203 protein-coding genes, 6 tRNA genes and 4 pseudogenes (1 of these 213 cut by a window edge) are annotated in these 218,907 nt (G+C 53.8%); 144 read left to right on the top strand and 69 right to left on the bottom strand.

Going from position 1 to position 218,907, the window contains the following annotated elements; all coding sequences use genetic code 11:
- A partial coding sequence (gene shdA, locus ACLJRS_RS19420; RefSeq protein ID WP_410957882.1) for a fibronectin-binding autotransporter adhesin ShdA occupies positions 1–3,507 on the top strand: 3,507 nt, incomplete at its 5' end.
- Between the two features lie 161 nt (positions 3,508–3,668).
- On the opposite strand, the gene xseA is transcribed toward shdA, so the two are convergent.
- Positions 3,669–5,018, bottom strand: coding sequence for an exodeoxyribonuclease VII large subunit (gene xseA, locus ACLJRS_RS19415; protein WP_000953162.1), 1,350 nt, complete (start codon positions 5,016–5,018; stop codon positions 3,669–3,671).
- Positions 5,019–5,178: 160 nt separating this feature from the next.
- On the opposite strand from xseA, the gene guaB reads away from it, so the two are divergent.
- From guaB to ACLJRS_RS19400, 3 genes and pseudogenes are all read left to right on the top strand, one after another.
- Positions 5,179–6,645: an IMP dehydrogenase gene (guaB, locus tag ACLJRS_RS19410; RefSeq protein WP_000944174.1), complete on the top strand. Its 1,467-nt coding sequence runs from the start codon at positions 5,179–5,181 to the stop codon at positions 6,643–6,645.
- Positions 6,646–6,714: 69 nt separating this feature from the next.
- Positions 6,715–8,292, top strand: a complete 1,578-nt coding sequence (guaA, locus tag ACLJRS_RS19405; protein WP_000138293.1) for a glutamine-hydrolyzing GMP synthase — start codon at positions 6,715–6,717, stop codon at positions 8,290–8,292.
- A 134-nt stretch (positions 8,293–8,426) separates the two neighbouring features.
- Positions 8,427–8,741: pseudogene (locus ACLJRS_RS19400) on the top strand (DDE-type integrase/transposase/recombinase); the annotation flags it as partial.
- Between the two features lie 80 nt (positions 8,742–8,821).
- Here the strand turns inward: ACLJRS_RS19400 and ACLJRS_RS19395 are convergent.
- Both ACLJRS_RS19395 and ACLJRS_RS19390 read right to left on the bottom strand, forming a co-directional pair.
- Positions 8,822–9,150 (bottom strand): annotated as a pseudogene (locus tag ACLJRS_RS19395) (DUF1493 family protein).
- A pseudogene (locus tag ACLJRS_RS19390) lies at positions 9,135–9,452 on the bottom strand (hypothetical protein); the annotation flags it as partial. The pseudogenes ACLJRS_RS19395 and ACLJRS_RS19390, both read right to left, overlap by 16 nt.
- On the opposite strand from ACLJRS_RS19390, the gene ACLJRS_RS19385 reads away from it, so the two are divergent.
- Complete coding sequence (locus tag ACLJRS_RS19385) at positions 9,376–9,612, top strand: hypothetical protein (protein WP_024135790.1); 237 nt, start codon at positions 9,376–9,378, stop codon at positions 9,610–9,612. The pseudogene ACLJRS_RS19390 and the gene ACLJRS_RS19385 overlap by 77 nt on opposite strands.
- A gap of 78 nt (positions 9,613–9,690) precedes the next feature.
- Here the strand turns inward: ACLJRS_RS19385 and ACLJRS_RS19380 are convergent, their stop codons facing one another.
- Entirely contained in the window at positions 9,691–9,882 is a 192-nt protein-coding gene (locus ACLJRS_RS19380; protein ID WP_000075924.1) for a YfgG family protein, read from the bottom strand.
- A 178-nt stretch (positions 9,883–10,060) separates the two neighbouring features.
- Here ACLJRS_RS19380 and ACLJRS_RS19375 point away from each other — a divergent pair, with 178 nt between their 5' ends.
- Both ACLJRS_RS19375 and ACLJRS_RS19370 read left to right on the top strand, forming a co-directional pair.
- Complete coding sequence (locus ACLJRS_RS19375) at positions 10,061–10,198, top strand: hypothetical protein (protein ID WP_001540598.1); 138 nt, start codon at positions 10,061–10,063, stop codon at positions 10,196–10,198.
- A gap of 96 nt (positions 10,199–10,294) precedes the next feature.
- Positions 10,295–12,508 (top strand): sensor domain-containing phosphodiesterase, encoded by a 2,214-nt coding sequence (locus ACLJRS_RS19370; RefSeq protein ID WP_000773648.1) that lies wholly within the window; start codon positions 10,295–10,297, stop codon positions 12,506–12,508.
- 35 nt (positions 12,509–12,543) lie between these two features.
- Here the strand turns inward: ACLJRS_RS19370 and ppx are convergent, their stop codons facing one another.
- The 4 genes from ppx to purM all read right to left on the bottom strand — a co-directional run bounded on the left by ppx (position 12,544) and on the right by purM (position 18,020).
- Positions 12,544–14,085: an exopolyphosphatase gene (gene ppx / locus ACLJRS_RS19365; protein WP_001123335.1), complete on the bottom strand. Its 1,542-nt coding sequence runs from the start codon at positions 14,083–14,085 to the stop codon at positions 12,544–12,546.
- A 4-nt stretch (positions 14,086–14,089) separates the two neighbouring features.
- Positions 14,090–16,156: a polyphosphate kinase 1 gene (ppk1, locus tag ACLJRS_RS19360; RefSeq protein ID WP_000529555.1), complete on the bottom strand. Its 2,067-nt coding sequence runs from the start codon at positions 16,154–16,156 to the stop codon at positions 14,090–14,092.
- 188 nt (positions 16,157–16,344) lie between these two features.
- Complete coding sequence (gene purN, locus ACLJRS_RS19355; protein WP_001028589.1) at positions 16,345–16,983, bottom strand: phosphoribosylglycinamide formyltransferase; 639 nt, start codon at positions 16,981–16,983, stop codon at positions 16,345–16,347.
- Complete coding sequence (gene purM, locus ACLJRS_RS19350) at positions 16,983–18,020, bottom strand: phosphoribosylformylglycinamidine cyclo-ligase (protein WP_000130477.1); 1,038 nt, start codon at positions 18,018–18,020, stop codon at positions 16,983–16,985. The genes purN and purM overlap by 1 nt, the downstream gene beginning before the upstream one ends.
- 413 nt (positions 18,021–18,433) lie before the next feature.
- Here purM and upp point away from each other — a divergent pair, with 413 nt between their 5' ends.
- The 3 genes from upp (at position 18,434) to ACLJRS_RS19335 (ending at position 21,233) form a co-directional block, all read left to right on the top strand.
- On the top strand, positions 18,434–19,060 hold the full coding sequence (upp, locus tag ACLJRS_RS19345; RefSeq protein ID WP_000706208.1) for a uracil phosphoribosyltransferase: 627 nt from the start codon (positions 18,434–18,436) through the stop codon (positions 19,058–19,060).
- 87 nt (positions 19,061–19,147) lie between these two features.
- The gene (gene uraA / locus ACLJRS_RS19340) at positions 19,148–20,437 is read left to right on the top strand and encodes a uracil permease (protein WP_000198335.1); all 1,290 of its coding nucleotides are present in this window, start codon (positions 19,148–19,150) and stop codon (positions 20,435–20,437) included.
- Positions 20,438–20,531: 94 nt separating this feature from the next.
- Positions 20,532–21,233 carry a DnaA inactivator Hda gene (locus ACLJRS_RS19335; RefSeq protein ID WP_061835882.1) on the top strand — a complete coding sequence of 234 codons (702 nt, stop codon included), beginning with the start codon at positions 20,532–20,534 and terminating at the stop codon, positions 21,231–21,233.
- Positions 21,234–21,259: 26 nt separating this feature from the next.
- Here the strand turns inward: ACLJRS_RS19335 and arsC are convergent, their stop codons facing one another.
- Together arsC and bepA are read right to left on the bottom strand one after the other, a co-directional pair.
- Positions 21,260–21,619, bottom strand: coding sequence for an arsenate reductase (glutaredoxin) (gene arsC, locus ACLJRS_RS19330; RefSeq protein ID WP_000132648.1), 360 nt, complete (start codon positions 21,617–21,619; stop codon positions 21,260–21,262).
- A 39-nt stretch (positions 21,620–21,658) separates the two neighbouring features.
- Positions 21,659–23,122 (bottom strand): beta-barrel assembly-enhancing protease, encoded by a 1,464-nt coding sequence (gene bepA, locus ACLJRS_RS19325; protein WP_000489630.1) that lies wholly within the window; start codon positions 23,120–23,122, stop codon positions 21,659–21,661.
- A 207-nt stretch (positions 23,123–23,329) separates the two neighbouring features.
- Between bepA and ACLJRS_RS19320 the strand changes: the two genes are divergently transcribed.
- The 4 genes from ACLJRS_RS19320 to ACLJRS_RS19305 all read left to right on the top strand — a co-directional run bounded on the left by ACLJRS_RS19320 (position 23,330) and on the right by ACLJRS_RS19305 (position 28,342).
- A complete protein-coding gene (locus ACLJRS_RS19320) occupies positions 23,330–24,397 on the top strand; it encodes an AI-2E family transporter (protein ID WP_000892056.1) in 1,068 nt (355 codons plus the stop codon).
- A 276-nt stretch (positions 24,398–24,673) separates the two neighbouring features.
- The gene (locus tag ACLJRS_RS19315; RefSeq protein WP_410957881.1) at positions 24,674–25,861 is read left to right on the top strand and encodes a sugar diacid recognition domain-containing protein; all 1,188 of its coding nucleotides are present in this window, start codon (positions 24,674–24,676) and stop codon (positions 25,859–25,861) included.
- 67 nt (positions 25,862–25,928) lie between these two features.
- Complete coding sequence (locus tag ACLJRS_RS19310; protein ID WP_000200866.1) at positions 25,929–27,197, top strand: GntP family permease; 1,269 nt, start codon at positions 25,929–25,931, stop codon at positions 27,195–27,197.
- 5 nt (positions 27,198–27,202) lie between these two features.
- Positions 27,203–28,342 carry a glycerate kinase gene (locus ACLJRS_RS19305; RefSeq protein WP_000706367.1) on the top strand — a complete coding sequence of 380 codons (1,140 nt, stop codon included), beginning with the start codon at positions 27,203–27,205 and terminating at the stop codon, positions 28,340–28,342.
- Positions 28,343–28,388: 46 nt separating this feature from the next.
- On the opposite strand, the gene bcp is transcribed toward ACLJRS_RS19305, so the two are convergent.
- Positions 28,389–28,859 (bottom strand): thioredoxin-dependent thiol peroxidase, encoded by a 471-nt coding sequence (gene bcp / locus ACLJRS_RS19300; protein WP_001068686.1) that lies wholly within the window; start codon positions 28,857–28,859, stop codon positions 28,389–28,391.
- Entirely contained in the window at positions 28,859–29,431 is a 573-nt protein-coding gene (locus tag ACLJRS_RS19295; RefSeq protein WP_000189061.1) for a glycine cleavage system transcriptional repressor, read from the bottom strand. The genes bcp and ACLJRS_RS19295 overlap by 1 nt, the downstream gene beginning before the upstream one ends.
- 145 nt (positions 29,432–29,576) lie before the next feature.
- On the opposite strand from ACLJRS_RS19295, the gene dapA reads away from it, so the two are divergent.
- From dapA to tmcA, 5 genes are all read left to right on the top strand, one after another.
- Complete coding sequence (dapA, locus tag ACLJRS_RS19290) at positions 29,577–30,455, top strand: 4-hydroxy-tetrahydrodipicolinate synthase (protein ID WP_000494019.1); 879 nt, start codon at positions 29,577–29,579, stop codon at positions 30,453–30,455.
- Positions 30,456–30,471: 16 nt separating this feature from the next.
- A complete protein-coding gene (gene bamC / locus ACLJRS_RS19285) occupies positions 30,472–31,506 on the top strand; it encodes an outer membrane protein assembly factor BamC (RefSeq protein WP_000331877.1) in 1,035 nt (344 codons plus the stop codon).
- Between the two features lie 174 nt (positions 31,507–31,680).
- The gene (gene purC, locus ACLJRS_RS19280; RefSeq protein ID WP_001171630.1) at positions 31,681–32,394 is read left to right on the top strand and encodes a phosphoribosylaminoimidazolesuccinocarboxamide synthase; all 714 of its coding nucleotides are present in this window, start codon (positions 31,681–31,683) and stop codon (positions 32,392–32,394) included.
- A 130-nt stretch (positions 32,395–32,524) separates the two neighbouring features.
- Complete coding sequence (locus tag ACLJRS_RS19275; protein WP_001267523.1) at positions 32,525–33,388, top strand: neutral zinc metallopeptidase; 864 nt, start codon at positions 32,525–32,527, stop codon at positions 33,386–33,388.
- A 15-nt stretch (positions 33,389–33,403) separates the two neighbouring features.
- On the top strand, positions 33,404–35,422 hold the full coding sequence (gene tmcA, locus ACLJRS_RS19270) for a tRNA cytosine(34) acetyltransferase TmcA (RefSeq protein ID WP_001279840.1): 2,019 nt from the start codon (positions 33,404–33,406) through the stop codon (positions 35,420–35,422).
- Positions 35,423–35,448: 26 nt separating this feature from the next.
- Here tmcA and ACLJRS_RS19265 read toward each other — a convergent pair whose 3' ends face one another.
- The 3 genes from ACLJRS_RS19265 to ACLJRS_RS19255 are packed head-to-tail and all read right to left on the bottom strand — an operon-like array spanning position 35,449 to position 37,164.
- The gene (locus ACLJRS_RS19265) at positions 35,449–35,649 is read right to left on the bottom strand and encodes a YpfN family protein (RefSeq protein ID WP_000383839.1); all 201 of its coding nucleotides are present in this window, start codon (positions 35,647–35,649) and stop codon (positions 35,449–35,451) included.
- Between the two features lie 27 nt (positions 35,650–35,676).
- On the bottom strand, positions 35,677–36,804 hold the full coding sequence (gene dapE, locus ACLJRS_RS19260; protein ID WP_001277826.1) for a succinyl-diaminopimelate desuccinylase: 1,128 nt from the start codon (positions 36,802–36,804) through the stop codon (positions 35,677–35,679).
- 3 nt (positions 36,805–36,807) lie between these two features.
- On the bottom strand, positions 36,808–37,164 hold the full coding sequence (locus ACLJRS_RS19255) for an ArsC family reductase (RefSeq protein ID WP_000631923.1): 357 nt from the start codon (positions 37,162–37,164) through the stop codon (positions 36,808–36,810).
- Between the two features lie 412 nt (positions 37,165–37,576).
- Here ACLJRS_RS19255 and ypfM point away from each other — a divergent pair, with 412 nt between their 5' ends.
- Complete coding sequence (gene ypfM / locus ACLJRS_RS19250; protein ID WP_001386977.1) at positions 37,577–37,636, top strand: protein YpfM; 60 nt, start codon at positions 37,577–37,579, stop codon at positions 37,634–37,636.
- A 101-nt stretch (positions 37,637–37,737) separates the two neighbouring features.
- On the opposite strand, the gene acrD is transcribed toward ypfM, so the two are convergent.
- A complete protein-coding gene (gene acrD, locus ACLJRS_RS19245; protein ID WP_001263081.1) occupies positions 37,738–40,851 on the bottom strand; it encodes a multidrug efflux RND transporter permease AcrD in 3,114 nt (1,037 codons plus the stop codon).
- A 184-nt stretch (positions 40,852–41,035) separates the two neighbouring features.
- Positions 41,036–42,736, bottom strand: a complete 1,701-nt coding sequence (gene narQ / locus ACLJRS_RS19240) for a nitrate/nitrite two-component system sensor histidine kinase NarQ (protein WP_000216814.1) — start codon at positions 42,734–42,736, stop codon at positions 41,036–41,038.
- 185 nt (positions 42,737–42,921) lie between these two features.
- Between narQ and aegA the strand changes: the two genes are divergently transcribed.
- The gene (gene aegA, locus ACLJRS_RS19235; protein ID WP_001078920.1) at positions 42,922–44,883 is read left to right on the top strand and encodes a formate-dependent uric acid utilization protein AegA; all 1,962 of its coding nucleotides are present in this window, start codon (positions 42,922–42,924) and stop codon (positions 44,881–44,883) included.
- A gap of 448 nt (positions 44,884–45,331) precedes the next feature.
- Here aegA and pbp4b read toward each other — a convergent pair whose 3' ends face one another.
- Positions 45,332–46,630, bottom strand: coding sequence for a penicillin binding protein PBP4B (pbp4b, locus tag ACLJRS_RS19230; RefSeq protein WP_000673293.1), 1,299 nt, complete (start codon positions 46,628–46,630; stop codon positions 45,332–45,334).
- 203 nt (positions 46,631–46,833) lie between these two features.
- Between pbp4b and nudK the strand changes: the two genes are divergently transcribed.
- From nudK to ACLJRS_RS19215, 3 genes are all read left to right on the top strand, one after another.
- A complete protein-coding gene (gene nudK, locus ACLJRS_RS19225) occupies positions 46,834–47,409 on the top strand; it encodes a GDP-mannose pyrophosphatase NudK (RefSeq protein WP_000084040.1) in 576 nt (191 codons plus the stop codon).
- A gap of 124 nt (positions 47,410–47,533) precedes the next feature.
- Positions 47,534–48,577 carry a DUF1176 domain-containing protein gene (locus tag ACLJRS_RS19220; RefSeq protein WP_001270670.1) on the top strand — a complete coding sequence of 348 codons (1,044 nt, stop codon included), beginning with the start codon at positions 47,534–47,536 and terminating at the stop codon, positions 48,575–48,577.
- Positions 48,578–48,704: 127 nt separating this feature from the next.
- A complete protein-coding gene (locus ACLJRS_RS19215; RefSeq protein WP_000700635.1) occupies positions 48,705–48,935 on the top strand; it encodes a hypothetical protein in 231 nt (76 codons plus the stop codon).
- Positions 48,936–48,997: 62 nt separating this feature from the next.
- Here ACLJRS_RS19215 and tkt read toward each other — a convergent pair whose 3' ends face one another.
- Together tkt and tal are read right to left on the bottom strand one after the other, a co-directional pair.
- Positions 48,998–50,998 (bottom strand): transketolase, encoded by a 2,001-nt coding sequence (tkt, locus tag ACLJRS_RS19210; protein WP_000087329.1) that lies wholly within the window; start codon positions 50,996–50,998, stop codon positions 48,998–49,000.
- Positions 50,999–51,017: 19 nt separating this feature from the next.
- Positions 51,018–51,968, bottom strand: a complete 951-nt coding sequence (gene tal, locus ACLJRS_RS19205; RefSeq protein ID WP_001072436.1) for a transaldolase — start codon at positions 51,966–51,968, stop codon at positions 51,018–51,020.
- 271 nt (positions 51,969–52,239) lie between these two features.
- Here tal and maeB point away from each other — a divergent pair, with 271 nt between their 5' ends.
- From maeB to eutR, 18 genes are all read left to right on the top strand, one after another.
- Positions 52,240–54,519, top strand: coding sequence for an NADP-dependent oxaloacetate-decarboxylating malate dehydrogenase (maeB, locus tag ACLJRS_RS19200; RefSeq protein ID WP_000344299.1), 2,280 nt, complete (start codon positions 52,240–52,242; stop codon positions 54,517–54,519).
- 417 nt (positions 54,520–54,936) lie between these two features.
- Positions 54,937–55,272, top strand: a complete 336-nt coding sequence (eutS, locus tag ACLJRS_RS19195) for an ethanolamine utilization microcompartment protein EutS (RefSeq protein ID WP_001031445.1) — start codon at positions 54,937–54,939, stop codon at positions 55,270–55,272.
- Between the two features lie 12 nt (positions 55,273–55,284).
- Positions 55,285–55,764: an ethanolamine utilization acetate kinase EutP gene (gene eutP, locus ACLJRS_RS19190; RefSeq protein ID WP_000820751.1), complete on the top strand. Its 480-nt coding sequence runs from the start codon at positions 55,285–55,287 to the stop codon at positions 55,762–55,764.
- Complete coding sequence (gene eutQ / locus ACLJRS_RS19185; RefSeq protein ID WP_000733867.1) at positions 55,742–56,431, top strand: ethanolamine utilization acetate kinase EutQ; 690 nt, start codon at positions 55,742–55,744, stop codon at positions 56,429–56,431. The genes eutP and eutQ overlap by 23 nt, the downstream gene beginning before the upstream one ends.
- A complete protein-coding gene (gene eutT / locus ACLJRS_RS19180; protein WP_000997656.1) occupies positions 56,428–57,231 on the top strand; it encodes an ethanolamine utilization cob(I)yrinic acid a,c-diamide adenosyltransferase EutT in 804 nt (267 codons plus the stop codon). Before eutQ ends, eutT begins: the two co-directional genes overlap by 4 nt.
- Positions 57,228–58,244 carry a phosphate acetyltransferase gene (pta, locus tag ACLJRS_RS19175; protein WP_000582929.1) on the top strand — a complete coding sequence of 339 codons (1,017 nt, stop codon included), beginning with the start codon at positions 57,228–57,230 and terminating at the stop codon, positions 58,242–58,244. The genes eutT and pta (ACLJRS_RS19175) overlap by 4 nt, the downstream gene beginning before the upstream one ends.
- Positions 58,245–58,284: 40 nt before the next feature.
- Positions 58,285–58,575, top strand: coding sequence for an ethanolamine utilization microcompartment protein EutM (gene eutM / locus ACLJRS_RS19170; RefSeq protein ID WP_000387716.1), 291 nt, complete (start codon positions 58,285–58,287; stop codon positions 58,573–58,575).
- Between the two features lie 112 nt (positions 58,576–58,687).
- The gene (gene eutN / locus ACLJRS_RS19165) at positions 58,688–58,975 is read left to right on the top strand and encodes an ethanolamine utilization microcompartment protein EutN (protein WP_001522340.1); all 288 of its coding nucleotides are present in this window, start codon (positions 58,688–58,690) and stop codon (positions 58,973–58,975) included.
- An 11-nt stretch (positions 58,976–58,986) separates the two neighbouring features.
- Complete coding sequence (locus ACLJRS_RS19160; protein ID WP_001075640.1) at positions 58,987–60,390, top strand: aldehyde dehydrogenase family protein; 1,404 nt, start codon at positions 58,987–58,989, stop codon at positions 60,388–60,390.
- 10 nt (positions 60,391–60,400) lie between these two features.
- A complete protein-coding gene (gene eutJ / locus ACLJRS_RS19155) occupies positions 60,401–61,240 on the top strand; it encodes an ethanolamine utilization protein EutJ (RefSeq protein ID WP_000929675.1) in 840 nt (279 codons plus the stop codon).
- Positions 61,230–62,417: an ethanolamine utilization ethanol dehydrogenase EutG gene (gene eutG, locus ACLJRS_RS19150; protein ID WP_001147505.1), complete on the top strand. Its 1,188-nt coding sequence runs from the start codon at positions 61,230–61,232 to the stop codon at positions 62,415–62,417. The genes eutJ and eutG overlap by 11 nt, the downstream gene beginning before the upstream one ends.
- A gap of 119 nt (positions 62,418–62,536) precedes the next feature.
- The gene (eutH, locus tag ACLJRS_RS19145) at positions 62,537–63,763 is read left to right on the top strand and encodes an ethanolamine utilization protein EutH (protein ID WP_000512357.1); all 1,227 of its coding nucleotides are present in this window, start codon (positions 62,537–62,539) and stop codon (positions 63,761–63,763) included.
- The gene (gene eutA, locus ACLJRS_RS19140) at positions 63,760–65,163 is read left to right on the top strand and encodes an ethanolamine ammonia-lyase reactivating factor EutA (protein WP_001097525.1); all 1,404 of its coding nucleotides are present in this window, start codon (positions 63,760–63,762) and stop codon (positions 65,161–65,163) included. Before eutH ends, eutA begins: the two co-directional genes overlap by 4 nt.
- An 11-nt stretch (positions 65,164–65,174) precedes the next feature.
- Entirely contained in the window at positions 65,175–66,536 is a 1,362-nt protein-coding gene (gene eutB, locus ACLJRS_RS19135; protein ID WP_000769990.1) for an ethanolamine ammonia-lyase subunit alpha, read from the top strand.
- An 18-nt stretch (positions 66,537–66,554) separates the two neighbouring features.
- Positions 66,555–67,451 carry an ethanolamine ammonia-lyase subunit EutC gene (eutC, locus tag ACLJRS_RS19130; RefSeq protein ID WP_000372354.1) on the top strand — a complete coding sequence of 299 codons (897 nt, stop codon included), beginning with the start codon at positions 66,555–66,557 and terminating at the stop codon, positions 67,449–67,451.
- A 9-nt stretch (positions 67,452–67,460) separates the two neighbouring features.
- On the top strand, positions 67,461–68,120 hold the full coding sequence (gene eutL / locus ACLJRS_RS19125; protein ID WP_001111056.1) for an ethanolamine utilization microcompartment protein EutL: 660 nt from the start codon (positions 67,461–67,463) through the stop codon (positions 68,118–68,120).
- A gap of 12 nt (positions 68,121–68,132) precedes the next feature.
- A complete protein-coding gene (gene eutK, locus ACLJRS_RS19120; protein WP_000606268.1) occupies positions 68,133–68,627 on the top strand; it encodes an ethanolamine utilization microcompartment protein EutK in 495 nt (164 codons plus the stop codon).
- 47 nt (positions 68,628–68,674) lie between these two features.
- Positions 68,675–69,727 carry an HTH-type transcriptional regulator EutR gene (gene eutR / locus ACLJRS_RS19115; protein WP_000753668.1) on the top strand — a complete coding sequence of 351 codons (1,053 nt, stop codon included), beginning with the start codon at positions 68,675–68,677 and terminating at the stop codon, positions 69,725–69,727.
- 199 nt (positions 69,728–69,926) lie between these two features.
- Here eutR and ACLJRS_RS19110 read toward each other — a convergent pair.
- The 4 genes and pseudogenes from ACLJRS_RS19110 to amiA form a co-directional block, all read right to left on the bottom strand.
- A pseudogene (locus ACLJRS_RS19110) lies at positions 69,927–69,989 on the bottom strand (hypothetical protein); the annotation flags it as partial.
- Positions 69,989–70,660 (bottom strand): hypothetical protein, encoded by a 672-nt coding sequence (locus ACLJRS_RS19105; RefSeq protein WP_000994057.1) that lies wholly within the window; start codon positions 70,658–70,660, stop codon positions 69,989–69,991. The gene ACLJRS_RS19105 and the pseudogene ACLJRS_RS19110, both read right to left, overlap by 1 nt.
- A gap of 26 nt (positions 70,661–70,686) precedes the next feature.
- Positions 70,687–71,586, bottom strand: coding sequence for an oxygen-dependent coproporphyrinogen oxidase (gene hemF, locus ACLJRS_RS19100; protein ID WP_000801339.1), 900 nt, complete (start codon positions 71,584–71,586; stop codon positions 70,687–70,689).
- A gap of 2 nt (positions 71,587–71,588) precedes the next feature.
- Complete coding sequence (amiA, locus tag ACLJRS_RS19095) at positions 71,589–72,458, bottom strand: N-acetylmuramoyl-L-alanine amidase AmiA (RefSeq protein ID WP_000102880.1); 870 nt, start codon at positions 72,456–72,458, stop codon at positions 71,589–71,591.
- Positions 72,459–72,670: 212 nt separating this feature from the next.
- Between amiA and ACLJRS_RS19090 the strand changes: the two genes are divergently transcribed.
- The 10 genes from ACLJRS_RS19090 (at position 72,671) to cysM (ending at position 81,140) form a co-directional block, all read left to right on the top strand.
- Positions 72,671–73,096: a GNAT family acetyltransferase gene (locus tag ACLJRS_RS19090; protein WP_000406008.1), complete on the top strand. Its 426-nt coding sequence runs from the start codon at positions 72,671–72,673 to the stop codon at positions 73,094–73,096.
- Positions 73,083–73,532 carry a DUF2919 domain-containing protein gene (locus ACLJRS_RS19085; RefSeq protein WP_000842940.1) on the top strand — a complete coding sequence of 150 codons (450 nt, stop codon included), beginning with the start codon at positions 73,083–73,085 and terminating at the stop codon, positions 73,530–73,532. Before ACLJRS_RS19090 ends, ACLJRS_RS19085 begins: the two co-directional genes overlap by 14 nt.
- Before the next feature lie 61 nt (positions 73,533–73,593).
- Positions 73,594–74,169, top strand: coding sequence for an RpoE-regulated lipoprotein (locus tag ACLJRS_RS19080; protein WP_000838968.1), 576 nt, complete (start codon positions 73,594–73,596; stop codon positions 74,167–74,169).
- A gap of 94 nt (positions 74,170–74,263) precedes the next feature.
- Entirely contained in the window at positions 74,264–75,163 is a 900-nt protein-coding gene (locus tag ACLJRS_RS19075) for a Dyp-type peroxidase (protein WP_000084581.1), read from the top strand.
- A 237-nt stretch (positions 75,164–75,400) separates the two neighbouring features.
- Positions 75,401–76,192, top strand: coding sequence for an SDR family oxidoreductase UcpA (gene ucpA, locus ACLJRS_RS19070; protein WP_000517460.1), 792 nt, complete (start codon positions 75,401–75,403; stop codon positions 76,190–76,192).
- Positions 76,193–76,349: 157 nt separating this feature from the next.
- On the top strand, positions 76,350–77,366 hold the full coding sequence (gene cysP / locus ACLJRS_RS19065) for a thiosulfate/sulfate ABC transporter substrate-binding protein CysP (protein WP_000290192.1): 1,017 nt from the start codon (positions 76,350–76,352) through the stop codon (positions 77,364–77,366).
- A complete protein-coding gene (gene cysT, locus ACLJRS_RS19060; protein ID WP_000881746.1) occupies positions 77,366–78,199 on the top strand; it encodes a sulfate/thiosulfate ABC transporter permease CysT in 834 nt (277 codons plus the stop codon). Before cysP ends, cysT begins: the two co-directional genes overlap by 1 nt.
- Positions 78,199–79,074, top strand: coding sequence for a sulfate/thiosulfate ABC transporter permease CysW (gene cysW / locus ACLJRS_RS19055; RefSeq protein WP_000852705.1), 876 nt, complete (start codon positions 78,199–78,201; stop codon positions 79,072–79,074). Before cysT ends, cysW begins: the two co-directional genes overlap by 1 nt.
- On the top strand, positions 79,064–80,161 hold the full coding sequence (gene cysA / locus ACLJRS_RS19050) for a sulfate/thiosulfate ABC transporter ATP-binding protein CysA (RefSeq protein WP_000021079.1): 1,098 nt from the start codon (positions 79,064–79,066) through the stop codon (positions 80,159–80,161). The genes cysW and cysA overlap by 11 nt, the downstream gene beginning before the upstream one ends.
- Positions 80,162–80,228: 67 nt before the next feature.
- Entirely contained in the window at positions 80,229–81,140 is a 912-nt protein-coding gene (gene cysM, locus ACLJRS_RS19045) for a cysteine synthase CysM (protein ID WP_001093884.1), read from the top strand.
- A gap of 130 nt (positions 81,141–81,270) precedes the next feature.
- Here the strand turns inward: cysM and ACLJRS_RS19040 are convergent, their stop codons facing one another.
- The 4 genes from ACLJRS_RS19040 to ptsJ are packed head-to-tail and all read right to left on the bottom strand — an operon-like array spanning position 81,271 to position 84,288.
- Positions 81,271–81,810: a transglycosylase domain-containing protein gene (locus ACLJRS_RS19040; RefSeq protein WP_001119689.1), complete on the bottom strand. Its 540-nt coding sequence runs from the start codon at positions 81,808–81,810 to the stop codon at positions 81,271–81,273.
- A gap of 12 nt (positions 81,811–81,822) precedes the next feature.
- Positions 81,823–82,203: a YfeK family protein gene (locus ACLJRS_RS19035; RefSeq protein WP_000710738.1), complete on the bottom strand. Its 381-nt coding sequence runs from the start codon at positions 82,201–82,203 to the stop codon at positions 81,823–81,825.
- A gap of 58 nt (positions 82,204–82,261) precedes the next feature.
- The gene (locus ACLJRS_RS19030) at positions 82,262–82,981 is read right to left on the bottom strand and encodes a GMP synthase (RefSeq protein ID WP_001263765.1); all 720 of its coding nucleotides are present in this window, start codon (positions 82,979–82,981) and stop codon (positions 82,262–82,264) included.
- Positions 82,982–82,995: 14 nt separating this feature from the next.
- On the bottom strand, positions 82,996–84,288 hold the full coding sequence (ptsJ, locus tag ACLJRS_RS19025; protein ID WP_000565123.1) for a transcriptional regulator PtsJ: 1,293 nt from the start codon (positions 84,286–84,288) through the stop codon (positions 82,996–82,998).
- 82 nt (positions 84,289–84,370) lie between these two features.
- Between ptsJ and pdxK the strand changes: the two genes are divergently transcribed.
- A complete protein-coding gene (gene pdxK / locus ACLJRS_RS19020; protein WP_000529619.1) occupies positions 84,371–85,237 on the top strand; it encodes a pyridoxine/pyridoxal/pyridoxamine kinase in 867 nt (288 codons plus the stop codon).
- Positions 85,234–85,473, top strand: a complete 240-nt coding sequence (locus tag ACLJRS_RS19015) for a hypothetical protein (protein WP_000844541.1) — start codon at positions 85,234–85,236, stop codon at positions 85,471–85,473. The genes pdxK and ACLJRS_RS19015 overlap by 4 nt, the downstream gene beginning before the upstream one ends.
- Before the next feature lie 149 nt (positions 85,474–85,622).
- Here ACLJRS_RS19015 and crr read toward each other — a convergent pair whose 3' ends face one another.
- From crr to cysZ, 5 genes are all read right to left on the bottom strand, one after another.
- Positions 85,623–86,132 carry a PTS glucose transporter subunit IIA gene (crr, locus tag ACLJRS_RS19010; protein WP_000522253.1) on the bottom strand — a complete coding sequence of 170 codons (510 nt, stop codon included), beginning with the start codon at positions 86,130–86,132 and terminating at the stop codon, positions 85,623–85,625.
- 40 nt (positions 86,133–86,172) lie between these two features.
- Positions 86,173–87,900, bottom strand: coding sequence for a phosphoenolpyruvate-protein phosphotransferase PtsI (gene ptsI, locus ACLJRS_RS19005; RefSeq protein WP_000623114.1), 1,728 nt, complete (start codon positions 87,898–87,900; stop codon positions 86,173–86,175).
- 48 nt (positions 87,901–87,948) lie between these two features.
- Positions 87,949–88,206: a phosphocarrier protein Hpr gene (gene ptsH, locus ACLJRS_RS19000; RefSeq protein WP_000487600.1), complete on the bottom strand. Its 258-nt coding sequence runs from the start codon at positions 88,204–88,206 to the stop codon at positions 87,949–87,951.
- A 383-nt stretch (positions 88,207–88,589) separates the two neighbouring features.
- Positions 88,590–89,561, bottom strand: a complete 972-nt coding sequence (gene cysK, locus ACLJRS_RS18995) for a cysteine synthase A (RefSeq protein ID WP_000036904.1) — start codon at positions 89,559–89,561, stop codon at positions 88,590–88,592.
- 163 nt (positions 89,562–89,724) lie between these two features.
- The gene (gene cysZ / locus ACLJRS_RS18990) at positions 89,725–90,486 is read right to left on the bottom strand and encodes a sulfate transporter CysZ (RefSeq protein WP_000255008.1); all 762 of its coding nucleotides are present in this window, start codon (positions 90,484–90,486) and stop codon (positions 89,725–89,727) included.
- Positions 90,487–90,717: 231 nt separating this feature from the next.
- Between cysZ and zipA the strand changes: the two genes are divergently transcribed.
- The 3 genes from zipA (at position 90,718) to ACLJRS_RS18975 (ending at position 94,011) form a co-directional block, all read left to right on the top strand.
- Positions 90,718–91,704 carry a cell division protein ZipA gene (gene zipA / locus ACLJRS_RS18985; protein ID WP_000983126.1) on the top strand — a complete coding sequence of 329 codons (987 nt, stop codon included), beginning with the start codon at positions 90,718–90,720 and terminating at the stop codon, positions 91,702–91,704.
- A gap of 71 nt (positions 91,705–91,775) precedes the next feature.
- Positions 91,776–93,791 carry an NAD-dependent DNA ligase LigA gene (gene ligA, locus ACLJRS_RS18980; RefSeq protein ID WP_000433279.1) on the top strand — a complete coding sequence of 672 codons (2,016 nt, stop codon included), beginning with the start codon at positions 91,776–91,778 and terminating at the stop codon, positions 93,789–93,791.
- Between the two features lies 1 nt (position 93,792).
- Positions 93,793–94,011 (top strand): DUF3820 family protein, encoded by a 219-nt coding sequence (locus tag ACLJRS_RS18975; RefSeq protein ID WP_001519708.1) that lies wholly within the window; start codon positions 93,793–93,795, stop codon positions 94,009–94,011.
- Here ACLJRS_RS18975 and ACLJRS_RS18970 read toward each other — a convergent pair.
- A complete protein-coding gene (locus ACLJRS_RS18970; RefSeq protein WP_000765581.1) occupies positions 94,008–95,006 on the bottom strand; it encodes a bile acid:sodium symporter family protein in 999 nt (332 codons plus the stop codon). The two genes, ACLJRS_RS18975 and ACLJRS_RS18970, sit on opposite strands and share 4 nt — an antisense overlap.
- Before the next feature lie 89 nt (positions 95,007–95,095).
- On the opposite strand from ACLJRS_RS18970, the gene ACLJRS_RS18965 reads away from it, so the two are divergent.
- Positions 95,096–96,022 carry a LysR family transcriptional regulator gene (locus ACLJRS_RS18965; RefSeq protein WP_001109832.1) on the top strand — a complete coding sequence of 309 codons (927 nt, stop codon included), beginning with the start codon at positions 95,096–95,098 and terminating at the stop codon, positions 96,020–96,022.
- 61 nt (positions 96,023–96,083) lie between these two features.
- Here ACLJRS_RS18965 and ACLJRS_RS18960 read toward each other — a convergent pair whose 3' ends face one another.
- Positions 96,084–96,845, bottom strand: a complete 762-nt coding sequence (locus ACLJRS_RS18960; protein WP_000722926.1) for an outer membrane protein — start codon at positions 96,843–96,845, stop codon at positions 96,084–96,086.
- Between the two features lie 255 nt (positions 96,846–97,100).
- Here ACLJRS_RS18960 and xapA point away from each other — a divergent pair, with 255 nt between their 5' ends.
- From xapA to ACLJRS_RS18940, 4 genes are read left to right on the top strand one after another with little or no spacing between them, the layout of a single operon-like run.
- The gene (gene xapA / locus ACLJRS_RS18955) at positions 97,101–97,934 is read left to right on the top strand and encodes a xanthosine phosphorylase (protein ID WP_001119750.1); all 834 of its coding nucleotides are present in this window, start codon (positions 97,101–97,103) and stop codon (positions 97,932–97,934) included.
- A 54-nt stretch (positions 97,935–97,988) separates the two neighbouring features.
- The gene (locus ACLJRS_RS18950) at positions 97,989–99,245 is read left to right on the top strand and encodes a nucleoside permease (RefSeq protein WP_000513241.1); all 1,257 of its coding nucleotides are present in this window, start codon (positions 97,989–97,991) and stop codon (positions 99,243–99,245) included.
- A gap of 58 nt (positions 99,246–99,303) precedes the next feature.
- Positions 99,304–99,462: a XapX domain-containing protein gene (locus tag ACLJRS_RS18945; protein ID WP_000658727.1), complete on the top strand. Its 159-nt coding sequence runs from the start codon at positions 99,304–99,306 to the stop codon at positions 99,460–99,462.
- Between the two features lie 51 nt (positions 99,463–99,513).
- Entirely contained in the window at positions 99,514–100,398 is an 885-nt protein-coding gene (locus ACLJRS_RS18940) for a LysR family transcriptional regulator (RefSeq protein WP_000438886.1), read from the top strand.
- Between the two features lie 265 nt (positions 100,399–100,663).
- Here the strand turns inward: ACLJRS_RS18940 and ACLJRS_RS18935 are convergent.
- From ACLJRS_RS18935 to ACLJRS_RS18920, 4 genes are all read right to left on the bottom strand, one after another.
- A tRNA-Lys gene (locus ACLJRS_RS18935) sits at positions 100,664–100,739 on the bottom strand.
- Between the two features lie 4 nt (positions 100,740–100,743).
- Positions 100,744–100,819, bottom strand: a tRNA-Val gene (locus ACLJRS_RS18930).
- A 43-nt stretch (positions 100,820–100,862) separates the two neighbouring features.
- A tRNA-Val gene (locus ACLJRS_RS18925) sits at positions 100,863–100,938 on the bottom strand.
- Between the two features lie 45 nt (positions 100,939–100,983).
- Positions 100,984–101,059 (bottom strand) — tRNA-Val (locus ACLJRS_RS18920).
- Positions 101,060–101,317: 258 nt separating this feature from the next.
- On the opposite strand from ACLJRS_RS18920, the gene gltX reads away from it, so the two are divergent.
- Positions 101,318–102,733: a glutamate--tRNA ligase gene (gene gltX, locus ACLJRS_RS18915; protein WP_000695623.1), complete on the top strand. Its 1,416-nt coding sequence runs from the start codon at positions 101,318–101,320 to the stop codon at positions 102,731–102,733.
- Positions 102,734–102,786: 53 nt separating this feature from the next.
- Here gltX and ACLJRS_RS18910 read toward each other — a convergent pair whose 3' ends face one another.
- Both ACLJRS_RS18910 and ACLJRS_RS18905 read right to left on the bottom strand, forming a co-directional pair.
- Entirely contained in the window at positions 102,787–103,179 is a 393-nt protein-coding gene (locus ACLJRS_RS18910; protein ID WP_000826514.1) for a MerR family transcriptional regulator, read from the bottom strand.
- A 1-nt stretch (position 103,180) separates the two neighbouring features.
- Positions 103,181–103,543 (bottom strand): MerR family transcriptional regulator, encoded by a 363-nt coding sequence (locus ACLJRS_RS18905; RefSeq protein ID WP_000472034.1) that lies wholly within the window; start codon positions 103,541–103,543, stop codon positions 103,181–103,183.
- A gap of 221 nt (positions 103,544–103,764) precedes the next feature.
- Between ACLJRS_RS18905 and ACLJRS_RS18900 the strand changes: the two genes are divergently transcribed.
- Together ACLJRS_RS18900 and ACLJRS_RS18895 are read left to right on the top strand one after the other, a co-directional pair.
- Positions 103,765–103,840 (top strand) — tRNA-Ala (locus tag ACLJRS_RS18900).
- Positions 103,841–104,030: 190 nt separating this feature from the next.
- A complete protein-coding gene (locus tag ACLJRS_RS18895; RefSeq protein WP_001112951.1) occupies positions 104,031–106,220 on the top strand; it encodes a sensor domain-containing phosphodiesterase in 2,190 nt (729 codons plus the stop codon).
- A gap of 52 nt (positions 106,221–106,272) precedes the next feature.
- On the opposite strand, the gene nupC is transcribed toward ACLJRS_RS18895, so the two are convergent.
- Complete coding sequence (nupC, locus tag ACLJRS_RS18890) at positions 106,273–107,475, bottom strand: nucleoside permease NupC (RefSeq protein ID WP_000376347.1); 1,203 nt, start codon at positions 107,473–107,475, stop codon at positions 106,273–106,275.
- 342 nt (positions 107,476–107,817) lie between these two features.
- Between nupC and ACLJRS_RS18885 the strand changes: the two genes are divergently transcribed.
- Positions 107,818–109,059, top strand: a complete 1,242-nt coding sequence (locus ACLJRS_RS18885; RefSeq protein WP_000131734.1) for an Nramp family divalent metal transporter — start codon at positions 107,818–107,820, stop codon at positions 109,057–109,059.
- Positions 109,060–109,119: 60 nt separating this feature from the next.
- Here ACLJRS_RS18885 and ypeC read toward each other — a convergent pair whose 3' ends face one another.
- Together ypeC and mgrA are read right to left on the bottom strand one after the other, a co-directional pair.
- Positions 109,120–109,446, bottom strand: a complete 327-nt coding sequence (ypeC, locus tag ACLJRS_RS18880; RefSeq protein ID WP_000490091.1) for a DUF2502 domain-containing protein YpeC — start codon at positions 109,444–109,446, stop codon at positions 109,120–109,122.
- A gap of 113 nt (positions 109,447–109,559) precedes the next feature.
- Positions 109,560–110,558, bottom strand: a complete 999-nt coding sequence (mgrA, locus tag ACLJRS_RS18875; RefSeq protein ID WP_000640285.1) for an L-glyceraldehyde 3-phosphate reductase — start codon at positions 110,556–110,558, stop codon at positions 109,560–109,562.
- A 179-nt stretch (positions 110,559–110,737) separates the two neighbouring features.
- Between mgrA and ACLJRS_RS18870 the strand changes: the two genes are divergently transcribed.
- A complete protein-coding gene (locus ACLJRS_RS18870) occupies positions 110,738–112,390 on the top strand; it encodes an alpha-keto acid decarboxylase family protein (RefSeq protein WP_001180857.1) in 1,653 nt (550 codons plus the stop codon).
- Between the two features lie 19 nt (positions 112,391–112,409).
- Here the strand turns inward: ACLJRS_RS18870 and ACLJRS_RS18865 are convergent, their stop codons facing one another.
- On the bottom strand, positions 112,410–113,645 hold the full coding sequence (locus tag ACLJRS_RS18865; RefSeq protein WP_000468920.1) for an ion channel protein: 1,236 nt from the start codon (positions 113,643–113,645) through the stop codon (positions 112,410–112,412).
- Positions 113,646–113,848: 203 nt separating this feature from the next.
- Here ACLJRS_RS18865 and glk point away from each other — a divergent pair, with 203 nt between their 5' ends.
- Positions 113,849–114,814 (top strand): glucokinase, encoded by a 966-nt coding sequence (gene glk / locus ACLJRS_RS18860; protein WP_000170380.1) that lies wholly within the window; start codon positions 113,849–113,851, stop codon positions 114,812–114,814.
- 720 nt (positions 114,815–115,534) lie between these two features.
- A complete protein-coding gene (alaC, locus tag ACLJRS_RS18855; RefSeq protein ID WP_000763116.1) occupies positions 115,535–116,773 on the top strand; it encodes an alanine transaminase in 1,239 nt (412 codons plus the stop codon).
- A gap of 49 nt (positions 116,774–116,822) precedes the next feature.
- On the opposite strand, the gene ypdK is transcribed toward alaC, so the two are convergent.
- Both ypdK and lpxP read right to left on the bottom strand, forming a co-directional pair.
- The gene (gene ypdK, locus ACLJRS_RS18850) at positions 116,823–116,894 is read right to left on the bottom strand and encodes a membrane protein YpdK (protein WP_010723117.1); all 72 of its coding nucleotides are present in this window, start codon (positions 116,892–116,894) and stop codon (positions 116,823–116,825) included.
- Positions 116,895–117,296: 402 nt separating this feature from the next.
- Positions 117,297–118,217 carry a kdo(2)-lipid IV(A) palmitoleoyltransferase gene (lpxP, locus tag ACLJRS_RS18845; RefSeq protein ID WP_000484429.1) on the bottom strand — a complete coding sequence of 307 codons (921 nt, stop codon included), beginning with the start codon at positions 118,215–118,217 and terminating at the stop codon, positions 117,297–117,299.
- Positions 118,218–118,738: 521 nt separating this feature from the next.
- On the opposite strand from lpxP, the gene ACLJRS_RS18840 reads away from it, so the two are divergent.
- Complete coding sequence (locus ACLJRS_RS18840) at positions 118,739–118,981, top strand: YfdY family protein (RefSeq protein ID WP_000639889.1); 243 nt, start codon at positions 118,739–118,741, stop codon at positions 118,979–118,981.
- A 238-nt stretch (positions 118,982–119,219) separates the two neighbouring features.
- Here ACLJRS_RS18840 and pgtP read toward each other — a convergent pair whose 3' ends face one another.
- On the bottom strand, positions 119,220–120,611 hold the full coding sequence (gene pgtP, locus ACLJRS_RS18835) for a phosphoglycerate transporter PgtP (protein WP_000955739.1): 1,392 nt from the start codon (positions 120,609–120,611) through the stop codon (positions 119,220–119,222).
- A 435-nt stretch (positions 120,612–121,046) separates the two neighbouring features.
- On the opposite strand from pgtP, the gene pgtC reads away from it, so the two are divergent.
- The 4 genes from pgtC to pgtE all read left to right on the top strand — a co-directional run bounded on the left by pgtC (position 121,047) and on the right by pgtE (position 126,686).
- Entirely contained in the window at positions 121,047–122,240 is a 1,194-nt protein-coding gene (gene pgtC / locus ACLJRS_RS18830; RefSeq protein ID WP_000467983.1) for a phosphoglycerate transport regulator PgtC, read from the top strand.
- Positions 122,237–124,243: a two-component system sensor histidine kinase PgtB gene (gene pgtB, locus ACLJRS_RS18825; RefSeq protein ID WP_000678495.1), complete on the top strand. Its 2,007-nt coding sequence runs from the start codon at positions 122,237–122,239 to the stop codon at positions 124,241–124,243. Before pgtC ends, pgtB begins: the two co-directional genes overlap by 4 nt.
- Positions 124,233–125,480, top strand: coding sequence for a two-component system response regulator PgtA (pgtA, locus tag ACLJRS_RS18820; protein ID WP_000930843.1), 1,248 nt, complete (start codon positions 124,233–124,235; stop codon positions 125,478–125,480). Before pgtB ends, pgtA begins: the two co-directional genes overlap by 11 nt.
- A 267-nt stretch (positions 125,481–125,747) precedes the next feature.
- On the top strand, positions 125,748–126,686 hold the full coding sequence (gene pgtE / locus ACLJRS_RS18815; RefSeq protein WP_000716006.1) for an omptin family outer membrane protease PgtE: 939 nt from the start codon (positions 125,748–125,750) through the stop codon (positions 126,684–126,686).
- A 156-nt stretch (positions 126,687–126,842) separates the two neighbouring features.
- Here pgtE and ACLJRS_RS18810 read toward each other — a convergent pair.
- Together ACLJRS_RS18810 and ACLJRS_RS18805 are read right to left on the bottom strand one after the other, a co-directional pair.
- Positions 126,843–126,917, bottom strand: a tRNA-Arg gene (locus tag ACLJRS_RS18810).
- Between the two features lie 75 nt (positions 126,918–126,992).
- The gene (locus ACLJRS_RS18805; RefSeq protein ID WP_000377772.1) at positions 126,993–127,934 is read right to left on the bottom strand and encodes a formate/nitrite transporter family protein; all 942 of its coding nucleotides are present in this window, start codon (positions 127,932–127,934) and stop codon (positions 126,993–126,995) included.
- A 288-nt stretch (positions 127,935–128,222) separates the two neighbouring features.
- Between ACLJRS_RS18805 and mlaA the strand changes: the two genes are divergently transcribed.
- Positions 128,223–128,978, top strand: coding sequence for a phospholipid-binding lipoprotein MlaA (mlaA, locus tag ACLJRS_RS18800; RefSeq protein ID WP_000776787.1), 756 nt, complete (start codon positions 128,223–128,225; stop codon positions 128,976–128,978).
- A 60-nt stretch (positions 128,979–129,038) separates the two neighbouring features.
- On the opposite strand, the gene fadL is transcribed toward mlaA, so the two are convergent.
- Entirely contained in the window at positions 129,039–130,346 is a 1,308-nt protein-coding gene (fadL, locus tag ACLJRS_RS18795) for a long-chain fatty acid transporter FadL (RefSeq protein WP_001518618.1), read from the bottom strand.
- Between the two features lie 370 nt (positions 130,347–130,716).
- Between fadL and ACLJRS_RS18790 the strand changes: the two genes are divergently transcribed.
- From ACLJRS_RS18790 to sixA, 4 genes are all read left to right on the top strand, one after another.
- On the top strand, positions 130,717–131,001 hold the full coding sequence (locus ACLJRS_RS18790; protein ID WP_000030904.1) for a YfcZ/YiiS family protein: 285 nt from the start codon (positions 130,717–130,719) through the stop codon (positions 130,999–131,001).
- Positions 131,002–131,178: 177 nt separating this feature from the next.
- Positions 131,179–132,489, top strand: coding sequence for an acetyl-CoA C-acyltransferase FadI (gene fadI, locus ACLJRS_RS18785; RefSeq protein ID WP_001248130.1), 1,311 nt, complete (start codon positions 131,179–131,181; stop codon positions 132,487–132,489).
- The gene (gene fadJ, locus ACLJRS_RS18780) at positions 132,489–134,636 is read left to right on the top strand and encodes a fatty acid oxidation complex subunit alpha FadJ (RefSeq protein ID WP_000214150.1); all 2,148 of its coding nucleotides are present in this window, start codon (positions 132,489–132,491) and stop codon (positions 134,634–134,636) included. The genes fadI and fadJ overlap by 1 nt, the downstream gene beginning before the upstream one ends.
- A 208-nt stretch (positions 134,637–134,844) precedes the next feature.
- Positions 134,845–135,330, top strand: a complete 486-nt coding sequence (gene sixA / locus ACLJRS_RS18775; RefSeq protein ID WP_001195800.1) for a phosphohistidine phosphatase SixA — start codon at positions 134,845–134,847, stop codon at positions 135,328–135,330.
- 99 nt (positions 135,331–135,429) lie between these two features.
- Here sixA and smrB read toward each other — a convergent pair whose 3' ends face one another.
- On the bottom strand, positions 135,430–135,981 hold the full coding sequence (gene smrB / locus ACLJRS_RS18770) for an endonuclease SmrB (protein ID WP_000730794.1): 552 nt from the start codon (positions 135,979–135,981) through the stop codon (positions 135,430–135,432).
- A gap of 165 nt (positions 135,982–136,146) precedes the next feature.
- Between smrB and prmB the strand changes: the two genes are divergently transcribed.
- Genes prmB through ACLJRS_RS18740 form a run of 6 tightly spaced genes read left to right on the top strand, consistent with a single transcriptional unit; the run spans position 136,147 to position 140,693 of the window.
- Positions 136,147–137,079, top strand: coding sequence for a 50S ribosomal protein L3 N(5)-glutamine methyltransferase (prmB, locus tag ACLJRS_RS18765; RefSeq protein ID WP_001542329.1), 933 nt, complete (start codon positions 136,147–136,149; stop codon positions 137,077–137,079).
- Positions 137,080–137,114: 35 nt separating this feature from the next.
- Entirely contained in the window at positions 137,115–138,200 is a 1,086-nt protein-coding gene (aroC, locus tag ACLJRS_RS18760; protein WP_000918456.1) for a chorismate synthase, read from the top strand.
- Positions 138,201–138,203: 3 nt separating this feature from the next.
- Positions 138,204–139,028: a penicillin-insensitive murein endopeptidase gene (gene mepA, locus ACLJRS_RS18755; RefSeq protein WP_000750428.1), complete on the top strand. Its 825-nt coding sequence runs from the start codon at positions 138,204–138,206 to the stop codon at positions 139,026–139,028.
- The gene (locus tag ACLJRS_RS18750) at positions 139,028–139,837 is read left to right on the top strand and encodes a sulfite exporter TauE/SafE family protein (RefSeq protein WP_000368599.1); all 810 of its coding nucleotides are present in this window, start codon (positions 139,028–139,030) and stop codon (positions 139,835–139,837) included. Before mepA ends, ACLJRS_RS18750 begins: the two co-directional genes overlap by 1 nt.
- Positions 139,837–140,385 carry an elongation factor P hydroxylase gene (locus tag ACLJRS_RS18745; protein WP_001089210.1) on the top strand — a complete coding sequence of 183 codons (549 nt, stop codon included), beginning with the start codon at positions 139,837–139,839 and terminating at the stop codon, positions 140,383–140,385. Before ACLJRS_RS18750 ends, ACLJRS_RS18745 begins: the two co-directional genes overlap by 1 nt.
- Before the next feature lie 32 nt (positions 140,386–140,417).
- Positions 140,418–140,693, top strand: coding sequence for a YfcL family protein (locus tag ACLJRS_RS18740; RefSeq protein WP_000559749.1), 276 nt, complete (start codon positions 140,418–140,420; stop codon positions 140,691–140,693).
- 51 nt (positions 140,694–140,744) lie between these two features.
- Here the strand turns inward: ACLJRS_RS18740 and mnmC are convergent, their stop codons facing one another.
- Positions 140,745–142,745, bottom strand: coding sequence for a bifunctional tRNA (5-methylaminomethyl-2-thiouridine)(34)-methyltransferase MnmD/FAD-dependent 5-carboxymethylaminomethyl-2-thiouridine(34) oxidoreductase MnmC (gene mnmC, locus ACLJRS_RS18735; protein WP_000816111.1), 2,001 nt, complete (start codon positions 142,743–142,745; stop codon positions 140,745–140,747).
- Between the two features lie 159 nt (positions 142,746–142,904).
- On the opposite strand from mnmC, the gene fabB reads away from it, so the two are divergent.
- A complete protein-coding gene (fabB, locus tag ACLJRS_RS18730) occupies positions 142,905–144,119 on the top strand; it encodes a beta-ketoacyl-ACP synthase I (protein WP_000817159.1) in 1,215 nt (404 codons plus the stop codon).
- 97 nt (positions 144,120–144,216) lie between these two features.
- Complete coding sequence (locus tag ACLJRS_RS18725) at positions 144,217–144,873, top strand: CPBP family intramembrane glutamic endopeptidase (protein ID WP_001142902.1); 657 nt, start codon at positions 144,217–144,219, stop codon at positions 144,871–144,873.
- 66 nt (positions 144,874–144,939) lie between these two features.
- Here ACLJRS_RS18725 and ACLJRS_RS18720 read toward each other — a convergent pair whose 3' ends face one another.
- From ACLJRS_RS18720 to ACLJRS_RS18710, 3 genes are all read right to left on the bottom strand, one after another.
- On the bottom strand, positions 144,940–145,458 hold the full coding sequence (locus ACLJRS_RS18720) for a YbjP/YqhG family protein (RefSeq protein WP_000847542.1): 519 nt from the start codon (positions 145,456–145,458) through the stop codon (positions 144,940–144,942).
- Positions 145,458–145,826, bottom strand: a complete 369-nt coding sequence (locus tag ACLJRS_RS18715) for an NlpC/P60 family protein (RefSeq protein WP_000118257.1) — start codon at positions 145,824–145,826, stop codon at positions 145,458–145,460. The genes ACLJRS_RS18720 and ACLJRS_RS18715 overlap by 1 nt, the downstream gene beginning before the upstream one ends.
- Before the next feature lie 168 nt (positions 145,827–145,994).
- Positions 145,995–146,243 carry a transcriptional regulator gene (locus ACLJRS_RS18710; protein ID WP_000433426.1) on the bottom strand — a complete coding sequence of 83 codons (249 nt, stop codon included), beginning with the start codon at positions 146,241–146,243 and terminating at the stop codon, positions 145,995–145,997.
- Between the two features lie 172 nt (positions 146,244–146,415).
- Here ACLJRS_RS18710 and ACLJRS_RS18705 point away from each other — a divergent pair, with 172 nt between their 5' ends.
- Together ACLJRS_RS18705 and ACLJRS_RS18700 are read left to right on the top strand one after the other, a co-directional pair.
- Positions 146,416–146,790 (top strand): hypothetical protein, encoded by a 375-nt coding sequence (locus ACLJRS_RS18705; protein ID WP_001051261.1) that lies wholly within the window; start codon positions 146,416–146,418, stop codon positions 146,788–146,790.
- Between the two features lie 179 nt (positions 146,791–146,969).
- Positions 146,970–148,148, top strand: coding sequence for an MFS transporter (locus tag ACLJRS_RS18700; RefSeq protein WP_000127733.1), 1,179 nt, complete (start codon positions 146,970–146,972; stop codon positions 148,146–148,148).
- Here the strand turns inward: ACLJRS_RS18700 and flk are convergent.
- The gene (flk, locus tag ACLJRS_RS18695; protein WP_000553395.1) at positions 148,145–149,146 is read right to left on the bottom strand and encodes a flagella biosynthesis regulator Flk; all 1,002 of its coding nucleotides are present in this window, start codon (positions 149,144–149,146) and stop codon (positions 148,145–148,147) included. The genes ACLJRS_RS18700 and flk overlap by 4 nt on opposite strands.
- 103 nt (positions 149,147–149,249) lie before the next feature.
- Here flk and pdxB point away from each other — a divergent pair, with 103 nt between their 5' ends.
- The 9 genes from pdxB to purF all read left to right on the top strand — a co-directional run bounded on the left by pdxB (position 149,250) and on the right by purF (position 158,405).
- The gene (pdxB, locus tag ACLJRS_RS18690) at positions 149,250–150,386 is read left to right on the top strand and encodes a 4-phosphoerythronate dehydrogenase PdxB (RefSeq protein ID WP_410957880.1); all 1,137 of its coding nucleotides are present in this window, start codon (positions 149,250–149,252) and stop codon (positions 150,384–150,386) included.
- A 67-nt stretch (positions 150,387–150,453) separates the two neighbouring features.
- Positions 150,454–151,467, top strand: coding sequence for an aspartate-semialdehyde dehydrogenase (locus ACLJRS_RS18685; protein ID WP_001289141.1), 1,014 nt, complete (start codon positions 150,454–150,456; stop codon positions 151,465–151,467).
- Positions 151,467–152,279, top strand: coding sequence for a tRNA pseudouridine(38-40) synthase TruA (truA, locus tag ACLJRS_RS18680; RefSeq protein WP_000016631.1), 813 nt, complete (start codon positions 151,467–151,469; stop codon positions 152,277–152,279). The genes ACLJRS_RS18685 and truA overlap by 1 nt, the downstream gene beginning before the upstream one ends.
- A 48-nt stretch (positions 152,280–152,327) precedes the next feature.
- On the top strand, positions 152,328–152,987 hold the full coding sequence (locus ACLJRS_RS18675; protein WP_000364318.1) for a DedA family protein: 660 nt from the start codon (positions 152,328–152,330) through the stop codon (positions 152,985–152,987).
- A 149-nt stretch (positions 152,988–153,136) separates the two neighbouring features.
- Positions 153,137–154,051: an acetyl-CoA carboxylase, carboxyltransferase subunit beta gene (gene accD / locus ACLJRS_RS18670; RefSeq protein WP_000118383.1), complete on the top strand. Its 915-nt coding sequence runs from the start codon at positions 153,137–153,139 to the stop codon at positions 154,049–154,051.
- A 67-nt stretch (positions 154,052–154,118) separates the two neighbouring features.
- A complete protein-coding gene (folC, locus tag ACLJRS_RS18665) occupies positions 154,119–155,387 on the top strand; it encodes a bifunctional tetrahydrofolate synthase/dihydrofolate synthase (protein ID WP_000792278.1) in 1,269 nt (422 codons plus the stop codon).
- On the top strand, positions 155,377–156,051 hold the full coding sequence (dedD, locus tag ACLJRS_RS18660; RefSeq protein ID WP_000157039.1) for a cell division protein DedD: 675 nt from the start codon (positions 155,377–155,379) through the stop codon (positions 156,049–156,051). Before folC ends, dedD begins: the two co-directional genes overlap by 11 nt.
- 310 nt (positions 156,052–156,361) lie before the next feature.
- Entirely contained in the window at positions 156,362–156,850 is a 489-nt protein-coding gene (gene cvpA / locus ACLJRS_RS18655; protein ID WP_000262102.1) for a colicin V production protein, read from the top strand.
- A 37-nt stretch (positions 156,851–156,887) separates the two neighbouring features.
- Positions 156,888–158,405: an amidophosphoribosyltransferase gene (purF, locus tag ACLJRS_RS18650; RefSeq protein WP_000334205.1), complete on the top strand. Its 1,518-nt coding sequence runs from the start codon at positions 156,888–156,890 to the stop codon at positions 158,403–158,405.
- Positions 158,406–158,440: 35 nt separating this feature from the next.
- Here purF and ACLJRS_RS18645 read toward each other — a convergent pair whose 3' ends face one another.
- On the bottom strand, positions 158,441–159,868 hold the full coding sequence (locus ACLJRS_RS18645; protein WP_410957879.1) for a sigma-54 interaction domain-containing protein: 1,428 nt from the start codon (positions 159,866–159,868) through the stop codon (positions 158,441–158,443).
- 210 nt (positions 159,869–160,078) lie between these two features.
- On the opposite strand from ACLJRS_RS18645, the gene ACLJRS_RS18640 reads away from it, so the two are divergent.
- The 10 genes from ACLJRS_RS18640 to hisP all read left to right on the top strand — a co-directional run bounded on the left by ACLJRS_RS18640 (position 160,079) and on the right by hisP (position 170,608).
- Entirely contained in the window at positions 160,079–161,476 is a 1,398-nt protein-coding gene (locus ACLJRS_RS18640; RefSeq protein WP_000132306.1) for a diaminopimelate decarboxylase family protein, read from the top strand.
- 90 nt (positions 161,477–161,566) lie between these two features.
- Positions 161,567–162,988, top strand: a complete 1,422-nt coding sequence (locus ACLJRS_RS18635) for an APC family permease (RefSeq protein ID WP_000072512.1) — start codon at positions 161,567–161,569, stop codon at positions 162,986–162,988.
- Position 162,989: 1 nt separating this feature from the next.
- Entirely contained in the window at positions 162,990–164,093 is a 1,104-nt protein-coding gene (locus ACLJRS_RS18630; protein WP_410957878.1) for an alanine/ornithine racemase family PLP-dependent enzyme, read from the top strand.
- A 63-nt stretch (positions 164,094–164,156) separates the two neighbouring features.
- Entirely contained in the window at positions 164,157–165,563 is a 1,407-nt protein-coding gene (locus ACLJRS_RS18625; protein WP_410957877.1) for an amino acid permease, read from the top strand.
- Between the two features lie 26 nt (positions 165,564–165,589).
- A complete protein-coding gene (locus tag ACLJRS_RS18620) occupies positions 165,590–166,159 on the top strand; it encodes a UbiX family flavin prenyltransferase (RefSeq protein WP_000825682.1) in 570 nt (189 codons plus the stop codon).
- Positions 166,160–166,447: 288 nt separating this feature from the next.
- Entirely contained in the window at positions 166,448–167,230 is a 783-nt protein-coding gene (gene argT / locus ACLJRS_RS18615; RefSeq protein ID WP_000754423.1) for a lysine/arginine/ornithine ABC transporter substrate-binding protein ArgT, read from the top strand.
- A 237-nt stretch (positions 167,231–167,467) separates the two neighbouring features.
- The gene (hisJ, locus tag ACLJRS_RS18610) at positions 167,468–168,250 is read left to right on the top strand and encodes a histidine ABC transporter substrate-binding protein HisJ (protein WP_000731865.1); all 783 of its coding nucleotides are present in this window, start codon (positions 167,468–167,470) and stop codon (positions 168,248–168,250) included.
- Positions 168,251–168,430: 180 nt separating this feature from the next.
- Positions 168,431–169,117, top strand: a complete 687-nt coding sequence (locus ACLJRS_RS18605; protein ID WP_000965498.1) for a histidine ABC transporter permease HisQ — start codon at positions 168,431–168,433, stop codon at positions 169,115–169,117.
- Positions 169,114–169,821: a histidine ABC transporter permease HisM gene (gene hisM, locus ACLJRS_RS18600; RefSeq protein WP_000569771.1), complete on the top strand. Its 708-nt coding sequence runs from the start codon at positions 169,114–169,116 to the stop codon at positions 169,819–169,821. The genes ACLJRS_RS18605 and hisM overlap by 4 nt, the downstream gene beginning before the upstream one ends.
- 13 nt (positions 169,822–169,834) lie before the next feature.
- Complete coding sequence (gene hisP, locus ACLJRS_RS18595; protein WP_001293591.1) at positions 169,835–170,608, top strand: histidine ABC transporter ATP-binding protein HisP; 774 nt, start codon at positions 169,835–169,837, stop codon at positions 170,606–170,608.
- A gap of 51 nt (positions 170,609–170,659) precedes the next feature.
- On the opposite strand, the gene ACLJRS_RS18590 is transcribed toward hisP, so the two are convergent.
- Positions 170,660–171,553 carry a TIGR01777 family oxidoreductase gene (locus tag ACLJRS_RS18590; protein WP_001166274.1) on the bottom strand — a complete coding sequence of 298 codons (894 nt, stop codon included), beginning with the start codon at positions 171,551–171,553 and terminating at the stop codon, positions 170,660–170,662.
- Between the two features lie 125 nt (positions 171,554–171,678).
- Positions 171,679–172,326: a GSH-dependent disulfide bond oxidoreductase gene (yfcG, locus tag ACLJRS_RS18585; protein WP_000566558.1), complete on the bottom strand. Its 648-nt coding sequence runs from the start codon at positions 172,324–172,326 to the stop codon at positions 171,679–171,681.
- Positions 172,327–172,468: 142 nt separating this feature from the next.
- On the opposite strand from yfcG, the gene yfcF reads away from it, so the two are divergent.
- The 3 genes from yfcF to yfcD are packed head-to-tail and all read left to right on the top strand — an operon-like array spanning position 172,469 to position 174,331.
- A complete protein-coding gene (gene yfcF, locus ACLJRS_RS18580) occupies positions 172,469–173,113 on the top strand; it encodes a glutathione transferase (RefSeq protein WP_000043010.1) in 645 nt (214 codons plus the stop codon).
- 55 nt (positions 173,114–173,168) lie between these two features.
- Positions 173,169–173,720, top strand: a complete 552-nt coding sequence (yfcE, locus tag ACLJRS_RS18575; RefSeq protein WP_000772458.1) for a phosphodiesterase — start codon at positions 173,169–173,171, stop codon at positions 173,718–173,720.
- A 56-nt stretch (positions 173,721–173,776) separates the two neighbouring features.
- The gene (gene yfcD, locus ACLJRS_RS18570) at positions 173,777–174,331 is read left to right on the top strand and encodes an NUDIX hydrolase YfcD (RefSeq protein ID WP_000230215.1); all 555 of its coding nucleotides are present in this window, start codon (positions 173,777–173,779) and stop codon (positions 174,329–174,331) included.
- Positions 174,332–174,336: 5 nt separating this feature from the next.
- Here the strand turns inward: yfcD and ACLJRS_RS18565 are convergent, their stop codons facing one another.
- Entirely contained in the window at positions 174,337–175,356 is a 1,020-nt protein-coding gene (locus ACLJRS_RS18565) for a LacI family DNA-binding transcriptional regulator (RefSeq protein ID WP_000026949.1), read from the bottom strand.
- 252 nt (positions 175,357–175,608) lie between these two features.
- On the opposite strand from ACLJRS_RS18565, the gene ACLJRS_RS18560 reads away from it, so the two are divergent.
- From ACLJRS_RS18560 to ACLJRS_RS18540, 5 genes are all read left to right on the top strand, one after another.
- A complete protein-coding gene (locus tag ACLJRS_RS18560) occupies positions 175,609–176,052 on the top strand; it encodes a PTS sugar transporter subunit IIA (RefSeq protein ID WP_000901813.1) in 444 nt (147 codons plus the stop codon).
- 80 nt (positions 176,053–176,132) lie between these two features.
- Positions 176,133–176,405, top strand: coding sequence for a PTS sugar transporter subunit IIB (locus tag ACLJRS_RS18555; RefSeq protein WP_000699818.1), 273 nt, complete (start codon positions 176,133–176,135; stop codon positions 176,403–176,405).
- Between the two features lie 20 nt (positions 176,406–176,425).
- Positions 176,426–177,817, top strand: a complete 1,392-nt coding sequence (locus ACLJRS_RS18550; protein WP_001522266.1) for a PTS ascorbate transporter subunit IIC — start codon at positions 176,426–176,428, stop codon at positions 177,815–177,817.
- Positions 177,814–178,644 (top strand): transketolase, encoded by an 831-nt coding sequence (locus ACLJRS_RS18545; protein WP_001103265.1) that lies wholly within the window; start codon positions 177,814–177,816, stop codon positions 178,642–178,644. Before ACLJRS_RS18550 ends, ACLJRS_RS18545 begins: the two co-directional genes overlap by 4 nt.
- Positions 178,637–179,590 carry a transketolase family protein gene (locus ACLJRS_RS18540; RefSeq protein ID WP_000593017.1) on the top strand — a complete coding sequence of 318 codons (954 nt, stop codon included), beginning with the start codon at positions 178,637–178,639 and terminating at the stop codon, positions 179,588–179,590. The genes ACLJRS_RS18545 and ACLJRS_RS18540 overlap by 8 nt, the downstream gene beginning before the upstream one ends.
- Before the next feature lie 48 nt (positions 179,591–179,638).
- On the opposite strand, the gene yfcC is transcribed toward ACLJRS_RS18540, so the two are convergent.
- From yfcC to ackA, 3 genes are all read right to left on the bottom strand, one after another.
- Entirely contained in the window at positions 179,639–181,159 is a 1,521-nt protein-coding gene (yfcC, locus tag ACLJRS_RS18535; RefSeq protein ID WP_000117932.1) for a putative basic amino acid antiporter YfcC, read from the bottom strand.
- Positions 181,160–181,376: 217 nt separating this feature from the next.
- Complete coding sequence (pta, locus tag ACLJRS_RS18530) at positions 181,377–183,521, bottom strand: phosphate acetyltransferase (protein ID WP_000086692.1); 2,145 nt, start codon at positions 183,519–183,521, stop codon at positions 181,377–181,379.
- A gap of 76 nt (positions 183,522–183,597) precedes the next feature.
- The gene (gene ackA, locus ACLJRS_RS18525) at positions 183,598–184,800 is read right to left on the bottom strand and encodes an acetate kinase (RefSeq protein WP_000095689.1); all 1,203 of its coding nucleotides are present in this window, start codon (positions 184,798–184,800) and stop codon (positions 183,598–183,600) included.
- A gap of 339 nt (positions 184,801–185,139) precedes the next feature.
- Here ackA and yfbV point away from each other — a divergent pair, with 339 nt between their 5' ends.
- The 4 genes from yfbV (at position 185,140) to ACLJRS_RS18505 (ending at position 188,745) form a co-directional block, all read left to right on the top strand.
- Positions 185,140–185,595 (top strand): terminus macrodomain insulation protein YfbV, encoded by a 456-nt coding sequence (gene yfbV, locus ACLJRS_RS18520; RefSeq protein ID WP_000106617.1) that lies wholly within the window; start codon positions 185,140–185,142, stop codon positions 185,593–185,595.
- An 82-nt stretch (positions 185,596–185,677) separates the two neighbouring features.
- The gene (locus ACLJRS_RS18515) at positions 185,678–186,172 is read left to right on the top strand and encodes a YfbU family protein (protein WP_000426135.1); all 495 of its coding nucleotides are present in this window, start codon (positions 185,678–185,680) and stop codon (positions 186,170–186,172) included.
- Positions 186,165–186,842, top strand: coding sequence for a sugar phosphatase (locus ACLJRS_RS18510; RefSeq protein WP_001555201.1), 678 nt, complete (start codon positions 186,165–186,167; stop codon positions 186,840–186,842). The genes ACLJRS_RS18515 and ACLJRS_RS18510 overlap by 8 nt, the downstream gene beginning before the upstream one ends.
- Positions 186,843–186,918: 76 nt before the next feature.
- On the top strand, positions 186,919–188,745 hold the full coding sequence (locus tag ACLJRS_RS18505) for an SLC13 family permease (RefSeq protein ID WP_001012856.1): 1,827 nt from the start codon (positions 186,919–186,921) through the stop codon (positions 188,743–188,745).
- A gap of 105 nt (positions 188,746–188,850) precedes the next feature.
- Here ACLJRS_RS18505 and yfbR read toward each other — a convergent pair whose 3' ends face one another.
- Positions 188,851–189,450, bottom strand: a complete 600-nt coding sequence (gene yfbR / locus ACLJRS_RS18500) for a 5'-deoxynucleotidase (protein WP_000813882.1) — start codon at positions 189,448–189,450, stop codon at positions 188,851–188,853.
- Positions 189,451–189,543: 93 nt separating this feature from the next.
- A complete protein-coding gene (gene alaA / locus ACLJRS_RS18495) occupies positions 189,544–190,758 on the bottom strand; it encodes an alanine transaminase AlaA (RefSeq protein ID WP_000074540.1) in 1,215 nt (404 codons plus the stop codon).
- A gap of 931 nt (positions 190,759–191,689) precedes the next feature.
- Here alaA and lrhA point away from each other — a divergent pair.
- The 15 genes from lrhA to nuoN all read left to right on the top strand — a co-directional run bounded on the left by lrhA (position 191,690) and on the right by nuoN (position 208,162).
- A complete protein-coding gene (gene lrhA, locus ACLJRS_RS18490; protein ID WP_000606288.1) occupies positions 191,690–192,628 on the top strand; it encodes a transcriptional regulator LrhA in 939 nt (312 codons plus the stop codon).
- A gap of 79 nt (positions 192,629–192,707) precedes the next feature.
- Complete coding sequence (locus ACLJRS_RS18485; RefSeq protein WP_012512845.1) at positions 192,708–192,860, top strand: hypothetical protein; 153 nt, start codon at positions 192,708–192,710, stop codon at positions 192,858–192,860.
- A gap of 394 nt (positions 192,861–193,254) precedes the next feature.
- Positions 193,255–193,698, top strand: coding sequence for an NADH-quinone oxidoreductase subunit NuoA (nuoA, locus tag ACLJRS_RS18480; protein WP_000062993.1), 444 nt, complete (start codon positions 193,255–193,257; stop codon positions 193,696–193,698).
- A gap of 15 nt (positions 193,699–193,713) precedes the next feature.
- A complete protein-coding gene (nuoB, locus tag ACLJRS_RS18475) occupies positions 193,714–194,376 on the top strand; it encodes an NADH-quinone oxidoreductase subunit NuoB (protein ID WP_000386728.1) in 663 nt (220 codons plus the stop codon).
- Between the two features lie 86 nt (positions 194,377–194,462).
- Positions 194,463–196,265, top strand: coding sequence for an NADH-quinone oxidoreductase subunit C/D (gene nuoC / locus ACLJRS_RS18470; RefSeq protein ID WP_000247855.1), 1,803 nt, complete (start codon positions 194,463–194,465; stop codon positions 196,263–196,265).
- Between the two features lie 2 nt (positions 196,266–196,267).
- Entirely contained in the window at positions 196,268–196,768 is a 501-nt protein-coding gene (gene nuoE, locus ACLJRS_RS18465) for an NADH-quinone oxidoreductase subunit NuoE (protein WP_000545038.1), read from the top strand.
- Positions 196,765–198,102, top strand: a complete 1,338-nt coding sequence (gene nuoF / locus ACLJRS_RS18460) for an NADH-quinone oxidoreductase subunit NuoF (protein ID WP_000800048.1) — start codon at positions 196,765–196,767, stop codon at positions 198,100–198,102. The genes nuoE and nuoF overlap by 4 nt, the downstream gene beginning before the upstream one ends.
- A gap of 30 nt (positions 198,103–198,132) precedes the next feature.
- Positions 198,133–200,859 (top strand): NADH-quinone oxidoreductase subunit NuoG, encoded by a 2,727-nt coding sequence (gene nuoG, locus ACLJRS_RS18455; protein WP_001669162.1) that lies wholly within the window; start codon positions 198,133–198,135, stop codon positions 200,857–200,859.
- The gene (nuoH, locus tag ACLJRS_RS18450) at positions 200,856–201,833 is read left to right on the top strand and encodes an NADH-quinone oxidoreductase subunit NuoH (RefSeq protein WP_000118515.1); all 978 of its coding nucleotides are present in this window, start codon (positions 200,856–200,858) and stop codon (positions 201,831–201,833) included. The genes nuoG and nuoH overlap by 4 nt, the downstream gene beginning before the upstream one ends.
- Before the next feature lie 14 nt (positions 201,834–201,847).
- Complete coding sequence (gene nuoI, locus ACLJRS_RS18445; RefSeq protein WP_000172747.1) at positions 201,848–202,390, top strand: NADH-quinone oxidoreductase subunit NuoI; 543 nt, start codon at positions 201,848–201,850, stop codon at positions 202,388–202,390.
- A 10-nt stretch (positions 202,391–202,400) separates the two neighbouring features.
- Positions 202,401–202,955 (top strand): NADH-quinone oxidoreductase subunit J, encoded by a 555-nt coding sequence (nuoJ, locus tag ACLJRS_RS18440; RefSeq protein WP_000393522.1) that lies wholly within the window; start codon positions 202,401–202,403, stop codon positions 202,953–202,955.
- Positions 202,952–203,254, top strand: coding sequence for an NADH-quinone oxidoreductase subunit NuoK (gene nuoK, locus ACLJRS_RS18435; RefSeq protein ID WP_000612687.1), 303 nt, complete (start codon positions 202,952–202,954; stop codon positions 203,252–203,254). The genes nuoJ and nuoK overlap by 4 nt, the downstream gene beginning before the upstream one ends.
- On the top strand, positions 203,251–205,092 hold the full coding sequence (gene nuoL, locus ACLJRS_RS18430) for an NADH-quinone oxidoreductase subunit L (RefSeq protein WP_001056577.1): 1,842 nt from the start codon (positions 203,251–203,253) through the stop codon (positions 205,090–205,092). Before nuoK ends, nuoL begins: the two co-directional genes overlap by 4 nt.
- Before the next feature lie 76 nt (positions 205,093–205,168).
- Entirely contained in the window at positions 205,169–206,698 is a 1,530-nt protein-coding gene (nuoM, locus tag ACLJRS_RS18425) for an NADH-quinone oxidoreductase subunit M (protein WP_000926428.1), read from the top strand.
- 6 nt (positions 206,699–206,704) lie between these two features.
- On the top strand, positions 206,705–208,162 hold the full coding sequence (gene nuoN, locus ACLJRS_RS18420) for an NADH-quinone oxidoreductase subunit NuoN (protein ID WP_000156669.1): 1,458 nt from the start codon (positions 206,705–206,707) through the stop codon (positions 208,160–208,162).
- A gap of 140 nt (positions 208,163–208,302) precedes the next feature.
- Here nuoN and ACLJRS_RS18415 read toward each other — a convergent pair whose 3' ends face one another.
- Together ACLJRS_RS18415 and rbn are read right to left on the bottom strand one after the other, a co-directional pair.
- Positions 208,303–209,307: a chemotaxis protein gene (locus ACLJRS_RS18415; protein WP_000368554.1), complete on the bottom strand. Its 1,005-nt coding sequence runs from the start codon at positions 209,305–209,307 to the stop codon at positions 208,303–208,305.
- A gap of 65 nt (positions 209,308–209,372) precedes the next feature.
- A complete protein-coding gene (rbn, locus tag ACLJRS_RS18410; RefSeq protein WP_000419093.1) occupies positions 209,373–210,290 on the bottom strand; it encodes a ribonuclease BN in 918 nt (305 codons plus the stop codon).
- Between the two features lie 60 nt (positions 210,291–210,350).
- Here rbn and ACLJRS_RS18405 point away from each other — a divergent pair, with 60 nt between their 5' ends.
- The 9 genes from ACLJRS_RS18405 to pmrD all read left to right on the top strand — a co-directional run bounded on the left by ACLJRS_RS18405 (position 210,351) and on the right by pmrD (position 218,632).
- The gene (locus ACLJRS_RS18405; RefSeq protein ID WP_000568155.1) at positions 210,351–210,812 is read left to right on the top strand and encodes a GNAT family N-acetyltransferase; all 462 of its coding nucleotides are present in this window, start codon (positions 210,351–210,353) and stop codon (positions 210,810–210,812) included.
- Positions 210,813–210,866: 54 nt separating this feature from the next.
- Entirely contained in the window at positions 210,867–211,172 is a 306-nt protein-coding gene (gene elaB, locus ACLJRS_RS18400; RefSeq protein WP_001522308.1) for a stress response protein ElaB, read from the top strand.
- A 100-nt stretch (positions 211,173–211,272) separates the two neighbouring features.
- Complete coding sequence (gene menF / locus ACLJRS_RS18395) at positions 211,273–212,568, top strand: isochorismate synthase MenF (protein ID WP_000555674.1); 1,296 nt, start codon at positions 211,273–211,275, stop codon at positions 212,566–212,568.
- A gap of 85 nt (positions 212,569–212,653) precedes the next feature.
- Positions 212,654–214,324: a 2-succinyl-5-enolpyruvyl-6-hydroxy-3-cyclohexene-1-carboxylic-acid synthase gene (gene menD, locus ACLJRS_RS18390; RefSeq protein ID WP_000116392.1), complete on the top strand. Its 1,671-nt coding sequence runs from the start codon at positions 212,654–212,656 to the stop codon at positions 214,322–214,324.
- On the top strand, positions 214,321–215,079 hold the full coding sequence (gene menH / locus ACLJRS_RS18385) for a 2-succinyl-6-hydroxy-2,4-cyclohexadiene-1-carboxylate synthase (RefSeq protein ID WP_000979149.1): 759 nt from the start codon (positions 214,321–214,323) through the stop codon (positions 215,077–215,079). The genes menD and menH overlap by 4 nt, the downstream gene beginning before the upstream one ends.
- 14 nt (positions 215,080–215,093) lie before the next feature.
- Positions 215,094–215,951 carry a 1,4-dihydroxy-2-naphthoyl-CoA synthase gene (menB, locus tag ACLJRS_RS18380; RefSeq protein WP_000640009.1) on the top strand — a complete coding sequence of 286 codons (858 nt, stop codon included), beginning with the start codon at positions 215,094–215,096 and terminating at the stop codon, positions 215,949–215,951.
- Positions 215,951–216,913 (top strand): o-succinylbenzoate synthase, encoded by a 963-nt coding sequence (gene menC / locus ACLJRS_RS18375; RefSeq protein ID WP_001255552.1) that lies wholly within the window; start codon positions 215,951–215,953, stop codon positions 216,911–216,913. Before menB ends, menC begins: the two co-directional genes overlap by 1 nt.
- Positions 216,910–218,277, top strand: a complete 1,368-nt coding sequence (gene menE / locus ACLJRS_RS18370) for an o-succinylbenzoate--CoA ligase (protein ID WP_000144661.1) — start codon at positions 216,910–216,912, stop codon at positions 218,275–218,277. The genes menC and menE overlap by 4 nt, the downstream gene beginning before the upstream one ends.
- A gap of 97 nt (positions 218,278–218,374) precedes the next feature.
- Positions 218,375–218,632, top strand: coding sequence for a signal transduction protein PmrD (pmrD, locus tag ACLJRS_RS18365; RefSeq protein ID WP_000455132.1), 258 nt, complete (start codon positions 218,375–218,377; stop codon positions 218,630–218,632).
- Here pmrD and arnF read toward each other — a convergent pair.
- Positions 218,627–218,907, bottom strand: the 3' portion of a protein-coding gene (arnF, locus tag ACLJRS_RS18360; protein ID WP_000538694.1) for a 4-amino-4-deoxy-L-arabinose-phosphoundecaprenol flippase subunit ArnF. Its footprint extends 97 nt past the window's final position; 281 of the gene's 378 nt are visible here — the last part of the coding sequence; its start codon lies beyond the right edge, outside the window; its stop codon occupies positions 218,627–218,629. The two genes, pmrD and arnF, sit on opposite strands and share 6 nt — an antisense overlap.

The following is a 218,907-nucleotide window of genomic DNA, read 5'->3' as shown; positions in this document are numbered from 1 at the left end:
GGCAGCGGCGATATCGACAACAGCGGCGTGCTTAAGGTTGGCGAGGGCGAGCTGAAAAATACGCTTTCCGGCAGCGGTTCGCTGGTCAAAACCGGTACCGGCGAGCTGACACTAAGCGGCGACAACACTTACTCCGGCGGCACCACTATTTCCGACGGCACGCTGATTGCCGCCAGCGTCAACGCGCTGGGCAGCGGCGATATCGACAACAGCGGCGTGCTTAAGGTTGGCGAGGGCGAGCTGAAAAATACGCTTTTCGGCAGCGGCTCGCTGGTGAAAACCGGTACGGGCGTGCTGACGTTAAGCGGCGACAACACTTACTCCGGCGGCACCACTATTTCCGACGGCACGCTGATTGCTGACCATGCGGATTCGCTGGGCAGCGGCGATATCGACAACAGCGGCGTGCTTAAGGTTGGCGAGGGCGAGCTGAAAAATACGCTTTCCGGCAGCGGCTCGCTGGTGAAAACCGGTACGGGCGAGCTGACGTTAAGCGGGGACAACAAAACTTACTCCGGCGATACCACCATCGCCGACGGCACGCTGATTGCCGCCAACGTCAACGCGCTGGGCAGCGGCAATATCGACAACAGCGGTACGCTGATGCTGGATGCCAACGGCGCATTTGAGCTTGCGAACGTCACCACCCATAGCGGCGCCACTACCGCGCTGGCGGCGGGCAGCACCCTTTACGCGAGCCAGCTTACTCAGGAAAACGGCAGTACGTTAAGTATTGACCTCGGCGCGGCCACCGACGACGCCATGATTACCGCCGACAGCGTCACGCTGGGCGGCACGCTGAATGTTACCGGCATCGGCAGCGTTACGGACAGTTGGACGCCTGAGGCATACACCTACACGCTGATTGACAGCGACAGCGCCATTACGAGCGATTTCGACGATCTGACCATTGCAGGGATGAACCGCGAAGATGTTGACTTCCTGACTATCGACGGAAAAGTCGATGAAACGGACAACACCCACTATGATCTGACGGCCTCCCTCTCCTGGTATGCGGACAGAGACAACGCCACTACCGACGCCCACGGCACCTTTACCCTGAGCGACCCTGACGGCAGCTTTAACGTTGCGGCTACACTGACAGATGTTGATGATACGCTGGATCCGGGTAGCAGATGGGACGGTAAATCGCTGACCAAAGAAGGCGCAGGCACGCTGATCCTCTCCGGCGACAACGACTACAGCGGCGGCACCACCATCAATGAAGGTACGCTGGTCGCCGCCAGTACGACGGCGCTGGGCACCGGTCTGGTAGACAATAACGCCACGCTGGTGCTGGACGCAGACGGTGAAGTCAGCGCGGTGGGCGGCATCACCACTCATAGCGGCGCGACGACCCAACTGGCGCTTGGCACCTCGTTGGATCTCGGCGACAGTGCGTTAATTCAGCAAGATGGCAGTACGCTGAACGTTGAGCTGAATAGTGACTCAGTGCAACCGCTGATCACCGGCGGCAGCGCCACGCTTGGCGGCGATTTGGTCGTCAGCGACGCCAGCCTGCAAGCGCGCGCCTCCGACGCGGAGTTCCAGTCCTTTAAACTGATGGATATGGACAGCGATATCAGCGGCGATTTTACCAGCCTGACGATGAACCTCACTGACCAGCCGGACTATCTGACCGTAACCGGGACAATCAATCCTGAAGATGCGTCAGAATATCTGCTTACCGAAGGGCTGAGCTGGAATGCGACCGCCACGTCAGCGACGCCAGCACACGGCACGTTTACCCTGGGCGCAGGCGACAGTTTTGAAGTCACCAGCGTTCTGGGCGATAAAACCGGCAACGGCGACTGGGACGGTAAATCGCTGACCAAACTGGGCGCGGGTAAATTGACGCTGAGCGGCGTGAACACCTACACCGGCGATACTAACGTACAGGAAGGCATGCTGTGGCTGGCCGGAGACGGTACGATTGGCGAAGTGGGCAGCCAGCAGGCGGTGAACGTCGCTTCTGGGGCGACCTTCGGCGGCAGCAATGGTACGACCGTTAACGGTAAGGTGACCAATGAAGGGACGCTGGTCTTCGGCGACAGCGAGGAGACAGGCGCTATCTTCACCCTCAATGGCGCTCTGGTCAACATGGGGACGATCGCCAGCGGCAGCACCTCCAGCACGCCGGGCAATACGCTTTATGTTGATGGCAATTACACCGGCAACGGCGGCTCGCTTTATCTGAATACCGTCCTGGGCGACGATGATTCGGCGACCGATAAGCTGGTGATTACCGGCGATGCCTCCGGCACCACCGATCTGTACATCAACGGCATCGGCGATGGAGCACAGACCACTAACGGTATTGAAGTGGTGGATGTTGGCGGCGTATCGACCAGCGATGCGTTTGTGTTAAAAAATGAAGTTAACGCCAGTCTGTATACCTACCGTCTGTACTGGAATGAAAGTGACAACGACTGGTATCTGGCGTCAAAAGCACAGTCTGATGATGACGACAGCGGTGGTGATGACAGTGATGTCACGCCTTCGGATGGCGGTGACGATGGCGGTAATGTCACGCCTCCGGACGATGGCGGCGATGTCGCACCACAGTACCGTGCGGATATCGGCGCGTACATGGGCAACCAGTGGATGGCGCGCAACCTGCAAATGCAGACCCTCTATGACCGCGAGGGCAGCCAGTATCGTAACGCAGATGGCAGCGTATGGGCGCGCTTCAAAGCGGGTAAAGCAGAATCAGAGGCTGTCAGCGGCAATATCGATATGGACAGCAACTACTCCCAGTTCCAGTTAGGCGGCGACATTCTGGCCTGGGGCAACGGCCAGCAGAGCGTTACCGTTGGCGTCATGGCGAGCTACATCAACGCCGACACCGACAGCACCGGTAACCGTGGCGCGGACGGTAGCCAGTTCACCAGTAGCGGCAACGTAGACGGCTACAACCTCGGCGTCTATGCCACCTGGTTTGCCGATGCCCAAACGCATAGCGGCGCGTATGTCGATAGCTGGTATCAATACGGTTTCTACAACAACAGCGTAGAGAGCGGTGATGCGGGATCTGAATCTTACGATTCAACCGCTAACGCCGTCTCGCTGGAAACCGGTTATCGCTACGATATTGCGCTTAGCAACGGTAATACTGTCAGTCTGACGCCGCAGGCGCAGGTTGTCTGGCAGAATTACTCAGCGGATAGCGTGAAGGATAACTACGGCACCCGGATCGATGGTCAGGATGGCGACAGTTGGACAACGCGTCTGGGTCTGCGTGTTGACGGCAAGCTGTACAAAGGCAGCCGTACGGTTATCCAGCCGTTTGCTGAAGCTAACTGGCTGCACACCAGCGATGATGTGTCGGTATCGTTTGATGATGCTACGGTGAAACAGGATCTTCCGGCTAACCGTGCGGAGCTGAAAGTGGGTCTGCAGGCAGATATCGATAAGCAGTGGAGCGTTCGCGCTCAGGTTGCCGGGCAGACTGGCAGCAATGACTTTGGCGATCTGAACGGTAGCCTCAATCTGCGCTATAACTGGTAAGTTAGACAAAACCGGGCGGGTGTTCCCTGCCCGGTTTTGAGGCGAATGACAAACCGGTTGATCGTCAGATTATGGCTACACCTTATCCGACGTGGCGCGTAGGTTGGCTGAGGCGAAGTCGAAACCCAACATCGCGCTGCAAAGGGTGGGGGAGTGTTGGATTACGTGCCCGGCGTGACGGATTTGACTTCACTTTCAAGCCAGCCGTCCTCCAGTCTCGTGGTCATGATATCGCCTGCTTTGACCTGTTTGATCTTTTTCAGCACCTTGCCGTCCGTTGTCGTCGAAACCGTATAGCCGCGCGCCAGCGTGGCTAACGGGCTGACCGCTTCCAGATGCGTGACCGCGTTGCCAAAACGCTCGCGCTGTTCGCTTAACCGTGAGCGGATATTCTCCGTCAGACGATATTCCAGCTGTTGGATGCGCGACTGCGCGCGGTGAATGCGCGGCTGCGGATTTTGCTGGCTCAGGCGTTGACTTACGCGCTGTTGGCGTTGATTGGCCTGCTTAATCCTGGCCTCAAGCGCAAATCCCATCCGTTGGCGTAGACGTTCCAGCGCGGTTTGCTGACGGGCCAGACGCAGTTGCGGATGTTGCTGTTGCAGACGGTGAAAAATCTGCGTGAAACGGCGGCTGCGATTGGCGAGGTAGTAGTCCATCGCCATGCCCAGACGCTGCTGGGCGGACTGGATCTGACGCAACAACTCCTGCTGGTTACGGCTGACAATTTCTGCCGCTGCTGATGGCGTAGGCGCGCGCAGGTCGGCGACAAAATCAGCTATCGTGACGTCCGTTTCGTGACCGACGGCGCTGACCACCGGAATGCGGCTTGCAAAAATCGCCCGCGCCACGCGTTCGTCGTTAAAACTCCACAAATCTTCCAGCGAACCGCCGCCGCGCCCGATGATCAGTACATCACACTCGCCCCGCGCGTTCGCCAGTTCGATAGCACGAACGATCTGCCCCGGCGCGTCGTCGCCCTGTACCGCGGTTGGATAGATAATAACGGGCAGGGATGGGTCACGACGCTTCAGCACATGGAGAATATCGTGCAGCGCCGCGCCGGTTTTCGAGGTGATCACCCCCACGCAGTGGGCCGGGGAGGGCAACGGCTGTTTATGCTGCTGATCGAACAAGCCTTCGGCCTGGAGTTTGGCTTTTAGCTGCTCATATTTCTGCTGCAACAAGCCTTCGCCAGCCGGCTGCATACTTTCGGCGATGATTTGATAATCGCCGCGCGGCTCGTACAGCGTAATGTTGGCGCGTACCAGCACCTGCTGCCCGTGCTGCGGACGGAACGTCACCCGGCGGTTGCTGTTACGGAACATCGCACAGCGCACCTGAGCGGTATCGTCTTTGAGCGTAAAGTACCAGTGGCCCGACGCAGGCTGCGTGAAATTAGAAATCTCGCCGCTGATCCATACCTGTCCCATCTCCTGTTCTAACAGCAGACGAACCGTCTGGTTAAGGCGGCTTACGGTAAAAATTGAGGAAGTTTGAGAGGATAACATGTGAGCGGGATCAAATTCTAAATCAGCAGGTTATTCAATCGATAGTAACCTGCTCACGGGGGATCGCAAGCACTATTTGCAAAAAAATGTAGATGCAACCGATTACGTTCTGTATAATGCCGCGGCAATATTTATTAACCTCCCAGGTGAGATATTGCCCATGCTACGTATCGCTAAAGAAGCCCTGACGTTTGACGACGTCCTCCTTGTTCCCGCTCACTCCACCGTTTTGCCGAATACTGCCGATCTCAGCACGCAGTTGACGAAAACTATTCGTCTGAATATTCCTATGCTTTCTGCGGCGATGGACACCGTGACGGAAGCGCGCCTGGCAATTGCCCTGGCCCAGGAAGGCGGCATTGGTTTTATCCACAAAAACATGTCCATTGAGCGCCAGGCGGAAGAAGTTCGCCGCGTGAAGAAACACGAGTCCGGCGTAGTGACCGACCCGCAGACCGTCCTGCCAACCACCACGTTGCATGAAGTGAAAGCCCTGACCGAGCGTAACGGTTTTGCGGGCTATCCGGTGGTGACTGAAGATAACGAGCTGGTGGGTATCATCACCGGTCGTGACGTGCGTTTTGTGACTGACCTGAACCAGCCGGTGAGTGTCTACATGACGCCGAAAGAGCGTCTGGTGACCGTTCGTGAAGGCGAAGCCCGTGAAGTCGTGCTGGCAAAAATGCACGAAAAACGCGTAGAAAAAGCGCTGGTCGTTGATGATAACTTCCATCTGCTTGGCATGATTACCGTAAAAGATTTCCAGAAAGCGGAACGTAAACCAAACTCCTGCAAAGATGAGCAGGGCCGTTTACGTGTCGGCGCGGCGGTCGGCGCAGGCGCGGGCAACGAAGAGCGCGTTGACGCGCTGGTGGCGGCAGGCGTTGACGTACTGCTGATCGACTCCTCTCACGGTCATTCAGAAGGCGTGTTGCAACGTATCCGTGAAACCCGTGCTAAATATCCTGACCTGCAAATCATCGGCGGCAACGTCGCGACGGGCGCAGGCGCTCGCGCACTGGCGGAAGCCGGTTGCAGCGCGGTGAAAGTCGGTATTGGCCCGGGTTCCATCTGTACCACTCGTATCGTGACTGGCGTGGGCGTTCCGCAGATCACCGCTGTTTCTGACGCAGTTGAAGCGCTGGAAGGCACCGGGATTCCGGTTATCGCTGACGGCGGTATCCGTTTCTCCGGCGACATCGCCAAAGCCATCGCCGCAGGCGCGAGCGCGGTAATGGTGGGCTCTATGCTGGCCGGTACCGAAGAATCCCCGGGCGAAATCGAACTCTACCAGGGCCGTTCGTACAAATCTTACCGCGGCATGGGCTCGCTGGGCGCGATGTCCAAAGGTTCCTCCGACCGTTACTTCCAGAGCGACAACGCCGCCGACAAACTGGTGCCGGAAGGTATCGAAGGCCGCGTAGCCTATAAAGGTCGCCTGAAAGAGATCATTCACCAGCAGATGGGCGGCCTGCGCTCCTGTATGGGGCTGACCGGTTGTGCTACCATCGACGAACTGCGTACTAAAGCGGAGTTTGTGCGTATCAGCGGTGCGGGCATTCAGGAAAGCCACGTTCACGACGTGACCATCACCAAAGAGTCCCCGAACTACCGTCTGGGCTCCTGATTTTCTTCGCCCGACCTTCGCGTCGGGCGATTTATTTAATCTGTTTCACTTGCCTCGGAATAAGCGTCAATGACGGAAAACATTCATAAGCATCGCATCCTCATTCTGGACTTCGGTTCTCAGTACACTCAACTGGTTGCGCGCCGCGTGCGTGAGCTGGGTGTTTACTGTGAACTGTGGGCGTGGGATGTGACAGAAGCACAAATTCGTGACTTCAACCCAAGCGGCATTATTCTTTCCGGCGGCCCGGAAAGCACCACCGAAGAAAACAGCCCGCGCGCGCCGCAGTATGTCTTTGAAGCAGGCGTGCCGGTATTTGGCGTCTGCTACGGGATGCAGACCATGGCGATGCAGCTTGGCGGTCATGTAGAAGGTTCTAATGAGCGTGAATTTGGTTACGCGCAGGTCGAAGTATTGACCGACAGCGCGCTGGTTCGCGGTATTGAAGATTCCCTGACCGCAGACGGCAAACCGCTGCTGGACGTGTGGATGAGCCACGGCGATAAAGTGACGGCGATTCCGTCCGACTTCGTGACCGTCGCCAGCACCGAGAGCTGCCCGTTCGCCATTATGGCCAACGAAGAAAAACGCTTCTACGGCGTACAGTTCCACCCGGAAGTGACCCACACCCGCCAGGGTATGCGCATGCTGGAGCGTTTTGTGCGTGATATCTGCCAGTGTGAAGCCCTGTGGACGCCGGCGAAGATCATCGACGACGCCGTGGCGCGCATTCGCGAGCAGGTGGGCGACGACAAAGTGATCCTCGGTCTCTCCGGCGGCGTGGATTCTTCCGTAACCGCAATGTTGCTGCACCGCGCGATCGGTAAAAATCTGACCTGTGTATTCGTCGACAACGGCCTGCTGCGTCTCAACGAAGCCGAGCAGGTGATGGACATGTTTGGCGACCATTTTGGTCTGAACATTGTTCACGTACCGGCAGAAGATCGTTTCCTGTCAGCGCTGGCTGGCGAAAACGATCCGGAAGCCAAGCGTAAGATCATCGGTCGCGTTTTCGTTGAAGTGTTCGACGAAGAAGCGCTCAAACTGGAAGACGTGAAATGGCTGGCGCAGGGCACCATCTACCCTGACGTTATCGAATCTGCGGCGTCTGCAACCGGTAAAGCGCACGTCATCAAATCTCACCACAATGTCGGCGGCCTGCCGAAAGAGATGAAGATGGGGCTGGTTGAACCGCTGAAAGAGCTGTTCAAAGACGAAGTACGTAAGATTGGTCTGGAGCTGGGCCTGCCGTACGACATGCTGTACCGTCACCCGTTCCCGGGGCCGGGCCTCGGCGTTCGTGTTCTGGGTGAAGTGAAGAAAGAGTACTGCGACCTGCTGCGTCGCGCGGACGCTATCTTCATTGAAGAGCTGCGCAAAGCGGATCTGTACGACAAAGTCAGTCAGGCGTTTACCGTCTTCCTGCCGGTTCGCTCCGTTGGCGTAATGGGCGATGGTCGTAAGTATGACTGGGTGGTCTCTCTGCGTGCTGTCGAAACCATCGACTTTATGACCGCACACTGGGCGCACCTGCCGTATGACTTCCTCGGTCGTGTTTCCAACCGCATCATCAATGAAGTCAACGGGATTTCCCGTGTGGTGTATGACATCAGCGGTAAACCGCCGGCTACCATTGAGTGGGAATAACCGATAATCCTTCCTGTGTTTTCATGAACAGGTAAAGGTGAATTTAACCCTCTGTTTTTGCAGAGGGTTTTTATTTATGTGCATAGATGAGTTTTCTGTGTAGCGCACAGCTCCTGGCGACAAATTTGACGTAATTACGAACCCACGAAGGTTGGTTGTATCTTGCCGTGGTCGTTGATTTGTTCTCGTGCAAAGTTATCGGTTGGTCAATGCAACCACGAATGACAAAAGACATTGTTCTGAATGCGCTTCTGATGGCCGTGTGGCGACGTCATCCCCAAAAACAGGTGCTGGTTCAGTCTGATCAGGGTAGTCAGTACACCCGCTATGAATGGCTGAAATCGCACGGACTGGAGGGCAGTATGAGCCGTCGTGGCAACTGTCATAATGCGGTTGCAGAAAGCTTTTTCCAGCTACTGAAGCGTGAGCGGATAAAGAAAAAGATCTACCTACGACTCAGAAGTGTCCAGGTTATCCGTGGCGATTCAGCCCAAATAAGGGGTATTTAAAAATATGATAACTTTATTCTTCAACTATATAACCAACGCCCAGCTTAGCACTTTCAAGGAGCATACCAACCGTTAGTGGCTTACGCGGATCAGGCTCTTTACTTCCAAAGTACTCTGGATTCAGATAGTTGAGTATGTCAAATCCTTCTGAATCTACATTCCAACGCTTGAAGTACTTTTGTAGAAGTTCTTCACTATCTTCAAAAACGAGTTTAAGATCATCCCTAATACTGGTATCAAGCGTGATGATTCGCTTTGGCCCACAGAGAAAGTACTTTTTAGTGTTATATTTCTGAACGATAAAATCGATAATTTCTTTCTCAATATCTCTCATTAGAAGTACGTCCACTTAATGCGATCTTTAGGAACCGCCACACGATTAAATGTATCTTTAATATTACGCTGGATATCATAAATCGTAGTGAATGTCATAACCCAACCGAGCCAGGGTACATTACGACCAACGAAACGACCTAAATTATTCGTTGAGCTTAGCTGTAATGAGTTGATAGTTTTGCCTGTCAACGTTAGTAATCTGATCCCAGGTGGCAGTTTATAGTTCAACCAATTACTGATGTACTTAGAAGCAATTAATGTTACTGGAGTTGTCCCACGAGGTTTACCCCTCGTAGGTAGAACTGGTTGCCCTGAACTGCTGAAAATTGGCTGTGCCAGCTACCGGGAGTTTAACCACGCTGAAGGCTATCGGATTTTGTATTCAGTCGAGGGAATCTTAGTAACCGCGCATGTGATCTTATCACCCAGGCTGGATATCCCGCGGTTGCTCTTTAAGCGTCTGATCATGGCCTGAACCCATTGAGTGGGATTGTCTTTTTGCGTTAACGCTAAAGCTTCTTTTTCTTGCGCGGGCTTTTTAACGGATAACAGCTTAACGTTGTCCCGGTGTGGTGACAGAAAGCGATGACTGTTGCGCTTCTTTTTTATCCTGATGGTGCTGCCAGGCGCCGATAGAAGAGTAGACGAAACGTCCAAAGAAGAAGAGAAAACTGATAAGCAGTACGATACGGGTCATGCGAGTGTTAAATCGATGTCGTTTTCGCATACTGTTGGCCTGACTCACAAAGGGTTCCTTAACGTTGGCCCAGCGGTATGGGCGGGATCAGGCTGGGTTCTTCAAGGGTATTATCAAGGCGAAGAACGTAACAAGCCTGCGTTCACTCTACATTAAGGCATACTGCGAACCGATGGTCAATTCCTCTTAATGTAAAATTGCGTCAGTTGATTTATCTTATATTGTTATGGAAGATAATTTTAGTATTTACATTAATAATAAATTAATGATAACAAAGAATAAAAAGGCGAATAAAGGCTGCAGGAGAAAGGTAATAATTGACTTAAATCAAATGTTACTTTTGTTTAATAATTACAATCGATGACTATCGTGTGATGTATATCGCATCATCAATTTAAAGTCAGGTGGGATGCCTGTCTGTTAACGCCCCTTTGGGATTGGGGGGTTCTGCTGAGCATCTATGAAACTAAATAAAACTTATATAAATATCAGAGATAAATGGTGGGGACTACCGCTCATCCTTCCTTCGATTTTACTACCTGTTTTAAGTAGCGCAAATACTTATGCGCTTACCAGCACTGGAAATGTGGTTCTTTTTTACCTGCCGTTAGCTTTTATGCTTAGCCTGATGCTCTTTTTCGGCTGGGCAGCACTGCCGGGCATTGTGCTTGCTATCTTCTGGCGCAGATACCCGCAGACAGGGCTGTATGAAACCCTTTCTGTGACGATGCACTTTATCATTACTATCGTGCTAAGCTGGGGCGGCTATCGTGTCTTTTCCCCCCGGCGAAACAATGTTTCTCACGGCGACGCCCACCTGTTGTTTCAACGAATATTCTGGCAGGTATTTTGTTCAGCAACATTATTTCTGGTCATCTACCAGTTTGCCGCTTTTGTTGGCATGTACGAAAGCAAAGCCAGCCTGATGGGGGTAATGCCCTTTAATATCAACACGCTGATTAATTACCAGGCGTTACTGGTCGGTAACCTTGTCGGCGTGCCATTGTGCTATTTTATTATTCGTACTCTCCGCAATCCGCTGCACCTGCGGGGGTATTATCAGCAATTAAAGCTACAGATTGATAGCAAGGCCACTAAAAAAGAGATCGTTATTTGGCTGGCCGTATTGACTACACTAATGTTTATACTGTGTATGCCATTGACTGATAATAGTTCAATATTTAGTACCAACTATACGCTTTCGTTATTATTGCCGGTCATGCTGTGGGGTGCGATGCGCTATGGCTATAAGTTTATTTCAATTATCTGGGCCGTCGTGCTAATTACGTCGATTCATTATTATCAGCGTTATATGCCCTGGTATTCAGGTTATGATACGCAATTAGCGATTACCTCTTCGAGCTATCTGGTTTTTTCTTTTATTGTTAATTATATGTCTGTACTGGCCACGCGTCAGCGCGTAGTGAGTGGTCGCGCACGGCGGCTGGCCTATCTTGACCCGGTTGTACATCTTCCCAATTTACGTGCGTTAAACCGCGCGCTCCAAAATGCGCCCTGGTCTACGATCTGTTTTTTACACGTGCCGGGCCTGGAGCTATTGGGTAAAAATTATGGCGTCATGCTACGCATCCAGTATAAGCAAAAGCTCTCTCACTGGATTACGCCGATGCTGGCCTCAAATGAGTGCGTCTACCAGATGTCAGGGCACGACCTGGTGCTGCGTCTTAATACAGAGTCGCATCAGCAGCGTATTGAAGCGCTGGATAAACATATTAAGCAGTTTCGGTTTATCTGGGACGGACTGCCGCTACAGCCCCCTGTCGGCGTGAGTTACTGCTGCGTGCGTTCTCCGGTTAGCCACCTTTATCTGCTGTTGGGCGAATTAAGCACCAGTTCCGATCTTTCGTTGACGACTAACGCGCCGGAGGATTTACAGCGGCGCGGCGCAATGCACCTGCAGCGCGATTTGAAGGGCAGAATTGCGATGATGAATCGCCTGCAACAGGCGTTGGAGCACGATCATTTTTTCCTGATGGCGCAGCCTATTTTCGGTGTTCGTGGGGACGTTTACCATGAAATCTTACTGCGACTCAGGGATGACAACGGCGACGTTATCAACCCGGACAATTTTTTACCCGTGGCGCATGAGTTTGGATTGTCTTCCGCTATCGATCTCTGGGTGATTGAAAACACGCTGCGGTTTATGGCGGCCAGCCGGGAATATATGCCCGCGCATCGTTTTGCCATTAATCTGTCGCCAACATCGGTATGCCGCGCTCGTTTCCCTGCAGAAGTTAAGCAGTTGCTTACGCAATATCAGGTTGAACCCTGGCAACTGGTTTTTGAGGTAACGGAAAGCAACTCTCTCACCAATGCTGAGCAGGCGCAGTTGACGCTGGGACAGCTACAGCAGTTTGGCTGTCAGATAGCGATTGATGATTTCGGTACTGGCTACGCCAGCTATGCGCGGCTGAAAAACGTTGACGCCGATATTCTTAAAATTGATGGCAGTTTTATTCGCAATATAGTGTCAAACAGTCTCGATTATCAGATTGTGGCTTCTATTTGTCATTTAGCGCGAATGAAAAATATGCAGGTCGTCGCGGAGTATGTCGAGAGCGAAGAAATACGAAGCGTCGTGCTCTCGTTGGGGATCGACTATCTTCAGGGATATTTAATTGGCGAGCCGCAGCTATTATCTGAGATTCAGTAAAGACAGACGCCGCGGCGCGGCGTCTGATCCACAATTTACGCGGCGATCTCCGGCGAGCTTTCTTCCTCAATATTGAGACGCCAGCCAGTTACCGCTTCCCAGTACTGCTGTTCTTTTTCCAGATCAAGCAGTACCAGCGCATTCTGGCTGAACCAGTCATGCGGAAAACATAACGTCCAGTGGCTGTCATCGGTCGTTAGTCGCAGCGTCGGCGGCGTAGTGGTCGCCTGCCGCTGGTTGTTCAGTAATACGCCCAGACGAAGTAGCTGAATTAACGGCAGATACTGTTTTTTCTTAAACAGCGTAAAGCGGGGCATATCATCCAGTTTTATGGCTTTACGATGGTAACGCACCAGCGTCGCCATCATCATTTGCTGCTCCTGATTAAAGCCGGGCAAATCGCTGTGTTGCAGAATATAAGCCGAATGGCGATGTAAACCGCTGTGATTAATATTCAGTCCAACCTCATGCAGCATTGCCGCCCAGCGAAGCAACGCTTCAAGCTGCGGATGCGCCAGTTTTGGCTGCTGGGCCTGCCACTGCTCGTACATCTGCATGGTGGTTTCCAGCACGCGTCTGGCCTGTTCTCTGTCAATGTTGTATTGATTGGCCAGACTTTTTGCGGTACGGCTGCGAACATCCTGATGGCGGAAGCGGCCTTCCATTTCATACAGTACGCCTTCGCGCAACGCGCCGTCGGAAAGGCGAAGCTCGCGGATAGCCAGAGCATCAAAAACGCCGCACAGAATCGCCAGGCCCGGCACAAAGACCGTTTTTCGTTCTTCAGACAGACCCGGCAGGCTGAGCGCATTAAAGGAGCGGTGCTTCAACACTTCTGACTTCAGTTTATCGAGGCGCTCCGGCGTAATGAAGCCATCTTTCTCACCCAGCGCCAGGAGAACTTCATGAGCGGCCTTAATCGTACCGGAAGCGCCCATCGCCACGTTCCAACCCTGAATACGATACTGCCAGGTTAAGGTTTCCAGTTTTTGCGCTGCCGCCATTCGGGCGCGCTGGAAGTTTTCTTTATTGATAACGCCGCCGGGAAAGTAGAGCTGCGCGAAGCTCACGCAGCCCATACGACGGCTTTCAACCAGCCTGGGTTCGAAGTTTTCGCCAATGACCAGCTCTGTTGACCCGCCGCCGATATCGATCACCAGCTTGCGGCCTTTTTCCGGCTGCGTATGTTCTACGCCCATAAAAATCAGGCGCGCTTCTTCGTTACCGGAAATAATCTCTATCGGGTAGGGAATAACCTTTTCCGCGCGTTTGAGAAAATCAGCGGCATTTTGCGCCTGACGTAACGTATGGGTGCCTACGATACAGACGCTGGAAGGGGAGAAACCTTGTAAGCGTTCAGCAAACAGCGACAGACAGCTAAGCCCCCGTTCCATGGCTTCTTCGCTGAGTTTATTATCTGCGCCCAGCCCGTCCGCCAGATGGACGCGCTGTTTTAAACGCCCGATAATCTGCATTGCGCCGTCAACCACGCGGGCAATGACCATATGAAAGCTGTTTGAGCCGAGATCGACCGCAGCGAACTCCTGCGGACGAGGGGATTTATCGTAAATTGGCATAGCGTTAGTCTGGTTGCTCGAGTGATTTGATGTAGTCATAAATTGCCAGCTGCGCCTGGACTTTACGGCGATTGCCGCGCGGTACGTAGCGGTTGCTGAGTTCTTTATCGATAAAACGCGCTTTTACCGTGTCGCTAAACAGAATGTCAATGATATCCAGGACGCGTTGTTTAAGCCGCGGGTCGAGGATAGGCGTAGCGACTTCGATACGGTAGTCAATATTACGCGTCATCCAGTCAGCTGAAGAGAGCCAAACTTGCTTATCACCGCCGTTTTCGAAAATATAAACCCGATCGTGTTCCAGATAGCGATCCACGATGCTAATCGCGCGAATATTATCGCTAATGCCTTCCAGTTGCGGAATAAGAGAACACATACCGCGTACCAGCAGATTGACCTGGACGCCCGAACCCGACGCGGCGTATAGCCTGTCGACCAACCCTTTATCAACCAGGTTGTTAAGCTTTAAGGTAATCCCTGACGGTAAGCCTTGCTGGGCATTGGCGATTTCACGATCGATCATCTCATACAGCAGACGCCGTGAGTTTTGTGGAGAAACCATCAAATAATCGAAAGTGACCGGGCGATAGGGGTTTTCAATAAAATTAAAGACCCGGCGCACTTCATTGGTAATGCGCGCATCGGCGGTCAGCAGCGAATAATCGGTATACAGCCGCGCTGTTTTTTCGTTGAAGTTACCGGTGCCGATATGCGCATAACGCACCACGTCATCGCCCTCTTTTCGTGAGATGAGGAAGAGTTTGGCGTGAATTTTTAGCCCGGGCGCAGAGAAAATAACATGGACGCCCGCTTCGGTTAACCGCTTGGCCCAGTGAATATTCGCCTCTTCATCGAAGCGCGCCTGCAACTCCACCACCACGGTGACTTTTTTGCCGTTATGGGCGGCATGGATCATCGAGTCAATAATACGCGAGTCTTTCGCTACGCGATAAATATTGATTTTGATCGCCAGCACGCTTGGGTCAAACGACGCCTGACGCAGCAGTTCTAGTACATGTTCGAAGGTGTGATAAGGATAATAGAGCAGCACATCACGTTCGCGAATCGCGTCGAAACCGTTACGAAACTTCTCTTTATCAAACCAAAGATGGCGTAACCGCGGTAACGGCTTATTGACCAGGTTGGCTTTACCGACATTCGGAAAATTAATAAAGTCTTTAAAATTGTGGTAGCGCCCGCCGGGTACGATTGAGTCATACCGGGAGATCGTCAGTTTTTCCCGCAGCACGTCGACCAGCGCGGCGGGCATATCGCGTTGATAGACAAAGCGCACAGGTTCAGCGGTCAGGCGCTGCTTCAGGCTGGAAGACATCAGCTCCATCAGACTGGATTCCATCTCATGCACCAGGTCATATTCGGCATCGCGGGTCATTTTCATCGAATAGGCATTGAGCGCGTCATAGTCGAAGAACCCTTTAAAAATGTCATCCAGGCAGTAGCGCAGAATATTATCCAGCAGGATCATCGGCTTGCGTCTGCGCGGTGTCTCCGGCGGCAGATTAACGAAGCGTGGGACTTTGTCGGACGGTATCTCCAGCAGCGCATAGTTGATGGTGTCGCCGCGGATAATCTCCACCGCCAGATAGGTGTAATCATCTTTTAAAAACTGAACAAGATCCGTCTCCCGGTTAATGAGAATCGGGGTAATATGCTGGCGCAAATAGTGCTTAAAATAGTGGCGCAACCAGCTTTGTTGGTTCACCGAGAGCTGACGCTCGTTGATCAGAAAGATTTGATTACGCGCCATTTCCAGCAGTAATTCGTTGTACAGGCCGTCGAACTCCTGGTCTGCTTTCAACACGCGAGACTGAATTTTGCCTAACAAATGGCGTGAATGAGAATTTGAACCCTGTTCTTCGCTGATAATAATGCGTCGTTTCAGTTCAGCGAAACGCACTTTGTAGAACTCGTCGAGGTTATTAGAATAGATTCCCAGGAACCGCATCCGCTCAATCAACGGGTTGGATTTGTCCGCCGCTTCCTGTAACACGCGTTCGTTAAATGCTAACCAGCTCAGTTCTTTCTCGATATATAGCTTTTCCTGACCCATTACTACCTATACTCCGTTTTATTCACGGGACACTGCCTGATGATTATGGCGAGCATTACGCGTTAATGTCCAACTGCGCCAGAAAAATATGACAATAAACTGATAGCATAAAGGAAGGGAAAAGAGTAGGCCGGATAGGCATTTATGCCGCCATCCGGCAAGCAGACGCAGTCCTGTCCGATGACGTATTATTCGTCAGACGCATAACCTTGCGGCGGCAGACGACGCCCGTCCAGCCAGGCGGCGTTATCGCGCATCTTTAGACGCCCCTGCGCAAACCAGCTAATCACCAGCGGATAAATCGCATGTTCCTGAGTCTGTACGCGTGCGGTGATATCATCTTCGCTGTCGTCGGCAAAAACCGGCACCTTCGCCTGGAGAATGACCGGGCCGCCGTCGAGTTCGTCTGTCACGAAATGTACCGAAGTACCGTGCTCCTCATCGCCGTTTTCCAGCGCCTGGCGATGGGTATGCAACCCCGGATATTTTGGCAGCAGGGAAGGGTGAATGTTCAGCAGACGCCCGTAGTAATGCGCGACAAACATCGGACTCAGAATACGCATAAAACCGGCCAGCACGACCACATCGGGCGCATACGCGTCTATCTTGCGAATCAACTCGCGATCGAAGGCGTCGCGGCTGTCAAACCGATCGGCAGTCAGCGCTTGCGCCGGAATACCGGCTTCTCTGGCGCGTTCAAGGCCGAACGCGTCGGCCTTATTGCTGAATACTGCCCTGAGGGTGCCTTTAATTTTCTTCGCTTCGCAGGCATCGATAATCGCCTGTAAATTGCTTCCATTGCCGGAAATCAGCACCACAATATTCATTATTCAATAACCACACGCTGTTCGGAATCAGAGGCTTTGATGATACCGATTTTCCATGCGTTTTCACCTTTCTCGTTTAGCAGAGCAAGCGCTTTGTCCGCCTCCGGAGCGGAGAGCGCAATCACCATGCCGACGCCGCAGTTAAAGGTACGGTACATTTCATGTCGGCTGACATTACCGGCGGTTTGCAGCCAGGTAAAGATGGCGGGCCACTGCCAGGACGACTCATTAATTACCGCCTGGGTATTCTCCGGCAGAACGCGCGGAATATTTTCCCAAAAGCCCCCGCCGGTGAGGTGGGCGATAGCGTGTACATCGACGTTTTCAATCAGTTCCAGAACCGATTTTACGTAGATACGGGTCGGTTCAAGCAGATGATCGGCCAGCGGCTTCCCTTCCAGCAGAGTGGTTTGTGGGTCGCAGCCGCTAACGTCAATAATTTTCCGCACCAGCGAATATCCATTCGAGTGCGGGCCGCTGGAGCCGAGTGCAATCAGCACGTCGCCTTCGGCAACCCGGGAGCCGTCGATGATTTCTGATTTTTCGACTACGCCGACGCAGAAACCCGCCACATCGTAATCTTCGCCGTGATACATGCCCGGCATTTCCGCCGTCTCGCCGCCGACCAGCGCGCAGCCGGATTGCAGGCAGCCTTCGGCAATACCGTTGATCACGCTGGCGGCGGTATCGACATCCAGTTTACCCGTGGCATAGTAATCGAGGAAAAACAGCGGTTCCGCGCCCTGAACGACCAGATCGTTTACGCACATTGCCACCAGATCAATACCGATAGCGTCGTGGCGCTTTAAGTCCATCGCCAGGCGAAGTTTGGTGCCTACGCCGTCAGTGCCGGAAACCAGTACCGGTTCACGATATTTTTGCGGCAACGCGCACAGCGCACCGAAACCGCCCAGACCGCCCATAACCTCCGGGCGGCGAGTTTTCTTCACTACGCCTTTGATTCGATCAACCAGAGCGTTACCCGCATCAATATCGACGCCGGCATCTTTATAGCTAAGAGAGGTCTTATCGGTCACTGCCTGGTTCCCCACGTTTTTTTTGCGGTAAAAGTTAAATTCGGCGCAATTCTAACAGGGAAAGCAAACGTTTGCGAGCGTGGTCTGCGCCCTGGTTATCCGGGCGATTTTTTTTGCATGGTTTCGGTCGCTGCTTGAAAATTTCCCTGTTGGTAAAAAAAGAAAAGAATATCCAGCACTTGGTTTACGACAGGCGGTCGGGACAGGTCATTCACCCTTAAAATTGCTAATATTCAAACGGTTGTTAGCCTTTATCGCCTGTTTCAACGTGAGTGATTTATACTCACTTTTCCGCTATCAGCGCTTTTGGTTGATCCAGGTCAAGCATACATTGTGTTGCGTCAGAGAGGAAAAGCGGTATAATCCGGCGATTTTTTTTGTGGTTGCCAGTCATCTGAGGATAGGAGAAGAGTATGAAGATCGTGGAAGTCAAACACCCACTCGTCAAACACAAGCTGGGTCTGATGCGTGAAAACGACATTAGCACTAAACGCTTTCGTGAACTCGCCTCAGAAGTAGGCAGCCTGCTGACGTATGAAGCGACAGCCGACCTGGAAACGGAAAAAGTCACCATCGAAGGCTGGAATGGCCCGGTGGAAATCGACCAGATCAAAGGTAAAAAAATTACCGTTGTGCCGATTCTGCGCGCGGGTCTGGGCATGATGGAAGGCGTTCTGGAAAATGTACCGAGCGCGCGTATCAGCGTAGTCGGGATGTACCGTAACGAAGAGACGCTTGAGCCAGTACCTTATTTCCAGAAACTGGTATCGAACATTGATGAGCGCATGGCGCTGATCGTCGACCCGATGCTGGCGACCGGCGGTTCTGTCATCGCGACCATCGACCTGCTGAAAAAAGCAGGCTGTAGCAGCATTAAGGTGCTGGTGCTGGTCGCTGCGCCGGAAGGCATTGCGGCGCTGGAAAAAGCGCACCCGGACGTTGAACTGTACACCGCCTCTATCGATCAGGGGCTTAACGAGCACGGATACATTATTCCGGGGCTTGGCGATGCCGGCGATAAGATTTTTGGTACCAAATAAGTGAATAAATAATTAAAAGCCGACTTTAATAGTCGGCTTTTTTTTGAATAAAACAACTCATAACAAACACACTTAGAGGAAAACACTATGACGCGCCGTGCTATCGGGGTGAGTGAAAGACCGCCGCTTTTACAGACAATCCCGCTTAGTTTACAGCACCTTTTCGCCATGTTTGGCGCGACCGTGCTGGTGCCAGTTCTGTTTCATATCAACCCCGCGACCGTGCTGTTGTTTAACGGTATCGGAACGCTGCTGTATCTCTTTATCTGCAAAGGTAAAATTCCGGCCTACCTCGGATCGAGCTTTGCCTTTATTTCCCCGGTATTACTGTTGTTGCCGCTGGGTTATGAAGTGGCGCTGGGCGGTTTTATTATGTGCGGCGTGTTGTTCTGTCTGGTCTCTTTCATCGTTAAAAAAGCGGGCACCGGCTGGCTGGATGTGATGTTCCCGCCTGCGGCAATGGGCGCAATCGTTGCCGTCATCGGTCTGGAGCTGGCTGGCGTCGCGGCGGGGATGGCCGGATTGCTGCCTGCGCAAGGGCAGTCGCCGGACACGAAAACAATTATTATCTCCATGGTCACGCTGGCGGTGACGGTGTTCGGCTCCGTACTGTTTCGCGGTTTCCTGGCGATCATTCCGATTTTGATCGGCGTGCTGGCGGGCTATGCGCTGTCATTCGCGCTGGGGGTGGTCGATACCACGCCGATTGCCCAGGCGCACTGGTTTGCGCTGCCGACCTTCTATACGCCGCGTTTTGAATGGTTCGCTATCCTGACGATTCTGCCCGCGGCGTTGGTCGTGATTGCCGAGCATGTCGGTCATCTGGTGGTGACGGCGAATATCGTCAAAAAAGATTTAGTGCGCGATCCCGGTTTGCACCGCTCGATGTTCGCTAACGGATTGTCGACGATCATTTCCGGTTTCTTCGGCTCCACGCCGAATACCACCTATGGGGAAAATATTGGCGTCATGGCGATCACCCGAGTTTACAGTACCTGGGTTATCGGCGGCGCGGCGATTTTCGCCATTCTGCTTTCCTGCGTCGGCAAACTGGCGGCGGCGATTCAGATTATCCCGTTACCCGTGATGGGCGGCGTCTCGCTGCTGTTGTACGGCGTCATCGGCGCGTCGGGGATTCGCGTCTTGATCGAATCGAAAGTCGACTACAATAAAGCGCAAAACCTGATCCTCACCTCGGTGATTTTGATCATCGGCGTGAGCGGCGCGAAAGTGCATATCGGCGCGGCAGAATTGAAAGGGATGGCGCTGGCGACCATCGTCGGGATTTGCCTGAGCCTGATTTTTAAACTGATTAGCCTGTTGCGTCCGGAAGAAGTGGTACTGGAGGCAAATGATGCGGAGCCCCCGCATCAGTAACGGGTTGCCGGGCAGCGATGCTGCCCGGTTCTATCTCACGGGAATTATGTGGTAAACTCAGCGCGATTTTATGTCATCCTGGGTTGAGGTATCTCTGAACACACCGGCACAGCTCTCTTTGCCACTTTATCTTCCTGACGACGAAACTTTCGCAAGTTTCTGGCCGGGGGATAACGCCTCTCTACTGGCCGCGTTACAAAACGTGTTGCGCCAGGAACATAGTGGATATATCTACCTTTGGGCGCGTGAAGGCGCGGGCCGCAGCCATTTGCTGCACGCCGCCTGCGCTGAATTGTCGCAGCGTGGAGATGCGGTAGGCTACGTCCCGCTCGATAAACGTACCTGGTTCGTGCCGGAAGTGCTCGACGGTATGGAACACCTCTCGCTGGTGTGTATTGATAACATTGAGTGTGTCGCTGGCGATGAACTGTGGGAGATGGCGATCTTTGATCTCTATAACCGCATTCTGGAGTCCGGTAAGACGCGGTTATTGATCACCGGCGATCGTCCGCCAAGACAGTTAAATCTGGGCTTGCCCGATCTCGCTTCCCGTCTGGATTGGGGGCAAATCTATAAACTCCAGCCTCTTTCCGATGAAGACAAACTTCAGGCGCTACAGTTGCGTGCCCGGTTACGGGGGTTTGAACTGCCGGAAGATGTTGGGCGGTTTTTACTCAAACGTCTTGATCGCGAAATGCGCACGCTGTTTATGACGCTGGATCAGCTCGATCATGCGTCGATCACTGCCCAGCGAAAACTGACGATCCCGTTTGTCAAAGAGATTCTGAAACTGTAATACGCCGCGACGGCGGCGTTCAACGGTTAACCGAGGATGTCCAGCACCTGCTCAGGCGGTCGGCCAATGCGCGCCTGACCATTTGCCACCACAATGGGGCGCTCCATCAGTTTAGGGTGTTCAACCAGCGCCTGGATTAACGCCTCTTCACTCAGCTCACTATCCGCCAGGTGAAGCGTTTTATAGAGATCTTCTTTCTGGCGCATCAGTTCGCGCGCGCTGGACATGCCCAACATACGCAGCAGTTCCCGCACGGTGGCGGCGTCGGCGGGCGTATCCAGATAAAGCACCACTTCCGGTTCCACGCCGTTAGATTTCAGTAGGTTCAGCGTGTCGCGGCTCTTCGAGCAGCGCGGGTTATGGTAGATTTTAATCGTGTCGGTCATGAGTTCTCCTTGTGACGCCATCCGGCTAATAAACGGCGATTACATTTTCGTGTATGGCTTGAAGCGTTCCTGTAACTGGCGCAGCTGGTCGATACGCGCATCGTAACGCGCCTGTTGCTGGCTACCCAGTTTTGCCTGGGCGCTGGCGCTACTGAGCAGTGAAATTGCCTGATCCAGTCGTCCCGCCAGCGCATAACTTTCAGCGCGCGCCGCCAGCTCCTGATCGCGGTTGTTCAGCGCGGCTTCGGCCTGAGCAAGCAGATCCCAGCCGTTACCGTCATCTTTATGGCTAAAGGTGTAGCGATTCAGAATGGTTTCCGCCGCTTTTGGCTGGCCTCCCTGGAGGTACGCATTGGCGAGGTTTAACTGCAGCACAGGATTAACGCGCAGATCGCGGGCATTTTTCAGGCGATTAATCGCGTCGTTGGCTCTTTTCTGCCCCAGGTCAATATCGGTGGCGAGGTCAAGATACCAGGCATTGTTCGGTTCCGCGCTTAACAGCGGCTGCAACGTTTTGCGCGCTTCATCGTACTTGCTCGCTTCCATCGCCTGCAACGCCCGGCCATATTGCGCCGCATGTTGCTGACGCACGTTGCCTTTAGACCACTGATCCAGCAGGTCGCTGGTAAGCTGGTTACGTCCGGAATTGTACATTCCCAGGGCGCGCGCTTTGGCGAAATAAAAGTCGGCGGAAGATTGCACCACGACCGGGCGCATCTGGTTGGCACGGTTGCGGGCATCCGCAAGGCGGCTTTCCGGTAAGGGGTGAGTGAGCAAAATTTCAGGCGGGCGCGTGGAGTAACGCGCCTGGTCGAGCAGTTTTTCGAGGAAAGAGGGCATCGCCTGTGGGTCAAATCCGGCGCGTTGCAGTACCTGAATACCAATACGGTCGGCTTCTTGCTCATTTTGCTGGGTGAAACTTATCATTCCCTGGCGCGTTCCCGCCAGAGTACCGGTTAGCGCCGCCATACCGGCCTGTGGGCTGGCCATGGCCAGCAAAATGGAACCCAGCGCGCCCACCCAGGTAAGCGGCGCGCTGCGCTTTTGATCTTCCATCGCGCGCGCCAGGTGGCGCTGCGTCACGTGGGAGATTTCATGCGCCATGACTGAAGCTAGCTGGCTTTCGTTATCCGCGTAGCGAAAAAGCGCCGAGTGCAGCACCACATTGCCGCCAAAGAACGCGAAGGCGTTGATTTCGTCATTATTGATCAAGAAAAAATGGAAGGGCGTTTTGACGGAGTCGGCGTGCGAGACCAGACGCATACCCAGCGCGTTAATGTATTGCACCAGCAGCGGATCGTTGATTAACGGCGCGCTGCCGCGTAGCTGGCGCACATAAAAGTCGCCCATTTGCATCTCTTGTCCGATAGAAAGCGTGCTTCCTGCCGAGGTTCCCATATCGGGCAGCGTGTCGGCAGGGTCGGCAAATGCGGGCGCGACCTGACCGAGAGCCAATGCTGCAATGAGGGTTGCCACCAGGTTTTTTTTCAACTGCCTGAACATAACCTCTATCCTGTTGTTTTGAGATAGCCCTTTGACCAACGTCGTGAAATATCGTTCCACGCTCCGACACTTCATAAGTGTAACTGTGATGAGCACAGACTCACTATTTTAGTTTCCTGAATCAACGATAAAAAGCGAAGTCTTTTTTGTGACATTTCGATACAATTCGGCATCACAATCCCGCAGTTGAGTTCTGGGAAGGGTTTTATGCTCGAAATGTTAATGCAATGGTATCGCCGTCGCTTCAGCGACCCGGAGGCGATTGCCTTGCTGGTCATTCTGGTGGCTGGTTTTAGCATCCTCTTTTTCTTTAGCGGCCTGTTAGCGCCGCTGCTGGTCGCTATCGTACTGGCCTACCTGCTGGAGTGGCCGACGGCGCGCCTGCAGGCGATTGGCTGTTCCCGGCGCTGGGCAGCCTCCATTGTCCTTATCCTTTTTGTCGGCATTCTGTTATTAATGGCGTTTGTGGTGATGCCGATTGCCTGGCAGCAGGGTATTTACCTGATTCGTGATATGCCCGGTATGCTGAATAAACTGTCCGATTTCGCCGCGACCTTGCCGCGACGCTATCCGGCGCTGATGGATGCGGGCATTATTGATGCGATGGCGGAAAACATGCGTACCCGGATGCTTAACATGGGCGATTCGGTGGTGAAGTATTCGCTGGCTTCGTTAGTCGGGCTACTGACGCTGGCGGTATATCTGGTGCTGGTGCCGCTGATGGTCTTTTTCCTGGTAAAAGATAAAGAGCAGATGCTGAATGCCGTGCGCCGCGTGCTGCCGCGTAATCGCGGGCTGGCGGGGCAGGTGTGGAATGAGATGAATCAGCAGATCACCAACTATATCCGCGGAAAAGTGCTGGAGATGGTGGTGGTGGGCGTAGCGACCTGGCTGGGTTTTTTGCTGTTTGGCCTCAACTATTCGCTACTGCTGGCGGTACTGGTGGGCTTTTCGGTTCTGATCCCCTATATCGGCGCCTTTGTGGTGACAATTCCGGTGGTGGGCGTTGCGCTGTTTCAGTTTGGTCTGGGGACGGAATTCTGGAGCTGTTTTGCCGTTTATCTCATTATTCAGGCGCTGGATGGCAATTTGCTGGTACCGGTACTTTTCTCCGAAGCGGTGAATTTGCATCCGCTGGTGATTATTCTGTCAGTGGTGATTTTCGGCGGTCTGTGGGGTTTCTGGGGGGTGTTTTTCGCCATTCCATTGGCGACGCTGATTAAAGCCGTTGTCCATGCCTGGCCGGATGGTCAGGTGACGGATGCCTCATCCTGAGCGGTCTGTACAAAAGTTGTAAAGCGTGAACGACATCATAGTGCCCTGCCGCCATTTTGCGCACGCCTGATGAGGGACAAGCGCTTAGAAAGCCGCTCTTTTTTTTAATGCCGCACCGTGTTGCGGCATTTTTATTGTCGGAACCTACAAAATTCTCGCTGTAAAGCCGCCAAAATTTGGTGATTTAGCCTAAGCATTCTTCTGAGAAATTCGTTAATAAGTGACATCATTGATGCGAGATTGTTTTTTTAATGTGAAGCGATAACGAAACAGGGAATGAGTGTGTTGAGAAAACATTACTTGAAAGGGTATACCGCGCGGCAAATTGTACAGCGAGCCATGAAAATTATTCCTTACTCGGTAAACGTCATGGATGAGCATGGCGTCATTATCGCGTCTGGCGAACCTTCGCGGCTTCGCCAGCGTCACGAAGGGGCCATTCTGGCGCTGAAGGAAAACCGTATTGTAGAAATTGATTCCGCTACCGCCAATCAGCTTAAAGGCGTGCGATCCGGCATTAATCTTCCCATCTCTTTTCATGAACAGCTTATCGGCGTGGTCGGCATTACCGGCGAGCCGGAGGAGGTTCGCGCGTATGCCGAGCTGGTTAAAATGGCGGCGGAGCTGGTGATCGAGCATATGGTGCTGATCGAACAGCGACAATGGGATAAACGTTATCGCGAAGAGCTGATCAACCAATTGATTTTGCGAGAAAATTCAACAGAGTCGTTGCGCTCCATGGCGGCCTATCTGGGTATTGATCTGGCGGTTCCCAGAGTGGTGCTGATTATTGAACTTTCCCAGCCGGATCGCGAAGCGCTGCGCAATGTAATGGATTATTTCGAGAATCACGCGCGTAACCATTTGGTGACGTTTACCGAATTTAATGAATTAATCATTATTAAGCCTATCACGTTAAAAGAGGGAAAGTGGAATACCCGCCAGGAAATGGGCGAATTGCAGATTTTTAAATCATGGGCTGCATCATCGGGATTTAGCCGTATTTTGGTTGGGGGCTATTTTGCCGGCGAGACGGGATTGCACCGATCTTTGCTCACTGCGAGAGCCACGCAGGCGATGGCGAAAAGACAAAAGCTGTGCAGCCAGTACATTTTTTATCATGATCACGCGCTTCCCGCGCTGCTAAGCGGGCTGTCTGAAAGTTGGCAAGTGCAGGAGTTATCGCGTCTGTGGCTGCAACTGGCGCAACATGACGCGAAAGGCGTATTGCAACAGACGCTGCGGACCTGGTTTGAACATAATTGTGACCTGACGCAAACGGCCAAAGCATTGCATATTCATGTGAATACATTGCGCTATCGCTTACAGCGCTGTGAGGATATTACGCACATAAAAATCAACGAGTTAAAAAGTACGCTTTGGCTTTATATCGGTATGGAGCTCCAGGCCGAATCTGTACCGTCCGACAAGTTACCGCTGCCAGGTCGAATCGAAATTTGTTGAAAGCTCCAGCGGATTTTTAGGCGGGTTCTTCCATACTGCGCGCTCCATGTTAAAGGAGGCGCAGTATATGACGTCGATATCCACCCTGGGAGCCATTGCCGCATTGGTTGTGGCCATCGTATTAATTTTAAGAAAAGTGTCGCCAGCCTACGGCATGATGGCGGGCGCGCTGGTCGGCGGTTTGATTGGCGGCGCCGATCTTCTGCAAACCGTGTCGTTGATGGTGTCAGGCGCGCAGGGTATCGTTAATGCCGTATTGCGTATTCTGGCCGCAGGCGTACTGGCGGGCGTATTAATTGAGTCCGGGGCGGCGAATACGATTGCTGAGACGATTGTCCGCAAAGTGGGGGAAACCCGGGCATTATTGGCATTAGCCATTGCCACACTATGTTTGACCGCTGTCGGCGTATTTATTGATGTGGCGGTGATTACCGTCGCGCCGATTGCGCTGTCGATTGCGCGTAATGCAGGGCTGTCAAAAAGCGCTATTCTGCTGGCGATGGTCGGCGGCGGCAAAGCGGGTAACGTGATGTCACCCAACCCGAACGCTATTGCCGCCTCCGATGCGTTTCATGTTCCTCTTACCTCTATTATGCTGGCGGGCGTGGTTCCGGGCATCGTTGGGCTTATTATCGCCTATCTGTTAGCGAAACGGCTGAATAATAAAGGCGTGGGCGTCGCCGATCATGAAGTGACTCACCATGATGACTCCGTCGCCAGACCCGGTTTTCTGGTGGCGATTAGCGCGCCGCTGGTCGCTATTTTCCTGCTTTCTCTCCGTCCGTTTGCCGGCATTTCCATTGACCCGTTAATTGCCCTGCCCGTAGGGGGATTGGTCGGTCTGCTGTTGATGGGACGCGCGCGCCACTGTAACCAGTACATGGTCGCCGGTCTGATGCGTATGGCGCCTGTCGCTATTATGTTGCTGGGAACCGGTACGCTGGCCGGCATTATCGCTAATTCCGAACTTAAAGATGTCCTGATTCATGGCCTCACCGCTTCGGGATTGCCGTCCTGGCTGCTGGCGCCCGTGTCTGGCGCCATGATGTCAATGGCGACGGCCTCAACCACGGCGGGAACGGCGGTGGCGTCAGGCGTTTTCTCTCCCACGTTACTTGAACTTGGCGTTTCCGCCCTGGCGGGAGCCGCTATGATCCATGCGGGCGCCACGGTGCTGGACCATCTGCCGCACGGCAGCTTTTTCCACGCGACGGGCGGCAGCGTCAATATGCAAATTCATGAACGTTTAAAGCTAATGCCGTATGAAACGCTGGTGGGGTTAGCCATTACCTTTATTTCTACTCTGATGTTCGGTTTCTTTGGTTTTGCAGGATAATCCCTATGAAAATTGTTATTGCTCCTGATTCATTTAAAGAAAGTTTGTCCGCAATGGCGGTCGCTGAGGCGATAGAAAAGGGGTTCCGCGAAATTTATCCTGACGCCGACTACATTAAAGTGCCCATGGCGGATGGCGGGGAAGGAACCGTACAATCAATGGTGGAGGCCAGCGGCGGGCGTTATGTTGACCAGTGGGTACAAGGCCCGCTTGGGCAACCGGTGGCCGCGCGCTGGGGAATGCTGGGCGATAGCGATACCGCCGTGATTGAAATGGCGGCGGCATCCGGACTGCATCACGTTTCGCCTGAATTGCGCAACCCGCTTAATACCACCAGCTACGGCACCGGCGAGTTAATCGTCGCGGCGCTGGAGCGTGGCGTAAAGCGTATTATTCTGGGAATTGGCGGCAGTGCGACGAATGACGGCGGCGCGGGGATGATGCAGGCGCTTGGCGTTATATTGCGCGATAAACAGGGGCGCTCGCTTTCTCCAGGCGGCGAGGCGCTGGCGGCGCTGGCGTCTATCGATTTGTCCGGTTGTCACCCATTGCTGCGTAAGGTATCGATAACCGTGGCGTGTGATGTCAACAATCCGTTGTGTGGTCCCCAGGGCGCATCGGCCATCTTTGGCCCACAAAAAGGGGCGACAGCGGAAATGGTGAACACCCTGGACGCGGCGCTGGAAAACTGGGGCCGACATATTTATCAGGCAACGGGACGTGAGGTGATTAACGCTCCCGGCGCGGGCGCGGCAGGCGGAATGGGCGCCGCGCTTTTAGGGTTGCTCAATGCGGAATTACGCGCCGGCGTAGAGATTGTCGTGGAAACGCTACAGCTTGAGCAGGCGGTTAAAGATGCCGATCTGGTGATTACCGGAGAAGGGCGGCTGGACAGCCAAAGTATTTGCGGCAAGACGCCGATTGGCGTCGCCAGAGTGGCGAAGCGGTATCATAAACCAGTTATCGCGCTCGCCGGTGGGCTGCAACACGATCATCACGTTGTGTATCAACAGGGTATCGATGCGGCGCTGTCGATTTTGTCGCATATCGTTACGCTGCCGGAAGCCTTACACGAGGCGGAATATAACCTGAGCCTGTCGGCGCGCAATGTGGCGGCGATATGGCGTCTGGCGCGGAAAGCCTGACGGCGCATTCCCTTTCCAGGCCGCACATCAGCGCGGCCTGAGGCTTTTACGCGTTTTCTTTCAGCCAGTTCAGCACCACATCATGGTGATTGCTGGTTTTAAAATCATTAAAGACGTGCTCAATCTTACCATCAGCGTCAATCAAAAAGCTGATGCGGTGAATGCCGTCATACGTTTTGCCCATAAACGACTTTTCGCCCCAGACGCCGAACTGTTCACACACCTGATGGTTTTCATCGGACAAAAGGGTAAAGTTCAGCAGCTCTTTTTCAGCGAAACGGGAGAGTTTTTCAGGTTTATCGGTGCTGATGCCCAGCACGTCCACGCCTGCTTTTTTGAGCTCGTCCATGTTATCGCGTAAGCCGCAGGCCTGCACGGTACAGCCGGGTGTCATGGCTTTTGGGTAGAAATAAACCAGAACGCGCTGTCCCTGGAAGTCGGTCAAATTTACTTGTTCCCCGTCTTGATCCGGCAAGCTAAATTTCGGTGCGATATCACCGGCTTTCAGTGGATTCATTACTTAACTCCATCCTGTTCATCATGTTGTGAGTAATTGACGACGTTTATACTGCCTTGCGCATTGAGTTCTGTACATAGTGCTTTAAAGGCTTGCTCAATATTTGCGGAATTTTGCGACGCCGGGCTATGTGCGGTGATTTGAATAAATAATTGCGCAGCTTTATCACCTTCAGCCGGCTGCGTGCGGGAGACCAGCTCCGCAATATTCATTTCATGACTATTAAACAGCGCGGTGAATCGCTCAATTAAATGCGGGGAGTCGGCGACCTCAACCTGAACCCATACCGTCGCGGGCATTGCCGGGCGGGGACGGTCGGACGTCCGTTTCATCACAATCAGCAGATCCAGCTCCGCGCCTTTTAACGGCAATGTCGATTCAATCAAGGTAATCGCGTTCCACGTGCCGGACAACAGCATAATAAACGTGAATTCATCGCCCAGCATCGCCAGTCGGCTGTCTTCGATATTACAGCCGCAACTGCTGACATGGCGAGTAATGGTATTCACAATACCGGGCCTGTCGGCGCCCAGCGCAGTGATAACCAAATAGTGTTGTGATGACGGTGTCAAACCAGTTATTCCTTTGAGCGGTGAGGTAATCTTAAGGAAACCATAAAAAAAACCTGCATACAACAATCAGAACGGCTTTGGTCGCTTGCTTTTATTGCCATACCAAACGTACCATTGAGAGACTTGTTTGCACAGAGGATGGCCCATGTTCACGGGAAGTATTGTCGCGCTTGTTACGCCGATGGATGAGAAAGGTAACGTCAGTAGGTCTTGCCTGAAAAAACTCATTGATTATCATGTCGCCAACGGTACCTCGGCGATTGTTTCGGTTGGCACTACCGGCGAGTCTGCCACGCTAAGCCATGATGAACATGGCGATGTCGTGATGATGACGCTGGAACTGGCTGACGGACGTATTCCGGTTATCGCCGGCACGGGCGCAAACGCGACCGCGGAAGCGATTAGCCTGACGCAGCGTTTTAACGATAGCGGCATTGTTGGCTGCCTGACGGTAACGCCGTACTACAATCGCCCCACGCAGGAAGGTTTGTTCCAGCATTTCAAAGCCATCGCGGAACACACTGACTTGCCGCAAATTCTGTATAATGTGCCGTCCCGTACCGGTTGCGACATGTTGCCGGAAACCGTGGGTCGTCTGGCGGAAATAAAAAATATTATCGCTATCAAAGAGGCGACAGGGAACTTAACCCGCGTTCACCAGATCAAAGAGCTGGTTTCAGACGATTTTATTCTGCTTAGCGGTGATGACGCGTCTGCGCTGGACTTTATGCAACTGGGTGGTCATGGCGTGATTTCCGTTACGGCTAACGTAGCGGCGCGCGATATGGCTGACATGTGCAAACTGGCGGCGGAAGGGCAATTTGCCGAGGCGCGCGCTATCAACCAGCGTCTGATGCCGTTACACAACAAACTATTTGTCGAACCCAATCCTATCCCGGTGAAATGGGCATGTAAGGCATTGGGTCTTGTGGCGACCGACACGCTGCGCCTGCCAATGACGCCTATCACAGACCATGGTCGTGACATCGTCAAAGCAGCGCTTCAGCATGCTGGCCTGCTGTAAAGTTTAGGGAGATTTGATGGCTTACTCAGTACAAAAGTCGCGCCTGGCGAAGGTTGCGGGTGTTTCGCTTGTTTTGCTGCTCGCTGCCTGTAGTTCCGATTCGCGCTACAAGCGCCAGGTAAGCGGCGATGAATCCTATCTGGATGCCGCGCCGCTTGCTGAACTTCACGCCCCGGCAGGAATGATCCTGCCGATAACGACCGGCGACTACGTTATTCCGGTCACAAAGGGGAGCGGCGCGGTTGGTAAGGCGTTGGATATCCGTCCGCCAGCGCAGCCGTTAGCGTTAGTGAGCGGCGCGCGTACCCAGTTCTCTGGCGATACCGCTACGCTCTTGGTGGAAAATGGTCGTAGCAGCACGCTGTGGCCGCAAGTCGTCAGCGTGATTCAGGCGAAAAATTATCCGATTGAAAAACGTGACGATGCCAGCCAGACCCTGACGACCGATTGGGTGAACTGGAACCGCCTGGATGAAGACGAACAGTATCGTGGACGTTATCAAATCTCGGTGAAGCCGCAGGGCTATCAGCAGGCGGTAACGGTAAAACTGGTTAATCTGGAACAGGCTGGCAAGCCGGTCGCTGACGCGGCGTCGCTGCAGCGCTATAGCACGGAAATGATGAACGTCATTTCCGCCGGTCTGGATAAGACCGCTACGGATGCGGCAAATGCCGCGCAGAACCGTTCCGCCGCAACGATGGATGTGCAGAGCGCCGCTGATGATACCGGTTTACCTATGCTGGTCGTTCGCGGTCCGTTCAACCTCGTGTGGCAACGCCTCCCGGCCGCGCTGGAAAAAGTGGGCATGAAAGTCACCGACAGCACTCGCTCTCAGGGCAGCATGGCGGTAACGTACAAACCGTTGTCTGACAGCGACTGGCGGGATCTGGGCGCTAGCGACCCGGGCCTGGCATCCGGAGACTATAAATTGCAGGTCGGCGATTTAGATAACCGCAGCAGCTTGCAGTTTATCGATCCTAAGGGGCATACTCTGACGCAAAGCCAGAACGACGCGCTGGTTGCCGTCTTCCAGGCAGCGTTCAACAAGTAATTTAACAGGGCTGGAGTAATCCGGCCCTTTTTTCTGATAAGATACGCAAACGTGTGCGTCGGTACAAAAACGCGATTTAACCGCTATTTCGCACCACAATTACAGGCCGACGTCTCCGGCAGGCGTAGCAGGAAATGAATACTTATCGTTAATTCACACCCAGGAGTGTTAAAGATGCAAAAGCAAGCTGAGTTGTATCGTGGTAAAGCGAAAACCGTATACAGCACGGAAAACCCGGACCTGTTGGTGCTCGAATTCCGCAATGATACGTCAGCAGGGGATGGCGCGCGCATTGAACAGTTTGATCGCAAAGGCATGGTAAATAACAAATTCAACCATTTCATTATGACCAAACTGGCCGAGGCGGGCATCCCGACCCAGATGGAACGTTTGCTGTCTGATACCGAGTGTCTGGTGAAGAAGCTGGAGATGGTGCCGGTTGAATGTGTGGTGCGCAACCGTGCGGCTGGGTCGCTGGTCAAGCGTCTGGGCGTGGAAGAAGGCATGGAGCTTAACCCGCCGATATTCGATCTGTTCCTGAAAAACGACGCGCTGCACGACCCGATGGTGAATAGTTCCTACTGTGAAACGTTCGGTTGGGTAAGTCAGGAAAATCTGGCGCGTATGAAAGAGCTAACCTACAAAGCCAACGACGTACTGAAAAAACTGTTTGATGACGCGGGTCTTATCCTGGTGGATTTCAAACTGGAGTTTGGCCTGTATAAAGGCGAAGTGGTGCTGGGCGATGAGTTTTCGCCGGACGGTAGCCGCCTGTGGGATAAAGAGACGCTGGACAAAATGGACAAAGACCGCTTCCGCCAGAGCCTGGGCGGTCTGATTGAAGCCTATGAAGCCGTCGCGCATCGACTGGGCGTGAAATTAGATTAATTCCGCTTCTGACCGGAGGGCAACCGCTCTCCGGTATCATCCTTTCCTCATTCTGATAGCGTTTACCTGTGGTAATCCTGCGCCTGACCGCCTACGATCATCTGTATAACAAAGAGAGAATGAGGTGATTATGCGCTGGCAAGGGCGTCGTGAAAGTAACAATGTAGAGGACAGACGTAATCGGCCAGGCGGCCCCTCGCTGGGTGGCCCAGGCTTTCGTCTTCCGCGCGGAAAAGGCGGCATCATTCTGTTGGTGGTGGTGTTGGTCGCAGGGTACTATGGGGTGGATTTAACCGGTCTGTTGACCGGTCAGCCGGTTTCGCAGCAGCAGTCGACGCGTTCGATAAGCCCCAATGATGATGAAGCGGCAAAATTTACCTCGGTGATTCTGGCGACGACCGAAGATACCTGGGGGCAACTCTTTCAAAAAATGGGGCGCGGCTATCAGCAGCCAAAACTGGTGATGTACCGTGGTATGACGCGCACCGGCTGTGGTGCGGGTCAGTCCGTGATGGGGCCGTTTTACTGCCCGGCGGACGGCACCGTCTATATCGATCTCTCATTTTACGATGATATGAAAAATAAGCTGGGCGCGGACGGTGATTTTGCTCAGGGTTATGTCATCGCCCACGAAGTCGGCCACCACGTACAAAAACTGTTAGGTATTGAGCCGAAAGTACGCCAGTTGCAGCAAAACGCGTCGCAAACGGAGGTGAATCGCCTTTCGGTGCGCATGGAACTACAGGCGGATTGCTTTGCCGGCGTGTGGGGACACAGTATGCAGCAGCAAGGCGTACTGGAGGCGGGCGATCTGGAAGAGGCGCTCAATGCCGCACAGGCTATCGGCGACGATCGCTTACAGCAACAGGGACAGGGGCGCGTCGTGCCGGATAGTTTTACCCACGGCACCTCAGAACAGCGCTACAGCTGGTTTAAGCGTGGATTTGACAGCGGTGACCCGGCGCAATGTAATACGTTTGGCAAAAACTTTTGATAAACCGGGGCAGGGATGTCTGATATCGATGCGCTACGGGCGTTAACGTCGCAAATGACACAGGAAGGTATTCGCCGTTTACTGGTCATCAGCGGCGATGCGGCGTGGTGCCGGGAACGGGCCGAGGCGATACGCGCTGTATTGCCCGGTGACTGGCTGTGGGTCGCGCCTGACGCGCCCGCCCAGCCGCGCTGTACGCCACAGGCGTTACAAACGCTGCTGGGCCGTGAATTCCGTCATGCGATATTTGATGCCTGGCAGGGCTTTGACGCCGCAGCGTTTGCCGCTCTGAGCGGGACCTTGCAGGCCGGAAGCTGGCTGCTTCTGCTGATGCCGCCGTACGAGACGTGGGAAAGCAGGCCTGATACCGATTCACTGCGCTGGAGCGACTGCGCGCAGCCTATCCCTACACCGCAGTTTGCACAGCATCTTAAACGGACTCTTTCCCGCGATCCGCAAACGCTGCTTTGGCGACAGCGCCAGCCGTTTTGCTGGCCATCTTATCCTTTCCGTGGACGCTGGCGACCCGCCACCGGCGAGCCGCAGCCGGAGCAGGCGGCTATCTTATCGCGTTTACGTGAAATGCCGCCCGGCGTGGCGACGGTGATTGCCCCCCGTGGGCGCGGCAAATCGGCGCTGGCCGGGCAATTCATCTCCCGGATGGCGGGCACGGCTATCGTGACCGCACCGGCGAAAACGGCAACGGATATCCTGGCAGCGTTTGCCGGTGAGCGGTTCTGCTTTATGGCGCCGGATGCGTTGCTGGCGAGCGGGGCAAGAGCCGACTGGCTGGTGGTTGACGAGGCGGCGGCAATCCCCACGCCGCTGCTGCTGCAACTGGTTTCGCGCTTTCCCCGCATACTACTCACCACCACCGTTCAGGGCTACGAAGGCACCGGACGCGGTTTTTTACTTAAATTTTGCGCCCGTTTTCCGCAGCTTCACCGTTTCACGCTTCGTCAGCCTGTCCGCTGGGCGCCAGAATGCCCGCTGGAAAATATCGTCAGCGAGGCGCTGATATTCGACGATGAAGCGTTTGCGCAGGCGCCGCATGGCGCGATAGCAATCTCGGCGTTTTACCAACAGGCCTGGGGGAAGACGCCCGCGTTGCCGAGGGCTGTGTATCAGTTACTGTCGGGGGCGCACTATCGTACTTCGCCGCTGGATCTGCGCCGAATGATGGATGCGCCAGGACAGCATTTCTTGCAGGCCACGGCGAATAACCGTGTGGCGGGCGCCGTCTGGCTGGTCGAAGAGGGCGGGTTATCCGCAGAACTCAGTCAGGCTGTATGGTGCGGTTTCCGGCGGCCGCGTGGGAATCTGGTGGCGCAGTCGCTGGCGGCGCACGGTAGCGACCCTTTAGCCGCGACGCTGGTTGGGCGTCGCGTAAGCCGTATCGCAGTGCACCCCGCTCGCCAGCGCGAAGGCATCGGTCAGCAGTTGATTGCCTGCGCGTGCATGCAGGCGGCGCAGTGTGATTATCTTTCCGTCAGCTTCGGCTATACGCCGGAGCTGTGGCGTTTCTGGCAACGCTGCGGCTTTGTACTGGTACGGATGGGCAACCATCGGGAGGCGAGCAGCGGTTGCTATACGGCGATGGCGTTATTGCCGCTGAGCGACGCGGGAAAACGGCTGGCGCAGCAGGAACACCGGCGTTTGCGCCGCGATGCGGACATCCTGACGCAGTGGAACGGCGAGGCGATACCGCTGGCGGCGTTAGATGAACAGGCGCTTAATGATGAAGACTGGCGTGAGCTGGTCGGTTTTGCGTTCGCGCACCGCCCGCTACTGACATCGTTAGGTTGCCTGCATCGTTTACTGCAATACAGCGCATTGCCATTACCGGCGCTGAGAGGGCGGCTGGAGGAAAAAGCCAGCGATGCCGAACTGTGCGCCCGGCTACGCATTTCAGGCCGTAAAGCTCTGCTGGCGTTGCAGCGTGCGCAGGCGGCGCAGGCGCTGATTGCGTTGGATGCCGGACGAACGCAGCGTTTACGCGACGTAATGCCCGGCGGTGGGGAGCATGCCGGATAGCGATACCTGTCCGGCATGATATCCGGTTACTTTTTCGGCTGATCTTTCTTCGGCCAGTCGTCTTCATCGTCCCACTTATCGTTAAAATCGCGATGCGGGGGCAGCTCAGGTTTATTGGCAAGGAATTTCTTATGGTCGATGCGTTTGAGATCTTTGATCACATTCAGCAGTACGCCTACCAGAAACACCAATACCAGAATCCACCAATATTTTGCCAGCCAGTCCATGCTTATTTCCTCTTACCGGAACGCTCATCAGGCGACGAGCTGTTCCATAATGCGTTGATACATACGGGCCAGTAGCTGGAGATCGGCGGCATTCACACATTCATTAATTTTATGAATGGTGGCGTTCACCGGCCCCAGTTCTACCACCTGCGCTCCCATACGGGCGATAAAACGTCCGTCGGACGTACCGCCCGTCGTCAGTAATTGCGGTTTAATTTCATTATAGTGCTCAATGGCGTTTACTACCGCGTCCACCAGCTTGCCGCGTGCGGTCAGGAACGGCTGGCCGGAAAGCCACCAGTCTACGGTATAACGTAGCTGATGCTTCTCAAGCAGCGTATGTACCCGCTCTTTGATCATCTCATCGGTCAGTTCCGTGCTGAAACGGAAGTTAAACTGCACGAACAGTTCGCCGGGAATGACATTATTGCTGCCGGTGCCTGCCTGGATATTGGCTACCTGCATGCTGGTGGCCGGGAAAAAGTCATTGCCCCGATCCCACTCGATAGCGACCAGTTCATTAAGAAAAGGCGCGGCGCGATGAACAGGGTTATCCGCCAGATGCGGATAGGCAACGTGCCCCTGAACGCCATGGATAGTGAGGTTACAGGTGAGAGAACCGCGACGCCCGTTTTTGACGACATCGCCCACAATTTCAGTACTGGAAGGTTCGCCGACCAGACAGTAATCCAGCCGCTCGTTACGGGCCATCAGCGCTTCAACCACCTTTACGGTGCCATTTTTTGCGCTGGCTTCCTCATCAGAGGTAATCAAAAATGCGAGGCGGCCCCGGTGATGAGGATGCTGCGCAACAAAACGTTCAGCAGCCACCACCATGGCCGCCAGTGAACCTTTCATATCCGCCGCGCCGCGACCGAACAACATTCCGTCGCGAATCGTAGGCTCAAACGGCGGATTGATCCAGCGATCGACATCGCCAGCCGGTACGACGTCAGTATGCCCGGCGAACGCCAGCGTTTCGCCACGCCCACGCCATGCCCAAAAATTTTGCGTGTCGCCAAAATCCATATGCTCAATGGTAAAACCGATTTTACGCAGGCGTTCAATCATTAATGCCTGACAGCCTGCGTCATCCGGACTCAGGGAGGGGCGACGAATAAGTTGCTGTGTCAGCTCAATAACCGGGCACGACATAGACTACACCTCATCAAAAAACTGCTGATAACGGGATTCACTGAAACCAAGCAGCATAGGCTTCCCGGGCGCGCAGAGCAATGGGCGTTTGATGATTGCCGGCTGTTCAACCATGAGAGCAGCGGCGGAGTCGGCATCGGTAATCCCGCTGCGGTCGCCTTCATCCAGTTTGCGCCATGTTGTGCCGCGCGTATTCAGTAAAGGCTGCCAGCCGAGTTCGGCAATAAAGGTATTAAGAAGAGGGAGGTCTATGCCATCCACACGGTAATCGTGAAAACGATAATCAATGCCATGCTCCTCCAGCCAACGGCGCGCTTTTTTGATCGTGTCGCAATTCTTAATGCCATAGAGGGTAATCATATTGAATCCTTTAACGCGAAATTCGAATAAATAATCAATAGTATCGTCTGCGGGATAATAAGTGTGGCTGTTAATGGTTATTTATCCAGCGCTGATCGGCAATCAATATAACATTGTTGAGTGAATGTGAATAATGATTCCAAAACGTTCCAGATGTGGCTTGTTTATAATTCGCGAGGAAAATCTTATTTTGCGCACATGCAATTGTTTGTTTTTTAACCCGATTTGATAAAGTAGTAGAAAAGGTATTAATGTTGCTAAATATTGCAGTAAGTCACATAAAATTTACGGCTACAGCGCCATAGTAATATCATAGACAGCATAACCAGAGGATATCGCAACAATCGGTTAAATGAACTTCTCTCTATACCGCTAACTACGTAGAATACCCATAATAATAAGAGAGGCTATTATGATTGAACGTGAACTGGGGAACTGGAAAGATTTTATCGAAGTCATGCTTCGTAAATAAATGCCTGGAAGGCACCGCGCTCCCATAGGGGAAAAGAAAAGGCGACTCAACGAAAGTCGCCTTTTTTGTGCCCGGCACCTCGTATCAGGCTGGCCGGGATCTTATTCCGGGCGCGGCTTCAGCGGGAAGCGGCGACGTATCAGCACGAAAAACAGGGGTACAAAGAAGATAGCCAGAACGGTTGCTGAGATCATTCCCCCCATCACGCCGGTTCCGACAGCATGTTGGCTACCCGAGCCTGCCCCGGTGCTGGTGGCCATCGGCAATACGCCAAAGATAAACGCCAGCGAAGTCATCAGTATCGGTCGCAGGCGCTGGCGGCTGGCGTACAGCGTGGCGTCTAACAGCGCGTGTCCCTTCTGATTCATTTCGTTGGCGAATTCCACAATCAGAATCGCGTTTTTCGCCGAGAGGCCGATAACGGTCAACAGCCCCACCTGGAAGTAAACATCGTTTTCCAGCCCGCGCATCCAGGTAGCGAGTAGCGCGCCAATGACGCCGAGCGGCACAACCAGCATCACCGAGAAGGGCACCGACCAGCTTTCATACAATGCCGCCAGACACAGGAAGACGACTAATAGCGAAATAGCGTACAGCGCGGGCGCCTGCGCGCCGGAGAGCCGTTCCTGGTAAGACATGGCTGTCCATTCCAGGCCAAAACCGCCCGGTAGCTGATGCACCAACGACTCCATGACATCCATCGCCGTCCCGGTACTGACCCCCGGCGCGGCCTCTCCGACAATTTCTACCGCCGAATAGCCGTTATAGCGTTCCAGACGCGGCGATCCGGTTTCCCAGCGCGAGGTGGCGAAGGCGGAGAAGGGGACCATGCCGCCCTCTTTGTTACGGACATACCAAAGATTAATATCATCCGGCAACATACGATATTTCGCTGCGGCCTGAACATAGACCTTCTTCACGCGGCCCCGGTCCATAAAGTCGTTGACGTAGCTCGACCCCCAGGCTGTTTGCAGGGTGTCGTTGATATCGTCAATCGATACGCCCAGCGCCTGCGCTTTCCGTTGGTCAATATCAATTTGCAGTTGCGGGCTGTCGTCCAGGCCGTTGTGGCGCACGCGGGTCAAGGAACTGTTTTTCCCGGCCAGCTCAATGAGTTGATCTCGTGCGGCCATCAGCGCGTCATGGCCTGCTCCGGCGTGATCCTGTAATTCCATATCAAAACCGGCGGAGCTGCCCAGACCGCTAATTGCCGGCGGGCTGCTGGCGAAGACGCGAGCTTCTTTAATCTGGTTAAATGCTTTTGTCGCCCGCTCAATAATGGCGAACGAGGAGCCGGTGGTGGGATCGCGCGCGTCCCAGTCTTTCAAGCGAACAAACATGCGCGCGACGTTTTGCCCGTTCCCGCCAGGGCCGGAACCGACCGTCGAGAAGACCGACATAATGTTGTCTTTCTCATGGGTGAAGTAATAGTTTTCAACCTTTTCAACAACTTTCAGGGTCTGCTGTTGCGTAGAACCGCTCGGTAGCTGGATAGACGTAGTGAACATGCCCCGATCTTCCTGCGGCAGAAAGGAGGTGGGAAGGCGCAAAAACAGGAACACCATGCCGCCAAGCAACAGAACATAAATCAGAATCCAGCGCAGGCTGCGATGCAAAATTTTCGCTACGCCTTTCTCATAACGTTCGGCATTACGATTGAAGGTACGGTTAAACCAGCCGAAAAATCCGCGTTGCCCGTGCTGCTCGCCTTTGTGCAGCGGTTTTAATAACGTTGCGCACAACGCTGGCGTCAGGATCATGGCGACCAGCACCGACAGCACCATTGCCGAGACAATGGTAATAGAAAACTGACGATAAATCGCCCCGGTGGTACCGCCAAAGAACGCCATCGGCACGAATACCGCAGACAGCACCATCGCGATACCGACCAGCGCCCCCTGGATTTGTCCCATGGATTTGCGCGTCGCTTCACGCGGCGTGAGCCCTTCTTCGCTCATGATACGTTCGACGTTTTCCACCACCACGATGGCATCGTCGACCAGGAGCCCGATCGCCAGCACCATCGCGAACATGGTTAATGTGTTAATACTGTAGCCAAACGCGTAAAGCACGGAGAAGGTGCCCATTAATACTACCGGCACGGCGATCGTCGGAATTAGCGTGGCGCGAAAGTTTTGCAGGAACAGATACATCACCAGGAAAACCAGCGCGATAGCTTCCAGCAACGTTTTGACCACATCGATAATCGAGGCTTTGACAAAGGAGGTGGTTTCATACGCGATCTTGTATTCCAGGCCGTGAGGGAAGTACTGCGCCAGCTCGTTGAGGCGATCCAGTACCAGCTTCGCGGTCGCCATTTCGTTCGCGCCGGAGGCCAGCTTAACGCCAAGACCGGAAGCCGGATTGCCGTTAAAACGGCTGAGGTAGTCATATTTTTCCGCCCCCAGCTCCACGGTGGCGACATCGCCCAGTTTGACCTCGGAACCGTCCTGATTAACGCGCAGGGTGATATCGCGAAATTGTTGCGGCGTTTGCAGCAATGACTGCGCATTAATGGTGGCGTTCAGCGCCTGTTTGTCGACCGAAGGCGTACCGCCAAGCTGCCCGACGGCGATTTGCGCATTCTGCGACTCAATTGCATCGGTCACGTCTTTCGTGGTCATCTGAAAACTATTCAATTTGGCCGGATCGAGCCAGATACGCATAGAGTACTGTGAACCATAAGCGTCAATATCGCCGACGCCGTTGACGCGGCTGAGCGGGTCCTGAATATTACTGGCGACGTAGTCGGCGATATCCTGCTTGTCCATAGAACCGTCGGTAGAGACGAAAGCGATGGTCAAAATATTGGTATCGCCCGTTTTGCGTACCGTGACGCCTTGATCCTGTACCGCCTGCGGCAGTTTACGCATCGCGGACTGTAACTGGTTTTGTACCTGCTGAACCGCCTCATCAGGATCGGTTCCCGCAATAAAGCTCAGGGTGATGGTCGCCTGTCCGGTTCCGCTGCTTTGTGATGACATGTACATCAGATTATCGAGGCCCGTCATATTCTGCTCAATAACCTGGGTTACGGTATTTTCCAGCGTTTGCGCCGACGCTCCCGGATAATTCGCGGTAATACGTACGTTGGGCGGCGCCAGATCGGGATATTGTTCAACAGGTAAAGAAAAAATGGCTAACGCCCCTGTCAGACACAACAGGATAGCCAGCACCCAGGCAAAAATGGGGCGATCGATAAAAAAATTCGCCATTAAAGGGGAACCTCGTGTTTCTACATATCGTTATAGATTTGAACTGCTTCACTGTAGCGGCAAGCTACGAGCCAAACGTGGAGAAATAAAGGAGATAATGTAAATTATCATGCGCTTTTACAGCATACTTTTTGTGCCAACGCCGGAAAGCCTGACATCTGGCCTTCCGGTGATTTGCCGTTCTTTACGTTAACTGACTCTCTTCCTTGTTGGAGGAGCGAAAACTGATACTGACCAGCGTGCCGCCGCCGGAGGGTTGCGAAAAATTCAGCGTGCCGCCAAGCCGCTCCGCGCGCTCACGCATTATATTCAGACCATAGTGTCCGGCAGGCTCATGCGGTTCGCCGATACCAATGCCATTATCGCGAATATAAACGGTATGATCGCCGTCAGGCGCGGTGACGCAGCTCACGGCGATTTCGCTCGCGTTGGCGTGTTTAATGGCGTTCAGGACCGCTTCACGCACAATTTGCAATAAATGCACCTGCATTTGCGCATCCAGCGCCAGCGTGGGTAAACGGCAATCCAACGTGAGTTTGGCCGGAGTCTGACTCTGTAAATCTTCCAGCATCTCATGCAATGCGGAGGGTAAATCGGCCTGCTGTAACGTCAGACGGAACGTGGTGAGTAACTCCCGAAGCTGACGGTAGGCGTCGTTCAGCGCTCTGGAAAAATCCGCCATGATGCTTTGCGCGCCGGCGTTATCCTCAGGAATAGCGCGCTTCAGAAGCGTTAACTGAATACGTAAATAAGAAAGTACCTGCGCCAGCGAATCGTGTAGCTCACGGGCAATCGTCGCGCGCTCTTCCATTAACAAAAGTTGCTGGAAGTGTTTTTGCGCCTGATTAAAGTACAAACCACGCCCCAGCATCGTGGAGACGCTGTTCAGCAGCGGCGTAGAGGCATTAACGTTGGGGCTTTGCCAGTGGAGTTCGCCATAGACCGTGTCCTGCATCGTCACTGGCAGCATTTGCATCGGCAGGTCGGGGCTTTGCGTGCCTTCGCTAATCCGCCAGTTATCGCCCACGGTTAACTCCAGATACCAGGCGGCGTCATGTTCACGGACAATTTGCAAAATATGGCGAAAACAGTGGACATCGATTTGGCTGGTATTCAGCGCTTGGGAGCACTGGTATAACACCTCCAGGCGGCGATGCGCTTCGTGCAGATCGTGCGTTTTTTCTTCCACCGAGGCTTCCAGCGAACGGTAAAGTTTATGCAGCTCGCTCGACATCTGGCTAAACGTTTTCGCCAACAATCCCAGCTCATTGGGTAAGCTGGTATCCAGCGGCAGCGGGGCGAACTGACCATGTTCAATTCGCTGACTGGCGGTGACCAGTTGATTCAGCGGGCGAACGACCTGCTGGCGAATACGCCGTAGGGTAAAAAAGACCAGCGTAAATATGCCGATACCGCCCGCCAGCGATATGGCGACGACCAGCATGACTTTACGCTCGGCGTAATGCTGTAACGCCAGAACGAAGAGATCAATTTGATCGACATAATTGTTGATATTGGTCTGATACCAGGCAATGTCGCCGTCCTGTAGGCGGCTATTCATCTCCAGCCAGTTGGCGTGCAGGCGCGCATAGCGAGTTTTCACCGCCTGCGGCACATACCAGGCGTTGAGATTTTGCAGTACTGGCGAGTTGAGCGCGTGCTGGAAAAGTTGACGATGCGCATTAATCTGCGGGCTACGGCTTTGCAGATCGTAACCCAGCCGATAGCTCTGCATTCGTAGCGAACCGGCGATATTGATCGCTTCGGCATCCCGTAAACTGCTGGTCAGCGTCAGTAATGCGCTGCCGGTGGACAGAATAGACAACAGCACAATATAGAAAAAAGCCTTAGCCAGACTGGCCGAGACCGGGCGTTTAACCGTCACACTGGTACTCCCCGCATTTAGCTGAACCGCAATTTCATTTGCTTTGAAATAAATTGATCTGCCACAGGTTCTGGACAGATAGTTGTGCTTCCTGGGCAGATGAACATTGCCGACCCCGCCTTCGTCAGTTAATAACAATGCTCATATAAAGAATAAGGTTTTTGCAACCAAAACAGAAGGACGCCATGAATCGTTTTATTATGGCCAATAGCCAGCAGTGTCTGGGATGCCATGCCTGCGAGGTCGCCTGCGTAATGGCTCACAATGATGAGCGACATGTCCTGACGCCACAGCGCTATCAGCCCCGAATTACTGTCATCAAACATCAGCACCAGCGCAGCGCGGTCACATGTCACCATTGCGAAGATGCGCCCTGCGCCCGTAGCTGTCCGAACGGCGCGATCGCGCATATTAACGACAGCGTGCAGGTCAATGCGCAGAAGTGCATCGGCTGTAAATCCTGCGTCGTCGCCTGCCCATTCGGCACCATGCAGATGGTATTGACGCCCGTCGCGCCAAACCAGTTCAAAGCCAGCGCGCATAAATGCGATCTGTGTCAGGGACGTGAACAGGGTCCGGCCTGTGTGGAAAATTGCCCGGCGGATGCGCTGCAACTGGTCACCGAAGACTCGTTGACCCGTCTGGCTAAAACGCGACGGCTGCGTACCGCCCGGCAGGAGATTCGCCCCTGGCATACCGTGGATACACAACACAGTGGGACAGCAAGCAGCAAAGTCGAGCGTATGCAGGCGACGCCGCCGCGCGGCGAACCGGATAAACTGGCGATTGAAGCGCGTAAAACCACCTTTGAGGAAATTTATCTGCCGTTTCGCGCCGCGCAGGCGGAGCGTGAAGCGTCCCGCTGCCTCACATGCGGGGAACACAGTATCTGCGAATGGACCTGTCCGCTGCATAACCATATTCCCCAGTGGATCGAACTGGTGAAAGCTGGCGATATTGATGCGGCGGTAGAGCTTTCTCACCAGACCAACTGCCTGCCGGAAATTACCGGGCGCGTTTGTCCGCAGGACCGGCTATGCGAAGGCGCGTGTACACTCCGCGATGAGTATGGCGCGGTTACCATCGGCAACATTGAGCGCTATATCTCCGATCGCGCTCTGAGCAAAGGCTGGCGTCCCGACCTGTCGGACGTACAGAAGAGCGACAAGCGCGTGGCGATTATCGGCGCGGGGCCGGCAGGTCTTGCCTGCGCTGACGTGCTGGCGCGTCACGGCGTAAGCGCCACCGTCTACGATCGCCATCCGGAAATCGGCGGTTTGCTCACCTTTGGTATTCCGGCTTTCAAACTGGATAAATCTCTGCTGGCGCGCCGTCGGGAAATCTTCAGCGCGATGGGGATTCGTTTTGAGCTTAACTGCGAAGTGGGGAAAGATATTTCTCTGGAGACGCTGCTGGAAAGTTATGACGCCGTCTTTGTCGGGGTAGGAACCTATCGTTCCATGAAGGCTGATTTACCGAATGAAGACGCGCCGGGGGTATATGATGCGTTGCCATTCCTCATCGCCAATACCAAACAGGTGATGGGGCTTCCGGCGTTGCCTGACGAGCCGTTTATTGATACTGCGGGCCTTAACGTGGTTGTGCTGGGCGGCGGTGACACCGCAATGGACTGCGTACGTACGGCGCTGCGTCATGGCGCTGCTAACGTCACCTGCGCTTATCGCCGCGATGAGGCCAATATGCCGGGGTCGAAAAAAGAGGTGAAAAACGCGCGGGAAGAGGGCGCGAACTTTGAATTTAACGTTCAGCCGGTTGAGTTGGTGCTGGATACGCACGGGCGCGCCAGCGGTATTCGCTTTTTGCGTACGCGGCTTGGCGAACCGGATGGTCAGGGGCGACGCCGCCCGGTACCTGTACCGGACAGCGAGTTCGTGATGCCGGCGGATGCGGTCATTATGGCGTTTGGTTTTCATCCGCATGGTATGTCGTGGCTCGAATCGCATGGCGTGAAGGTGGATAACTGGGGACGTATTGCCGCCAGCGTCGAGAGCGAGTTTCGTTACCAGACGTCCAACCCGAAAATTTTCGCCGGCGGCGATGCGGTGCGCGGCGCCGATCTGGTGGTGACGGCGATGGCAGAAGGCCGACATGCTGCGCAGGGGATACTCGACTGGTTAGCTAAATAAGCGTATTTGTAGGCCGGTTAAGGCCTGGAACGGTTAAATGATTGAGTGATAAAAAATCTTAAACTTATTGGCTAACCTTACTCCGTTTGCAGAAATGTTGACGCTCGCAGGGCTGAACGCCCTGCGATAAACATTTTCCCGTCGGGTCGACGTTTAACAGGCCTGATGAGGCCAATCTTAGTATTGAAAATAGAGTGTAAATTGAAGGAAGGGACGCTATCAGAATCCCTTCTTAGAGCCTATCCCATTAGGGCTATTTTACTTGCCATTTTGGACCTGGGCAGTGCTCGCCAAAACGCATTAGCGTTTTGAACGCCGCTTGCGGCGGCCCGAAGGGCGAGCGTAGCGAGTCAAACCTCACGTACTACGTGTACGCTCCGGTTTTTGCGCGCTGTCCGTGTCCAAACTGGCTGCGCCAATAACGCCTACAGAGATAGGCTCTTAATTTTTATTTTAAGGAACCATATATCTGGTCAACAATCCAGCCATACGTCGCCGCAGGTAATAATCCACTGACAAAAACATTCGGATTCACTTTAGGATTTGCTACCGGCGAGTGCGGCCTGTTACCTAAAATCACAATCGCCATATGATTAACCGGATCGATAGACGTCAGCGTTCCGGTCCATCCGGTATGTCCATACGTTTGCGGACTGGCTAATACCCCGAACGTGGGGGTCATTGAGGCGTTGCCGTTAACGCGCCACCCCAGACCAAAGGTAGCGTCTTCTGGCGAGCGGCGAGTAAACTGCGCAACCGTTTTGTCGTCGAATAGCTTCACGTTACCGTAGCCGCCCCCATTGAGCATGACTTGCATTAACACAGCCATATCATGGGTGTCAGAAAACAGTCCGGCGTGTCCTGAAACGCCGCCCATTGAGTACCAGGCTTTTTCATCATGCACCTGGCCCCATAGTGTATTGGTGCGAATATTGGGGAAATGAATCACGCCGTCACGCGTGTTGCCATGTAGTTCCGTTGCGGCGATTTGCGGCGGCGTGAAGCCTTTCATCAGCGGGTTAAAGACGGTATGTTTTAATCCGAGCGGTTTATAAATGGTGGTTTCGACGTAGCGATCTAATGGCATTGCCGTTATCGATTCAATGATAAAACCAAGAATCATATAATCCACGTCGCTGTAGATATGCTTCGACCCAGGTTGATATTCCAGCGGTGTCTTTTTAATCATCTCCAGAGTAGTGCTTTTACTCTGTGAGAATAATTTACCGGCGACGTTTTTATTAGGATATTGTGGGTCGGCAGGAAAGCCCGCGACGTGATGAAGAATATCAATAATGCGGAGTTTATCTTTGCCTTTTATTTTATCCCCAGGCATATCCTTAAAGCCGGGGATATATTTTGATACCAAATCATTGACATCTATTTTTCCTTCATACACTAGTTTTTGCAATGCGAAGTTAGTGGCATACATTTTTGTGTTTGAAGCCAGATCATACATCGTGTTAGTGGTCGCCCGAATGGGATGGGCTAACAGCGTGGAACCGTCATATTTTTTGGCATAGCCCCAGGCTTTTTGTAGAACAATATGATTATCTTTTATCACCAGAAGATTGATGCTGGGATATCCGGCATCAATTTGATTTTGAATCCAGCCATCAAGTCGGTGAAGTTTTTGGCTATCAAACCCCACCTGATCAGGGCTCGCGGTGGTCAATACCGGATACTCAACGGCAAAAGCTGAAAGGGAAAACGTCAGTAGAACCGTCGCAACGAGAGTAAATTTCATGATGATTCCCTCAGTCTCACTCCGGCCGTCAAATCATATCGCGAGCATGGACTCTGCGGCCCGGAGAAGCAGAATATGGTCATGGCAGTGACAGAAAAATATGGCTGTACATCCGTTCAGTCGGCATTAAGGATTAACCCTTCAGCAGACAAAACCGACCTCACGGCGTAATATTAATGCTCTTTTTACACCCTGGAGCCAGCATGTCGCAAACCATTACGCTTATTAAGGATAAAATTCTTTCTGATAATTATTTTACTCTGCGCAACATTACCTATGACCTGACCCGTCGTAATGGCGAGGTTATCCGTCACAGGCGTGAGGTTTACGATCGCGGGAATGGCGCAACCATTCTGCTTTACAACTCAACTAAAAAAACCGTGGTTCTGGTTCGCCAGTTTCGCGTGGCGACATGGGTCAATGGTAATCAAGACGGTATGTTAATTGAAACCTGCGCTGGCCTGCTTGATAACGACGAGCCGGAGGTCTGTATCCGTAAAGAGGCCATTGAAGAGACAGGGTATGACGTTGGCGAGGTACGCAAGATATTTGAGCTTTATATGTCGCCAGGCGGCGTCACGGAGCTGATTCATTTCTTCATTGCCGAATATCATGATAGCGAGCGTGCCAGCATCGGCGGCGGCGTGGAGGACGAAGAGATTGAGGTGCTTGAACTGCCGTTTTCCCGGGCACTGGAAATGGTGCGCTCAGGTGAGATTCGGGACGGTAAGACCGTGTTATTGCTTAACTATTTACAGACGTCTCATCTAATGGACTGAAAAAAAAGAAATATATTTCTTTACACAAAAAAGACCAATCCGATAAATCTGATTGAGAACCCTGAGGCGCGCAAGGAAGATACCGCCTGAGCTGTGTTGTTCTGAATCTGGGGTTGTTCCGTTCATGCGCTACCGCGTTATTCTTTTTTGTCTGTTTGGCCTGTTGCCGGTCCAGCTACTGTGGGCTGCGCCAGCGCAACGGACTTTTTCCGACTGGCAGGTCACCTGCAATAACCAAAATTTTTGCGTAGCGCGCAATACTGGCGAACATCATGGGCTGGTGATGACATTAAGCCGCAGCGCCGGGGCGCGTACCGATGCGGTACTGCGTATCGATCGCGGCGGTCTGGCGCCGCCCGACGCTAAAGAAGCCGCAATTGCGCCTCGCTTATTGCTGGATGGCAAACCGCTTTCGTTCAACAGTCCACACTGGCGCGTGTCGCCCTGGCATCTCATGACCGGCGATCCTGCCACCATCACCGCATTTTTACAGACGATTCAGGATGCGCAGGCCATCACCTTAAAAAACGGCGTTCAGACGCTTTCGCTGGCGGGATTAAAAGCGGCATTACTGTTTATCGACGCGCAACAAAAACGTGTGGGCAGCGAAACCGCCTGGATTGAAAAAGGAAACGAACCGCCGCTCAGCGTGCCCCCGGCGCCGGCATTAAAGGGGATCGCCGTGATTAATCCAACGCCCGTACCGCTGAGTGAGGAAGAACGCGACGATCTGCTGGACTACGCAGCATGGCGGGTAAACGGCATTCGTTGTTCGCTTGACCCGCTGCGTCGCGAGACGCAGGTCAGCGCGTTGACGGATGATAAAGCGTTATTGATTGTTAACTGCGAAGCCGGCGCCTATAACACTATTGATCTCGCCTGGGTAGTTTCACGCAAAAAAACGCTCGTCTCGCGCGCCGTACGTTTGCGGCTGCCGTTTAATCGCGGCGTCGAAAGTAATGACATGGAGTTGATGAACGCCTTCTTTGACGAGAAAACGCGCGAACTGGTGACGTTGGCGAAAGGGCGGGGGTTAACCGACTGTGGTATCCAGACGCGCTGGCGCTATGATGGCGATCGTTTTCGTCTGGTACGTTATGCCGAAGAACCGAGCTGCGATAACTGGCACGGGCCGGATGCCTGGCCTACGCTGTGGATCACGCGTTGAATCCTGGTTGTTATCCCCTTTTCAGAATAGGGATACACCTATTGAGGTTTCATTTATGGTATAGAGATTGCTACGTTACGGTAGGATTGTTACTTTACCCGATAGCCTCACCACAGCAGGAAATAGTATGAAAATAAATAATGGCCCCGTATTATGCCCCCATTGTGGCTGCCTGAGCGCTTATTATGAAATAGATCGGCTGGCGGCGATAAGAGAGAAAGTGAATAAAGAAGGCGGATCAGCGGCATGGGATTCAACATTACAGGCGCATAAAAAAAAGGCCTTTTGCCTGATGTGCCATAAATCCATTGATGAGGTCGTCATCGGGCAGTCAGATGCGCCTGAGTCTACGAAGTAATTTTGCACAGCCTACAGAACAGGTCTGCAGACTGTGCAAAGTCTGTGTTGCTAACGCTCGCCTTAGCCTTTGATGTTCAGCACCCGGCGGGCTTTTTCTACAATATTTTCCACGGTAAAGCCAAAATACGGGAACAGTTTGTCAGCCGGAGCGGATTCACCGTATCCCGTCATGCCGATAATTGCGCCTTTTAGGCCAACATATTTATACCAGTAGTCGGCTATACCGGCTTCCACCGCGACGCGGGCGGTCACGTGCGCCGGTAGCACTGATTCGCGATATGCCTCGTCCTGCGCATCGAAAATATCCGTTGAAGGCAACGACACCACGCGAACGTTATGCCCCTCGCCAGTCAATTTTTCCGCCGCCTGGAGGGTAATTTCCATTTCCGATCCGGTAGCGATCAAAATGATATCCGGCTTGCCGCCGCTATCTTTCAGAATATAACCGCCGCGAGCAATCGCTTTCACCTGTTCCGGCGTGCGTTCCACCTGCGCCAGATTCTGCCGCGAGAGAATCAACGCCGTCGGCCCGTGGTGACGTTCAATGGCCAGCTTCCAGCCGACCGCCGCCTCAACCTGATCGCAGGGACGCCAGGTGCTGAAGTTTGGCGTTAAGCGCAGGCTCGCCAGTTGTTCCACGGCCTGGTGCGTCGGGCCATCTTCGCCCAAACCGATGGAGTCGTGGGTATAGACCATAATCTGCCGGGCTTTCATTAAGGCCGCCATACGTGCCGCGTTACGCGCATATTCGACAAACATCAGAAACGTGGCGGTATACGGTACAAAGCCGCCGTGGTGGGCGATGCCGTTAGCAATGGCGGTCATGCCGAATTCGCGCACGCCATAGTGGATGTAATTACCTGCCGGATCCTCTTTCAACGAGGTCGAACCTTTCCAGATAGTCAGGTTGCTCGGCGCCAGATCCGCCGATCCGCCCAACAGTTCCGGCAACAGGGGACCGTAGGCATTGAGCGTATTTTGCGATGCTTTACGGGTGGCGATTTTGGCCGGATTAGCCTGCAAGTCGTTAATAAATTTTTGCGTGGCGGACTCCCATGTCTCCGGCAGTCCGCCGCTCATCCGGCGGGTAAACTCCGCGGCCAGCTCAGGATAAGCCTTCTCATAAGCAGCAAACTTTTCCTGCCACTGCTGCTGCGCTTTCTCGCCTTTTTCACGGCCATCCCACGCGCGGTAAATTTCTTTTGGGATCTCAAACGCCGGATGATGCCATCCCAGCTTCTGGCGAGTCAGCGCCACCTCTTCTTCGCCCAGCGCCGCGCCGTGCGACTCCTCCTTCCCGGCTTTATTCGGCGAGCCAAAACCTATCACCGTCCGACAGATAATTAGCGAAGGTTTATCTTTTACGCTCTGGGCTTCGAGAATGGCTTTTTTCACCGCCTCCGGATCGTGCCCGTCAATGTCATGTACGACATGCCAGTGGTAGGCTTCAAAACGTTTGGCGGTATCGTCGGTAAACCAGCCTTCGGTTTCGCCATCAATGGAGATGCCGTTGTGATCGTAAAAGCCGATCAGTTTGCCCAGTCCCAGCGTACCAGCCAGCGAACACACCTCATGCGAGATCCCCTCCATCAGACAGCCGTCGCCCATAAAGACATAGGTGTAGTGGTCGACAATCTCATGGTCCGGCCGGTTGAACTGTGCGCCTAACGTACGCTCGGCAATCGCCAGCCCGACGGCATTCGCCAGCCCCTGACCCAGCGGCCCGGTGGTGGTTTCAACGCCGGGCGTATAGCCAATCTCCGGGTGACCTGGCGTTTTAGAGTGCAGTTGACGGAAGTTTTTTAACTCCTCCAGCGGCAGGTCATACCCGGTTAAATGCAGCAGACTATAGAGCAGCATGGAGGCGTGACCGTTGGAAAGGATAAAACGATCACGGTCATACCAGGTCGGATCGGTGGGGTTATGTTTAAGAAAATCGTTCCATAGCACTTCAGCGATATCCGCCATCCCCATCGGCGCGCCGGGGTGCCCGGAATTGGCTTTTTGAACGGCATCCATGCTCAGCGCACGAATCGCATTGGCAAGGTCTTTACGGGACATAAATCACTCCATGCAAGGTTTATAGTTTGGCGGCAAGCAGGTCTTCCAGTTTGCGCTGGTCAACGGCAAAAAGACGGATACCTTCCGACAGCTTCTCTACGGCCATCGCGTCCTGATTATGTTCCCAGCGGAACTCCGCTTCCGTCATTGGCGTAGGACGGTGGAACATCTGTGAGGAAGGCACCAGTTTACGGATCACCGGTTCTTCTTTTTCTTTCAGCTCTTTAAGCAGGTTAGGGGAGATAGTCAGTCGATCGCAGCCGGTTAGCGCGAGGATTTGCTCAGTACGGCGGAAACTTGCACCCATCACGATGGTTTCATAGCGATGTTGTTTAAAGTAATCGTAGATATTGCGTACCGATTTCACGCCGGGATCTTCCTCCACGACATACGGCTCCAGCGGACTACGCGCCTGATACCAGTCGTAAATTCGGCCCACGAACGGAGAGATTAAATAGACGCCCGCTTCGGCGCAGGCGCGCGCCTGGGCAAAAGAGAACAACAACGTCAGGTTGCAATTAATGCCCTCTTTTTCGAGCTGCTCGGCGGCGCGAATACCTTCCCAGGTCGCGGCGAGCTTGATCAGAATGCGTGATTTATCAACATCCTGCTGCTGGTAGAGATCCACCAGATGGCGCGCTTTCTCGATACTTTTTTCTTTATCGAACGATAACCGCGCGTCGACTTCAGTGGAGACGCGACCGGGAATACTTTTCAGTATTTCCGCGCCAAAATTGACCGCCAGTTTATCGCTGGCTGCCGCAACCTGCTGTTCCTGCGTACCGCCGTGTTTTTTTCCCCAGGCAATCGCATCCTCAATCAAATGACCATACTGCTCAAGCCCGGCGGCTTTCAGCAGTAAAGAGGGATTTGTCGTGGCATCCTGCGGCTGGTAGTGGCGGATGGACTCGATGTCGCCGCTGTCGGCGACGACGGTAGTGAATTGTTTGATGCCGTCTAGCTGGTTCATAGGAAATACTCCTTGAAAAGTAAAGTGTTAGATGAGTGTGTTGATTCACACTTCTGAAAGATTGATACACTACATAACCAAAAAGCATAGCAGACAGGCATGGTATTGCTGGTATAAGCAGGTAACATGACCGTTATAAGTTGATAACAAACTCTTGCGCTGCGTCGTGATAGTTTGCAGACCTTCAAAGTTTGTGTTGCGCAGTACGGTGATAATGTGCGGCGCACCAGGCCGCGTCACTTTTTGAACGATACGTGAAAGGAACAACAAGATGGATGAGCAGTTAAAACAAAGCGCCCTTGATTTCCACGAATTTCCGGTACCCGGTAAAATTCAGGTTTCTCCGACTAAGCCCCTTGCCACCCAACGCGATCTGGCGTTGGCTTACTCGCCAGGCGTGGCGGCACCCTGCCTGGAAATCGAAAAAGATCCGCTGGCAGCCTACAAATACACCGCGCGTGGCAACCTTGTCGCGGTCATTTCCAACGGTACAGCGGTGCTGGGGTTAGGCAACATTGGCGCGCTGGCCGGCAAGCCGGTCATGGAAGGCAAAGGCGTTCTGTTTAAAAAATTCGCCGGCATCGATGTGTTTGACATTGAAGTCGATGAGCTTGATCCGGACAAATTTATCAATGTGGTCGCAGCGCTGGAGCCGACCTTTGGCGGCATTAACCTCGAAGACATTAAAGCGCCGGAATGTTTCTATATTGAACAGAAACTGCGCGAGCGCATGAACATCCCGGTTTTCCATGACGATCAGCACGGAACGGCGATCATCAGTACGGCCGCCATTCTTAATGGCCTGCGAGTCGTAGAGAAAAATATTTCCGACGTGCGGATGGTCGTCTCCGGTGCAGGGGCGGCGGCAATCGCTTGTATGAACCTGCTGGTCGCGTTGGGGATGCAAAAGCACAACATCGTGGTGTGCGACTCTAAGGGCGTTATTTACAAAGGCCGTGAGCCGAATATGGCGGAGACCAAAGCGGCCTATGCGGTGGACGACAGCGGCAAGCGCACGCTGGATGAGGTCATTGACGGCGCGGATATTTTCCTCGGCTGTTCAGGCCCGAAAGTGCTGACTCAGGAGATGGTGAAGAAAATGGCCCGCGCGCCAATGATTCTGGCGCTGGCTAACCCGGAACCGGAAATTCTGCCGCCGCTGGCGAAAGAAGTGCGTCCGGACGCCATCATCTGTACCGGTCGTTCCGACTATCCGAACCAGGTGAACAACGTATTGTGCTTCCCGTTTATCTTCCGCGGCGCACTGGACGTCGGCGCGACGGCGATCAACGAAGAGATGAAACTGGCGGCGGTCCGTGCGATTGCCGAGCTGGCGCACGCCGAACAGAGCGAAGTGGTGGCCTCGGCCTATGGCGATCAGGACCTGAGCTTTGGGCCGGAATACATTATTCCGAAACCGTTTGACCCGCGTCTGATTGTCAAAATCGCTCCAGCGGTCGCGAAAGCGGCAATGGATTCCGGCGTGGCGACGCGCCCGATTGCTGACTTTGATGCCTATATCGATAAACTGACCGAGTTTGTCTACAAAACCAACCTGTTCATGAAGCCGATCTTCTCGCAGGCACGCAAAGATCCGAAGCGCGTAGTGCTGCCGGAAGGGGAAGAGGCGCGCGTGCTGCACGCAACCCAGGAGTTGATCACCCTGGGGCTGGCGAAACCCATCCTGATCGGGCGTCCGAGCGTGATCGAAATGCGTATCCAGAAACTGGGGCTACAGATCAAAGCGGGCGTTGATTTCGAGATCGTGAATAATGAATCCGATCCGCGCTTCAAAGAGTACTGGAGCGAGTATTACCAGATCATGAAGCGTCGCGGGGTAACTCAGGAACAGGCGCAGCGTGCGATGATCGGCAACCATACGGCCATTGGCGCGATCATGGTGCAGCGTGGGGAAGCGGATGCGATGATCTGCGGCACCATCGGCGACTACCATGAGCATTTCAGCGTCGTGAAAGCCGTCTTTGGCTACCGTGACGGCGTGCATACGGCAGGGGCGATGAACGCCTTACTGCTGCCAAGCGGCAACACTTTTATCGCCGATACTTATGTTAACGAAGATCCCACGCCGGAACAGTTGGCGGAGATCGCCGTAATGGCGGCGGAAACCGTTCGCCGCTTTGGTATTGAGCCGAAAGTCGCGCTGTTGTCGCACTCTAACTTTGGTTCCTCAAATTCGCTGTCCGCCAGCAAAATGCGCGAAACCCTTGAGCGGGTACGCGAACGAGCGCCCGATCTGATGATTGACGGTGAGATGCACGGTGATGCGGCGTTGGTGGAAAGTATTCGTAATGACCGGATGCCGGATAGCCCGCTGAAGGGAGCCGCCAATATTCTGGTGATGCCGAATATGGAAGCCGCCCGCATTAGTTACAACTTACTCCGCGTCTCCAGTTCCGAAGGCGTCACGGTCGGCCCGGTCCTGATGGGCGTGTCTAAACCGGTACATGTATTAACGCCGATCGCCTCTGTACGCCGTATCGTGAATATGGTGGCGTTAGCGGTAGTTGAAGCGCAAACCACGCCGCTTTAATAACGCATTACTCTCTCTTCTGGCGCAGGTTCTCCTGCGCTTTTTTTATGCGCCGCTGGGCTTCGCCATGGCATGAAAGGCTCGGGTGGGGATATTCTGGAACCTGTTGCGCTTACCCCTACTTATTTCACTGAATCTGTACTATGCACAAATCGAGTGATACGCATTATTTTTATCAATGGTAGTAATACAAAGAATAGTCGGTAAGTATTTATTGCGGAACAGGCTTAAATTCAGAATGACGCCTGAAAATGTGATGCACCACGATATTTATCGTTAACACCTTCGACAGAAGTCACTTTTATTTTCTTTCTCTTAGTGATCTACCTCACCTTTTACATCACCTTGCCGAATTTTGTTATTTACTCCGACAAAAAATTGCCACGATGACGGCAGTTTCAGTGGAGACGGTGAGCAATGAATAAAGAACGCATTATTCAGGAATTTGTGCCGGGCAAACAGGTCACGCTGGCGCATCTCATTGCGCACCCTGGTGAAGAACTGGCGAAAAAGATCGGCGTTCCCGATGCTGGCGCGATTGGCATTATGACTTTAACGCCGGGGGAAACGGCGATGATCGCTGGCGATTTAGCGATGAAGGCTGCGGATGTACACATCGGTTTTCTCGATAGATTTAGCGGCGCGCTGGTGATTTATGGCACCGTCGGCGCAGTAGAAGAAGCGCTATTACAGACGGTCAGCGGGCTGGGGCGATTATTAAACTTTACCCTGTGTGAGTTAACAAAAAGTTAATTGGTGGCGGTAATGAAACGTATTGCTTTTGTCGGCGCGGTCGGTGCCGGAAAAACAACGCTTTTTAACGCGTTACGGGGAAATTATTCCCTCGCCAGAAAAACGCAGGCCGTGGAATTTAATGATCATGGCGATATCGATACGCCGGGTGAATATTTTAGCCATCCCCGTTGGTATCACGCCTTAATTACCACGTTGCAGGATGTGGACACGCTGATTTATGTCCACGCGGCAAACGATAAAGAAAGTCGCTTACCTGCCGGGTTATTGGATGTTGGAACCCGTAAACGACATATCGCCGTTATCAGCAAAACGGACATGCCGGATGCCGACGTCGCCGCTACGCGGCAGTTGCTTTGCGAGATTGGATTCCGGGAGCCGATTTTCGAGCTCAACGGCCACGACCCGCAAAGCGTGCGGCAGTTGGTGGATTATCTGGCGGCTCTCAGTGAACAGGAGGAAGAGGCAGGTGAAAAAACTTATCACAGCTAACGATATTCGTGCGGCCCACGCCCGCGGCGAACAGGCGATGTCGGTAGTGCTGCGCGCCAGCATTATTACCCCGGAGGCTCGCGAAGTGGCGGAACTACTGGGCTTCACGATTACCGAATGCGACGAGTCCGTTCCGGCATCCACATCGGCGCAGGCGTGTAAAAGCGAAAGCCAGCGCATTCGGGAAGCCATCATCGCGCAGCTCCCGGAAGGGCAGTTTACTGAAAGCCTGGTTGCGCAGTTGATGGAAAAAGTGCTGAAGGAAAAGCAGTCGCTGGAACTGGGGACGATGCAGCCGAGCTTTACCTCCGTCACGGGTAAAGGCGGCGTGAAAGTCATTGACGGCAGCAGCGTGAAATTTGGCCGCTTCGACGGCGCCGAACCGCACTGCGTCGGCTTAACCGATCTGGTTACAGAGCAGGATGGTAGCAGCATGGCCGCCGGGTTTATGCAGTGGGACAACGCCTTTTTCCCGTGGACGCTGAACTACGACGAAATCGACATGGTGCTGGAAGGCGAACTGCACGTACGCCATGAAGGCGAAACCATGATTGCCAAAGCCGGAGATGTGATGTTCATCCCTAAAGGCTCCAGCATTGAATTTGGCACGCCAACGTCCGTGCGCTTTCTGTACGTCGCCTGGCCTGCAAACTGGCAATCCGTATGAACGATTTCATCACCGAAACGTGGCTCAGAGCGAATCATACGCTCAGCGAAGGATCGGAGATCCATCTGCCCGCTGATGCACGACTGACGCCCTCGGCCCGGGAACTGCTGGAAAGTCGCCGCCTGCGCATTAAGTTTCTGGATCCGCAAGGCAGGCTGTTTGTCGATGATGACGAACAGCAGCCGCAGCCGGTACATGGCTTAACCAGTAGCGATACGCACCCACAGGCATGCTGTGAACTGTGCCGCCAGCCGGTGGTGAAAAAGCCCGATACGCTGACCCATCTGACGGCGGACAAAATGGTCGCCAAAAGCGACCCGCGCCTCGGCTTTCGCGCCGCGCTCGACAGCGCCATCGCGCTGACCGTGTGGCTACAAATCGAACTGGCGGAACCCTGGCAGCCGTGGCTTTTCGATATCCGCTCGCGGCTGGGCAACATTATGCGCGCCGACGCTATAGATGAACCGCTGGCGGCGCAGTCTATCGTCGGGCTCAACGAGGATGAGCTGCATCGGCTTTCCCACCAGCCGCTGCGCTATCTCGACCACGATCACCTGGTGCCGGAGGCTAGCCACGGTCGCGATGCGGCGCTGCTTAATCTCCTGCGAACCAAAGTCCGCGAAACGGAAACCCTCGCCGCACAAGTGTTTATTACCCGTAGTTTTGAGGTCTTGCGCCCGGACATTTTACAGGCGCTGAACCGTCTCTCCAGCACGGTTTACGTGATGATGATTTTGAGCGTGGCGAAACATCCGCTGACGGTCGCCCAAATTCAACAACGGTTGGGAGAGAAGCCATGATCATTGAACGCGCCCGCGAACTGGCGGTACGCGCCCCCGCCAGAGTCGTCTTTCCTGATGCGCTGGACGAACGCGTGCTGAAAGCGGCGCATTACCTGCAACAGTACGGTCTGGCTCGCCCCGTTCTGGTCGCCAGTCCGTTTGCGCTGCGTCAGTTTGCCCTGAGTCATCGTATGGCGATGGATGGCATTCAGGTCATCGACCCACACAGCAACCTGAGTATGCGCCAGCGTTTTGCGCAACGCTGGCTTGCCCGTGCCGGAGAAAAAACGCCGCCGGACGCAGTGGAAAAGCTTAGCGACCCGCTGATGTTCGCTGCCGCCATGGTGAGCGCCGGTGAGGCTGATGTGTGTATCGCAGGCAACCTGTCGTCAACGGCGAATGTGCTGCGCGCAGGGCTGCGGGTGATTGGCCTGCAACCCGGGTGCAAAACATTGTCGTCTATTTTCCTGATGCTGCCGCAGTATGCCGGCCCGGCATTAGGGTTCGCCGATTGCAGCGTAGTGCCGCAGCCGACGGCGGCGCAGCTGGCGGATATCGCTCTCGCCAGCGCCGACACCTGGCGGGCCATTACCGGCGAAGAGCCGCGCGTGGCGATGCTGTCATTTTCAAGCAACGGCAGCGCCCGTCACCCCAATGTTGCCAACGTGCAGCAGGCGACAGAGCTCGTTCGCGAACGTGCGCCGCAACTGCTTGTGGACGGTGAATTGCAGTTTGACGCCGCTTTCGTGCCGGAGGTCGCCGCGCAAAAAGCGCCTGACAGCCCGCTGCAAGGCCGCGCCAACGTGATGATTTTCCCGTCGCTGGAGGCGGGCAATATTGGCTACAAAATCGCTCAGCGTCTGGGAGGCTATCGCGCTGTTGGGCCGCTAATTCAGGGGCTTGCCGCGCCGCTTCACGACCTCTCCCGAGGCTGTAGCGTGCAGGAAATTATCGAACTGGCGTTGGTGGCAGCCGTGCCGCGCCAGGCTGACGTGAGCCGCGAACGCAGCTTACACACACTGGTTGAATGAACGGTCCCGTTCTGGACCCCTTTAATGAGAGGAAAACACGATGGAAGCATTAGGAATGATTGAAACCCGGGGCCTGGTTGCGCTGATTGAGGCCTCAGATGCGATGGTAAAAGCCGCACGCGTGAAGCTGGTCGGCGTGAAGCAGATTGGCGGTGGCCTGTGTACGGCCATGGTGCGTGGCGACGTGGCGGCGTGCAAAGCCGCAACCGATGCTGGCGCCGCTGCGGCGCAGCGCATTGGCGAGCTGGTCTCCGTACACGTGATTCCACGCCCGCACGGCGATCTGGAAGAAGTGTTCCCGATCAGCTTCAAAGGCGACAGCAACATTTGATGGTAGGCCGGATAAGACGCGCAGCGTCGCCATCCGGCATGAATGCGCGCCATTGCCTGATGGTGCGCAGATTCAAGGCCTACGACCCAACGGGCAATCCATGGAGGCGGATATGAAACTGGCAGTCGTCACAGGACAAATCGTATGTACCGTCCGCCATCAGGGACTGGCGCATGACAAATTGCTGATGGTGGAAATGATCGATGCCCAGGGCAACCCCGACGGGCAGTGTGCCGTCGCTATCGACAGTATCGGGGCGGGAACCGGAGAGTGGGTACTGCTGGTCAGCGGCAGTTCCGCACGCCAGGCGCATCGCAGCGAATTATCACCGGTCGATCTGTGCGTCATTGGCATCGTCGATGAAGTGGTGGCTGGCGGGAAAGTGGTTTTCCATAAATAGGACTGAACATCATGAATCAACAGGATATTGAACAGGTGGTGAAAGCGGTACTGCTGAAAATGAAAGACAGCAGCCAGCCGGCCAGTACTGTTCATGAGATGGGCGTTTTTGCCTCCCTGGATGACGCAGTGGCGGCAGCAAAACGGGCCCAGCAGGGGCTGAAGAGCGTGGCGATGCGCCAGCTTGCCATTCATGCCATTCGCGAAGCGGGCGAAAAACACGCCCGAGAATTAGCGGAACTTGCCGTCAGCGAAACCGGCATGGGACGCGTTGACGATAAATTTGCTAAAAACGTGGCGCAGGCGCGCGGCACGCCGGGCGTCGAGTGTTTATCTCCGCAGGTGCTGACCGGCGATAACGGCCTGACGCTGATTGAAAATGCACCGTGGGGCGTGGTGGCCTCGGTCACGCCGTCCACCAATCCGGCGGCGACGGTGATTAATAATGCCATCAGCCTGATTGCCGCAGGCAACAGCGTCGTGTTTGCCCCGCATCCGGCGGCGAAAAAGGTCTCTCAGCGGGCAATCACCCTCCTCAATCAGGCGGTGGTCGCCGCCGGTGGCCCGGAAAATTTGCTGGTCACCGTGGCGAACCCGGATATCGAAACCGCCCAGCGGCTGTTCAAGTACCCCGGTATTGGCCTGCTGGTGGTGACTGGCGGCGAAGCGGTGGTGGACGCGGCGCGTAAACATACTAATAAACGCCTGATCGCCGCCGGTGCCGGTAATCCCCCGGTGGTGGTGGATGAGACCGCCGACCTGCCGCGCGCTGCACAATCCATCGTCAAAGGCGCGTCGTTTGATAACAACATCATCTGTGCCGACGAAAAAGTGCTGATTGTGGTGGATAGCGTCGCCGACGAGCTGATGCGTCTGATGGAAGGTCAGCACGCGGTGAAACTGACCGCCGCTCAGGCCGAACAGCTCCAGCCGGTGCTGCTGAAGAATATCGATGAACGCGGTAAAGGCACCGTCAGCCGTGACTGGGTCGGTCGTGACGCGGGCAAGATTGCCGCAGCCATCGGCCTGAACGTCCCGGATCAAACGCGCCTGCTGTTTGTGGAAACGCCCGCTAACCATCCCTTTGCCGTCACTGAAATGATGATGCCGGTACTGCCGGTGGTGCGGGTCGCCAACGTCGAAGAAGCCATCGCCCTGGCGGTTCAGCTTGAAGGCGGTTGCCACCATACGGCGGCGATGCACTCGCGCAATATCGACAACATGAACCAGATGGCGAACGCCATCGACACCAGCATTTTCGTCAAAAACGGGCCGTGCATTGCCGGGCTTGGATTGGGCGGAGAAGGCTGGACCACCATGACTATCACTACGCCAACCGGCGAAGGGGTGACCAGCGCGCGTACCTTTGTGCGACTGCGTCGATGCGTGCTGGTGGATGCGTTTCGCATTGTATAAGGGATGACTCATGGCGCACGACGAACAACTCTGGCTCACTCCAAGACTGCAAAAAGCGGCGGCCCTGTGTAACCAGACGCCCGCCGCCAGCGACACACCACTGTGGCTGGGCGTCGATTTGGGCACCTGCGACGTGGTGTCGATGGTGGTCGACGGCAACGCCCAGCCGGTGGCGGTGTGCCTTGACTGGGCCGACGTTGTGCGTGACGGCATCGTCTGGGATTTCTTCGGCGCCGTCACCCTCGTGCGCCGTCATCTCGACACCCTTGAACAGCAGCTTGGCTGCCGCTTTACCCACGCGGCGACCTCGTTCCCGCCGGGCACCGACCCGCGTATTTCGATCAACGTGCTGGAGTCTGCTGGGTTAGAAGTCAGCCACGTACTGGATGAACCGACGGCGGTGGCGGATCTGCTGGCACTTGATAATGCAGGCGTGGTGGATATTGGCGGCGGCACTACCGGCATTGCCATCGTCAAACAGGGCAAGGTGACTTACTCCGCCGATGAAGCCACTGGCGGGCACCATATCTCCCTGACGCTGGCGGGCAACCGCCGTATTCCCCTGGAAGAGGCGGAACAGTACAAGCGCAGCAATGCCCAGGAGATTTGGCCGGTAGTGAAGCCGGTGTACGAAAAGATGGCGGAGATCGTTGCTCGCCACATTGAAGGGCAAGGAATTGCTGATTTATGGCTGGCGGGCGGTTCCTGTATGCAGCCGGGCGTGGAGGCGTTATTTCGCCAGCGTTTCCCGGAATTACAGGTGCATTTACCACAGCACAGCCTGTTTATGACCCCGCTGGCGATAGCTAACAGCGGGAGAGCGAAAGCGGAGGGACTCTATGCAAGCTGAACTACAGACGGCGCTGTTTCAGGCATTCGACACCCTGAATCTGCAACGGGTGAAAACGTTCAGCGTACCGCCGGTCACGCTGTGCGGACTTGGGGCGCTCGGCGCCTGTGGACAGGAAGCGCAAGCGCGAGGCGTAAGCCATCTGTTTGTGATGGTCGACAGCTTCCTGCATCAGGCGGGAATGACCGCGCCGCTGGCACGCAGCCTGGCGATGAAAGGCGTGGCGATGACAGTCTGGCCGTGTCCGCCAGGCGAGCCGTGCATCACCGATGTTTGCGCGGCGGTGGCGCAACTGCGTGAGGCGGCGTGCGACGGCGTAGTGGCCTTTGGCGGCGGTTCGGTGCTGGACGCGGCGAAAGCGGTCGCCCTGCTGGTGACTAACCCTGACCAGACGCTGAGCGCCATGACCGAGCGCAGTACATTACGCCCGCGTCTGCCGCTGATTGCAGTGCCGACCACCGCCGGAACCGGTTCTGAAACCACCAACGTGACGGTGATTATCGACGCGGTCAGCGGGCGCAAGCAGGTGCTGGCGCACGCGTCACTAATGCCGGACGTGGCGATTCTTGATGCTGCCGTGACCGAAGGCGTTCCGCCAAACGTGACGGCGATGACCGGTATCGATGCGTTGACGCATGCGATTGAGGCCTACAGCGCGCTCAACGCCACGCCGTTTACCGACAGCCTGGCGATTGGCGCGATAGCGATGATTGGCAAATCGCTGCCGAAAGCCGTGGGTTACGGCCACGATCTGGCGGCGCGTGAAAATATGTTGCTGGCCTCCTGTATGGCGGGAATGGCCTTTTCCAGCGCCGGTTTGGGGCTGTGTCATGCGATGGCGCACCAGCCTGGGGCGGCGCTGCATATTCCGCACGGCCAGGCCAACGCCATGCTGCTGCCAACAGTCATGGGCTTTAACCGGATGGTTTGCCGCGAGCGCTTCAGTCAAATCGGTCGGGCGTTAACCAATAAGAAATCGGACGATCGCGATGCGATTGCGGCGGTGAGCGAGCTGATTGCCGAAGTGGGGCAGAGCAAACGGCTGGCTGATGCTGGCGCCAAACCCGAACACTACAGCGCGTGGGCGCAAGCCGCGCTGGAGGATATTTGTCTGCGCAGTAACCCACGCACCGCCACACAGGCACAGATTATCGACCTGTACGCGGCTGCCGGGTAATGCCTGTAGGCCGGATAAGGTGCTCGCACCGCCATCCGGCAATAACACGGCGTTAATGCCGGAGGCGACGTAAACGTCTTATCCGGCTTACAAATCAAAAATGACAGGGAGTAGGGGCTATGGGAATTAACGAAATCATCATGTACATCATGATGTTCTTTATGCTGATTGCCGCCGTGGACAGGATCCTGTCGCAGTTCGGCGGGTCGGCGCGCTTCCTCGGTAAATTCGGCAAGAGTATCGAGGGGTCTGGCGGCCAGTTTGAAGAGGGCTTTATGGCGATGGGCGCGCTGGGGCTGGCGATGGTCGGTATGACCGCGCTGGCGCCGGTGCTGGCGCATGTACTGGGGCCGGTTATTATCCCGGTATACGAAATGCTGGGCGCGAACCCATCCATGTTCGCGGGTACGTTGCTGGCCTGTGATATGGGCGGATTCTTCCTCGCCAAAGAGCTGGCCGGCGGTGATGTCGCGGCGTGGCTATACTCAGGGTTAATACTTGGGTCGATGATGGGGCCGACCATTGTGTTCTCCATTCCGGTGGCGCTCGGCATTATCGAACCGTCTGACCGCCGCTACCTGGCGCTTGGCGTACTCGCGGGTATCGTCACCATTCCCATTGGCTGCATTGCGGGGGGATTGATCGCCATGTACTCAGGCGTGCAGATCAATGGTCAGCCAGTGGAGTTTACCTTCGCGCTGATCCTGATGAACATGATCCCGGTATTGATTGTCGCGGTGCTGGTAGCGCTGGGGTTGAAGTTCATCCCGGAAAAAATGATCAACGGTTTCCAGATTTTCGCCAAATTTCTGGTGGCGCTGATCACCATCGGTCTGGCGGCTGCGGTGATTAAATTCCTGTTGGGCTGGGAGTTGATTCCGGGGCTCGACCCGATCTTTATGGCGCCAGGCGACAAACCCGGCGAAGTGATGCGCGCCATTGAAGTGATCGGCTCTATCTCCTGCGTGCTGCTCGGCGCGTATCCGATGGTGCTGTTACTGACCCGCTGGTTTGAAAAACCGTTGATGAATGTCGGTAAGCTGCTGAACGTAAATAATATTGCGGCGGCAGGCATGGTAGCGACCCTGGCGAACAATATCCCGATGTTCGGCATGATGAAGCAGATGGATACCCGCGGCAAAGTGATTAACTGCGCATTTGCCGTCTCTGCGGCGTTCGCGCTGGGCGACCATTTAGGCTTCGCCGCCGCCAACATGAACGCCATGATCTTCCCGATGATTGTCGGCAAGCTGATCGGCGGCGTGACGGCGATTGGCGTGGCGATGATGCTGGTGCCGAAAGATGACGCCGCCCAGGTGAAAACCGAAGCGGAGGCGCAATCGTGAACACTCGCCAGCTACTGAGCGTCGGTATCGATATCGGCACCACCACCACGCAGGTGATCTTCTCGCGCCTGGAGTTGGTTAACCGTGCGGCGGTGTCGCAGGTGCCGCGCTACGAATTCATCAAACGCGACATTAGCTGGCAAAGCCCGGTCTTCTTTACGCCCGTGGATAAGCAGGGCGGTCTGAAAGAGGCCGAACTTAAAGCGCTGATTCTGGCCCAGTATCAGGCCGCAGGCATCGCGCCTGAATCGGTGGACTCCGGGGCTATCATTATCACCGGCGAAAGCGCCAAAACCCGCAACGCCCGTCCGGCGGTCATGACGCTCTCGCAGTCGCTGGGCGACTTTGTGGTCGCCAGCGCCGGGCCGCATCTGGAATCAGTCATTGCCGGTCACGGCGCCGGAGCGCAAAGCTTGTCTGAGCAGCGGATGTGTCGGGTGCTGAATATTGATATCGGCGGCGGCACGTCTAACTACGCGCTGTTTGACGCGGGAAAAGTCAGCGGCACCGCCTGCCTTAACGTCGGTGGTCGCCTGCTGGAAACCGACGCTCAGGGGCGCGTGGTTTATGCCCATCAGCCGGGGCAGATGATTATCGATGAGGTATTCGGTTCGGGTACTGATGCTCGCGCCTTAGCTGCCGCACAGTTGGGGCAGGTGGCGCGGCGGATGGCGGATCTCATCGTCGAGGTTATCACCGGCGCGCTTTCGCCGCTGGCGCAATCGCTGATGCAAACCGGGCTGCTGCCCGCCGATATTACGCCGGAGGTGATCACTCTTTCCGGCGGGGTGGGCGAGTGCTATCGCCATCAGCCTGCCGATCCGTTCTGCTTTTCTGACATTGGACCGCTCCTGGCGACCGCGCTGCATGAGCACCCGCGTCTGCGCGAGATGAACGTGCAGTTTCCGGCGCAAACCGTGCGCGCCACGGTGATTGGCGCGGGGGCCCATACGCTGTCGCTTTCCGGCAGTACTATCTGGCTGGAAGACGTCCAACTGCCGCTGCGCAACCTGCCGGTGGCGATCCCGCAGGATGACGCCGATCTGGTGAACGCCTGGCGGCAGGCGCTTCTCCAGCTTGATCTCGACCCGCAAACCGACGCTTACGTGCTGGCGCTTCCCGCCACGCTTCCGGTGCGTTACGCCGCATTACTCACGGTCATCAACGCGCTGACGGCTTTTGTCGCGCGTTATCCCAATCCACATCCCCTGCTGGTGGTGGCCGAGCAGGATTTTGGTAAAGCGCTGGGCATGTTATTGCGCCCACAGTTACCGCAACTTCCGCTGGCGGTCATCGATGAGGTGGTCGTGCGGGCGGGAGACTATATCGACATTGGTACGCCTCTTTTTGGCGGATCGGTTGTGCCGGTGACGGTGAAATCACTCGCATTTCCTTCCTGAGGGAACGACTTATGAAACTAAAGACCACATTGTTCGGCAATGTTTATCAGTTTAAGGATGTAAAAGAGGTACTGGCTAAAGCCAACGAACTGCGTTCGGGGGATGTGCTGGCCGGGGTTGCCGCGGCAAGTTCGCAGGAGCGCGTAGCGGCAAAACAGGTACTGTCGGAAATGACGGTGGCGGATATCCGCAACAATCCGGTGATTGCCTATGAAGAGGACTGCGTGACGCGCCTGATTCAGGATGACGTCAACGAAACGGCCTATAACCGGATTAAAAACTGGAGCATCAGCGAACTGCGCGAATACGTACTGAGCGATGAAACCTCCGTGGACGACATCGCGTTTACCCGCAAAGGGCTGACCTCCGAAGTGGTGGCGGCAGTAGCGAAAATCTGCTCCAACGCTGACCTGATCTACGGCGGCAAGAAAATGCCGGTGATCAAAAAAGCCAATACCACCATCGGTATTCCGGGCACCTTTAGCTGCCGTTTGCAGCCGAACGATACCCGTGACGATGTACAGAGTATCGCCGCGCAAATCTACGAAGGGCTTTCTTTCGGCGCAGGCGATGCGGTGATCGGCGTTAACCCGGTGACCGATGACGTGGAGAACCTGACCCGCGTGCTCGACACCGTTTACGGCGTTATCGATAAATTCAATATTCCGACCCAGGGCTGCGTGCTGGCGCATGTCACCACCCAGATTGAAGCGATTCGCCGCGGCGCGCCGGGCGGACTGATTTTCCAGAGCATTTGCGGCAGCGAGAAGGGCTTAAAAGAGTTCGGCGTCGAGCTGGCTATGCTCGATGAAGCGCGGGCCGTGGGGGCGGAGTTCAACCGCATCGCCGGGGAAAACTGCCTGTACTTTGAAACCGGACAGGGCTCGGCGCTGTCGGCTGGCGCGAACTTTGGTGCCGACCAGGTGACAATGGAAGCGCGTAACTACGGGCTGGCGCGCCACTACGATCCGTTCCTGGTGAACACCGTGGTGGGCTTTATCGGGCCGGAATATCTCTACAACGACAGGCAGATTATCCGCGCCGGTCTCGAAGATCACTTTATGGGCAAGCTGAGCGGCATCTCGATGGGCTGCGACTGCTGCTATACCAACCATGCCGACGCCGACCAGAACCTTAACGAAAACCTGATGATTCTGCTCGCCACTGCCGGCTGTAACTACATCATGGGGATGCCGCTCGGCGACGACATCATGCTCAACTACCAGACCACCGCTTTCCACGATACCGCCACCGTCCGTCAGTTGCTGAATTTACGGCCGTCGCCGGAGTTTGAACGCTGGCTGGAAACGATGGGCATTATGGCAAACGGTCGTCTGACCAAACGGGCGGGCGATCCGTCACTGTTCTTCTGATGACGCGGGGATAACACCATGGATCAAAAACAGATTGAAGAAATTGTACGTAGCGTGATGGCGTCAATGGGACAGGACGTACCGCAGCCCGTCGCGCCGTCAACGCAGGAAGGCGCAAAGCCGCAGTGCGCCGCGCCGACGGTGACCGAAAGCTGCGCGCTGGATTTAGGTTCCGCAGAGGCAAAAGCCTGGATTGGCGTCGAGAACCCGCATCGTGCGGACGTGCTGACCGAACTGCGTCGCAGTACTGCGGCACGCGTCTGTACGGGGCGTGCCGGGCCGCGTCCGCGCACCCAGGCGCTGTTGCGCTTCCTGGCGGATCACTCCCGTTCGAAAGACACCGTGCTCAAAGAAGTGCCGGAAGAGTGGGTCAAAGCGCAAGGGCTGCTGGAAGTACGTTCGGAGATCAGCGACAAAAACCTGTACCTGACGCGCCCGGATATGGGGCGTCGCCTGAGCCCGGAAGCCATTGACGCGCTGAAGTCGCAGTGCGTGATGAACCCGGATGTGCAGGTAGTGGTCTCCGATGGCCTCTCTACGGATGCGATCACCGCCAACTATGAAGAGATTCTGCCGCCGCTGCTTGCCGGTCTGAAGCAGGCCGGGCTGAACGTCGGCACGCCGTTCTTTGTGCGCTATGGCCGCGTGAAGATTGAAGATCAGATTGGCGAAATTCTCGGCGCGAAGGTCGTCATCCTGCTGGTGGGCGAACGTCCGGGGCTGGGGCAGTCGGAAAGCCTCTCCTGCTACGCGGTCTATTCCCCGCGCGTGGCGACCACCGTCGAGGCCGACAGAACCTGTATTTCAAACATTCATCAGGGGGGGACGCCGCCAGTAGAAGCTGCCGCCGTGATTGTGGATTTGGCCAAACGGATGCTGGAGCAGAAAGCGTCCGGCATCAACATGACCCGTTAAGGAGACATCATGCCTGCATTAGATTTGATTCGACCTTCAGTGACTGCCATGCGCGTGATTGCCTCCGTGAATGACGGCTTTGCGCGGGAACTTAAATTACCGCCACATATACGTAGCCTCGGACTCATCACGGCAGATTCTGATGATGTGACCTATATTGCCGCTGATGAAGCGACAAAACAGGCGATGGTGGAAGTAGTCTATGGCCGCTCCCTCTATGCCGGGGCGGCTCACGGGCCGTCGCCTACCGCCGGTGAGGTGTTGATTATGCTGGGCGGACCGAACCCGGCGGAAGTGCGCGCCGGTCTGGATGCGATGGTCGCCAGTATTGAAAACGGCGCGGCGTTCCAGTGGGCGAACGATGCGGAAAATACCGCGTTCCTGGCGCATGTGGTTTCGCGTACCGGCTCGTACCTCTCGTCTACCGCAGGTATCGCGCTGGGCGATCCAATGGCCTACCTGGTGGCGCCGCCGCTGGAAGCGACATTCGGCATTGACGCGGCGATGAAATCCGCTGACGTTCAACTGGTGACTTACGTGCCGCCGCCGTCGGAAACCAACTATTCGGCCGCGTTCTTAACGGGAAGCCAGGCCGCGTGTAAAGCCGCCTGCAACGCCTTTACCGACGCCGTGCTGGATATCGCCCGTAACCCTGTTCAGCGTGCGTAACGGAGGCTGCCAATGATCAATGCCCTGGGATTACTGGAAGTGGACGGAATGGTCGCCGCCGTCGATGCGGCGGATGCCATGCTGAAAGCGGCCAACGTGCGTTTGCTCAGTCATCAAGTGCTCGACCCTGGCAGGCTCACGCTGGTGGTGGAGGGCGATCTGGCGGCGTGTCGTGCGGCGCTGGATGCCGGAAGCGCCGCCGCGCAGCGCACAGGCCGTGTGATTAGCCGCAAAGAAATTGGTCGTCCGGAAGAGGACACCCAGTGGCTGATTGGCGGGTTTGCGCGTGCGACAACGCAGACTGAGAAAACGCCCCAGGCACCCGCAACGCCTGAGTTCGCTGAGGCGTTACTGGCGCTGCTGGCATCAGTACGCCAGGGAATGACGGCGGGAGAGGTTGCCGCGCATTTTGGCTGGCCGCTGGAGCAGGCCAGAAACGTGCTGGAACAACTCTTTTCTGACGGAGCGTTGCGTAAACGCAGTAGTCGCTATCGCATCAAAAATTAATCTGTCGGAGGGCCGGGCGTCCTGGCGGGCGTCCGGCATAGAAGATCATGAAAAAGACCCGTACAGCGAATTTGCACCATCTTTATCATGAAGCGTTACCCGAAGACGTTAAACTTACGCCCAGAGTCGAGGTGGACAATGTTCATCAGCGACGGACGACGGATGTCTATGAACATGCTCTGACTATCACCGCCTGGCAGCAGATCTACGATCAGTTACACCCGGGTAAATTTCATGGCGAGTTCACGGAAATCCTGCTTGATGAGATTCAGGTGTTCCGTGAATACACCGGCCTGGCGCTGCGTCAGTCGTGTCTGGTTTGGCCAAACTCTTTCTGGTTTGGTATTCCGGCGACGCGCGGCGAACAGGGATTTATCGGCGCGCAGGGGCTCGGCAGCGCCGAGATTGCCACCCGACCGGGAGGCACCGAGTTTGAACTGAGCACGCCGGATGATTACACCATTCTGGGCGTCGTTATCTCGGAAGATGTTATTTCCCGTCAGGCCACGTTTTTGCATAACCCGGAAAGGGTGCTGCATATGCTGCGTAACCAGCTAGCGCTGGAGGTAAAAGAGCAGCATAAAGCAGCGCTGTGGGGCTTTGTGCAGCAGGCGCTGGCCACCTTCAGCGAGAGTCCTGAAACCCTGCATCAACCTGCGGTGCGTAAGGTCTTGAGTGATAATTTGTTGCTGGCGATGGGCACGATGCTGGAAGAGGCGAAGCCGATTCATAGCGCCGAGAGCATCAGCCATCAGGGATATCGTAGGCTACTGTCGCGGGCGCGGGAATATGTGCTGGAAAATATGTCGGAGCCGCTGACGGTGCTCGACTTATGTAACCAGCTACACGTAAGCCGTCGCACGCTGCAAAATGCGTTTCACGCCATTTTGGGCATTGGCCCCAATACGTGGCTGAAACGTATTCGCTTAAACGCAGTACGCCGGGAACTGATTAGCCCGTGGTCGCAGAGCACCACGGTCAAAGATGCCGCGATGCAGTGGGGATTCTGGCATTTGGGGCAATTTGCCACCGATTATCAGCAATTATTTGCCGAAAAACCGTCGTTGACGCTGCATCAGCGGATGCGGCAATGGGCTTGATATTGATGGGTAGGCTCTCCGGTTGCTGATAACGTGCGCGTGTCGGGAATTACCCGGTGGCGGCTGGCGCCTTACCGGGCCTACGGATTCGCTGCTGTCTGTGGTTGGTAGCCCGGACAAGGCGCGCCAGCGCCGCCTCCGGGGAAGCGCGCGCACAACGTGCAAAACAGTTTTGTCATCAGGTCATGAGGATGAGCGTTTATGTTTGCTGATAAGACGTTGCCGTTGTTTGGCAGGAGGGGCAGATAAACCCGTAAAGCATCATAAATTCCCTTCAATCATGATGCTATCATATTGATGCAGAAGCGGTTGTATCCATTCTATAACATATTGAATAAAGGAAGCGTACTCTCCGTTGCTGCGCGCAATTATCAGCCAGTGCGAGATTATTTTCTCGCATTCAGCAAGTGTAAATTCATTCCAGCTTGTGTAATCAAAGGACTTATCCTCATGATTTCGTGGGTATAGCTTATTAATTCCAGCGGCCAGTATCTCAAAATCGGACTCGTAAATCATCAGACAGTCAACACTATAATCCCATCCCCCATCCGGATCTTCTTTATAAGGATAGATAAAACATCCAATTTTACTCTCTGTGCGGCGATGTCTTTTTCGTAGAGTTGTTCGGTGCCCTTTAAGATTAAAATCAAGGTAATAAGGTGGTATTGGGGTATGCAGTGCGGTGGTTATTGCGATCAGGAACTTAGACCACTCTTTATGGTGTATTTCGCGGCTACACCAATAATCGACATCAATATATTTTTCTGACCATCGTAGATCGCAATACTGTTTTTTATGGTTCACGTGGAACGTTGTATCTGTATGGTAATCGTTTATTTGTTGCGTTCCCCAGTATTCGCGAAAAAATTCAGCTAACCTGTTTTTTTGCTCTTCAGGGGATAATGAGGGCGCAGAGATGAGGCGGGCGTTCATTGCTACTTCCTTAATGTCATATGTGTTTAAATCCAGTCGCGTACCTGAATAAACTCGCTCAGCGCCGCTTCCGGGCTACCCGCTTCTGGCTGCCAGTCGTATTCCCAGCGCACCAGCGGCGGCATCGACATCAGGATAGATTCAGTGCGCCCGCCGGTTTGCAGACCAAACAGGGTGCCTCTGTCCCATACCAGATTGAACTCCACGTAGCGCCCGCGGCGATAAAGTTGAAAATTACGCTCCCGCTCTCCCCAGACCATCGCTTTGCGTCGTTCGACAATCGGTAAATACGCCTCGGTGTAGCCGTTACCGACCGCCTGCATAAAAGCAAAACAGTGGTCGAAATCCGGCGTATTCAAATCGTCAAAAAACAGGCCGCCGATACCGCGCTGCTCGTTACGATGCTTGAGGAAAAAGTAGTCATCGCACCACTTTTTATAGCGCGGATACACATCGTCGCCAAACGGCTGGCACAGGTCGCGGGCGGTGCGGTGCCAGTGAACGGCATCCTCTTCAAAGCCGTAGTAGGGCGTTAAATCGAACCCGCCGCCAAACCACCACACCGGATCGGCGCCCGGTTTTTCGGCAATAAAAAAGCGCACGTTAGCATGGCTGGTGGGAATATACGGATTGTGCGGATGCACCACCAGCGATACGCCCATCGCTTCAAAGCTACGCCCGGCGAGTTCTGGCCGATGCGCGGTGGCGGACGCGGGCATTGCATCGCCGTGAACGTGAGAGAAATTAACGCCCGCCTGTTCGAAAATCCCGCCGTTGCGTAATACCCGGCTGCGTCCGCCGCCGCCCGCTTCGCGTCGCCAGCTATCTTCGACAAAGTTTGCGCCATCCACAGCGGATAACGTTTGGCAAATATCATCCTGCAGGCGTAGCAGAAACTGTTTTACGTGATGTGCATCGGGTTTCATGATTACCGTTTCTTCGTGTGTGCTTTCTGATTATCAAACCAGTGAAAATAACTGATGATGCCGTTGGCGATCGCCGTAGCGATTTTCTGGCGAAACGCCGTCGTGCCCAGCAGGCGTTCTTCTTCCGGATTGGTAATAAACGAGGTTTCGACCAGCACCGACGGAATTGACGGTGATTTTAGCACCACGAAAGCCGCTTGTTCGGTAGTGCGGCTGTGTAATTTATGTATAGGTTTGATTTTCTTGAGAATATGCGAACCCAGCGTCAGACTGTTTTTAATCGTATCGGTTTGCACCAGATCAAACAAAACTTGTTGTAATAGATGATCCCGGTCAGTGGCTTTTTTACCCGCCACTTCGTCCGCGCGGTTTTCACGCTCGGAGAGATACTTCGCCATGGCGCTACTGGCCCCGCGGTTGGAAAGCGCAAAAACGGAAGCGCCCGCTGCTTTCGGGTTGGTAAAACCATCGGCATGAATGGACATAAACAGATCCGCGCCGTGCTTATGGGCGATTTCCACCCGATCGTACAGCGGAATAAAGGTATCCCCTGTCCGGGTTAAACGCGCATCGATTCCGTGATTTCGCAAAATAGCGCGCACGTTTTTGGCAATTGCCAGCACGACGTGTTTTTCCTGAGAACCGTTGCGGCCAATCGCGCCGGTATCGATGCCGCCGTGTCCGGGGTCGAGCATCACCAGCCGTTTACTGCCGGTTTTTTTGGTTTTGGGTTTGCTGTGACCATTACTGGTTTTTAGCGTTTCTTCTTTGGCTATTGCGTGCGACATACCTGACAGCGTCAGGGCCGCCAGACCTGTTTTGAGTACCTGGCGGCGCGAAGTGAGAGTTTTTAGGAGTTTAAAAGTGCTCATACGGCCTGAGTTGTGAAAATTAAGTTCAAGATGTTATATCGTATCGCGTAATCCGTTACGACGGTTGGTGATGAGAATTGTTTTACTTTTCATTTCAATACGTGACACATCGCCATTATGCCATTTTTTCCGCTACATCGCGTCAGATATTGGCTGAATCAGATGTTTGCGCCATAATCTTGGTTTTTCCACCCGAAAAGGCAACGAATACCATGGAAATACGCGTTTTTCGCCAGGAAGATTTCGAAGAGGTGATTACCCTCTGGGAGCGTTGCGACCTGCTGCGTCCATGGAACGATCCTGAAATGGATATTGAACGCAAGGTGAATCACGATGTCAGCTTGTTCCTCGTTGCGGAAGTTAGCGGCGAAGTCGTCGGTACGGTAATGGGCGGTTATGACGGGCATCGCGGCTCGGCGTATTACCTGGGCGTTCACCCGGAGTTCCGCGGGCGCGGCATTGCGAATGCGTTGCTTAACCGGCTGGAAAAAAAACTCATCGCTCGCGGGTGTCCGAAAATCCAAATTATGGTGCGCGATGATAACGACGTTGTGCTGGGCATGTATGAACGTCTGGGGTATGAGCATTCTGACGCCCTAAGTTTGGGTAAACGCCTGATTGAAGATGAAGAGTACTGAGTTTCATCCAGCCGATTATGATGTACACGGACGTTTACGCCTGCCGTTTCTGTTCTGGTGCGTACTGCTACTTCAGGCGCGCGCCTGGGTACTCTTTGTCATTGCCGGTTCATCCCGTGGACAGGGTAATACTTTGTTAAACTTTTTTTATCCCGACCATGACAATTTTTGGCTGGGGCTGTTGCCCGGCGTTCCGGCGGTAGTGGCATTTTTACTCAGCGGGCGGCGTGAAGCGGTTCCTGGTGTGTGGCGCTGGCTGCGCGGACTCCTGATCCTTGCTCAACTGGTGTCGTTGTGCTGGCTGCCGGTGATGTGGCTGGGTGGCGACCCGGTCAACGGCGTCGGGCTGGCGCTGCTGCTGGCGGACATCGTCGCGCTGATCTGGCTGTTAACCAATCAACGTTTGCGTGCCTGTTTTTCCCTTGAGAAAGAATAACGGCACTTTTTGGCGAACCCGCACTCCAACCAACGTTAATTAATAAAAGAAAGGAAGTGAGATGAAATCGCTGCGTTTGACTTTACTCGCACTGCCGCTGGCGCTGACCGGCTGCTCGACGCTCTCCTCGGTCAACTGGTCTGCCGCAAATCCATGGAACTGGTTTGGTTCCTCGACAGAAGTCACTGAGCAAGGCGTGGGAGCGCTGACCGCCGCCACGCCGCTGGAAGAGCCGGCTATTGCAGAGGCATTAGATGGCGATTATCGCCTGCGTAGCGGTATGAAAACCGATAACGGCAACGTGGTGCGCTTTTTCGAAGCGATGAAGGGCGACAATGTCGCGATGGTGATCAACGGCGAGCAGGGAACTGTGAGCCGTATTGATGTGCTCGACAGCGATATCCCAACCGCCGCGGGGGGCAAAATCGGTACGCCGTTTAGCGACCTTTACAGCAAAGCGTTTGGTCACTGCGAGCCGGTTTCCAGCGATAGCCATACCAGCGTCGAATGTAAAGCCGAGGGAAGTCAGCATATTAGCTATGTTTTCTCCGGCGAGTGGAGCGGACCGGAAGGCTTAATGCCTCCTGATGACGTCTTAAAAAACTGGGACGTGCGCAAAATTATCTGGCGTCGTTAATTTGCGCCTGAACAAACCGCTTCGCTTAAAAACAAGGTAAAATAGCCTCTATTAATGCCACGACTGCGTGGCATTCTCATTTTCAGGAGGAATCATGTCTCAGGTTCAAAGTGGCATTTTGCCGGAACATTGCCGTGCGGCAATTTGGATTGAAGCCAATGTAAAAGGCGACCTGGACGCCCTGCGCGCGGCCAGCAGAACATTTGCCGATAAACTGGCGACCTTCGAAGTCAAATTTCCGGACGCCCATCTTGGGGCCGTTGTGGCGTTTGGCAACAATACCTGGCGTGCCCTGAGCGGCGGCGTCGGGGCGGAAGAACTGAAAGATTTTATTCCTTATGGTAAAGGGCTGGCGCCGGCCACGCAGTATGACTTGCTGATCCATATCCTTTCCCTGCGCCACGATGTGAATTTTTCTGTTGCCCAGGCGGCGATGGAAGCCTTCGGCGACTGTATCGACGTGAAAGAAGAAGTTCACGGTTTCCGTTGGGTGGAAGAACGCGATCTGAGCGGCTTTGTCGACGGGACAGAGAACCCGGCGGGCGAAGAGACGCGCCGTGAAGTGGCGGTGATCAAAGATGGCGTGGATGCCGGCGGCAGTTATGTGTTCGTGCAGCGTTGGGAGCACAATCTCAAGCAACTTAACCGGATGAGTATTCACGATCAGGAGATGATGATCGGGCGTACCAAAGAAGCCAATGAAGAGATTGACGGCGATGCGCGTCCGGCAACGTCTCACCTGAGCCGCGTCGATCTCAAAGAAGATGGCAAAGGGCTGAAGATTGTACGCCAGAGCCTGCCATACGGCACCGTCAGCGGTACTCATGGTCTCTATTTCTGCGCTTACTGCGCACGTCTGCACAATATCGAACAGCAGCTTTTGAGTATGTTCGGCGATACCGACGGTAAACGCGACGCGATGCTGCGCTTCACCAAACCGGTGACTGGCGGCTACTATTTTGCGCCGTCGCTGGATCGCCTGTTAGCGCTATAAGGTAAAACCCTGTCGGATGGCAGCGCAAACGCTTTATTCGACCTACGATTGGTAGGCCTGATAAGCGCAGCGTCATCAGGCAGAACAGCATAAAAATGCCCATCCCCGCCTCCGCGGGGATTTTTTTACCTAATATTTACCTGAATTAGTGAGCTATTCCTCAGCACTTATTTGTTATTACTGTATTTTCAGTGTTAATGGAGTGTAAGACTCCATATTCAAAAGGAGACATTGAAAATGGGTAAACTCACGGGCAAGACAGCATTGATTACGGGCGCATCGCAGGGCATTGGCGAAGGGATCGCTCGCGTATTCGCACGCCACGGCGCGAACTTAATCTTGCTGGATATCTCCGATGAGATTGAAAAGCTGGCGGATGAGCTGGGCGGGCGCGGGCATCGCTGCACTGCCGTTAAGGCTGACGTCAGAGATTTTGCTTCGGTGCAGGCGGCGGTTGCGCGCGCCAAAGAGACTGAAGGTAGAATTGATATTTTGGTGAATAACGCTGGCGTGTGCCGTCTGGGCAACTTCCTCGATATGAGTGAAGAAGATCGCGATTTCCACATTGATATTAATATTAAAGGTGTCTGGAACGTCACCAAAGCCGTCCTGCCGGAGATGATTAAACGTAAAGATGGCCGCATTGTGATGATGTCTTCCGTCACGGGAGATATGGTGGCGGACCCGGGTGAAACGGCCTATGCGCTGTCAAAAGCCGCCATTGTCGGTTTAACCAAATCGCTGGCGGTAGAGTATGCGCAGTCCGGTATTCGTGTGAATGCCATTTGCCCCGGTTATGTAAGAACGCCGATGGCGGAAAGCATTGCCCGTCAGTCTAACCCTGACGATCCGGAATCGGTATTAACGGAAATGGCAAAAGCCATTCCGCTACGCCGCCTTGCCGATCCGCTGGAAGTAGGGGAACTGGCGGCATTTCTGGCTTCCGATGAGTCCAGCTATCTTACCGGAACGCAAAACGTCATTGATGGCGGCAGTACCCTGCCTGAAAGCGTAAGCGTAGGCGTCTGATTGATGCCGGTCTCCTCCCCGCGCCGCGTGGGGAGGGATTCTCTTATTCCCTTTTCAACTTTCAAATCATCAAACGGTATATAAAACCGTTACTCCTTTAGCGTTGGTTATAAATATGATGACCATAAGAAAGTCATTAAATTTATAAGGGTGCGCAATGGCCGTTAACTTCCTGAAAAAAAATGCTCTGACGCTGGCGGCGTCTCTGTTACTGGTCGGTCAGGTACAGGCGACGGAACTGCTGAACAGCTCATACGATGTCTCCCGCGAGCTGTTTGCCGCCCTTAACCCACCGTTTGAGCAACAATGGGCGAAGGATAACGGCGGCGATAAGCTGACAATTAAGCAATCTCATGCCGGGTCATCAAAACAGGCGCTGGCGATTTTGCAGGGACTGAAGGCAGACGTTGTGACCTACAATCAGGTGACCGACGTACAGATTCTCCATGATAAAGGTAAACTGCTCCCTGCCGACTGGCAAAGCCGTCTGCCGAACAACAGTTCGCCATTCTATTCCACGATGGGCTTCCTGGTGCGCAAGGGGAACCCGAAAAATATTCACGACTGGAGCGATCTTGTACGTTCCGACGTGAAGCTGATTTTCCCTAACCCGAAAACCTCCGGCAACGCCCGTTACACGTATCTGGCGGCATGGGGCGCGGCGGATAACGCGGACGGCGGCGATAAAGCCAAAACCGAACAGTTTATGACCCAGTTCCTGAAAAACGTCGAAGTGTTTGATACCGGCGGTCGCGGTGCTACGACTACCTTTGCCGAGCGTGGTCTGGGCGATGTGCTGATTAGTTTTGAATCGGAAGTGAACAACATCCGCAAACAATATGAAGCCCAGGGATTTGAAGTGGTGATCCCGAAAACGAACATTCTTGCTGAATTCCCGGTTGCCTGGGTAGATAAAAACGTGCAGGCCAACGGCACAGAAAAAGCCGCCAAAGCTTACCTGAACTGGCTGTATAGCCCGCAGGCGCAGACCATCATCACCCATTACTACTACCGCGTGAATAACCCGGAAATCATGGGCAAGCAAGCAGATAAATTCCCGCAGACCGAACTGTTCCGCGTGGAAGACAAGTTTGGTTCCTGGCCGGAAGTGATGAAAACGCACTTTGCCAGCGGCGGCGAGCTGGACAAACTGTTGGCGGCGGGGCGTAAGTAATGCTTGCCGTTTCTTCCCGACGCGTGCTGCCCGGCTTTACGTTAAGCCTCGGCACCAGTTTGCTGTTTGTCTGCCTGATCCTGCTGTTGCCGTTGAGCGCGCTGGTGATGCAGCTCTCACAGATGAGCTGGTCGCAATACTGGGATGTTGTGACCAACCCACAGGTGGTGGCTGCTTATAAAGTGACGCTGCTGGCGGCATTTGTGGCGTCGATTTTTAATGGCGTGTTTGGTCTGCTGATGGCGTGGATTTTAACCCGCTACCGTTTTCCGGGGCGCACGTTGCTGGATGCGCTGATGGATCTGCCATTTGCGCTGCCGACAGCGGTAGCGGGGTTAACGCTGGCCTCGCTGTTCTCAGTGAACGGTTTCTACGGTCAGTTTCTTGCGCAGTTTGATATCAAAGTGACCTATACCTGGCTCGGTATTGCGGTGGCGATGGCCTTTACCAGCATTCCATTTGTGGTACGCACCGTCCAGCCGGTACTGGAAGAGCTGGGGCCGGAATATGAAGAAGCGGCACAAACGCTGGGGGCCACCCGCCTGCAAAGTTTTCGCAAAGTCGTGCTGCCTGAGCTGTCGCCTGCGCTGATTGCCGGCGTGGCGCTCTCTTTTACCCGTAGCCTTGGCGAGTTTGGCGCGGTGATTTTTATCGCTGGAAATATTGCCTGGAAAACAGAAGTGACCTCGCTGATGATTTTTGTGCGTTTGCAGGAGTTTGATTACCCAGCCGCCAGCGCCATTGCCTCGGTGATCCTTGCGGCGTCACTGCTGCTGCTGTTCTCAATTAACACACTGCAAAGTCGCTTTGGTCGACGTGTGGTAGGTCATTAATGGCGGAAGTGACTCAATTGAAGCGATACGACGTCCCCCGTATTAACTGGGGAAAATGGTTTCTGATTGGCGTCGGGATGCTGGTTTCGGCGTTTATCCTGCTGGTGCCGATGATTTACATCTTCGTGCAGGCGTTCAGCAAAGGGTTAATGCCGGTACTGCAAAATCTGGCCGATCCGGACATGCTGCACGCCATCTGGCTGACGGTGTTGATTGCCTTGATCGCAGTGCCGGTGAATCTGGTGTTCGGCATTCTGCTGGCGTGGCTGGTGACGCGCTTTAACTTCCCCGGCCGTCAGCTACTGCTGACCCTGCTGGATATTCCCTTTGCCGTCTCGCCGGTGGTGGCCGGTCTGGTTTATCTGCTGTTTTATGGCTCCAACGGCCCGTTGGGCGGCTGGCTGGATGAGCATAATTTGCAAATGATGTTCTCCTGGCCGGGGATGGTACTGGTCACTATTTTTGTCACCTGCCCGTTTGTGGTGCGCGAACTGGTGCCAGTGATGCTCAGCCAGGGCAGTCAGGAAGATGAGGCGGCGATTTTACTGGGCGCATCCGGCTGGCAAATGTTTCGCCGCGTGACGTTGCCGAATATTCGCTGGGCGCTACTTTACGGCGTGGTGTTAACCAACGCCCGCGCGATTGGCGAGTTTGGCGCGGTGTCGGTGGTGTCCGGCTCGATTCGCGGCGAAACGTTATCGCTACCGTTACAGATTGAATTACTGGAGCAGGACTACAACACCGTCGGCTCCTTTACCGCCGCCGCATTGTTGACGCTAATGGCGATTATTACCCTGTTTTTGAAGAGCATGTTGCAATGGCGTCTGGAGAATCAGGAAAAACGCGCGCAACAGGAGGAAAATCATGAGCATTGAGATCGCCAGAATTAAGAAATCGTTTGGTCGCACTCAGGTACTGAATGATATCTCGCTGGATATTCCTTCCGGCCAGATGGTTGCCTTGTTGGGGCCGTCTGGTTCCGGCAAAACGACGCTGCTGCGCATTATTGCCGGGCTGGAACATCAGTCCAGCGGCCATATTCGTTTCCACGGTACGGACGTTAGCCGCCTGCACGCGCGTGAGCGTAAAGTTGGTTTTGTGTTTCAGCACTATGCGCTGTTTCGCCATATGACGGTGTTTGACAACATCGCTTTTGGCCTGACGGTGCTGCCGCGACGCGACCGCCCAACTGCGGCGGCGATTAAAACGAAAGTGACGCAATTGCTGGAGATGGTGCAACTGGCGCACCTCGCGGATCGCTTCCCCGCCCAGCTTTCCGGCGGACAAAAACAGCGCGTGGCGCTGGCGCGCGCGCTTGCCGTAGAACCGCAAATCCTACTGCTGGATGAACCGTTTGGCGCGCTGGATGCCCAGGTACGTAAAGAGTTACGTCGCTGGTTACGCCAGTTACATGAAGAACTGAAATTCACCAGCGTCTTTGTCACCCACGATCAGGAAGAAGCGACGGAAGTGGCGGATCGGGTGGTGGTGATGAGTCAGGGCAATATCGAACAGGCTGATGCGCCGGATCGAGTGTGGCGTGAACCGGCAACCCGCTTCGTACTGGAGTTTATGGGCGAGGTGAACCGCCTGACAGGCACCGTCCGCGGCGGGCAGTTTTACGTTGGCGCGCATCGCTGGCCGCTGGGTTATACGCCCGCGTACCAGGGGCCGGTCGATCTGTTCCTGCGTCCGTGGGAGGTGGATATTAGCCGCCGCACCAGCCTGGATTCTCCGCTACCAGTACAGGTCATTGAGGCCAGCCCAAAAGGTCACTATACACAGTTAGTGGTACAGCCGCTGGGGTGGTATCACGATCCGCTGACGGTGGTGATGGCGGGTGAGGATGTTCCGGTTCGCGGCGAGCGTTTGTTTGTTGGACTGCAAAAAGCGCGTCTGTATAACGGCGACCAGCGTATTGAAACGCGTGAAGAGGAACTTGCTCTGGCGCAATCGGCCTGATAGGTTAATTTGTATAGTTATCGCCCGGTGGCGCTACGCATACCGGGCTTTTTTACGAGCTGAAAACGTGAATACATTAGAACAAACCATCGGCAATACGCCGCTGGTCAAATTACAACGTCTGGGGCCGGATAACGGCAGTGAAATCTGGGTCAAGCTGGAAGGCAATAATCCGGCAGGATCGGTGAAAGATCGCGCGGCGCTATCGATGATTGTCGAGGCGGAAAAGCGCGGGGAAATTAAACCGGGCGATGTCCTGATTGAAGCGACCAGCGGCAACACTGGCATTGCGCTGGCGATGATCGCCGCGCTGAAAGGTTATCGCATGAAGCTGTTGATGCCAGACAACATGAGTCAGGAGCGTCGGGCGGCAATGCGGGCCTATGGCGCAGAGCTGATTCTGGTCACTAAAGAGCAGGGAATGGAAGGGGCGCGCGATTTAGCGCTCGCTATGTCTGAACGTGGAGAAGGTAAACTGCTCGATCAGTTTAATAACCCCGATAACCCATATGCGCACTACACCACCACCGGCCCGGAAATCTGGCGGCAAACGCAGGGGCGGGTAACGCATTTTGTTTCCAGCATGGGCACGACCGGCACCATTACCGGCGTGTCGCGTTTTCTGCGCGAGCAGGAAAAACCGGTCACTATCGTTGGCCTACAGCCGGAAGAGGGCAGCAGTATTCCGGGCATTCGCCGCTGGCCAGCGGAATATATGCCGGGCATTTTCAACGCCAGCCTGGTGGATCAGGTGCTGGATATTCATCAGAATGATGCCGAAAACACCATGCGTGAACTGGCCGTTCGTGAAGGCATTTTCTGCGGCGTGAGTTCCGGCGGCGCGGTAGCGGGCGCGTTACGCGTCGCACGAGCCACGCCCGGCGCGATAGTGGTGGCGATCATCTGCGATCGCGGCGACCGTTACTTGTCTACCGGCGTGTTTGGTGAAGAGCATTTCAGCCAGGGGGCAGGGATTTAAACTAACAGGTTTAGCTGGTTGGGATATACACAGGCAACGGCGCCTTTGACAAGCGGGAATATCTTGCCGATTTTCTATATGCGCCAGCGCATTACCGTCGTCTTTTATAATAAAAGCTCGTCTGTTGTTCTTATTGTTGTATTTGTTCCTGGCAAAGCGTCATGTAATGCTTGCTGCTTTCTACCAGCCTGGCTGAACCAGGCCGGTAAAGTGACGGCGCTTTAAACATATAAATCAGTTGTACTTGTTGCTGGCAGGCCATCTCTGTCACTGGTACGTGAAATAACGTTAACGCCGCATTTTTCGTACCGTAAACCGCGTTACCCTGCGAATCCCGGCCATAATACGCTTGCGCCAGCATCATGGCATACAGCTCGTCGTCGCGGTACAGGCTGTCCAACCAGAACACCCAGATCGCGGTCCTGAAATGCCCATCCACGCCGGCTTGGGTATAGAGCAATCTGGCAGTATAAGATTTGGGATGTATTTTGGCCGCAGCGCGGCGCAAAAAACGCGTCTGCGGCGATTCGGACAACCAGAAAGAGGCGCTCTGTAATGCGGTCTGGGCTATGGGACGAATTTCCAGATAATAGTAAACGGTTAACCCTACAGCAAACGCTAACAGAAGCGCGATAACGCCTTTAAAAAACCACAGTAACACGCCTGGCATTATGATTTTTTCTTACTCAACATTCTTATCCGTTTCCGCAATAAGCGCATGTAAATAAGGCTGCGCGTTTTCATCGCTTTTACCGGGAATTTTAACGATATAGGGCTTTCCGGTGATGGACGACGACGACGCGACTTTATCGATAAACTGTTCGGCGGTGTCGATACGATTGCGCGTGTTACCCAGTTTTAAGCGCAGGTGCGATACGGCTTCCTCGCAGTTATGCGCATCACCGTTACGAACGAATGTCAGATCCTTTTTCTGCGCCAGCGCATTAAGCATGGCGTTAATGCGCGCTTCTTCATGGGCGTTTAGCTTCGCCCAGGCGGGTAGAGTCAGCAGGAGCGCAACGACGGAGCAGACAATTTTCTTCATGGTAAAATCCTTTTTCATGCGATAATCACTGCACCTCAGACCGTTAGCCGGGTAATAAGTTGCACTCCTGGTGTGGTTATTTCTGTGAGTGCGCCAGCGTGAGTTCATCCAGAAAACGCCACAGCTTTTCATTCATCTGCTGGTAATCCCATGCGCGCATCTCGGCGACCGAGCGGATAAAACGCTTCCCTTGCGCGTCGGCCAGCTCCTGCTGCGAATGTTGGATTAATCCTTCAACCGCCTCGACGGTAAATTCCATATGACACTGGAAGCCGTAGACAAAATTGCCGTACTGCACTATCTGACGTGGACAGCCTTCGCTTTCGGCCAGCACGGTCGCCTGATCGGTGAGTCCTGGCATATCGTTGTGCCAGTGGCCGACGGTTAACGGGGAGCCAAAGTGGGCGATAAGCGGATGCCGCAGACCGGCTTCAGTGAGCGTAATAGGGTAGTGACCAATCTCTTTTTCCGGACTTTGGCACACCGCGGCGCCCAGCGCCTCGCCAATGAGCTGCGAACCAAGACAAATGCCGATAACCATTCGCCGGGCCGTAATCGCCTGATTAATTAAGTGCTGTTCGGCGCGAGAGTCAAAGTACGGGTACTCTTCGCGGGTGGTGCGCGGCGACTGCGGACCGCCAAATACCACGAGCATATCGAACTCATCGGCATTGGGCGGTAGCGCTTCTCCGGCATAGACGCGCGACCATGAAATGGTATAACCGCGATCTTCAGCCCATTTCAGATAAGCGCCAGCGGATTCAAACGACTCATGGACAACAAAATGAACTCGCACGTTATTTTCTCCTGTTAGCGATTTAGCGCCTGATGGATATCAGCCGCCAGCGTGTTGATCTCGCTGTCATTTAATGTCGACAGCGTGATACGTAGACCGTGAGACGGCGCGCTTACGCCAAAGGCTTCTCCCTCACGTACCAGCCAGCCGGATTTTGCCAGCGTAAACGCGGTAACCTGGCTATGGGTGTCCAGCGGGAGCCAGGCATTCACGCCGTCGCCGGGAGAAATGGCGATGCCATATTGCTGTAGGGCGCGGGCCAGTTTTTGTTGCCGGGCGGCGTAAAACAGCCGCGTTTGCGCCAGCCTGTGCTGATACTCAGGGTCGGTCAGGCAGGCGTAGACCAGATCCTGTAACAGATGGCTGACCCACTGACTACCGGCATTTAGCCGCAGCCGAAGTTTTGCCGAGGTCGCGCTGTCGCTGGCGACAATAGCAAGACGTAAATCGGGGCCGAGGGTTTTGGAAACGGAGCGTATCACCGCCCAGTGTTGCGTTGTCTGCGCAATAACCGGCTGCCAGGGCGATGAAGAAAGTAGAGCGAAGTGATCGTCGATAATGACCACTACCTGAGGGTAACGCGCCAGTATATTTTGCAGCGCAGCGGCACGGCGAGCGCTCAGGCTACAGCCGGTAGGGTTGTGCGCGCGCGGCGTTAAGATCACTGCCCGCGCGCCCTGATTTAGCGCCCGTTCCAGCTTTTCAGGCTGCATTCCTTCGCTATCTACGCTGACCGGGCTGGCGCTAAAACCGGCATAGCGCAGCATATTGATACTGCTTAAAAAACAGGGATCTTCCACCGCGACGCTGTCGCCCGGCAGCAGATGCGCGCAAAGCAGTCTTTCAATGGCGTCGATAGCTCCGCTGGTGATATCAATTTCGCCTGCGACGGGGGTGGCATCCCGTAGCCAGCGCGCCGCCCAGGCGTGTAGTTTAGGGGAAACGGGCGCATCGCCGTAGAGATGCGGCGTGCGGCTGAGACGGGCAAAATAACGGCTAAGGTCAGGCAGACGCTGCGGATCGGGATTGCCGCCGGAAAGGTCGTGCAGAGGCGTATGCGGATCGCCGCCTTCCAGCGCTACGGGAGACGGACTGCCTTTAATCACCGTCCCATTGCGGCCTAAACTTTGCGCCAGTCCCGCCGTTATCAGCCGTTTATACGCCGCTGCGACGGTATTGCGGTTCACCTTTAATTCGCTTGCCAGCTCCCGTACCGGCGGGAGCGAATCCTCCGCCCGTAACGTGCCGGCGATAATGTGTTGACGGATACTGTCAAAAATTTCGTTAGCGGTTTTTCCGTCGATCATTATTGACCTATGACAAAATGAATTTTAGCATATGACAATGATAATGAGGCGGTAGCCTGCTGTCCAGCGAGAGGAAAATTTTATGGGACAAGAGAGTGATATTCAGTCAGTGCTCTTCGACGACAACCATCGGGCATTACAGACCGATATCGTCGCCGTCCAGTCACAGGTCGTGTACGGCAGCGTAGGCAACAGCATCGCTGTTCCGGCCATTAAAGCGCAGGGACTACGCGTGACGGCGGTCCCGACGGTGCTGTTCAGCAATACGCCGCACTATAAAACCTTTTATGGCGGCATTATTCCCGCCGAGTGGTTTGCAGGCTACCTTACGGCGTTGAATGAGCGCGATGCGCTACGTGAATTAAAAGCGATTACCACCGGTTACATGGGCAGCGCAGACCAAATTGTCTTGCTTTCGAAGTGGCTAATGGCGATCCGGGCTTCGCATCCGGAGGTGTGTATTCTTGTTGATCCGGTCATTGGCGATACCGACAGTGGAATGTATGTGCAGGCGGAAATTCCGCAGGCTTATCGCACACATTTGTTGCCGCAGGCGCAGGGGCTAACGCCGAACGTATTTGAGCTGGAGATGCTGAGTGGTAAACCGTGTCGCACGCTGGAAGAGGCGGTGGCGGCGGCGCAATCGCTGCTTTCCGATACGCTGAAATGGGTGGTTATCACCAGCGCGCCGGGCGAATCTCTGGAGACCATAACGGTTGCCGTCGTTACCGCGCAGGTCGTGAAGGTCTTTGCTCATCCGCGGGTGGCGACGGAGTTAAAAGGGACGGGAGATCTCTTCTGCGCCGAGCTGGTCAGCGGTATTGTGCAGGGAAAAAAACTGACGACCGCGGCAAAAGATGCGGCGCAGCGCGTGCTGGAGGTGATGACCTGGACACAGCAGTGTGGCTGTGATGAGTTAATTCTGCCGCCGGCAGGGGAGGCGCGATGAAGAGTTATCGGCTGGTGGTTCGCCAGCAGGGGCGTATCGTGGGGCATTTTGAAACGAGCGGGCTGGACGCGCTGGAAGATATCTGCGTGGCGCGGGCGATGTTTGGCATCACTGGCGGCTATCAGTGCGAGTTGCAAGTGTCCGATTCCGAACGCAGGATGCTGGAGAGTGGCCCGGATGGGATGAAGATCCTGATGCGCGAGAAGTGCTTTCGCCCGGTGACCTCGCAGTTGTAACCCGTGGATTGGCGCTGAAATGTTCGCAACCTTGTAGGCCTGATAAGCGTAGCGCCATCAGGCAGTACGCCGCACCATCGCCGGATGGCGGCGCAAGTACAGGCAAAAAAAATGGCGCCCAAAGGCGCCATTCTTCACTGCGGCAAGAATTACTTCTTAATGCGGATAACCGGAGTTTCACCCACGGTCACGCTACCGGACAGTTTGATCAGTTCTTTGATTTCATCCATGTTGGAGATAACAACCGGAGTCAGGGTAGACTTGGCTTTTTCTTCCAGCAACGGCAGATCGAACTCGATGACCGGATCGCCAACTTTCACGCGCTGACCTTCTTCAGCAATACGCTTGAAGCCTTCGCCTTTCAGCTCAACGGTGTCGATACCGAAGTGAACGAACAGCTCAATGCCGCTATCGGATTCGATAGAGAACGCATGGTTGGTTTCAAAGATTTTGCCGATGGTACCGTCAACAGGGGCGACCATTTTGTTACCGGTTGGTTTGATAGCGATGCCATCACCAACGATTTTTTCAGCAAAAACTACATCCGGCACGTCTTCGATGTTGACGATCTCGCCAGAGAGCGGGGCAACAATCTCAATAGTTCCGGTGTCTTTCTTATCATCAGAAACCAGAGATTTTAGTTTATCGAACAAACCCATGATCTTCTCCTAAGCAGTAAATTGGGCCGCATCTCGTGGATTAGCAGATTGTTTTTTCTTCAATGAACTTGTTAACCAGCGTCATTAACTCGTCCGTTGTCGGTTGAGCAAGAGCCTGCTCTGCTAACACCTTCGCATCTTCGAAGTTCGTGTTACGGATAATCTTCTTAATGCGCGGGATAGAAATGGCGCTCATAGAGAATTCGTCCAGACCCATCCCCAGCAACAGAAGTGTAGCACGTTCGTCGCCTGCAAGCTCACCACACATGCCAGTCCATTTACCTTCTGCATGAGAAGCATCAATAACTTGCTTGATCAAGTTCAGTACGGACGGTGACATTGGCTGGTAAAGGTGTGAAATCATATCATTACCACGGTCAACTGCCAGGGTGTACTGCGTTAAATCATTGGTGCCGATACTAAAGAAATCAACTTCTTTGGCTAAATGACGCGCAATTGTCGCCGCAGCCGGTGTTTCCACCATCACGCCAATCTCAATGCTTTCGTCAAATGCTTTACCTTCGTCACGCAGTTCCTGTTTGTAGATTTCAATCTCTTTGCGCAGCGCGCGAACTTCTTCAACAGAGATGATCATCGGGAACATAATGCGCAATTTACCGAAAGCGGAGGCACGCAGAATCGCGCGAACCTGGTCACGCAGGATCTCTTTGCGATCCATGGCGATACGCACGGCGCGCCAGCCCAGGAACGGGTTTTCTTCTTTCGGGAAGTTCATGTACGGCAGCTCTTTGTCGCCGCCAATGTCCATGGTACGGACGATAACCGCCTGCGAGCCGCACGCTTCAGCGACCGCTTTATAGGCGGCAAACTGCTCTTCTTCCGTCGGCAGCGCGTCGCGATCCATGAACAGGAATTCAGTACGATACAGACCAACGCCTTCCGCGCCGTTGCGCTCAGCGCCTTCAACGTCACGAACGGTACCGATGTTGGCGCAAACTTCAACCTGATGTCCATCCAGCGTGATTGCCGGCAGATCTTTCAGTTTAGCCAGTTCCGCTTTCTCGGTCGCAACCTGCTCCTGGACGGCGCGCAGTTGCTCAATAACATCGTTGGTCGGGTTGACGTAAACCTGGTTGTTTACGGCATCCAGAATCAGATAATCGCCGTTTTTCACCTGAGCGGTGACGCTACCGGTACCTACGATCGCCGGCAGTTCCAGAGAACGCGCCATGATGGAGGTATGAGACGTGCGTCCGCCCGCGTCGGTGATGAAGCCCAGCACTTTCTGCAGGTTCAGCTGTGCAGTTTCTGACGGCGTCAGGTCAGCGGCAACCAGGATAACTTCTTCCTGAATCGCGCTCAGATCGATAATGGCCAGACCCAGGATGTTGCGCAGCAGGCGCTTACCAATATCACGTACGTCAGCCGCACGCTCTTTCAGGTATTCGTCATCCAGTTCTTCCAGGGCAGTGGCCTGACCTTCGATAACTTCATGTGCGGCTGCGTCAGCCGTCATGTGCTTATCTTTAATCAGGGCTATGATTTCCTGCTCCAGCTCCTCATCTTCGAGCAGCATAATATGCCCTTCAAAGATGGCTTCTTTTTCTTCACCGAACGTTTCACCAGCTTTTGTCTTGATCGCTTCCAGTTGCGCAGATGCCTTGGCACGACCGCTCAGAAAACGTTCAACTTCCTGATCAACCTTGTCGGCAGAAATTTTTTTCCGGTCAATGACGATTTCGTCTTCTTTCAGCAGCAGTGCTTTGCCGAAAGCGATACCCGGGGATGCTAAAATGCCTGAAATCATAACCCTACCTTACTTGTGACTGATTTTTAAAAGAACCCGGAAAAAAACTTACTCGAGTTCCGCCATCAGTTTGACCAGATGTTCAACCGCTTTCTGCTCATCTTCACCTTCTGCGGAGATGGTGACGACGGTGCCTTGAGTCAGGCCCAGAGTCTGCAGTTTAAACAGGCTTTTCGCGCTGGCGCTTTTGCCGTTGGAAGTCACAGTAATCTCAGAAGTGAAGCCTTTTGCTTCTTTAACAAACTGAGCAGCAGGGCGGGTGTGCAGACCGTTCGGAGCGGTAATGGTAACTTCTTGCTGGAACATTGTATTTCCCCAACTTATAGGTTTAGTGTTGTGGAACTAAAGTCTAGCCTGGCGGCTCAACTTTAGCCTGTATTGTTAGCGCCGGCGTAAACGGGACGCGACACAAAAGGTGTTCTACGCAATCCGTTGCTGGCAACTTATGGCCGCTGACGTTTCGCTCGTCATTAAACATTATGCCGCGAAAGGAAGAGTTGAACCAAATCATAAAATCGATTCAGCTAACGCTTTTCCTGTAACGATTAATTTCGCGCATCAAAATAATTAGTCTGGTTAAATACCAGTTCCGGCAGGGTGAATCAATGCCAGGTGAGGTGAAAGTTTGAAGCAGGCCACAAAAAAGCACCCAAAAAGGTGCTTTTTTACGCGTTTTTAACATGCTGGCATCACTGTTGCAGTTCTTTCTCAGTAAAGAGATCGGCGAACAACGCGGTGCTCAGATAACGCTCACCTGATGAAGGTAGGATAACCACAATATTCTTATTGGTAAAGCTTTCATCTTCCTGCAGCTTAAGCGCTGCAGCAACCGCGGCGCCGGAAGAAATTCCTGCCAGAATACCTTCCTCTTCCATCAGACGGCGCGCGGTAGAAATGGCTTCTTCATTGGTGATGCCAACCACTTTATCAATCAGTTTCAGATCCAGGTTGCCCGGGATGAAGCCTGCGCCGATGCCCTGAATTTTATGCGGGCCTGGTTTGATTTCTTCACCAGCCAGCGCCTGGGCAATAACCGGGGAGTCAGTGGGTTCTACCGCAACGGTGATAAGATCGGTTTTACCCTTCGTCCCTTTGATATAACGCGTGACGCCGGTTAACGTACCGCCAGTGCCGACGCCGGAGATAAACACATCCACCTGACCATCGGTGTCTTCCCAGATTTCCGGGCCGGTGGTTTTTTCATGGATTTCCGGGTTGGCAGGGTTGCTGAACTGCTGGAGCAGGAGATATTTTTGCGGATCGCTGGCGACAATTTCTTCGGCTTTCTGAATAGCGCCTTTCATCCCTTTCGCCCCTTCGGTCAGCACCAGATTCGCGCCTAATGCTTTGAGTAGCTTGCGGCGTTCAATGCTCATGGTTTCCGGCATGGTCAGGGTGAGTTTGTAACCGCGCGCGGCGGCGACATACGCCAGCGCAATACCGGTGTTGCCGCTGGTCGGCTCGACCAGTTCCACGCCAGGTTTCAGTACGCCACGCTTTTCGGCATCCCAAATCATATTGGCGCCGATACGGCACTTGACGCTGAAGCTCGGGTTGCGCGACTCCACCTTCGCCAGAATGCGTCCATTACCGATACGGTTCAGTCGAACCAGCGGCGTATGACCGATAGTCAGCGAGTTATCTTCATAAATCTTACTCATGGCCTGTCCTTAACTGTATGAAATTGGGATACCTTCCCAGCATACCTTCCAGCCAGATATGGGGAAGTAAGGATTTCGCATATCTATATGCTGATGGGAAATAATGGTTATCAGTATGGAATAAGAGACAGCATAAGCCATCTCTTATTTATACATTTTTACGTTATTTCCATAACGCGTGCTTAGCACGCCAGCAATCAACCCACATTGCCGTCGCGCCACAGACGGCGACAGGCATAATGAAAAGGTTAAGCACCGGAATCATCGTAAAGAGGCTGGTGAGCGCGCCAAATTGCATATTCGCCACCTTCTGCGTGCGCAACGCGGCGCGCATCGTTTTAAACGGCACTTTGTGGTTATCGAACGGGTAGTCGCAATACTGGATCGCCAGCATCCAGGCGCTGAACAAAAACCACAGCACCGGCGCGATGGTTTGGCCAATGCCAGGAATAAAATAGAGAACCAGCAGCACAATAGCACGCGGCAGATACCACGCCAGCTTTTGCCATTCACGTTTCATAATGCGCGGTACATCTTTCATGATGCCGAGTATGCCGGTATCTGGCGGCGTGGCGCCGGTTAACCGCGCCTCAAGCTGTTCGGCTAAAAGGCCGTTAAACGGCGCGGCGATCCAGTTGGCGAGGGTAGAGAAAAAATAGCCAAAGACCAACAGAACAGAGATAACTGCAATCGGCCACAGCAGATAGCTCAGCCATTGCAGCCAGTCCGGCACATGACTCATCAACGAAGGTATCCAGGCGTCAAGCTGGGTAAACAGCCACCAAAATGCGCCGCCCATCAGCACAATGTTGACCAGCAGAGGTAAAATAACAAAGCGGCGGATTCCCGGTAGGGTGACTAACTTCCATCCTTGCGAGAAATAATAGACGCCGCTACGTGGTACGGTTGTGGATGATGAAACCATATTCAGGACATACTCCTTTTTCTTAAAGCCCTGGGTAAACGTGGGATATCTTACCCGGTTATCAGACGGTGGATAGTTCGGAAATGTTCGAAAAAACAGCAAAAAGCACATTTTCCTTCATCTTTATGCTGCGAAAGCCAACAGTACACTTGCACTTGACGTAATCGGCAAATACTCTTAGTGAGTAAATGTTTGCCGTGGTGGCAAGGTGTTAGAACAACAGAGAATATAATGATGCAGGATTTGCGTCTGATATTAATCATTGTTGGCGCGATCGCCATAATCGCTTTACTGGTACATGGTTTCTGGACCAGCCGTAAAGAACGATCTTCTATGTTCCGCGATCGTCCACTAAAACGCATGAAATCGAAACGCGACGACGACTCGTATGACGACGATGTCGAAGAAGACGAAGGCGTGGGTGAAGTTCGTGTTCACCGCGTAAATCATGCCCCCGGCCAGTCGCAGGAGCATGATGCCCCTCGTCAGTCGCCGCAACACCAGTACCAGCCGCCTTATGCGTCTGCGCAACCGCGTCCAGCGGCGCCGCCGCAGCCGCAAGCGCCGATGCAACAGCCGGTTCAGCAACCGGTCCAACCTGCGCCGCAGCCTCAGCAGGTTCAGCCATCTGCGCCGCCGGTACAGCCGCCGCAACAGCAGCCTGCACCGCCGTCGCAAGCGCCGCAGCCTGTTGCGCAGCCCGCGCCGCCGCCATCAGCGCAAACCTTCCAGCCTGCGGAACCTGTGGTTGAGGCGGAACCGGTAGTGGAAGAAGCGCCGGTTGTGGAAAAACCGCAGCGTAAAGAGGCGGTCATCATTATGAACGTCGCGGCCCATCATGGCAGCGAGCTTAATGGTGAAGTGTTACTGAACAGTATTCAGCAGTCAGGCTTTAAATTTGGCGATATGAATATTTTCCATCGTCATTTGAGCCCGGACGGCAGCGGCCCGGCCTTGTTCAGTCTCGCGAATATGGTCAATCCGGGAACGTTCGATCCTGAAATGACGGACTTCACTACGCCTGGCGTCACTATCTTTATGCAGGTACCGTCTTACGGCGATGCGCTGCAGAATTTCAAGCTGATGCTGCAATCCGCGCAGCATATCGCTGATGAGGTCGGTGGCGTCGTGCTGGATGACCAGCGTCGGATGATGACGCCGCAGAAACTGCGCGAATATCAGGACCGCATCCGCGAGGTGATGGACGCTAACGCCTGAGGTTAACGCAGGTGTGACATTTTTAACGTAACCCCCGCCTGTCGGGGGTTTTTTATCATTGATGGTGTGATATGGAACCAATCGAACAACAACTGACAGAACTGCGAACCACGCTTCGCCATCATGAATATCTGTATCATGTGATGGATGCGCCAGAGATTCCCGACGCCGAATATGACCGCCTGATGCGGGAACTGCGAGAGCTGGAGGCGCAACGTCCGGACCTTATCACGCCGGATTCGCCCACGCAGCGCGTTGGCGCGGCGCCGCTGACGGCATTCAACCAGATTCGCCATGAAGTACCGATGCTGTCGCTCGATAACGTATTTGATGAAGAAAGCTTCCTGGCGTTTAACAAGCGAGTGCAGGATCGTCTAAAAAGCACGGAAAATGTCATCTGGTGCTGCGAGCTAAAGCTGGATGGCCTGGCGGTCAGCATTCTGTATGAAAACGGCGTGCTGGTGAGCGCTGCGACGCGTGGCGACGGCACCACCGGTGAAGATATCACTTCAAACGTGCGCACGATTCGCGCCATTCCGTTAAAGCTGCACGGCGATAACATTCCGGCGCGTCTTGAAGTTCGCGGAGAGGTATTTTTACCGCAGGCCGGGTTTGAAAAGATCAATGAAGACGCGCGCCGCACTGGCGGCAAAGTGTTTGCTAACCCGCGTAACGCGGCGGCGGGCTCGCTGCGTCAGCTCGATCCGCGTATTACGGCGAAGCGACCGCTAACATTTTTTTGCTACGGCGTCGGTATTCTGGAAGGCGGCGAGTTGCCGGATACGCATCTGGGACGTTTGCTGCAATTTAAAGCGTGGGGGTTACCGGTCAGCGATCGCGTGACGCTGTGCGATTCTCCCCAGGCGGTACTGGATTTTTATCGCAACGTCGAAAAAGATCGCCCCACGCTCGGTTTTGATATCGACGGCGTGGTGATTAAGGTCAACTCGCTGGCTTTGCAGGAACAGCTGGGCTTTGTGGCCCGCGCGCCGCGCTGGGCGGTGGCGTTTAAATTTCCTGCTCAGGAGCAGATGACTTTTGTGCGCGATGTTGAGTTTCAGGTCGGGCGCACTGGGGCGATTACGCCGGTGGCGCGTCTGGAACCGGTTCAGGTGGCTGGTGTGCTGGTCAGCAATGCCACGTTGCATAATGCCGATGAAATTGAGCGACTTGGCTTGCGCATTGGCGATAAGGTGGTTATCCGTCGGGCAGGCGATGTGATCCCTCAGGTGGTCAACGTGGTTCTGTCCGAACGCCCTGAAGAGACGCGTCCGATTGTGTTTCCAACGCACTGTCCGGTGTGCGGATCGGACGTAGAGCGCGTTGAAGGCGAAGCCGTTACCCGTTGTACCGGCGGGCTGATTTGCGGCGCGCAGCGTAAAGAGTCGTTGAAACATTTTGTGTCGCGCCGGGCGATGGATGTAGACGGGATGGGCGATAAGATCATCGACCAACTGGTGGAAAGGGAGTATGTCCATACGCCAGCGGATCTGTTCCGTCTGACGGCGGGTAAACTGACCGGCCTGGACCGAATGGGGCCAAAGTCCGCGCAAAATGTTGTTAACGCGCTGGAAAAAGCCAAAGCGACGACTTTTGCGCGTTTTCTCTATGCGCTGGGCATCCGTGAAGTGGGTGAAGCGACGGCGGCGGGGCTGGCGGCGTACTTCGGCACGCTGGAGGCGCTGCAGGCTGCCACCATTGACGAGTTGCAGAAAGTACCCGACGTGGGGATTGTGGTCGCTACGCACGTCTTTAACTTTTTTGCCGAAGAGAGCAATCGTGACGTGATTGGGCAGCTACTGGCGGAAGGGGTTCACTGGCCCGCGCCGGTAGTCATTAATGTGCAAGAGATTGATAGCCCGTTTGCCGGTAAAACCGTGGTACTAACCGGTAGCCTGAGCCAGATGTCTCGCGATGACGCTAAAGCGCGTTTAGTGGCGCTGGGCGCGAAAGTGGCAGGCAGCGTATCGAAGAAAACCGATCTGGTGATTGCCGGTGAAGCGGCGGGTTCGAAACTGGCCAAAGCGCAGGAACTGGGCATCAATGTCATTGATGAAGCGGAAATGATCCGCTTACTGGGTGCCTGAGATGGAAAAAGAGCAGTTGGTTGAAATCGCCAACACCGTGATGCCGTTCGGCAAATATCAGGGACGTCGATTGATCGACCTTCCGGAAGAGTATTTGCTGTGGTTTGCCCGTAAAGATCAGTTTCCGGCGGGTAAACTGGGGGAGTTGATGCAAATCACGCTGCTGATTAAAACCGAGGGGCTGACGCAACTGGTGCAGCCCCTTAAACGCCCGCTTTAAGCTTTCGCGGCGCGGCTTTCCTGCTGCGCCTGTAACTTCTCGGTCTGGCGTTTGTAGCGCCGTGCCAGCCCTGCGCAGACCATCAGTTGGATCTGGTGGAAGATCATCAGCGGTAATACCATCATACCCAGCACTGACGTTGGAAACAGAATATTGGCCATCGGGATCCCGTTGGCCAGGCTTTTTTTCGAACCGCAGAAAACAATAGTGATTTCGTCGGCTTTATTGAAGCCGCATTTACGGGCGACAAAGACGTTAATGGCGATGACGATCGCCAGCAGTACGAGGCTGACCACAACGATAAACAGCAGCGACCCCCAGCCGACTTTGTGCCAGATGCCGTTGACCACCGCTTCGCTGAACGCCGAGTAGACCACCAGCAGAATAGAGGTCTGATCCGTTTTCGCGATCCACTTTTTGTTGCGCGCGACCCAATTGCCGATCCACGGGCGAGACAGGTGTCCCAGCACAAAAGGCAGCAGCAGTTGCAGCATAATTTTGCCCACCTCTTCCAGACTGCCCTGCGCGCCATGAATATTCATTACCAGACCGACCAGCAGCGGCGACAGGAAAATGCCCAGCAGGCTGGACGCAGACGCTGAGCACACCGCGGCCGCGACGTTACCGCCCGCGAGTGAAGTAAATGCAATCGCCGACTGCACGGTGGCGGGCAAAATACACAGATACAGAAAGCCGCTGTAGAGCATAGGGTCGACATTGACAGGCGCCCACCAGGCAAACAGTACGCCGAGGACAGGAAAGAGCACAAAAGTGCTACACATGACCCACAGATGCAACCGCCAGTGGCTGCCGCCAGCGATGATCGCTTCACGCGAAAGCTTCGCGCCATGCATAAAAAACAGCAGAGCGATGGCCGCTGTCGTAATGCCTTCAACGACAGGCACAAAGCTGCCTTCCGCCGGGAAAAAAGAGGCCAGTAGTACCACGGTGATAAGTGTCAGCGTGAAAGGGTCAAGGATACGAAAAAGTTTCATAAAAACTCCTGAAAGTCGGTGCAGCTATTTTGCGTTTTTCGCTTTGAGAAATAAAATTGATTTATTGCATCTATATATGAATCTAGTCGATGAACTATTCACTGCGTCAACTGCGTATTTTTATTACCGTCGCCCAGGCCAAAAGTTTCAGTCGGGCAGGGGACAGGATTGGACTGAGCCAGTCTGCGGTCAGTCATAGCGTAAAAGAGCTGGAGCGGCAAACCGGCGTCAGACTGTTGGATCGCACTACGCGTGAGGTGGTGCTGACCGAGGCGGGGCAACAACTGGCGACGCGTCTGGAGCGGGTGCTTGATGAACTGAACAGCATACTGCGCGATGCAGGCAGAGTAGGGACACAATTAACCGGCACCGTGCGCGTTGCCGCGAGCCAAACCATTTCTGCGCATCTTATTCCGCAATGCATTGCCCAAAGTAATTCACTTTATCCCGCTATTGATTTTGTATTGCACGATCGTCCGCAGCAGTGGGTGCTGGAGAGCATCCGCCAGGGTGAAGTGGATTTTGGCATCGTTATCGATCCCGGCGCAGCGGTGGATTTACAGTGTGAAGCCATCTTATCAGAGCCTTTTTTACTGTTGTGTCGCCAGGATCATCCGCTGGCGCATCAGGAATGGGTGAGCTGGCAGGATCTTAAACAGGCCTCGCTGGTCTTACAGGATTATGCTTCCGGCAGTCGACCGCTGATTGATGCGGCGCTGGCCCATTTTGCTATTGAGGCGGATATCGTGCAGGAGATTGGTCACCCGGCCACGCTGTTTCCAATGGTGGAAGCGGGAATCGGCATCAGCGTGCTGCCCGCGCTGGCGTTACCGCTCCCGCAGGGCAGCCACTTACAGGTTAAACGGCTGACGCCCGTAGTTGAAAGGCAGCTCATGCTGGCGCGGCGAAAAAACCGATCGCTCTCCACGGCGGCGCAGGCGTTGTGGGACGTGGTGCGTACTCAGGCCAGCGAATTAACCGCCGCGAGGGTGAAAGATCCGCTGTATCAGCTATAAATATCTATCTGTCCGTGTGTGAGGTGCGGTCTTGCCCTGCCATTTTTGACAGGGCAGTGTGTTAAAACAGGTATTTGATGGAATAAATAATGCCATCCTGCAGGAAGGATTCTCCTAACTTATTATCAGCGTAACGATATTGTACTCCTGCGGTCAGGTGAGGAGTCGCATTCCACCACAGCGCTACTGCGCCATTAATGCCATCTTTCCCGCCATTGCCCGCAGCGTAGGACGCATCGCGGTCAAACTCATACTCATTCCAGTTCGTTACGCTGAATTTCTCACTACCCAACGAGAAGCTATAGCCGGCCACCCAACCTAATACATAACCATTATCGCCTGTGTAGTAGGTCTGATCGGTATAACGTTTGGCAAAGAAGGGTTTAAACCAGTAACCGTTACCTGTGAAGTTATAGCCTAAACCATAGAGAAACATGTCATCATGGAAATTAGCGCGATGAGGTGAACCGTACGTCCCGTAGGCATGGAGATAGAGGTTTAATCCTGTATCGCCCAGATAAATACGGTTGGTATTTTTAAAGGTGTAACGCTGTTCGCTGCCTGGTTTAGCGTGGCGGCCATTGTAAAAATTTTCCCAGTCGAAGAACCCGTACATTTCTCCCCAGCTAAAATTCGCTCCGCCTTCCAGTTCCAGGTACCCAAAATCATCTTTATGGGATTTTTTACTGGTTTTTTCCGTGGTGTCTGATGTCCAGTCGAGGTAATGGAGGCCGATATCGGCGAACCCGCCTTTAAATTCCGCATGGGTGAGTGCGGGAATAATGAGTAAAGAAGAAAGCGTCAGAGTAAGAATTTTTTTCATAGCATATTTCCCTATGCCGATAATTATTAATGGGTTAATTAAAAAGAGGCAATTTATAAATATGAAAGCGGCATATTGTTAATATGAAGTGCAAGCAAAAACCAATACTGTTTTCCCTCTGTATTAATACAGAAGCGATCTAAATCTATCGATATTAAATGGCTATTGATGACACGTGAAAAGTGTATTGGTCAGCAAGGGGCGATGGTCGTTATAAAAAGGAGTCAAATTAAATCCGATAGAACAAGGAAACTTATGCCTCACGCTCTTTTTTCTCATAATCCTGAGTATTGTATTGATATTATTCATGCACATAAACCGGCATTTACCCCGCGCGTCGCGTTTATTTTAGGCTCCGGGTTGGGTGCTCTGGCGGATCAAATCGAAGATGCGGTAGCCATTTCTTACGAGAAATTGCCGGGATTTCCCGTCAGCACCGTACACGGCCATGCTGGTGAACTGGTGCTCGGCCATCTGGCGGGTGTTCCGGTGGCCTGTATGAAAGGCCGCGGACATTTTTATGAAGGGCGTGGAATGGCGGTGATGACCGATGCCATTCGCACGTTGAAATTACTGGGCTGTGAAGTGTTGTTCTGCACCAATGCGGCAGGATCTCTGCGTCCGGAAGTGGGGCCGGGTAGCCTGGTTGCGCTTAGCGATCACATTAATACGATGCCCGGTACGCCGATGGTGGGGCCAAACGATGATCGTTATGGCGATCGCTTCTTCTCGCTGGCTAATGCTTATGACGCAGATTATCGCGCCATGCTTCAGTCCGTTGCGGCAGAGGAGGGATTCACCCTCACTGAAGGCGTATTTGTTTCTTATCCGGGTCCGAACTTCGAAACGGCGGCAGAAATCCGCATGATGCAGATTATTGGCGGCGATGTGGTCGGAATGTCCGTTGTCCCTGAGGTGATTAGCGCACGTCATTGTGGCCTCAAAGTTGTTGCCGTCTCAGCGATCACCAATCTGGCGGAAGGGCTGGGCGATGTAAAACTCTCCCATGCGCAAACGCTGGCGGCGGCTGAACTTTCCCGGCAGAACTTTATAAATCTGATTTGCGGCTTTTTACGTAAGCTGGCCTAAACACAATGACTACGGCCCCGTATTGGGGCTTTATCTCACGGCAAGGAATAAAAAATGGGTATTACGTCCCGCTTAAAAGTCATGTCGTTCTTGCAATATTTTATCTGGGGGAGCTGGCTGGTTACCCTGGGCTCTTACATGATCAACACTCTGGATTTTACCGGCGCGAATGTCGGTATGGTCTACAGCTCAAAAGGACTGGCAGCGATTATCATGCCGGGCATTATGGGGATCATTGCTGATAAATGGCTGCGCGCTGAGCGAGCCTACATGCTTTGCCATCTGGTTTGCGCGGGGGCGTTATTGTACGCCACCACCGTTACCGATCCCCAGACGATGTTCTGGGTGATGTTGGTTAATGCGATGGCGTATATGCCAACGATTGCATTATCCAATAGCGTTTCGTACTCCTGTCTGGCGAAAGCAGGTCAGGATCCGGTAACGTCATTTCCGCCTGTGCGCGTTTTCGGCACAATAGGTTTTATTGTTGCGATGTGGACGGTGAGCCTGATGGGGCTGGAACTGAGCAGTGCGCAATTATACATCGCTTCTGGCGCATCGTTATTGCTGGCCCTGTATGCGCTGACGTTACCGAAAATTCCGGTAGCCGAGAAGAAGGCGAACACCACGCTTGCCAGTAAGCTCGGACTGGATGCTTTTGTTCTGTTTAAAAATCCACGCATGGCAATCTTCTTTTTGTTTGCGATGATGTTGGGGGCGGTGCTGCAAATTACCAATGTCTTCGGTAATCCGTTCCTGCATGATTTTGCCCGTAATCCTGAGTTTGCCGACAGCTTTGTGGTGAAGTATCCCTCTATCTTGCTTTCAGTTTCGCAGATGGCGGAAGTGGGCTTTATCCTCACCATTCCGTTCTTCCTTAAACGCTTTGGTATTAAAACGGTAATGCTGATGAGTATGCTGGCGTGGACGCTGCGTTTCGGCTTCTTTGCCTTTGGCGATCCATCCCCGTTTGGCTTTGTGCTACTGCTGCTGTCGATGATTGTTTATGGCTGCGCATTTGATTTCTTCAACATCTCAGGGTCAGTATTTGTAGAGCAGGAGGTGGACTCAAGTATTCGCGCCAGCGCGCAGGGGCTATTTATGACCATGGTTAACGGCGTGGGGGCGTGGATTGGGTCTCTTTTAAGCGGTATGGCCGTGGATTATTTTTCTATTGATGGTGTAAAAGATTGGCAAACCATTTGGCTGGTTTTTGCCGCCTACGCTCTGGCATTGGCCGTTATTTTTGCATTGTTCTTTAAATATCAGCACCATCCAGAAAAACTGTCGACCAAATCATTAGCACATTAATTTTATTTGACTGGCGAGAGGATGTTCGCCAGTCCATTTTTATGAACAAGGACACAGTATGAAAGAAATTATTCTCTCCTCCGGTATTGGATTTGGTATTGGCGCATTTTTTACTTTATGCCGTATACCTATTCCCGCACCAAATGTTTTACCCGGGGTATTATCTATTGTATTTATGTATATTGGGTATCTTGTCGTTAAATCTATTTTTTACTAGGTAATATGGTAAATTCCAGACGTTATCCTTTATTGCTGGAGTGCGATAGTGATGGAACGAGCCCATCGTATTGATCTAAAGCTATTACGTTATTTCCTCGCTGTTGCAGAAGAATTGCATTTTGGCCGGGCTGCTGCCCGGTTAAATATGTCACAACCTCCCTTGAGTATCCATATCAAAGAACTTGAACAGCAACTGGGTACATTGCTGTTTATCCGTCATTCCCGCAGCGTTGCATTAACCCATGCCGGGAAAGTTTTGATGGAAGAGTCTCGTCGCTTGTTAGCCAATGCAAATCAGGCGCTGGCGCGAGTGGAGCAGATTGGTCGCGGTGAAGCGGGGCGCATTGAACTGGGTGTGGTTGGTACGGCGCTGTGGGGAAGAATGCGTCCTGCGATGCGTCACTTTTTGAAAGCAAATCCCAATGTTGAAGTACTTTTTCGCGAAAAGTCTCCAGGTATGCAAATGGCGTTGTTAGAGCGTCGGGAACTTGATGCAGGGATCTGGCGTATGGCTATCGAACCAGCAGTCGGTTTTACCAGCATACGTTTGCATGAATCTGCATTCATGGTTGCAGTTCCGGAAGATCACGATCTGGCATCCAGAGATTCTGTGCCGCTGTCGGCGTTGCGCAATGAATATTTTGTTACGTTGCCTTCCGTACATTCTGATTGGGGATTTTTACAACGTGTATGCCAACAGGCGGGTTTCTCGCCAATGATTATTCGGGAAGTGGTTGAGCCGCAAACGGTGTTGGCGATGATCAGTATGGGGATCGGGATTACGTTGATGGCTGATGGCTATGCGCAAATGAGCTGGCCGGGTGTGGTGTTCCGTCCGTTAGAGGAACGTATTCCGGCGGATTTGTATATTGTGTATGACCAGCAGCAGGCAACGCCAGCACTGGAGAAACTGGTGGCGGCGTTGACGGTATGATGTCTGTGCCGGATGGCGATTAACGTCTTATCCGGCCTACGTGTGCGGTGTCGTCTGTGCCGGATGGCGACTAACGTCTTATCCGGCCTACGTGTGCGGTGTCGTCTGTGCCGGATGGCGATTAACGTCTTATCCGGCCTACGCGTGCGGTGTCGTCTGTAGGCCTGATAAGCGCAGCGCATCAGGCAAGACCCGAACCTGCTGCAGGTTCGAATCTTCCATATCGCAGATAGCAAAAAAGCGCCTTTAGGGCGCTTTTTTACATTGGTGGGTCGTGCAGGATTCGAACCTGCGACCAATTGATTAAAAGTCAACTGCTCTACCAACTGAGCTAACGACCCGAAGTGGTGGGTGATGACGGGATCGAACCGCCGACCCCCTCCTTGTAAGGGAGGTGCTCTCCCAGCTGAGCTAATCACCCACTTCGGTACTTCACACAATAAGAAATTTAGCTGGTGAGAAAGTGGTGGGTGATGACGGGATCGAACCGCCGACCCCCTCCTTGTAAGGGAGGTGCTCTCCCAGCTGAGCTAATCACCCACTTCTCAATTTCTTATCTACACGGCGGAGACTACATAAAGTAGTTGGTGGGTGATGACGGGATCGAACCGCCGACCCCCTCCTTGTAAGGGAGGTGCTCTCCCAGCTGAGCTAATCACCCCCGCTGTGTGGAGTCGCATTATAGGGAGAGTTGAAAATGAGTCAACGCATTTTCTAAAGTTTTTGTTTGTTCGTCGTAAAATTAAACAAAACGATCGTGAATTACCCCGCACTGCATGATTTCTATACGGAAATAGCAAAGCGCAGCGTTCTGACCGGATCAACATTGAGGAATCAAGCCACAGTGATAGAATACAAGGCTATTCATCTTTCCAGGATTTGCCGGTTGTCGGCATCTTTATAAACGTAAGGCCATTTCATGAAAATCAAAACTCGCTTCGCGCCTAGCCCGACAGGTTATCTGCACGTCGGCGGCGCGCGTACTGCTCTTTATTCCTGGCTTTTCGCACGTCACCACGGCGGTGAGTTCGTGCTGCGTATTGAAGACACCGATCTTGAGCGTTCCACGCCGGAAGCCATTGAAGCCATCATGGATGGTATGAACTGGCTGAACCTGGAATGGGACGAAGGCCCATATTTCCAGACCAAACGTTTTGATCGCTATAACGCGGTGATTGACGAGATGCTGGAGGCGGGAACAGCCTATAAATGCTACTGCTCTAAAGAGCGTCTGGAGCAACTGCGTGAAGATCAGATGGCGAAAGGCGAGAAGCCGCGTTATGACGGGCGTTGCCGTCACAGTCACGAACATCATGCCGACGATGAGCCATGCGTGGTGCGCTTTGCCAACCCGCAGGACGGTTCCGTTATTTTTGATGATCAGATCCGTGGGCCGATCGAATTCAGCAATCAGGAGCTGGACGATCTGATCATTCGTCGTACCGACGGTTCCCCAACCTACAACTTCTGTGTGGTGGTGGACGACTGGGATATGGAAATTACCCATGTGATTCGTGGCGAAGACCATATCAACAATACTCCGCGCCAGATTAACATTCTGAAAGCGTTAAACGCGCCGGTGCCGATGTACGCGCATGTGTCGATGATTAACGGCGACGACGGTAAAAAGCTGTCTAAACGCCACGGTGCGGTGAGCGTGATGCAGTATCGCGATGACGGTTATCTGCCGGAAGCGTTGCTGAACTATCTGGTGCGTCTGGGCTGGTCCAGCGGCGATCAGGAAATCTTCACCCGCGAAGAGATGATCAAGCTGTTCTCCCTCGGTGCGGTGAGCAAGTCTGCGAGCGCGTTCAACACCGATAAACTGCTGTGGCTGAACCACCACTATATCAATACGCTGGCGCCGGAATATGTGGCGACGCATTTGCAGTGGCATATCGAGCAGGAAAATATCGACACCCGTAACGGCCCGCAGCTTGCTGAACTGGTGAAGTTGCTGGGTGAGCGCTGCAAAACTCTGAAAGAGATGGCGCAGAGCTGCCGCTACTTCTATGAAGACTTCAGTGAGTTTGACGCCGATGCGGCGAAAAAACACCTCCGCCCGGTGGCGCGTCAGCCGCTGGAAGTGGTGCGCGACAAGCTGTCGGCGATTACGGACTGGTCAGCAGAAAACGTCCACCACGCGATTCAGGCAACGGCGGATGAGCTGGAAGTGGGGATGGGTAAAGTAGGGATGCCGCTGCGTGTGGCTGTGACCGGTGCCGGGCAGTCGCCTGCGCTGGATGTCACCGTACATGCGATTGGTAAAACCCGCAGCATTGAGCGTATCAACAAAGCGCTGGGCTTTATCGCCGAGCGTGAAAGTCAGCAGTAACGCCAGCTGAAACAGAATAAACGGCAGGGCAGACGCCTGCCGTTTATTCTTTGTTAGTCCGCCTCATTGATACCTAAACGCGTCAGAAATCCGCGAATACCTTCCCGCGATAAAAACAGCGCCAGTTTTTCCTGTTCCTGAGCAGACATATTTTCAACGGCATCAATAATTTGTCGATAAGCGTGACTGTGCGCCGCGTTCGCATATTCTGCGAAAGCCTCTTCCGCCTGATAAAACGCAGGCAGTTTGCGAAAAGCCGGAATATTGAGAATAAACTCCCGCACGCTGGCATCAATATGGATGAGTCTTGCGCGTCCGCCTTTGACGCCGGGAAATTTTTCGGTTTTCCAGTGTTGTTCTCTGATCCAGCGATTGACGGTTTGTCTGGCCACGCCGAGGCATTCAGCCAGCTCTTCAGTGGTCATTTTACTGCGTAATCTTTTCATATTATTTGCTATCGCGTATCCCTAAGCGTTGTAACAAACCGGTAATCCCTTCACGCACGAGGAGAGAGGTAAACTGTTTCTGCTCGGATGAGGTCATCTCTTTGGCGAGCGTCATGAGCAGCGCTTCAAGCGATGCGTTGCTGGCAGGCGTGAATGTGTCTGCGTGATGGTCAACTGAACGTTCAGCGCTGCGGATATATTCACGAACCTGTTCGTTTACATGAACCAGACGGGCTTTACCGCCCTGGACGCCAGGTTTGGGCGATGTTGCCCAGCCTTCTTTCCGTACCCATTTATTGATGGTTTGTCGGCTGTAACCGGTGAGATTAGCGAGTTCTTCTGGCGTCATCCGTTCCTTGAACATAACGATTCCCTGAATAGTCGTGGGGTTAATTAGTGGTTCATTTTATAGCACCATTTTAGTCGAAACCGTGACGTGTTTAACTACTGAATGCGAGTTGTGCCGCAATGTCCTTTATTTGAATGCTTTTTCAGCGATTGAATTCGGCAAGTTCATTTTGCCGTTGACACATGCCGAGGGAATTCATATGATGCCGCCCGTCAACTCGACAAGCTTTACGTAGTGGGGCTATAGCTCAGCTGGGAGAGCGCTTGCATGGCATGCAAGAGGTCAGCGGTTCGATCCCGCTTAGCTCCACCAACATTCAAACCCTCGCTGAAAAGCGGGGGTTTTTGCTTTTTGTCACAAAATTTATGGCGTCTGAGCTGCTCTTCAGGTGCGTTTGTTTGCCGCTGCTTTTGCGGTCAATATGAGCTTTTGTTAGATTGCTTCATAATGCGAATATACTTATTATTCATGCGCCTTATATAATGATGTGAGCATTAAAGCAATGCCGGATAAGTGTAACGTATTAAAAAATATAAAAATATTCTTACTGGCCTTCTGCCTGACCGTTCCGGCTATTCTGCTATCTCGTCTCATTTCTCCCCGCGCCACAATTGATTCCAGCTATATCTTTCTGGCCTGGCTACCGCTCTGCGTCATGTTTTCCGTGCTGTTCTTATTTGGCCGCCGTGGCGTCGCGCCGATGGTAAGCGGAATGATGTTGACTAATGAATGGAATTTTCATTTACCTCTGCCACAGGCGATGGTGCTGCTATTTTGCCAGACGTTTCCCGTGTTGCTGGTTTGCGCTATCGTACGCTGGCAGCTGGGCGCGCGCTGGCGCTACGGAATACCCAACCAAGGCATCTGGCTACGCGTTTTCTGGTTAGGGTTAATGACGCCGTTTGGCATAAAAATCAGTATGCATCTGGCGGGGCACTACCTGGCTTTCCCGGTGACCATCTCTACCTTCTTTGGCACCGGCACCGCTATTTTCTCGATTGTTGATTTATTGAGTCTGATTTCTGCCGCGCTTATTTTTACCCTCTTTTTCTATTATCCGCTGCGGATGATAGTCAGCCCGCACTATATTCGTATTTTCTGGCGGAGGGATATCGCTCCTTATCTCGCCAAAGAAAAACGCCTGTTTACGCTTCTCTGGTTTGCCACTCTGGCGACGCTATTAGCGGTGCTGTGTACGCCTTTCGAGACAAAGTATATTGCTGGCTATCTGGTGCCAGTCCTGTTCATTGGATTTACCATCGGCGTGGGGAAAATCAGCTATCCGCTGTTGAATTTTAGTTGGGCTCTCACTGCGCTATTCCTGCTTAGCTATAACCGCAATTTTCTGCAGGGCGTGGGCTCAGAATATTCGCTGGCATTTATCCTTTCAGTTCTCATTTCTTTTAGTATTTGTTTGTTGTACATGGCGCGGATTAATCAACGCAGCGAATGGTTGAATCGACAATGGCACTCGCAGGCATTGACCGATCCGTTGACGCAACTGCCTAACCTGCGCGCGCTGGAGCAGTTTCTTTTACAGGATGCCGGGCAAAGCGTGTGTTATCTACGCATGGAAAACCTGGAATTTCTGAGCCGTCATTACGGTATGCAGATGCGCGTGCATTGCGAACGCGAGGTGTTTCGCGTATTGCAGCCGCTGCTGCTGGAAAAGGAGAAAATTTTCCATCTGCCGGGCAGTGAATTATTGCTGGTATTGACGGGACCGGAGACGGAAGCCCGCCTGCAATATATGCTTAATGTGCTTAATAACCGCAAAATTTACTGGAACAATACCGGTCTGGACATGGAATACGGCGCATCGTGGGGAACATTCGATGGTCGCCAGGAAACCTTGCAACCGCTGTTGGGGCAGTTAAGCTGGCTGGCGGAGCAATCCTGTTCGCATCGTCGGGTGCTTGCACTGACCCAGAGTATTGAAGCCGCTTCCGGGCAGACGACGGAACGGGTGCTACGGTTGCAGAAAATCCGTCAGGCGCTGGAGCGTGGCGCGCTGGTTTTGTATGCGCAACCCATTCGCGACGCGCAGGGAAAAGGGTATGACGAGATTCTGACGCGGCTTCGGTGCGACGACGGTATCATGATGCCGAATCAGTTCATTCCGCTTATCGCCCAGTTTAACCTGAGCGTACGGTTTGATATGCAGGTGATGGAAGCGCTCCTGCAATGGTTGTCCGCGCATCCTTCGGCGGAGCAGGGGGCGCGTTTTTCGGTTAATTTGATGCCGCTGACGCTGCTGCAAAAAGAGACGGCGTCGCGCATTATGCAGCTTTTTAAACGCTATGGCGTCCCGCCTGCTTCGGTCATCATCGAAATTACTGAAGAACAGGCCTTCTCTCATTCCGAAATCAGTATGCACAATATCAACCAGCTGCGTAAGTTTGGTCTAAAAATCGCCATTGATGATTTCGGCACCGGTTATGCAAACTATGAACGGCTAAAACGCCTCAAGGCGGACATCATTAAAATCGACGGTTGTTTCGTAAAAGATATTCTGACGGACTCCCTGGATGCGATGATTGTGAAATCCATCACTGATTTAGCGAAAGCGAAATCGTTGAGCGTCGTGGCTGAGTTTGTTGAAACGCCTGCGCAGCGCGATCTGCTATTGCAGCTTGGCGTACACAGTTTGCAGGGATATCTGATTGGCCGCCCGCGCCCGTTAGGCAAATAAGCGGCATAAAAAAACCGGGGATAGCTCCCCGGTTTCTACATTAAACCCAGACTTACAGTACCAGCGCCGCGATAGAGGCGGACAGTACGCTCACCAGCGTAGAACCGTAAACCAGTTTCAGACCAAAACGGGAAACCACGTTGCCTTGCTCTTCGTTCAGGCCTTTAATCGCGCCCGCAATAATACCGATGGAAGAGAAGTTCGCGAAGGACACCAGGAAGACGGAGATAATGCCTTCAGCGCGTGGAGAGAGGGTAGAGGCGATTTTCTGCAGATCCATCATCGCCACGAATTCGTTGGAAACCAGTTTGGTCGCCATGATACTTCCTACCTGCAGCGCTTCACTGGACGGTACGCCCATTACCCATGCGACCGGGTAGAAGATGTAACCCAGAATGCCCTGGAAGGAGATGCTGTAGCCGAACCAACCGGTAACCGTTGCGAACAGCGCGTTCAGCGCCGCGATCAGCGCGATGAAACCGATCAGCATCGCCGCGACGATAATCGCCACTTTAAAACCTGCCAGAATGTACTCGCCCAGCATTTCGAAGAAACTTTGGCCTTCATGCAGGTTCGACATCTGAATATTTTCTTCGCTGGCATCAACGACATAGGGGTTGATCAGCGACAGAACGATAAAGGTGCTGAACATGTTCAGAACCAGCGCTGCGACCACATATTTAGGGTCCAGCATGGTCATATACGCGCCCACGATAGACATGGAAACGGTAGACATTGCGGTCGCCGCCATGGTGTACATGCGGTTACGGGACATTTTGCCGAGGATATCTTTATAAGCGATAAAGTTCTCAGACTGGCCGAGGATCAGCGAGCTGACGGCGTTAAAAGACTCCAGTTTGCCCATACCGTTTACTTTGGACAACAGAAAACCAATAGCGCGGATGACCACTGGCAGAACGCGGATATGCTGAAGAATACCGATCAACGCGGAAATAAAGACGATCGGGCACAATACTTTCAGGAAGAAGAACGCCAAACCTTGATCGTTCATACTGCCAAAGACGAAGTTTGTCCCTTCGTTGGCAAATCCGAGCAGTTTTTCAAACATCTCGGAGAAACCTTTTACGAAGCCAAGGCCAACATCCGAGTTCAGGAAGAACCAGGCCAGTAATACTTCGATAACAAGTAACTGAATGACGTAACGAATGCGAATTTTTTTACGGTCGCTGCTAACCAGCAGTGCGAGTACCGCAACAACGGCAAGCGCCAGGACAAAATGAAGGACGCGGTCCATATTTGCTCCAAATATGAGGCAGGTTTAATTTTCGTGCACATTCTATGCAACAGCCGTAAAGAAAACGAGATCCAACACACACTATAATAAGGACCTGTGACGAGATTCAAAATTAGTGATCTGTAATACACTTTTACTGTACTGAATATGAAAATGAAAAGTTATATCAGTGTGCTAATCTTGTAATGTTAAGCCAAACTGTTCTGATACAGGTCGTCATCGTATCGGTCTATCGTTTCACACTATCAAAGTAATCACCCGTACCCATTGAAATGCACTTGATAATCATTATCAATAAACATAGCATGAAACATAGCAAAGGCTATGTTTTTGAGGCAAAAGATGACTGACAATCGCGTAGAGAATAGCAGCGGACGGGCGGCGCGCAAGCTAAGGCTCGCATTAATGGGACCTGCGTTCATTGCCGCGATTGGTTATATCGATCCCGGTAACTTCGCGACCAATATTCAGGCCGGCGCCAGCTTTGGCTACCAGCTACTCTGGGTGGTGGTCTGGGCGAACCTGATGGCGATGCTGATTCAAATCCTCTCGGCAAAACTCGGAATCGCCACGGGCAAGAACCTGGCGGAGCAAATTCGCGACCATTATCCGCGCCCGGTAGTCTGGTTTTACTGGGTACAGGCGGAAATCATCGCGATGGCCACCGATTTAGCTGAATTTATCGGCGCAGCAATAGGTTTTAAGCTGATCCTGGGCGTCTCTTTATTACAGGGCGCGGTATTGACCGGTATCGCGACGTTTCTGATTTTAATGTTACAACGCCGCGGTCAAAAACCGCTTGAAAAAGTCATCGGCGGTTTACTGCTTTTTGTCGCCGCCGCTTACATTGTGGAACTGTTTTTCTCTCAGCCTGATATGGCGCAGCTCGGCAAAGGAATGGTTATCCCGGCGCTACCGAACCCGGAAGCCGTATTCTTAGCCGCCGGCGTGCTTGGCGCGACGATTATGCCGCACGTGATTTATCTGCACTCGTCATTAACACAGCATCTGCACGGCGGAACGCGGCAACAACGGTACTCAGCAACGAAATGGGATGTCGCTATTGCCATGACGATTGCCGGTTTTGTCAATCTGGCAATGATGGCGACCGCCGCGGCGGCGTTTCATTTTAGCGGCCACACTGGCATCGCCGACCTCGATCAGGCATACCTGACGCTGGAACCGTTACTAAGCCATGCGGCGGCAACGGTGTTTGGTCTTAGTCTGGTAGCGGCAGGGCTTTCCTCCACCGTGGTAGGGACTCTGGCGGGGCAGGTGGTGATGCAAGGGTTTGTCCGTTTTCACATTCCGCTGTGGGTACGGCGCACCATTACCATGCTGCCCTCATTTATTGTGATTTTGATGGGGCTGGACCCTACCCGAATTCTGGTGATGAGCCAGGTGCTGCTGAGTTTTGGTATTGCGCTGGCGCTGGTGCCGCTCCTGATTTTCACCAGTAACGCTACGCTAATGGGCGAGCTGGTGAACACGCGGCGAGTAAAACAGATTGGCTGGATAATTGTCGTGCTGGTCGTCGCCCTGAATATCTGGTTGCTGGTTGGAACGGTAATGGGATTGTCATAAAGACAGAAAGATAGCAGGCCCGATGCGTGGGCGTCATCGGGCTGTTATTCAGCAGGAGGCTTAGTGATGATGTTTGTGACCCCGGCCTCGCCCGCGATGATCGTCGCGATCGCGCCAGCCTTCCCGATAACCGCGTTCATACGCTTTACGCTTATCCCAGCCGCGATGATAGCCGTTGTCATGGCGCCACCAGCGATTTTTACGCCATTCATAATGGTTGTGCCAGTAATCCCGGTCGCGCCAGCGACCACCGTCCCAGTAGTTACCGTAATCATCGCGATCGCCAATCTGTAATTTTATTGAGGGCAACAGGGTGATTTCGCCCGCATTCGCGGCAAGCGGTGTAAAAGCCAGCAAGGCTGCCGCCAGAATCAGTGACCTGAACATACTTTCTCTCCTTCACGATCGAGCCGTCGCCGGCCTGTTAATGCAATATTACAAAGCAGTAAAGATTTGTTTCATCGCCTTAACTCTTAAATCATGAAGGAGAGCATTTTTTGCTAAAACCGGCCCTCCAGAATAGCGTCAATTTCTGCACATTCCGCCGCCGAAAAACGGCGATTGGCCAGCATTCCTACGGCGTCTTCGATTTGCGACGGTTTGCTGGCGCCAATCAGTACCGAGGTAACGTTATCGTTACGCAGCACCCAGGCGAGCGCCATCTGAGACAATTTTTGGCCCCGTCGCGCGGCCAGTTCATTCAACCGGCGAACTTTTTCCAGTTTGTCGGCGGTAATCTGTTCTGGTTTAAGGAAACGGCTTCCGCTCGCCGCGCGGGAATCTTCCGGAATGCCATTCAGATAACGGTCAGTGAGCTGCCCGCCCGCCAGCGGCGAGAAGGCAATACTGCCGACGCCTTTTTCCTGCAACAGCGCCAGCAGCCCGTCCTCTACCCAACGCTCAAAAAGCGAATATTTAGGCTGATGAATCAGGCAAGGCGTGCCGAGATCCTCCAGAATATCGATAGCTTGTCTGGCCAGATCGGCAGGATAGTTAGAGATCCCCACGTACAACGCTTTGCCCTGGCGCACAAGGTGATCTAACGCTTTCATCGTCTCTTTAAGCGGCGTTTCGGGATCGGGACGATGGTGATAAAAGATATCGACATACTCCAGCCCCATACGTTTCAGGCTTTGATCGAGGCTGGCGATAAGGTATTTCCGTGAACCCCAGTCGCCATAAGGGCCATCCCACATGGTGTAGCCCGCTTTGGTGGAGATGATTAACTCATCGCGCCACGGTAAAAAATCTTCCTGCAGAATGCGGCCAAAATTGCATTCTGCGGAGCCCGGCGGCGGCCCATAATTATTGGCGAGATCAAAGTGGGTAATGCCCAGATCGAACGCGCGTTGCAGCAGCGCCCGGCTATTTTCTACCCGTGTCGCATCGCCGAAGTTGTGCCATAACCCCAGCGAAATGGCGGGAAGTTTGACGCCGCTGCGCCCGCAGCGACGATACTCCATTGTGTGATAACGATTCTCATCGGGCTGATAAATCATGACCTTTCCCCCTGTGGCGTGAATAAATAGTGTATACGGTTACACTCGCCAGGCGGTATCCGGCTTTTACTGTTTGCCGCTGTAAACATTGTTTTCCAGGCTTTCATCCCCGCCGTGCTGGACAGCCATCGGCATTCCTTAATACTCAACATAATGTCAACGTCAGAAGGAAAGCTGTCATGCAAAACCCCTATACCGTGGCCGACTATTTGCTGGACAGACTGGCAGGATGCGGCATTGGCCATCTTTTTGGCGTACCGGGCGATTATAACTTGCAGTTTCTTGACCATGTGATTGACCACCCGACCCTGCGTTGGGTGGGATGCGCCAATGAGCTGAACGCCGCTTATGCCGCGGACGGCTATGCGCGCATGTCGGGCGCTGGAGCGCTACTCACTACCTTTGGCGTGGGAGAACTTAGCGCTATTAACGGTATCGCGGGCAGTTACGCGGAATATGTCCCGGTCTTGCATATCGTCGGCGCGCCCTGTAGCGCTGCGCAGCAGCGAGGCGAATTGATGCACCACACCCTCGGTGACGGCGATTTTCGTCATTTTTATCGCATGAGCCAGGCGATATCCGCTGCCAGCGCAATATTAGATGAACAGAACGCCTGTTTCGAGATTGACCGCGTGTTGGGTGAAATGCTTGCCGCACGCAGGCCAGGATACATCATGTTGCCCGCCGATGTGGCGAAAAAAACGGCCATCCCGCCTACGCAGGCGCTGGCGTTGCCCGTGCATGAAGCGCAAAGCGGCGTGGAGACGGCTTTTCGTTACCACGCCCGTCAGTGCCTGATGAACAGTCGGCGCATTGCGCTATTGGCCGACTTTCTTGCCGGGCGTTTTGGTTTACGACCACTGTTGCAACGCTGGATGGCGGAAACGCCCATCGCTCATGCCACACTACTGATGGGGAAGGGGCTTTTTGATGAACAGCACCCGAACTTCGTTGGCACCTATAGCGCAGGCGCCAGCAGCAAAGAAGTGCGTCAGGCCATAGAGGACGCCGATAGGGTTATCTGCGTCGGCACCCGTTTTGTCGATACCCTTACGGCCGGATTCACCCAACAATTACCGGCGGAACGCACGCTGGAGATTCAGCCTTACGCGTCGCGCATCGGCGAAACCTGGTTCAACCTCCCGATGGCGCAGGCGGTGTCTACGCTGCGCGAACTGTGCCTGGAATGCGCTTTTGCGCCGCCGCCGACGCGTTCCGCCGGACAGCCAGTGCGGATTGATAAGGGAGAACTGACCCAGGAAAGCTTCTGGCAAACCTTACAGCAGTATCTCAAACCCGGAGATATTATCCTTGTCGACCAGGGGACTTCAGCTTTTGGCGCTGCCGCGCTGTCGCTTCCTGACGGCGCGGAAGTTGTGGTACAGCCGCTGTGGGGATCTATCGGCTATTCCTTGCCCGCCGCGTTTGGCGCGCAAACCGCCTGCCCCGATCGGCGGGTGATTCTGATTATTGGCGATGGCGCGGCGCAGCTCACGATTCAGGAGATGGGCTCGATGTTACGCGACGGGCAGGCGCCGGTCATCCTGCTGCTCAACAATGACGGCTATACCGTAGAGCGCGCCATTCACGGCGCGGCCCAGCGGTACAACGACATCGCGAGCTGGAACTGGACGCAGATACCACCGGCGCTAAACGCGGCGCAACAGGCGGAGTGCTGGCGGGTGACGCAGGCTATCCAACTGGCAGAGGTCCTCGAACGTCTGGCGCGCCCACAACGTCTGTCATTTATTGAAGTGATGTTGCCAAAAGCCGATCTGCCGGAATTACTGCGTACCGTGACCCGGGCGCTGGAAGCCCGCAACGGGGGATAATGGCCCCCGCTGCGCCGGATTAGGGTTCGTGACGGTTGGCGGCCAGCAACGGTTTTCCCGCCAGCAATAGCCAGGCGGGGAGCATCACAATGCAGAGCAGCGGCAGCAGATTGGTATCCGGTACGACGACTGCCGCCATAAACAGACTGAGCCAGCCGTCGCGCGTCACTACCAGCACTAAGCCAAGAATCGCGCAGGAGACGGTAATCGCCGCGGGTACGGCCTCAACATGGGCATGGAGCATGAGCCCCAGCGCCGCGCCGATAAACACAGCCGGAAAAATGCGCCCGCCGCGAAAGCCGCTCGCCGCCGCGATGACCAGCGCGGCGAGTTTGACGACGGCTAAGGTAAAATAATCTCCCGCGCCCAACGTCTGGCTAAACGCCATTTGTTGCATTTCGTCCAGTCCTTTAAACAGGGTAAGCGGCCCGCCAATGACGCCCAGGATGCCCAGTATAAAACCGCCAATGCCGAGAATCAGGACCGGATTTTTCAGGCGGTGCAGCAACTCGTGCAGACGCGGAAGGCACCAGACGGCGACCATCCCGGCGGCAATGGCGATCGCCGCGACGATCGCTCCGCTGGCAATGTCCACCAGCCGCATCTGCGTGTAATGGGCGATGGGTAACGAAAAATGCGGATGAAAGAACAGGCTGGTGGTGAGTGACCCCGCCGCTGCCGCCATTAACGGCGCAAACAGGCGATCCCACATGGGAATATCGTTAGAGCCGCTAAGTGTTTGCGAAAAAATCAGCGCTGCGGCGACGGGCGTGCCGAACAGCGCGCCGATGGTGCCCGCTGAGGCCAGAATCGTCCAGTCTAACGCCGTGATACGCGGAAACAGGCGGGAGCCGAAAGCCGCCGCCAGCGCGATATTTATTGTCATTATCGGATGCTCTGGCCCCAAACTTACCCCACCAGCAAGGCCGATGATTAAGGCGAGAAGCAGCCCGGGCAGCGCAGATGGCGAGACCGGCATACTGATTAACGGTTCGATGGCCGGATCGGGGCCAGCGTGTCCAGGACTGTAACGGATAATCAAACCCACCACGATCCCGGTTAGCGTGAGCATACCCACTATCCAGAACGGCGAATCATAAGCGATGCCGATGCTGGTGGGCAGTCGTTGCCAAAGAAATTGCTGAAAAACCGACGCGACTTTCATCGCAGCGATTAAAACCAGGCTTGACGCTACGCCAATAATCAGCGCGGGGAGCGACAGCAGCAGCATCGTTCGGGCACGCGGGTGGAACATAATCTCTTCCTTACACGGGGTCGTATACCTATTTTGCACAGCCTGCCCGACGGCATTGCTGCAATTGGTGCTGAAACAAGAAAGTAATTCTGTGATGAAGATCTATATTTATAGGCAGTCAGCCTGATGGCCGTTGTTGTTATGCCCCCATGAATTTACAGTGTGACAAAGACTTATTTTGACTTTAGCGGAGCAGTAGAAGAATGACAAAGTATGCTTTAGTAGGAGATGTAGGCGGCACGAATGCGCGTCTTGCCCTGTGTGATATCGCCAGTGGAGAAATCTCGCAGGCCAAAACGTATTCCGGCCTGGATTATCCCAGTCTTGAGGCCGTGGTGCGCGTTTATCTCGATGAGCATAGCGTCAGCGTGGAAGATGGTTGTATCGCCATAGCCTGCCCGATTACCGGCGACTGGGTGGCGATGACTAACCATACCTGGGCTTTTTCTATTGCGGAAATGAAAAAAAATCTCGGCTTTAGTCATCTGGAAATCATCAACGATTTCACCGCCGTGTCGATGGCGATCCCGATGCTGAAAAAAGAGCATTTAATTCAGTTCGGCGGCGGCGAACCGGTAGACGGCAAACCTATTGCGGTGTACGGCGCGGGAACCGGCTTGGGCGTGGCGCATCTGGTGCATGTGGATAAGCGTTGGATTAGCCTTCCGGGCGAAGGCGGGCATGTCGATTTTGCGCCTAATAGCGAAGAAGAAGCTATGATTCTGGAAATATTGCGCGCCGAAATTGGCCACGTTTCCGCCGAGCGCGTGCTGTCTGGCCCGGGGCTGGTGAATCTTTACCGGGCGATTGTTAAGTCCGACAACCGTCTGCCGGAAAATCTGCGCCCGAAAGATATTACCGAACGCGCCCTGGCGGATAGCTGTATCGATTGTCGCCGCGCGTTGTCGCTCTTTTGCGTCATCATGGGGCGATTTGGCGGCGATCTGGCGTTAACCATGGGGACATTTGGCGGCGTTTATATCGCTGGCGGTATTGTCCCGCGCTTCCTGGAATTTTTTAAAGCGTCCGGCTTCCGTGGTGGCTTTGAAGATAAAGGCCGCTTTAAAGATTATGTACACGGTATTCCGGTCTATCTGATTGTCCATGATAATCCTGGCTTGTTAGGTTCCGGCGCGCATCTGCGCCAGACATTAGGTCATATTCTATAAGCCAGATGGTGGCATAAACGCCTTATCCGGCCTACAAAAGTGTGTCATCTGTAGGCCTGATAAGCGCAGCGTTATCAGGCAATTAAACATTCTCTTGTCAGTCTCAAACCGCGTGCCTCACGCGGTTTTTTTCATTGCCTTTCCTGTGCATGAATGCTTCAACTGTCTGAATTATTTCACTTTACTCTTGCTGAGCGAAAGGTCAAACACCAGCGCGTTGAGTCATCACGTCATGGCGGTTAGTCAGGCGAAAACAGGGATTTATTTTACTATACGTATCCGGTTCGCTGCCTTATTTACGGTTTCATCGCGGCAGCTTGCCGGAAAGGATCCTCATTTTCGGGGAAATATCCCTGAAAAACACCGCAATATGACATGATCGAATACCATTATCGTTAGTAAGGCTTTTGATTAAAGAGGAAAAACCACAAAATCAAAAGGGGATTATTTGAGATAAGGTTTATTGACAGGAAATTATCGTCGGCTGCGTCACGTTACGTAAATTCAATGATATCAATTTGTTAATAATATGATTTGTTTGATGCTATAACTGACACGCTTAAAAAGTAAGTTTTTACGCTTGTTCCTCTTTTTTGTCGCTAAAAATATTTTCATTAGCCTCTCGACAGGAAGAAAATTTTCAGGCTATTTTCTAAAGGAGCCACCATCGTGGCAGCGTCGCTCGGACGGTCCGGGCGCTAACGTTAATCTGAGGATATTATGGCTGACTTCCGCCCTGAACGTCGCTTTACGCGTATCGATCGCCTTCCGCCCTATGTTTTTAACATCACCGCTGAACTCAAAATGGCTGCGCGTCGGCGCGGTGAAGATATTATTGATTTCAGTATGGGTAATCCTGATGGCGCAACCCCTCCCCACATTGTCGAAAAACTTTGCACCGTCGCGCAGCGTCCGGATACGCACGGTTATTCCACGTCTCGCGGCATACCGCGTTTACGCCGCGCGATTTCTCACTGGTATCAGGAACGTTATGATGTCGATATCGATCCGGAAACCGAAGCGATTGTGACCATCGGTTCCAAAGAGGGACTGGCGCATTTAATGCTGGCGACGCTGGATCATGGCGATACGGTTCTGGTGCCGAACCCCAGTTACCCGATTCATATCTATGGCGCCGTTATCGCCGGGGCGCAGGTGCGTTCGGTTCCATTGGTCGAGGGGGTGGATTTCTTCAACGAGCTGGAGCGCGCTATTCGCGAAAGTTATCCGAAACCGAAAATGATGATTTTGGGTTTTCCATCTAACCCTACGGCCCAGTGCGTCGAACTGGAATTTTTTGAAAAAGTGGTCGCTCTGGCTAAACGTTATGATGTGCTGGTAGTGCACGATCTGGCGTATGCCGATATCGTGTACGACGGCTGGAAAGCGCCATCCATTATGCAGGTGCCCGGCGCACGCGACGTGGCGGTCGAATTTTTCACATTGTCGAAAAGCTATAATATGGCGGGCTGGCGTATTGGGTTTATGGTGGGCAATAAAACCCTGGTCAGCGCGCTGGCGCGCATTAAAAGTTATCACGATTATGGTACTTTTACCCCGCTTCAGGTGGCGGCTATCGCCGCTCTGGAAGGCGATCAGCAGTGCGTGCGCGATATTGCCGAGCAGTATAAACGTCGTCGCGATGTGCTGGTGAAGGGACTGCATGAGGCGGGCTGGATGGTTGAAATGCCGAAAGCCTCAATGTACGTCTGGGCGAAAATCCCGGAGCAATATGCGGCGATGGGGTCACTTGAGTTTGCCAAGAAGCTGCTGAATGAGGCGAAGGTTTGTGTTTCTCCAGGGATAGGCTTTGGTGACTATGGCGACACCCATGTACGCTTTGCATTAATAGAGAATCGCGACCGCATTCGCCAGGCCGTCAGAGGGATTAAAGCGATGTTCCGCGCCGATGGCGTGCTGCCGTCACATCCAAAACCCATTGAGGCGAGCACGGAGTAGAAAAGCAAACAGGAGCCCCATGGCTCCTGTTTTTCTTTGCATTGTACTTTTAAATCATCAGGGCGAAAGTACCGGCCCAAACGATGACCATAAATGAAATGCCCATAAAGAAATATTTCACGTTTCATCTCTCCGCGTACCTGTCGTACGCCTAAATGAACTTACACTTACCTGATTATAGAGAGTTGATGCCGGACAATACGAAATTGAGAATTATTCGTGTTTCGACCGCCTGCATCACCTCAGAATTCTGCGCGTCATCGCTCCAGACGGCGCTAATGTACGCCTAAAAATGAGGTGAAACAAGAGGCATTTTCTTATTTACTTTTAGCAACTTACAAGTGTCGGGAATCGGCGACAGTTTAATTTCTGACAGTGATGAATCGCTATTGAGCGACGCCGCCGACACAGTAAAAAATCGCCTGTAAACAGGAGACTTATCGCTAAAAGCAGGAATGAGTAATTTACGATATGAATATTATGGCAATGCGAAATGCCATAATAAAAGGCCTTGCGGCCTTTTTCAGATGTAGAGTGACGCTTCCCCCAACGGGCGAGTTTTGAAACGGCGATGGATCCAGAGATATTGCTCCGGGGCGCGCATGATCTCTTTCTCAATAATTTTATTCATATAGGCAGCGGCTTGATTTTCATCTGCCGGGTAACCTTCCATTTCAGGGGTAATATACAGACGATAACCCGAGTTATCGGTTTTCCTGACCATTGTAACGGTCAACATGGCGGCGCCGGACAGCCTGGACAGTACATAGGTGCCGTTGGTGGTGGCGACGTTTTCAACCGCGAAAAATGGCGCAAAGGAGCTGCCTTTAGGGCCGTAGTCCTGGTCGGGAGCAAACCAAACGGCTTCCCCTTTTTTTAGCGCGCCCACAATGCCGCGCAGATTGTTTCTGCCGATCATCGCTTTATTTGAGCGCATACGACCGCGCGTCTGCACCCACTCCATGAGCGGATTGTTATGCGGACGATAGGTCGCCATCATCGGCTGGCAGAGACCCATTACCCGGCCTCCCAATTCCAGCGACATAAAATGCACGCCAACGACCATTACGCCGCGATTTTGCGCCTGCGCACGGGTAAGGTTGTCCAGCCCGTCCACATCAAACCATTTGCGAACCCGGTTATCAGGCCAGAACCAGGCCATGCCCGTTTCAAGCAGCGCCATGCCAAGAGAGTGGAAATTCTCGGCGATCAGTTTTTCCCTTTCTTCCCGGGAGAGGGTCGGAAAACAGAGTTCAATATTTTTCTGGGCGATTGACTCACGTCGCTTCAGGAAGGGGCGCGCCAGTTTACCGGTGCGGGTGCCCAGAAAACGCAAAACCGGGTAGGGAAGCTGCACCAGTAACCAGAGGACGCCAACGCCAAACCACGTCAGCCAGTAGCGCGGGTGCAAAAACGCGCGTGAAAATTTGCTTTGAGGAAACATAAAATACCTTCTGTAGATACGAAAATAATGTATCGCAGAAGAGTCATTATCCGCAGCGGTACACTCTGAAATACGCATCATCCTTCAAGTTGCGTTCGCTTATCCGAAGCACTTACTTGAGTAAGCTCATCAGGGTAACTTGAATGATTTACGTATAGTTAGGCCATCATGTACGACAATGGTTCCCGTAAGGAGTGTAAAACTAAGTCAGTACTAAACCACGAGGGCATGAACGCCAGGCAGGCTAATGTACCACCAGTTATTTACTCGCGCCCAGAAATTCTTTATCAAGAAGCGTAAATATTTCTCCCGTAGCAAAAATAAGCTAATCATTATTTTTAATGCATTGTTTTTACAGTGATAATTTTATTTCAGACGAAGGTCATTGAAAAATGATTAAAAAAATAAAATGTGAGATAAATGTTATGGAAATGACGGGCTGATAAGGTTTATCTTAAAGGAGAAGTGAGAGGGACCGTAAGGCTATATGGAAGCCTTGCCATAGACAGGAAGTATTATAGATGATCTATTTATGGACATTTCTTGCAATAAGTATACTTGCCGTGAGTGGCTATATCGGTCAGGTGATGGGGGCTTTTTCTGCGGTTTCTTCTTTTACGGGAATGGTTATCCTTGCCGCGCTGATTTATTTACTCAATGTATGGCTGCAGGATGGCGATGACATCGTTAGCGGATTATTGCTTTTTCTCGCACCGGCATGTGGGTTAATTATTCGCTTTATGGTGGGATACGGTAAGCGTTAGTCAGTACATACCCTTCATACTTCAAGTTGCTGATGTGTTGGCTATGGATTACTCGGCCCATTCATGGGCCTCGCCCTGACGGGACGTCGCTCACCCCAGTCACATCGTTATCTATGCTCCCGGGGACTCACTCCCTTGCCGCTTTTAAGCAACTCGAATTATTTTTGGTATACACGATGTCAGCGAATAGATAGCGCCGACAATGTCGGCGCTTCTGTTCCCCGGGAAGGCTAATCGTTTATTGCGCGTCCGCAAGCTGCAGTGAGTCCTGATTATGTAACGCATTCTGGCGCTGGCGTTCCAGTTCCAGCGCGCCGCGATGGGAGAGGTAACAGAATAGAATGCAGCACACGATGCCGCCCATCAGAAGATAAAATCCGCCGTACCAGCCCAGTTTATCCACCATGACGCCAAACAGGCTGGTGCCCAACGAGGCGCCGAAAATATAGCTCATGAACCCACGTAATCCGACGGCGGAACCTACGGCAAAGCTGGGGACTATCTCCATTGTCTGTACGGACGCGAGGAACTGTGGGACGTAAATCAGACAACCTACAATGGCGGCGAAAATCGTTACCATCAGCAAAGATTCACTTTTCCAGTATCCGATCAGACAGACAAAAATCAGCGCCATGCAAATCATGGCTAACGGCATTCTGCGGCCCTTAAACAGTTTATCTGACAGCCAGCCTGCCAGTAGCGTGGAGGGAATCGCCGCCCACTCGAAAAAGAGAAACGCGACGCTCATCTGTTCTTTTGAAAAGTGTTTTACTGTCAACAGATAGATAGGCAACCAGCTAATCATGCCAAACCGCACCATATAGACGAAGACATCGACCAGCGAAATATACCAGGCATTTTTATTGCGCAGCACATAAGTACAGAAGATTTGCCATGCGCTCATATTTTCCGGCGCTTTTGCCGTATTCTTCGTTTTCAGTACGACTTTTTCTTCCGGCATCATCTGTTCCAGTGAGGGAAGACCTTCTTCGCGTGGCGAACCTTTTCCCAAGACCAGAACAATTAAGGCAAAAATGACGGCGACGCAGGCCGGAACGATATAACTGGCGCTTTGCCAGTGTTCGTTGCCCAATATCGCAAAAGCCGCACCGACGATAGGCGCGACGATCCCGCCGCCAACGTTATGCGAGATATTCCAGAAGGCGCCTACGCGTCCGCGCTCCCGACGAGGGAACCAGTTTGCAATAGTAATAAACGAGGGGCCGACGCCCATGCCCTGAAAAAGGCCATTGAAGACCACCAGAGCGGCAAATATCCAGAATGCGCTACTGAATCCCAGCCCAACGTTAACAATCGCGCAGAGTACCAGACCGCACGCCATGAAGACTTTTGGGCTGGCTTTATCCGCCAGACTGCTCATTACGCCTTTACTGATTCCGTAAGCAATAAGCATACAGCTACTCAGCAGGCCGATTTGCGTAGCGCTGAGATCCAATTGCTCTTTTAAATAAGGCGTCGATAATGTGAAATTGTTTCTGACTATATAGTAAGCGAGATATCCCAGAAATACGCTTAACAATGCCTGTATACGATATCGACCATACGTAGCCTGGACTTTTTCCGGTGGGACTTTATGCGCCGATTGCCCTGTTTTTAATATTGTTAACATGGAGTCACCTGTATTTTATAGTGAGATGAACATCAGGAGGTTTTGTCGGTAGAGTGAAAGGAGTGACAATAAAATTCAAGTCGAAGAAATGTGTCAAAATTGACTCAATTGGGTGAATTTAAAGGTTATTTTTGACCCATCCTGAAGGGTGTGGTGAAACTTTAATTATTGCCATGGCCGTTTTATCGTTAGCATGTGCGGATATTAACAAATTTGCTGCCAGTGATCTGATACGCTTTATTGATGTTTTCGGGCGACGGACCCGTTATTATTCAAATAACGTTGTTCTGGATGCCAACAGAAATAAAAGGGTAAGTTTTGTCTCAATATTTTCTTTATGTGATATCGATATTTATGAACGGGATCACAAATCGACTTTTCTCATGCTGTAGTCGTTTCGCCAGAGTGGGCGCTTTTACGCTATGGCTGGCGGCAATGTTCGGTTCTTGCCAGGCGTACAGCCGCGAGCTGGTGATGGCAACGACCTTTTCACCCAGCGCGACCGCCTGGATTATCCAGCGCTGGCAGACGGAGCCGGGTTCCGTCATGATTCGTACGCTCAACCGTACCAGCGGTTCTTTAGAGCAATTACTTGATACGGCGAATGCGGAAAATGTCGATCTGATCCTGACGTCATCCCCCATGCTGTTGCAACACCTTCAGGAACACCAAAAGCTGGCGCTATTGGATAGCGCGCCTGCCGCCAGCCAGAAGCTGGTGCCGCGTTCTATCCGCTCAACTTCAGTGGCGGTAGCGGTATCCGGATTTGGGCTATTGATCAATCGTTCAGCGCTCGCTGCGCGCCATCTTCCGCCGCCTGCCGACTGGCAGGATATGGGCCTGCCCAGTTACCAGGGCGCTCTATTAATGAGCAGTCCGTCACGCTCAGACACCAATCATTTGATGGTGGAGTCGCTGTTGCAGCAAAAAGGCTGGACGGCAGGGTGGGCGACGCTGCTGGCAATCTCGGGTAATCTGGTCACGATTTCCTCTCGCAGTTTCGGCGTAGCGGATAAAATTAAAAGCGGGCTTGGCGTTGCCGGGCCGGTCATTGATAACTATGCTAATTTGCTACTTAACGATCCTAATCTTGCTTTTACCTATTTCCCATATTCTGCGGTGTCGCCCACTTACGTCGCGGTGTTGAAAAACAGCCGTCATGCAGACGAAGCGCGTGCTTTTATTCATTACTTATTAAGTCCGAAAGGGCAAAGGATACTGGCTGACGCGAATACCGGTAAGTATCCCGTCGCACCGCTTAGCGCCGATAATCCTCGCGCCGCGCAACAACAGCGTTTGATGGCCCAGCCGCCGTTGAACTATCGCCTGATCCTGAAGCGCCAGCAACTGGTACAGCGCATGTTTGATACCGCGATCAGTTTTCGACTTGCGCAGCTTAAAGATGCATGGCGAGCGTTGCACAGCGCAGAAACGCGGCTTAAACGCCCCTTACCTGAAATCAGAGCTTTATTGACCAGCGTCCCGGTGGATGCGGCAAGCAGCGAGGATGAAACCTGGCTGGCGCAGTTTGATAATAAAAGCTTTGCCGAACAAAAAATGATGGAGTGGCAGATCTGGTTTCTGAACAATCAGCGGCTGGCGATTCACAAACTGGAAGAGCTGAAATGAAGGGGAGATTATTGCAACGGCTTCGTCAGCTCAGTATCAGCAACAGTTTACGGGGCGCATTTTTAACGGGCGCATTACTGACGCTGATTGTCAGTATGGTCAGCCTTTATTCCTGGCATGAGCAAAGTTCGCAGGTTCGCTATTCGCTTGATGAATATTTTCCTCGCATTCACTCCGCTTTTTTAATTGAGGGGAACCTGAATCTGGCCGTGGATCAACTCAATGAATTTTTGTTGGCGCCGAACACGACGGTACGTTTGCAGTTACGTACGCAGATTATTCAGCATCTGGATAAGATTGAGCGTCTCAGCCAGGGGCTTCAGCTTGCTGAGCGCCGGCAACTGGCCGTCATTTTACAGGATAGCCGGACCTTGCTGGCGGAACTGGACAACGCCCTCTACAACATGTTTTTGGTGCGGGAGAAAGTCAGCGAGCTTTCCGCTCGCATTGACTGGCTCCATGATGATTTCACCACGGAGCTAAATTCGCTGGTACAGGATTTTACCTGGCAGCAGGGGACGCTGCTCGATCAAATTGAGGCGAATCAGGGCGATGCAGCGCAGTATTTGCAACGTTCGCGCGAGGTGCAGAACGAGCAGCAGCAGGTATATACCCTGGCGCGAATTGAAAATCAAATTGTTGACGACCTGCGCGACAGATTGAATGAGCTCAAGTCCGGCAATAATGACGGGATGCTGGTGGAGACCCATATTCGCTATCTGGAAAACCTAAAAAAAACGGCGGATGAGAATATTCGTGCGCTCGATGACTGGCCCAGTACGATCACGCTGCGGCAAACCATCGACGAACTATTGGAAATCGGGATGGTAAAAAATAAGATGCCCGATACCATGCGCGATTATGTTGCGGCGCAAAAAGCCTTACTGGACGCCAGCCGCGCCAGAGAGGCTACGCTAGGGCGCTTTCGCACGCTGCTTGAGGCGCAGTTAGGTAGTAGTCACCAGCAAATGCAGACGTTCAATCAACGCCTGGAACAGATTGTTCGCGTTAGCGGCGGGCTTATTTTAGTGGCGACGCTCCTGGCGTTGTTGCTGGCCTGGGGACTCAACCACTATTTTATCCGTTCCCGGCTGGTAAAGCGTTTTACCGCGCTTAATCAGGCTGTGGTACAGATAGGGCTGGGGAGAACCGACTCGACTATCCCGGTTTACGGGCGCGATGAGCTAGGACGGATAGCCCGTTTGCTACGTCATACGCTGGGCCAGCTCAATATGCAACGCAGGCAGCTTGAACAAGAGGTCGCCGAGCGCAAAGAGATAGAAGCCGACCTGCGCGCCATGCAGGATGAGTTGATTCAGACGGCGAAACTGGCGGTAGTCGGCCAGACCATGACCACGCTGGCGCATGAAATTAACCAGCCGCTGAATGCGCTTTCAATGTATTTATTTACGGCGGGACGCGCGATTGAACAAGGTCAGAGCGGACAGGCGAGAAATACGCTCACCAAAGCGGAAGGGCTCATTAACCGGATTGACGCCATTATCCGTTCGCTGCGGCAGTTTACCCGCCGGGCGGAGCTGGAAACGCCATTGTATCCCGTTGATCTGCGCCAAACCTTCGTGGCGGCATGGGAGTTATTGGCCATGCGCCACCAATCCCGGCAGGGAGCGCTTTCACTGCCAACCGACACCGTATGGGTTAGCGGCGATGAAGTGCGTATTCAGCAGGTTCTGGTGAATGTGCTGGCGAATGCGCTTGACGCCTGTTCGCATGATGCGGCGATCGCGGTGACGTGGCAGACGCAGGGAGAGGTGCTGGAGGTTTATATTGCAGATAACGGCCCTGGCTGGCCTGTGGCGCTGTTGCCCTCTTTACTCAAGCCGTTTACCACCAGTAAAGCTGTCGGGTTGGGTATTGGGCTGTCGATTAGCGTGTCGCTGATGGCACAAATGAAGGGCGACCTGCGTCTGGCGTCGACGCTGACGCGTAACGCTTGCGTGGTGCTGCAATTCTCGGTAACGGATGTCGATGATGTTGAATGATGAATGTTCTATTTTGCTGATTGATGATGACGTTGATGTACTTGACGCCTATACCCAAATGCTTGAGCAGGCAGGCTACCGCGTGCGTGGCTTTACCCATCCTTTCGAGGCCAAAGAGTGGGTAAAAGCGGATTGGGAGGGGATCGTTTTGAGCGATGTGTGTATGCCGGGGTGTTCCGGTATCGATCTTATGACGCTGTTTCATCAGGATGACGATCAACTGCCAATCTTATTGATTACCGGACATGGCGATGTACCGATGGCGGTTGATGCGGTGAAAAAGGGCGCCTGGGATTTTCTGCAAAAACCCGTCGATCCGGGCAAACTGTTGATATTAATTGAAGACGCGCTACGCCAGCGCCGGTCGGTCATTGCACGGCGGCAATATTGCCAGCAGACGTTACAGGTTGAACTGATTGGGCGCAGCGAGTGGATGAATCAGTTTCGACAACGGTTACAACAACTGGCGGAAACGGACATTGCCGTATGGTTTTACGGTGAGCATGGCACAGGACGTATGACTGGCGCCCGTTATCTCCATCAACTGGGGCGTAACGCGAAAGGGCCGTTTGTACGCTATGAACTCACGCCGGAGAATGCCGGGCAGTTGGAGACATTCATCGACCAGGCGCAAGGAGGTACGCTGGTGTTGAGTCATCCCGAATATCTGACACGCGAACAGCAGCACCATCTGGCGCGTTTACAAAGCCTGGAGCATCGGCCTTTTCGTTTGGTGGGCGTTGGTAGCGCTTCGCTGGTGGAGCAGGCGGCAGCTAACCAGATTGCGGCCGAGCTTTACTACTGTTTCGCCATGACCCAAATCGCCTGCCAGTCTCTTTCTCAGCGACCGGATGATATCGAACCGTTATTTCGCCATTATCTTCGAAAAGCCTGCCTGCGGCTCAATCATCCAGTGCCGGAAATAGCGGGGGAATTACTGAAAGGAATAATGCGACGCGCCTGGCCAAGCAATGTGCGCGAATTGGCTAATGCGGCAGAGCTTTTTGCTGTTGGCGTGCTGCCGCTGGCGGAAACGGTCAACCCGCAGTTGCTTCTGCAGGAGCCGACCCCGCTTGACCGGCGCGTTGAAGAGTATGAGCGACAAATTATTACCGAAGCATTAAATATTCATCAGGGACGAATTAATGAAGTGGCGGAGTACCTGCAAATTCCCCGTAAAAAACTTTATCTGCGCATGAAAAAATATGGTCTAAGTAAAGAGCATTATAAATTCTGATATTACAGTTACTTTCAATCTGGCTGACAACATCAGCAACGATGTCGTTAGCCAGATAACGTCGCATCACCGTAATGGTAAATCATTCCATCATGATTATAGATTGCTTATTATTCACCTGAGCATCAAATTCTATTTCTTAACTTCAATATAAGATAAAAATGCGTCAAGTTCTCTGGCGTAATAAATGTACTCTTGTCCGACGATTTGACAAGATGAAAACTTCATCACCTCTCCAGATTACATCTGAATATGAGGACAAGAGAAATGAAAAAACATGCTATTGCAGTAATGATGATCGCCGTATTTTCTGAGTCGGTTTATGCGGAGTCTGCCTTATTTATTCCGGACGTCTCTCCTGATAGCGTCACGACATCCCTTTCCGTGGGTGTGTTAAATGGTAAATCCAGGGAGCTGGTTTATGATACCGACACCGGGCGGAAGCTGAGTCAACTGGACTGGAAAATAAAAAATGTCGCCACGTTGCAGGGGGATTTATCATGGGAACCCTATTCGTTCATGACGCTGGACGCCCGCGGCTGGACGTCTTTGGCGTCGGGATCGGGTCATATGGTTGACCATGACTGGATGAGCAGTGAGCAGCCTGGCTGGACCGATCGTTCAATTCATCCGGACACCAGCGCCAACTATGCTAATGAATACGATTTGAATGTGAAAGGTTGGTTATTGCAGGGCGATAACTACAAGGCGGGCGTGACAGCGGGCTATCAGGAAACCCGTTTTAGCTGGACGGCAAGAGGCGGGTCTTATATTTATGATAATGGTCGGTATATTGGTAACTTTCCTCATGGCGTGCGCGGCATAGGTTATAGCCAGCGTTTCGAAATGCCCTATATCGGGCTGGCGGGTGATTATCGTATTAATGACTTTGAGTGTAATGTACTGTTTAAATACAGCGACTGGGTAAATGCGCATGATAATGACGAACACTACATGCGCAAACTTACCTTCCGTGAAAAAACGGAAAATTCACGATATTATGGCGCTTCTATTGACGCCGGATATTATATTACCAGTAATGCAAAAATCTTTGCTGAGTTCGCTTACAGTAAATATGAAGAAGGTAAGGGCGGTACGCAAATCATAGATAAAACCAGTGGTGATACGGCGTATTTTGGTGGCGATGCCGCAGGTATAGCTAATAATAACTATACGGTTACCGCGGGGTTGCAGTACCGCTTCTAGACCACATCGGGATGTCATCGGTCATAACCGGCCGATGACGACTTTTTGCTGAACGTATGGCATGTCCGGTGATATTGCATAGGGGCAATAAAAGCAACATGAAAGGGGAACCGCTCGAAAGGTTATGCAGCAAGAAGAGAATGTCCTGGGTATCAATGGTGTCCCCTGCAGGAATCGAACCTGCAACTAGCCCTTAGGAGGGGCTCGTTATATCCATTTAACTAAGGGGACAACGCGGCGCCAGTATAGCGTTTTTTATTCGCCGGAGTAAGTGTAGCGCCGCCTGACTGGTTAAACCGTCGCCACTCAGCGCTGTTTTTCCGCTTTTTTCCGCTCCCGTTCCAGGCGCTCGCCGCGTAGCCTCGCTTCTTCCTTACGCTTATTGCTCATATCGTTGCGGATCTGCGCGTGGCTCATCAATGCGAAAATAAAAGTGCCGCCGCAGATATTTCCGGCAAGTGTGGGAAGGGCGAAGGGCCAGAGAAAGTCGCTCCAGGGCAGCGTGCCGTTGAAAACCAAATACAAAATTTCAACGGAACCGACGACAATATGGGTGGTATCGCCCAGCGCGATAAGCCAGGTCATCAAAATAATGACCACAATCTTTGCCCCGCCTGCTGCAGGAAACATCCATACCATTGTGGCGATGATCCAGCCAGAGATAATCGCGTTGGCAAACATCTCCGTTGGGCTATTTTTCATGACCTCCATACCAATTTTGACAAAGGCGTCGCGGGTCTCTTCATCAAATATAGGCATATATTCAAATGCCCACGCCGCAACCCCGGTGCCAATAAGGTTGCCCAATAAGACTACGCCCCACAAGCGCATCAGCAGGCCAACGTTACTCAGAGTGGGATTTTGCATTACCGGCAATACGGCGGTAACGGTATTTTCAGTAAATAATTGCTGGCGGGCCATGATGACAATGATAAAACCAAAGGTATAGCCGAGATTTTCCAGTAAAAAGCCGCCGGGAACGCCTTCAAGCTGCACGTGGAAAATCCCTTTCGCCAGGAGTGATGCCCCCATAGAAAGTCCTGCGGCAATGGCTGACCAGAGCAAAGCCATCGCATCGCGTTCCATCTCTTTTTCACCATCCTGGCGAATATGTTCATGAATCGCCATGGCGCGGGAAGGAAGACGATCTTCATCTACTTCAATCTCTTTACCGCTTTGTTTTTCTTCGCTTTCAACTTCCAGGTCACTGCTGTGCCGGTTAATTTTATCGTCGTTAAGGCTATCCATGATGATCCTTGCTGATTAACACATATTAATAAAGCGTAGCGGTTTTTCATTTACCCAGGCCGGGGCATTCTCCGAAAAAATAAAAATAATCACGCTCGTTTTTATCTGTTTCGTTAGAATAGGGCCGTCACGTTGTTGCGTTACCAGGCTATGCTCAGAGCAATGAGATCGCGCATATAGACATCGTTTGACGTGCTGTTAAAATCGCTCACACCTAAACAGGCGGATACGGTAGCGTTCCGTCATGGATGGCAATCAGCGATAGCCATAATTCACAGGGAGACATCTATGAAGCTTCGCCTGTCGGCGCTGGCGCTGGGAACCACACTGCTGGTCGGGTGTGCGAGTTCCGGTACAGAACAGCAGGGGCGTTCAGACCCATTTGAAGGGTTTAACCGCACCATGTACAACTTCAACTTTAATGTGCTGGACCCGTATGTTGTTCGGCCGGTCGCGGTCGCCTGGCGTGATTATGTTCCACAGCCTGCGCGTAACGGTTTAAGTAATTTCACCGGCAACCTCGAAGAACCGGCGATCATGGTGAACTATTTCCTGCAGGGCGATCCTTATCAGGGTATGGTGCATTTCACCCGTTTCTTCCTGAACACCTTATTAGGGATGGGCGGCTTTATTGACGTCGCGGGAATGGCGAATCCTAAGCTGCAGCGCGTTGAACCGCATCGCTTTGGCAGTACGCTGGGCCATTATGGCGTGGGGTATGGGCCTTATATGCAACTTCCGTTCTACGGCAGCTTCACGCTGCGTGAAGATGGCGGGGATATGGCGGATACCTTGTATCCGGTGCTCTCGTGGTTGACCTGGCCAATGTCCATAGGAAAATGGACTATCGAAGGGATAGAAACCCGCGCGCAGTTGCTGGACTCCGATGGTTTGCTGCGCCAGTCTTCCGATCCTTATATTATGGTGCGCGAGGCGTACTTCCAGCGTCATGACTTTATCGCCAATGGCGGAAAACTCAAGCCGCAGGAAAACCCGAACGCGCAGGCGATTCAGGACGAACTCAAAGAGATCGACTCGGAATAAACGGCAGTAAATAAAAAGGTGAGCGCAATGCTCACCTTTTTGATCCGTTTCAGAAAGAGATTAGAACGCGTAGTTAAAGTTAGTACCGAACAGCCAGGCTTTCCCTTCAGATTCAAACTGATAAGGGCCTTCATTAATTTTCACGCTCTGACCATGCATATAAGAGACGCCAACGTCGACAGACGCATCTTTGTTAAAGGCGTAAGTCGTACCGGCGCTCAGCCAGAAACGGTCCTGGTCCGGAATAGAGATAGAACGGTTTTGCGCTGGTACCGGGCTGTCATCGAAGGCGATACCGGTACGGAACGTCCAGTTGTCATCGTAGTAATAGGTGGTACCCAACGCAATGCGATAAGCGTCTTTAAAGCCTTCATGCTTCTCAAAGAGCGTATCGCCGGCGGTCGATTTTGCCTTCAATTCCTGGAACTGGCTCCAGCTGGTATAGGCCAGGCTATAGTGGATGGCCCACTGTGGCGCCACACGGTTATAACCGGACACTTCCCACATTTCCGGCAGATTCAGCGTCAGGTAGCCTGACTGCGTCGCGCCGCCGGTTGCCGTTGGGATAGGCAGGTTAAATCGGTTTATAGCGATGGGAAGATCGCTACTGTAGTTGCCTTTAAAGTCAATTTTGACTTCCGAGCGGTAGGTCAGCGCGTAGCGGTTATTTTTATCCAGTTCATAAAGGATACCGGCATTCCAGCCAAAGCCCCACTGATTACCGTTCAGGTGGGCAATCTTGGTGTCGCTGGGAATCTGACCCGCGACCGGCGCCAGCGCCGGATTCTGTGCCGCGACCAACTGACCTAAATCGCCCGCAAAACGTTCGATTTTTGCACGCGCGTATACCGCATCAAAGCCGAGGCCGAAGCTCCAGGCCTCATTTAAGCGATAAGCGCCGCTTAAATTCAGGTTCATGGTTTCAAGATCGGTCGTACCGCCAACCGAGCCGCCGGCGTATGTGTCGTTAAACTCTGTCGCCAGACCATAGTTAGAGGTAATAGAAGCCCCCCAGCCAAACTGGTCGTTAATCGGGGCGACAAAATGGACGTTCGGCACCCAGGCCGTCGGCGCGATGTTATCCGCATCTAACGTCCGACGAGATGGCGATGTCCCGCTAATATTAACATCAGGATCAATATAAACCGCGCCCGCTGAAAACGTCGGGCGGTCAAACATGGTAATTAACGCCGGGTTGCGGCTAACGTTACCCGCATCATCTGCGATTGCGCCTTCACCCGAATAGGCCCGGCCAAGGCCAGAGGAAGAAAATTCGTTTAACTGAAAGCCTGCAGACCAGGCCTGGGTGGAGATGATTGCCACTGCGACTGCGAGAGCAGACTTTGTAAACAGGGTTTTCTGGCTCATGACCATAACCTCATTGATTATTTTTATACAAACTATGTTACATGCTGTAACAGGAGCGCGAAGTGTAGGGTCTGCGGTACGACTTAGAAATCAGACCAGTGGCGAGAGTATAGGTCTGACCAGCTAGAATGTTGCAAGTATGTTTATAAGTTTTTTCAATTGTGATCTTAGAAACGAGATCTGGCTGGCAAAATCGGCGGGCTTAACGGTCACCCGATCGCGCGATTTTTGTTTTAGATCATTTTTAAGTGTGATTTCGGTCACTTAACGCGTTTCCCACCATTAACGACTGGAGAGGCGAATGCCGGGAGCGTAAAATATCCCCATCGTTTATCTGGCACCCTGGGTGCAAATACAGAGGAAATCTACAATGAGTAAATGCAGTGCTGATGAAACCCCGGTTTGCTGCTGTATGGACGTTGGAACCATCATGGACAACTCCGATTGCACCGCGTCATACAGCCGCGTATTCGCTACCCGCGCAGAGGCTGAAGAGACGCTGGCGGCGTTAACCGAAAAAGCGCGTAGCGTGGAGTCTGAACCTTGCCAAATTACGCCAACCTTTACCGAGGAATCCGAAGGCGTTCGTCTGGATATTGATTTTGTTTTCGCCTGCGAAGCAGAAACGCTGATCTTCCAGCTCGGCCTGCGTTAATCCGTTCATTCACGACGCCTCCGTCATCATCTGGCGGAGGCGTTTTCTTTTTTTGTCGTTTCCCTTCACTGTGCCTTAGCTCCCACTTTCTTTTCTCTCTGCTTGGCTAAATGTAAAAAATTGGTTAAGACTGTGATCAGGTCAGACCACTAATTTATTTTTTTACAGGGGAGTACTATGCGTCAGGCTTTACCGTTGGTCACCCGTCAGGGCGATCGCATTGCTATTGTCAGTGGGTTACGAACCCCCTTCGCTCGTCAGGCCACTGCATTTCATGGTATTCCCGCTGTTGATCTCGGCAAGATGGTGGTAGGCGAGCTGCTGGCGCGCAGTGAAATTCCAGCCGATGCCATTGAGCAACTGGTTTTTGGTCAGGTAGTACAAATGCCGGAAGCCCCCAATATTGCGCGCGAAATTGTGCTGGGTACGGGAATGAATGTTCATACCGATGCCTATAGCGTAAGCCGCGCCTGCGCCACCAGTTTTCAGGCGGTAGCGAATGTGGCGGAAAGCCTGATGGCCGGCACGATACGCGCGGGTATCGCTGGCGGCGCAGATTCGTCGTCGGTACTGCCAATAGGCGTGAGTAAAGCCCTGGCGCGGGTACTGGTTGATGTCAATAAAGCCCGGACGACCCGCCAGCGGCTGACGCTTTTTTCTCGTCTGCGCTTACGCGACCTGCTGCCCGTTCCTCCCGCCGTTGCTGAGTATTCCACCGGTCTGCGCATGGGCGATACCGCCGAACAGATGGCGAAAACGTATGGTATTACGCGTGAACAGCAGGACGCGCTGGCGCATCGTTCACATCAGCGCGCCGCGCAGGCATGGGCGGAGGGCAAACTGGCGGAAGAAGTGATGACGACCTATGTGCCGCCGTATAAAAACCCCTTTGCAGAAGACAACAACATTCGCGGCACCTCCACGCTGGCGGACTACGCCAAACTGCGTCCCGCTTTTGACCGAAAACATGGCTCTGTGACCGCCGCCAATAGTACACCGCTGACCGACGGCGCTGCCGCCGTTATTCTGATGACCGAATCCCGCGCTAAAGAGCTGGGGCTGCACCCGCTTGGTTATCTGCGCAGCTACGCCTTTACCGCTATTGATGTCTGGCAGGACATGCTATTGGGGCCGGCCTGGTCAACGCCGCTGGCGCTGGAGCGGGCCGGGTTGACGATGGCCGATCTGACGCTTTTTGACATGCATGAAGCGTTTGCCGCCCAGACTCTGGCGAACTTACAACTGCTGGGCAGCGAACGATTTGCCCGTGAGGTGCTTGGTCGTGCGCAGGCGACAGGGGAGGTGGATGACGCTAAATTCAACGTGCTCGGCGGCTCAATCGCCTACGGGCATCCTTTTGCCGCAACGGGCGCGCGGATGATAACCCAAACGTTGCATGAATTACGGCGTCGGGGCGGAGGTTTTGGCCTGGTCACGGCCTGCGCGGCTGGCGGTCTTGGCGCGGCGATGGTTCTGGAGGCGGAATAATGACTACCACATCAGCTTTTATGCTTAACGTGCGTCTGGATAATGTCGCGGTTGTCGCTATTGATGTCCCTGGAGAAAAGGTGAACACCCTGAAAGCGGAGTTTGCCGCGCAGGTACGCGCCATCCTGAAGCAAATCCGGGAAAACAAAGCGTTGCAGGGCGTTGTTTTTATCTCAGCCAAAGCAGATAACTTTATTGCTGGCGCTGATATCAACATGATAGGTCACTGCCAAAACGCGCAGGAAGCGGAAACGCTGGCGCGTCAGGGACAGCAACTGATGGCGGAGATCCAGGCATTGCCTGTTCCGGTTATCGCCGCCATTCATGGCGCCTGTCTGGGGGGCGGCCTTGAAATGGCGCTGGCCTGCCATCGGCGCATCTGTACCGATGACGTTAAAACCGTTCTTGGACTGCCGGAGGTACAGTTAGGGCTTTTACCGGGATCGGGCGGAACGCAGCGACTTCCACGGCTGGTGGGGGTCAGTACCGCGCTGGATATGATCCTGACAGGTAAACAGCTTCGCGCCAGACAGGCGCTTAAAGCCGGGCTGGTTGATGATGTGGTGCCGCAAACTATTTTACTGGAAGCGGCTGTCGAGCTGGCTAAAAAAGAACGCCTGGCGCAGCGGACATTATCGGTCCGTGAACGTATCCTGGCTGGGCCGCTGGGGCGCGCGCTGTTATTTCGCCTGGTGCGTAAAAAGACAGCGCAAAAAACGCAGGGTAATTATCCGGCGACGGAGCGGATCATTGATGTGATTGAAACCGGACTGGCGCAGGGCAGCAGTAGCGGCTATGACGCGGAAGCGCGCGCTTTCGGCGAGCTGGCGATGACGCCTCAATCGCAGGCGCTGCGCGCTGTTTTCTTTGCCAGTACCGAGGTGAAAAAAGATCCCGGTAGCGATGCGCCGCCCGGCCCGCTGAACAGCGTGGGCATCTTAGGCGGCGGGTTAATGGGCGGCGGTATCGCCTGGGTTACGGCCTGTAAAGGCGGTTTGCCAGTACGAATTAAGGATATAAATACTCAGGGGATCAATCATGCTCTGAAATACAGCTGGGATCTGCTTGAAACAAAAGTACGCCGCCGCCATATCAAAGCCAGCGAACGCGATAAACAGTTGGCGTTGATATCAGGTTCGACCGATTACCGTGGTTTCAGTCATCGTGATCTGGTCATTGAAGCGGTGTTTGAAGATCTGCCGTTAAAACAACAGATGGTGGCGGAAGTGGAGCAAAATTGCGCTACTCACACCATTTTTGCCTCCAATACTTCTTCCCTGCCGATTGGCGATATTGCGGCGAATGCGGCCAGACCGGAACAGGTGATTGGATTGCACTTTTTTAGCCCGGTCGAAAAAATGCCGCTGGTTGAGGTTATTCCTCATGCGTCTACTTCCGCGCAGACCATCGCCACGACCGTTAAGCTGGCGAAAAAACAGGGTAAAACCCCGATAGTCGTCAGTGATAAAGCCGGGTTTTATGTTAACCGAATTCTTGCGCCATATATCAATGAGGCGATTCGGATGCTGACTGAAGGCGAACGCGTCGAACATATTGACGCCGCCCTGGTAAAATTTGGTTTTCCGGTGGGGCCAATCCAACTTTTGGATGAGGTAGGAATCGACACGGGCACTAAAATTATTCCTGTGCTTGAGGCGGCGTATGGAGAACGTTTTAGCGCGCCTGCAAATGTTGTCGCTTCAATTTTGAATGACGATCGCAAAGGTAGAAAAAATGGTCGCGGTTTCTATCTTTATGGCGAAAAAGGGCGTAAAAGCAAAAAACAGGTTGACCCTGCTATTTATAAGCTTATTGGCGTGCAAGGGCAGAGTCGATTGTCTGCGCAGCAGGTGGCAGAGCGCTGTGTCATGTTAATGCTTAACGAAGCGGCGCGCTGTTTCGACGAAAAAGTGATTCGCAGCGCGCGCGATGGCGATATCGGCGCCGTGTTTGGTATCGGTTTTCCGCCGTTTCTCGGTGGCCCGTTCCGCTATATGGATGCTCTCGGGCCGGGTGAAATGGTGGCGACATTACAGCGCCTGGCCGCACTTTACGGTCCTCGTTACGCGCCTTGTGAACAATTAGTGCGCATGGCGGAGCGCAGGGAGCATTTCTGGACGAATGGGGAAACTGACCAGGGAAATTGAGGTCAAAGAGAATATGAATCCGCACTGAATGCCTCCTTAGTGGCGAAATAATAATCAAGGATTGACTATACTTACGCCATTGAGGTAAAAAACAGCGTTTCATTCAGTGAATGGATAAGGCACAATGCCGGCCACCGCATTTTTGCCGCAGCCAATAGGGGCATGTGGTAAGCGTGTTGGTGAAACTGGTTAACAAAAGCGGTGCAATATGCAAGTTTTTATCATGCGTCACGGCGACGCAGCCCTCGATGCCGCCAGTGATTCGGTTCGTCCCTTGACCCCTTGTGGGTGTGACGAGTCTCGCCTGATGGCGAACTGGCTGAAAGGTCAAAAAGTGGATATCGAACGTGTTCTGGTGAGTCCGTTTCTTCGGGCCGAACAGACGTTAGATGTGGTCGGCGATTGTATGAATCTGCCGGCTCAGGTGGATGTCCTGCCGGAGCTAACGCCCTGTGGCGATGTCGGTCTGGTCAGCGCCTACCTCCAGGCGCTGGCCAATGAAGAGATCGGATCGGTGCTGGTGATTTCTCACTTACCTCTGGTCGGATACCTGGTATCTGAGCTTTGTCCGGGCGAAACGCCGCCGATGTTCACGACGTCCGCAATTGCCAACGTTACGCTTGATGAAAGCGGCAAGGGGACATTCAACTGGCAAATGAGTCCCTGCAATCTGAAAATGGCGAAAGCGATTTAATCTTTGCTGCTTGATGGCGCTTCGCTTATCAGGCCTACGACAGCGTTGGCTGTTCGTAGGCTGGATAAGGCGCTTGCGCCGCCATCCGGCAATTCTGCATCAGGGTAATTCGGGCGGTTGCCACTCTTCCACTTCAATCAACACCAGCAGCGCGGCGTCGCCGCCGTACTCTTTCGGCGCCTGATGAAAGGCCATCACATGCGGATGCTGCGCCAGCCATAACGGCGTTTGCTGTTTCAGAATATGTTTACCGTGTCCATGCATGACGCAGGCGCAAAAAATATGTTCCCGACGGCAGGCGGCAATCAGCGCTCCCAGTTCCTGCTTGGCCTGAAGCTGCGTTAAGCCGTGTAAATCCAGAAACAGTTCTGGCGAATAGTCGCCGCGGCGCATTTTTTTTAGCTCGAAATGGCTGACATCTTCACGGACATACTTTACCGGCCCTTCCGTATTGAGCAGCGGCTGGAACTCATCGGAAAAATAGTGGCTGGCGTCCGCCTGTTCCTGAATTAACCTTCGGGTAGGGACTTCCGTGATTTTCTTGCGCAGTGGCCGATGGACGATAGTATCCTGTTTAATCTTTCGGGTGCCGACCATCAGCTGACGGAACAGCGCCTGGTCCTCCTCGCTGAGCGATGTTTTCTTTTTCATTCGTGGGTCTCGTCTGATCTTTTGCCTTAGTTTACCCGACCCGGAGGATATCCGAACGGTCAAAACGGATTTTTCGTATTCTCCCGCCGCGTCAATGCTGATTTATCCCTGTCTTCGTGGCAAACTAGCCGCCGAATTTAATGCGAGCATGCCCTGGAGGAATACGTGGATAAAATTTTCGTCGATGAAGCAGTAAGTGAACTGCATACCATTCAGGACATGTTGCGCTGGGCGGTAAGCCGCTTTAGCGCGGCGAATATCTGGTATGGACACGGTACCGATAACCCGTGGGATGAAGCGGTGCAACTGGTGTTGCCGTCTCTTTATCTGCCGCTGGATATTCCGGAAGATATGCGGACCGCGCGGCTGACGTCCAGCGAAAAACACCGCATTGTCGAGCGAGTGATTCGTCGCATTAACGAGCGTATCCCGGTCGCCTACCTGACCAATAAAGCCTGGTTCTGCGGCCACGAATTTTATGTCGATGAGCGCGTGCTGGTGCCGCGTTCGCCGATTGGCGAGCTGATTAATAACCACTTCGCCGGCCTTATTAGCCAACAGCCGAAATATATTCTGGATATGTGTACCGGTAGCGGCTGCATCGCCATCGCCTGTGCTTATGCTTTCCCGGACGCAGAGGTTGATGCGGTCGATATTTCGCCGGATGCGCTGGCTGTCGCCGAGCATAACATTGAAGAACACGGTCTTATCCATCACGTGACGCCAATCCGTTCCGATCTGTTCCGCGATCTGCCGAAAGTTCAGTACGATCTGATTGTCACTAACCCGCCTTATGTCGATGCAGAGGATATGTCCGATCTGCCGAACGAATATCGCCACGAACCTGAGCTGGGGCTGGCGTCCGGCACTGACGGCCTCAAATTGACCCGTCGTATCCTGGGGAATGCCCCGGATTATCTGTCCGATGACGGCGTTCTGATTTGTGAAGTCGGAAACAGCATGGTACATCTGATGGAGCAGTATCCGGATGTGCCGTTCACCTGGCTGGAGTTTGACAACGGCGGCGATGGCGTCTTTATGTTGACCAAAGCGCAGTTGCTCGCGGCCCGTGAACATTTCAATATTTATAAAGATTAAAACACGCAAACGACAACAACGATAACGGAGCCGTGATGGCAGGAAACACAATTGGACAACTCTTTCGCGTAACCACTTTCGGCGAATCACACGGGCTGGCGCTTGGGTGTATCGTCGATGGCGTGCCGCCCGGCATCCCGTTGACGGAGGCCGATCTGCAACACGATCTCGACAGACGCCGCCCCGGCACCTCGCGCTATACTACCCAGCGCCGCGAACCGGACCAGGTAAAAATTCTCTCCGGCGTGTTTGATGGCGTGACGACCGGCACCAGCATTGGCCTACTGATTGAAAACACCGATCAGCGCTCGCAGGACTACAGCGCGATTAAAGATGTTTTTCGTCCGGGACACGCGGATTACACCTATGAGCAGAAATACGGCCTGCGCGATTACCGTGGCGGTGGACGTTCTTCCGCGCGTGAAACCGCGATGCGCGTAGCGGCAGGGGCGATCGCCAAGAAATACCTGGCGGAAAAGTTCGGCATCGAAATCCGCGGCTGCCTGACCCAGATGGGCGACATTCCGCTGGAGATTAAAGACTGGCGTCAGGTTGAGCTTAATCCGTTCTTTTGTCCCGATGCGGACAAACTTGACGCGCTGGACGAACTGATGCGCGCGCTGAAAAAAGAGGGTGACTCCATCGGCGCGAAAGTGACGGTGATGGCGAGCGGCGTGCCGGCAGGGCTTGGCGAACCGGTATTTGACCGACTGGATGCGGACATCGCCCATGCGCTGATGAGCATTAATGCGGTGAAAGGCGTGGAGATCGGCGAAGGATTTAACGTGGTGGCGCTGCGCGGCAGCCAGAATCGCGATGAAATCACGGCGCAGGGTTTTCAGAGCAACCACGCTGGCGGCATCCTCGGTGGCATCAGTAGCGGGCAACACATTGTGGCGCATATGGCGCTGAAACCTACCTCCAGCATTACCGTGCCGGGACGTACGATCAACCGGGCAGGTGAAGAAGTCGAAATGATCACCAAAGGGCGCCACGATCCGTGTGTGGGGATTCGCGCAGTGCCGATCGCAGAAGCCATGCTGGCGATCGTGCTGATGGATCACCTGCTGCGCCATCGGGCACAGAATGCGGATGTAAAGACAGAGATTCCACGCTGGTAAGAAATGAAAAAAACCGCGATTGCGCTGCTGGCATGGTTTGTCAGTAGCGCCAGCCTGGCGGCGACGCCGTGGCAGAAAATAACTCATCCTGTCCCCGGCGCCGCCCAGTCTATTGGTAGCTTTGCCAACGGATGCATCATTGGCGCCGACACGTTGCCGGTACAGTCCGATAATTATCAGGTGATGCGCACCGATCAGCGCCGTTATTTCGGCCACCCGGACTTGGTCATGTTTATCCAGCGGTTGAGTCATCAGGCGCAGCAACGGGGGCTCGGAACCGTCCTGATAGGCGACATGGGGATGCCTGCCGGAGGCCGCTTTAATGGCGGACACGCCAGTCATCAGACCGGGCTTGATGTGGATATTTTCTTGCAGTTGCCGAAAACGCGCTGGAGCCAGGCGCAGCTATTGCGCCCGCAGGCGTTAGATCTGGTGTCCCGCGACGGTAAACACGTCGTGCCGTCGCGCTGGTCGTCGGATATCGCCAGTCTGATCAAACTGGCAGCACAAGACAATGACGTCACCCGTATTTTCGTCAATCCGGCTATTAAACAACAGCTTTGCCTCGATGCCGGAAACGATCGTGACTGGCTACGTAAAGTACGCCCCTGGTTCCAGCATCGCGCGCATATGCACGTGCGTTTACGCTGCCCTGCCGACAGCCTGGAGTGCGAAGATCAACCTTTACCCCCGCCGGGCGATGGATGCGGCGCTGAACTGCAAAGCTGGTTCGAACCGCCAAAACCTGGCACCACAAAGCCTGAGAAGAAGACACCGCCGCCGCTGCCGCCTTCCTGCCAGGCGCTACTGGATGAGCATGTACTCTGATGGACAATTTTTATGATCTGTTTATGGTCTCCCCGCTGCTGCTGGTGGTGCTGTTTTTTGTCGCCGTACTGGCAGGATTTATCGATTCTATCGCCGGGGGCGGAGGGCTGCTCACTATCCCTGCGCTGATGGCCGCCGGGATGTCGCCGGCAAACGCGCTGGCGACCAATAAATTACAGGCGTGCGGCGGCTCCCTCTCGTCTTCGCTCTATTTTATTCGCCGTAAAGTGGTAAACCTGGCCGAGCAAAAGCTCAATATTCTGATGACGTTCATTGGCTCGATGAGCGGCGCGCTGCTGGTGCAGCACGTGCAGGCGGATATTTTGCGCCAGATCTTGCCTATCCTGGTGATTTTCATCGGCCTCTATTTTTTATTGATGCCGAAGCTGGGCGAGGAAGATCGCCAGCGCCGCCTGTATGGATTACCGTTCGCGCTGATAGCCGGGGGATGCGTCGGGTTTTACGACGGCTTTTTCGGGCCTGCCGCCGGGTCGTTTTACGCTCTGGCGTTTGTCACCTTATGTGGCTATAACCTGGCGAAATCCACGGCACATGCCAAAGTGCTTAACGCTACTTCCAACGTTGGCGGCCTGCTGTTATTTATCATCGGCGGCAAAGTGATCTGGGCGACGGGCTTCGTGATGCTGGTTGGTCAGTTTTTAGGGGCGCGAATGGGGTCGCGTCTGGTGTTGAGCAAAGGCCAAAAACTTATCAGACCGATGATCGTTATTGTCTCGGCGGTAATGAGCGCCAGGTTACTTTATGATAGCCACGGACAGGAGATCCTCCACTGGTTGGGGATGAATTAATGAACAGTACGCACCATTACGAACAGTTAATTGAGATTTTTAACGGCTGCTTTGCCGAAGAATTTAATACCCGTCTGATTAAAGGCGACGACGAACCGATCTATCTTCCTGCTGACGCGCAGGTACCGTACCACCGCATCGTCTTTGCGCATGGGTTTTACGCCAGCGCGCTGCATGAGATTTCTCACTGGTGTATCGCCGGTAAGGCGCGCCGCGAACTGGTTGACTTTGGTTACTGGTACTGCCCGGACGGACGCGACGCGCAGACCCAAAGTCAATTTGAAGACGTTGAGGTGAAGCCACAGGCTTTCGACTGGTTGTTTTGCGTGGCGGCGGGGTATCCCTTTAACGTCAGTTGCGACAATCTGGAAGGCGATATTGAGCCGGATCGCGTGGCGTTTCAGCGCCGGGTTCATGCGCAGGTAATGGCGTATCTGGAGCAGGGCATTCCTGAACGTCCGGCCCGCTTCATCAAAGCGCTACAGAATTACTATCACACGCCCGAACTTAAGGCGGAACAGTTCCCGTGGCCGGAAGCGCTTATTTAAAGCCAGCGCCACGTTTACAATGAGGAAAGAAGATGATCGCGGAGTTTGAATCACGCATTCTGGCATTAATTGACGATATGGTAGAACACGCCAGCGACGATGAGCTTTTTGCCAGTGGATACCTGCGTGGCCACCTGACGTTAGCCATTGCCGAGCTGGAGAGCGGTGATGACCACTCCGTCGAGGCGGTCTATGCCAACGTTAGCCAAAGTCTGGAAAAAGCGATCGGCGCCGGTGAACTGTCGCCGCGCGATCAGGCGTTAGTCAAAGCGATGTGGGACAATTTGTTCGACAAGGCAAAACAATAACGCCGTGGGCCGGAAGGCGACGCTTGCCGCCTTCCGCTATTGACTGACCCATTACTTCACCGCTTTTCCCTTCAATAACTTTCTCACCCATAACCGATTTGGATTTAACGCCGCCAGCGTACCGGCATCCAGTGGAATCGGCTCGTTACTCATCTGCGCCGCCAGAATTTCTGCGCATAATGGCGCTGAGCACAAACCGCGCGATCCCAGCGCGCCGAGCATAAATAAACCCGGATACACAGGCGCAGGCGCCGCCGACGTTTTATTATCGGCTAAATCGGCGTAATGCGTCAGCGTGGCGTGGTAATCCGGGACATTGCCCACCATCGGCAGATGGTCGCGGGTGGCGCAACGCACGCCGCAACGGGCGCTGTTGCCGCTGACGTCAACCTCTGTGGCCCATTTCGCATCCGGAAAACAGTCAAGCAGACGCTGTCGGTTCTGACGCTGATCTTCTTCGCGCCAGACGGTGCTTTCGTCACCCCGGTGATAGCTGGCGCCAATACAGTGCTGCTGATTATGCGGATTTTGCGGCGTCAGATAGCCGTCGTAGCATAACACCTGACGCAACGCCGAGAGAGCGGGGGTGGTGGGAATATGACTGACCTGCCCCCCGACGGCATACACCGGCAGCGGCTGGGTCTGATCAAAACGGTTAATCTGATGGCCGTTCGCCAGAACGACGGTCTCATGGCTGGCGGTTTCACCTGACGTAAAGCGCAGTTGCCAGCGCGACTCCTGCGCAACGAGCGACGTGAGCGTATGGCGAAAGCGCGTTTGTAAACCCTGTTCGGTCGCCAGTGCGATGACTGCGCGAGTTAATTGTTCCGGGCACAGCCAGCCGCCTGCCGGATAGGTAATTCCTCCGCAGCGTGTCGTCACGCCAACCGCCTGTTCCGCCTCTTCGGCATTGAGCGCCGAGGCCAGTCCGGCGGGCAGCGCCAGGGACAGCATCTGGGCAATTTTCTGCTGGCTTTTCTCATCCCATCCGAGCTGCGTTACGCCGCACCAGTCATGATCAAAAGAGACGGGCAGGGCATCATACAGGCGACGGGCAAAGGTGAATGCGGTCGGGAAAAAGCGATTAATGGCGGCGTCATGTTTGCTAAGGAGCGGATAAAGCGCGCCCTGTCGATTACCGGAAGCGCCCTGGGCGGGCTGATCATCTGCGCAATAGAGCGTCACCTGCCAGCCGCGACGCAGTAACGCCAGTGATAACAGCGCGCTGGCAATGCCGCCGCCAATGATCGCCGTTTCACGTTTTTCGCTTCCACTGCGGTAAAACCAGGGCGCGGAAAGGGTCGGCATGAGGTGTTGTTCCATCACTCCACAAAGCATCTCGCGTTTACGCCCGAAGCCTTTGCGTTTTTGCATGGTAAAACCGGCTTCCTGTAATCCCCGACGAACGAAGCCCGCCGAGGTAAACGTCGCCAGCGTTGCGCCGGGCCGCGCCAGCCGCGCCATCGCGTTAAACAGGTTTGGCGTCCACATATCCGGATTTTTAGCCGGGGCAAAACCGTCGAGGAACCAGGCGTCGACTGTTTGATTCAGCGTGGCGTCCAGTTGGTCGGTCAGCTCATTAATATCGCCAAACCACAAATCCAGCGTCACCCGGCTCCGATCCAGCAATAGTCGGTGGCACCCCGGGAGCGGCAGCGGCCATTGCGCCTGCAGCTGCTCTGCCCAGGGCGCGAGCTCCGGCCAGTGTTGGTGCGCCAGCGCCAGATCGTCGCGCGTTAACGGGAATTTCTCAAAACTGATGAAATGTAACCTTTGCAGCGTCGCCTGTGGGTGCGCAGAACGAAAGCTGTCAAACGCCTGCCACAGCGTCAGGAAGTTGAGTCCGGTGCCAAAACCGCTTTCCGCGACTATAAATAATGGATGTGAATGTACGGGAAATCGCTCCGTAAGACGATTGCCGCCAAGAAAAACGTAGCGTGTCTCTTCGAGTCCATTGTCATTAGAAAAATAGACATCATCAAAATCTCGGGAAACAGGTGTACCCTCAGCGTTAAATTCGAGTGTGGCGGGTTGTATGGCGTATTGTTTCACGTAAGTTACTCGTCTGACGGGCGGTATCGCGATCTTAACGATGTGTGCCTGATGGCGCAAATTTCCGTACTAAATGGCTGATCGGACTTGTTCGGCGTACAAGTGTACGCTATTGTGCCAATCGAAACTTAAAAATAGTGCGAATTACAGAGGTATTGAATGAAACGTGCAGTGATTACTGGCCTGGGCATCGTTTCCAGCATCGGTAATAACCAGCAGGAAGTCCTGGCATCTCTGCGTGAAGGACGTTCAGGGATCACTTTCTCTCAGGAGCTGAAGGACGCCGGCATGCGTAGCCAGGTATGGGGCAACGTAAAACTGGATACCACTGGCCTCATTGACCGCAAAGTCGTGCGCTTTATGAGCGACGCCTCCATCTATGCTTATCTGTCTATGGAGCAGGCAGTGGCCGACGCCGGTCTGGCGCCGGAAGTCTATCAGAATAACCCGCGTGTCGGCCTGATTGCAGGTTCCGGCGGCGGCTCCCCGAAATTCCAGGTCTTTGGCGCAGACGCCATGCGTAGCCCGCGTGGTCTGAAAGCCGTGGGCCCGTATGTGGTGACGAAAGCAATGGCATCCGGCGTTTCCGCCTGCCTCGCTACGCCGTTTAAAATTTATGGCGTGAACTACTCCATTAGCTCCGCTTGCGCGACCTCCGCACACTGTATCGGTAATGCGGTTGAACAGATCCAACTGGGCAAACAGGACATCGTTTTTGCTGGCGGCGGCGAAGAGCTGTGCTGGGAAATGGCCTGTGAGTTCGATGCGATGGGCGCACTGTCCACCAAATATAACGATACGCCTGAAAAAGCGTCCCGTACCTATGATGCGCACCGTGATGGGTTTGTCATCGCGGGCGGTGGCGGTATGGTTGTTGTCGAAGAGCTGGAACACGCTCTGGCGCGCGGCGCGCATATCTATGCGGAAATCGTCGGTTACGGCGCAACATCCGATGGCGCAGACATGGTTGCTCCGTCTGGTGAAGGCGCAGTACGTTGCATGCAGATGGCGATGCACGGCGTAGACACGCCGATCGACTACCTGAACTCTCACGGTACCTCTACTCCGGTAGGCGACGTGAAAGAACTCGGTGCAATCCGTGAAGTGTTTGGCGATAACAGCCCGGCAATTTCTGCAACCAAAGCGATGACCGGCCACTCGCTGGGTGCCGCAGGCGTGCAGGAAGCTATCTACTCTCTGCTGATGCTGGAGCACGGTTTTATCGCGCCGAGCATCAACATCGAAGAGCTGGATGAGCAGGCTGCGGGTCTGGACATCGTGACCGAAACGACCGAGCGTGAACTGACTACTGTAATGTCTAACAGCTTCGGTTTTGGCGGCACCAACGCCACGCTGGTGATGCGTAAGTTGTAAGCCTGACTATTACGTTGTAGTATCAATAATGAAACAGGTCGCTAATGCGACCTGTTTTTTCATTCAGGGAACAACAAATTATATGGATATTCTATAAATGCCAACTAATACATTAGATAAAATTAGGCATAGTTTGAGTTGTGTGGCTGTTTTATTTGGTTTGTTCGGCATTTTTGTTTTTGCCTCATTTTCGCCTTCCTATGCCTGGCTTTATTTGGGAGGTCTGGCTGCGCCTTTTATATATAGTATTGTTTTTGTCTATGCGATTGCCGCCTGGAGTATTTATTCAAAGTATTACCCGTTTTTATCATTGGGTCGCTTATCATTCGTGGAGTGTTTTGTTCCGGCGCTGGCCCTGGTGTGCCTTACCGTTCTCTACAATGCTTTTAGTGGCCCGGAACCCTGGATGGCCGAGTTATCAAGGCAATTTTTTCTTCATAAATTTCTTAACACGCTGGCGATGTGCTTTCTGGCTCCTGTGGCGGAGGAAATTATATTCAGAGGGTTTTTATTAAACAGCAGTATCGGTTGGGGTCGGTACTCAAGAGTTTCCGGTATTATTATTACCTCACTCGCTTTTGCTATTATGCATACACAATATCTCTTTGCGGTGACTTTTGTTTATCTGTTTGTTTTTTCATCGATATTATGCGTTGTTCGAATGAGAAGTCGAGGGTTAATGATACCGATAATACTTCATATTTTAAATAATGCCTGGGTTATTTTCGGCTTACTGTTTTCAGCGACGGAATAAGCGCCTGATGCAAGAGGCGCTTTAACCTCTCCGGTACGAACAAGAGACCGATGGCGGTTCCCTTTTTTAATGCTTCTTATATTCCGGCGCGACTTTCGCTGACCAGGCCTCAGCCTGGGTGATGGCGCCTGCGTCATAAATCGGCTGTTCATAACCCCTGTCAGCATCCCGAACGCGGTAAATTTTCCAGCGTCCCTCTTCCCAACGGGTATAAACTTCCAGGTGGATGGGCGTTGACTCTGTGCCCAACAGAACATCCACTTTTTCTCCGCCGAGGAAAGGGTGTGCCTTCCCAACCCGTAACTGTGGAATCCACTCTGGCGCATAGTCCTGCGCATACATAAAATAATCTGCCCCCACAATCTCCTGTTCATAAAGGGACTGTATTAGCGCCAGGCGATGAATAACCTCTTTAGCAACGTAACGTTGCATTAAGGCGGTGGTGTCGTCAGGGGTATTCACATCGTTCGTGAACGTCGTCATCCATGAGGTATAGAACTGCTTCACGGCCTGCGTACTGTCGTGATGAGGCGCAGAGCAACTACAAAGCAACAGGATAAGCGCGACAAGGGAGAACGTTTTCATTAATTCTTCCTGTAGATGGTATATGAGGGCCTGGCTGCCCGGTAGCCCGGGCCGGCCCACATATCGCGTTGTTTAAAATCCGAATACCACTCTGCGCCATCGTATATCGCCATGTGACCGCTCGGGTTTCCGCCAGCGTAAGGTTGAATAATGATGACGTCACCCTCGCGCGGCATTTCATAGGTGCCAATAGCGGTGAATCCGGCGCTTCTTAACATTGGGCCATAATCTTTCGCATGATACGTATGCCCCAGCGTGATACCGCCCGCCTGAATTGCCTTTCGGGTAAATTCCGCACACCGGCCTTGAGAATGAGAACCTGCATGCGTTTTGGCATAATTAACCGCCACTCTTTTATCCCAACTCATAATGATTCCTGTTAATAAAATACGTAATAGCAATGACGTAATGCTTTAACAGTATTTGATTCGGGAAGCATGACAGATCGTGCTATTACTATTTTCAATATAATAAGTTTAAATATTTATTAATTGTTGAGATTGATAAGTTAGGGCTAATTTATTCAACATTAACTATTATTCTGCGGTATCGGCATCATTTTTTATTTGCATATCATCATAGCGCGACGGCCAGATCTCTTGCGGCGTGATGCCCAGCGCGTCCGCAATAATCCGTTCAGCTCTCGGCCAGGAACGGGTAAAGACATTGCGCAGTGAATCAGGTGATAAACCAGCCTGACGAGAAAGATCTCTGAGCGTAATACCTCTTTTTTCAAGTGCACTTTTAATATCTGCACGATGCCAGTCTTGGCTTTTTGGTTCCATTCTGTAATCCTAAGAAGATGTGTTATCGGCACCGATATTTTTAAGGTAAAAATTAGCGCGTGAAAAAGAAAGTTACTTTCTTTTTCACGCTAAGAATAGTGCCAGAAAGAAAGCGAAATTTCGCGAAAAAGAAGAAATATTTTTATTTCATCAGGGGAAAGGAAAGAAACCGATGGCAAAGGAATGGTTCACGGTTAAGGAATGTCTTGGCTTACCGGGGTTTCCGGGAAGCGAGCCTGCGGTTCGCGAACGTTTGTATAAGTACAGCGAAGGGAAAGCGGGGGTCAGGCGTAAGCGTGTTAAATCAAAGGCTGAGGAGTTTCATATATCTGTTTTCCCTCTTTATGTTCATCGTTATCTTGACGACAGCGGAGAGGAACCGACGCCAGAACCCATTTCCTTACAGGAAGCGGAGCCTGAAGATATCTGGGAGATGATGTTCAGGTTACTGACGCCAGAACAGCGCAAGCAGGTGACCGGACGGTTTAAGGTGAGAGGAATGAAAGCGGTCTTTCCCTTTCTGTTTGATGACACGCCGCCACGTTGATACCCTGGCTGCAATTTCAAGGTTGACAAGTTTCGCGTCTCACAGGCAGACTTCACTCTCTACATTATCCTTCCGATAATGCGTAAGCGTTTAACGTTATCCAACGCACCTTAATCCTGACGTTCAGGTAGAGGGGGGCGTGGCCTTTCCCCGCCTTACTCTGCATTCTGGAGTAATGCATGACAGCAGTTAGCCAAAAAACAACGACCCCGTCTGCGAATTTTTCGCTGTTCCGCATCGCCTTTGCGGTTTTCCTGACCTATATGACGGTCGGCCTGCCGTTACCCGTCATCCCGCTTTTTGTTCATCACGAACTGGGCTATAGCAATACGATGGTTGGGATCGCCGTGGGCATTCAGTTTTTTGCGACGGTACTGACGCGCGGCTATGCCGGACGGCTGGCGGATCAATATGGCGCTAAACGATCGGCGTTACAGGGGATGCTTGCCTGCGGGCTGGCGGGCGCCGCCTGGCTCCTGGCCGCGCTGTTGCCGGTTTCCGCGCCGGTAAAATTCGCGCTGCTTATTGTCGGGCGTTTGATCCTCGGATTTGGCGAAAGCCAGCTGCTGACCGGAACCCTGACCTGGGGACTGGGGCTGGTTGGCCCAACGCGTTCCGGTAAGGTGATGTCGTGGAACGGGATGGCGATTTACGGCGCGCTGGCGGCCGGTGCGCCGTTGGGCTTGCTGATCCATAGCCACTTTGGCTTCGCGGCGCTGGCGGGGACGACGATGGTTTTACCGCTGCTTGCCTGGGCATTCAACGGCACCGTGCGTAAAGTGCCTGCGTATACGGGGGAGCGACCTTCACTGTGGAGCGTGGTCGGGCTTATCTGGAAACCGGGCCTGGGCCTGGCATTGCAGGGCGTGGGCTTTGCCGTCATCGGTACGTTTATTTCACTTTATTTTGTCAGCAATGGCTGGACGATGGCGGGATTCACCCTGACCGCGTTTGGCGGTGCGTTTGTACTGATGCGCATATTGTTCGGTTGGATGCCGGACCGCTTTGGCGGCGTGAAGGTCGCCGTTGTCTCATTGCTGGTTGAGACGGCAGGGTTGCTGCTCTTGTGGCTGGCGCCGACGGCCTGGATAGCGCTGGTAGGCGCGGCGCTCACCGGGGCAGGGTGTTCACTGATTTTCCCGGCGCTGGGCGTGGAGGTTGTGAAACGCGTACCTGCACAGGTACGCGGTACGGCGCTCGGCGGCTACGCCGCGTTTCAGGATATCTCCTACGGCGTTACCGGCCCGCTGGCGGGCATGCTGGCCACGTCATGCGGCTATCCTTCCGTATTCCTCGCGGGAGCGATCTCCGCGGTGGTTGGCATCCTGGTGACGATATTATCGTTCCGGCGCGGTTAAGAAACCAGCCAGAAAAGCGCCAGTACAATTATTAGCGCGATAAACAACAGGCCTGGTCGCGCAGACAGATTTTTCACGGTTTCAATCATCGGCGCAAACGGGCGGTAGATGGGTTGAATAGAGAGCGGTTCGAGCTCATCCGCCTCCCGCTCTACGCGACGCAGGAAAATATGGTTAAGTAAATCCTGCACCTGGGCGGTGGTCAGCACCGTTTGCGGCTGAATTTGATAAGTGTGTTGGGCATACTCTTTGATCGCTGTGAGTTCGTCCGGTTCCAGCGGTTGTTTTAACGCAGCCTGCAGCGTATGTAGCGTAGGCGCGTGTTGTAGTGACAGCGTCTGCCGCGCCTGTAGCCATGTCGCCAGATGGGTAAACTGTTTTGCCGGAATGAGCTCGCCGCTTTTCACGCCGGAGAGTTCCAGCATTGATTGCCAGATAAGTTTGTTTGACTCGCCGGTCGCGGCCGCCAGCTTCGTCACCAACTGATTCAACGTATTATGTTCAGCAGGCAATAATGGCCGATCCGTTGCCGGACGTTGCTGCGGCTGCGGAATGGAAAGCTGCCCTTGTTGCAGAAGCGTCAGCACGTTTTTGAGTTGATCGGGCGTAAGCTGGCTAAGCGCGGTTTGACCGTATTGCTGACGGATAAAATCGCTGACGGCCTGACGATTATTCCCGACGCCAAGCAGCTCTGTTAGCTGTGAAAGCACCTGACGATTGGCATGATTTTGCTGCGCTACGCCCAGACGCTGGGTAAGATTCTGTTCAGCGGCGGGGAAGTGGCGCGACAGTAGCGGCGCGTCATTTTTTATCCCCAGATCGTGTTTCATTCCGGCCCATACTTCCGCGCTTTGCTGCTGGGTCAGTGAAATCAGGCGCGTGATCAGCCTTTCCAGTACCGTACGCTGTTGCATGGAAAGCGGCTGCTCGCTCGCAGCGGAAAGAGGATTACGCCCTTCGCCTGGAGGCTGTGCGGGGGCGCCGGAGATGGGATGCATAATTAATTATCCTTTAACCATAAATCTGAGCAATATATGCCTGGCGGCCAGATTATGGCACACTTGTCCGGTTAACTCTCGTTCTCAAACAGGTACGACAGTCGTGAAAATTCTCGTTGATGAAAATATGCCTTACGCCCGCGAATTATTTAGCCGCCTGGGTGAGGTAAAGGCAGTGCCGGGTCGCCCGATCCCCGTTGAAGAATTGAACCATGCCGATGCGTTAATGGTGCGTTCGGTCACGAAAGTGAATGAATCGCTGCTGAGCGGCACGCCGATTAACTTCGTTGGTACTGCTACGGCAGGCACCGATCATGTGGATGAGGCATGGCTGAAGCAGGCGGGCATCGGTTTTTCAGCCGCGCCCGGCTGTAATGCTATCGCCGTGGTGGAGTATGTGTTTTCCGCGCTGTTGATGCTGGCCGAACGTGACGGCTTTTCGTTACGCGATCGCACTATAGGGATTGTCGGCGTGGGTAACGTTGGAAGCCGGCTACAGACCAGGCTTGAAGCGTTGGGTATCCGTACGTTGCTGTGCGATCCGCCACGCGCCGCACGCGGGGACGAGGGTGATTTTCGTACGCTGGATGAGCTGGTGCAGGAAGCGGATGTCCTGACTTTCCATACGCCGCTCTATAAAGACGGACCGTACAAAACGCTGCATCTGGCCGATGAGACGCTGATCCGTCGACTGAAACCCGGCGCCATTCTCATTAACGCCTGCCGCGGTCCGGTGGTGGATAACGCCGCGTTGCTGGCGCGACTTAATGCCGGGCAGCCGCTGAGCGTGGTGCTTGATGTGTGGGAGGGCGAACCGGATCTTAACGTCGCGCTACTGGAAGCCGTGGATATCGGCACGTCGCATATTGCCGGCTATACGCTGGAAGGCAAAGCGCGCGGCACCACCCAGGTCTTTGAGGCGTATAGCGCGTTTATCGGCCGCGAGCATCGTGTCGCGCTGGAGACATTACTGCCTGCGCCTGAGTTTGGTCGTATTACGCTTCACGGCCCGCTGGATCAACCGACGCTGAAAAGACTGGCGCATTTGGTGTATGATGTGCGCCGCGACGATGCGCCGCTGCGTAAAGTCGCTGGAATTCCGGGTGAATTTGATAAATTGCGTAAAAATTATCTTGAGCGCCGTGAATGGTCGTCTTTATACGTGATGTGTGACGACGAAACGGCAGCCGCCTTGCTGTGTAAGCTAGGTTTTAACGCTGTTCATCACCCGGCACATTAATGTCTTCTTAATGCTCCCTGTCGAATAATGCGACAGGGACGCTTATGTATTTCTGGAGTAAATCACCATGTCTGAAGGCTGGAACATTGCCATTCTGGGCGCAACGGGCGCCGTAGGCGAAGCCCTGCTTGAAACACTGGCTGAACGCCAGTTCCCGGTCGGTGAAATTTATGCGTTGGCGCGTCATGAAAGCGCGGGCGAGCACCTCCGTTTTGGTGGCAAGTCGGTCATTGTCCAGGATGCGGCGGACTTTGACTGGACGCAGGCGCAGTTGGCGTTTTTCGTTGCCGGCGCAGAGGCATCGGCTGCCTGGATAGACGACGCGACCAATGCAGGTTGCCTGGTGATAGATTCCAGCGGTCTGTTCGCGCTGGAGCCTGATGTGCCGCTGGTCGTGCCGGAAGTTAACCCGTATGTACTGGCGGATTACCGTAACCGTAACGTGATTGCGGTCGCCGATAGTCTGACCAGTCAACTGCTGGCGGCGCTCAAGCCGTTAATCGATCAGGGGGGACTGTCGCGCATCGCCGTCACCAGTATGTTATCAGCGTCCGCACAGGGGAAAAAAGCGGTCGATGCGCTGGCCGGACAGAGTGCGAAGCTGCTTAACGGCATACCGATTGATGAAGATGATTTCTTTGGCCGCCAGTTAGCGTTCAATATGCTGCCGCTGCTGCCGGATCGTGAAGGCAGCGTGCGCCAGGAACGTCGTATCGTCGATGAAGTGCGTAAAATTTTGCAGGACGATGGCGTGATGATCTCCGCCAGTGTCGTGCAGTCGCCGGTGTTCTATGGCCATGCGCAGATGGTGAGCTTTGAAGCGCTCCGTCCGCTGGCGGCGGAAGAGGCGCGCGAGGCATTTTCCCGCGGTGAAGATATCGTACTGTCAGAAGAGACGGATTACCCGACGCAGGTGGGCGACGCTTCCGGCAATCCACAGCTTTCTATTGGCTGTGTGCATAATGATTACGGTATGCCGGAACAAATTCAGTTCTGGTCAGTGGCGGACAACGTGCGTTTCGGCGGCGCGCTGATGGCCGTTAAAATTGCGGAGAAGCTGGTGCAGGAGTATCTGTACTGATGTCCGGACAGCAATCATCGCCGGTCTATAAAATTGCGCTGGGTATTGAGTACGACGGCAGCAAGTATTATGGCTGGCAGCGTCAGAATGAAGTGCGCAGCGTGCAGGAAAAGCTGGAAAAAGCGCTCTCGCAGGTGGCAAATGAACCTATTAACGTGTTCTGCGCCGGGCGTACCGATGCCGGCGTTCACGGCACCGGGCAGGTTGTCCATTTCGAAACGACCGCATTGCGCAAAGATGCGGCATGGACGCTGGGGGTAAATGCGAATTTGCCTGGTGACATTGCCGTGCGCTGGGTGAAAACTGTACCGGATGATTTTCACGCGCGATTTAGCGCTACGGCTCGCCGTTATCGCTATATCATCTACAATCATCGACTGCGTCCTGCGGTATTAGCAAAAGGCGTGACGCATTACTATGAGCCGCTGGATGCAGAGCGGATGCATCGCGCGGCGCAGTGTCTGCTTGGCGAAAATGATTTTACCTCGTTTCGCGCGGTGCAGTGCCAGTCGCGCACGCCGTGGCGTAATGTGATGCACATCAACGTTACCCGCCACGGCCCTTATGTGGTGGTCGATATCAAAGCGAATGCCTTTGTTCATCATATGGTCAGGAATATTGTCGGCAGCCTGCTGGAAGTAGGCGCTCACAACCAGCCGGAGAGCTGGATCGCAGAGCTGTTAGCGGCCAGGGACAGAACGCTGGCGGCGGCAACGGCGAAGGCGGAGGGGCTATATTTGGTTGCGGTGGATTACCCTGACCGGTTTGACCTTCCAAAACCGCCAATGGGCCCGCTATTTCTGGCGGACTAATCCGAATCGTACACCCGAAACGTGTCGGGTAGAAAGGCAAAGACAAATATGGACCTGATCTACTTTATTATTGATTTTATTCTGCACATCGATGTGCATCTGGCGGAGCTGGTCGCGGAGTACGGCGTCTGGGTGTACGCTATTTTGTTTTTGATTCTGTTTTGTGAAACCGGCCTGGTCGTCACGCCGTTCCTGCCGGGCGACTCGCTGCTGTTTGTCGCCGGGGCGCTGGCTTCGCTGGAAACCAACGATCTCAATGTGCATGTCATGGTGGCGTTAATGCTGATCGCCGCAATTGTCGGCGATGCGGTAAATTACACGATTGGTCGACTGTTCGGCGAAAAACTGTTCAGTAATCCGAATTCGAAAATTTTCCGCCGCAGTTATCTGGATAAAACCCACCAGTTTTATGAAAAACACGGCGGTAAAACTATCATTCTCGCTCGCTTCGTGCCGATCGTCAGAACTTTTGCGCCGTTTGTGGCAGGGATGGGGCACATGTCCTATCGGCATTTTGCCGCCTATAACGTCATCGGCGCGCTGCTATGGGTGCTGCTCTTTACCTACGCCGGTTATTTCTTCGGTACGATACCGTTGATTCAGGATAACCTTAAGCTGCTGATTGTGGGGATTATCGTGGTTTCGATATTACCTGGCGTCATTGAGATTGTCCGGCATAAGCGCGCTGCGTCGCGTGCCGCAAAATAGAAAGTAACTCAGCGGTTCGACCACTTTTTTATCCAAAGTTTCGGGCTGTTATGTTTTAATGTGCAACATTCATGGTCTGTTGGGGGCAAAAATGGCATTATGCGCCCCTTATAATAAAGCTGACTAAGGTTCAGGCAGAAAGGTCACCAATGAGCTGGATTGAACGAATTAAAAGCAACATTACTCCCACCCGCAAGGCTAGCATTCCTGAAGGGGTGTGGACCAAGTGTGATAGCTGCGGTCAGGTTTTATACCGCGCTGAGCTGGAACGTAATCTTGAGGTCTGTCCTAAGTGTGACCATCATATGCGCATGTCGGCGCGCAATCGCCTGCATAGCCTGTTAGATGAAGGTTCCCTTGTGGAGTTGGGTAGCGAGCTGGAGCCAAAAGACGTGCTCAAGTTCCGCGACTCCAAAAAATATAAAGACAGACTGGCGTCCGCGCAGAAAGAAACCGGCGAGAAAGACGCGCTGGTGGTCATGAAAGGGACGCTTCACGGTATGCCGGTTGTCGCCGCCGCGTTTGAATTCGCGTTCATGGGCGGCTCAATGGGGTCTGTCGTTGGCGCACGCTTCGTTCGTGCCGTTGAACAGGCGCTGGAAGACAACTGTCCGTTAGTGTGTTTCTCTGCTTCCGGCGGCGCGCGTATGCAAGAAGCGCTGATGTCGCTGATGCAGATGGCGAAAACCTCGGCGGCGCTGGCTAAAATGCAGGAACGTGGTCTGCCCTACATTTCGGTATTGACCGATCCGACAATGGGCGGCGTTTCCGCCAGTTTTGCGATGCTGGGCGATCTCAACATCGCCGAGCCAAAAGCTCTGATTGGCTTCGCCGGCCCGCGCGTTATCGAACAGACCGTTCGCGAAAAACTGCCGCCGGGATTCCAGCGCAGTGAGTTCCTGATCGAAAAAGGCGCTATTGATATGATAGTTCGCCGCCCGGAAATGCGCCTGAAGCTGGCGAGCATTCTGGCGAAGCTGATGAATCTGCCCGCGCCGAACCCGGACGCCCCGCGTGAAGGCGTGGTGGTGCCTCCGGCGCCGGATCAGGAGTCTGAGGCCTGATAACTGAAAAGGGCAGGGCCGCAGGCTCTGCCCTTTTGCTTTTCACCGTAAAGAAGCAGCGGAATCAATGAAAAACAAATCTATACCTCAAGCTGCGTCGCCCCTGGCCTCGTGGCTTTCTTATCTGGAAAACCTGCACAGCAAGAGTATCGATTTAGGCCTTGAGCGCGTAAGCCAGGTGGCAGCGCGTCTGGACATCCTCAAGCCTGCGCCGTTCGTTTTTACCGTTGCGGGAACCAACGGTAAAGGTACGACCTGTCGAACGCTGGAGTCGGTGTTAATCGCGGCGGGATACCGTGTGGGCGTCTATAGTTCGCCTCATCTGGTACGTTACACCGAGCGCGTGCGCGTGCAGGGGAAAGAATTAGCGGAATCCGCGCATACCGCGTCCTTTGCGGAAATAGAAGCGGCGCGCGGCGATATTTCATTGACCTATTTTGAATATGGTACGTTGTCGGCATTGTGGCTGTTTAAACAGGCTAACCTTGACGTGGTGATTCTGGAGGTCGGGTTGGGCGGGCGCCTGGACGCCACGAACATTGTGGATGCCGATGTAGCGGTAATTACCAGCATCGCGCTTGACCATACTGACTGGCTGGGGCCGGATCGCGAAAGTATCGGCCGCGAGAAGGCCGGGATTTTTCGTGCGGAGAAACCCGCTATCGTCGGCGAACCGGAAATGCCGGCAACCATCGCGGATGTCGCGCAGGAGACCGGCGCGCTGTTGCGGCGTCGCGGCGTTGACTGGCGTTATGAGGTGACAGCGACCCAGTGGGCGTTTACCGATGGTGACGGCACGCTTGCCGGACTGCCGTTGCCGCAGGTTCCTCAACCGAATGCCGCCACCGCTCTGGCCGCGCTGCGCGCCAGCAGGTTGAACATTGACGAGCAGGCGATTCGTGACGGTATTGCGCAGGCTACCTTGCCGGGACGTTTTCAAATCGTGAGTGAGTCGCCGCGCGTTATCTTTGATGTCGCCCATAATCCCCACGCGGCGGAATACCTGACGGGTCGTCTGAAAATGTTGCCGAAACGCGGGCGCGTGCTTGCGGTGATTGGTATGCTGCATGATAAAGATATCGCTGGCACGTTAGCCTGGTTGAAAAGCGTGGTTGACGACTGGTATTGTGCTCCGTTAGAGGGGCCGCGCGGCGCGACGGCGGAACAACTTCTGGAACATCTGGGGAAAGGGAATGTCTATGATAGCGTCGCGCAGGCATGGCAGGCCGCTATCGACGCGGCGCAGCCAGAAGATACCGTGCTGGTGTGCGGATCGTTCCACACCGTCGCACATGTTATGGAAGTGATAGACGCGGGGAGAATCGGTGGCGAGTAAGTTTCAGAATCGTTTAGTCGGCACGATTGTGTTAGTCGCGCTGGGGGTTATTGTGCTTCCCGGTCTGTTGGACGGACAGAAAAAGCATTATCAGGATGAATTTGCTGCGATTCCACTGGTACCGAAGCCTGGCGACCGCGATGAGCCGGATATGATGCCTGCCGCAACGCAGGCGCTGCCGACACAGCCGCCGGAAGGGGCGGCTGAAGAGGTGCGGGCGGGAGATGCGGCAGCGCCATCTCTGGACCCGTCGCGCATGGCGTCTAACAATGTCGAGCTTGATCCGATACCGGTGGAGACGCCTAAACCGAAGCCGGTTGAAAAGCCGAAGCCGCAGCCTAAACCGCAACAGCCGGTTGTCGCCGCTTCCACGCCGACGCCCGCGCCGCAACAGGCTACCGACGATAAACCTGCGCCGACCGGCAAAGCCTATGTCGTACAGTTGGGCGCGCTGAAAAATGCGGATAAAGTCAACGAGATAGTCGGCAAGCTTCGTTCCGCCGGGTTCCGGGTTTATACTTCCCCCTCAACGCCGGTACAGGGTAAAATAACCCGTATTCTCGTCGGGCCGGATGCGTCGAAAGATAAGATGAAAGGATCGCTTGGCGAGCTCAAGCAGATTTCCGGGTTAAGCGGCGTGGTGATGGGATATAGCCCGAACTAAGGCGCGTTTTGCCCGACTGCGCAGCGTTAAGGCCTACGGTGTTCATCTGGTAATAGCCGAAGTCCTGTAGGCTGGATAAGGCGTTTACGCCGCCATCCGGCAGAAGGAATAAACCTGGTATCCTGCGCTTATCAGGCCGATGGCAGCTCTTCTGGTCGTGCCCGAAGAGATAAAAAGTGTGATGGCGTTGAATATTTTTTCAGCGCCATTTTTATTTACGCGTGGGAAGGAAATCCCTACGCAAACGTTTTCTTTTTCTGTTAGAATGCGCCCCGAACAGGACGACAGGGCGTAAAATCGTGGGACATCTATGGTCTGGATTGATTACGCCATTATCGCGGTGATTGCTTTTTCCTGTCTGGTTAGCCTGATCCGCGGCTTTGTTCGTGAAGCGTTATCGCTGGTGACGTGGGGTTGTGCTTTCTTTGTCGCCAGTCACTACTACACTTACCTGTCTGTCTGGTTTACGGGCTTTGAAGACGAACTGGTTCGTAATGGGATTGCTATCGCGGTACTGTTTATCGCGACGCTTATCGTCGGCGCTATCGTGAATTTTGTGATAGGTCAGCTAGTAGAAAAGACCGGCCTGTCGGGAACTGACCGGGTGTTGGGGATCTGTTTCGGCGCACTGCGAGGCGCGCTGATTGTCGCCGCCATTCTGTTCTTCCTTGATACCTTTACCGGCTTGTCGAAAAGCGAAGACTGGAGCAAATCGCAGCTCATCCCGCAGTTCAGCTTCATCATCAGATGGTTCTTTGACTATCTGCAAAGCTCGTCGAGTTTCTTGCCCAGGACGTAACAGGTTCTGAGATGTGGCTTAACGAGGAAAATGACGTATGTGCGGTATTGTCGGTATCGCCGGTGTTATGCCGGTCAACCAGTCGATTTATGACGCGTTAACAGTGCTCCAGCATCGTGGTCAGGATGCTGCCGGTATCATCACCATTGATGCGAATAACTGCTTCCGCTTGCGTAAGGCAAACGGGCTGGTGAACGATATTTTTGAAGCTCGCCACATGCAGCGTTTGCAGGGCAACATGGGGATCGGCCATGTACGCTACCCTACCGCAGGCAGCTCCAGCGCTTCGGAAGCGCAACCTTTTTACGTTAACTCGCCGTATGGCATCACGTTGGCCCATAATGGCAACCTGACTAATGCGCACGAGCTACGTAAAAAGCTGTTTGAAGAAAAGCGCCGTCATATCAACACCACCTCCGATTCCGAAATCCTGCTCAATATTTTCGCCAGCGAGCTCGACAACTTCCGTCACTATCCGCTGGAAGCCGACAATATTTTTGCCGCGATTGCCGCGACTAACCGTCAAATCCGCGGCGCCTATGCCTGCGTGGCGATGATTATCGGCCACGGCATGGTGGCTTTTCGCGATCCGCACGGCATTCGCCCGTTAGTGCTGGGCAAGCGTGACGTTGGCGATGGTCGTACGGAGTATATGGTCGCTTCTGAAAGCGTGGCGCTGGATACGCTGGGCTTTGAGTTTCTGCGCGATGTCGCGCCGGGCGAAGCTATCTATATTACCGAAAAGGGGCAACTGTTCACGCGCCAGTGCGCGGATAACCCGGTCAGTAATCCCTGCCTGTTCGAGTACGTTTATTTTGCTCGCCCGGACTCCTTTATCGACAAAATCTCCGTCTACAGCGCTCGTGTGAATATGGGCACCAAACTTGGCGAAAAAATCGCTCGTGAATGGGAAGATCTGGACATCGACGTCGTGATCCCTATCCCGGAAACCTCCTGCGATATCGCACTGGAAATTGCCCGTATTCTCGGCAAGCCGTACCGCCAGGGATTTGTCAAAAATCGTTACGTGGGACGTACCTTTATCATGCCGGGCCAACAGCTACGCCGTAAATCCGTGCGCCGTAAGCTCAATGCTAATCGCGCGGAATTCCGCGATAAGAACGTCCTGCTGGTGGATGATTCCATCGTGCGTGGCACCACATCAGAGCAGATCATCGAGATGGCCCGGGAAGCCGGCGCGAAGAAGGTTTATCTGGCGTCCGCCGCGCCGGAAATTCGTTTCCCCAACGTCTATGGCATTGATATGCCGACCGCCAATGAGCTGATCGCGCATGGTCGCGAGGTGGATGAGATTCGGCAGATTATCGGCGCAGACGGGCTTATCTTCCAGGATCTGAACGATCTGATCGAAGCCGTACGCGCGGAAAACCCGGATATCCAGCAGTTTGAATGTTCGGTATTTAACGGGGTATATGTCACCAAAGACGTAGACCAGCAATACCTCGACTTCCTGGATTCATTACGTAATGACGACGCCAAAGCGGTGCTGTTCCAGAACGAAATGGAAAACCTGGAAATGCATAACGAAGGCTAATGGCTTTGCCAGCGGCGCGATGCCGCTGGCCGATGTCAATTACGCACCACGCCGAAGCGAATAGCGTATTTTTGTACTTTGTACTGTAACGTGGTGCGGGATACGTTAAGGCTACGGGCCGCGGCGGCAATATTCCCCTGATGCGTATCCAGCGCGGTTTCTATTAAATGCCTTTCGTAGTTGGCAACCCGTGCCTCCAGCGACCCTTCATACTGCGGATCGGGTGACGAGGGAAGGGGATTTTCCGGCGCGGTTTCCGGTACGCCTAAATTTAACTCGTCCTGTTCAAAAATGATGTGTTTCAGCAGCCCGTCTTTTTCCTGCATGATCATGCTGCGTACAATCGCGTTTTCCAGCATCCTGACATTACCCGGCCAGGCGTGATTGAGCAGATCAGCACGCGCCGTCTCGCTTAGTCCGTGAATGTCCTGCGGCACATCATTACGGTATTTATCAATAAAATAATTTGCCAGTAAGGGAATATCTTCCGGGCGGGCGCGCAGCGGCGGTAACGTCAACATTCCGACGCTCAACCGATAAAAAAGATCCGCCCGCAGGCGTTCTTGTTGAATTAATTTGACGGGCGCTTCGTTCATGGCGGCAACGATCCTGACATCAGAGTGGAGTTGCTGTTGTCCGCCGAGCCGCCAGAAGGTTTTATCCTGCAAGAATCGCAGCAGCTTACTTTGCATTTCTATCGGCATGGCGTTCAGCTCATCAAGAAAGAGCGTTCCCCCGTTTGCCAACTCCAGATAGCCCTGGCTATTTTCCGCGCCGGTATAGGCGCCGCGCACGGTGCCGAAAAGCGTACTTTCGATAAGCGTAGGCGGTAGAGCGCCGCAGTTCAGGGCGATAAATGGCTTATTCGCCCGCTTGCTGCATTGATGTATCAGGCGGGAAAATAGCTCCTTACCCGTACCCGTCTCCCCGACAATCGTCACCGGAATATCACTGGCGGCCAGCCGTTTGGCTTTGGCGATATTACTGAGCATTTCCGGGTTTTCGGTAATAATGGCATGGTGCTTCTCATGGCGATCGGCATACAGCAGTTGGTTCAGTTCTACCACCTGCTCCTGGAGCCGCCTGACGCCGGACATATTCCTGCCGATTTCGATAACGCCGACCATGCCGCCATCGCTTGCATAGAGCGGTGCGGTGGTGTGCTGATAGTCAACGGCCTGGCCTCGCGCATTGTAATAAATTTGATAATGGCCAATGTATTCCACGCCTTTTTTTAACGATGAAAGCATCGTACTTTGCGTCTCTTTCATGCCCGGATAGACATCCAGCATATGTTTTCCCATTGCCCGTTCAATGCTGTAGCCGTCCAGATCCGCGCTTTCCTGATTGTAGTAAACGTATTCACCACGCTCATTAATGACGGCCAACGGCTGATGAATCAAATCGAAAAAGCGGGAAAACATCCTGAGCGCCGAGGCCAGTTCCTGATTGGTGGATGCCATACATGCATTCCTCATATCTATTGTTCATGTTGCCATTATAAAAGTGACGAATTTTCGTCGTTGTGATGAATAACAAACTCAATGACGAAAATGAGAAAAAGCTTATTTTTATAAGTAATTGATTATGATGATAAAAAATAGTGGCATGCCTTTTGCTTTATCCCTGTAAAGAATGCGGATTTTTACCATAAACATTAAGCAGAGGGCGTTATGACTGACTCGATTATGCAGAATTACAACCAGCTACGTGAGCAGGTAATCAACGGCGATCGCCGTTTCCAGCACAAAGACGGTCATTTGTGTTTTGAAGGGGTCGATCTGGACGCTCTGGCGCGCCAGTACCCCACGCCGTTCTATGTGTTTTCTGAGCCGGAGATTATTCGTAACATTCATGAAATCCAGCAGGCATTTGCGGCGCATAAAAATACCAAAACCTTCTTTGCGTCAAAAACCTGCTCGGTCATGGGGGTATTGAAAGCCATTCGTGACGCCGGAATTTGCGCGGAGGCAAACTCACAATATGAGGTTCGCAAGTGTCTGGAGATAGGCTTTCGCGGCGATCAGATCGTCTTCAACGGCGTGGTGAAAAAGCCTGCCGATCTGGAATATGCCATCGCCAACGATCTGTATCTTATTAATGTTGATAGCCTGTATGAGCTGGAACATATTGATGCCATCTCTCGCAAGCTGAAGAAAGTCGCCAATGTTTGCGTCCGTGTAGAGCCGAATGTTCCCTCGGCGACGCATGCGGAACTGGTTACCGCTTTCCATGCGAAGTCAGGTCTCGACCTGGAACAGGCGGAAGAAACCTGCCGCCGCATTCTGGCGATGCCTTATGTGCATTTGCGCGGCTTGCATATGCATGTGGGCGATCAGGTGCCGGAGTCAGAGCCTTTCGCAAAAGCGACTAAAGTGCTGGTGGATGAATCCCGTCGCCTGGAAGAGGTGCTCGGTATTAAATTTGATTTGATCAACGTGGGCGGCGGAATTCCGGTTCCCTATAAATATGACGATGAGAATGGCGACCCGTTAAAAGATAATATGTATGCCGGTATTACCGCCCAGGATTTTGCCGATGCGGTCATTCGCGAAGTGCATAAATGGCGTACCGATGTGGAAATATGTATTGAACCGGGACGTAAAGTGACCGGGTCGGCGGCGGTTTTACTGACGGAAGTCTCCTGCGAAAAACGTAAAACAAATTACGATCTTAACGGCAATGTGGAATGCCACGTTGAATGGAAATTTGTCGACGCTGGTTACAGCGTACTCTCTGACAGCCAGCATTTTGACTGGTTCTTTTATGTCTATAACGCCTCTCGCATGACGGCAGCGCACGACGCCTGGATAAAATTAGCCGGGCCGCTGTGTGATGGCGGAGATTATTTCCACATGGGAGTGAAAGGCGAAGAGTTTTTACTGCCGAAGGAGACTCATGTTGGCGATATTGTCGCGTTTCTTGATGCCGGGGCATACACCATTGAAAGTCAAACCGTTTATAACAACCGTCCGCGCACGGGCGTGGTGATGATCGATAAAAATGGTGAGACGCGTCTGATTCGTCGGGAAGACAGTTACGAAGATATGGTCAAGTACGACATTTATTAATACTGTTTTGGGCTTCAGTTTCATGCTGAAGCCCGTCGTCAGATGATAAGAAGAGGGCAGTGATGCCTGAATGCATAACAGGAGATGGCCATGAGTAACACGAATTCTGGCTTACTTGGCATCAAAGACATTGTCTTTATGAATGTCATCGCTATTCTGAGTTTGCGGCAAATCCCTAACGTGGCGCCTTACGGGGCATCGGCCATGTTGTTATGGGTGATAGCCGCATTCTGCTTGTTTTTTCCTTTAGCGATGGTATGCGGCGAGCTGTCAACCGGCTGGCCGAAAGATGGCGGGATATTTGTCTGGATTAAAGAGGCATTTGGTAAACGTATTGCATGGATTGTCGTGGTTTGTTTTCTCTTTTCCTGCGTACTGTTTTTCCCATTAATGCTGCAATTCGGCTTTACCGCGTTGGGCTATATGATCGGCGGCGGCCTGGCGGAAAATAAAGCATTTATCGGTATTGGTTCCGCGGTAATTTTCTGGCTATTAACGCTGATGAATATCCGCGGGATGGAATGGACAAAAATTATTAATAGCATCAGCGCCTGGTGCGGCGTATTTATTCCCTCCGCCATCCTCATTTTACTGGCGGTGGTATGGCTATGTACCGGACACCAGATGCAGACGGACTACACTACAGCGAAAAACTGGATTCCGGATCTCGGGCACTGGGATACGATCGTTTTCTTATCCAGCATGATGTTTGCGTTTGCCGGACTGGAGGTCGCCCCGATGATTGCCGGGCGTACCCGTAATCCACAGCGTGATTTTCCGCGAGCGATGGCCGTCTCTGCCGCCGTTATCGTTGGAATCTATATGGTTGGCACCTGGGCGCTAAATACGCTTTTACCCGCCGGGAAAACCGACATCGTGGCAGGCGTCATGCAGGCTATGCATGCTGCTGCGGATACGCTGCATATGCCGTGGTTAATTCCTGTTATGGCCATCTGTATGTTTTTTGGCGCTCTCGGGCAGATTAACTCCTGGCTGGTGGGGCCGATTTATATGCTCCAGGAAGCCTCGCGTGAAGATAATCTGCTGGGGGACCGAATCGGCAAATTACATCCGGTGTGGAAAACGCCCGCCTTTGCCTTGACTGTACAGGCGATTATTGTCACGGTCCTGTGTTTTTCGACTTTTATTTCGCCAAGCGTTGCGGCGGCTTACTGGATGTTAACAGCGCTAACGACCATCACCTATTTTATTCCTTATCTGGTGATGTTCCCGGCGTTCTGGCGTTTACGTAAGACTCAGCCAGATACGCCAAGAAGTTTTAAAATTCCGGGCAAGGTTTTACCGGCTATTTTACCCGCGCTGGGCTTTCTTTCTATCGCCTTTGCCGTTGCGCTGTTATTTATTCCGCCTTCTCAAATTGATATGGGCGGATATTTCCAGTACGCCGGGAAAATTATTGGCGGAGCCGTGCTGGCGGTTGTCGTCGCGGAGTACATTTACCATCGGGCGCAGAAACGTAATGCCCGTTTAAGCATGGCGGGAGGAAAATAAAATGTATATGCCAGTTCTGGAAATAAATCTACGCAAGCTGGAAGAAAACGCCCGCACGGAAAAAGCTCTGCTGGCAAGTAGCGGTATTGACGTGATGGCTGTCAATAAAGTTTTTGACGGCTGCGTGGAAACCGCGCAGGCGGTGTTCAACGGCGGAATTACCGTTATCGCTGAATCACGAACCTATAATTTGAAAAAAATACGCGAGACAGGATGTACGACCTGCCTGTTACGCAGCCCGTGTCTGAGTGAAATCGAAGATGTGGTGCGCTACGCGGATATTAGTTTAAATAGCGAGCCGGTGGTATTACGGGCATTATCGCAAGAAGCCCAACGCCAGGGGAAAACGCATCAGGTATTACTGATGGTGGATATGGGCGATTTACGCGAGGGTATCTGGTTTGGTGAATATCAACGCATTCTTGAGACCGTGACTCTGATTACTGGTCTGCCCGGTCTGGAATTATATGGACTGGGCACCAACTTTAATTGTTACGGCACCGTGTTGCCAACGGTAAAAAATGGCGAGGATTTTCTGGCGCTGGCCGCCCGGCTGGAAGCCGACAGCGGTATTCCTATCCGGCGGCTTTCTGCGGGAAACTGCACCAGCTATCACCTGCTGGATAAAGGTATCTGGCCGCAGGGGCTGAATCATCTGCGCATCGGCGGACTGCATGAATTCGGCATTGAATATGTGGACATGAAATACCTGAATGAATTTCACCACTCCGCAAAACCGGTCGATAAAGCCTGTTCCGATATGTATATCCTGGAAGCGGAAATCATCGAACTGAACAGTAAACCGACCGTCCCGGTCGGGGAGCTGGGCGTCGATGCCTTTTTGCAAAGTAAAACCTTTGTCGATCGTGGCATACGCCGACGCGCATTGCTGGCGTTTGGTCGCCAGGATGTGCCGTCGGATAACTGTGTGCCATGCGACGACGCTATCACTATCTTAGGACAAACCAGCGATCATACGCTGGTGGATATTGAAGATTGTCGTCAGTCGCTAAAAGTAGGCGATGTGGTTCGCTTTGAGCTGGATTATACGGGCCTGTTAATGGCCTGCCAGACCAAAGGCGTCGCCTGGAGGTTTACGCGTTAACGCATAACCGCCGCGGCTATGTCGCGGCGGCATCTTTGACCTCACGAAAGACAGGGAGTAACGATGGATACCCTGCAACAATCTCCGCCAGCAGAGCCTGAAGGCGGTCTGCGGCGTAACCTGAAGAAGCGGCACCTGCTGATGATGTCGCTGGGCGGCACGATTGGCACCGGCTTATTTATCGGCATTGCCGAACCGTTAAGCAGCGTCGGGCCGGCGGGAACCTTACTGGCCTATCTGTTTGCCGGAACCATTATGCTGGCGACGATGATGTGTCTTGGCGAATTATCATGCGCTTTTCCTCACTCCGGTTCATTTCAACATTACGCGCTGATGTTTATGCCGTCACCTTGCTGGAGCTATACCATTGGCTGGCTTTACTGGTTTAGCTGGGTCTTTTCCCTGGCGGCCGACCTCACTGCCGCAGGGTTTATTGCTCACCAGTTTTTCCCCGCGGTTCCGGTATATATGTTCTGCCTGGCGATTCTGCTCATCCTGACGGCCATCAATCTCACCTCCGCAAAAATTTTTGGCGAATGCGAATACTGGCTTTCGGCCATTAAGGTTTTCGCGATCGTGCTGTTTATCTGCGCGGGCGGGGTCATGATCTACTCGCTAATGGGCCATAGTGACTGGCACCCGACGTTAAAAACAGACGGAATGTGGTTTCCCCACGGTTGGGAGCAAATTGTGGTCTGTATGACGATCGTGATTTACTCCTTCCAGGGGGTGGAACTGGTAGGAAATGCGGCAGGGGAGACCGAATCGCCGCACATTATTTTACCGAAAGTGATCTTGGGGATCGGTCTCAGAATCATTTTGTTTTACGGCCTGGCGATTGCGGTGCTGGCGCTGGTCTATCCGCATGAACTGACGCCAAATGGACAAAGTCCCTTTGTATGGGTATTCTCCCACGCGGGCATTCCGGGGGCGGATACGCTGATGACGCTGGTGATCTTTTCCGCCGCGGTTTCTGCCGCTAACTCGGCCATTTACGCCAGTTCGCGTATGCTGTGGTCTATGGCGGGCGATCGCTTTGCGCCAGCCTGCTTTGGTAAAACGAACGGCGGCGGCGTGCCGGTGTATGCTATTTTAATCACGGCCTTGTTGGCGTTAGTGTCGTTGCTGACCCGCTATATTCCCGCACAGCAATTTTATTTATATCTGATCGCCAGTACCGGGCAGGTGGGTTGCCTGGCATGGATAACCATCGGATGGTGCCAGTATCGCTTCCGACAATCGGTGCGTAATGGAACGTACGCCAGCGATTTGCTACGCTATCGATCGCCGCTTTTCCCCTGGACGGCCCGATTTGTCATTATCACCAATTTTGCCATTATGGTCGGCACCTGGTTTAGTGAGCAGGGGGTAGTGATAATGTTGGTTGAGCTGGCTTTTATGATAGGGATTCTTTTGTCATGGTATCTCTTCAGACCCACTTTGAGCCGATTACGTAACACAGTGGGATGAACGGCGCTCGTAAACGGTAAGAGAACATGAAACGACTCATTGTAGGAATTAGCGGCGCCAGCGGAGCGATTTATGGCGTGCGCTTATTACAAATTTTGCGCGATGTCGATAGCGTGGAAACGCATCTGGTGATGAGCCAGGCGGCCCGGCAAACGCTGGCGCTGGAGACCCATTTTTCGCTGCGCGAGGTGCAGGCGCTGGCCGATGTGACGCACGATGCGCGCGACATTGCCGCCAGCATTTCCTCGGGCTCTTACCCGACGGCGGGAATGGTTATCTTGCCCTGTTCGATTAAAACGCTGTCGGGGATTGTCCACAGTTATACTGACGGACTGCTTACCCGCGCGGCGGATGTGATATTAAAAGAGCGGCGACCTCTGGTGCTGTGTGTGCGCGAAACGCCGCTGCATATCGGGCATTTGCGTTTAATGACCCAGGCCGCTGAGATAGGCGCGGTGATTATGCCGCCGGTTCCGGCTTTTTATCATCTTCCTCAGACGTTAGATGATGTTATAAATCAAACGGTTAACCGAGTGCTGGATCAGTTTGATATCCCCCTTCCGCACGATCTTTTTGTTCGCTGGCAGGGCGCATAGCGTTGTCTGTTTAGCGTGCATTATTGTCCCTGTTGCCCTGTTTCAGGGCAATTTTGTAACCGCGATCATATCCTCAACATTTAATTCGTTAAAAGCCGCCGAAACGCTGCGGTTCAACCGTCATACCTGCTATCTTCAACATCAGGACAATATTGCAACGTTTTATTAACAAATTTAACGTCGAATCGTTTTGCTGACGTGAAAATGGCATAAGACCTGCATGAAAAAGTCTGCAAACACACAACACCACGTAAAACATAAGAAAATGACGCCACTTGAGGGGTATGTATGAAGAAGACCGTTCTCGCTTTGTCTTTGCTGATAGGTCTGGGCGCGACGGCGGCCAGTTACGCCGCGCTCCCGCAAACGGTTCGTATTGGAACAGATACCACCTACGCGCCTTTCTCATCAAAAGATGCCAAAGGCGAGTTTATTGGCTTTGATATCGATCTCGGTAATGAAATGTGTAAGCGTATGCAGGTGAAATGTACCTGGGTCGCCAGCGACTTTGATGCGCTTATTCCCTCACTAAAAGCGAAAAAAATTGATGCCATTATTTCATCGCTCTCTATCACCGATAAACGCCAGCAAGAAATCGCGTTTTCCGACAAACTTTACGCGGCGGATTCACGCCTGATTGCGGCAAAAGGGTCTCCCATTCAGCCGACGCTGGAATCGCTGAAAGGCAAGCATGTCGGCGTGCTGCAAGGGTCCACGCAAGAGGCTTACGCCAATGATAACTGGCGCACTAAAGGTGTGGATGTGGTGGCTTATGCCAACCAGGATCTTATCTATTCCGATTTAACCGCCGGTCGTCTGGATGCCGCATTACAGGATGAAGTCGCCGCCAGCGAAGGTTTCCTGAAGCAGCCAGCGGGCAAAGAGTATGCGTTTGCCGGTCCTTCCGTGAAGGATAAAAAATATTTTGGCGACGGGACGGGGGTTGGGCTGCGTAAAGATGATACCGAGCTAAAAGCCGCGTTTGATAAAGCGCTGACCGAACTGCGCCAGGACGGAACTTACGACAAAATGGCCAAAAAGTACTTCGATTTTAATGTCTACGGCGATTGAGGGAAGGGGATAACGCGCCGCGCTGGGGAACTATCACGGTGCAAAATAGATGTTTTGCACCTTTTTGGTGCATAAGCCGTTGCGGAACAGGCGCATAAATGCATACTTAATCGATTTTTATGCAAAATAAACCGGCTGACAAGGTAGAATGCTTTGCCTTGTCGGCCTGATTAATGGCACGATAGTCGCATCGGATCTGTAAAGATCTCCTGGAAAGACAGTCTGTTGAGGATAGTTATGAAAAAACTGGCGTTATCCCTTTCTCTGGTGCTGGCATTTTCCAGCGCTACCGCAGCATTTGCCGCTATTCCACAAAAGATTCGTATCGGTACCGATCCTACATACGCACCGTTTGAATCCAAAAATGCACAAGGTGAATTGGTCGGCTTTGATATCGATCTGGCCAAAGAACTGTGCAAACGTATCAACACACAGTGTACGTTCGTGGAAAACCCGCTGGATGCGCTGATTCCGTCTTTAAAAGCGAAGAAAATTGATGCCATCATGTCCTCGCTGTCCATCACTGAAAAGCGCCAGCAGGAAATCGCGTTTACCGACAAGCTTTACGCCGCTGATTCCCGTCTGGTGGTGGCGAAGAACTCTGATATTCAGCCGACCATCGCGTCGCTGAAAGGCAAGCGCGTCGGCGTGCTACAGGGGACGACGCAGGAGACCTTCGGCAATGAGCACTGGGCGCCGAAAGGGATTGAGATCGTCTCTTACCAGGGGCAGGACAACATTTATTCCGATCTGACGGCTGGTCGTATTGATGCAGCGTTCCAGGACGAGGTCGCGGCCAGCGAAGGTTTCCTTAAACAGCCCGTCGGAAAAGACTATAAATTCGGCGGCCCGGCGGTGAAAGATGAGAAGTTATTCGGCGTAGGAACCGGTATGGGGCTGCGCAAAGAGGATAACGAGCTGCGCGAAGCGCTGAACAAAGCCTTTGCTGAAATGCGTGCTGACGGTACTTACGAAAAGCTGGCGAAAAAGTACTTTGATTTTGATGTTTATGGCGGTTAATCACCGTCGGTGCAGATAAAGCCCAAAGAATGTTGACTGTCTGCATTGCCTGATGGCGCTGTGCATGTCAGGCCTACGGAGCATCGTAGGCCTGACAAGGCATAGCCGCCATCCGGCGTGATGTGAGGCAAAAATGCAAAAGAGGCTTCTTACTTCACCACACACAACAGGACAGGCTGCATGTTGTACGGGTTTTCAGGCGTAATTTTACAGGGCGCGATCGTCACGCTGGAACTGGCGCTCAGTTCCGTGGTGCTGGCCGTGCTTATCGGTCTTGTCGGCGCGGGGGCGAAGCTTTCGCAAAACCGGGTAACGGGGCTTATTTTTGAAGGATACACCACCCTGATTCGCGGGGTGCCGGATCTGGTCTTAATGCTGCTGATATTTTACGGATTGCAAATCGCGCTTAACGTGGTGACCGATTCGCTGGGTATCGACCAGATAGATATTGATCCGATGGTGGCCGGTATTATCACCCTTGGTTTCATCTACGGCGCCTATTTTACCGAAACCTTTCGCGGCGCGTTTATGGCGGTGCCGAAAGGCCATATCGAGGCGGCGACGGCCTTTGGTTTTACCCACGGGCAAACCTTCCGGCGGATTATGTTCCCGGCGATGATGCGTTACGCCCTGCCGGGGATCGGCAATAACTGGCAGGTGATACTCAAAGCGACGGCGCTGGTGTCGCTGCTGGGCCTGGAAGATGTCGTCAAAGCCACGCAGCTTGCCGGTAAAAGTACCTGGGAGCCTTTCTATTTTGCCGTGGTCTGTGGACTTATCTACCTGGTATTTACCACCGTTTCCAATGGTGTGCTGCTCTTACTTGAGCGTCGCTATTCCGTGGGCGTGAAGAGGGCCGATTTGTGATTGAGATCATTCAGGAGTACTGGAAATCCCTGCTGTGGACGGATGGCTATCGTTTTACCGGCGTGGCGATTACGCTGTGGCTGTTAATTTCATCGGTGGTGATGGGCGGTCTTCTGGCGGTGATTCTGGCGGTAGGTCGCGTTTCCAGTAATAAATTCATCCGTTTTCCCATCTGGCTGTTTACGTATATTTTTCGCGGCACGCCGCTGTACGTACAGCTACTGGTGTTCTATTCGGGGATGTATACGCTGGAGATAGTCAAAGGCACCGATCTTCTTAACGCGTTTTTCCGCAGCGGACTGAACTGTACCGTACTGGCGCTGACGCTGAATACCTGCGCGTACACCACGGAAATTTTCGCGGGGGCGATTCGTTCGGTACCGCACGGTGAAATTGAAGCGGCACGGGCCTATGGCTTCTCGTCATTTAAAATGTATCGCTGCATTATTTTGCCGTCGGCATTACGCATCGCCTTGCCTGCCTACAGCAACGAAGTGATTTTAATGCTGCACTCTACGGCGCTGGCGTTTACCGCGACGGTGCCGGATTTGTTGAAAATCGCCCGCGATATTAACTCAGCGACTTACCAGCCGTTTACCGCGTTTGGCATTGCCGCCGTGTTGTATTTACTCATTTCGTATGTCCTGATAAGCCTGTTCCGTCGGGCGGAAAGACGCTGGTTGCAGCACGTGTCCTCTAAATAATTCGAGTAACATAATGTCAGAAAATAAATTACACGTTATCGATTTGCACAAACGCTACGGCGGTCATGAAGTGCTGAAAGGGGTATCGCTGCAGGCCCGCGCCGGAGATGTGATTAGCATCATCGGCTCGTCCGGCTCCGGTAAAAGCACTTTTTTGCGCTGCATTAACTTCCTCGAAAAACCGAGCGAAGGCGCGATTATCGTGAACGGTCAGAACATTAATCTGGTGCGCGACAAAGACGGGCAGCTCAAAGTGGCGGATAAAAATCAGCTACGCTTGTTGCGTACCCGCCTGACGATGGTGTTTCAGCACTTTAACCTCTGGAGCCACATGACGGTGCTGGAAAATGTGATGGAAGCGCCGATTCAGGTACTGGGATTAAGCAAGCACGACGCGCGCGAGCGGGCGTTGAAATATCTGGCGAAGGTGGGGATTGATGAGCGCGCTCAGGGCAAATATCCCGTCCATCTCTCCGGCGGCCAACAGCAGCGCGTTTCTATTGCGCGCGCGCTGGCGATGGAACCTGACGTTTTACTGTTCGATGAACCCACATCGGCGCTCGATCCTGAACTGGTCGGCGAAGTGTTGCGCATCATGCAACAACTGGCGGAAGAAGGCAAAACGATGGTGGTGGTCACGCATGAAATGGGCTTCGCTCGCCATGTCTCTTCGCACGTTATTTTTCTGCATCAGGGGAAAATTGAAGAAGAGGGCGATCCGGAGCAGGTGTTCGGCAATCCGCAAAGCCCGCGTTTACAGCAATTCCTGAAAGGCTCGCTGAAATAAAAGAAGCCCGGCGGCGCATCGCTTACCGGGCAGGATACGGCGCTTTAGGAACTAGCGAATCACATCCGCCAGCGCCTCTTCTAAATCATACCAGCGAAATGCGAATCCGGCGGCTTCAAGCCGTTTTGGCAGCGCCCGCTGTCCGCCCAATACCAGCACTGACGACTCTCCCATCAATAAGCGAATTGCCGTCGCCGGAATGCGAATAATCGCCGGGCGGCGCAGCGCGCGACCCAGCGCATGAGCAAAATGCTCATTATGGACGGGATACGGCGAGACCATATTGAAGGGACCGCGAAGATCGTTATCCAGCAGCCACAGAATGCCGTTGACCATATCGTCAATGTGAATCCAGGCCAGATATTGTCGACCATTACCCACCGGACCGCCGAGTCCGAGGCGAAACGGCGGAACCATTTTCCCCAGAATCCCGCCTTGCGGCGCCAGGACAACGCCGGTACGCAGCAGGCAGACGCGGGTCTGGTCGCTCTGCGCACGACAGGCAATCTGTTCCCAGCGGGCGCAAAGTTTATGCGTAAATTCGTTGTGCGGCGGCTCATCTTCAGTGACGACAACGTCGCCCAGATCGCCGTAATAGCCCGTGGCGGAGCCGGATATCAACACCGAGGGCGGCGTAGCGCTGGCATGAATTAAATCCACCAACTTTTGCGTGATAGCCCAGCGGCTTTGGCACAACCGTTCTTTTTGTTGTGACGTCCAGCGCTTGTCGGCAATCGGTTCGCCCGCCAGATTGATGATGGCATCAATCTCATTGAGGTGCTCACGTTCCGCCAGCCCTTTCCATAATGTCACTCTGGAATCGAGAATCTGACGCGCGTTATCGGGATTGCGCGTAACGACCGTCACCTGGTGCCCCAGTGTTAACAGCCGGGGAATGAGATGACGCCCTATCAGGCCCGTACCGCCGGTAATCAGAATCTGCATATGACCTCCAGAGTAGGGAGGATTTCCTCTTCCCTAATGTCAGGTTTTTAATACGAATAAGGGTGCCGGACGCAGGTTTTTTCCGTGTATACACCTCTACATCATACATGATGTATGCTACCTCGTTACGCTTTCGTACTGTTACAGTGCAGTTGCGCTTGTAACAGTGCGCGCGCTGTCGCAGGACGCGTGCGAATGCGTTCAAACCAGTTATACACCGCCGGGTAGCTATCAAGATCGATTCGCTGACGCTGATGTGCGTTAACCCACGGCCAACTGGCGATATCCGCAATACTGTAGTGGTCGCCGCCCAGCCACGGGGAGGTTTCCAGGCGTTTATTCAGGACGTTGTATAAGCGTTGCGTTTCAACCTGATAGCGTTCAATTGCATAGGGGATGGCCTGCGGCGCAAAGTGGTTAAAGTGATGATTCTGGCCCAGCATCGGCCCTAACCCGCCGACCTGCCAGAACAGCCATTGCAGCGTGGTATGGCGTTCACGCAGCTCCCCGCTAAGCAGTTTGCCGCTTTTTTCCGCCAGGTAGAGAAGAATTTCGCCGGATTCAAAAAGACTAAGCGGTTGACCGCCGTCTGCCGGGGCGTGATCGACGATGGCAGGAATTTTATTATTGGGAGAGATAGCCAAAAAATCAGGGCGAAACTGATTGCCCTTGCTGATATCTACTTTTAGCAAACGATACGCCAGCTCCGCCTCTTCCAGAAACAGCGCTATTTTATGCCCGTTGGGCGTGGGGGCGTAGTAAAGGTCAATCATTTTGGCTCCTGCATGTGCGTAAAGAGTCTGGGCTGAATTAAGTATAGAAAGCCTCCTGATGTGTGTGAGTTTTCATCAGGTGACAGCAGGCGAAAGACGCTATATTTTGGGAAGAAACCTAATACGCCCTCAAGAGGACATTATGAGTAAGCCTGTTATTGTGCTGTGGTCGGATGCGAACTTTTTCTCTCCCTACGTCTTGTCCGCCTGGGTGGCATTACAAGAAAAAGGGCTTTCCTTTACTCTGAAAACTCGCGATCTGGACCAGGGAGAACATCTGCAACCTGGCTGGCGAGGATATGCGCTGACGCAGCGCGTACCGGTGCTTGAGGCCGACAATTTTGAGTTGAGCGAGTCGTCCGCTATTGCGGAATACCTGGAGGAGCGTTTCGCGCCGCCGCAGTGGGAGCGTATCTACCCGCACGATTTACAAAAACGCGCCCGCGCGCGACAGATTCAGGCGTGGCTACGCAGCGATTTACTGCCGCTTCGCGAAGAACGGCCTACCGACGTAGTGTTTGCCGGGGCGAAAAAAGCGCCGCTAAGCGAGGCTGGAAAAGCCAGCGCGGCAAAACTGTTTGCGACGGCTGAAGCGCTATTGGGGCAGGGGACGCAAAATTTATTTGGTGAATGGTGCATTGCCGATACCGATCTGGCATTGATGATCAATCGTCTGGCGCTGCATGGCGATGACGTGCCGGCGTCGCTGGCGGCATATGCGACATTCCAGTGGCAGCGTGCTTCCGTACAGCGTTTTATTGCGCTTTCCTCGAAGCGTTCAGGCTGAAAATCTATTCATATTCCAGTATCATAACGCCGTTTTTCACAACGAGGAGTGAGCGATGAAACTGATGTTCGCATCGGACATTCATGGTTCTTTACCCGCCACGGAACGCGTGCTTGAGCGGTTCGCGCAAAGCGGCGCGCGTTGGCTGGTGATATTAGGCGATGTCCTTAACCACGGGCCGCGAAATGCGCTGCCTGAAGGCTATGCGCCCGCCCAGGTAGCCGAACGCCTGAACGCGGTGGCGACGCAAATCATTGCCGTGCGCGGCAACTGCGATAGCGAAGTGGATCAGATGCTGCTGCATTTCCCGATCACTGCGCCGTGGCAGCAAATATTGACGCAAGAGAGGCGGCTATTTTTAACGCATGGGCACCTCTTCGGGCCGACGAATCTGCCCGCTCTGCATACTGGCGATGTGTTGGTCTATGGTCATACGCATCTGCCGGTGGCGCAACAGCAGGAAGGACTGTATCACTTTAATCCTGGGTCAGTGAGCATCCCGAAAGGCGGGTATGCGGCAAGCTACGGTATTCTGGATGATAATGTGTTGAGCGTAATCGCACTCAATGATCAAAGTATCATTGCGCAGGTTGCAATTAACTCGTAATTTACCTCACAAACGTAAATGCGCCGTAAGAGCGCCAGAAATAAGAAGGTTTCCTGATGGTGGAACAGCGTCGTTTGGCAAGTACGGAATGGGTGGATATTGTGAATGAAGACAATGAAGTCATTGCACAGTCCAGCCGGGAACAGATGCGTGCGCAACGCTTACGGCATCGTGCGACGTATATCGTCGTTCATGATGGTATGGGTAAAATTCTGGTGCAGCGTCGTACCGAAACAAAAGATTTTTTGCCCGGTATGTTAGATGCTACCGCAGGCGGCGTGGTCCAGGCTGATGAGCAGCTACTGGAATCTGCCCGCCGCGAAGCGGAAGAAGAGTTGGGTATTGCAGGCGTGCCGTTTGCCGAACACGGTCTGTTTTACTTTGAAGACCAACATTGCCGGGTTTGGGGCGCGCTGTTTAGCTGCGTTTCCCACGGGCCTTTCGCGCTTCAGGAAGATGAAGTCAGCGAAGTGTGTTGGCTGACTCCGGAGGAGATCACCGCGCGCTGTGATGAGTTTACGCCAGATTCGCTCAAAGCGCTGGCGCTGTGGATGACCCGCAACGCCAAAAACGAAGCCGCGCTCCAGGAGAAACCGGAAGAGACGGAATAAGCGTTTTAGCAGCTTTCCCGCATACATAAACTGGAGGCGATGGATTTCCGATCGCTCCAGTTTCCCTGATTTAACCTTTCCAACAGCGCCCGTCCGGCTTCACTGCCAATCTTACGGTGCGGTACGGCCATGGTGGTTAACGGCGGCTGGCAGACCCGGCTGACATCGCTATCGCCAAACCCGACCACCGCTAAATCGTCCGGAACTTTGATCCGCCGTCGTTGGCACTCGTATAACGCGCCGCAGGCCAGCTCATCCGATACGCATACCAGCGCGTCCAGCTCCGGCCACGCCAGTAAAAACTCCGGCAGTTGCGACGCGCCGGTAGAAAAATTGGGTGGCAAGGCGGCATTAATCACCCGGTTTGGCGACATATGGTGGCGAAGCATCGCTTTGTACCAGCCGTGCAGATGTTGCTGAAAAATCCACTGCTCCTGATTGGCGCATAGTAGCCCGATATTCTGATAACCGCGCTGAATCAGCATTTCCGTCAGCTCATACATTGCCGCAACGTTATCAATACCGATATTCATATCAATAGGATCGCTGCGAATCGCGCCCATCTCCATCACCGGGATAGAGGCATTTTTCAGCCACTGGCGCACGGTAGTGCTATGTTCGACGCTAAGCAGAATCGCCGCGGCAATGTTGGAGGCCAGCAGCGTTTCGAGCAGCTTCTCCTCTTGTTCCACGCGATGCTGCGATTCCGCCAGCATAATCTGGTAGCCTGCGGGCTGTAAAATTTGTTGCAGCCCGGCGAACATTTCAGAACACCCCGCTTCCGCAAGGTTCGGTACGACCATCGCGATGGTGTGCGAGGAGGCAGACGCCAGCGCGCTGGCGGCGAGATTAGGCATATAGCCCAGCTCATGCACTGCCGCTTCGATTTTTTCCCGGAGTTTATCAGAGACCTGTTCCGGCGTGCGTAAGGCTCGTGATACGGTCATCGTGCCTACACCGGCAAGTTGGGCTACATCGGCGATAGTCACTTTACCGGTACTGCGCCGTTTACGGGGTATCGACATACAAATTCCTGCGTCATTACAACATGTTGAGATGCTTTTTTATTGTCGTTCTTTGCTTCGCATGACTGGCAGTATACGCCTTAAATCCGCTTTTTTGCTGTGATTTCACACCATGATTTTAATTTGATAGCGCTATCACAATTCTGAGTAATAGTCGCTGGTAGCGCTATCTTTGTGATAACGATCGCAGCTAATATCGAATGGCTTGAATAAAGTTTGTTCATAATTTCATACACCGTGGGGGCGAATAACATGCTGGGAACCTGGTTATCTGACGCAACCATCACGCTACAGGAGAGCGTGGAAACGTGGCCGCAGGCGCTGGAAATTTGCGGCAAACCCCTGCTGGACGCAGGTGTTATCGCACCGGAATACCTTACGGCGATTGTTCAGCAGCACCAAAAGCTTGGGCCGTATTATGTATTAGCGCCAGGGTTAGCGATGCCGCATGCGAGGCCGGAAGAGGGGGCGAAAGGGTTAGGTTTATCGTTACTGAAACTACAGCGCGGCGTTTCATTTGGCGCAGACGAATTTGATCCGGTTGACATCATTATTATGCTGGCGGCGCCTGATAAGCACAGTCATATCGAAATGATATCGGCGCTGGCGGAATTATTTTCCAGTGATGTAGATATGGAAAAATTACATCAGGCAAAAAACCTGGAGGACATTAAAACGATTATTGACCGTTTCTGATTTTATTCCATTTTCTTGCGGTAAATAACATTACGCCCGTGCGTGATGCAGACCAACTCTACTTTTAAAAGGTGACAATAATGAAAATCATGGCAATTTGCGGTTCCGGCCTGGGTAGTAGTTTTATGGTAGAAATGAACATTAAAAAAGTATTAAAGAAACTCAATATTGACGCTGAAGTGGAACACTCCGATCTTTCATCGGCCACGCCCGGGGCTGCCGATCTTTTTGTAATGGCCAAAGATATCGCGGCCAGCGCCAGCGTACCGGAAAGCCAACTGGTGGTGATCAATAACATCATCGACATCAACGAACTGGAAACGCAGCTGCGCGCATGGTTCGCTAAACAATAATTATTGCTGGCGAGGTGGATATGTTTATCCTTGAAACGCTGAATTTTGTTGTTGATATTTTAAAAGTGCCCTCGGTGCTTGTAGGGTTAATTGCGCTGATTGGTCTGGTGGCGCAGAAAAAAGCGTTTTCCGATGTGGTAAAAGGCACGATTAAAACCATTTTAGGTTTTATTGTGCTTGGCGGTGGCGCAACCGTACTGGTGGGTTCATTAAATCCGCTAGGGGGTATGTTTGAACACGCTTTTAATATTCAGGGCATTATTCCTAATAATGAAGCGATAGTCTCAATCGCGCTGGAAAAATATGGCGCGTCCACGGCGTTAATTATGGCATTTGGTATGGTGGCCAATATTGTCGTGGCGCGCTTTACGCGTCTTAAATATATCTTTTTGACCGGGCATCACACCTTTTACATGGCCTGTATGATTGGCGTAATCCTGACCGTGGCGGGGTTTGAGGGCGTAGGGCTGGTCTTCACCGGATCGCTGATCCTGGGGCTGGTGATGGCCTTCTTCCCGGCGTTGGCCCAACGTTATATGAGGCGGATTACCGGTACCGATGACATTGCGTTTGGTCACTTCGGTACCCTGGGATATGTGCTTTCCGGCTGGATTGGCAGCCTGTGTGGTAAAGGCTCCCGCTCCACGGAAGAGATGAACCTGCCGAAAAACCTCAGTTTTTTACGCGACAGTTCTATCTCGATTTCGCTGACCATGATGATTATCTATCTGATTATGGCAGTCAGCGCAGGGCGTGAGTATGTCGAAGCGACGTTTAGCGGCGGGCAAAACTATCTGGTGTACGCCATCATCATGGCAATCACCTTCGCCGCCGGCGTGTTCATCATTCTGCAAGGCGTCCGTCTGATTCTGGCGGAAATTGTTCCGGCCTTTACCGGCTTTTCAGAAAAACTGGTGCCAAACGCGCGTCCGGCGCTGGACTGCCCGGTGGTGTATCCCTATGCCCCTAACGCGGTACTGATTGGCTTCCTGTTCAGTTTTCTCGGTGGGCTGGTGGGGCTGTTCCTGCTTGGACAGATGAAGCTTGTGTTAATCCTGCCAGGCGTTGTGCCGCACTTCTTTACCGGCGCGACCGCAGGCGTCTTTGGCAATGCCACCGGCGGTCGCCGCGGGGCGATGATCGGCGCATTTGCTAATGGTCTATTAATCACTTTCCTGCCAGTGCTGTTACTGCCGGTTCTCGGCGCGATCGGCTTCGCCAATACCACGTTCTCGGATGCTGACTTTGGCGTAATCGGTATTTTGCTGGGCAACCTGGCGCGTTATCTGTCGCCGATGGCTATCACGGGGCTGGTGGTGGCGCTATTCGCGCTACTGGTGGCGTACAACGTGTTGGCCAAAAACAAAAAAGCGACTGCCGAAGTGCAGGAAAATAGCGGAGCGAAAGAATGAACGTAACCGAAATCACCCAACTGGCGCGCGATATTCGCGTCGCCACGCTCAAATCCTTAAACCATCTTGGCTTTGGTCACTATGGCGGCAGCATGTCGGTAGTGGAAACTCTGGCGGTTCTGTACGGCGCGGTGATGAAAATCGACCCTGCCGACCCGGACTGGCCGGAGCGCGATTACTTCGTGCTGTCGAAAGGCCATGCGGGCCCCGCGTTGTACAGTACCCTGGCGATTAAAGGCTATTTCCCGCGCGAAGAGCTGAATACGCTTAACCAGAACGGCACCCGTCTTCCCAGCCATCCGGATCGGCTAAAAACGCGCGGCGTGGACGCCACGACCGGCTCACTGGGACAGGGCATCTCTATTGCGGGCGGAATGGCGCTGTCGCATAAACTGGCGCGGCGACCCAACCGGGTATTTTGCATTGTCGGCGATGGGGAGCTGAATGAAGGGCAGTGCTGGGAGGCGTTTCAGTTTATTGCCCACCACCGCCTGAATAATCTGACCGTTTTCATTGACTGGAATAAACAGCAGCTTGACGGCGAGCTGGAGGAGATTATCAATCCATTCGATCTGGAAGGGAAATTCCGTGCGTTTGGTTTCGATGTCGTCACCGTCAAAGGCGATGATATCGCCGGACTACTGGCGGTGGTTCAGCCTGTGCCGCCCGCCGATGCCCAGCCACGGGTTGTGATCCTTGACAGCATTAAAGGGCAGGGGGTGCCATGCCTGGAGCAGTTAACGAATTCTCACCACTTACGCCTGACGGATGGCATGAAGCAGACGCTCAATGAGGCCATTCATCAACTGGAGGTCATGCATGATTAAGCTTGCGCCCGCAGGGCTTAAAGACGATATCGAAATGCGCAAAGTTTACGCCGGTTTTATCGCCGGGCAGATTGAGGCCGGAAGCCCAATTATTGCGCTTGAGGCTGATTTAATGAGCTCAATGGCGATGGACAGCGTGGCGCGTGACTACCCGCAGCATGTCATTAACTGCGGTATTATGGAGGCGAATGTGATTGGCACGGCGGCGGGGCTGGCGCTGACCGGTCGTAAACCGTTTGTGCATACCTTTACCGCTTTTGCCAGCCGTCGCTGTTTTGATCAGCTCTTCATGGCGCTGGATTATCAGCGTAACAACGTCAAAGTGATCGCCTCCGATGCCGGAGTGACAGCGTGCCATAACGGCGGCACCCATATGTCTTTTGAAGATATGGGGATTGTTCGCGGGCTGGCGCACTCCGTAGTACTGGAGGTGACGGATGCGGTGATGTTCGCGGATATTTTACGCCAGCTAATGGACCTGGACGGTTTTTACTGGCTGCGTACCATCCGTAAGCAGGCGCGGAGTATCTATGCGCCAGGCTCTACCTTTACCATTGGCAAGGGCAACGTACTGCGCGAGGGCGATGATATTACGCTTATCGCCAACGGCATTATGGTGGCGGAGGCGCTGGAGGCGGCGCGCCAACTGGAGCAGGAAGGTGTGAGCGCCGCGGTCATTGATATGTTCACCTTAAAGCCTATCGATCGCATGTTGGTGAAAAACTACGCGGAAAAAACGCGGCGTATCGTCACGTGTGAAAACCACAGCATCCATAATGGACTGGGGTCAGCGGTGGCGGAAGTGCTGGTGGAAAACTGTCCGGTGCCGATGCGCCGTGTTGGCGTCAAAGAGCGTTATGGGCAGGTAGGAACGCAGGATTTCTTACAACAAGAGTACGGACTCACTGCCGAAGCGATTGTAGAAGCCGCGAAATCACTGCTTTAATCATGGAGATATTGCCGGATGGCGCTGATGCTCATCCGGCATTTTGGATCAATGATATCCCATCATCTGCGCGCCAATGACGACCACGCTGGACATAATAAACAGTAGTCCCAGCAGCGACGCCCCCACTTTCAGCCAGTTGCGAAAATCGACCCGGCACACGCCCAGCGTGGCCATCAGCGAGGCCGATGTCGGATAGATGATATGGCTGAAGCCATCGCCAAACTGGAAGGCCAGAACAGTCACCTGACGGTTAACGCCGACCAGATCGCCGAGCGGCGCCAGTAATGGCATGGTTAACGCCGCCTGACCCGAACCGGACGTGACAAAGAAATTAAATACCGCCTGGAAGAGCAGCATAAACCAGGCGGCGATAGCATTATTAAGCCCGCTGATGCCATGCGCGATACTGTTAAGCAGCGTATTGAGCACGCTGGGTTCCCCGGCTTCGCCGTTGCCGACCAGCAGCAGAATGCCTTTGGCAAAACCCACCAGCAAGGCGGGTGCGATCATCATCCTCGCCCCTTCGGTGAATGAGGACGCCATCACGTTGACCGTCATACCGTTGAGGCGGAAGATAACGCCGATGAGGCCGATCACCACGCCCATGGTGAAAAACTGGCTGGCGATCTCCGGAATAAACCAGGCGTGGACAATCACGCCCCAGACGACCCAAATCATTACGCCGGTCAGGACCAGCAGTACCAGCCAGTCACCGAAGGTGAAAGGGCGCTGGACGACTTCATCCTGCTGTTCGCGGAAATAGCGATCGGATTCGTGGACGCGGGAAAGCAGAGGATTCTTTTTCACGCGTGAGGCGTAGACCAGTGTAAAAACCAGCCCAATCAGCGTGGCGACAATCCAGACCACAATACGCAGCCCGGAGCCGGAAAGTACCGGCACGCCGGCAATCCCCTGGGCGACGACTACGCAGAAAGGGTTCATCCACGAACTGGCAAAGCCAATTTGGGTGGCGATATAGGTCACCAGGACGGTGGTAATGCTGTCATAGCCCAGCCTGACCATCAGCGGGGCTATGATAATTGCAAAGGCGACCGCCTCTTCGCCCATGCCAAATACGGCGCCCCCTAACGAAAAGAGGACAAATAGCACCGGAATAAACAGGACTTCGTTGCCCCGCGTGTGGCGAATAAGCGCGAGAATGCCGTTATCCACGGTGCCGGTACGCATCACGATGCCGAATGCGCCGCCAATCACCAACATAAACATAATGATGCCGACGGCAGTGCCGAATTTCGATCCGGATGTTAACCCTTCAAACGGAAAATTCATCAGCCCTGGTCTTTCATCGCCGGTAGTGAAAAATTGTACGCGATGATACTGCGCTTCCCCGGCCTCATTGGTCACAATGCGAAAAGAGTGCGGGTCGACGACTTTGCGGGTTTTTGTCTGACCATCGACCTGATACTGCACTTCCTGGCTATCAAACATCCCAACGGGTACGACCCAGGTGGCGATACTGGTTAAAATGGCGACAAAAAAGATGATGACCAGCGTATCGGGCATTGCCCATTTTCTGGCTGTTTTTGATTCTGTAACGACAGACATGACAGACTATCCCTGTTGCAAAGCAAAGAGGCTAAGTATGAGAAGAAGGGAATAGTTATTCATTGATGCAGCGCAGTTAAGCAAAAAATTCCGCTTTGCAGGGTAAATAGCAGAATGCCGGATGGCGATGCTAACGCGTCTTGTCCGGCCTACAACGGTATCTCACCTGTAGGCCGGACAAGGCGTTCACGCCGCCATCCGGCATTAGCTTTTACTGTTACTGCTGCTGTTGAGAAGCCTGGATTGCCGTCAGGGCGATGGTATAGACGATATCGTCAACCAGCGCGCCACGGGACAGGTCGTTCACCGGCTTGCGCATACCCTGCAGCATCGGCCCGATGGAGATCAGGTCGGCAGAACGCTGTACCGCTTTGTAGGTGGTGTTACCGGTGTTCAGATCCGGGAAAATGAACACGGTAGCGCGACCCGCAACCGGTGAGTTCGGCGCTTTGGATTTCGCTACGTCAGCCATGACCGCGGCGTCGTACTGCAACGGACCGTCGATCATCAGGTCAGGACGTTTTTCCTGCGCCAGACGCGTCGCTTCACGTACTTTCTCTACGTCGCTGCCCGCGCCAGAGGTGCCGGTGGAGTAGGAGAGCATTGCCACACGCGGTTCGATGCCGAAGGCAATGGCGGAATCCGCAGACTGAATCGCGATTTCTGCCAGCTGCTCTGCAGTCGGGTCTGGGTTGATTGCGCAGTCGCCGTAAACGTAAACCTGCTCCGGCAGTAGCATAAAGAACACAGAAGAGACCAGGGAGCTACCCGGCGCCGTTTTAATAAGCTGCAGCGGCGGACGGATGGTGTTGGCGGTGGTATGAACCGCGCCGGAAACCAGGCCGTCGACTTCGTCTTGCTCCAGCATCAGCGTGCCGAGCACCACGTTGTCTTCCAGCTGTTCGCGGGCAACCGGTTCGGTCATGCCTTTGCTCTTACGCAGCTCAACCAGGCGAGCGACATAGCTTTCACGCACCACTTCCGGATCGACGATTTCAATACCTGCGCCCAGCTCAACGCCCTGAGATGCCGCGACGCGGTTGATTTCATCCGGGTTGCCCAGCAGTACGCAAGTGGCGATGCCGCGTTCAGCGCAGATTGCCGCCGCTTTGACGGTACGCGGTTCGTCGCCTTCCGGCAGCACCACGCGTTTACCGGCTTTACGCGCCAGCTCGGTCAGTTGGTAGCGGAACGCCGGCGGAGAGAGACGACGGCTACGCTCGGAAGTGGCGGTCAGCGACTCGATCCACTCAGCGTTAACGTAGTTCGCGACGTATTCCTGAACTTTCTCGATGCGCTCATGGTCATCAACCGGGACTTCCAGATTGAAGCTTTGCAGGCTCAGCGAAGTCTGCCAGGTGTTGGTGTTCACCATAAAGACCGGCAGACCGGTGGCGAATGCGCGTTCGCACAGTTTAGAAATGCGCGCGTCCATTTCATAGCCGCCGGTCAGCAGCAGGGCGCCGATTTCTACGCCGTTCATCGCGGCCAGGCAAGCTGCGACCAGTACGTCCGGACGGTCAGCGGAGGTCACTAACAACGAGCCTGCGCGGAAATGTTCCAGCATATGCGGAATACTGCGCGCGCAGAACGTGACGGATTTAACGCGGCGGGTTTTGATATCGCCTTCGTTAATGATGGTGGCGTTCAGGTGACGCGCCATATCGATAGCGCGGGTCGCAATCAGGTCGAAGCTCCACGGCACCGCGCCCAGAACCGGCAGCGGGCTGGATTCCTGCAGTTTAGCAGGATCGATTTTGATCACCTGCGCTTTGGAAGAGTCGTCAAAGATCTCCGACAGATCCGGGCGAGTACGGCCTTGTTCATCAACCGGCGCATTCAGTTTGTTGATGATAACGCCGGTGATGTTGGTGTTTTTCGCGCCGCCGAAGCTGCTGCGCGTCAGTTCGATACGCTCGTTTAACTGTTCTGGCGTGTCGGTACCCTGAGACATGACAAAAACGATTTCCGCATTCAGCGTTTTCGCGATTTCATAGTTCAGAGACTGAGCGAACTGATGTTTACGGGTCGGAACCAGACCTTCAACCAGCACCACTTCCGCGTCTTTGGTATTCGCATGGTAGTTCGCGATGATCTCTTCCATCAGCACGTCTTTCTGGTTGCTGGAGAGCAGAGATTCAACGTGGCTCATCTTCAGCGGTTCAGCCGCCGGCAGGGTAGAGTTCGCGCGAACGATAGTGGTGGTCTGGTCAGGCGCATCGCCGCCAGCGCGAGGCTGGGCGATAGGCTTAAAGACGCTCAGACGAACGCCTTTGCGTTCCATAGCACGGATGACGCCGAGGCTGACGCTGGTCAGGCCGACGCTGGTTCCGGTAGGGATCAGCATAATAATACGGGACACGGTTTATCCTCTTTCGTTACCGTCTTTTGGGGACGGGTTACAAAACAGCACCGCCAGCGAGGCTGGCGGTGTGAAATCAGGCAGTCAGACGGCTCGCGTCCTGCGCGATAACCAGTTCTTCGTTGGTTGGGATCACCACCGCCGGACGGGTACCTTCTTTGTTGATGAAACCAGATTTGCCGAAGCGGGCCGCCAGGTTACGTTCGTGGTCGACTTCAAAGCCCAGTACGCCCAGTTTACCCAGAGACAGTTCGCGAACCATCGCGGCGTTTTCACCGATACCGCCGGTGAACACGACTGCATCCAGACGACCGTCCATCAGAGCGGTGTAAGAACCGATGTACTTCGCCAGGCGGTGGCAGTAAACGTCCATCGCACGTTTTGCGTCTTCTTTGGTGGCGTAGTTGTCTTCAACATAACGGCAGTCGCTGGTCACTTCAGTCAGACCCAGCAGACCGGACTCTTTGGTCAGCATTTTGTTGATCTGATCCACGCTCATGCCCAGAGTGTCGTGCAGGTGGAAGATAATCGCAGGGTCGATATCGCCGGAACGGGTACCCATGACCAGGCCTTCCAGCGGGGTCAGACCCATAGAGGTATCCACGCATTTACCGTTACGGATAGCGGAAACAGAACCGCCGTTGCCCAGGTGGCAGGTGATAATGTTCAGTTCTTCTACCGGCTTGTTCAGCATTTTTGCCGCTTCCTGAGTTACATAGAAGTGGCTGGTGCCGTGTGCGCCATAGCGACGAACGCCGTGTTCTTTATACAGGCTGTACGGCAGGGCATACAGGTAAGATTCTTCCGGCATGGTCTGATGGAAGGCGGTGTCGAATACTGCAACGTTTTTATCTTTCAGCTGCGGGAAAGATTTCAGCGCTTCGGCGATACCAATCAGGTGAGCCGGGTTATGCAGCGGTGCGAAAGAGGCGGAATCTTTGATGCCCTGAATGACGGACTCATCAATGACTACGGAGCTGGTATACTTCTCGCCGCCGTGTACGATACGGTGACCAATTGCAGTTAACTGCGCAGACAGTTCTGGTTTTTGTGCCAGAATAGTGTTAACGATAAAGTTCAGCGCTTCACTGTGAGCGGCGCCTGCACCTAAAGCCGCTTCTTGTTTACTGCCGTCCATTTTCCATTTGATGCGTGCTTCTGGCAGATGGAAACATTCGGCTAAACCAGAAAGGTATTCATCACCATTAACTGCATCAATAATTGCAAATTTCAGTGAAGAACTACCGCAGTTCAGAACCAGTACTAACTTACTCGACATGGAAGTACCTATTTATGATACGTGGCTAAAAAAACGTCAGTGAGCCATAGAGCGTAGCGCATGATAGCCCTGACATTTATGATTAACATCATGCGCAGGAGTTTTTTTGGGCATGATGGAAGAAATACCTTTGAGTCTATGCCATTTTGCGTATTTTTCAGCCAATGGCATACTATGTGTAATATTGACGACTCAATGATTTTAAACTACCGGCCTTTGACAGGCCGACACAGGATACCTGATAGTGGGTATCGAAGACAAAATGTTTTGAACGTTGTCCCTCGCAGTTGTTGTTTTGCACAAATTTTTTAAATTTTATATGTGAAGTTGAGGTAGGCCATGTCGACACCGGATAATCGCTCCGTAAATTTTTTTAGCTTATTTCGCCGGGGGCAGCACTACGCGAAGACGTGGCCGATGGAAAAGCGGCTGGCGCCCGTTTTCGTCGAAAACCGCGTCATTCGTATGACGCGCTATGCCATACGATTTATGCCGCCTGTCGCCGTCTTTACGTTATGCTGGCAGATAGCGCTGGGCGGTCAGTTAGGCCCGGCCGTGGCGACCGCTCTGTTCGCCCTGAGCTTGCCCATGCAGGGATTATGGTGGTTAGGGAAACGTTCCGTGACGCCATTGCCGCCTTCAATCCTCAACTGGTTTTACGAAGTTCGCGGTAAATTGCAGGAGGCTGGACAAGCGCTGGCGCCGGTAGAAGGAAAGCCGGATTACCAGGCATTAGCTGACACGCTTAAGCGCGCCTTCAAACAACTGGATAAAACTTTCCTGGATGATTTGTAATTGACCCCGGATTACGCATATAAAAGAAGGCATACCAATGCCTTCTTTTTTTCATCGCCATAGCGTGATACAGGAGTTCAAAATGGAAATGACCAACGCGCAACGTCTGATTTTGTCTAACCAGTACAAAATGATGACGATGCTCGATCCCACCAACGCCGAGCGTTACCGTCGCTTACAAACAATTATTGAACGCGGCTACGGCCTGCAGATGCGCGAGCTGGATCGCGAGTTTGGCGAGCTGACGGAAGAGACCTGTCGTACCATCATCGATATTATGGAGATGTACCATGCGCTGCACGTCTCCTGGACCAACCTCAAAGATACGCAAGCTATCGACGAACGTCGCGTCACCTTCCTGGGGTTTGACGCCGCGACGGAAGCGCGCTACCTCGGCTATGTCCGTTTTATGGTGAATATAGAAGGACGCTACACTCACTTTGACGCCGGGACACACGGCTTTAATGCCCAGACGCCGATGTGGGAAAAATACCAGCGGATGTTGAATGTCTGGCATGCCTGCCCGCGTCAGTACCACCTGAGCGCGAATGAAATCAATCAAATCATTAATGCCTGAGGAGGCTCGCGTGCAGTGTAAAGGTTTTCTGTTTGATCTGGATGGAACGTTGGTTGACTCATTACCTGCCGTCGAACGCGCGTGGTGTAGCTGGGCCGATCGTTTTAACCTTGCTCATGATGAGGTGCTGGGCTTTATTCATGGCAAACAGGCGATCACCTCGTTGCGGCATTTTATGGCGGGTAAATCGGAGGCGGAAATTGCCGCTGAGTTTACGCGCCTGGAGCAAATAGAAGCCACTGAAACCGCAGGGATCACCGCGTTGCCGGGGGCAGTCGATTTACTCAATCACCTGAATAAAGCGGGCATTCCGTGGGCTATCGTCACCTCCGGTTCAATGCCGGTCGCGCGTGCGCGCCATCAGGTCGCGGGCCTTCCAGCGCCAGAGGTGTTTGTCACCGCCGAACGAGTCAAACGCGGCAAACCGGAGCCGGATGCGTATTTGCTGGGCGCACAACTGCTTGGCCTGGCCCCTCAGGAGTGCGTCGTAGTAGAAGATGCCCCGGCTGGCGTGCTGTCCGGACTGGCTGCGGGCTGCCACGTCATTGCGGTCAATGCGCCGGCCGACACGCCGCGTCTGGCGGATGTTGATTTTGCGTTGGATAGTCTGACGCAATTATCGGTCGCTAAACAACCAAACGGCGATGTGGTGGTGTTAAGAAAGACCTGATCATGATATCGCCCCGCTTTGGCGGGGCATATTTATGGCAGAATCGCGTTATCTTCTCATCTGACAAGGATATGTTGTGAACGGTGAATTGATTTGGGTTCTCTCTTTACTGGCGATTGCCGTCGTGTTGTTTGCGACGGGCAAAGTACGTATGGATGCGGTGGCTTTATTCGTCATTGTTGCTTTTGTCCTTAGCGGTACCTTGACCCTTCCGGAAGCCTTCTCCGGCTTTAGCGATCCGAATGTCATTCTTATCGCCGCCTTATTTATTATTGGCGACGGCCTCGTGCGCACCGGCGTTGCGACGGTGGTCGGTACCTGGCTGGTTAAAATGGCGGGCAGCAGTGAAATCAAAATGCTGGTTTTACTGATGATCACCGTCGCCGGACTTGGCGCTTTCATGAGTTCAACCGGCGTGGTGGCGATTTTTATCCCCGTTGTTCTTAGCGTTTCTATGCATATGCAGACCTCGCCTTCGCGCCTGATGATGCCGCTGAGTTTTGCCGGGCTTATCAGCGGAATGATGACGCTGGTGGCGACGCCGCCGAACCTGGTGGTTAACAGTGAACTGCTGCGTGAAGGCCTGCACGGGTTCAACTTTTTTAGCGTGACGCCGCTGGGGATAGTGGTGTTGGCGCTCGGCATTGTTTATATGCTGGTGATGCGCTTCATGCTAAAAGGCGATGCGCCCGGACAACAGGCCGGTAAGCGTCGCACTTTCCGCGATCTTATCCGCGAGTACCGTCTGACGGGGCGCGCTCGGCGTCTGGCGATTCGCCCCGGTTCGCCGATGGTGGGACAGCGGCTGGACGACCTTAAACTGCGCGAACGTTACGGCGCCAATGTCATCGGCGTTGAACGCTGGCGGCGCTTTCGGCGGGTTATCGTCAATGTGAACGGCGTATCGGAGTTTCGCGCTCGCGACGTTCTGCTGATTGATATGTCGGCGGCGGAGGTTGACCTCAGAGAGTTCTGCGCCGAGCAACTGCTGGAACCGATGGTATTGCGTGGAGAATATTTTTCCGATCAGGCGTTGGATGTTGGCATGGCGGAAATTTCGCTTATTCCGGAGTCTGAACTGATAGGCAAGTCGGTGCGTGAAATCGCCTTCCGTACACGTTACGGGCTGAATGTGGTCGGCCTGAAACGCGACGGCGTCGCGCTGGAAGGATCGCTGGCCGATGAACCGTTATTGATGGGCGATATCATTCTGGTTGTGGGGAACTGGAAGTTAATCAGCCTGCTGGGGCAAAAAGGCCGCGACTTTGTGGTGCTGAATATGCCGGTCGAGGTCAGCGAAGCCTCTCCTGCGCACAGCCAGGCGCCGCACGCCATTTTCTGCCTGGTACTGATGGTGGCGCTGATGTTGACCGATGAAATTCCCAACCCGATCGCGGCGATTATCGCCTGCCTGCTGATGGGGAAATTTCGCTGTATTGATGCTGAAAGCGCGTATAAAGCGATCCACTGGCCGAGTATTATCTTGATTGTGGGTATGATGCCGTTTGCGCTGGCGTTGCAAAAAACCGGCGGCGTCTCTCTGGTCGTGCAAGGATTAATGGATATCGGCGGCGGCTATGGGCCGTATATGATGCTGGGATGCCTGTTCGTGCTGTGCGCCGTCATAGGACTGTTCATTTCTAACACGGCAACGGCGGTGCTGATGGCGCCGATTGCGCTGGCGGCGGCGAAATCGATGGGGGTGTCGCCCTATCCGTTTGCGATGGCGGTGGCGATGGCGGCATCCGCCGCCTTTATGACGCCGGTTTCATCGCCGGTGAATACTCTGGTTCTGGGGCCGGGAAACTATAGCTTTAGCGATTTTGTGAAGCTTGGCGTGCCGTTCACGCTTATTGTGATGGCGGTTTGTATTGTGATGATTCCGATGTTGTTTCCGTTTTAACCCCAGACAGGAAAAGGCCTGATGGCGCTACGCTTATCAGGCCTACGGGTATCACGCTACGTCCAGGCCGGATAAGACGTTGACGTCGCCATCCGGCACAACCGTTTAAAGCGGTGAATCCTGGCTTATCTCGTCAAGAGAGAGATGGAAACTTGGTACGAACACCGCCATAAAATAGTCCATCTCCTGGCTGCGACGTAATTCCAGCGTTTTTTCCAGCCGCGTTTTTGCCAGTCCAAACTCATTGTTTCCTGCTGAGAGCTCCTCCAGGCATTTCAGGTAGGCGCAAAGCGCATCGGCCTGTTTTACGATTGCCTGTTCTTCTTCGCTCCAGGCATTCTCATCAATAAGTGGTGCGAAAATATCGCGTAATTCATCCGGTGCCATATCAACCAGCTTTTGCTGGGCGATTTTTTCGATCGCTTTATATTCCTGGGCTATCTGGGAATTAAAATATTTTACCGGCGTTGGCAGATCGCCGGTCAGTACTTCCGAGGCATCATGATACATCGCCAGAAGCGCGATGCGTTCAGCATTGAGCTGGCCGCCAAATTTACGGTTTTTTATCGCCGCCAACGCGTGGGCGACCATCGCCACCTGCAGACTATGTTCGGAGACGTTTTCCGTACGCACGTTACGCATCAGCGGCCAGCGGTTAATCAACTTCATGCGGGAGAGATGGGCGAAAAAATGGCTCTGCTTCATAGATTACCTTTTGTTTTCACTGCGGCAGACTTCATTGTGCGGGGAGGGTGATGAAGATGCAATTCAGGCTACCGAAGTAGCCTGAATTTAAGATTATTGATGGTAACCTGAGAGGAAACGCCCAAAACGGTTGATGGCCATCTCCAGGTCATCTTCACGCGGTAGCGTCACAATGCGGAAGTGATCCGGCCACGGCCAGTTAAAGGCGGTACCTTGCACCAGCAGCACCTTTTCCTGTAGCAGGAAGTCCAGCACCATCTTCTGGTCGTCGTGAATATTAAAACGTTTAGCGTCGATCCTGGGGAACATGTACAACGCGCCGCGCGGTTTTACGCAGGAAACGCCGGGAATATCGTTAATCAACTCCCAGGCTCGGTTACGCTGTTCATACAGTCGACCGCCCGGCAGAATAAATTCGCTAATGCTTTGATAGCCGCCGAGCGCGGTCTGAATAGCATGTTGCGCCGGGACGTTGGCGCACAGGCGCATTGAGGCTAACATCTCCAGCCCTTCAATATAGCCCTTCGCATGTTTTTTCGGCCCGTTCAGCACCATCCAGCCCTGGCGGAAGCCGGCGACGCGATAGGTTTTAGACAACCCATTAAAGGTGATGGTCAGCAGATCAGGTGCCAGTGCGGCGATAGAGTGATGCTCGGCATCGTCATAGAGAATCTTGTCATAAATTTCATCGGCGAAGATGATGAGATTATGCTCGCGCGCAATGTTGACAATTTCCATCAACAATTCTTTAGAATAGACGGCGCCAGTAGGGTTGTTTGGATTAATAATGACAATACCACGCGTACGTGGGGTGATTTTGGCGCGGATATCGTCAAGGTCCGGGAACCAGTCGGAAGATTCATCGCAAAGATAATGTACCGCCTTGCCGCTGGAGAGCGATACCGCCGCTGTCCATAACGGATAATCGGGCGCGGGAACCAGCATTTCATCGCCACTGTTAAGCAACGCCTGCATCGCCTGAACGATCAGCTCGGAAACGCCGTTACCGATATAGATATCTTCCACGGTTACATCGCGCATTCCACGGGCCTGATAATGCTGCATAATCGCTTTACGGGCAGAATAAAGCCCTTTCGAGTCGCAATATCCTTGCGCCGTCGGCAAATTACGAATGACATCGACCAGAATTTCGTCCGGCGCTTCGAATCCGAAGGGGGCGGGGTTGCCGATATTCAGTTTAAGAACTTTATTACCTTCTTCCTCAAGGCGTTTCGCTTCTTTCAGAACGGGGCCACGAATGTCATAACAGACATTTTCGAGTTTGCTGGATTTTTCAATGGGGGACATGAATCTTGACCTTTTAGCTGTTATTGCCACTCCCTGCCGTGGAAGTCAGCACGAAACAATGTACTCCCACGACGGTGAGTTTTGAAGAGTGAACAGAAGAAGATTTTGTTTATTTTTAACGCGCTTTCGTGCTGTTTAAAACTTCATAAAATCATTTGGTTAGATGCATTTTCTATTTTTGTTTGTATGTATAGTGTTTTATTCTATGTGATTGCGCGTAATGTGGTTTTTTATGTTGTCAGAAATTATCTGTTTTATGAGAGATAAGCATTCATCATTAGTGTCGCGCTGGCTATTTCGGAAATACTGAGTATTAAAGGTAAAATGAGAAGGTTAGACCTTTCCGGCGGCGGGGGGTGTGAAACTATTGTTAAGTATAATTAATGAATGGTAGAAATCTTAATTAATTATTATTTAATATTTAAAAAGCATTTACTAAAGTCGTAATAATATCTTTCTGGTCCGATTAGTATAACATATCCAAGGTTAAGATTATTCGTAATAATACTTATAAATATAGCGGTTTTAGGTTAAGATAATGATCCGAAACGGGGGCGTAGTCTGCGTTGTCTGCTAATTTTCATGACGCGATTTTATACATAACCTATTGTTCAATATATTGTTTTTGTATCTGTGCGTCTCGGTAAACTATTTGACGCTGTTACAAGATTTACACGTCCATCATTAGCAGAAATCTGTAGACGCCTAAAGGTATGACACATTCTCTTTGATATATCCCGATCAGTTGCATTTGGTATTATATCAGTAAGTAAGAGAAGTGTTTTGGTCGTATTTTCAATTACATTCTAACATTTACCTGGGTAACCAGGCGGTACTGCGAAGGATGCACATTACAAATGGAATTGCTTGTTTCTGAATGCACAGCATTAACCAGGTCAGCCCGATATGACCCGCCAGTAAGTGAAAAATTATGATAAATGCAAATCGTCCGATAATTAACCTCGATCTCGATCTGCTGAGAACGTTCGTGGCCGTTGCCGATCTGAACACCTTCGCCGCGGCGGCGGCGGCGGTATGTCGTACTCAGTCTGCGGTCAGTCAGCAAATGCAGCGTCTTGAGCAACTCGTGGGAAAGGAATTGTTCGCCCGCCATGGCCGTAACAAACTTTTGACCGAACACGGTATCCAGCTTCTGGGGTACGCCAGAAAAATCCTGCGTTTTAATGATGAGGCGTGTTCATCATTAATGTTCAGTAATCTTCAGGGAGTGTTAACAATCGGCGCTTCTGATGAATCAGCTGATACTATCCTGCCTTTTTTGCTTAGCCGAATCAGCTCGGTTTATCCGAAACTCGCGCTTGATGTACGGGTAAAACGCAACGCCTATATGGTGGACATGGTTAAATCGCAGGAAGTAGATTTGGTGGTGACGACTAACCAACCTCATTCGCTGGACTGTCTGAATTTGCGGACCTCGCCCACCCATTGGTATTGTGCGGCTGAGTATGTTTTGCAAAGGGGAGAGCCCGTACCACTAGTCCTGCTGGACGATCCCAGTCCATTCCGCGATATGGTGCTGGAGACGCTAAATGCAGCGGGTATTCCCTGGCGGCTGGCCTATGTGGCGTCTACATTACCGGCGGTACGCGCGGCCGTTAAAGCCGGTCTTGGCGTAACGGCTCGACCTGTCGAAATGATGAGTCCCGACCTTCGCGTGCTGGGCGCCGCAGACGGATTACCGCCTTTGCCGGATACGGAATATCTGTTGTGCCGCGATCCCAATAGCCAGAACGAGCTGGCGATGGTGATTTTCCATGCGATGGAAAGCTATCAAAACCCATGGCATTACAACCAGTTTTCTGCAGAGGGTGGAGATGATCCGCTGATGGTGGAAGGGGGTTTTGAGTAGCTCGCAGGCAAAAGGCGCTAAGTCGTAAATGTAAAAAAGAGCCGCTGGCGATGAAAAAACGCTCAGTGGCTCTTTTTTTGTGCCCATCTGTACGCGCTTAACCGCACAAATTGTAAAAGTTGCGGTAAATCAGCCAGTAGCGATTCGCAGTTCAATGTGGGTAAAAAATAACCAGAACGTCCATTTTATGAATTTGCATGTTAAAAAACTAGAGAAATTGTTGCTGTTTTAGGGGGTGAATTAACAAAAGCGTGTCACAGATCAAGAAAATACTCCCATTTAGGGGGAGGCATCTTCACAAATTCCTGTCAAAATAGGTGTGTGTTATTTCTTTTGCTTCACAACGGACACGATTCAACAACATAAAATCCCCCCTGGCCGAAGAGTCATTTTCTCCAGGATGGCACTTAATGTTAATGGTGATGAATTGATGTAAATTAATGTGAAGGAACTTTTGTTAAAGTTGACAAAAGGTTATAGAAAGGAGTAAAAAACCACATCAATTAGCTGTTTTTATCATTTTCTACAGTAATTGTAGGGTTTTTTTTATTCCTCCCCATGAATCGATGTGGCGTCCATCTGCCGTAAAGAGCAGAGAAACTGGCGCTACTTTTGATGAGTAAGCAATGAGTATGTCAACATCCACTGAAGTCATCGCTCATCACTGGGCATTCGCTATCTTTCTTATCGTTGCCATTGGCCTGTGCTGCCTGATGCTGGTAGGCGGTTGGTTTTTGGGCGGTCGCGCACGCGCGAGGCACAAGAACGTTCCGTTTGAATCAGGTATCGACTCGGTCGGCACCGCCCGCTTACGCCTGTCTGCCAAGTTTTACCTGGTAGCCATGTTCTTCGTTATCTTCGACGTTGAAGCGCTGTATCTGTTCGCATGGTCGACTTCTATCCGCGAAAGCGGCTGGGTTGGCTTTGTGGAAGCTGCAATTTTTATTTTTGTGTTACTGGCTGGTCTGGTTTATCTGGCGCGTATTGGCGCGTTGGACTGGACGCCCGCGCGTTCACGCCGCGAGCGTATGAACCCGGAAACGAACAGTATCGCTAATCGTCAACGCTAACCGCGAGGCATTAAGATGGATTATACGCTCACCCGCATAGATCCTAACGGTGAGAATGACCGTTACCCCCTGCAAAAACAGGAGATCGTAACCGACCCCCTGGAGCAGGAAGTTAACAAAAACGTGTTCATGGGCAAACTGCATGACATGGTTAACTGGGGCCGTAAAAACTCAATTTGGCCCTACAACTTCGGCCTTTCTTGCTGCTATGTAGAGATGGTGACCTCTTTTACCGCAGTGCATGACGTTGCCCGTTTCGGCGCGGAAGTGCTGCGTGCGTCGCCACGTCAGGCTGACCTGATGGTGGTGGCCGGTACCTGCTTTACCAAAATGGCCCCGGTTATTCAGCGTCTGTATGACCAAATGCTGGAGCCAAAATGGGTCATTTCTATGGGCGCCTGCGCCAACTCCGGCGGTATGTACGATATTTATTCGGTAGTGCAGGGCGTTGATAAGTTCATCCCGGTGGATGTGTATATCCCTGGCTGTCCGCCGCGTCCGGAAGCGTATATGCAGGCGTTGATGCTGCTGCAAGAATCGATTGGCAAAGAGCGCCGTCCGCTCTCATGGGTGGTGGGCGATCAGGGCGTGTATCGCGCCAATATGCAGCCAGAACGCGAACGTAAACGCGGCGAGCGTATTGCCGTCACGAACCTGCGTACCCCGGACGAGATTTAATTTGCGCCTGTCGGCAGCAGCACTTCACTTCGCTAACCACTATTTTAATAGCGCGAAGCACTGCCGACCACCACGGACCATTTGCAATGGTGAACAATATGACCGACTTAACCGCGCAAGACGCTGCATGGAGTACCCGCGATCATCTTGATGATCCGGTTATCGGCGAACTGCGCAACCGTTTTGGGCCGGATGCCTTTACCGTTCAGGCGACCCGCACCGGTATCCCCGTTGTTTGGGTCAAGCGTGAACAACTACTGGAGGTTGGCGATTTCTTAAAGAAACTGCCGAAACCTTACGTCATGCTGTTTGACTTACACGGCATGGATGAACGCCTGCGTACGCACCGTGACGGGTTACCCGCCGCGGATTTTTCCGTTTTCTACCACCTGATTTCCATTGAGCGTAATCGCGATATCATGCTCAAGGTGGCGTTGTCTGAAAACGACCTGCGCGTGCCGACCTTCACTAAACTTTTCCCTAACGCCAACTGGTACGAGCGTGAGACCTGGGAGATGTTTGGTATTGATATCGAAGGCCACCCGCACCTGACGCGCATCATGATGCCGCAAACCTGGGAAGGCCATCCGCTGCGTAAAGATTATCCGGCGCGCGCGACCGAATTCGACCCGTTTGAGCTGACCAAAGCCAAGCAGGATCTGGAAATGGAAGCGCTGACCTTTAAGCCGGAAGACTGGGGGATGAAGCGCGGGACTGACAACGAGGACTTTATGTTCCTCAACCTCGGCCCGAACCACCCGTCTGCGCACGGTGCGTTTCGTATTATCCTGCAACTTGACGGTGAAGAAATCGTCGACTGCGTGCCGGATATCGGCTATCACCACCGCGGCGCCGAAAAAATGGGCGAGCGCCAGTCCTGGCATAGCTACATTCCCTATACCGACCGTATCGAATACCTCGGTGGTTGCGTCAATGAAATGCCGTACGTGCTGGCGGTAGAAAAGTTGGCAGGGATCACCGTCCCGGATCGTGTGAACGTCATCCGCGTGATGCTCTCCGAACTGTTCCGCATTAACAGTCATCTGCTGTACATCTCGACCTTTATTCAGGACGTCGGCGCGATGACGCCGGTCTTCTTTGCCTTTACCGACCGGCAGAAAATTTATGACCTGGTGGAAGCCATTACCGGTTTCCGTATGCACCCGGCCTGGTTCCGTATCGGCGGCGTCGCGCACGACTTGCCGCGCGGTTGGGATCGCCTGCTGCGAGAGTTCCTTGAGTGGATGCCGAAGCGTCTGGATTCTTACGAGAAAGCCGCGCTGCGTAACACTATTCTGAAAGGGCGTTCGCAGGGCGTTGCCGCTTACGGCGCGAAAGAGGCGCTGGAGTGGGGCACCACCGGCGCAGGGCTGCGCGCGACCGGGATCGACTTCGACGTACGTAAATGGCGTCCATACTCTGGCTACGAAAACTTTGACTTTGAAGTGCCGGTGGGCGGCGGCGTTTCCGACTGCTATACCCGCGTGATGCTGAAAGTGGAAGAGCTGCGCCAGAGTCTGCGCATTCTTCAGCAGTGCCTCGATAACATGCCGGAAGGGCCGTTCAAAGCGGATCACCCGCTGACCACGCCGCCGCCGAAAGAGCGCACGCTGCAACATATCGAAACCCTGATCACCCACTTCCTGCAGGTCTCCTGGGGCCCGGTGATGCCGGCGCAGGAGTCCTTCCAGATGGTGGAAGCGACGAAGGGGATTAACAGTTACTACCTGACCAGCGACGGCAGCACTATGAGCTACCGTACCCGCGTGCGCACGCCGAGCTTTGCGCACCTGCAGCAGATTCCCTCGGCGATCCGCGGTAGCCTGGTCTCCGACCTGATTGTCTATCTGGGTAGTATCGATTTTGTTATGTCAGATGTGGACCGCTAATTATGCACGAGAATCAACAACCACAAACCGAGGCTTTTGAGCTGAGTGCGGCAGAGCGTGAAGCGATAGAGCACGAGAAGCACCACTACGAAGACCCGCGTGCGGCGTCCATTGAAGCGCTGAAAATCGTTCAGAAGCAGCGTGGCTGGGTGCCGGACGGCGCGATCTACGCTATTGCCGATGTGTTGGGTATTCCGGCGAGCGACGTCGAAGGCGTCGCCACATTCTACAGCCAGATCTTCCGTCAGCCGGTCGGTCGCCACGTGATTCGCTACTGCGACAGCGTGGTGTGCCATATCACCGGCTATCAGGGGATTCAGGCCGCGCTGGAAAAAAATCTCAACATCAAACCGGGGCAGACGACCTTTGATGGTCGCTTTACGCTGCTGCCGACCTGCTGCCTGGGGAATTGCGATAAAGGGCCGAACATGATGATTGATGAGGATACTCACAGCCATCTGACCCCGGAAGCCATTCCTGAACTACTGGAGCGGTATAAATGAAAAACGTTATCCGTACTCCCGAAACCCATCCGCTGACCTGGCGTCTGCGCGATGACAAACAGCCGGTCTGGCTGGATGAATATCGTAGCAAAAACGGCTACGAAGGCGCGCGTAAGGCGCTGACCGGCCTGTCTCCGGATGAAATCGTCAGCCAGGTAAAAGACGCCGGTCTGAAAGGGCGCGGCGGCGCGGGCTTTTCCACCGGTCTGAAGTGGAGCCTGATGCCGAAAGATGAATCCATGAACATCCGTTACCTGCTGTGTAACGCCGATGAAATGGAACCGGGCACCTATAAAGACCGTCTGCTGATGGAACAACTGCCGCACCTGCTGGTGGAAGGCATGCTGATCTCCGCGTTCGCGCTGAAAGCGTATCGTGGTTACATCTTCCTGCGCGGCGAATATATCGAAGCGGCTGTACATCTGCGCCGTGCGATTGCTGAAGCAACCGAGGCCGGGCTGCTTGGCAAAAATATCATGGGCACCGGGTTCGACTTTGAACTGTTTGTCCACACCGGGGCAGGGCGTTACATCTGTGGTGAAGAAACGGCGCTGATTAACTCCCTCGAAGGCCGCCGCGCGAACCCGCGCTCCAAGCCGCCCTTCCCGGCGACCTCCGGCGTATGGGGCAAGCCGACCTGTGTGAATAACGTCGAAACGTTGTGTAACGTCCCGGCAATCCTCGCCAACGGCGTGGAGTGGTACCAGAACATCTCGAAAAGCAAAGATGCGGGTACCAAGCTGATGGGCTTCTCGGGCCGCGTGAAGAATCCGGGCCTGTGGGAATTACCGTTCGGCACCACCGCGCGCGAGATCCTTGAAGACTACGCGGGCGGTATGCGCGATGGCCTGAAATTCAAAGCCTGGCAACCGGGCGGGGCGGGAACCGACTTCCTGACCGAGGCGCATCTTGACCTGCCGATGGAGTTCGAAAGTATCGGTAAAGCAGGCAGCCGTTTGGGCACTGCGCTGGCGATGGCGGTAGACCACGAAATCGGCATGGTATCGCTGGTGCGTAACCTGGAAGAGTTCTTTGCCCGCGAATCCTGCGGCTGGTGTACGCCATGCCGCGACGGGCTGCCGTGGAGCGTGAAAATTCTGCGCGCGCTGGAGCGTGGCGAAGGCCAGCCGGGGGATATCGAGACACTTGAGCAACTGTGTCGTTTCCTCGGACCGGGTAAAACCTTCTGCGCGCATGCGCCGGGCGCGGTTGAGCCACTGCAAAGCGCAATTAAGTATTTCCGCGAAGAATTCGAAGCTGGCATCAAGCAGCCGTTCAGCAATACCCATTTAATCAATGGTATTCAGCCGAACCTGCTCAAAGAGCGCTGGTGAGTTAACGATTTTTAATTTGGAAGCATGCTAATGGCTACGATTCATGTAGACGGCAAAGAATACGAGGTCAACGGCGCGGACAACCTGCTACAGGCATGTCTGTCCCTCGGCCTTGATATTCCGTATTTTTGCTGGCACCCGGCGCTGGGAAGCGTCGGTGCTTGCCGCCAGTGTGCGGTGAAGCAATACCAAAACGCGGAAGATACGCGTGGTCGCCTGGTGATGTCCTGTATGACGCCAGCCACCGACGGTACCTTTATCTCTATTGACGACGAAGAAGCGAAACAGTTCCGTGAAAGCGTGGTGGAGTGGCTGATGACTAACCACCCGCACGACTGTCCGGTCTGTGAAGAGGGCGGTAACTGCCATCTTCAGGATATGACCGTGATGACGGGGCATAGTTTCCGCCGCTACCGTTTCACCAAACGTACCCACCGCAACCAGGATCTGGGGCCGTTCATCTCGCACGAAATGAACCGCTGCATCGCCTGCTACCGTTGTGTGCGTTACTACAAAGATTATGCCGACGGCACCGATCTGGGCGTCTATGGCGCGCATGACAACGTCTACTTCGGGCGTCCGGAAGACGGTACGCTGGAAAGCGAATTCTCCGGTAACCTGGTCGAGATTTGCCCGACCGGCGTCTTCACCGATAAAACGCACTCCGAGCGTTACAACCGTAAATGGGACATGCAGTTTGCGCCGAGCATCTGCCAGCAGTGTTCCATCGGCTGTAACATCAGCCCGGGCGAGCGCTATGGCGAATTACGCCGTATCGAAAACCGTTACAACGGTACCGTTAACCACTACTTCCTCTGCGACCGCGGTCGTTTCGGCTATGGCTATGTGAACCTGAAAGACCGTCCGCGTCAGCCGGTTCAGCGCCGCGGCGATGACTTTATTACTCTCAACGCCGAGCAGGCGATGCAGGGCGCGGCGGATATTCTGCGCCAGTCGAAGAAAGTGATCGGTATCGGTTCGCCACGCGCCAGCATTGAGAGCAACTTTGCGCTGCGTGAGCTGGTTGGTGCGGAAAACTTCTACACAGGTATCGCGCGCGGCGAGCAGGAACGTCTGCAACTGGCGCTGAAAGTGCTGCGTGAAGGCGGCATTTACACCCCGGCGCTGCGGGAGATCGAATCTTATGACGCGGTACTGGTATTGGGCGAAGACGTTACCCAGACCGGCGCGCGCGTTGCGCTGGCGGTACGCCAGGCGGTGAAAGGTAAAGCGCGTGAAATGGCGGCGGCGCAGAAAGTGGCCGACTGGCAGATTGCGGCCATCCTTAACATCGGCCAGCGTGCCAAACATCCGCTGTTCGTGACCAACGTGGATGACACCCGTCTGGATGATATCGCCGCCTGGACCTATCGCGCGCCGGTGGAAGATCAGGCGCGCCTGGGCTTTGCGATTGCCCATGCGCTGGACAATACGGCGCCTGCGGTTGACGGTATCGACAGCGACTTACAAAACAAAATTGATGTCATTGTGCAGGCGTTGGCCGGCGCGAAAAAACCGCTGATTATCTCCGGCACTAACGCCGGTAGCAGTGAGGTGATTCAGGCGGCCGCCAACGTGGCGAAAGCGCTGAAAGGCCGTGGCGCCGACGTCGGTATTACTATGATTGCCCGCTCCGTGAACAGCATGGGGCTGGGTATGATGGGCGGCGGTTCGCTTGATGATGCGTTGGGCGAGCTGGAAACCGGCAGCGCGGACGCCGTGGTGGTGCTGGAAAACGATCTCCACCGTCATGCAAGCGCTACGCGCGTGAACGCTGCGCTCGCCAAAGCGCCGCTGGTGATGGTGGTTGACCATCAGCGCACGGCGATTATGGAAAACGCGCATCTGGTGCTTTCCGCGGCAAGCTTCGCCGAAAGCGATGGTACGGTCATCAACAACGAAGGCCGCGCGCAGCGCTTCTTCCAGGTTTATGATCCGGCCTACTACGATAACAAGACGATTATGCTGGAAAGCTGGCGCTGGCTGCATTCGCTGCACAGCACCGTCGAAAACCGCGAAGTGGACTGGACTCAGCTTGACCACGTGATCGACGCGGTCATTGCCGCCATGCCGCAATTTGCCGGCATTAAAGACGCCGCGCCGGATGCGACCTTCCGCATTCGTGGGCAGAAGCTGGCGCGCGAACCGCATCGTTACAGCGGTCGTACGGCGATGCGCGCCAATATCAGCGTGCATGAACCACGTCAGCCGCAGGATAAAGACACCATGTTCGCCTTCTCGATGGAAGGGAATAACCAACCGACTGCCCCGCGATCTGAAATTCCGTTCGCCTGGGCGCCGGGCTGGAACTCCCCGCAGGCGTGGAACAAATTCCAGGATGAAGTGGGCGGCAAACTGCGTCACGGCGATCCGGGCGTGCGTTTGATTGAAGCGACTGAGGGCGGTCTGGATTATTTCACTACCGTGCCGGCAAGCTTCCAGGCGCAGGACGGTCAGTGGCGTATTGCGCCGTATTACCACCTGTTTGGCAGCGACGAATTGTCTCAGCGTTCTCCGGTCTTCCAGAGCCGTATGCCGCAGCCGTATATCAAACTTAACCCGGCGGATGCCGCGAAGTTGGGCGTCAATGCCGGGACGCGCGTCTCCTTTAGCTACGATGGCAATACGGTGACGCTGTCGGTTGAAATCTCTGAAGGGTTAGCGGCAGGGCAGGTAGGGCTGCCGATGGGTATGCCTGGCATCGCGCCGGTTCTGGCTGGCGCGCGTCTTGAGGATCTGCGGGAGGCGCAACAATGAGTTGGATTACACCGGATCTGATTGAGATCCTGCTGAGCATTCTCAAAGCGGTGGTGATTCTGCTGGTGGTCGTCACCTGCGGGGCCTTCATGAGCTTTGGCGAACGTCGTCTGCTGGGTCTGTTCCAGAACCGTTATGGACCAAACCGCGTTGGCTGGGGCGGCTCGCTCCAGCTGGTCGCGGATATGATCAAGATGTTCTTTAAAGAAGACTGGATCCCGAAATTCTCGGATCGCGTCATCTTTACCCTGGCGCCGATGATCGCGTTTACTTCGCTGCTGCTCTCCTTCGCCATTGTGCCGGTTAGCCCTAATTGGGTGGTGGCCGATTTAAACATCGGGATTTTGTTCTTCCTGATGATGGCCGGTCTGGCGGTTTACGCGGTGCTGTTCGCCGGTTGGTCGAGCAACAACAAATACTCGCTGCTGGGCGCGATGCGCGCGTCTGCCCAGACGGTGAGCTATGAAGTGTTTCTTGGTCTTTCCCTGATGGGCGTGGTGGCGCAGGCCGGTTCATTTAATATGACCGATATCGTCAATAACCAGGCGCATCTGTGGAACGTGATTCCGCAATTCTTTGGGTTTGTTACTTTCGCCATCGCGGGCGTAGCGGTCTGTCACCGTCACCCGTTTGACCAGCCGGAAGCCGAGCAGGAACTGGCGGACGGTTACCACATCGAATATTCCGGGATGAAATTCGGTCTGTTCTTCGTGGGGGAGTACATCGGTATCGTCACCGTTTCCGCGCTGATGGTAACGCTGTTCTTCGGTGGCTGGCATGGCCCGTTCTTACCGCCATTCGTCTGGTTCGCGCTGAAAACCGCGTTCTTCATGATGATGTTCATTTTGATTCGTGCGTCGTTACCGCGTCCGCGTTATGACCAGGTAATGTCCTTCGGCTGGAAAGTTTGCCTGCCGCTGACGCTCATCAACTTGCTGGTAACGGCGGCTGTCATTCTGTGGCAGGCGCAATAAGGGACACAAAGACCATGACCTTAAAAGAATTATTAGTAGGTTTCGGCACTCAGGTACGCAGTATCTGGATGATCGGCCTGCATGCGTTCGCCAAACGCGAAACGCGGATGTATCCGGAAGAGCCGGTCTATTTACCGCCCCGTTACCGTGGCCGTATCGTGCTCACGCGCGACCCGGACGGCGAAGAGCGCTGCGTTGCCTGTAACCTGTGTGCGGTAGCCTGTCCGGTAGGCTGTATCTCTCTGCAAAAAGCGGAGACCAAAGATGGCCGCTGGTATCCGGAATTTTTCCGCATTAACTTCTCACGCTGCATCTTCTGCGGCCTGTGCGAAGAAGCGTGCCCGACCACGGCGATTCAGTTGACCCCGGACTTCGAACTGGGCGAATACAAACGTCAGGATCTGGTGTACGAAAAAGAGGATCTGCTGATTTCCGGTCCGGGCAAATACCCGGAATATAACTTCTACCGGATGGCGGGTATGGCAATCGACGGCAAAGATAAAGGCGAAGCAGAGAACGAAGCCAAGCCTATCGACGTCAAGAGCCTGTTACCGTAAGGAGAGGGCAATGGAATTCGCTTTTTATATCTGTGGCCTGATAGCCATCCTCGCGACCCTGCGAGTGATCACCCATACCAATCCGGTACACGCGCTGTTGTATCTGGTGATATCGCTACTGGCGATTTCCGGGGTGTTCTTTTCGCTGGGCGCTTATTTTGCCGGTGCGCTGGAAATTATCGTCTACGCAGGCGCCATCATGGTGCTGTTTGTGTTCGTGGTGATGATGCTCAACCTCGGCGGCAGCGAAATCGAACAGGAACGCCAGTGGCTGAAGCCGCAGGTGTGGATTGGTCCGGCGGTTTTGTCGGCCATTATGCTGGCGGTCATTGTGTACGCCATTCTGGGCGTTAACGACCAGGGCATCGACGGCACGCCGATTAGCGCGAAAGCGGTGGGCATTACGCTGTTCGGGCCTTATGTTCTGGCGGTCGAACTGGCGTCTATGCTGCTGCTGGCAGGCCTGGTGGTGGCGTTCCACGTCGGTCGTGAAGAGCGTGCGGGCGAAGTGCTAAGCAACCGCGCCGATGACCGCGCGAAAAGAAAAACGGAGGAGCGCGCATGATCCCCTTAACACACGGACTGATCCTCGCTGCGATTTTATTCGTCCTGGGTTTAACCGGTCTGGTTATCCGCCGCAATCTGCTGTTTATGCTGATCGGGCTGGAAATCATGATTAACGCCTCCGCGCTGGCCTTTGTGGTCGCCGGGAGCTACTGGGGCCAGACCGATGGTCAGGTGATGTACATTCTCGCCATCAGCCTTGCGGCTGCGGAAGCGAGTATTGGACTTGCGCTGTTGCTGCAACTCCATCGCCGTCGCCAGAACCTGAACATCGATTCAGTAAGTGAGATGCGTGGATGAACATGCTTGCCTTAACCATTATTCTGCCATTGATTGGCTTTGTACTGCTGGCGTTCTCTCGCGGACGCTGGTCGGAAAATCTCTCCGCGACCATTGGCGTGGGCTCCGTTGGTCTGGCGGCGTTGGTGACAGCGTTTGTCGGGATGGATTTCTTCGCCAACGGCAAACAGGCGTTCAGCCAGCCGCTGTGGACGTGGATGTCGGTCGGTAACTTCAACATCGGTTTTAACCTGGTGCTGGACGGCCTGTCGCTGACCATGCTCTCTGTGGTCACCGGCGTCGGCTTCCTGATCCACATGTTCGCTTCCTGGTACATGCGTGGGGAAGAGGGCTACTCCCGCTTCTTCGCTTATACCAACCTGTTTATCGCCAGCATGGTTGTTCTGGTGCTGTCCGATAACCTGCTGTTGATGTACCTCGGCTGGGAAGGCGTGGGCCTGTGCTCTTATCTGTTGATCGGCTTCTATTACAGCGATCCGAAGAATGGCGCGGCGGCAATGAAAGCCTTCGTGGTGACCCGTGTCGGTGACGTATTCCTCGCCTTCGCGCTGTTCATCCTCTACAACGAACTGGGCACGCTGAACTTCCGCGAAATGGTCGAGCTGGCGCCAGCGCACTTTGCTGACGGCAACAACATGCTGATGTGGGCGACGCTGATGCTGCTGGGCGGCGCGGTCGGTAAATCTGCGCAGCTACCGTTGCAGACCTGGCTTGCCGACGCGATGGCCGGTCCGACGCCGGTCTCCGCGCTGATCCACGCCGCCACCATGGTGACCGCCGGTGTCTACCTGATCGCTCGTACCCATGGTCTGTTCCTGATGACCCCGGAAATTCTGCATCTGGTGGGCATTATCGGGGCGATTACGCTGGTAATGGCAGGTTTCGCCGCGCTGGTGCAGACCGACATCAAACGCGTGCTGGCCTATTCCACCATGAGCCAGATTGGCTACATGTTCCTGGCGCTGGGCGTACAGGCGTGGGATGCGGCGATTTTCCACCTGATGACGCACGCCTTCTTTAAAGCGCTACTGTTCCTGGCCTCCGGCTCGGTAATTCTGGCCTGCCATCACGAACAGAACATCTTTAAGATGGGCGGTCTGCGTAAGTCCATTCCGCTGGTGTATGCCTGCTTCCTGGTGGGCGGCGCGGCGCTGTCGGCGCTGCCGCTGGTCACTGCGGGCTTCTTCAGTAAGGATGAGATCCTGGCCGGGGCGATGGCGAACGGCCATATCAATCTGATGGTGGCAGGTCTGGTCGGCGCGTTCATGACCTCCCTGTACACCTTCCGGATGATTTTCATCGTATTCCACGGTAAAGAACAAATTCATGCTCATGCAGGGAAGGGGATTACCCACCATCTGCCGCTGATTGTCCTGATGATTCTGTCTACCTTTGTTGGCGCGCTGATTGTGCCGCCATTGCAGGGGGTACTGCCGCAGACAACTGAACTGGCGCATGGTCGTGTGTTGACCCTGGAAATTACCTCTGGCGTAGTGGCGATTGCCGGCATCCTGATTGCCGCATGGCTGTGGCTGGGTAAACGCACGCTGGTGACGTCGATCGCCAACAGCGCGCCGGGCCGTCTGCTGGGGACCTGGTGGTATAACGCCTGGGGCTTTGACTGGTTGTACGACAAAGTATTCGTCAAGCCATTCCTCGGTATCGCCTGGCTGCTGAAGCGCGACCCGCTTAATGCGTTGATGAACATTCCGGCTATCCTTTCCCGTTTTGCAGGCAAAGGCCTGGTACTGAGCGAGAACGGTTATTTGCGCTGGTATGTGGCATCCATGAGCATCGGCGCGGTTGTGGTGCTGGCGCTGTTGATGGTACTGCGTTGATCGTAAAGTGAATTTTATCCAAATTCGTTGAAAATCAGGCCTCTGTCAGAGGCCTTAAAAAGGAATAAAAATCGCCATGTTACTACCCTGGCTAATATTGATTCCCTTTATCGGCGGCTTTCTGTGCTGGCAGACCGAACGCTTTGGCGTGAAGGTGCCGCGCTGGATAGCGCTGATTACCATGGGGCTGACGCTGGCGCTCGGTCTGCAATTGTGGTTGCAGGGCGGCTACTCACTGACGCAATCCGCCGGTATTCCGCAGTGGCAATCTGAATTTGTCCTGCCGTGGATCCCGCGTTTTGGCATCTCTATCCATCTGGCGCTCGACGGACTGTCGCTGCTAATGGTGGTGCTGACCGGCCTGCTCGGCGTTCTGGCGGTGCTTTGCTCCTGGCGAGAAATCGAAAAATATCAGGGCTTCTTCCACCTGAACCTGATGTGGATCTTAGGCGGCGTTATCGGCGTGTTCCTGGCCATCGACATGTTCCTGTTTTTCTTCTTCTGGGAAATGATGCTGGTGCCGATGTACTTCCTGATAGCGCTGTGGGGCCACAAAGCCTCTGACGGGAAAACGCGTATCACGGCGGCGACCAAGTTCTTCATCTACACCCAGGCGAGTGGTCTGGTGATGTTGATTGCCATCCTGGCGCTGGTCTTTGTGCACTACAACGCGACCGGCGTCTGGACCTTCAACTATGAAGAGCTGCTGAATACGCCGATGTCCCACGGTGTGGAATATCTGCTGATGCTGGGCTTCTTCATCGCCTTCGCGGTGAAAATGCCGGTGGTGCCGCTGCATGGCTGGCTGCCGGATGCGCACTCCCAGGCGCCGACCGCCGGTTCCGTCGACCTGGCCGGTATCTTGCTGAAAACCGCCGCTTACGGTCTGCTGCGTTTCTCCCTGCCATTGTTCCCGAACGCGTCGGCGGAGTTTGCGCCTATCGCCATGTGGCTGGGCGTTATCGGCATTTTCTACGGCGCGTGGATGGCCTTTACCCAATACGACATCAAACGGCTGATTGCCTATACCTCCGTTTCCCACATGGGCTTCGTGCTGATCGCTATCTACACCGGCAGTCAGCTGGCGTACCAGGGCGCGGTGATTCAGATGATTGCGCACGGTTTGTCCGCGGCGGGTCTGTTCATTCTGTGTGGCCAGTTGTACGAACGTCTGCATACGCGTGACATGCGTATGATGGGCGGCCTGTGGGGCAAAATGAAATGGTTGCCTGCGCTGTCCATGTTCTTTGCGGTGGCGACGCTCGGGATGCCGGGCACCGGTAACTTTGTCGGCGAATTTATGATTCTGTTCGGCAGCTACCAGGTGGTGCCGATGATTACCGTGATCTCCACCTTTGGGCTGGTATTCGCCTCTGTATACTCGCTGGCGATGCTGCATCGCGCTTACTTCGGTAAAGCGAAGAGCCAGATTGCCAGCCAGGAACTGCCAGGGATGTCGCTGCGCGAGCTGTTTATCATTCTGTTGCTGGTGGTGCTTCTGGTACTGCTTGGCTTCTATCCGCAGCCGATTCTGGATACCTCGCATTCTGCGATGAGCAACATCCAGCAGTGGTTTGTTAATTCCGTTACTACTACAAGGCCGTAAATCGCCATGACAATAACTCCACAACACCTGATTGCGCTGCTACCGCTGCTGATCGTCGGCTTGACGGTGGTGGTTGTGATGCTCTCCATTGCGTGGCGACGCAATCACTTCCTCAATGCCACGCTGTCGGTCATTGGGCTTAACGCTGCTCTGGTTTCGCTTTGGTTTGTCGGCCAGGCCGGGGCAATGGACGTCACGCCGCTGATGCGCGTTGACGGCTTTGCGATGCTCTACACCGGGCTGGTGCTGCTGGCGAGCCTCGCCACCTGTACCTTTGCCTACCCGTGGCTGGAAGGCTATAACGATAACCAGGAAGAGTTCTACCTGCTGGTGTTAATCGCCAGCCTGGGCGGAATTCTGCTGGCGAACGCTAACCATCTGGCGGCGCTGTTCCTTGGTATTGAACTAATCTCACTGCCGCTGTTCGGCCTGATTGGTTATGCTTTCCGCCAGAAACGCTCGCTGGAAGCCAGTATCAAATACACCATCCTCTCCGCCGCCGCCTCGTCTTTCCTGCTGTTCGGGATGGCGCTGGTCTATGCGCAGTCCGGCAACCTGTCTTTCGAAGCGCTCGGTAAGAGCCTCGGCGATGGTATGCTGCACGAGCCGTTGCTGCTGGCGGGCTTTGGCCTGATGATTGTCGGTCTGGGCTTTAAACTCTCTCTGGTGCCGTTCCACCTGTGGACGCCAGACGTATACCAGGGCGCGCCTGCGCCGGTTTCCACCTTCCTGGCGACGGCGAGCAAAATCGCTATCTTCGGCGTGGTAATGCGTCTGTTCCTCTATGCGCCGGTAGGCGACAGCGAAGCGGTACGCGTGGTGCTGGGCATTATCGCCTTTGCCTCTATCATCTTCGGTAACCTGATGGCGCTGAGCCAGACCAACATCAAACGTCTGCTCGGTTACTCTTCTATTTCTCACCTCGGCTATCTGCTGGTGGCGCTGATTGCCCTGCAGAGCGGCGAGATGTCGATGGAAGCGGTAGGCGTTTACCTGGCCGGTTATCTGTTCAGCAGCCTCGGCGCGTTTGGCGTGGTCAGCCTGATGTCCAGCCCGTTCCGCGGCCCGGATGCGGATTCTCTGTACTCTTACCGTGGTCTATTCTGGCACCGCCCGGTTCTTGCCGCGGTGATGACGGTGATGATGCTGTCGCTGGCAGGTATCCCGATGACGCTGGGCTTTATCGGCAAATTCTACGTGCTGGCGGTCGGCGTTCAGGCCAGCCTGTGGTGGCTGGTCGCCGCCGTGGTAGTGGGTTCCGCGATTGGTTTGTACTACTACCTGCGCGTTGCGGTGAGTCTCTACCTGCACGCGCCGCAGCAACCGGGACGCGACGCGCCGACAAACTGGCAGTACAGCGCAGGCGGTATCGTGGTGCTGATCTCCGCGTTGCTGGTGTTGGTACTGGGCGTCTGGCCGCAGCCGCTGATTAGCCTTGTGCAGTTAGCGACGCCGTTGATGTAAGCAATAAGTAAAAACGAAAAACCCGCTTCACGAAGCGGGTTTTTTATTACCTGATGTCATTCTTTAAAATGACTCAGGACGGTAGACCGGATAAGGCGCTTGCACCGCCATCCGGCCTGTAAGGTCTCAGCGACCGGAATTTAACTTAGCAACTGCCGGCTTACCAGCGGGCCGCTGATATTTTGCGCCGCGCGTTCCATCACTTCCTGTATCACTGAAGAGAGTTCGTTAATCTCAAACTTGGCCACGTAGCCGTCGGCTTTCACCTTACGCACATGATCTTCGTTGGCGCTGCCGGAAAGGGAAGAGTGAATAACAACCGGGATCTTTTTCAGCCGTTCATCGGTTTTAATTTTACGCGTTAGCGTAAAGCCATCCATCTCCGGCATCTCAAGGTCTGTCAGGACTAGCGCGATTTTCTCGCTAATTGGCTTACCTTCGGCCTCCGCTTCCTGCGCCAGTTGCTGGATTCTCTCCCATGCATCCTTGCCGGTCACATGCATCTGATGCGGAATTTCCATCGCGTTCAGCCCTTTTTCCAGCATCGCGCGGGCGACTTTGGAGTCTTCCGCCACAATGGCTACCGCGCCAGGGGTAATATAAAATTTATTGGTCTTCAGATTGGTGGCGCGCAGATCGTGGCTGGAGGGGACAATATCATAAAGGATCTGCTCAACGTCGAGCACCAGCGCCAGGTTGTTGGTTTCTTTGTTATCATCCAGGCAGGCAATACTGGTGATGTAGCGACCGTTGACGGCTTTCTCGGCGGTATGCACCTGTTGCCAGTCAAGACGCATAATATTTTCCACCGACTCGACGGCAAATGCCTGTACGCTGCGCGCATATTCGGTGATCAGCAAAATATTCAGCCCGGTTTCCGGCTTGCAGCCCGCTACCGCTGGCAAATCAATCACCGGAATGACCTGATCCCGAATATTGACCATGCCCAATAGCGGCGCTTTCATGCCTGCCGGGCGCGTAAAGGCGGGCATCGGTACGATTTCGCGCAGCTTAAATACATTGATACCGAACAGCTCTGACTTCTGTTCATGCAGCGATGTACCAAGACGGAATAACAGCAGTTCAAAACGGTTGGACAGGGTTAAATTGGCCCTGTCATCAATATCTTTCTGAAAATTGTCCATCCTAACCTCATTATGAAAGCCTGCCTTTTTTAGTGTTATCGGCAATGAGGACAAAAAATGGAGCGCTAAACCGGGAAAACAGAAAAATCGTAAGCCAGCTCCGTCGCCGGGAAAATAGCGCGGCATTCCGCCAGTAAGCGCTGACAGCCTTTATCGTCATAGCGTGAGCTAATATGGGTCATGATCAGCCGACCAACGGCAGCTTCCCGCGCCAGCGTCGCGGTTTGACGGGTGGAGCTGTGTCCGCGAGCGTTGGCTTTCTCCTCCATTGACGCATCCAGCGTGGTTTCATGGACCATCACATCCACGCCTTGCGCCAGCGCGAGGGCGGCCTCGCAGGGCGCGGTATCGCCGAAAATCGCCACTGATTTCCCGGCCACGGCGGGAGCAAGGTAGTCGGCGCCATTGATCTGCCTTCCATCGGCAAGCGTGACGGTTTTTCCTGCCTTCAACGCTTGAAACAGCGGGCCGGGCGTAACGCCTGCGGCTTTTAACGCCCTGGCATTCAGCGCGCCAGGCTTGTCATGTTCAACAACGCGATATCCGTAGCACTCCAGTGGATGCTCCAGCCTGAACGCGGTCACTTTACGCAGACCGTCGTCAAGAATATCACCTGCGCTAATTTCTTCAATTTGCAACGGAAAATCGGTCCATGAACCGCTAAGACGCAGTGTGGTTGCAATAAACTCACGCACGCCTTGAGGTCCGTATACGGTTAGCGGATGGGGGTTCCCCGCCATCGACCGGCTGCATAGCAGACCCGGCAGGCCAAACAAATGATCGCCGTGAAGATGGCTGATAAAAATGCGCTCAAGCTTACCGGGATGAAACGCGGTATTAAGCATTTGATGCTGTGTCCCTTCGCCGCAATCAAAAAGCCATACTCCCGGCTGCGTTGGATGTTGCAGATGTAATAAAATTGCCGTTACATTGCGTGAGCGCGTGGGAACGCCTGCGGACGTACCTAAAAAAATTAATTCCATCTTGTCCATACACGTTTGGTTATCGTTTAACCCAAGATTACCACAACACAGGAGCGCATCATGATTGACTGGCAGGATCTCCACCATAGCGAACTTACCGTTCCTCAACTTTACGCGTTACTCAAATTGCGCTGCGCGGTCTTTGTGGTAGAACAGCGCTGTCCTTACCTGGATGTGGATGGCGATGATTTAGTCGGCGACAATCGGCATATTCTGGGCTGGCATCAGGATGAACTGGTGGCGTATGCGAGGATTCTGAAAAGCGATAACGAATCAGACCCGGTTGTCATTGGCCGGGTGATCGTCAGCGATGCCTGGCGAGGGGCGAAACTGGGCCAGCAATTAATGGCGAAAACGCTGGAATCTTGTGGGCGGCACTGGCCGGATAAGCCGCTATATCTGGGGGCGCAGGCGCATCTGCAACCTTTTTATGCGCGGTTTGGTTTTATTCCCGTCACCGATGTTTATGACGAAGACGGCATTCCGCACCGGGGAATGGCGCGGGAGGTTCATCAGGCATAAACCGAAACCGTTGACTATAGTTAGGAGCAGGTGTTAACACAACGGAGAATGAGAATGTCATATCAATTTGGTGAATCACGTGTTGATGATGATCTGACTTTGCTCAGCGAAACGCTGGAAGAGGTTTTACGTTCCTCAGGCGATCCCGCCGATCAAAAATACATTGAGCTGAAAGCCCGCGCGGAACAAGCGCTGGAAGAGGTGAAAAACCGCGTAAGCCATGCGTCGGATAGCTATTATTACCGGGCAAAGCAGGCCGTTTATAAAGCGGATGACTACGTTCATGAAAAACCCTGGCAGGGTATTGGCGTAGGCGCGGCGGTAGGACTGGTACTTGGACTGCTGCTGGCGCGGCGCTAAATCCCCCCACTGAACAGAATTGCAACCCTCCCTAAATGAGGTACTGCTTTTTTAGGGCAGTACCCCGTATAATGTGGGGTTTTTAACAGGGAGGGTCCGCGTGCATTCTATTACTACTGCGCTGGAAAATCTGACGCGTCAGCTATCGCAAGAGATACCGGCGACGCCAGGGCTTTGCGTTTTCGATGCGCCTTTCCCTTTAAACGATGCCTTCGATGCATTGAGCTGGCTGGCCAGCCAGTCATCCTTTCCGCAATTCTACTGGCAACAGCGCAATGGCGACGAAGAAGCTGCCGTTCTCGGGGCCATCACCGTATTTTCATCGCTCGATCTGGCGCAACGGTTTTTACGTCAGCACGCGCAGCCTGACCTGCGTATTTGGGGGCTGAATGCGTTCGAGCCGAAAGAGGGCTACTTATTGCTGCCGCGGCTGGAGTGGCGACGTAGCGGTGGTACGGCGACCTTACGCTTACATCTGCACAGTGACGTTTCGCTACGCGATGATGCGCGCCAGGCGAAAGCGTTTCTCGCTTCTCTGGTCGGCATTAAGCCTGTTCCGGCGCTACGCCTTTCGCTCACGAGCGAACAACACTGGCCGGACAAAGACGGTTGGGTGAAGCTGATTCAGCAGGCCACCCACACCATTGCGCAAGAGGCGTTTGATAAAGTTGTGCTGGCGCGGGCCACCGACTTACAATTCTCCCGTCCGGTCAATGCCGCCGCGATGATGGCGTCCAGTCGTCGTTTAAATCTCAACTGCTACCACTTTTTTATGGCCTTTTCCGCCGATACCGCCTTTCTGGGATCATCGCCGGAGCGGCTCTGGCGGCGGCGTGAAACGGCGCTGCGTACCGAAGCGCTGGCCGGGACGGTGGCGAACCATCCGGATAACCATAAAGCCTGGCAGCTTGGCGAATGGTTAATGAAAGACGATAAAAACCAGCGAGAAAATATGCTGGTTGTCGAAGACATCTGCCAGCGACTGCAAAACTGCACCCACTCGCTGGATGTGCTGCCGCCGCAGGTGCTCAGACTGCGCAAGGTACAGCATTTGCGCCGCTGTATCTGGACGGCGCTTAATCAGGCGGACGACACGCTCTGCCTGCACCAGTTACAGCCTACCGCAGCGGTCGCCGGGATCCCTCGTGAACCCGCGCGTTGTTTTATAGAACAACATGAGCCGTTCGAACGTGAATGGTATGCCGGGTCGGCAGGCTATCTCTCCACGCGGCAAAGTGAGTTTTGCGTGACGTTACGTTCAGCCAAAGTGACGGCCAATGTGGTGCGATTGTATGCCGGCGCGGGAATCGTCCGCGGCTCCGATCCGGAACAGGAATGGCAGGAAATAGATAATAAAGCGGCCGGGTTACGTACCTTATTGCAGATGGATGCGTAATGAGTCACATATTCCCGACCCATATCAATAATCCATTTTTGCAGCTCTTTATACTTAGTCCCAATGATTGATACCGGACAAACTCATGTCAGTAAGTGCATTTAACCGGCGCTGGGCGGCGGTCATCCTGGAAGCCTTAACCCGTCATGGCGTCAGGCATGTTTGTATCGCCCCTGGTTCCCGTTCCACGCCGCTCACGTTGGCGGCGGCAGAGAATCCTGCTTTTATTCACCATACGCACTTTGATGAGCGTGGGCTTGGTCATCTGGCGTTAGGGCTGGCGAAAGTCAGCCAACAGCCGGTTGCCGTTATTGTCACTTCAGGTACCGCCGTGGCGAACCTCTATCCGGCGTTGATTGAGGCGGGGCTGACGGGCGAGAAGCTCATTTTACTTACCGCCGATCGCCCGCCGGAGCTGATTGACTGCGGCGCCAACCAGGCGATCCGTCAGGCGGGGATGTTTGCCTCGCACCCCTCCCAAACTTTGTCGTTGCCGCGTCCCACGCAGGATATTCCGGCGCGCTGGCTGGTGTCGACCATCGACAATGCGCTCGCCATGCTTCATGCGGGCGCGCTGCACATTAACTGTCCTTTTGCCGAACCGCTGTATGGCGATATGAATGACACCGGTCTGGTCTGGCAGCAGCGTCTCGGCGACTGGTGGCAGGATGAAAAACCCTGGCTGCGCGAAGCGCGTCGACTGGAAAGCGACAAACAGCGCGACTGGTTCTTCTGGCGACAAAAACGCGGCGTTGTCGTCGCCGGGCGTATGAGCGCGGAAGAAGGCAAAAAAGTGGCGCAGTGGGCGCAAACTCTGGGATGGCCATTAATTGGCGACGTATTGTCGCAAACCGGGCAGCCGCTGCCGTGCGCCGACCTGTGGCTCGGCAACGCCAAAGCGGTGACCGAACTGCAGCAGGCGCAAATTGTCGTCCAGCTTGGCAGTAGCCTTACCGGAAAACGCTTACTGCAATGGCAGGCAACCTGCGAGCCGGAAGAGTACTGGGTAATCGACAATATTGAAGGTCGTCTGGACCCGGCGCACCATCGTGGACGCAGACTGGTAGCGAAAATCGCCGACTGGCTGGAACTGCATCCGGCGGAAAAACGTAAACCGTGGTGTGTAGAGATCCCGCGTCTGGCGGAACTGGCGTGGCAACGGGTGGTCGCCCAGCGAGACACCTTTGGCGAAGCGCAGCTGGCGCACCGTATCCGCGACTATCTGCCGGAGCAGGGGCAATTGTTCGTGGGCAATAGTCTGGTGGTGCGTCTGATCGACGCGCTGTCACAGTTGCCGGCTGGCTATCCGGTATACAGCAATCGCGGGGCGAGCGGCATTGACGGCCTGCTTTCCACGGCGGCGGGCGTGCAGCGCGCCAGCGCTAAATCGACGCTGGCTATCGTCGGCGATTTATCCGCGCTGTACGATCTTAACGCGCTGGCGTTACTACGTCAGGTATCCGCGCCGTTTGTGTTGATTGTGGTCAACAATAACGGCGGGCAAATCTTCTCCCTGCTGCCGACGCCGCAAAGCAAACGTGAGCGCTTTTATTTGATGCCGCAAAACGTCCATTTTGACCATGCGGCCGCCATGTTTAACCTGCGCTATCATCGCCCGGAAAACTGGGAAGAACTGGAGTCTGCGCTGGCTGGCGCGTGGCGAACCCCGGCGACAACGGTGATTGAGCTGGTGGTAAACGATACGGACGGCGCGCAGACGTTGCAGCAACTTTTGGCTCAGGTAAGCCATCTATGATGTTGCACGCGCAGCACATGCCCGGACAGCCTGGGACGCCCTCGCTGGTTTTCCTGCACGGTTTTTCTGGCGATTGCCGTGAATGGCAGCCGGTTGGCGAACAGTTTCACGGCTGTTCGCGGCTTTATATTGACTTACCGGGACATGGCGGATCTGCGGCTATTCCGGTCGGCGGCTTTGCCGATGTCATCAGATTACTGCGCGCTACGTTAATTAGTTACAACATACTAAAGTTTTGGTTGGTGGGATACTCCCTTGGCGGCCGGGTGGCGATGATGGCAGCCTGCCAGGGAATACCAGGCCTGTGCGGCCTGGTGGTTGAAGGCGGTCATCCGGGGCTGCAAAATGAACAGGCGCGCGCTGAAAGACGATTGTCCGACGGGCGCTGGGCAGAGCGTTTTCGTCATGAACCATTGACTGAGGTTTTTCACGACTGGTATCAGCAGCCGGTGTTCGCCTCGCTGACGGCGCAGCAAAGACAGGCGCTAACGGCGCTGCGTAGCCAGAATAACGGCGAAACGCTGGCTGCGATGCTGGAGGCGACATCGCTTGCCGCCCAGCCGGATTTACGCGAGGCGCTCAACGCGCTGGCATTTCCGTTTTATTATTTATGTGGCGAACGCGACAGCAAATTCCGCGCCCTGGCGCAGGAAGTGGCGGCGACATGCCATGTTATTCGTAACGCCGGACACAACGCGCATCGGGAAAACCCCGCTGGCGTGGTAGACAGTCTGGCTCAGATTCTGCGTCTCTGACTAAAGGACACACTATGATCTATCCTGATGAAACAATGCTTTACGCACCGGTAGAATGGCACGACTGCTCGGAGGGTTACACCGACATTCGTTATGAAAAATCCACCGACGGTATTGCAAAAATCACCATTAATCGTCCGCAGGTGTGCAATGCATTTCGTCCGTTGACCGTCAAAGAGATGATTCAGGCGCTGGCGGATGCCCGTTACGACGACAACGTGGGCGTGATTATTCTGACCGGCGAAGGCGATAAAGCGTTTTGCGCGGGCGGCGACCAGAAGGTGCGCGGCGATTACGGCGGTTATCAGGATGACTCCGGCGTGCATCACCTGAACGTGCTGGACTTCCAGCGCCAGATTCGCACCTGTCCAAAACCGGTTGTCGCGATGGTCGCGGGTTACTCCATCGGCGGTGGTCATGTGCTGCACATGATGTGCGACCTGACCATCGCGGCGGAAAACGCCATCTTCGGCCAGACCGGTCCGAAAGTCGGCTCCTTTGACGGCGGCTGGGGCGCTTCGTATATGGCGCGTATCGTTGGTCAGAAGAAAGCGCGTGAAATCTGGTTCCTGTGCCGCCAGTACGATGCGCAACAGGCGCTGGACATGGGGCTGGTTAACACCGTCGTTCCGCTGGCGGATCTGGAAAAAGAGACCGTGCGCTGGTGCCGCGAAATGTTGCAAAACAGTCCGATGGCGCTGCGTTGCCTGAAAGCGGCGCTGAATGCCGATTGTGACGGTCAGGCCGGGCTGCAGGAGCTGGCGGGCAACGCTACCATGCTGTTCTACATGACCGAAGAAGGGCAGGAAGGCCGTAACGCCTTTAACCAGAAGCGTCAGCCTGACTTCAGCAAATTCAAACGGAACCCATAATGCGTAGCGCGCAGGTATACCGCTGGCAGATCCCCATGGACGCGGGGGTGGTTCTGCGCGACAGGCGGTTAAAAACTCGCGACGGGCTGTATGTTTGTCTGCGTGACGGCGAGCGTGAGGGATGGGGAGAGATCTCTCCGCTGCCGGGCTTCAGTCAGGAAACGTGGGAAGAGGCGCAGACGGCGCTCCTGACGTGGGTGAACGACTGGCTTCAGGGGAACGAGGGATTACCGGAGATGCCTTCGGTCGCGTTTGGCGCAAGCTGCGCGCTGGCGGAACTGACAGGCATATTGCCGGAGGCGGCGGACTATCGCGCTGCGCCGTTATGCACTGGCGATCCTGACGATTTGGTGCTGCGGCTTGCCGATATGCCCGGCGAGAAAATCGCTAAGGTCAAAGTGGGTCTTTATGAAGCGGTACGCGACGGCATGGTGGTTAATTTGCTGCTGGAGGCGATCCCGGATCTGCATCTGCGTCTGGATGCGAATCGCGCCTGGACGCCGCTAAAAGCCCAACAGTTCGCAAAGTATGTTAATCCAGACTACCGCGCTCGTATCGCCTTTCTCGAAGAACCATGTAAGACGCGGGATGATTCCCGCGCCTTTGCCCGTGAAACCGGCATCGCGATTGCCTGGGACGAAAGTCTGCGCGAAGCGGATTTCACCTTTGAAGCCGAAGAGGGCGTCAGGGCTGTGGTTATCAAACCTACGCTGACCGGATCGCTTGATAAAGTGCGTGAGCAAGTCGCTGCCGCCCATGCGTTGGGACTGACGGCGGTCATCAGCTCTTCGATCGAGTCCAGCCTCGGCCTGACGCAACTGGCGCGGATTGCCGCCTGGTTGACGCCGGGAACGCTGCCTGGACTGGATACCTTGCATCTGATGCAGGCGCAACAGATTCGCCCCTGGCCCGGTAGCGCGTTGCCTTGTCTGAAGCGTGAGGAGCTGGAACGACTGTTATGACATTCACGGACTGGCCGTGGCGCCACTGGCGTCAGGTTCGCAGTCAGGCGCCCGCTCTGCGCCTGAACGATGAAGTGCTAAGCTGGCGCGCCCTCTGTGAGCGTATTGATGCGCTGGCGGGCGGGTTTGCCGCGCAGGGCGTACGCGAGGGCGATGGTGTCCTGCTGCGCGCCGGGAATCAGCCGCGCACTCTGTTGGCATGGCTTGCGCTGATGCAGTGCGGCGCGCGGGTTCTGCCCGTCAACCCGCAGTTGCCCCAGACATTGCTGGAGGCGCTGGTGCCGAAGTTAACGCTGCGTTTTGCGCTGACACTGGAAGGCGAAAATGCGTTTTCTGGATTAACCGCGTTGCAGATACAAAAGAGTACAGCGGCGTATGCTGTGGCCTGGCAACCGCAGCGTCTGGTTTCCATGACGCTGACATCGGGTTCCACAGGATTGCCAAAAGCGGCTGTACATACGTGCCAGGCGCATCTTGCCAGCGCGCAGGGGGTGCTTTCGCTAATGCCGTTTGGCCCGCAGGATGACTGGCTGCTATCGCTGCCGCTGTTTCATGTATCCGGGCAGGGTATTATGTGGCGTTGGCTCTTCGCCGGGGCGCGCATGACGGTACGCGATAAGCAACCGCTGGAGCAGATGCTGGCAGGGTGTACTCATGCTTCGCTGGTGCCGACGCAGCTATGGCGGCTGCTGGCGAATCGGGCTGCGGTGACGCTGAAAGCCGTTTTGCTCGGCGGCGCGGTGATTCCGGTTGAACTCACCGACCAGGCCAGCAAACAAGGGATTCGCTGCTGGTGCGGGTATGGGCTCACGGAGTTCGCGTCTACGGTATGCGCCAAAGAGGCCGATGGTTCGGATGATGTGGGCGCGCCGCTTCCCGGCAGAGAGATCAGAATCGTCGATAATGAAGTCTGGCTGCGCGCCGCCAGTATGGCGGAAGGTTACTGGCGTGATGGCAAACTGATCCCGCTGGTTAATGACGAAGGCTGGTTTGCCACGCGCGATCGCGGCGAGCTGAACCACGGCAGGCTAACCATCGCCGGGCGGCTGGACAACCTGTTCTTTAGCGGCGGCGAAGGCATTCAGCCGGAGGAAGTCGAACGCGTTATTAATGCGCATCCGCTGGTGCAACAAGCCTTCGTCGTGCCGGTAGAAGATAAAGAGTTTGGTCATCGTCCCGTTGCGGTTGTGGAGTATGCATCGCAGGCCGGAGACGTGAACCTCGCTGAATGGGTTCGTGATAAGCTGGCGCGTTTTCAACAGCCGGTTCGCTGGTTGACGATGCCGTCAGAACTGAAAAACGGAGGGATTAAAATATCTCGCCGTGCGCTCCAGCAGTGGGTGTGTGAGAACTGTAAAAATTAATGTTAGGTTAATATACAACCATTCCATCGCTATTGCCGTTTTGTTTATCCGTTGATGTGTAACGTGTTATGAACAATCAGCGTGAAACGGGGGCGCTATGGAATGGTTGGTTAAGAAATCGCATTATGTCAAAAAGAGGGCGTGCCATGTTCTGGTGCTGTGCGATAGCGGCGGTTCGCTAAAAATGATCGCCGAGGCGAATTCCATGATATTACTGAGTCCCGGCGATATCCTGTCGCCTTTACAGGATGCGCAGTATTGTATTAATCGGGAAAAACACCAGACCTTAAAAATCGTTGATGCACGCTGTTATTCCTGCGACGAATGGCAGCGGTTGACGCGCAAGCCATCATGATCTGGCGGGCAGAAAAATCAGCATTACCCCCGCCATAATGCACAATACGCCGAGCATCGCTTTTAGGCTGAAAGCGCCTTGCAAACCGGGTAACAACATTGAGGCTACCCAGACAAGCACATAACTGAGACTCAGCAGCGCATAGGCTTTGCTGAGCGCGAGCGTGTGTAATGTTTTCTGCCAGCAGAAGACGGAAACCAGATACCCCGCCAAACCGGCGAATAGCGCCAGGGTCGCGGCATTAAATGCGCCCAGCCCGGAAATAAACGCCAGTG

Source organism: Salmonella sp. SAL00670 (assembly GCF_046552235.1).
GTDB classification, from domain to species: Bacteria; Pseudomonadota; Gammaproteobacteria; order Enterobacterales; family Enterobacteriaceae; genus Salmonella; species Salmonella enterica.
The sequence above is the reverse complement of the archived record's forward strand: the minus strand, read 5'-3'. Positions and strand labels throughout refer to the sequence as shown.

Bases quoted from the DNA above. Each gene is read 5' to 3' on its own strand.
- xseA (WP_000953162.1), bottom strand. From the start codon at position 5,018: ATGTTATCCTCTCAAACTTCCTCAATTTTTACCGTAAGCCGCCTTAAC.
- guaB (WP_000944174.1), top strand. From the start codon at position 5,179: ATGCTACGTATCGCTAAAGAAGCCCTGACGTTTGACGACGTCCTCCTT.
- guaA (WP_000138293.1), top strand. From the start codon at position 6,715: ATGACGGAAAACATTCATAAGCATCGCATCCTCATTCTGGACTTCGGT.
- ACLJRS_RS19385 (WP_024135790.1), top strand. From the start codon at position 9,376: ATGTACTTAGAAGCAATTAATGTTACTGGAGTTGTCCCACGAGGTTTA.
- ACLJRS_RS19375 (WP_001540598.1), top strand. From the start codon at position 10,061: ATGGAAGATAATTTTAGTATTTACATTAATAATAAATTAATGATAACA.
- ACLJRS_RS19370 (WP_000773648.1), top strand. From the start codon at position 10,295: ATGAAACTAAATAAAACTTATATAAATATCAGAGATAAATGGTGGGGA.
- ppx (WP_001123335.1), bottom strand. From the start codon at position 14,085: ATGCCAATTTACGATAAATCCCCTCGTCCGCAGGAGTTCGCTGCGGTC.
- ppk1 (WP_000529555.1), bottom strand. From the start codon at position 16,156: ATGGGTCAGGAAAAGCTATATATCGAGAAAGAACTGAGCTGGTTAGCA.
- purN (WP_001028589.1), bottom strand. From the start codon at position 16,983: ATGAATATTGTGGTGCTGATTTCCGGCAATGGAAGCAATTTACAGGCG.
- upp (WP_000706208.1), top strand. From the start codon at position 18,434: ATGAAGATCGTGGAAGTCAAACACCCACTCGTCAAACACAAGCTGGGT.
- uraA (WP_000198335.1), top strand. From the start codon at position 19,148: ATGACGCGCCGTGCTATCGGGGTGAGTGAAAGACCGCCGCTTTTACAG.
- arsC (WP_000132648.1), bottom strand. From the start codon at position 21,619: ATGACCGACACGATTAAAATCTACCATAACCCGCGCTGCTCGAAGAGC.
- bepA (WP_000489630.1), bottom strand. From the start codon at position 23,122: ATGTTCAGGCAGTTGAAAAAAAACCTGGTGGCAACCCTCATTGCAGCA.
- ACLJRS_RS19320 (WP_000892056.1), top strand. From the start codon at position 23,330: ATGCTCGAAATGTTAATGCAATGGTATCGCCGTCGCTTCAGCGACCCG.
- ACLJRS_RS19315 (WP_410957881.1), top strand. From the start codon at position 24,674: ATGAGTGTGTTGAGAAAACATTACTTGAAAGGGTATACCGCGCGGCAA.
- ACLJRS_RS19310 (WP_000200866.1), top strand. From the start codon at position 25,929: ATGACGTCGATATCCACCCTGGGAGCCATTGCCGCATTGGTTGTGGCC.
- ACLJRS_RS19305 (WP_000706367.1), top strand. From the start codon at position 27,203: ATGAAAATTGTTATTGCTCCTGATTCATTTAAAGAAAGTTTGTCCGCA.
- bcp (WP_001068686.1), bottom strand. From the start codon at position 28,859: ATGAATCCACTGAAAGCCGGTGATATCGCACCGAAATTTAGCTTGCCG.
- dapA (WP_000494019.1), top strand. From the start codon at position 29,577: ATGTTCACGGGAAGTATTGTCGCGCTTGTTACGCCGATGGATGAGAAA.
- bamC (WP_000331877.1), top strand. From the start codon at position 30,472: ATGGCTTACTCAGTACAAAAGTCGCGCCTGGCGAAGGTTGCGGGTGTT.
- purC (WP_001171630.1), top strand. From the start codon at position 31,681: ATGCAAAAGCAAGCTGAGTTGTATCGTGGTAAAGCGAAAACCGTATAC.
- ACLJRS_RS19275 (WP_001267523.1), top strand. From the start codon at position 32,525: ATGCGCTGGCAAGGGCGTCGTGAAAGTAACAATGTAGAGGACAGACGT.
- tmcA (WP_001279840.1), top strand. From the start codon at position 33,404: ATGTCTGATATCGATGCGCTACGGGCGTTAACGTCGCAAATGACACAG.
- ACLJRS_RS19265 (WP_000383839.1), bottom strand. From the start codon at position 35,649: ATGGACTGGCTGGCAAAATATTGGTGGATTCTGGTATTGGTGTTTCTG.
- dapE (WP_001277826.1), bottom strand. From the start codon at position 36,804: ATGTCGTGCCCGGTTATTGAGCTGACACAGCAACTTATTCGTCGCCCC.
- ACLJRS_RS19255 (WP_000631923.1), bottom strand. From the start codon at position 37,164: ATGATTACCCTCTATGGCATTAAGAATTGCGACACGATCAAAAAAGCG.
- acrD (WP_001263081.1), bottom strand. From the start codon at position 40,851: ATGGCGAATTTTTTTATCGATCGCCCCATTTTTGCCTGGGTGCTGGCT.
- aegA (WP_001078920.1), top strand. From the start codon at position 42,922: ATGAATCGTTTTATTATGGCCAATAGCCAGCAGTGTCTGGGATGCCAT.
- pbp4b (WP_000673293.1), bottom strand. From the start codon at position 46,630: ATGAAATTTACTCTCGTTGCGACGGTTCTACTGACGTTTTCCCTTTCA.
- nudK (WP_000084040.1), top strand. From the start codon at position 46,834: ATGTCGCAAACCATTACGCTTATTAAGGATAAAATTCTTTCTGATAAT.
- ACLJRS_RS19220 (WP_001270670.1), top strand. From the start codon at position 47,534: ATGCGCTACCGCGTTATTCTTTTTTGTCTGTTTGGCCTGTTGCCGGTC.
- ACLJRS_RS19215 (WP_000700635.1), top strand. From the start codon at position 48,705: ATGAAAATAAATAATGGCCCCGTATTATGCCCCCATTGTGGCTGCCTG.
- tkt (WP_000087329.1), bottom strand. From the start codon at position 50,998: ATGTCCCGTAAAGACCTTGCCAATGCGATTCGTGCGCTGAGCATGGAT.
- tal (WP_001072436.1), bottom strand. From the start codon at position 51,968: ATGAACCAGCTAGACGGCATCAAACAATTCACTACCGTCGTCGCCGAC.
- maeB (WP_000344299.1), top strand. From the start codon at position 52,240: ATGGATGAGCAGTTAAAACAAAGCGCCCTTGATTTCCACGAATTTCCG.
- eutS (WP_001031445.1), top strand. From the start codon at position 54,937: ATGAATAAAGAACGCATTATTCAGGAATTTGTGCCGGGCAAACAGGTC.
- eutP (WP_000820751.1), top strand. From the start codon at position 55,285: ATGAAACGTATTGCTTTTGTCGGCGCGGTCGGTGCCGGAAAAACAACG.
- eutT (WP_000997656.1), top strand. From the start codon at position 56,428: ATGAACGATTTCATCACCGAAACGTGGCTCAGAGCGAATCATACGCTC.
- pta (WP_000582929.1), top strand. From the start codon at position 57,228: ATGATCATTGAACGCGCCCGCGAACTGGCGGTACGCGCCCCCGCCAGA.
- eutM (WP_000387716.1), top strand. From the start codon at position 58,285: ATGGAAGCATTAGGAATGATTGAAACCCGGGGCCTGGTTGCGCTGATT.
- eutN (WP_001522340.1), top strand. From the start codon at position 58,688: ATGAAACTGGCAGTCGTCACAGGACAAATCGTATGTACCGTCCGCCAT.
- ACLJRS_RS19160 (WP_001075640.1), top strand. From the start codon at position 58,987: ATGAATCAACAGGATATTGAACAGGTGGTGAAAGCGGTACTGCTGAAA.
- eutJ (WP_000929675.1), top strand. From the start codon at position 60,401: ATGGCGCACGACGAACAACTCTGGCTCACTCCAAGACTGCAAAAAGCG.
- eutG (WP_001147505.1), top strand. From the start codon at position 61,230: ATGCAAGCTGAACTACAGACGGCGCTGTTTCAGGCATTCGACACCCTG.
- eutH (WP_000512357.1), top strand. From the start codon at position 62,537: ATGGGAATTAACGAAATCATCATGTACATCATGATGTTCTTTATGCTG.
- eutB (WP_000769990.1), top strand. From the start codon at position 65,175: ATGAAACTAAAGACCACATTGTTCGGCAATGTTTATCAGTTTAAGGAT.
- eutC (WP_000372354.1), top strand. From the start codon at position 66,555: ATGGATCAAAAACAGATTGAAGAAATTGTACGTAGCGTGATGGCGTCA.
- eutL (WP_001111056.1), top strand. From the start codon at position 67,461: ATGCCTGCATTAGATTTGATTCGACCTTCAGTGACTGCCATGCGCGTG.
- eutK (WP_000606268.1), top strand. From the start codon at position 68,133: ATGATCAATGCCCTGGGATTACTGGAAGTGGACGGAATGGTCGCCGCC.
- eutR (WP_000753668.1), top strand. From the start codon at position 68,675: ATGAAAAAGACCCGTACAGCGAATTTGCACCATCTTTATCATGAAGCG.
- ACLJRS_RS19105 (WP_000994057.1), bottom strand. From the start codon at position 70,660: ATGAACGCCCGCCTCATCTCTGCGCCCTCATTATCCCCTGAAGAGCAA.
- hemF (WP_000801339.1), bottom strand. From the start codon at position 71,586: ATGAAACCCGATGCACATCACGTAAAACAGTTTCTGCTACGCCTGCAG.
- amiA (WP_000102880.1), bottom strand. From the start codon at position 72,458: ATGAGCACTTTTAAACTCCTAAAAACTCTCACTTCGCGCCGCCAGGTA.
- ACLJRS_RS19090 (WP_000406008.1), top strand. From the start codon at position 72,671: ATGGAAATACGCGTTTTTCGCCAGGAAGATTTCGAAGAGGTGATTACC.
- ACLJRS_RS19085 (WP_000842940.1), top strand. From the start codon at position 73,083: ATGAAGAGTACTGAGTTTCATCCAGCCGATTATGATGTACACGGACGT.
- ACLJRS_RS19080 (WP_000838968.1), top strand. From the start codon at position 73,594: ATGAAATCGCTGCGTTTGACTTTACTCGCACTGCCGCTGGCGCTGACC.
- ACLJRS_RS19075 (WP_000084581.1), top strand. From the start codon at position 74,264: ATGTCTCAGGTTCAAAGTGGCATTTTGCCGGAACATTGCCGTGCGGCA.
- ucpA (WP_000517460.1), top strand. From the start codon at position 75,401: ATGGGTAAACTCACGGGCAAGACAGCATTGATTACGGGCGCATCGCAG.
- cysP (WP_000290192.1), top strand. From the start codon at position 76,350: ATGGCCGTTAACTTCCTGAAAAAAAATGCTCTGACGCTGGCGGCGTCT.
- cysT (WP_000881746.1), top strand. From the start codon at position 77,366: ATGCTTGCCGTTTCTTCCCGACGCGTGCTGCCCGGCTTTACGTTAAGC.
- cysW (WP_000852705.1), top strand. From the start codon at position 78,199: ATGGCGGAAGTGACTCAATTGAAGCGATACGACGTCCCCCGTATTAAC.
- cysA (WP_000021079.1), top strand. From the start codon at position 79,064: ATGAGCATTGAGATCGCCAGAATTAAGAAATCGTTTGGTCGCACTCAG.
- ACLJRS_RS19040 (WP_001119689.1), bottom strand. From the start codon at position 81,810: ATGCCAGGCGTGTTACTGTGGTTTTTTAAAGGCGTTATCGCGCTTCTG.
- ACLJRS_RS19035 (WP_000710738.1), bottom strand. From the start codon at position 82,203: ATGAAAAAGGATTTTACCATGAAGAAAATTGTCTGCTCCGTCGTTGCG.
- ptsJ (WP_000565123.1), bottom strand. From the start codon at position 84,288: ATGATCGACGGAAAAACCGCTAACGAAATTTTTGACAGTATCCGTCAA.
- pdxK (WP_000529619.1), top strand. From the start codon at position 84,371: ATGGGACAAGAGAGTGATATTCAGTCAGTGCTCTTCGACGACAACCAT.
- ACLJRS_RS19015 (WP_000844541.1), top strand. From the start codon at position 85,234: ATGAAGAGTTATCGGCTGGTGGTTCGCCAGCAGGGGCGTATCGTGGGG.
- crr (WP_000522253.1), bottom strand. From the start codon at position 86,132: ATGGGTTTGTTCGATAAACTAAAATCTCTGGTTTCTGATGATAAGAAA.
- ptsI (WP_000623114.1), bottom strand. From the start codon at position 87,900: ATGATTTCAGGCATTTTAGCATCCCCGGGTATCGCTTTCGGCAAAGCA.
- ptsH (WP_000487600.1), bottom strand. From the start codon at position 88,206: ATGTTCCAGCAAGAAGTTACCATTACCGCTCCGAACGGTCTGCACACC.
- cysK (WP_000036904.1), bottom strand. From the start codon at position 89,561: ATGAGTAAGATTTATGAAGATAACTCGCTGACTATCGGTCATACGCCG.
- cysZ (WP_000255008.1), bottom strand. From the start codon at position 90,486: ATGGTTTCATCATCCACAACCGTACCACGTAGCGGCGTCTATTATTTC.
- zipA (WP_000983126.1), top strand. From the start codon at position 90,718: ATGATGCAGGATTTGCGTCTGATATTAATCATTGTTGGCGCGATCGCC.
- ligA (WP_000433279.1), top strand. From the start codon at position 91,776: ATGGAACCAATCGAACAACAACTGACAGAACTGCGAACCACGCTTCGC.
- ACLJRS_RS18975 (WP_001519708.1), top strand. From the start codon at position 93,793: ATGGAAAAAGAGCAGTTGGTTGAAATCGCCAACACCGTGATGCCGTTC.
- ACLJRS_RS18970 (WP_000765581.1), bottom strand. From the start codon at position 95,006: ATGAAACTTTTTCGTATCCTTGACCCTTTCACGCTGACACTTATCACC.
- ACLJRS_RS18965 (WP_001109832.1), top strand. From the start codon at position 95,096: ATGAACTATTCACTGCGTCAACTGCGTATTTTTATTACCGTCGCCCAG.
- ACLJRS_RS18960 (WP_000722926.1), bottom strand. From the start codon at position 96,845: ATGAAAAAAATTCTTACTCTGACGCTTTCTTCTTTACTCATTATTCCC.
- xapA (WP_001119750.1), top strand. From the start codon at position 97,101: ATGCCTCACGCTCTTTTTTCTCATAATCCTGAGTATTGTATTGATATT.
- ACLJRS_RS18950 (WP_000513241.1), top strand. From the start codon at position 97,989: ATGGGTATTACGTCCCGCTTAAAAGTCATGTCGTTCTTGCAATATTTT.
- ACLJRS_RS18945 (WP_000658727.1), top strand. From the start codon at position 99,304: ATGAAAGAAATTATTCTCTCCTCCGGTATTGGATTTGGTATTGGCGCA.
- ACLJRS_RS18940 (WP_000438886.1), top strand. From the start codon at position 99,514: ATGGAACGAGCCCATCGTATTGATCTAAAGCTATTACGTTATTTCCTC.
- gltX (WP_000695623.1), top strand. From the start codon at position 101,318: ATGAAAATCAAAACTCGCTTCGCGCCTAGCCCGACAGGTTATCTGCAC.
- ACLJRS_RS18910 (WP_000826514.1), bottom strand. From the start codon at position 103,179: ATGAAAAGATTACGCAGTAAAATGACCACTGAAGAGCTGGCTGAATGC.
- ACLJRS_RS18905 (WP_000472034.1), bottom strand. From the start codon at position 103,543: ATGTTCAAGGAACGGATGACGCCAGAAGAACTCGCTAATCTCACCGGT.
- ACLJRS_RS18895 (WP_001112951.1), top strand. From the start codon at position 104,031: ATGCCGGATAAGTGTAACGTATTAAAAAATATAAAAATATTCTTACTG.
- nupC (WP_000376347.1), bottom strand. From the start codon at position 107,475: ATGGACCGCGTCCTTCATTTTGTCCTGGCGCTTGCCGTTGTTGCGGTA.
- ACLJRS_RS18885 (WP_000131734.1), top strand. From the start codon at position 107,818: ATGACTGACAATCGCGTAGAGAATAGCAGCGGACGGGCGGCGCGCAAG.
- ypeC (WP_000490091.1), bottom strand. From the start codon at position 109,446: ATGTTCAGGTCACTGATTCTGGCGGCAGCCTTGCTGGCTTTTACACCG.
- mgrA (WP_000640285.1), bottom strand. From the start codon at position 110,558: ATGATTTATCAGCCCGATGAGAATCGTTATCACACAATGGAGTATCGT.
- ACLJRS_RS18870 (WP_001180857.1), top strand. From the start codon at position 110,738: ATGCAAAACCCCTATACCGTGGCCGACTATTTGCTGGACAGACTGGCA.
- ACLJRS_RS18865 (WP_000468920.1), bottom strand. From the start codon at position 113,645: ATGTTCCACCCGCGTGCCCGAACGATGCTGCTGCTGTCGCTCCCCGCG.
- glk (WP_000170380.1), top strand. From the start codon at position 113,849: ATGACAAAGTATGCTTTAGTAGGAGATGTAGGCGGCACGAATGCGCGT.
- alaC (WP_000763116.1), top strand. From the start codon at position 115,535: ATGGCTGACTTCCGCCCTGAACGTCGCTTTACGCGTATCGATCGCCTT.
- lpxP (WP_000484429.1), bottom strand. From the start codon at position 118,217: ATGTTTCCTCAAAGCAAATTTTCACGCGCGTTTTTGCACCCGCGCTAC.
- ACLJRS_RS18840 (WP_000639889.1), top strand. From the start codon at position 118,739: ATGATCTATTTATGGACATTTCTTGCAATAAGTATACTTGCCGTGAGT.
- pgtP (WP_000955739.1), bottom strand. From the start codon at position 120,611: ATGTTAACAATATTAAAAACAGGGCAATCGGCGCATAAAGTCCCACCG.
- pgtC (WP_000467983.1), top strand. From the start codon at position 121,047: ATGTTCGGTTCTTGCCAGGCGTACAGCCGCGAGCTGGTGATGGCAACG.
- pgtB (WP_000678495.1), top strand. From the start codon at position 122,237: ATGAAGGGGAGATTATTGCAACGGCTTCGTCAGCTCAGTATCAGCAAC.
- pgtA (WP_000930843.1), top strand. From the start codon at position 124,233: ATGTTGAATGATGAATGTTCTATTTTGCTGATTGATGATGACGTTGAT.
- pgtE (WP_000716006.1), top strand. From the start codon at position 125,748: ATGAAAAAACATGCTATTGCAGTAATGATGATCGCCGTATTTTCTGAG.
- ACLJRS_RS18805 (WP_000377772.1), bottom strand. From the start codon at position 127,934: ATGGATAGCCTTAACGACGATAAAATTAACCGGCACAGCAGTGACCTG.
- mlaA (WP_000776787.1), top strand. From the start codon at position 128,223: ATGAAGCTTCGCCTGTCGGCGCTGGCGCTGGGAACCACACTGCTGGTC.
- fadL (WP_001518618.1), bottom strand. From the start codon at position 130,346: ATGAGCCAGAAAACCCTGTTTACAAAGTCTGCTCTCGCAGTCGCAGTG.
- ACLJRS_RS18790 (WP_000030904.1), top strand. From the start codon at position 130,717: ATGAGTAAATGCAGTGCTGATGAAACCCCGGTTTGCTGCTGTATGGAC.
- fadI (WP_001248130.1), top strand. From the start codon at position 131,179: ATGCGTCAGGCTTTACCGTTGGTCACCCGTCAGGGCGATCGCATTGCT.
- fadJ (WP_000214150.1), top strand. From the start codon at position 132,489: ATGACTACCACATCAGCTTTTATGCTTAACGTGCGTCTGGATAATGTC.
- sixA (WP_001195800.1), top strand. From the start codon at position 134,845: ATGCAAGTTTTTATCATGCGTCACGGCGACGCAGCCCTCGATGCCGCC.
- smrB (WP_000730794.1), bottom strand. From the start codon at position 135,981: ATGAAAAAGAAAACATCGCTCAGCGAGGAGGACCAGGCGCTGTTCCGT.
- aroC (WP_000918456.1), top strand. From the start codon at position 137,115: ATGGCAGGAAACACAATTGGACAACTCTTTCGCGTAACCACTTTCGGC.
- mepA (WP_000750428.1), top strand. From the start codon at position 138,204: ATGAAAAAAACCGCGATTGCGCTGCTGGCATGGTTTGTCAGTAGCGCC.
- ACLJRS_RS18750 (WP_000368599.1), top strand. From the start codon at position 139,028: ATGGACAATTTTTATGATCTGTTTATGGTCTCCCCGCTGCTGCTGGTG.
- ACLJRS_RS18745 (WP_001089210.1), top strand. From the start codon at position 139,837: ATGAACAGTACGCACCATTACGAACAGTTAATTGAGATTTTTAACGGC.
- ACLJRS_RS18740 (WP_000559749.1), top strand. From the start codon at position 140,418: ATGATCGCGGAGTTTGAATCACGCATTCTGGCATTAATTGACGATATG.
- fabB (WP_000817159.1), top strand. From the start codon at position 142,905: ATGAAACGTGCAGTGATTACTGGCCTGGGCATCGTTTCCAGCATCGGT.
- ACLJRS_RS18725 (WP_001142902.1), top strand. From the start codon at position 144,217: ATGCCAACTAATACATTAGATAAAATTAGGCATAGTTTGAGTTGTGTG.
- ACLJRS_RS18720 (WP_000847542.1), bottom strand. From the start codon at position 145,458: ATGAAAACGTTCTCCCTTGTCGCGCTTATCCTGTTGCTTTGTAGTTGC.
- ACLJRS_RS18715 (WP_000118257.1), bottom strand. From the start codon at position 145,826: ATGAGTTGGGATAAAAGAGTGGCGGTTAATTATGCCAAAACGCATGCA.
- ACLJRS_RS18710 (WP_000433426.1), bottom strand. From the start codon at position 146,243: ATGGAACCAAAAAGCCAAGACTGGCATCGTGCAGATATTAAAAGTGCA.
- ACLJRS_RS18705 (WP_001051261.1), top strand. From the start codon at position 146,416: ATGGCAAAGGAATGGTTCACGGTTAAGGAATGTCTTGGCTTACCGGGG.
- ACLJRS_RS18700 (WP_000127733.1), top strand. From the start codon at position 146,970: ATGACAGCAGTTAGCCAAAAAACAACGACCCCGTCTGCGAATTTTTCG.
- flk (WP_000553395.1), bottom strand. From the start codon at position 149,146: ATGCATCCCATCTCCGGCGCCCCCGCACAGCCTCCAGGCGAAGGGCGT.
- ACLJRS_RS18685 (WP_001289141.1), top strand. From the start codon at position 150,454: ATGTCTGAAGGCTGGAACATTGCCATTCTGGGCGCAACGGGCGCCGTA.
- truA (WP_000016631.1), top strand. From the start codon at position 151,467: ATGTCCGGACAGCAATCATCGCCGGTCTATAAAATTGCGCTGGGTATT.
- ACLJRS_RS18675 (WP_000364318.1), top strand. From the start codon at position 152,328: ATGGACCTGATCTACTTTATTATTGATTTTATTCTGCACATCGATGTG.
- accD (WP_000118383.1), top strand. From the start codon at position 153,137: ATGAGCTGGATTGAACGAATTAAAAGCAACATTACTCCCACCCGCAAG.
- folC (WP_000792278.1), top strand. From the start codon at position 154,119: ATGAAAAACAAATCTATACCTCAAGCTGCGTCGCCCCTGGCCTCGTGG.
- cvpA (WP_000262102.1), top strand. From the start codon at position 156,362: ATGGTCTGGATTGATTACGCCATTATCGCGGTGATTGCTTTTTCCTGT.
- purF (WP_000334205.1), top strand. From the start codon at position 156,888: ATGTGCGGTATTGTCGGTATCGCCGGTGTTATGCCGGTCAACCAGTCG.
- ACLJRS_RS18645 (WP_410957879.1), bottom strand. From the start codon at position 159,868: ATGGCATCCACCAATCAGGAACTGGCCTCGGCGCTCAGGATGTTTTCC.
- ACLJRS_RS18640 (WP_000132306.1), top strand. From the start codon at position 160,079: ATGACTGACTCGATTATGCAGAATTACAACCAGCTACGTGAGCAGGTA.
- ACLJRS_RS18635 (WP_000072512.1), top strand. From the start codon at position 161,567: ATGAGTAACACGAATTCTGGCTTACTTGGCATCAAAGACATTGTCTTT.
- ACLJRS_RS18630 (WP_410957878.1), top strand. From the start codon at position 162,990: ATGTATATGCCAGTTCTGGAAATAAATCTACGCAAGCTGGAAGAAAAC.
- ACLJRS_RS18625 (WP_410957877.1), top strand. From the start codon at position 164,157: ATGGATACCCTGCAACAATCTCCGCCAGCAGAGCCTGAAGGCGGTCTG.
- ACLJRS_RS18620 (WP_000825682.1), top strand. From the start codon at position 165,590: ATGAAACGACTCATTGTAGGAATTAGCGGCGCCAGCGGAGCGATTTAT.
- argT (WP_000754423.1), top strand. From the start codon at position 166,448: ATGAAGAAGACCGTTCTCGCTTTGTCTTTGCTGATAGGTCTGGGCGCG.
- hisJ (WP_000731865.1), top strand. From the start codon at position 167,468: ATGAAAAAACTGGCGTTATCCCTTTCTCTGGTGCTGGCATTTTCCAGC.
- ACLJRS_RS18605 (WP_000965498.1), top strand. From the start codon at position 168,431: ATGTTGTACGGGTTTTCAGGCGTAATTTTACAGGGCGCGATCGTCACG.
- hisP (WP_001293591.1), top strand. From the start codon at position 169,835: ATGTCAGAAAATAAATTACACGTTATCGATTTGCACAAACGCTACGGC.
- ACLJRS_RS18590 (WP_001166274.1), bottom strand. From the start codon at position 171,553: ATGCAGATTCTGATTACCGGCGGTACGGGCCTGATAGGGCGTCATCTC.
- yfcG (WP_000566558.1), bottom strand. From the start codon at position 172,326: ATGATTGACCTTTACTACGCCCCCACGCCCAACGGGCATAAAATAGCG.
- yfcF (WP_000043010.1), top strand. From the start codon at position 172,469: ATGAGTAAGCCTGTTATTGTGCTGTGGTCGGATGCGAACTTTTTCTCT.
- yfcE (WP_000772458.1), top strand. From the start codon at position 173,169: ATGAAACTGATGTTCGCATCGGACATTCATGGTTCTTTACCCGCCACG.
- yfcD (WP_000230215.1), top strand. From the start codon at position 173,777: ATGGTGGAACAGCGTCGTTTGGCAAGTACGGAATGGGTGGATATTGTG.
- ACLJRS_RS18565 (WP_000026949.1), bottom strand. From the start codon at position 175,356: ATGTCGATACCCCGTAAACGGCGCAGTACCGGTAAAGTGACTATCGCC.
- ACLJRS_RS18560 (WP_000901813.1), top strand. From the start codon at position 175,609: ATGCTGGGAACCTGGTTATCTGACGCAACCATCACGCTACAGGAGAGC.
- ACLJRS_RS18555 (WP_000699818.1), top strand. From the start codon at position 176,133: ATGAAAATCATGGCAATTTGCGGTTCCGGCCTGGGTAGTAGTTTTATG.
- ACLJRS_RS18550 (WP_001522266.1), top strand. From the start codon at position 176,426: ATGTTTATCCTTGAAACGCTGAATTTTGTTGTTGATATTTTAAAAGTG.
- ACLJRS_RS18545 (WP_001103265.1), top strand. From the start codon at position 177,814: ATGAACGTAACCGAAATCACCCAACTGGCGCGCGATATTCGCGTCGCC.
- ACLJRS_RS18540 (WP_000593017.1), top strand. From the start codon at position 178,637: ATGATTAAGCTTGCGCCCGCAGGGCTTAAAGACGATATCGAAATGCGC.
- yfcC (WP_000117932.1), bottom strand. From the start codon at position 181,159: ATGTCTGTCGTTACAGAATCAAAAACAGCCAGAAAATGGGCAATGCCC.
- ackA (WP_000095689.1), bottom strand. From the start codon at position 184,800: ATGTCGAGTAAGTTAGTACTGGTTCTGAACTGCGGTAGTTCTTCACTG.
- yfbV (WP_000106617.1), top strand. From the start codon at position 185,140: ATGTCGACACCGGATAATCGCTCCGTAAATTTTTTTAGCTTATTTCGC.
- ACLJRS_RS18515 (WP_000426135.1), top strand. From the start codon at position 185,678: ATGGAAATGACCAACGCGCAACGTCTGATTTTGTCTAACCAGTACAAA.
- ACLJRS_RS18510 (WP_001555201.1), top strand. From the start codon at position 186,165: ATGCCTGAGGAGGCTCGCGTGCAGTGTAAAGGTTTTCTGTTTGATCTG.
- yfbR (WP_000813882.1), bottom strand. From the start codon at position 189,450: ATGAAGCAGAGCCATTTTTTCGCCCATCTCTCCCGCATGAAGTTGATT.
- alaA (WP_000074540.1), bottom strand. From the start codon at position 190,758: ATGTCCCCCATTGAAAAATCCAGCAAACTCGAAAATGTCTGTTATGAC.
- lrhA (WP_000606288.1), top strand. From the start codon at position 191,690: ATGATAAATGCAAATCGTCCGATAATTAACCTCGATCTCGATCTGCTG.
- nuoA (WP_000062993.1), top strand. From the start codon at position 193,255: ATGAGTATGTCAACATCCACTGAAGTCATCGCTCATCACTGGGCATTC.
- nuoB (WP_000386728.1), top strand. From the start codon at position 193,714: ATGGATTATACGCTCACCCGCATAGATCCTAACGGTGAGAATGACCGT.
- nuoC (WP_000247855.1), top strand. From the start codon at position 194,463: ATGGTGAACAATATGACCGACTTAACCGCGCAAGACGCTGCATGGAGT.
- nuoE (WP_000545038.1), top strand. From the start codon at position 196,268: ATGCACGAGAATCAACAACCACAAACCGAGGCTTTTGAGCTGAGTGCG.
- nuoF (WP_000800048.1), top strand. From the start codon at position 196,765: ATGAAAAACGTTATCCGTACTCCCGAAACCCATCCGCTGACCTGGCGT.
- nuoG (WP_001669162.1), top strand. From the start codon at position 198,133: ATGGCTACGATTCATGTAGACGGCAAAGAATACGAGGTCAACGGCGCG.
- nuoH (WP_000118515.1), top strand. From the start codon at position 200,856: ATGAGTTGGATTACACCGGATCTGATTGAGATCCTGCTGAGCATTCTC.
- nuoI (WP_000172747.1), top strand. From the start codon at position 201,848: ATGACCTTAAAAGAATTATTAGTAGGTTTCGGCACTCAGGTACGCAGT.
- nuoJ (WP_000393522.1), top strand. From the start codon at position 202,401: ATGGAATTCGCTTTTTATATCTGTGGCCTGATAGCCATCCTCGCGACC.
- nuoK (WP_000612687.1), top strand. From the start codon at position 202,952: ATGATCCCCTTAACACACGGACTGATCCTCGCTGCGATTTTATTCGTC.
- nuoL (WP_001056577.1), top strand. From the start codon at position 203,251: ATGAACATGCTTGCCTTAACCATTATTCTGCCATTGATTGGCTTTGTA.
- nuoM (WP_000926428.1), top strand. From the start codon at position 205,169: ATGTTACTACCCTGGCTAATATTGATTCCCTTTATCGGCGGCTTTCTG.
- nuoN (WP_000156669.1), top strand. From the start codon at position 206,705: ATGACAATAACTCCACAACACCTGATTGCGCTGCTACCGCTGCTGATC.
- ACLJRS_RS18415 (WP_000368554.1), bottom strand. From the start codon at position 209,307: ATGGACAATTTTCAGAAAGATATTGATGACAGGGCCAATTTAACCCTG.
- rbn (WP_000419093.1), bottom strand. From the start codon at position 210,290: ATGGAATTAATTTTTTTAGGTACGTCCGCAGGCGTTCCCACGCGCTCA.
- ACLJRS_RS18405 (WP_000568155.1), top strand. From the start codon at position 210,351: ATGATTGACTGGCAGGATCTCCACCATAGCGAACTTACCGTTCCTCAA.
- elaB (WP_001522308.1), top strand. From the start codon at position 210,867: ATGTCATATCAATTTGGTGAATCACGTGTTGATGATGATCTGACTTTG.
- menD (WP_000116392.1), top strand. From the start codon at position 212,654: ATGTCAGTAAGTGCATTTAACCGGCGCTGGGCGGCGGTCATCCTGGAA.
- menH (WP_000979149.1), top strand. From the start codon at position 214,321: ATGATGTTGCACGCGCAGCACATGCCCGGACAGCCTGGGACGCCCTCG.
- menB (WP_000640009.1), top strand. From the start codon at position 215,094: ATGATCTATCCTGATGAAACAATGCTTTACGCACCGGTAGAATGGCAC.
- menC (WP_001255552.1), top strand. From the start codon at position 215,951: ATGCGTAGCGCGCAGGTATACCGCTGGCAGATCCCCATGGACGCGGGG.
- menE (WP_000144661.1), top strand. From the start codon at position 216,910: ATGACATTCACGGACTGGCCGTGGCGCCACTGGCGTCAGGTTCGCAGT.
- pmrD (WP_000455132.1), top strand. From the start codon at position 218,375: ATGGAATGGTTGGTTAAGAAATCGCATTATGTCAAAAAGAGGGCGTGC.